This window comes from Paraconexibacter antarcticus (genome assembly GCF_024220175.1).
In the GTDB taxonomy this organism is placed as follows: domain Bacteria; phylum Actinomycetota; class Thermoleophilia; order Solirubrobacterales; family Solirubrobacteraceae; genus Paraconexibacter; species Paraconexibacter antarcticus.
Genome location: NZ_CP098502.1, coordinates 444210 through 672309, shown reverse-complemented (window position 1 = coordinate 672309; position 228100 = coordinate 444210). Strand labels below are relative to the sequence as shown.

The 228100-nt window shown below is 73.1% G+C and carries 205 protein-coding genes, 2 tRNA genes, 4 pseudogenes and 1 riboswitch (2 of these 212 only partly in view); of the genes and pseudogenes, 93 read left to right on the top strand and 118 right to left on the bottom strand.

What is annotated here, in order from left to right; translation table 11 throughout:
* Positions 1–1355 carry the 3' portion of an aminodeoxychorismate synthase component I gene (gene pabB / locus NBH00_RS03275; protein ID WP_254571925.1) on the top strand. The gene continues 910 nt to the left of window position 1, outside the view, so only the last 1355 of its 2265 coding nucleotides appear in the window; its start codon lies off the left edge, out of view; it ends in the stop codon at positions 1353–1355.
* Here the strand turns inward: pabB and NBH00_RS03270 are convergent.
* The gene (locus NBH00_RS03270) at positions 1337–2092 is read right to left on the bottom strand and encodes an alpha/beta hydrolase (RefSeq protein ID WP_254571924.1); all 756 of its coding nucleotides are present in this window, start codon (positions 2090–2092) and stop codon (positions 1337–1339) included. The two genes, pabB and NBH00_RS03270, sit on opposite strands and share 19 nt — an antisense overlap.
* Positions 2093–2180: 88 nt before the next feature.
* On the opposite strand from NBH00_RS03270, the gene NBH00_RS03265 reads away from it, so the two are divergent.
* Positions 2181–3044, top strand: coding sequence for an alpha/beta hydrolase (locus NBH00_RS03265; RefSeq protein WP_254571923.1), 864 nt, complete (start codon positions 2181–2183; stop codon positions 3042–3044).
* A 57-nt stretch (positions 3045–3101) separates the two neighbouring features.
* On the opposite strand, the gene NBH00_RS03260 is transcribed toward NBH00_RS03265, so the two are convergent.
* The 3 genes from NBH00_RS03260 to NBH00_RS03250 form a co-directional block, all read right to left on the bottom strand.
* Positions 3102–3785, bottom strand: a complete 684-nt coding sequence (locus NBH00_RS03260; RefSeq protein WP_254571922.1) for a TetR/AcrR family transcriptional regulator — start codon at positions 3783–3785, stop codon at positions 3102–3104.
* A 90-nt stretch (positions 3786–3875) separates the two neighbouring features.
* Positions 3876–4907 (bottom strand): acyl-CoA dehydrogenase family protein, encoded by a 1032-nt coding sequence (locus NBH00_RS03255; RefSeq protein ID WP_254571921.1) that lies wholly within the window; start codon positions 4905–4907, stop codon positions 3876–3878.
* A 12-nt stretch (positions 4908–4919) separates the two neighbouring features.
* Positions 4920–6059 (bottom strand): acyl-CoA dehydrogenase family protein, encoded by a 1140-nt coding sequence (locus NBH00_RS03250; RefSeq protein ID WP_254571920.1) that lies wholly within the window; start codon positions 6057–6059, stop codon positions 4920–4922.
* 48 nt (positions 6060–6107) lie between these two features.
* Between NBH00_RS03250 and NBH00_RS03245 the strand changes: the two genes are divergently transcribed.
* The 3 genes from NBH00_RS03245 to NBH00_RS03235 are packed head-to-tail and all read left to right on the top strand — an operon-like array spanning position 6108 to position 9274.
* Complete coding sequence (locus NBH00_RS03245) at positions 6108–6710, top strand: DsbA family protein (RefSeq protein WP_254571919.1); 603 nt, start codon at positions 6108–6110, stop codon at positions 6708–6710.
* 27 nt (positions 6711–6737) lie between these two features.
* On the top strand, positions 6738–7964 hold the full coding sequence (locus NBH00_RS03240; protein ID WP_254571918.1) for an aminotransferase-like domain-containing protein: 1227 nt from the start codon (positions 6738–6740) through the stop codon (positions 7962–7964).
* Between the two features lie 56 nt (positions 7965–8020).
* Positions 8021–9274 carry an IS701 family transposase gene (locus NBH00_RS03235; protein WP_254569724.1) on the top strand — a complete coding sequence of 418 codons (1254 nt, stop codon included), beginning with the start codon at positions 8021–8023 and terminating at the stop codon, positions 9272–9274.
* Between the two features lie 475 nt (positions 9275–9749).
* Here the strand turns inward: NBH00_RS03235 and NBH00_RS03230 are convergent, their stop codons facing one another.
* Together NBH00_RS03230 and rnhA are read right to left on the bottom strand one after the other, a co-directional pair.
* Positions 9750–10142 carry an ACT domain-containing protein gene (locus NBH00_RS03230; protein WP_254571917.1) on the bottom strand — a complete coding sequence of 131 codons (393 nt, stop codon included), beginning with the start codon at positions 10140–10142 and terminating at the stop codon, positions 9750–9752.
* A gap of 18 nt (positions 10143–10160) precedes the next feature.
* Positions 10161–10685: a ribonuclease HI gene (rnhA, locus tag NBH00_RS03225; RefSeq protein WP_254571916.1), complete on the bottom strand. Its 525-nt coding sequence runs from the start codon at positions 10683–10685 to the stop codon at positions 10161–10163.
* An 83-nt stretch (positions 10686–10768) separates the two neighbouring features.
* Between rnhA and NBH00_RS03220 the strand changes: the two genes are divergently transcribed.
* Positions 10769–11611, top strand: a complete 843-nt coding sequence (locus tag NBH00_RS03220) for an Fpg/Nei family DNA glycosylase (protein ID WP_254571915.1) — start codon at positions 10769–10771, stop codon at positions 11609–11611.
* Here the strand turns inward: NBH00_RS03220 and NBH00_RS03215 are convergent.
* Positions 11584–11808 (bottom strand): hypothetical protein, encoded by a 225-nt coding sequence (locus tag NBH00_RS03215; protein WP_254571914.1) that lies wholly within the window; start codon positions 11806–11808, stop codon positions 11584–11586. The genes NBH00_RS03220 and NBH00_RS03215 overlap by 28 nt on opposite strands.
* A 36-nt stretch (positions 11809–11844) precedes the next feature.
* On the opposite strand from NBH00_RS03215, the gene NBH00_RS03210 reads away from it, so the two are divergent.
* On the top strand, positions 11845–12195 hold the full coding sequence (locus NBH00_RS03210) for a hypothetical protein (protein WP_254571913.1): 351 nt from the start codon (positions 11845–11847) through the stop codon (positions 12193–12195).
* 69 nt (positions 12196–12264) lie between these two features.
* Here NBH00_RS03210 and NBH00_RS03205 read toward each other — a convergent pair whose 3' ends face one another.
* Complete coding sequence (locus NBH00_RS03205; protein ID WP_254571912.1) at positions 12265–13086, bottom strand: sulfurtransferase; 822 nt, start codon at positions 13084–13086, stop codon at positions 12265–12267.
* Positions 13087–13096: 10 nt separating this feature from the next.
* The gene (locus NBH00_RS03200) at positions 13097–14056 is read right to left on the bottom strand and encodes an aldo/keto reductase (RefSeq protein ID WP_254571911.1); all 960 of its coding nucleotides are present in this window, start codon (positions 14054–14056) and stop codon (positions 13097–13099) included.
* A 57-nt stretch (positions 14057–14113) separates the two neighbouring features.
* Here NBH00_RS03200 and NBH00_RS03195 point away from each other — a divergent pair, with 57 nt between their 5' ends.
* On the top strand, positions 14114–14734 hold the full coding sequence (locus NBH00_RS03195; RefSeq protein ID WP_254571910.1) for a TetR/AcrR family transcriptional regulator: 621 nt from the start codon (positions 14114–14116) through the stop codon (positions 14732–14734).
* 55 nt (positions 14735–14789) lie between these two features.
* On the opposite strand, the gene NBH00_RS03190 is transcribed toward NBH00_RS03195, so the two are convergent.
* The 11 genes from NBH00_RS03190 to NBH00_RS03140 form a co-directional block, all read right to left on the bottom strand.
* Positions 14790–15380: a pyridoxamine 5'-phosphate oxidase family protein gene (locus tag NBH00_RS03190; protein ID WP_254571909.1), complete on the bottom strand. Its 591-nt coding sequence runs from the start codon at positions 15378–15380 to the stop codon at positions 14790–14792.
* An 11-nt stretch (positions 15381–15391) separates the two neighbouring features.
* Positions 15392–16384, bottom strand: a complete 993-nt coding sequence (locus NBH00_RS03185; protein WP_254571908.1) for an SDR family NAD(P)-dependent oxidoreductase — start codon at positions 16382–16384, stop codon at positions 15392–15394.
* 99 nt (positions 16385–16483) lie between these two features.
* Complete coding sequence (locus tag NBH00_RS03180; protein ID WP_254571907.1) at positions 16484–17653, bottom strand: acyl-CoA dehydrogenase family protein; 1170 nt, start codon at positions 17651–17653, stop codon at positions 16484–16486.
* 78 nt (positions 17654–17731) lie between these two features.
* Positions 17732–19390 carry an alkaline phosphatase D family protein gene (locus NBH00_RS03175; RefSeq protein WP_254571906.1) on the bottom strand — a complete coding sequence of 553 codons (1659 nt, stop codon included), beginning with the start codon at positions 19388–19390 and terminating at the stop codon, positions 17732–17734.
* 9 nt (positions 19391–19399) lie between these two features.
* Positions 19400–20044 (bottom strand): MBL fold metallo-hydrolase, encoded by a 645-nt coding sequence (locus NBH00_RS03170; RefSeq protein WP_254571905.1) that lies wholly within the window; start codon positions 20042–20044, stop codon positions 19400–19402.
* 28 nt (positions 20045–20072) lie between these two features.
* Positions 20073–20699, bottom strand: coding sequence for a hypothetical protein (locus NBH00_RS03165; protein WP_254571904.1), 627 nt, complete (start codon positions 20697–20699; stop codon positions 20073–20075).
* A gap of 163 nt (positions 20700–20862) precedes the next feature.
* The gene (locus NBH00_RS03160) at positions 20863–22254 is read right to left on the bottom strand and encodes an ABC1 kinase family protein (RefSeq protein WP_254571903.1); all 1392 of its coding nucleotides are present in this window, start codon (positions 22252–22254) and stop codon (positions 20863–20865) included.
* 26 nt (positions 22255–22280) lie between these two features.
* A complete protein-coding gene (locus NBH00_RS03155) occupies positions 22281–22838 on the bottom strand; it encodes a hypothetical protein (RefSeq protein ID WP_254571902.1) in 558 nt (185 codons plus the stop codon).
* Positions 22835–23836, bottom strand: a complete 1002-nt coding sequence (locus NBH00_RS03150; protein ID WP_254571901.1) for a tocopherol cyclase family protein — start codon at positions 23834–23836, stop codon at positions 22835–22837. The genes NBH00_RS03155 and NBH00_RS03150 overlap by 4 nt, the downstream gene beginning before the upstream one ends.
* Before the next feature lie 77 nt (positions 23837–23913).
* On the bottom strand, positions 23914–24669 hold the full coding sequence (locus NBH00_RS03145; RefSeq protein WP_254571900.1) for an ABC transporter permease: 756 nt from the start codon (positions 24667–24669) through the stop codon (positions 23914–23916).
* Positions 24666–25640 carry an ATP-binding cassette domain-containing protein gene (locus tag NBH00_RS03140; protein WP_254571899.1) on the bottom strand — a complete coding sequence of 325 codons (975 nt, stop codon included), beginning with the start codon at positions 25638–25640 and terminating at the stop codon, positions 24666–24668. Before NBH00_RS03140 ends, NBH00_RS03145 begins: the two co-directional genes overlap by 4 nt.
* A gap of 155 nt (positions 25641–25795) precedes the next feature.
* On the opposite strand from NBH00_RS03140, the gene NBH00_RS03135 reads away from it, so the two are divergent.
* On the top strand, positions 25796–26533 hold the full coding sequence (locus NBH00_RS03135) for a hypothetical protein (RefSeq protein WP_254571898.1): 738 nt from the start codon (positions 25796–25798) through the stop codon (positions 26531–26533).
* A gap of 66 nt (positions 26534–26599) precedes the next feature.
* Here the strand turns inward: NBH00_RS03135 and NBH00_RS03130 are convergent, their stop codons facing one another.
* Both NBH00_RS03130 and NBH00_RS03125 read right to left on the bottom strand, forming a co-directional pair.
* A complete protein-coding gene (locus NBH00_RS03130) occupies positions 26600–27037 on the bottom strand; it encodes a hypothetical protein (protein ID WP_254571897.1) in 438 nt (145 codons plus the stop codon).
* 79 nt (positions 27038–27116) lie between these two features.
* Positions 27117–27545 (bottom strand): universal stress protein, encoded by a 429-nt coding sequence (locus NBH00_RS03125; protein ID WP_254571896.1) that lies wholly within the window; start codon positions 27543–27545, stop codon positions 27117–27119.
* A 185-nt stretch (positions 27546–27730) separates the two neighbouring features.
* On the opposite strand from NBH00_RS03125, the gene NBH00_RS03120 reads away from it, so the two are divergent.
* The 3 genes from NBH00_RS03120 to NBH00_RS03110 are packed head-to-tail and all read left to right on the top strand — an operon-like array spanning position 27731 to position 28768.
* Entirely contained in the window at positions 27731–27871 is a 141-nt protein-coding gene (locus NBH00_RS03120; protein ID WP_254571895.1) for a hypothetical protein, read from the top strand.
* On the top strand, positions 27872–28048 hold the full coding sequence (locus NBH00_RS03115; RefSeq protein ID WP_254571894.1) for a hypothetical protein: 177 nt from the start codon (positions 27872–27874) through the stop codon (positions 28046–28048).
* 12 nt (positions 28049–28060) lie between these two features.
* A complete protein-coding gene (locus tag NBH00_RS03110; RefSeq protein WP_254571893.1) occupies positions 28061–28768 on the top strand; it encodes a tetratricopeptide repeat protein in 708 nt (235 codons plus the stop codon).
* Positions 28769–28970: 202 nt separating this feature from the next.
* On the opposite strand, the gene NBH00_RS03105 is transcribed toward NBH00_RS03110, so the two are convergent.
* The 4 genes from NBH00_RS03105 to NBH00_RS03090 form a co-directional block, all read right to left on the bottom strand.
* Positions 28971–29465, bottom strand: coding sequence for an ImmA/IrrE family metallo-endopeptidase (locus NBH00_RS03105; protein ID WP_254571892.1), 495 nt, complete (start codon positions 29463–29465; stop codon positions 28971–28973).
* A 68-nt stretch (positions 29466–29533) separates the two neighbouring features.
* Positions 29534–29737, bottom strand: a complete 204-nt coding sequence (locus NBH00_RS03100; RefSeq protein WP_254571891.1) for a hypothetical protein — start codon at positions 29735–29737, stop codon at positions 29534–29536.
* Between the two features lie 19 nt (positions 29738–29756).
* On the bottom strand, positions 29757–30461 hold the full coding sequence (locus tag NBH00_RS03095) for a hypothetical protein (protein WP_254571890.1): 705 nt from the start codon (positions 30459–30461) through the stop codon (positions 29757–29759).
* Positions 30458–31087, bottom strand: coding sequence for an RNA polymerase sigma factor (locus tag NBH00_RS03090; protein ID WP_254571889.1), 630 nt, complete (start codon positions 31085–31087; stop codon positions 30458–30460). Before NBH00_RS03090 ends, NBH00_RS03095 begins: the two co-directional genes overlap by 4 nt.
* 254 nt (positions 31088–31341) lie before the next feature.
* On the opposite strand from NBH00_RS03090, the gene NBH00_RS03085 reads away from it, so the two are divergent.
* Positions 31342–31638 (top strand): hypothetical protein, encoded by a 297-nt coding sequence (locus NBH00_RS03085; protein WP_254571888.1) that lies wholly within the window; start codon positions 31342–31344, stop codon positions 31636–31638.
* A gap of 8 nt (positions 31639–31646) precedes the next feature.
* Here NBH00_RS03085 and NBH00_RS03080 read toward each other — a convergent pair whose 3' ends face one another.
* Together NBH00_RS03080 and NBH00_RS03075 are read right to left on the bottom strand one after the other, a co-directional pair.
* Positions 31647–32771: a nuclease-related domain-containing protein gene (locus tag NBH00_RS03080; protein ID WP_254571887.1), complete on the bottom strand. Its 1125-nt coding sequence runs from the start codon at positions 32769–32771 to the stop codon at positions 31647–31649.
* A gap of 54 nt (positions 32772–32825) precedes the next feature.
* Positions 32826–33089: a hypothetical protein gene (locus tag NBH00_RS03075; protein ID WP_254571886.1), complete on the bottom strand. Its 264-nt coding sequence runs from the start codon at positions 33087–33089 to the stop codon at positions 32826–32828.
* A 109-nt stretch (positions 33090–33198) separates the two neighbouring features.
* Between NBH00_RS03075 and NBH00_RS03070 the strand changes: the two genes are divergently transcribed.
* The 4 genes from NBH00_RS03070 to NBH00_RS03055 all read left to right on the top strand — a co-directional run bounded on the left by NBH00_RS03070 (position 33199) and on the right by NBH00_RS03055 (position 37613).
* Positions 33199–34191, top strand: a complete 993-nt coding sequence (locus tag NBH00_RS03070) for an ARPP-1 family domain-containing protein (protein ID WP_254571885.1) — start codon at positions 33199–33201, stop codon at positions 34189–34191.
* A gap of 182 nt (positions 34192–34373) precedes the next feature.
* Positions 34374–34730, top strand: a complete 357-nt coding sequence (locus NBH00_RS03065) for a hypothetical protein (RefSeq protein WP_254571884.1) — start codon at positions 34374–34376, stop codon at positions 34728–34730.
* 130 nt (positions 34731–34860) lie between these two features.
* Positions 34861–37209, top strand: coding sequence for an AAA family ATPase (locus NBH00_RS03060; RefSeq protein WP_254571883.1), 2349 nt, complete (start codon positions 34861–34863; stop codon positions 37207–37209).
* A complete protein-coding gene (locus tag NBH00_RS03055) occupies positions 37206–37613 on the top strand; it encodes a hypothetical protein (protein WP_254571882.1) in 408 nt (135 codons plus the stop codon). Before NBH00_RS03060 ends, NBH00_RS03055 begins: the two co-directional genes overlap by 4 nt.
* Before the next feature lie 44 nt (positions 37614–37657).
* On the opposite strand, the gene NBH00_RS03050 is transcribed toward NBH00_RS03055, so the two are convergent.
* Positions 37658–38602, bottom strand: a complete 945-nt coding sequence (locus tag NBH00_RS03050; RefSeq protein ID WP_254571881.1) for an HNH endonuclease — start codon at positions 38600–38602, stop codon at positions 37658–37660.
* A gap of 431 nt (positions 38603–39033) precedes the next feature.
* Here NBH00_RS03050 and NBH00_RS03045 point away from each other — a divergent pair, with 431 nt between their 5' ends.
* The 4 genes from NBH00_RS03045 to NBH00_RS03030 all read left to right on the top strand — a co-directional run bounded on the left by NBH00_RS03045 (position 39034) and on the right by NBH00_RS03030 (position 44001).
* On the top strand, positions 39034–40707 hold the full coding sequence (locus NBH00_RS03045) for an ATP-binding SpoIIE family protein phosphatase (RefSeq protein ID WP_254571880.1): 1674 nt from the start codon (positions 39034–39036) through the stop codon (positions 40705–40707).
* Entirely contained in the window at positions 40704–41069 is a 366-nt protein-coding gene (locus NBH00_RS03040; protein WP_254571879.1) for an STAS domain-containing protein, read from the top strand. The genes NBH00_RS03045 and NBH00_RS03040 overlap by 4 nt, the downstream gene beginning before the upstream one ends.
* Positions 41070–41178: 109 nt before the next feature.
* Positions 41179–42630 carry a WS/DGAT/MGAT family O-acyltransferase gene (locus NBH00_RS03035; protein WP_254571878.1) on the top strand — a complete coding sequence of 484 codons (1452 nt, stop codon included), beginning with the start codon at positions 41179–41181 and terminating at the stop codon, positions 42628–42630.
* Between the two features lie 9 nt (positions 42631–42639).
* Positions 42640–44001 carry an alpha/beta fold hydrolase gene (locus NBH00_RS03030; protein ID WP_254571877.1) on the top strand — a complete coding sequence of 454 codons (1362 nt, stop codon included), beginning with the start codon at positions 42640–42642 and terminating at the stop codon, positions 43999–44001.
* 8 nt (positions 44002–44009) lie between these two features.
* Here NBH00_RS03030 and NBH00_RS03025 read toward each other — a convergent pair whose 3' ends face one another.
* A complete protein-coding gene (locus tag NBH00_RS03025) occupies positions 44010–44903 on the bottom strand; it encodes an alpha/beta fold hydrolase (RefSeq protein WP_254571876.1) in 894 nt (297 codons plus the stop codon).
* Between the two features lie 113 nt (positions 44904–45016).
* Here NBH00_RS03025 and NBH00_RS03020 point away from each other — a divergent pair, with 113 nt between their 5' ends.
* On the top strand, positions 45017–46321 hold the full coding sequence (locus tag NBH00_RS03020; protein ID WP_254571875.1) for an NAD(P)/FAD-dependent oxidoreductase: 1305 nt from the start codon (positions 45017–45019) through the stop codon (positions 46319–46321).
* A gap of 54 nt (positions 46322–46375) precedes the next feature.
* On the opposite strand, the gene NBH00_RS03015 is transcribed toward NBH00_RS03020, so the two are convergent.
* On the bottom strand, positions 46376–47290 hold the full coding sequence (locus NBH00_RS03015) for a diguanylate cyclase (RefSeq protein WP_254571874.1): 915 nt from the start codon (positions 47288–47290) through the stop codon (positions 46376–46378).
* A 303-nt stretch (positions 47291–47593) separates the two neighbouring features.
* Between NBH00_RS03015 and NBH00_RS03010 the strand changes: the two genes are divergently transcribed.
* From NBH00_RS03010 to NBH00_RS02995, 4 genes are all read left to right on the top strand, one after another.
* Positions 47594–48274, top strand: a complete 681-nt coding sequence (locus NBH00_RS03010; RefSeq protein ID WP_254571873.1) for a ferritin-like domain-containing protein — start codon at positions 47594–47596, stop codon at positions 48272–48274.
* 17 nt (positions 48275–48291) lie between these two features.
* Positions 48292–48999 (top strand): ferritin-like domain-containing protein, encoded by a 708-nt coding sequence (locus tag NBH00_RS03005; RefSeq protein WP_254571872.1) that lies wholly within the window; start codon positions 48292–48294, stop codon positions 48997–48999.
* A 100-nt stretch (positions 49000–49099) separates the two neighbouring features.
* Positions 49100–49876 carry a L,D-transpeptidase gene (locus NBH00_RS03000; RefSeq protein WP_254571871.1) on the top strand — a complete coding sequence of 259 codons (777 nt, stop codon included), beginning with the start codon at positions 49100–49102 and terminating at the stop codon, positions 49874–49876.
* A gap of 85 nt (positions 49877–49961) precedes the next feature.
* On the top strand, positions 49962–51020 hold the full coding sequence (locus tag NBH00_RS02995; RefSeq protein ID WP_254571870.1) for a cutinase family protein: 1059 nt from the start codon (positions 49962–49964) through the stop codon (positions 51018–51020).
* A gap of 36 nt (positions 51021–51056) precedes the next feature.
* Here NBH00_RS02995 and NBH00_RS02990 read toward each other — a convergent pair whose 3' ends face one another.
* Positions 51057–52496 (bottom strand): aminotransferase-like domain-containing protein, encoded by a 1440-nt coding sequence (locus tag NBH00_RS02990; protein ID WP_367401279.1) that lies wholly within the window; start codon positions 52494–52496, stop codon positions 51057–51059.
* A gap of 63 nt (positions 52497–52559) precedes the next feature.
* Between NBH00_RS02990 and NBH00_RS02980 the strand changes: the two genes are divergently transcribed.
* Genes NBH00_RS02980 through NBH00_RS02960 form a run of 5 tightly spaced genes read left to right on the top strand, consistent with a single transcriptional unit; the run spans position 52560 to position 57530 of the window.
* The gene (locus NBH00_RS02980) at positions 52560–54209 is read left to right on the top strand and encodes an AMP-dependent synthetase/ligase (protein WP_254571869.1); all 1650 of its coding nucleotides are present in this window, start codon (positions 52560–52562) and stop codon (positions 54207–54209) included.
* Positions 54196–54984, top strand: coding sequence for an alpha/beta fold hydrolase (locus tag NBH00_RS02975; RefSeq protein ID WP_254571868.1), 789 nt, complete (start codon positions 54196–54198; stop codon positions 54982–54984). Before NBH00_RS02980 ends, NBH00_RS02975 begins: the two co-directional genes overlap by 14 nt.
* Positions 54984–56186, top strand: coding sequence for an acyl-CoA dehydrogenase family protein (locus NBH00_RS02970; RefSeq protein ID WP_254571867.1), 1203 nt, complete (start codon positions 54984–54986; stop codon positions 56184–56186). Before NBH00_RS02975 ends, NBH00_RS02970 begins: the two co-directional genes overlap by 1 nt.
* Positions 56179–57171: a phosphotransferase family protein gene (locus tag NBH00_RS02965; protein WP_254571866.1), complete on the top strand. Its 993-nt coding sequence runs from the start codon at positions 56179–56181 to the stop codon at positions 57169–57171. Before NBH00_RS02970 ends, NBH00_RS02965 begins: the two co-directional genes overlap by 8 nt.
* The gene (locus NBH00_RS02960) at positions 57168–57530 is read left to right on the top strand and encodes a DUF6285 domain-containing protein (protein ID WP_254571865.1); all 363 of its coding nucleotides are present in this window, start codon (positions 57168–57170) and stop codon (positions 57528–57530) included. Before NBH00_RS02965 ends, NBH00_RS02960 begins: the two co-directional genes overlap by 4 nt.
* A gap of 403 nt (positions 57531–57933) precedes the next feature.
* Here the strand turns inward: NBH00_RS02960 and NBH00_RS02955 are convergent, their stop codons facing one another.
* The 3 genes and pseudogenes from NBH00_RS02955 to NBH00_RS25390 all read right to left on the bottom strand — a co-directional run.
* Positions 57934–59010, bottom strand: a complete 1077-nt coding sequence (locus NBH00_RS02955; protein ID WP_254571864.1) for a Fic family protein — start codon at positions 59008–59010, stop codon at positions 57934–57936.
* Between the two features lie 95 nt (positions 59011–59105).
* Positions 59106–59528, bottom strand: coding sequence for a helix-turn-helix domain-containing protein (locus tag NBH00_RS25395; RefSeq protein WP_367401297.1), 423 nt, complete (start codon positions 59526–59528; stop codon positions 59106–59108).
* Positions 59506–59913, bottom strand: a pseudogene (locus NBH00_RS25390) (permease); the annotation flags it as partial. The gene NBH00_RS25395 and the pseudogene NBH00_RS25390, both read right to left, overlap by 23 nt.
* A gap of 167 nt (positions 59914–60080) precedes the next feature.
* On the opposite strand from NBH00_RS25390, the gene NBH00_RS02945 reads away from it, so the two are divergent.
* From NBH00_RS02945 to NBH00_RS02930, 4 genes are all read left to right on the top strand, one after another.
* Positions 60081–60434: a hypothetical protein gene (locus NBH00_RS02945; RefSeq protein WP_254571862.1), complete on the top strand. Its 354-nt coding sequence runs from the start codon at positions 60081–60083 to the stop codon at positions 60432–60434.
* An 86-nt stretch (positions 60435–60520) separates the two neighbouring features.
* Positions 60521–61138: a DUF305 domain-containing protein gene (locus NBH00_RS02940; protein ID WP_254571861.1), complete on the top strand. Its 618-nt coding sequence runs from the start codon at positions 60521–60523 to the stop codon at positions 61136–61138.
* 370 nt (positions 61139–61508) lie between these two features.
* Positions 61509–61649, top strand: coding sequence for a hypothetical protein (locus NBH00_RS02935; RefSeq protein WP_254571860.1), 141 nt, complete (start codon positions 61509–61511; stop codon positions 61647–61649).
* Positions 61649–62539: an IS110 family RNA-guided transposase gene (locus NBH00_RS02930; RefSeq protein WP_302182685.1), complete on the top strand. Its 891-nt coding sequence runs from the start codon at positions 61649–61651 to the stop codon at positions 62537–62539. Before NBH00_RS02935 ends, NBH00_RS02930 begins: the two co-directional genes overlap by 1 nt.
* A gap of 165 nt (positions 62540–62704) precedes the next feature.
* Here the strand turns inward: NBH00_RS02930 and NBH00_RS25385 are convergent.
* Positions 62705–63136 (bottom strand): annotated as a pseudogene (locus NBH00_RS25385) (ankyrin repeat domain-containing protein); the annotation flags it as partial.
* Positions 63137–63739: 603 nt separating this feature from the next.
* Entirely contained in the window at positions 63740–63952 is a 213-nt protein-coding gene (locus NBH00_RS02925; RefSeq protein WP_254571858.1) for a hypothetical protein, read from the bottom strand.
* A 57-nt stretch (positions 63953–64009) separates the two neighbouring features.
* Between NBH00_RS02925 and NBH00_RS02920 the strand changes: the two genes are divergently transcribed.
* A complete protein-coding gene (locus NBH00_RS02920; RefSeq protein WP_254571857.1) occupies positions 64010–65080 on the top strand; it encodes an integrase core domain-containing protein in 1071 nt (356 codons plus the stop codon).
* A 462-nt stretch (positions 65081–65542) separates the two neighbouring features.
* Here NBH00_RS02920 and NBH00_RS02915 read toward each other — a convergent pair.
* Positions 65543–66975 (bottom strand): IS3 family transposase gene (locus tag NBH00_RS02915; RefSeq protein WP_254573690.1). Its coding sequence is split into 2 segments (ribosomal slippage): positions 65543–66627 and positions 66627–66975, totalling 1434 coding nucleotides; the frame shifts between segments, so codons are not numbered across the junction.
* 284 nt (positions 66976–67259) lie between these two features.
* Here NBH00_RS02915 and NBH00_RS02910 point away from each other — a divergent pair.
* Positions 67260–67691, top strand: coding sequence for an SRPBCC family protein (locus NBH00_RS02910; protein ID WP_254571856.1), 432 nt, complete (start codon positions 67260–67262; stop codon positions 67689–67691).
* 68 nt (positions 67692–67759) lie between these two features.
* Here the strand turns inward: NBH00_RS02910 and NBH00_RS02905 are convergent, their stop codons facing one another.
* Complete coding sequence (locus tag NBH00_RS02905) at positions 67760–70507, bottom strand: helix-turn-helix transcriptional regulator (protein WP_254571855.1); 2748 nt, start codon at positions 70505–70507, stop codon at positions 67760–67762.
* Positions 70508–70602: 95 nt separating this feature from the next.
* On the opposite strand from NBH00_RS02905, the gene NBH00_RS02900 reads away from it, so the two are divergent.
* The 4 genes from NBH00_RS02900 to NBH00_RS02885 all read left to right on the top strand — a co-directional run bounded on the left by NBH00_RS02900 (position 70603) and on the right by NBH00_RS02885 (position 72895).
* Positions 70603–71007, top strand: coding sequence for a nuclear transport factor 2 family protein (locus NBH00_RS02900; protein WP_254571854.1), 405 nt, complete (start codon positions 70603–70605; stop codon positions 71005–71007).
* On the top strand, positions 71004–71405 hold the full coding sequence (locus tag NBH00_RS02895) for a RidA family protein (RefSeq protein WP_254571853.1): 402 nt from the start codon (positions 71004–71006) through the stop codon (positions 71403–71405). Before NBH00_RS02900 ends, NBH00_RS02895 begins: the two co-directional genes overlap by 4 nt.
* A gap of 47 nt (positions 71406–71452) precedes the next feature.
* A complete protein-coding gene (locus NBH00_RS02890) occupies positions 71453–72130 on the top strand; it encodes a hypothetical protein (protein WP_254571852.1) in 678 nt (225 codons plus the stop codon).
* A gap of 309 nt (positions 72131–72439) precedes the next feature.
* On the top strand, positions 72440–72895 hold the full coding sequence (locus tag NBH00_RS02885; RefSeq protein WP_254571851.1) for an allene oxide cyclase barrel-like domain-containing protein: 456 nt from the start codon (positions 72440–72442) through the stop codon (positions 72893–72895).
* 352 nt (positions 72896–73247) lie between these two features.
* Here NBH00_RS02885 and NBH00_RS02880 read toward each other — a convergent pair.
* A tRNA-Thr gene (locus NBH00_RS02880) sits at positions 73248–73320 on the bottom strand.
* Between the two features lie 478 nt (positions 73321–73798).
* On the opposite strand from NBH00_RS02880, the gene NBH00_RS02875 reads away from it, so the two are divergent.
* The gene (locus NBH00_RS02875; protein ID WP_254571850.1) at positions 73799–74041 is read left to right on the top strand and encodes a DUF6411 family protein; all 243 of its coding nucleotides are present in this window, start codon (positions 73799–73801) and stop codon (positions 74039–74041) included.
* Positions 74042–74893: 852 nt separating this feature from the next.
* Complete coding sequence (locus NBH00_RS02870) at positions 74894–75976, top strand: IS110 family RNA-guided transposase (protein ID WP_254570847.1); 1083 nt, start codon at positions 74894–74896, stop codon at positions 75974–75976.
* Positions 75977–76273: 297 nt separating this feature from the next.
* Here NBH00_RS02870 and NBH00_RS02865 read toward each other — a convergent pair whose 3' ends face one another.
* The 7 genes from NBH00_RS02865 to NBH00_RS02835 all read right to left on the bottom strand — a co-directional run bounded on the left by NBH00_RS02865 (position 76274) and on the right by NBH00_RS02835 (position 82934).
* Complete coding sequence (locus NBH00_RS02865; protein ID WP_254571849.1) at positions 76274–76783, bottom strand: hypothetical protein; 510 nt, start codon at positions 76781–76783, stop codon at positions 76274–76276.
* 2 nt (positions 76784–76785) lie between these two features.
* Positions 76786–78744 carry an EAL domain-containing protein gene (locus NBH00_RS02860; protein WP_254571848.1) on the bottom strand — a complete coding sequence of 653 codons (1959 nt, stop codon included), beginning with the start codon at positions 78742–78744 and terminating at the stop codon, positions 76786–76788.
* 156 nt (positions 78745–78900) lie between these two features.
* Positions 78901–79074 (bottom strand): transcriptional repressor, encoded by a 174-nt coding sequence (locus tag NBH00_RS02855; RefSeq protein ID WP_302182739.1) that lies wholly within the window; start codon positions 79072–79074, stop codon positions 78901–78903.
* Between the two features lie 225 nt (positions 79075–79299).
* Positions 79300–80436: a Nickel transporter NicT gene (gene nicT, locus NBH00_RS02850; protein ID WP_254571846.1), complete on the bottom strand. Its 1137-nt coding sequence runs from the start codon at positions 80434–80436 to the stop codon at positions 79300–79302.
* 292 nt (positions 80437–80728) lie between these two features.
* Positions 80729–81061 (bottom strand): hypothetical protein, encoded by a 333-nt coding sequence (locus NBH00_RS02845; RefSeq protein ID WP_254571845.1) that lies wholly within the window; start codon positions 81059–81061, stop codon positions 80729–80731.
* The gene (locus tag NBH00_RS02840) at positions 81058–82506 is read right to left on the bottom strand and encodes a DUF4331 domain-containing protein (RefSeq protein ID WP_254571844.1); all 1449 of its coding nucleotides are present in this window, start codon (positions 82504–82506) and stop codon (positions 81058–81060) included. Before NBH00_RS02840 ends, NBH00_RS02845 begins: the two co-directional genes overlap by 4 nt.
* A gap of 2 nt (positions 82507–82508) precedes the next feature.
* Entirely contained in the window at positions 82509–82934 is a 426-nt protein-coding gene (locus NBH00_RS02835) for a hypothetical protein (RefSeq protein WP_254571843.1), read from the bottom strand.
* A 200-nt stretch (positions 82935–83134) separates the two neighbouring features.
* Between NBH00_RS02835 and NBH00_RS02830 the strand changes: the two genes are divergently transcribed.
* The 5 genes from NBH00_RS02830 to NBH00_RS02810 all read left to right on the top strand — a co-directional run bounded on the left by NBH00_RS02830 (position 83135) and on the right by NBH00_RS02810 (position 87003).
* On the top strand, positions 83135–83437 hold the full coding sequence (locus tag NBH00_RS02830; RefSeq protein ID WP_254569053.1) for a transposase: 303 nt from the start codon (positions 83135–83137) through the stop codon (positions 83435–83437).
* The gene (locus tag NBH00_RS02825; RefSeq protein ID WP_254569052.1) at positions 83434–84324 is read left to right on the top strand and encodes an IS3 family transposase; all 891 of its coding nucleotides are present in this window, start codon (positions 83434–83436) and stop codon (positions 84322–84324) included. The genes NBH00_RS02830 and NBH00_RS02825 overlap by 4 nt, the downstream gene beginning before the upstream one ends.
* Before the next feature lie 528 nt (positions 84325–84852).
* A complete protein-coding gene (locus NBH00_RS02820) occupies positions 84853–86148 on the top strand; it encodes a S8 family serine peptidase (protein WP_254571842.1) in 1296 nt (431 codons plus the stop codon).
* A gap of 44 nt (positions 86149–86192) precedes the next feature.
* Positions 86193–86564, top strand: coding sequence for an ArsC/Spx/MgsR family protein (locus NBH00_RS02815; protein ID WP_254571841.1), 372 nt, complete (start codon positions 86193–86195; stop codon positions 86562–86564).
* 10 nt (positions 86565–86574) lie between these two features.
* Complete coding sequence (locus NBH00_RS02810; RefSeq protein WP_254571840.1) at positions 86575–87003, top strand: SRPBCC family protein; 429 nt, start codon at positions 86575–86577, stop codon at positions 87001–87003.
* Positions 87004–87006: 3 nt separating this feature from the next.
* Here the strand turns inward: NBH00_RS02810 and NBH00_RS02805 are convergent, their stop codons facing one another.
* From NBH00_RS02805 to NBH00_RS02770, 8 genes are all read right to left on the bottom strand, one after another.
* A complete protein-coding gene (locus NBH00_RS02805) occupies positions 87007–87432 on the bottom strand; it encodes a PaaI family thioesterase (protein ID WP_254571839.1) in 426 nt (141 codons plus the stop codon).
* A 51-nt stretch (positions 87433–87483) separates the two neighbouring features.
* On the bottom strand, positions 87484–87915 hold the full coding sequence (locus NBH00_RS02800) for a hypothetical protein (protein ID WP_254571838.1): 432 nt from the start codon (positions 87913–87915) through the stop codon (positions 87484–87486).
* Positions 87912–88226: an MmcQ/YjbR family DNA-binding protein gene (locus NBH00_RS02795; protein WP_302182738.1), complete on the bottom strand. Its 315-nt coding sequence runs from the start codon at positions 88224–88226 to the stop codon at positions 87912–87914. The genes NBH00_RS02800 and NBH00_RS02795 overlap by 4 nt, the downstream gene beginning before the upstream one ends.
* An 82-nt stretch (positions 88227–88308) precedes the next feature.
* Positions 88309–90837, bottom strand: a complete 2529-nt coding sequence (locus NBH00_RS02790; protein WP_254571837.1) for an amidohydrolase family protein — start codon at positions 90835–90837, stop codon at positions 88309–88311.
* A gap of 56 nt (positions 90838–90893) precedes the next feature.
* A complete protein-coding gene (locus NBH00_RS02785) occupies positions 90894–91445 on the bottom strand; it encodes a DUF1697 domain-containing protein (protein WP_254571836.1) in 552 nt (183 codons plus the stop codon).
* Between the two features lie 15 nt (positions 91446–91460).
* Positions 91461–92741, bottom strand: a complete 1281-nt coding sequence (locus NBH00_RS02780) for an esterase/lipase family protein (RefSeq protein WP_254571835.1) — start codon at positions 92739–92741, stop codon at positions 91461–91463.
* Between the two features lie 49 nt (positions 92742–92790).
* Complete coding sequence (locus NBH00_RS02775; RefSeq protein WP_254571834.1) at positions 92791–93801, bottom strand: hypothetical protein; 1011 nt, start codon at positions 93799–93801, stop codon at positions 92791–92793.
* Between the two features lie 84 nt (positions 93802–93885).
* Positions 93886–94518, bottom strand: coding sequence for a hypothetical protein (locus tag NBH00_RS02770; RefSeq protein WP_254571833.1), 633 nt, complete (start codon positions 94516–94518; stop codon positions 93886–93888).
* Between the two features lie 184 nt (positions 94519–94702).
* On the opposite strand from NBH00_RS02770, the gene NBH00_RS02765 reads away from it, so the two are divergent.
* Together NBH00_RS02765 and NBH00_RS02760 are read left to right on the top strand one after the other, a co-directional pair.
* Positions 94703–95494 (top strand): hypothetical protein, encoded by a 792-nt coding sequence (locus NBH00_RS02765; protein WP_254571832.1) that lies wholly within the window; start codon positions 94703–94705, stop codon positions 95492–95494.
* Positions 95495–95588: 94 nt separating this feature from the next.
* A complete protein-coding gene (locus tag NBH00_RS02760) occupies positions 95589–96773 on the top strand; it encodes an acyl-CoA dehydrogenase family protein (protein WP_254571831.1) in 1185 nt (394 codons plus the stop codon).
* A 76-nt stretch (positions 96774–96849) separates the two neighbouring features.
* Here NBH00_RS02760 and NBH00_RS02755 read toward each other — a convergent pair whose 3' ends face one another.
* On the bottom strand, positions 96850–97908 hold the full coding sequence (locus tag NBH00_RS02755; protein WP_254571830.1) for an FTR1 family iron permease: 1059 nt from the start codon (positions 97906–97908) through the stop codon (positions 96850–96852).
* Positions 97909–98119: 211 nt separating this feature from the next.
* On the opposite strand from NBH00_RS02755, the gene NBH00_RS02750 reads away from it, so the two are divergent.
* The 5 genes from NBH00_RS02750 (at position 98120) to NBH00_RS02730 (ending at position 101498) form a co-directional block, all read left to right on the top strand.
* Positions 98120–98485: a hypothetical protein gene (locus NBH00_RS02750; protein ID WP_254571829.1), complete on the top strand. Its 366-nt coding sequence runs from the start codon at positions 98120–98122 to the stop codon at positions 98483–98485.
* The gene (locus NBH00_RS02745; RefSeq protein ID WP_254571828.1) at positions 98482–99348 is read left to right on the top strand and encodes a PHP domain-containing protein; all 867 of its coding nucleotides are present in this window, start codon (positions 98482–98484) and stop codon (positions 99346–99348) included. Before NBH00_RS02750 ends, NBH00_RS02745 begins: the two co-directional genes overlap by 4 nt.
* 53 nt (positions 99349–99401) lie before the next feature.
* Positions 99402–99695 (top strand): hypothetical protein, encoded by a 294-nt coding sequence (locus NBH00_RS02740; RefSeq protein WP_254571827.1) that lies wholly within the window; start codon positions 99402–99404, stop codon positions 99693–99695.
* Positions 99696–99710: 15 nt separating this feature from the next.
* Complete coding sequence (locus tag NBH00_RS02735; RefSeq protein WP_254571826.1) at positions 99711–100592, top strand: undecaprenyl-diphosphate phosphatase; 882 nt, start codon at positions 99711–99713, stop codon at positions 100590–100592.
* A gap of 81 nt (positions 100593–100673) precedes the next feature.
* Positions 100674–101498 carry an undecaprenyl-diphosphate phosphatase gene (locus NBH00_RS02730; protein ID WP_254571825.1) on the top strand — a complete coding sequence of 275 codons (825 nt, stop codon included), beginning with the start codon at positions 100674–100676 and terminating at the stop codon, positions 101496–101498.
* Positions 101499–101510: 12 nt separating this feature from the next.
* Here the strand turns inward: NBH00_RS02730 and NBH00_RS02725 are convergent, their stop codons facing one another.
* On the bottom strand, positions 101511–102632 hold the full coding sequence (locus tag NBH00_RS02725; RefSeq protein ID WP_254571824.1) for a DNA polymerase III subunit: 1122 nt from the start codon (positions 102630–102632) through the stop codon (positions 101511–101513).
* 58 nt (positions 102633–102690) lie between these two features.
* Between NBH00_RS02725 and tmk the strand changes: the two genes are divergently transcribed.
* A complete protein-coding gene (gene tmk, locus NBH00_RS02720) occupies positions 102691–103317 on the top strand; it encodes a dTMP kinase (RefSeq protein ID WP_254571823.1) in 627 nt (208 codons plus the stop codon).
* A gap of 51 nt (positions 103318–103368) precedes the next feature.
* Positions 103369–110526, top strand: a complete 7158-nt coding sequence (locus NBH00_RS02715; protein ID WP_254571822.1) for a coiled-coil domain-containing protein — start codon at positions 103369–103371, stop codon at positions 110524–110526.
* A 121-nt stretch (positions 110527–110647) separates the two neighbouring features.
* Here NBH00_RS02715 and NBH00_RS02710 read toward each other — a convergent pair whose 3' ends face one another.
* Complete coding sequence (locus NBH00_RS02710) at positions 110648–112972, bottom strand: O-antigen ligase family protein (protein WP_254571821.1); 2325 nt, start codon at positions 112970–112972, stop codon at positions 110648–110650.
* Between the two features lie 64 nt (positions 112973–113036).
* Here NBH00_RS02710 and NBH00_RS02705 point away from each other — a divergent pair, with 64 nt between their 5' ends.
* The 3 genes from NBH00_RS02705 to NBH00_RS02695 all read left to right on the top strand — a co-directional run bounded on the left by NBH00_RS02705 (position 113037) and on the right by NBH00_RS02695 (position 118279).
* Entirely contained in the window at positions 113037–113744 is a 708-nt protein-coding gene (locus NBH00_RS02705; RefSeq protein WP_254571820.1) for a hypothetical protein, read from the top strand.
* Positions 113745–113763: 19 nt separating this feature from the next.
* Positions 113764–115197, top strand: a complete 1434-nt coding sequence (locus tag NBH00_RS02700) for an MFS transporter (protein ID WP_254571819.1) — start codon at positions 113764–113766, stop codon at positions 115195–115197.
* A gap of 205 nt (positions 115198–115402) precedes the next feature.
* The gene (locus NBH00_RS02695; protein ID WP_254571818.1) at positions 115403–118279 is read left to right on the top strand and encodes a vitamin B12-dependent ribonucleotide reductase; all 2877 of its coding nucleotides are present in this window, start codon (positions 115403–115405) and stop codon (positions 118277–118279) included.
* A gap of 188 nt (positions 118280–118467) precedes the next feature.
* Here NBH00_RS02695 and NBH00_RS02690 read toward each other — a convergent pair whose 3' ends face one another.
* The 9 genes and pseudogenes from NBH00_RS02690 to NBH00_RS02650 form a co-directional block, all read right to left on the bottom strand.
* A complete protein-coding gene (locus tag NBH00_RS02690) occupies positions 118468–119484 on the bottom strand; it encodes an aldo/keto reductase (protein WP_254571817.1) in 1017 nt (338 codons plus the stop codon).
* 1 nt (position 119485) lies between these two features.
* A complete protein-coding gene (locus NBH00_RS02685) occupies positions 119486–119890 on the bottom strand; it encodes a (R)-mandelonitrile lyase (RefSeq protein ID WP_254571816.1) in 405 nt (134 codons plus the stop codon).
* A 4-nt stretch (positions 119891–119894) separates the two neighbouring features.
* Positions 119895–120214, bottom strand: a pseudogene (locus NBH00_RS02680) (aldo/keto reductase); the annotation flags it as partial.
* A gap of 51 nt (positions 120215–120265) precedes the next feature.
* Positions 120266–121675, bottom strand: coding sequence for an MlaD family protein (locus NBH00_RS02675; RefSeq protein WP_254571814.1), 1410 nt, complete (start codon positions 121673–121675; stop codon positions 120266–120268).
* A gap of 3 nt (positions 121676–121678) precedes the next feature.
* Positions 121679–122974 (bottom strand): MlaD family protein, encoded by a 1296-nt coding sequence (locus NBH00_RS02670; RefSeq protein WP_254571813.1) that lies wholly within the window; start codon positions 122972–122974, stop codon positions 121679–121681.
* Positions 122971–124470 (bottom strand): MlaD family protein, encoded by a 1500-nt coding sequence (locus tag NBH00_RS02665; protein WP_254571812.1) that lies wholly within the window; start codon positions 124468–124470, stop codon positions 122971–122973. The genes NBH00_RS02670 and NBH00_RS02665 overlap by 4 nt, the downstream gene beginning before the upstream one ends.
* Positions 124467–125858: an MlaD family protein gene (locus NBH00_RS02660; protein WP_254571811.1), complete on the bottom strand. Its 1392-nt coding sequence runs from the start codon at positions 125856–125858 to the stop codon at positions 124467–124469. Before NBH00_RS02660 ends, NBH00_RS02665 begins: the two co-directional genes overlap by 4 nt.
* Positions 125855–127414, bottom strand: a complete 1560-nt coding sequence (locus NBH00_RS02655; protein WP_254571810.1) for an MlaD family protein — start codon at positions 127412–127414, stop codon at positions 125855–125857. Before NBH00_RS02655 ends, NBH00_RS02660 begins: the two co-directional genes overlap by 4 nt.
* Entirely contained in the window at positions 127411–128763 is a 1353-nt protein-coding gene (locus NBH00_RS02650) for an MlaD family protein (protein WP_254571809.1), read from the bottom strand. Before NBH00_RS02650 ends, NBH00_RS02655 begins: the two co-directional genes overlap by 4 nt.
* 67 nt (positions 128764–128830) lie before the next feature.
* On the opposite strand from NBH00_RS02650, the gene NBH00_RS02645 reads away from it, so the two are divergent.
* On the top strand, positions 128831–129196 hold the full coding sequence (locus NBH00_RS02645; protein WP_254571808.1) for a hypothetical protein: 366 nt from the start codon (positions 128831–128833) through the stop codon (positions 129194–129196).
* 8 nt (positions 129197–129204) lie between these two features.
* On the opposite strand, the gene NBH00_RS02640 is transcribed toward NBH00_RS02645, so the two are convergent.
* The 3 genes from NBH00_RS02640 to NBH00_RS02630 all read right to left on the bottom strand — a co-directional run bounded on the left by NBH00_RS02640 (position 129205) and on the right by NBH00_RS02630 (position 133545).
* Positions 129205–132387, bottom strand: a complete 3183-nt coding sequence (locus tag NBH00_RS02640; protein WP_254571807.1) for a diguanylate cyclase — start codon at positions 132385–132387, stop codon at positions 129205–129207.
* Between the two features lie 116 nt (positions 132388–132503).
* Positions 132504–132914: a low affinity iron permease family protein gene (locus NBH00_RS02635; RefSeq protein ID WP_254571806.1), complete on the bottom strand. Its 411-nt coding sequence runs from the start codon at positions 132912–132914 to the stop codon at positions 132504–132506.
* A 34-nt stretch (positions 132915–132948) separates the two neighbouring features.
* Entirely contained in the window at positions 132949–133545 is a 597-nt protein-coding gene (locus NBH00_RS02630) for a hypothetical protein (RefSeq protein WP_254571805.1), read from the bottom strand.
* 75 nt (positions 133546–133620) lie between these two features.
* Between NBH00_RS02630 and NBH00_RS02625 the strand changes: the two genes are divergently transcribed.
* From NBH00_RS02625 to NBH00_RS02610, 4 genes are all read left to right on the top strand, one after another.
* A complete protein-coding gene (locus NBH00_RS02625) occupies positions 133621–135123 on the top strand; it encodes an MFS transporter (RefSeq protein WP_254571804.1) in 1503 nt (500 codons plus the stop codon).
* On the top strand, positions 135120–135581 hold the full coding sequence (locus NBH00_RS02620; RefSeq protein WP_254571803.1) for a MerR family transcriptional regulator: 462 nt from the start codon (positions 135120–135122) through the stop codon (positions 135579–135581). Before NBH00_RS02625 ends, NBH00_RS02620 begins: the two co-directional genes overlap by 4 nt.
* A gap of 78 nt (positions 135582–135659) precedes the next feature.
* Complete coding sequence (locus NBH00_RS02615; protein WP_254571802.1) at positions 135660–137846, top strand: DUF6351 family protein; 2187 nt, start codon at positions 135660–135662, stop codon at positions 137844–137846.
* A 97-nt stretch (positions 137847–137943) separates the two neighbouring features.
* Positions 137944–139011 carry an LLM class flavin-dependent oxidoreductase gene (locus NBH00_RS02610; protein WP_254571801.1) on the top strand — a complete coding sequence of 356 codons (1068 nt, stop codon included), beginning with the start codon at positions 137944–137946 and terminating at the stop codon, positions 139009–139011.
* A gap of 109 nt (positions 139012–139120) precedes the next feature.
* On the opposite strand, the gene NBH00_RS02605 is transcribed toward NBH00_RS02610, so the two are convergent.
* Together NBH00_RS02605 and NBH00_RS02600 are read right to left on the bottom strand one after the other, a co-directional pair.
* Positions 139121–140602 (bottom strand): amidase, encoded by a 1482-nt coding sequence (locus NBH00_RS02605; RefSeq protein ID WP_254571800.1) that lies wholly within the window; start codon positions 140600–140602, stop codon positions 139121–139123.
* A gap of 3 nt (positions 140603–140605) precedes the next feature.
* Complete coding sequence (locus NBH00_RS02600) at positions 140606–141841, bottom strand: cytochrome P450 (protein WP_254571799.1); 1236 nt, start codon at positions 141839–141841, stop codon at positions 140606–140608.
* Between the two features lie 61 nt (positions 141842–141902).
* On the opposite strand from NBH00_RS02600, the gene NBH00_RS02595 reads away from it, so the two are divergent.
* Positions 141903–142766 carry a short-chain dehydrogenase/reductase gene (locus NBH00_RS02595; RefSeq protein WP_254571798.1) on the top strand — a complete coding sequence of 288 codons (864 nt, stop codon included), beginning with the start codon at positions 141903–141905 and terminating at the stop codon, positions 142764–142766.
* A 2-nt stretch (positions 142767–142768) separates the two neighbouring features.
* Here the strand turns inward: NBH00_RS02595 and NBH00_RS02590 are convergent, their stop codons facing one another.
* From NBH00_RS02590 to NBH00_RS02575, 4 genes are read right to left on the bottom strand one after another with little or no spacing between them, the layout of a single operon-like run.
* Positions 142769–143014 (bottom strand): hypothetical protein, encoded by a 246-nt coding sequence (locus NBH00_RS02590; protein WP_254571797.1) that lies wholly within the window; start codon positions 143012–143014, stop codon positions 142769–142771.
* A gap of 40 nt (positions 143015–143054) precedes the next feature.
* Positions 143055–143525, bottom strand: a complete 471-nt coding sequence (locus NBH00_RS02585) for an NUDIX hydrolase (protein WP_254571796.1) — start codon at positions 143523–143525, stop codon at positions 143055–143057.
* A gap of 51 nt (positions 143526–143576) precedes the next feature.
* On the bottom strand, positions 143577–144041 hold the full coding sequence (locus NBH00_RS02580; RefSeq protein ID WP_254571795.1) for a PIN domain-containing protein: 465 nt from the start codon (positions 144039–144041) through the stop codon (positions 143577–143579).
* Positions 144034–145335 (bottom strand): cytochrome P450, encoded by a 1302-nt coding sequence (locus NBH00_RS02575; RefSeq protein WP_254571794.1) that lies wholly within the window; start codon positions 145333–145335, stop codon positions 144034–144036. The genes NBH00_RS02580 and NBH00_RS02575 overlap by 8 nt, the downstream gene beginning before the upstream one ends.
* A 161-nt stretch (positions 145336–145496) precedes the next feature.
* Between NBH00_RS02575 and NBH00_RS02570 the strand changes: the two genes are divergently transcribed.
* Complete coding sequence (locus tag NBH00_RS02570; RefSeq protein ID WP_254571793.1) at positions 145497–146183, top strand: Crp/Fnr family transcriptional regulator; 687 nt, start codon at positions 145497–145499, stop codon at positions 146181–146183.
* 95 nt (positions 146184–146278) lie between these two features.
* Here NBH00_RS02570 and NBH00_RS02565 read toward each other — a convergent pair whose 3' ends face one another.
* Positions 146279–146890, bottom strand: coding sequence for a hypothetical protein (locus NBH00_RS02565; RefSeq protein ID WP_254571792.1), 612 nt, complete (start codon positions 146888–146890; stop codon positions 146279–146281).
* A 188-nt stretch (positions 146891–147078) separates the two neighbouring features.
* Here NBH00_RS02565 and NBH00_RS02560 point away from each other — a divergent pair, with 188 nt between their 5' ends.
* The 4 genes from NBH00_RS02560 to NBH00_RS02545 all read left to right on the top strand — a co-directional run bounded on the left by NBH00_RS02560 (position 147079) and on the right by NBH00_RS02545 (position 150898).
* Positions 147079–148227 (top strand): S1C family serine protease, encoded by a 1149-nt coding sequence (locus tag NBH00_RS02560; RefSeq protein ID WP_254571791.1) that lies wholly within the window; start codon positions 147079–147081, stop codon positions 148225–148227.
* A gap of 162 nt (positions 148228–148389) precedes the next feature.
* A complete protein-coding gene (locus tag NBH00_RS02555; RefSeq protein ID WP_254571790.1) occupies positions 148390–149109 on the top strand; it encodes a response regulator transcription factor in 720 nt (239 codons plus the stop codon).
* A 2-nt stretch (positions 149110–149111) separates the two neighbouring features.
* Complete coding sequence (locus NBH00_RS02550; protein ID WP_254571789.1) at positions 149112–150629, top strand: sensor histidine kinase; 1518 nt, start codon at positions 149112–149114, stop codon at positions 150627–150629.
* The gene (locus NBH00_RS02545) at positions 150626–150898 is read left to right on the top strand and encodes a hypothetical protein (RefSeq protein WP_254571788.1); all 273 of its coding nucleotides are present in this window, start codon (positions 150626–150628) and stop codon (positions 150896–150898) included. Before NBH00_RS02550 ends, NBH00_RS02545 begins: the two co-directional genes overlap by 4 nt.
* Positions 150899–150977: 79 nt before the next feature.
* On the opposite strand, the gene NBH00_RS02540 is transcribed toward NBH00_RS02545, so the two are convergent.
* From NBH00_RS02540 to NBH00_RS02525, 4 genes are all read right to left on the bottom strand, one after another.
* Complete coding sequence (locus NBH00_RS02540; protein WP_254571787.1) at positions 150978–152210, bottom strand: esterase/lipase family protein; 1233 nt, start codon at positions 152208–152210, stop codon at positions 150978–150980.
* 12 nt (positions 152211–152222) lie between these two features.
* The gene (locus tag NBH00_RS02535) at positions 152223–154109 is read right to left on the bottom strand and encodes a hypothetical protein (RefSeq protein ID WP_254571786.1); all 1887 of its coding nucleotides are present in this window, start codon (positions 154107–154109) and stop codon (positions 152223–152225) included.
* A gap of 91 nt (positions 154110–154200) precedes the next feature.
* Positions 154201–154950 (bottom strand): MerR family transcriptional regulator, encoded by a 750-nt coding sequence (locus NBH00_RS02530; protein WP_254571785.1) that lies wholly within the window; start codon positions 154948–154950, stop codon positions 154201–154203.
* A gap of 20 nt (positions 154951–154970) precedes the next feature.
* Positions 154971–155297 (bottom strand): hypothetical protein, encoded by a 327-nt coding sequence (locus NBH00_RS02525; protein WP_254571784.1) that lies wholly within the window; start codon positions 155295–155297, stop codon positions 154971–154973.
* A gap of 97 nt (positions 155298–155394) precedes the next feature.
* Between NBH00_RS02525 and NBH00_RS02520 the strand changes: the two genes are divergently transcribed.
* Positions 155395–155826: an organic hydroperoxide resistance protein gene (locus NBH00_RS02520; protein ID WP_254571783.1), complete on the top strand. Its 432-nt coding sequence runs from the start codon at positions 155395–155397 to the stop codon at positions 155824–155826.
* A gap of 24 nt (positions 155827–155850) precedes the next feature.
* Here the strand turns inward: NBH00_RS02520 and NBH00_RS02515 are convergent, their stop codons facing one another.
* The 4 genes and pseudogenes from NBH00_RS02515 to NBH00_RS02505 all read right to left on the bottom strand — a co-directional run bounded on the left by NBH00_RS02515 (position 155851) and on the right by NBH00_RS02505 (position 159542).
* Positions 155851–156564 carry a cytochrome P450 gene (locus NBH00_RS02515; RefSeq protein ID WP_254571782.1) on the bottom strand — a complete coding sequence of 238 codons (714 nt, stop codon included), beginning with the start codon at positions 156562–156564 and terminating at the stop codon, positions 155851–155853.
* Positions 156565–156728: 164 nt separating this feature from the next.
* Positions 156729–157181: pseudogene (locus NBH00_RS25380) on the bottom strand (cytochrome P450); the annotation flags it as partial.
* 100 nt (positions 157182–157281) lie between these two features.
* The gene (locus tag NBH00_RS02510; RefSeq protein WP_254571781.1) at positions 157282–158115 is read right to left on the bottom strand and encodes a sigma-70 family RNA polymerase sigma factor; all 834 of its coding nucleotides are present in this window, start codon (positions 158113–158115) and stop codon (positions 157282–157284) included.
* A gap of 212 nt (positions 158116–158327) precedes the next feature.
* Positions 158328–159542 carry a PucR family transcriptional regulator gene (locus tag NBH00_RS02505; protein ID WP_254571780.1) on the bottom strand — a complete coding sequence of 405 codons (1215 nt, stop codon included), beginning with the start codon at positions 159540–159542 and terminating at the stop codon, positions 158328–158330.
* 84 nt (positions 159543–159626) lie between these two features.
* Between NBH00_RS02505 and NBH00_RS02500 the strand changes: the two genes are divergently transcribed.
* Positions 159627–160559 carry an acyl-CoA desaturase gene (locus NBH00_RS02500; RefSeq protein ID WP_254571779.1) on the top strand — a complete coding sequence of 311 codons (933 nt, stop codon included), beginning with the start codon at positions 159627–159629 and terminating at the stop codon, positions 160557–160559.
* Between the two features lie 480 nt (positions 160560–161039).
* On the opposite strand, the gene NBH00_RS02495 is transcribed toward NBH00_RS02500, so the two are convergent.
* Positions 161040–161420 carry a hypothetical protein gene (locus tag NBH00_RS02495; protein ID WP_254571778.1) on the bottom strand — a complete coding sequence of 127 codons (381 nt, stop codon included), beginning with the start codon at positions 161418–161420 and terminating at the stop codon, positions 161040–161042.
* Between the two features lie 148 nt (positions 161421–161568).
* Entirely contained in the window at positions 161569–162117 is a 549-nt protein-coding gene (locus tag NBH00_RS02490; protein ID WP_254571777.1) for a peptidoglycan-binding protein, read from the bottom strand.
* A gap of 168 nt (positions 162118–162285) precedes the next feature.
* Positions 162286–162443: riboswitch (cyclic di-AMP (ydaO/yuaA leader) on the bottom strand.
* A gap of 195 nt (positions 162444–162638) precedes the next feature.
* On the opposite strand from NBH00_RS02490, the gene lon reads away from it, so the two are divergent.
* Together lon and NBH00_RS02480 are read left to right on the top strand one after the other, a co-directional pair.
* The gene (lon, locus tag NBH00_RS02485; RefSeq protein WP_254571776.1) at positions 162639–165020 is read left to right on the top strand and encodes an endopeptidase La; all 2382 of its coding nucleotides are present in this window, start codon (positions 162639–162641) and stop codon (positions 165018–165020) included.
* A 228-nt stretch (positions 165021–165248) separates the two neighbouring features.
* Positions 165249–165419 (top strand): hypothetical protein, encoded by a 171-nt coding sequence (locus tag NBH00_RS02480; protein WP_254571775.1) that lies wholly within the window; start codon positions 165249–165251, stop codon positions 165417–165419.
* A gap of 42 nt (positions 165420–165461) precedes the next feature.
* Here the strand turns inward: NBH00_RS02480 and NBH00_RS02475 are convergent, their stop codons facing one another.
* From NBH00_RS02475 to NBH00_RS02440, 8 genes are all read right to left on the bottom strand, one after another.
* A complete protein-coding gene (locus NBH00_RS02475; protein ID WP_254571774.1) occupies positions 165462–166346 on the bottom strand; it encodes a COX15/CtaA family protein in 885 nt (294 codons plus the stop codon).
* Between the two features lie 90 nt (positions 166347–166436).
* A complete protein-coding gene (locus NBH00_RS02470; RefSeq protein ID WP_254571773.1) occupies positions 166437–168566 on the bottom strand; it encodes a DUF2142 domain-containing protein in 2130 nt (709 codons plus the stop codon).
* 63 nt (positions 168567–168629) lie between these two features.
* Positions 168630–169667, bottom strand: coding sequence for a glycosyltransferase family 4 protein (locus NBH00_RS02465; protein WP_254571772.1), 1038 nt, complete (start codon positions 169665–169667; stop codon positions 168630–168632).
* Positions 169668–169825: 158 nt separating this feature from the next.
* Complete coding sequence (locus tag NBH00_RS02460; protein WP_302182768.1) at positions 169826–171958, bottom strand: glycosyltransferase; 2133 nt, start codon at positions 171956–171958, stop codon at positions 169826–169828.
* 46 nt (positions 171959–172004) lie between these two features.
* Complete coding sequence (locus NBH00_RS02455; protein ID WP_254571770.1) at positions 172005–172274, bottom strand: hypothetical protein; 270 nt, start codon at positions 172272–172274, stop codon at positions 172005–172007.
* Positions 172271–173278, bottom strand: coding sequence for a class I SAM-dependent methyltransferase (locus NBH00_RS02450; RefSeq protein ID WP_254571769.1), 1008 nt, complete (start codon positions 173276–173278; stop codon positions 172271–172273). The genes NBH00_RS02455 and NBH00_RS02450 overlap by 4 nt, the downstream gene beginning before the upstream one ends.
* Positions 173279–173288: 10 nt before the next feature.
* Positions 173289–174149, bottom strand: a complete 861-nt coding sequence (locus NBH00_RS02445) for an ABC transporter permease (protein ID WP_254571768.1) — start codon at positions 174147–174149, stop codon at positions 173289–173291.
* Positions 174146–175393, bottom strand: a complete 1248-nt coding sequence (locus NBH00_RS02440; protein WP_254571767.1) for an ABC transporter ATP-binding protein — start codon at positions 175391–175393, stop codon at positions 174146–174148. Before NBH00_RS02440 ends, NBH00_RS02445 begins: the two co-directional genes overlap by 4 nt.
* Before the next feature lie 102 nt (positions 175394–175495).
* On the opposite strand from NBH00_RS02440, the gene rfbC reads away from it, so the two are divergent.
* Positions 175496–176056, top strand: coding sequence for a dTDP-4-dehydrorhamnose 3,5-epimerase (gene rfbC, locus NBH00_RS02435; protein ID WP_254571766.1), 561 nt, complete (start codon positions 175496–175498; stop codon positions 176054–176056).
* Between the two features lie 18 nt (positions 176057–176074).
* Here the strand turns inward: rfbC and NBH00_RS02430 are convergent, their stop codons facing one another.
* A complete protein-coding gene (locus NBH00_RS02430) occupies positions 176075–176539 on the bottom strand; it encodes a hypothetical protein (RefSeq protein ID WP_254571765.1) in 465 nt (154 codons plus the stop codon).
* A gap of 81 nt (positions 176540–176620) precedes the next feature.
* Here NBH00_RS02430 and NBH00_RS02425 point away from each other — a divergent pair, with 81 nt between their 5' ends.
* The 5 genes from NBH00_RS02425 to NBH00_RS02405 are packed head-to-tail and all read left to right on the top strand — an operon-like array spanning position 176621 to position 182630.
* Entirely contained in the window at positions 176621–178423 is a 1803-nt protein-coding gene (locus NBH00_RS02425) for a glycosyltransferase family 2 protein (RefSeq protein ID WP_254571764.1), read from the top strand.
* Entirely contained in the window at positions 178420–180405 is a 1986-nt protein-coding gene (locus tag NBH00_RS02420; RefSeq protein ID WP_254571763.1) for a glycosyltransferase, read from the top strand. The genes NBH00_RS02425 and NBH00_RS02420 overlap by 4 nt, the downstream gene beginning before the upstream one ends.
* Entirely contained in the window at positions 180384–181418 is a 1035-nt protein-coding gene (locus NBH00_RS02415) for a class I SAM-dependent methyltransferase (RefSeq protein WP_254571762.1), read from the top strand. Before NBH00_RS02420 ends, NBH00_RS02415 begins: the two co-directional genes overlap by 22 nt.
* Position 181419: 1 nt before the next feature.
* Positions 181420–182184 carry a class I SAM-dependent methyltransferase gene (locus NBH00_RS02410; protein WP_254571761.1) on the top strand — a complete coding sequence of 255 codons (765 nt, stop codon included), beginning with the start codon at positions 181420–181422 and terminating at the stop codon, positions 182182–182184.
* A gap of 20 nt (positions 182185–182204) precedes the next feature.
* Complete coding sequence (locus NBH00_RS02405; protein ID WP_254571760.1) at positions 182205–182630, top strand: hypothetical protein; 426 nt, start codon at positions 182205–182207, stop codon at positions 182628–182630.
* A gap of 12 nt (positions 182631–182642) precedes the next feature.
* On the opposite strand, the gene NBH00_RS02400 is transcribed toward NBH00_RS02405, so the two are convergent.
* The 6 genes from NBH00_RS02400 to NBH00_RS02375 all read right to left on the bottom strand — a co-directional run bounded on the left by NBH00_RS02400 (position 182643) and on the right by NBH00_RS02375 (position 192682).
* Positions 182643–183800, bottom strand: a complete 1158-nt coding sequence (locus NBH00_RS02400) for a class I SAM-dependent methyltransferase (protein WP_302182684.1) — start codon at positions 183798–183800, stop codon at positions 182643–182645.
* A 69-nt stretch (positions 183801–183869) separates the two neighbouring features.
* A complete protein-coding gene (locus NBH00_RS02395; RefSeq protein ID WP_254571758.1) occupies positions 183870–185582 on the bottom strand; it encodes an NHL repeat-containing protein in 1713 nt (570 codons plus the stop codon).
* Positions 185583–185795: 213 nt separating this feature from the next.
* On the bottom strand, positions 185796–187280 hold the full coding sequence (locus NBH00_RS02390) for a hypothetical protein (RefSeq protein ID WP_254571757.1): 1485 nt from the start codon (positions 187278–187280) through the stop codon (positions 185796–185798).
* Between the two features lie 623 nt (positions 187281–187903).
* On the bottom strand, positions 187904–188323 hold the full coding sequence (locus tag NBH00_RS02385) for a hypothetical protein (protein ID WP_254571756.1): 420 nt from the start codon (positions 188321–188323) through the stop codon (positions 187904–187906).
* Between the two features lie 62 nt (positions 188324–188385).
* Positions 188386–190251, bottom strand: coding sequence for a hypothetical protein (locus tag NBH00_RS02380; protein WP_254571755.1), 1866 nt, complete (start codon positions 190249–190251; stop codon positions 188386–188388).
* 49 nt (positions 190252–190300) lie between these two features.
* On the bottom strand, positions 190301–192682 hold the full coding sequence (locus NBH00_RS02375) for a glycosyltransferase (protein ID WP_254571754.1): 2382 nt from the start codon (positions 192680–192682) through the stop codon (positions 190301–190303).
* A gap of 98 nt (positions 192683–192780) precedes the next feature.
* On the opposite strand from NBH00_RS02375, the gene NBH00_RS02370 reads away from it, so the two are divergent.
* Genes NBH00_RS02370 through NBH00_RS02360 form a run of 3 tightly spaced genes read left to right on the top strand, consistent with a single transcriptional unit; the run spans position 192781 to position 196623 of the window.
* Entirely contained in the window at positions 192781–194439 is a 1659-nt protein-coding gene (locus tag NBH00_RS02370; RefSeq protein ID WP_254571753.1) for a hypothetical protein, read from the top strand.
* An 18-nt stretch (positions 194440–194457) separates the two neighbouring features.
* The gene (locus NBH00_RS02365; RefSeq protein WP_254571752.1) at positions 194458–195522 is read left to right on the top strand and encodes an NAD-dependent epimerase/dehydratase family protein; all 1065 of its coding nucleotides are present in this window, start codon (positions 194458–194460) and stop codon (positions 195520–195522) included.
* A 24-nt stretch (positions 195523–195546) separates the two neighbouring features.
* Complete coding sequence (locus tag NBH00_RS02360) at positions 195547–196623, top strand: NAD-dependent epimerase/dehydratase family protein (RefSeq protein WP_254571751.1); 1077 nt, start codon at positions 195547–195549, stop codon at positions 196621–196623.
* A 4-nt stretch (positions 196624–196627) separates the two neighbouring features.
* Here NBH00_RS02360 and NBH00_RS02355 read toward each other — a convergent pair whose 3' ends face one another.
* The 5 genes from NBH00_RS02355 to NBH00_RS02335 are packed head-to-tail and all read right to left on the bottom strand — an operon-like array spanning position 196628 to position 202484.
* Positions 196628–197911, bottom strand: coding sequence for a glycosyltransferase family 87 protein (locus NBH00_RS02355; RefSeq protein ID WP_254571750.1), 1284 nt, complete (start codon positions 197909–197911; stop codon positions 196628–196630).
* A 19-nt stretch (positions 197912–197930) separates the two neighbouring features.
* Positions 197931–199790 carry a hypothetical protein gene (locus NBH00_RS02350; protein WP_254571749.1) on the bottom strand — a complete coding sequence of 620 codons (1860 nt, stop codon included), beginning with the start codon at positions 199788–199790 and terminating at the stop codon, positions 197931–197933.
* Positions 199791–199816: 26 nt separating this feature from the next.
* Positions 199817–200611, bottom strand: coding sequence for a glycosyltransferase family 2 protein (locus NBH00_RS02345; protein WP_254571748.1), 795 nt, complete (start codon positions 200609–200611; stop codon positions 199817–199819).
* On the bottom strand, positions 200608–201681 hold the full coding sequence (locus NBH00_RS02340) for a lysylphosphatidylglycerol synthase transmembrane domain-containing protein (protein ID WP_254571747.1): 1074 nt from the start codon (positions 201679–201681) through the stop codon (positions 200608–200610). The genes NBH00_RS02345 and NBH00_RS02340 overlap by 4 nt, the downstream gene beginning before the upstream one ends.
* Positions 201678–202484 (bottom strand): glycosyltransferase family 2 protein, encoded by an 807-nt coding sequence (locus NBH00_RS02335; protein WP_254571746.1) that lies wholly within the window; start codon positions 202482–202484, stop codon positions 201678–201680. The genes NBH00_RS02340 and NBH00_RS02335 overlap by 4 nt, the downstream gene beginning before the upstream one ends.
* Positions 202485–202693: 209 nt before the next feature.
* On the opposite strand from NBH00_RS02335, the gene NBH00_RS02330 reads away from it, so the two are divergent.
* The gene (locus NBH00_RS02330; RefSeq protein WP_254571745.1) at positions 202694–204565 is read left to right on the top strand and encodes a hypothetical protein; all 1872 of its coding nucleotides are present in this window, start codon (positions 202694–202696) and stop codon (positions 204563–204565) included.
* A gap of 18 nt (positions 204566–204583) precedes the next feature.
* Here the strand turns inward: NBH00_RS02330 and hrpA are convergent, their stop codons facing one another.
* The 3 genes from hrpA to NBH00_RS02315 form a co-directional block, all read right to left on the bottom strand.
* Positions 204584–208465, bottom strand: coding sequence for an ATP-dependent RNA helicase HrpA (hrpA, locus tag NBH00_RS02325; protein WP_302182767.1), 3882 nt, complete (start codon positions 208463–208465; stop codon positions 204584–204586).
* Between the two features lie 304 nt (positions 208466–208769).
* Entirely contained in the window at positions 208770–209660 is an 891-nt protein-coding gene (locus NBH00_RS02320; RefSeq protein ID WP_254569052.1) for an IS3 family transposase, read from the bottom strand.
* Entirely contained in the window at positions 209657–209959 is a 303-nt protein-coding gene (locus tag NBH00_RS02315) for a transposase (protein ID WP_254569053.1), read from the bottom strand. Before NBH00_RS02315 ends, NBH00_RS02320 begins: the two co-directional genes overlap by 4 nt.
* A gap of 502 nt (positions 209960–210461) precedes the next feature.
* On the opposite strand from NBH00_RS02315, the gene NBH00_RS02310 reads away from it, so the two are divergent.
* Positions 210462–211688, top strand: coding sequence for a hypothetical protein (locus NBH00_RS02310; protein WP_254571743.1), 1227 nt, complete (start codon positions 210462–210464; stop codon positions 211686–211688).
* Between the two features lie 11 nt (positions 211689–211699).
* Positions 211700–213022, top strand: coding sequence for an RNA polymerase sigma factor (locus NBH00_RS02305; protein ID WP_254571742.1), 1323 nt, complete (start codon positions 211700–211702; stop codon positions 213020–213022).
* A 42-nt stretch (positions 213023–213064) separates the two neighbouring features.
* Here NBH00_RS02305 and NBH00_RS02300 read toward each other — a convergent pair whose 3' ends face one another.
* The gene (locus tag NBH00_RS02300; RefSeq protein WP_254571741.1) at positions 213065–214258 is read right to left on the bottom strand and encodes a glycosyltransferase family 2 protein; all 1194 of its coding nucleotides are present in this window, start codon (positions 214256–214258) and stop codon (positions 213065–213067) included.
* A 95-nt stretch (positions 214259–214353) separates the two neighbouring features.
* Here NBH00_RS02300 and NBH00_RS02295 point away from each other — a divergent pair, with 95 nt between their 5' ends.
* Positions 214354–215547, top strand: coding sequence for a glycosyltransferase family 4 protein (locus NBH00_RS02295; protein WP_254571740.1), 1194 nt, complete (start codon positions 214354–214356; stop codon positions 215545–215547).
* Here NBH00_RS02295 and NBH00_RS02290 read toward each other — a convergent pair.
* A complete protein-coding gene (locus NBH00_RS02290) occupies positions 215532–216668 on the bottom strand; it encodes a glycosyltransferase family 4 protein (RefSeq protein ID WP_302182683.1) in 1137 nt (378 codons plus the stop codon). The two genes, NBH00_RS02295 and NBH00_RS02290, sit on opposite strands and share 16 nt — an antisense overlap.
* A gap of 36 nt (positions 216669–216704) precedes the next feature.
* On the opposite strand from NBH00_RS02290, the gene NBH00_RS02285 reads away from it, so the two are divergent.
* Positions 216705–217784 (top strand): glycosyltransferase family 4 protein, encoded by a 1080-nt coding sequence (locus tag NBH00_RS02285; protein WP_254571739.1) that lies wholly within the window; start codon positions 216705–216707, stop codon positions 217782–217784.
* Between the two features lie 29 nt (positions 217785–217813).
* Here the strand turns inward: NBH00_RS02285 and NBH00_RS02280 are convergent, their stop codons facing one another.
* A complete protein-coding gene (locus NBH00_RS02280; protein WP_254571738.1) occupies positions 217814–218764 on the bottom strand; it encodes a glycosyltransferase in 951 nt (316 codons plus the stop codon).
* 9 nt (positions 218765–218773) lie between these two features.
* Here NBH00_RS02280 and NBH00_RS02275 point away from each other — a divergent pair, with 9 nt between their 5' ends.
* Positions 218774–220258: an oligosaccharide flippase family protein gene (locus NBH00_RS02275; protein ID WP_254571737.1), complete on the top strand. Its 1485-nt coding sequence runs from the start codon at positions 218774–218776 to the stop codon at positions 220256–220258.
* Positions 220255–221418: a glycosyltransferase family 4 protein gene (locus tag NBH00_RS02270; protein ID WP_254571736.1), complete on the top strand. Its 1164-nt coding sequence runs from the start codon at positions 220255–220257 to the stop codon at positions 221416–221418. The genes NBH00_RS02275 and NBH00_RS02270 overlap by 4 nt, the downstream gene beginning before the upstream one ends.
* Here NBH00_RS02270 and rfbG read toward each other — a convergent pair whose 3' ends face one another.
* On the bottom strand, positions 221419–222564 hold the full coding sequence (gene rfbG, locus NBH00_RS02265; RefSeq protein ID WP_254571735.1) for a CDP-glucose 4,6-dehydratase: 1146 nt from the start codon (positions 222562–222564) through the stop codon (positions 221419–221421).
* 82 nt (positions 222565–222646) lie between these two features.
* Between rfbG and gmd the strand changes: the two genes are divergently transcribed.
* On the top strand, positions 222647–223615 hold the full coding sequence (gene gmd, locus NBH00_RS02260; protein WP_254571734.1) for a GDP-mannose 4,6-dehydratase: 969 nt from the start codon (positions 222647–222649) through the stop codon (positions 223613–223615).
* A gap of 315 nt (positions 223616–223930) precedes the next feature.
* Here gmd and NBH00_RS02255 read toward each other — a convergent pair whose 3' ends face one another.
* From NBH00_RS02255 to NBH00_RS02240, 4 genes are all read right to left on the bottom strand, one after another.
* On the bottom strand, positions 223931–224437 hold the full coding sequence (locus NBH00_RS02255; RefSeq protein ID WP_254571733.1) for a hypothetical protein: 507 nt from the start codon (positions 224435–224437) through the stop codon (positions 223931–223933).
* A 621-nt stretch (positions 224438–225058) separates the two neighbouring features.
* Positions 225059–225143, bottom strand: a tRNA-Leu gene (locus NBH00_RS02250).
* A gap of 1020 nt (positions 225144–226163) precedes the next feature.
* Complete coding sequence (locus NBH00_RS02245; RefSeq protein ID WP_254571732.1) at positions 226164–226778, bottom strand: hypothetical protein; 615 nt, start codon at positions 226776–226778, stop codon at positions 226164–226166.
* Positions 226779–226795: 17 nt separating this feature from the next.
* The gene (locus tag NBH00_RS02240) at positions 226796–227764 is read right to left on the bottom strand and encodes a GDP-mannose 4,6-dehydratase (RefSeq protein ID WP_254571731.1); all 969 of its coding nucleotides are present in this window, start codon (positions 227762–227764) and stop codon (positions 226796–226798) included.
* Positions 227765–227908: 144 nt separating this feature from the next.
* Between NBH00_RS02240 and NBH00_RS02235 the strand changes: the two genes are divergently transcribed.
* Positions 227909–228100: the 5' portion of a WecB/TagA/CpsF family glycosyltransferase gene (locus NBH00_RS02235; protein WP_254571730.1), read on the top strand. 627 nt of this gene lie beyond the right edge of the window; 192 of the gene's 819 nt are visible here — the first part of the coding sequence; its start codon is at positions 227909–227911; the stop codon falls past the right edge of the window.

Genomic DNA, 228100 nt, shown 5'->3' with positions numbered 1-228100 from the left:
CCCGTTTTCCGTCCCCCAGTCGGGCCGAAAACGGGTCTCGGCTCGAGGAGGGGGTCATCGAGTACCACGGCGACCTCCTCCTGCACCTCTCCGAGCGGCTGCGGGCGCTGCGCTGCGACGCGCCCGCCGCGCCCTTCGGCCTCACCGGCGGGTACGTCGGCTGGCTCGGCTACGAGCTCACCGGCGGCGGCGGCGGCGCGGGCGGGCCCGACCGGCCGGCCGTCCACCGCAGCGACCTGCCCGACGCCGCCCTCATCCTCGCCGACCGCCTGCTCGCCTTCGACCACGAGAGCGGCGAGCTGCACCTCGTCTGCCTCACCGCGGCGGGGGACGGCGCGGCCGCGAGCGCGTGGTTCGACGCGACGGCGGCCGTCCTCGCGAAGCTCCCCCGGGGCGCCGCGCCCGACCCCGTCCTGCCCGCGCCGGACCCGCTGGCGCCGCCCCTGCACGTGCGCGCCACCCGCAGCCGCGCCGAGTACGCGGCCCGCATCGCCGACTGCCAGGCCGCGATCCGCCGCGGCGAGTCCTACGAGCTCTGCCTCACCGACGAGCTGCGCATCACGACGGGCCTGGACCCCCTGACGCTCCACCGCGTCCTGCGCCGCCGCAGCCCCGCCCCGCACGCGTCGTTCGTCCGCATCGGGGGCGTGACGCTCGTCAGCTCCTCGCCCGAGCGGTTCCTCTCGGTGGACCGGGCGGGCGCCGTCGAGTCGCGGCCGATCAAGGGCACCGCGCCGCGCGGCGCCGACCCCGCGGAGGACGCGCGTGCGCGCGCCGCGCTCGCCGCCTCGGCGAAGGACCGCGCCGAGCACCTCATGATCGTCGACCTCGCGCGGCACGATCTCGGCGCCGTCTGCGCCGTCGGCTCCGTCCACGTCCCCGAGCTCATGGTCGTCGAGCCGTACGCGACGGTGCACCAGCTCGTCTCGTCGGTGCGGGGGACGCTCGCGCCCGGCCTCGACGCGACCGACGCGGTGCGCGCCGCGTTCCCGCCCGGGTCGATGACGGGCGCGCCGAAGGAGCGGACGATGGAGCTGCTCGACGCGCTCGAGGACCGCCCGCGCGGGCCTTACGCCGGCGCCGTCGGCTACCTCGCGCTGAACGGCGCCGCCGACCTCGCGGTGACGATCCGCACCGCGGTCTGCACCGCGGGCGAGGTACGGATCGGCGCGGGCGGGGCGATCGTCCTGCAGTCCGACCCCGCGGGCGAGGTCGAGGAGCTGCTGCTGAAGGCGCGCGCCGTCGTCGAGGCCGTCGCGCTCTGCGCCCGGGGGGACGCGGGCGCGCATGACCTCGGCGCCCCGGCCCCCGCCGCTGCCCCCGCCTCCGGCCCCGCTCAGCCCAGGCGCGCCTGAAGCCAGTCGGCCGTCGTCGCCCAGGCGCCGCGCAGCGGATCGAGGTGGTCGAAGTGCCCGTCGTGCGGGCGCAGCTCGAGCGTCACGTCGTCCCCCGCGGCGCGCGCGGCGTCGGCGAACGCCGCGACCATCCGGGGCGGGACGAGGTCGTCGAGCTCTCCCTGGACGAGGAGGATCGGGACGCCGAGCGGGACGAGCCGCACGGGCGAGGCCTGCGCGTAGGTGTCGCCGACCGCGCCGGGCGCGCCGCCCATGAACGCCTCGACGACCTGCGTCGCCGGCCCGCCGAGATCGTGCGCGAACTGCACGTCCGTCAGCGGCGCCTGGCCGACGGTCGCGGCGACGCGGACGGCGGCGCTCGCCCGGGCGGCGTCGAGGAGGGTCAGGTGGCCGCCCGCGGAGTGCCCGATGCTCACGACGCGGGCGAGGTCGAGCGGCGCGTCTTCGAGGGTCACGAGGTGGTCGATCGCCGCCGACACGTCCTGGGCGGTCTGCGGCCAGCCGCCCCCGCTGCCGCCGCCGAGCCGCCGGTACTCGACGTTCCAGGCCGCCCAGCCGCGCGCGACGAGGTCCTCGCAGAGGCCGGTCATCCGGTCCACCCCGCCGTTCTCGGTCGTCCAGAAGCCGCCGTGGACGACGACCGCGACGGGGAGCGGCGCGCCGGGCGCGGTCTCGGGGAGGTGGAGCTCGGCGAACTGGTCGCGCTCGGGGCCGTAGGCGTGACGGGTGACGGGCATCGGCGCAACGCTAGCGGGGCGCCTGCCTCCGGGTGACCGCGGCGGCGCCAGGTGGACGCGGACCGCCCGTTCGTGGTCAGATCTCCCCGTGACCCGCGAGGACGTCGAGTTCCCGTCGGGCGACGCGCAGTGCGCCGCCTGGTTCTACCCCGCCGCCGCGGACGGCCCCGCCCCGTGCGTCGTCATGGCGCACGGCTTCTCGATGACCCGCGGCGACGGCCTCGCGTTCTACGCCGAGGCGCTCGCGGCCGCCGGGGCGCACGTCCTCGTCTTCGACTTCCGCCATCTCGGGGACTCCGGCGGCGAGCCCCGGCAACGCTTCCGCGCGCCCCGCCAGCGGGAGGACTGGCGCAGCGCGATCGCGTACGCCCGCGCGCGGCCCGAGGTCGACCCGCGGCGCATCCTCCTGTGGGGCTTCTCGTTCTCGGGCGGACACGTCGCGAAGCTCCTCGTCGACGGCGCGGACGTCGCGGGCGCGTTCCTCGTCTGCCCCTTCGTCGACGGGCTGCGGCGCGTCCTCGTCACCCCGCCGTCGGTCGTCGCGTGGATCCTGCCGCGCGCGCTCGCCGACCTCGCGGGACGCCACAACCTCATCCCGGTCACCGCGGAGCCGGGCGGCCGGGCGGCGATGACCCTCCCCGGCGAGGCAGCCGGCTTCGCGGCCTCCCGGCACCCCGGATCGCGGTGGCGCAACGAGATCTCGCCCGGCCTGTTCGCGACCATCGGGCTCTTCCGGCCGGTGACGAAGGCGGCGAGGATCCGGGTCCCGCTGTGGGTCGGCCGCTGCGCGGACGACGTCTCCGCCGACTTCGGCGCGATCGGGCGGCTCGCCGCGACGGCGCCGGACGCGGAGCTGCACGACTTCCCGGGGGACCACTTCGCCCCGTTCCAGGGCGAGCTGCCCGCGCAGGTCGCGGCGTCGCAGGTCGCCTTCCTGCAGCGCTTCCTCTGAGCCGCCGAGACCCGACAAGCGCCCGACTGGGGGACGAAAAACGGGTTTCGGCCGCGGTCAGGCGCCGCGCAGGACGCGGAGGGCCGCGTCGAGGATGACGGGTTCGAGCGCCGGGAGCGCCTCGGGCTCGCCCGTCCGCAGCGCCCGGGCGACGAGCGCGTCGATGCCGTGGGCGAGGATCGCGAAGACCTCGAGCGCCGGCGTCCCCTCCCCCTCGCCGGCGCGGACGGCGGCGGCGTGCGAGGCGAGGAAGCGCGCTGCGAAGCGGTCGAGCACCGCGTCCCGCGCGAGCGCCGTCGCGGGTGACCCCTGATGGATCTCGACGAGGAACGTCCGCGCGAAGATGCGGTCGTCCTCGAGGACGCGGAGGTACGCGCGGATGCCGTCCTGCAGGCGGCCGCGCCAGCCGTCGGTCGCGAGGTCCATCGCCGTGTCGATGTGGTCCTCGAGCACCTCTGTCCCCAGGCGGTAGGCCTCGAGGAAGCACTCCTCCTTGCCGGCGAGCAGCGCGTAGAACGTCGACCGCGAGACACCCGCCGCGCGCACGACGTCGGCGACCGTCGTGCGCGGGTAGCCCTGCGCGGCGACGGTCTGCACCATCGCCTCGAGGATGCGCGCACGCTGGCCGGCCTCGACGGCGGCCGCGGTCGGCGCGTCGTCGTCACCGCTCGCCCGAGGCGGGGTGAGCAGCGACGGGTGGTGGCTGACGAGCGAGGCGTCGCGGTCGTAAGGGATCGGCACGGCGGACGACCGCCCCTCTCACCGTCGAACGTCCATCTGCCCGGGCATGTCCGGGCAGACGGACGGTCGACGCGCGGCGCGCGGGGCCACTCAGCGGGTCCCGGCCGCCGCCACCCGCTCGGCCGACAGCGCGGCGACGCGGGCGCGGTGCGTCCCCGGGCCCCCGAGGAACGCGGCGTCGAGCTGCGCGCGCTTGTAGAGCCAATGCAGGTCGGCCTCCCACGTGAAGCCGATGCCGCCGTGCAGCTGGATCGCCGCCGCCGTCGTCGCGCGGCCGCCCGCGGACGCCGCCGCCTTCGCGATCGCCGCCGCGAGCGGCAGCTGGTCCTGGTCTGCGTCCGCGGCCCACGCGCCGAAGAGCGTCGCCGAGCGCGCGCCCTCCGTGTCGAAGAGCATCTGCGCGGCCTTGTGACCGACGGCCTGGAAGGAGCCGATCGGGACGCCGAACTGCTTGCGGTCCTTCACGTAGGCGACGGTGAGGTCGAGCGCCCGCTGGGAGGCGCCGACGAGCCCGGCGGCGACGGCGACCTCGGCGCAGCGCAGCGCCTCGCTCGTGTCCGCGGCCAGGAGGTCCATGCCGCCCTCGTCGGCGACGACGACCTTCCCGTAACGGCGCGTCGGGTCGATCGCGTTCACCGGCTCGATGCTCGCGTCGGCGGCCGCGACGAGCGACGCCATGCCGTCGGGGTCCAGGAGGACGAGGACGTCCGCGCCGACCGCGTCGGGCACGAGCGGCGCGACGCCGTCGGACCACTCGCCGACCGCGCCGCGCAGCGCGCCGGAGGCGAGCCCGGGCAGCCATTGCGCCTGCTGGTCGGACGACCCTGCGTACTCGATGAAGAGCGCGGCGAGGGCGGACCCGCGCAGCGGGACGGCGGCGCACGCCTCGCCGAGCGCCTCGAGGAGGATGACGAGCTCGACGAGCCCGAGCCCCTGCCCGCCGTGCTCCTCGGCGACGGCGATGCCGGGCCACCCGAGCTCGCCGAGCTCCTGGGACAGCGCGTCGTCGTACGTCCCGGCCTCGGCGTGCTCACGCACCCGCGCGAACGGGGACCGCGCGGCGAGCAGCTCGCGCGCGGTGCGGCGGATCTCGTGCTGGTCCTCGGTGAAGTCGAAGTTCATGTCGTCGTGCTCCTACTTCGCCTTGGGAAGGCCGAGCACGCGCTCGGCCACGATGTTCTTGAGGATCTCGGTCGTGCCGCCCTCGATGGTGTTGCCGCGGGCGCGGAGCAGCTCGTAGGACCACTTCGTCCCCATCGTCAGCGCCTCCGGCCCGACGACGTCCGCCGCGAACTGCGTGAGCATCTGGTTCGTCTCCGACCACATCCACTTCGTCAGCGAGCCCTCGGGACCGGGCTGGCCGTACTTCATCGTCGCCGTCAGCCCGCGGTAGGCGGTGAGGCGGAGGATCTCGCAGCGCAGGTGCAGCTCGCCGAGCTGGTCGGCGACGCGCGGGTCCTCGAGCTGCCCGTTCTCGGCGGCGATCTGGGTGAGCTCGTCGATCATCACCCGCAGGCGCACCTGCAGGCCGAAGGCGAGGCCGGCGCGCTCGTTCATGAGCGTCGTCAGCGCGACCTTCCAGCCGTTGCCGACGCCCCCGACGACGTTCTCCGCCGGGATGACGGCGTCCTCGAGGAAGAGCTCGTTGAACTCCGACTCGCCGGTGATCTGCACGAGCGGGCGGACCTGGACCTGCGGCTGGCCCATGTCCATGAGGAAGTAGGTCAGGCCCTTGTGCTTCGCAGCGCCTGAGTCCGTGCGGGCGACGAGCATGCACCACTTCGAGTACTGCGCGCCGCTCGTCCACACCTTCTGCCCGGTGACGCGGAAGGAGCCGTCGGGCTGCTCCACCGCGCGCGTCTTCACCGCCGCGAAGTCGCTGCCGGCGTCCGGCTCGGAGAAGCCCTGGCACCAGATCTCCTCGGCGCTGAGGATCGGCGTGAGGTAGCGCTCCTTCTGCTCGTCCGTCCCCCAGACCATGAGGGTCGGGCCGCCGAGGAGCAGGCCGAGGACGTTCGCGGGGAGCGGATGGCCGGACCGCGCCAGCTCCTCGTAGAAGATCGCCGACTCGACGAGCGTCGCGCCGCGGCCGCCGTACTCGACCGGCCAGTGGACGCCCGCCCAGCCGCCCTCGTGCAGCTTCCGCTGCCAGTCGCGGCGCCACGCGTACTGCGCGTCCTCCCCCTCCGGCTCGGGGCCGGGGCCGTTGGCGGCGAGCCACCCGCGCAGCTCGTCGCGGAACTGCGCCTCGTTCGGCGCGAAGGTGAGATCCATGCTGCGTACCTTACGGGTACACGGCCCCCGTTTGCGAGGATTCGGCGCATGGCCGACGTGATCTTCAGCTTCGACCTCGGCAGCCCCTACGGGTGGCTCGCCGCCGAGCGCGTCGACGGCGCCTTCGCGCCCCGCGCGGTCGTGTGGGAGCCGGTGCTGCTCGGCGGGATCTTCGGCGCGACCGGTCGCTCCTCGTGGGCGCTCGCGGGCGACGCGTCGCGGGCCGACGGCATCGCCGAGATCGAGCGTCGGGCGCGCGAGCGCGGGCTGCCGCCGCTCGTCTGGCCGGACCCGTGGCCGGGCAGCTACCTCACGGTCATGCGCGTCGCGACGGCGGTCCTCCGCGCGGGTGGGCAGGACGCGCTGCGCCGCTTCACGCTCGCCGCCTACCGGGTCGCCTTCACCGAGGGGGCGGACCTCGCGGCCGCGGACGGTATCGGCGCCGCGGCGGAGCGCGCGGGGCTCGGCGCGGGCGGCGGCCTGCTCGTCGCGGCCGGGGACCAGGCCGTCAAGGACGCCCTGCGGGCGACGACCGCGGCGGCGATCGCGCGCGGCGTCATCGGCGTCCCCTCGTTCACCGTCGACGGCACCGTCCACTTCGGGGACGACGCGCTCGACGCGGCGGCCGCCGCACCGGCCTCCGGCGCGTAGCCCGCGACCGGTACCGTTCGCGGTCCCGTGGAGCCGTCGTCCGTCACCACCCGCGCCGCTGTCCCGCCGCTCGCCGCCCGCCTGCGCGACGTCAAGAGCTCGCCGGTGCGCGAGATCCTCGCGCTCACCGCGCGGCCCGGCGTCATCTCCTTCGCCGGTGGCCTCCCCGCCCCCGAGCTCTTCGACGCAGCGGGCATCCGCGCCGCCTACGCGGCGGTGCTGGCCGACGGCGCCGCCGGCCGCTCGCTGCAGTACTCGACGACCGAGGGGGACCCGGCGCTCCGCGAGGCCGTCGCCGCCCGGCTCACCGTCCGCGGGCTCCCGACCGGGCCCGACGACCTGCTCATCTGCAGCGGCTCGCAGCAGGCGCTGACGCTGCTGGCCACCGTCCTGCTCGAGCCGGGCGACCGCATCCTCGTCGAGGAGCCGTCCTACCTCGCGGCCCTGCAGGCCTTCGCGCTCGCCGGCGCCGAGGCGATCCCGGTCCCGTGCGACGAGGACGGCCTGATCGTCGAGGAGGTCGAGCGCCTCGCGACCGCCCACGGCGCGAAGCTCCTCTACACCGTCCCGACCTTCCACAACCCGACCGGGCGCACGCTGCCGCTCGAGCGCCGCCGCGCCCTCGCCGCCCTCGCCGGGCGCACCGGCCTGTGGCTCGTCGAGGACGACCCGTACAGCGAGCTGCGCTACGCCGGCGACCCGCTCCCCGCGCTCGCGACGCTGCCCGGCGCCGAGGACCGCACGCTCGCGCTGTCGACGCTGTCGAAGGTCGTCGCCCCGGGGCTGCGCATCGGCTGGGTCCGGACGCCCGAGGAGCTCCGCCGTCCCCTCACCGTCGCCAAGCAGGCGGCCGACCTGCACTCCTCGACGGTCGACCAGGCCGCCGCCGCGCACTGGCTGGCGCACACCGACGTCGACGCGCACGTCGCCGTCCTCTGCCACGAGTACGGCGCCCGCCGCGACGCGCTGCTCGACGGCCTCGCGGCCGCCCTGCCCGCCGGCTCGGTCCACAACCGGCCCGAGGGTGGCATGTTCGTCTGGGCGCGCCTGCCCGACGGATGGGACGCGGCCGCCCTGCTCGACCGTGCGCTGCAGCGCGACGTGGCGTTCGTGCCCGGCTTCCCGTTCTTCGCGGGTCCGGCGGACGCGGCGACGCTGCGGCTGTCCTTCACCGCCCACGACGCCGGCGAGATCCGCGAGGGGCTCGGGCGCCTGGCGGATGCGGTGGCGGAGGCCGAGTCGGCGGGCTCTTAGTAGTGCTCCGTTAGGTTGTTGCAGGAGGTTATGGAGTCTTGGCGAACTTCTTGTGCATGAGTTCGTCGGCGGGGCAGGTCAAGATCGGGTCGGTGGCCGGTCTCTCGGACAAGCAGCTGGCGCGGGTGCGGCCGCGGCTTGAGGCGTTCGCGGAGGACATGTTCGAGCCAATGGTGCGTCGCGATCAGCGGCGGTGGGGCGGCGTGTATCTGCGGGGGTTGATGCTCGATGGCAAGCGCAAGAGCATCGAGCCGATGGCTGCCCGCCTGGAAGATGGCGATGAGCAGTGCTTGCAGCAGTTCGTCAACCAGTCGCCGTGGCGGTGGGAACCGGTGCGTAAGCGCTTGGCGGTCCGGCTCAGCGAGGCGATCGTGCCGGCGGCTTGGGTGATTGACGACACCGGCTTTCCGAAGTTCGGCGACAAGTCAGTCGGCGTGGCGCGCCAGTACTCCGGCGCTTTGGGGAAGGTCGGCAACTGCCAGATCGGGGTCTCGATCACCGCCGCCACCGTGCACGCGTCGTGCCCGATCGACTGGCGTCTGTTCCTGCCCGAGTCGTGGAACGAGGACCCGCGCCGCGCCGGCTGCAAAGTCCCCGACGACGTCGTGCATCGGCCGAAGTGGCAGCTCGCGTTGGACATGATCGACGAGCTTCAGGCGTGGGGGCTGCAGGCTCCGCCGGTGCTCGGCGACGCCGCCTACGGTGACGTGACGGAGCTGCGCATCGGCCTGGAAGAGCGCGACATCCGCTACGTGCTGGACGTCAAGGGCACCACGTCGGCGCTCCCGGCCAGCACCGAGCCGCAGACGCCGACCTACGCCGGCAAAGGACGGCCGCCCGCGCCGCGCTACCGCCGACCGTTCAGCAGCGTCGCGGCTTTGGCGGCCGAGGTCGGCGAGGACGCCTATCTGCGGATCTGCTGGCGCCAGGGCACCAAGGGCGAGCTGGCCTCGCGCTTCACCGCGATCCGCGTGAAGCTCTGCAACATCAAGCTGCGCAGCGCCCACGCAGACGGCAATCTGCCGGTCCGGTGGCTGCTGGCGGAGTGGCCCGAAGGCAAGAGCGCCCCGACCGACTTCTGGATCAGCGACCTCCCCGACGACACGCCGATCGCGGACCTCGTCGCGCTGGCGAAGCTGCGCTGGCGGATCGAGCAGGACTACCGCGAGCTCAAAGACGCCCTCGGCCTAGACCACTTCGAAGGCCGCTCCTGGCCCGGCTGGCACCACCACACAACCCTCGTCTCCGTCGCGCACGGCTTCCTGACCCTGGAACGACTGCGGCGACCTCAACGCCGGGCGGCCGCCTGACCTCACTGTTCGAGGTCGTTCGGGAGCTGCAAACGCTCTTGGCCTGCTGGCACGGGACATGCCCGACCTGCCGCAGACGGCTGCCGCCCGACACCCCCTACCTCAACGACACCTAACGGAGCACTATTAGGCCGGAGCGCGGGCGCTTGCGGCGCCGGCGCGTGCGGAGCCTGCGGGGCGCCGGCGTCTACGGCGGGCTGGTTTACGGCGGAGGGGAGGCGCTCCGAGCGCGCGCGACCGACGAAGAGGTCGCTCAGCGACCATTTCGTCGTGCGCTCCCTCGGTGGCGCACGAACTGCACGGATGACGTGGTGTTCGTGCGACTCCAGCGGCGTTCGCCCCTCGGTGGCGCACGAACTGCACGGATGACGTGGTGTTCGTGCGACTCCGCGGCAGACCGCCGGCCTCCCTCTTCCGTAACCGACCGCTGTAAGCGCGACGACCCGGCAGGACAGGCCACAGCAGGCCAGCCGCCTCAGCCCACGACCACCTCATGCCCCGCCCCGCGCAGCGCGCCCACCGCAACCTCCAGCGACCCCGCGCGCACGAGCACATGGTCGGTGTCGTACGTCGACACCGCGAAGATGCCCACCCCCGCGTCGGCCAGCGGCGTCAGCACCGCCACGAGCACGCCGGCCTCGGTCGTGAGGTCGAAGGGGCCCGCCAGCGTCAGGGCCCGCCAGCCGCCGTCCGCGATCGCGCCGTCCGGGACGTCCTCCTCCGCGCAGACGATCGACAGCTCGTCGGCCGTCCGGGTGACCGCGTGGAGCGGGTGCGCATCGGGCGGGACGGGAGGCACCGGCGCCGCGGACGGAAGCCGGCAGATCGCCAGCAGCCCCGGCTGCACCGTCAGCGTGAAGGTGCGCACGGCCCGCCGCCGGGCCGCTCAGGCGTTCGCCGCGGCGGCGGCCACGGCGAGCTCGTCCGCCCGCTCGTTCAGGGCGTTGCCGACGTGGCCGCGCACCCAGTGCCAGCGGACGGACGCGTGCCGGCCGACCTCGGCGTCGAGCGCCTCCCAGATGGCGCGGTTCTTCACCGGGTCGCCGCCGGCGGTCTTCCAGCCGCGCTTCTTCCAGCCCGCCATCCACGAGGTCATGCCGTCGAGGAGGTAGCGCGAGTCGGTGACGACGCAGACCGTCGAGCCGTCCGGGAGCGACCGCAGGCCCTCCAGCGCGGCGGTCATCTCCATGATGTTGTTCGTCGTGTGCGGCGCGCCGCCGGACAGCTCTATCGGCGCCTCGTCGTCGCTCGTCGTCACGAGGGCGGCCCAGCCGCCGGGGCCCGGGTTGCCCTGGCAGGCGCCGTCGGTCCAGATGAGCGTCTCGCCGAGCGCGCGCTCGGGCGGGACGTCCGGCAGGGACTTGGACTTCGCGGCGGGACGGCGGCGGTACGGGCTCTTCGCGGGCGGCATTCGGCCTGCCAGGGTAGGGGGCCGGGCGGCGGAGGGCGTCCCGGCCGAGAGCCGGGCCCGCTCCGCCCCCGTACCCGTCACGCATGCCCGAAGGCCACACGATCCACCGCCTCGCCCGCTGCCAGCGGGCCGACCTGCAGGGCCGGGTCGTCACGACGTCCTCACCCCAGGGGACCGGCGACGCGCCCGTGCGCGCCTCGCTCGCCGCCGCGCGCGCGGCCCAGGAGCTCGACGGGCGCCGCCTGGAGCGCATCGACGCCTACGGCAAGCACCTGCTCCAGCGCTACGAGGGGGACCTGACCCTCCACGTGCACCTCGGGCTCTTCGGCCGCTTCGTCCGTCGTCCCCACCCGGACGCCACGCCACCCCGCCCGACCTGCCGCCTGCGCGTTGACGCGGGCGACGTCGCCTGGGACCTCAGCGGCGCCGTCGCCTCCACGCTCCTCGAGCCGCCGGAGGAGGACGCGCTCCTCGCCCGCCTGGGGCCCGACCCACTGCGGGCGGACGCTGATCCGGCGAGGTTCACCGCCGCCCTCGTTCGCCGCCGCATCTCGATCGCCGCGGCGCTCATGGACCAGTCGGTGCTCGCGGGCGTCGGCAACGTCTACCGCGCGGAGTCGCTCTTCGCGGTCGGCCTGGACCCGTTCACGCCGGCGCGGGACCTCACGCCGGACGAGGTCACCGAGCTGTGGGACGTCCTCACCGCGCAGCTGCGCGACGGCGAGCGCGCCGGGAAGATCGTCACGGTGCCGGCGGACGAGGCGGGCGGCGTCCCCCGCTCGAAGCTGCGCGGCCGCGACCGCGTGCAGGTCTACCGGCGCGACACGTGCCGCCGCTGCGGCGGCCCGGTCCGCCAGCAGCCGCTCACCGGCCGGACCCTCTGGTGGTGCCCGGCCTGTCAGCCCGCCCGCTCGTCGGAGAGCTGAAGCCGCCGGCCCCAGTACGGGTCGCCCTCCCGGACCCAGTGGCCCGTCAGGCGGTGGATGACGAACGCCGTCTCGTCCCCGTCCTCGTCGGCGACGACGAGCCGGGCGCCGTCGACGCGGACGACCGTGAGGTCCCCGGCGGCGCCGTGGACGTGCGCGGCCATGCCGATCCGGGGCATGAGGCGGCTCGGGCGCATGAAAAGACGGTACTCGGCCGCTACGGTGGAGGGTGCGTGTTCCCCGTCCAAGGCCTGCAGTTCCACTACGCCCTCCACGAGCTCGCCGCCGGGCGCATCGGCTACCGCCGCTGGCGCTGGGAGCTGTGGCACGGCGCGACGCTCCACGCGACCGGCTGGTGCAGCAGCAAGGCCGGCGCCGACCGCGCGCTGCGGACGTACGCCGCCAAGAGCGCGCACCGCTTCTTTGGGCTGCGCGCGCCCGGCATCGAGTCGATGCCGGAGCTCTCCGGGGAGCCGATCGTCCCCGGTGCGATCGCGCGCTTCAGCACCGGCCCGGTCGACTACGTGCTCGTGCCGCGCGGCATGGAGCTGCCCGGCGACCCGCTGCTCGCCGCCACGGGCTGAGCGGGCGCCGGCGGCGCCCGTCCGGCAGCGAGACCCACCCATGCGGTGGGGTTCGCCCACCCGCCGCGGCTACCCCGGCTCGGGCCCGGTCGCGACCGGCCGGCCCGGCGTGTTGCTGTACGCCGACCACGAGCCGGCGTACAGGCGTCCGCGCCCGAGGCCGGCGTGCTCGAGCGCGAGCAGCGCGTGGCAGGCGGTGACGCCCGAGCCGCAGTAGGAGACGACCGGCGTGCCCTCCTCGACGCCGACCGCGGCGAACCGCCGCCGCAGCTCGACCACGGGGAGGAAGCGCCAGTCCTGGTCGAGGTGCTCGCGGGTCGGCAGGCTCAGTGCGCCGGGGATGTGCCCGGCGGCGGGGTCGACCGGCTCGGTCTCACCGCGGTACCGCGCACCGTCGCGCGCGTCGAGGACGACGCTGCGGCGGTCGGTCGCAGCGTCGATGTCGGCGAGCGCCGCTTCGGGCCACGCGCGGACGTTCGTGACCGCCGGCGCGGGGACGACGTCCTCGGTCGAGAGCTCGCCGTCGTAGGCGGCGAGGCCGCCGTCGAGGAGCGCCGCGTCCTGCCCGAGCGCCCGCAGCATCCAGACGAGCCGCGCCGCGATCGCGCCGCCCGCATCGTCGTAGGCGACGACCGTCGTCGCGTCCCCGATCCCCGCGCCGCTCAGGCCCTCCGCGAAGCGCTCCGGCGCCGGGAGCGGATGCCGGCCCTCGTGGGGCTCGCCGTGCCCCGCGAGGTACCGGTCGAGGTCGACGAACACCGCGCGCGGGATGTGGCCGCGGTCATACGCCTCGCGGGCCGAGCGCCCGTCGAGGTAGAAGCGGCAGTCGGCGGTGACGACATCCTCGCGGCGGCGCTGCCACCAGGCGAGGTCGACGATCGGCGGGATCACGGCCGCGACGCTACCCCGCCGAGACGTCGTCGAGGGCGGCGGCCTGCTCGCCGGTGAGCTCGACGTCCGTCAGCGCGAGCAGCTCGTCGAGCTGGGCGACGCTCGTCGCGCTCGCGATCGGCGCGGCGACGGTCTCGCGGCCGCCGAGCCAGGCGAGGGCGACGGCGGCGGGCGGGACGCCGTGCGCGGCCGCGACCTCGCGCAGGACGTCGAGCGTCCTCCACGTGCGCTCCTGCCCGCCGTACGTCTTCAGCGCCCCGCCGGCCCGCGGCGAGCCGATGCTCGCCTTGTCGGACTCGCGGGTGTACTTCCCGGTGAGGACGCCCATCGCGAGGCCGTAGAACGGGACGCACGCGATGTCGTGCTCGGCGCAGACCGCCTGCAGCTCGTCCTCGAACTCCGCGCGGTCGAGGAGGTTGTAGCGCGGCTGCAGCGCGGCGATCGGCGCGTAGCCCTCGGCGGCGCAGACCTCGACCATCCGCCGCAGCCGCTCGGGCCCGACGTTCGAGACGCCGATGTGCGCGATCTTCCCCGCCTGCAGCAGCTCGTTCATCGCGCCGAGCGACTCCTCGAGCGGGACGTCCTCGTCGTCGCGGTGCTGGTAGTAGAGGTCGATGCGCTCGACGCCGAGGCGGCGCAGCGACGCGTCGCACGCGGTGCGGATCGTCTCCGGGCGCAGGTTCCCGAGGTCCGCCGCACCGAGCATGCCGACCTTCGTGGCGATCGTCAGCTCGTCGAGGTCGGGGCGGCGGGCGGCGATCCAGCGGCCGATCGTCGCCTCCGACTCGCCGCCGGCGTGGCCGGGGACCCAGGCGGAGTAGACGTCGGCGGTGTCGACGAAGTTGCCTCCCGCCTCGGTGTAGCGGTCGAGGATCGCGAACGAGGTCTCCTCGTCGGCGGTCCAGCCGAAGACGTTGCCGCCGAGGCAGAGGGGGTGGACGTGCAGGCCGGTCGATGCAAGTGCGGGCATGCGCCCCAAACTAGCGCCGCCCGCGCGCCGCGGCCCGGCGGGCTAGCATCGCCCCCGGTGACCGCCCCGCCCGCCCGCCGCACCCAGGAGGAACGCACCGCCGAGACGCGCGGACGGCTCCTCGACGCGACGATCCAGAGCGTCCTCGACGTCGGCTACGCGGCGACGACGACCCGCCGCGTGACCGAGCTCGCGGGCGTCTCCCAGGGCGCGCAGACGCACCACTTCCCGTATCGGGTCGACCTCGTCGGCGCGGCGATCGAGCGGCTCGCCGACCAGCAGATCGCGGAGATCGCCGCCCACGCTCGTGAGCTGCCGACCGACCCGGAGACCCGCAGCGGCGCGCTCCTGGACCTGCTGTGGGAGCACTTCTCGAGCCCGATGTTCACGATCTTCGTGAAGCTCTGGATCGCGGCCGCCGACGACGAGGACCTGCACCGTCGCCTGCTGCCCGTGGAGAAGGAGATGCGCCGGCAGGTGCTCGCCCACGCGGCGGACATCGGCGGCGACCTCATCGCGGTGCCCGGCTGGGAGTCGCGCCTGAACCTCGTCCTCACCGCGATGCGCGGGCTCGCGCTGACCGAGGCGTTCGAGCCGCGCGAGCAGCCGCCCGCCCGCAGCCCGTGGCCGGCGATGCGCGCCGAGCTCGAGCGGATGCTGCGCAGCGCAGCCCCCTGACCCGCCGAGACCCGATAACAGCCCAACTGGGGGACCAAGAACGGGTTTCGGCGCGTCAGGGGCGCGGGGGCGGCGCGTCGAGCGCGGGCAACCCGTCGATCGAGCGCAGGTTCTTCTCCTCGATGTACTCGTCGAGCGCCCCGGTCCCGCCGACGGCGAGCTTCTTGTCCGCCCACTTCACGGCGTGCTCGCGCTCGCCGACGTGGTCCATGAGCGGGACGCCGTAGCCGCACGCGTCGGCGATCCGCTGCACCGCGACGTGGACGATCGCGCGACGGGCCTCCGGGCGCGAGGGGTCGGCGAACGCCCCCCGGGCCAGCAGCTCGTCGTACGCCGCCTCGCCCGGGAGCGCCACCGTCCCCGTCCCGTGCAGGCGCAGGATCCGCGGCGGTCCGCTGAACGCGCAGAGCATGAGGACGATGCGGCCGTTCTCCCGCAGGTGCGCGATCGTCTCGGCGCCGCTACCGACGACGTCGAGGTAGGCGACCTCGCGCGGGCCGAGCACGGCGAGCGACCCGATCGGCCCCTTCGGCGAGAGGTTCAGGTGCCCGTCGGCGGCGAGGGGCGCGGTCCCCACGAAGAAGACCGCCTGCGCGGCGATCCACTCGCGCTGGGCGTCGGAGAGCTCCTCGTAGACGCGGGCCATGCGAGCCGCCCCTACGACGGCGCGCCCGCGAAGGCGTCCACGCCGGTGACCTCCGCCGACCATGCCCACAGGCGCGCGGCCGCGTCCGGGTCGATCGCGTGCGCGTCCACGCCGCGGATGCGCGCCTCGGGCGACCCGACCTCGGTCGGGTCCGCGACGTCGCAGTCCTCGCAGTAGACACCGCCCTCGCCGTCGAGCGCCGTCGACGTCGCCGCCCACACCGAGGTCGCCGCCCCCTGCTCGACGGTCTTGAAGCGCTCGTGCAGGTTGCCCTCCTCGTCCATCCAGCCGCTGACGATCATCTCCTCGCGGGTGAGGTGGCGCTGCAGCGGGGTCATGATCCCGCCGGGGTGGACGGCGAACGCACGGACGCCGTGGTCGCGGCCGAGCGCATCGAGGCGGACCGCGAAGAGGCTGTTGGCGGTCTTCGCCTGGCCGTAGGCCTGCCACTTGTCGTAGGGCCGCTCGCGGAACCACGGGTCGTCGAAGCGGAACGGCGAGAGCTTGTGCCCGGTCGAGGAGAGCGCGACGACCCGCGCGCCGTTCGCGGCCGCGAGCGCCGGCCACAGGCGGTTCGTCAGCGCAAAGTGCCCGAGGTGGTTCGTCGCGAGCTGCGCCTCCCACCCGTCGCCGACCCGCGTCTCCGGGCAGGCCATGACCGCCGCGTTGTTGATGAGGATCGCCAGCGGGCGGCCGGTCGCGAGGAAGCGCTCCGCGAAGGCGGCGACGCTCTCGAGGTCGGCGAGGTCGAGCTCGTCGACCTCGACCGCGTCGCCCCCGAGCCCGGCGTCCGCCAGCGCCGCGCGCGCGTGGTCCGGGCGGCGCGCGGGAACGACGGGATGGGCGCCCGCCCCCGCGAGCGCCCGTACCGTCTCGAGGCCGAGGCCCGAGTAGCCGCCGGTGACGATCACGGTCCGGCCCGACAGGTCGGTGCCGGCGATGACCTCCGCCGCCGTGGTCCTCGGGCCGAAGCCGGAGTTCGTCCGCCGCTGAGGGGTGCTCATGGCACCACCCTAGCCGCGATGCGTCACGTCACCGCCGCGATGTTCCGAGCCTCTGGGCGAGGAACTCGCAGTGGCAACCGAGCGCCCTGCGCGAGGTCGTCACAGGCCCATCGTCTTGCCGATGAGCTCCTTCATGATCTCGTTCGTCCCCGCGTAGATCTTGCCGATGCGCGCGTCGACCCACGCCTTCCCGATCGGGTACTCCATCGTGTAGCCGTAGCCGCCGTGGAGCTGGACGCCGACGTCGGTGACCTCGCAGAGCAGGTCGGTCGCCCAGTACTTCGCCATCGCCGCCTCCTGCACGGTGCAGGTGCCCGCGACGTAGCGGTCGATGCAGCGGTCGACGAAGCAGCGGGTGAGCTCGATCTTCGTCGCGAGCTCGGCCATCGCGAAGCGCGAGTTCTGGAAGGAGCCGATCGGCTTGCCGAACGCCTTGCGCTCCTTGATGTAGTCCATCGTCATCGCGAACGCGGATTCGCAGCCGGCGGTCGAGCTCACCGCGAGGATGAGGCGCTCGGGGACGAGGCGCCCGACGAGCTGGAAGAAGCCGGTGCCCTCCTCGCCGAGGAGGTTCTCCGCCGGGAGGCGCACGTCGGTGAAGAAGAGCTCCGCGGTGTCGGACGCGTGCTGACCGAGCTTCTCGATCTGCTTGCCGCGCTCGAAGCCGTCCATCCCGCGCTCCACGACGAACATCGAGAGCCCGCGATGCGGGTCCTCGCTCGTGCGCGCCGCGACGACGACGAGGTCGGCGTTGATGCCGTTCGTGATGAACGTCTTCGCGCCGTTGAGGATGTAGGAGTCGCCGTCGCGCTTCGCCGTCGACTTGATGCCCGCGAGGTCCGAGCCCGTGCCGGGCTCCGTCATCGCGATCGCGAGGACCTGCTCGCCGGAGGCGATGCCGGGCAGCCAGCGCTGCTTCTGCTCGTCGTCGGCCGAGGCCATGATGTACGGCAGGACGACATCGGAGTGCAGCAGCGGACCCGCCATCGCGTCGCCGACGCCGGCCTTGACCGCCTCCTCGGCGAGCACGACGTTGAAGCGCCAGTCCTCCACGCCGGGGCCGCCGTACTCGTCCGGCACCTCCATCGCGAGGAACCCGTGCTCGGCGCTCTTCGTGAAGAGCTCGCGCCCGACGAGCTGCGCCTTGTGCCACTCGTCGTACTTCGGGACGACCTCCTTCTGGAGGAACGTGGCGTAGCTCTCGCGGAGGTCGTCGTGCTCCGGCTCGAAGATCGTCCGCTTCGCGGGCGACGGCATGGTGGTGGACATGAATCGAATTTACCAAACAGGTGCTCTGTTGTGTGGAGGCGCGCCCGGGCGTCGGGCGACCCCTCGCGCCGCCCCCGCTCAGCCGCCCGTGATGATGCGGTCCAGCGAGCAGTGCAGGCGCGGCGCGGCGCGGTCCTCCACCGAGGTCTTCTCGATCGTCAGCCGCGCCGCGCGACCGCGCAGGGACAGCGACGCGATCTGGTTGTCGAAGGTCGGGGCCTCGGGGAAGCGCCAGCGCACGGCCGGCTCGCGGACGCCCGCGAGCCGCGCGAGCGTCCCCGCCGCGATGCTCGCCGACGTCGACAGCGCGCCGCGGAGCATCCGCCGCTCGCGGTGGTCGAGCGGGTTGCGGACCGGCGAGCAGACGGCCTGCACGACCGCGCTCTGCACGCCGGCCGCCCGCGGGTAGCCGACCTCCGCGAGGTACGCATGGTGCACGTCCCCGGAGAGGAGGACGATCGACGCGGGCGGCGCGCCGCGCTCCCCCGCCCCGACCGCGCGCAGCTCGTCGACGAGGTGGTCGAAGGAGGAGCGGAAGGCCGCCCAGTGCTCGAGGTCGAGCGCCTGCCGGATCTTCTCGCCGGCCCACGCCGCCCCGCGCCCCCATGCGCCGGCGCAGACCGCCTCGTTCCAGCCCTCCAGGGCGTGCAGCCCGGGCGCGAGGAAGAGCGGCAGCGTCGTGGCGACGAGGAGGTGGTCGACGTCGCCCGTGAGGTGCTCGGCCGCCCACGCCCACTGCTCGTCGGACAGCATCTGGCGCTGCGTGTCGTCGGCGATGATGCGCCCCGCGCGCGAGTCGAGGACGACCATCCGCGCCGTGCCGAAGTCGCGCACGAAGCTCCAGCGCGTCCCGGCCACCTCGTCCCGCGCCTCGCACGCGTACCGCCGCAGCTCCGGCCAGGCGTCCTCGTCGCCCATCGCGCGCACGCGCTGGAAGAGGTCGTGCTCGCGCAGGTCCGCCGGGGCGAGGTTCCCGAGGTGCTGGTAGATCCAGTAGGAGACGTACGCGCCGATGATGCGGTCCTCCCACCAGTCGGTCGCGCGCATCTGGCGCTCCCAGGTGCCGGAGGTGTTCCAGTCGTCGTGGACGTCGTGGTCGTCGAAGATCATCGACGTCGGCAGGACGCTGAGCATCCAGCGCAGCGCGGGGTCGCCCCACGCCTCGCGGTAGAGCCACGTGTACTCCTCGAAGTCGGCGACCTCCTCGCCGGCGCCGACCGTCGGGTCACGCCGCGCGGCGATGCGCTCGGCGATCGCCGGGGAGACCTCGTCGGCGTAGACCTGGTCCCCGACGAGCAGCAGCGCGTCCGGCCAGCGGCCCGGCGGCTGGCCGCCCATGCGCCGCCCGAGCGCGACGAGCGCGTCGACCTCGCGGCCCGCGGGGTCCTCGTCCTTCGTCAGCGTGTACGGCTCCTCGTGCGGGAGCGAGACGCGGCAGGAGCCGAAGGCGAGCGTGAAGCCGCCGTCGCCGCCCAGCGTCCGGATGAGGCCACCGGGCTCACCCTCCGCCGGCCACGCGACGGCGCCGTCGAGCCGCACGTCGTAGGCGGTGGCGCTCGCCGGCTCCAGCCCGTCGAGGACGAGCAGCGCGTAGTGGTGACCGGCGACGGTGAAGGTCGTCTCGGTCTGACCGAGGACCTCCACCGTGCACGGCCGGTCGGTCTCGACCCATACGGTCGCGTCGGTCTCGCCGACGTGCCGCAGGAGGGGACCGAGGAGGAGGGTGCAGGCAGCCACCCGGCAGGTCTACCCCGCCGGCAGCTTTGCAACCGCGTCGAAGAAGCGCTGCGGGTCGCGGCAGGGTGCGCCGTGGCCGAAGCAGATGAGCGCCGGGTTCAGCCCCGCGAGGCGGCGCGCCGACTCGCGGTTGCGCTTGTGGTCGGGGCTGACGAAGGAGAACGGCTCCATGATCGGGCCGCCCATGCGGAACGGGTTGTAGCCCCACATGACGTCGCCGCAGACGAGCGTGCGGTCGCTCTCGCGCCAGTAGGAGACGTGGCCCGGCGAGTGCCCCGGCGTGTCGAGCACGGTGAAGCCGCCGACCTCGTCGCCCTCCTTGAGGACACGCGCGACGCGCTGCGCGCGGGCCGCCGGGAGCATCCGGTCGCCGAGGCCGACCATCTTGCCGCTCTCGACCGCCTCGACGTCCTTCTCGCCGACCCAGAACGGGATCGACAGCGCCTCGCAGACCGCGTGGCTCGCGCCGTAGTGGTCGAAGTGCGCGTGCGTGAGGGCGTGGGCGCTGATCGTGCGGCCCTTCAGCTGCTTGAGGATGCGCCCCTTGTCGAACGCGAGCCCCGCGTCGACGAGGACGTCGCCCAGGACGTACACGTTGATGTTGTTCGGCGGGAAGCCCTTGAGCTGCCACACCCCGTCTGCGAGTTGATCCACGGGGCTCGATGCTACCCGCCCGCAGGCCTCACGCTCGCCCGCCGGCCGTGTAGAAGCCCTCGAGCTCGGTGACGCGGTCGGGGAGCAGGCCGTGCGCGCGCAGCCGCGCGGCCACCGGCTCGGGGGTCGCGAGGCGGAGGTTCGCGATGAGGCGCGCCCCGGGCTCCTCGTCCGGGACGAAGACGACGAAGTCCTCGGTGCGCGGGAGGGCGGTCACGGCGCCGTCCGCGAGCGCCCGGTTGACCTCGAGCGCGGCGGCGTTGAGGACGTGGCGGGTGAGCGTCGTCCCCTCGCCGAGCTGCTCGAGGACGCGCTCGCGCTCCTCGACGAACTCGAAGTCCGCCCGCGGGTCGGGGTCGGGGACGAGGCGCGGGCCGGCGAACGCGCTCGCGTCCCAGGTGCGCGCGAAGGCGCCGAAGGGCGACTCGGCGGCGAGGGCGGCGTCCCGGTCGGCCGCGAGGCCGAAGCGGACGGACGCCGGCGCGAGCGCGTCCTCACCGCGGTCGTGGTCGACGGCCGCGGCGTGGACGGGGCCGTCGACGAGGGGGGCGGCCGCGTCGAGGCAGGCGAGGATCGCCGCGGCGTCGTGCCGCACGATCGCCTCGAGCGCCGCGTGCGCCGAGGGATGCACGAGCTTCAGGACGGACGGATGCACCCCTCCAAGGTGCCCGTCGCGCCCCGCCCCGGCCCGGCCCGTGTGCGCCCGCGAACGCACACATGCGGCCGCCGACACGCCGTCTTGACAGGGCGATAGGGCACACCCCGAGGCCGCCGCCCGAGTGTGGCTCAGGTTCCCGCAGCGCGAACCTGAGCCACGCTCAGCGCCCGCGCCCGCCTGCGACCCACTCCGCGTGCTCCTGCCCGAGCACGGTGCGCGGCTCCTCGCGCGCGAGCAGCTCGTCGGCGAGCGCGCGCCAGTCGCCGCTCGCGCGCAGGTCGCAGCAGACCGAGAAGACGACGTTCTCCATCCGGCGCAGGAGCACCGCCTCGGACGGGAGCGTGAAGGACTTCACCATGTCGAGCCAGCCCGCCGGCAGCGCGAAGATCGCGTCGGCGATCTCGTAGCCGGTCGTGCCCGAGAGCCGCCGCGGCTGCGGGTCGTCGAGCATCCACGCCGCCGCGGTGCGCATGTACGCGAAGAGCAGCTCGTCCGGGTGGCGCCACGGCGGCGGCAGGTAGCCGAGCTCGTCCATCGTGCGCCGCAGCGCGCCCGTGTCGTCGGCTCGGAGGGCCCGGTAGACGTCCCCCTCGCGCGCGAGGTAGTCCGGCGGCAGCCGGCGCAGCATCCCGAAGTCGATGAAGGTCAGCCGCCCGTCGCGCGCGAGCAGGACGTTGCCCGGGTGCGGGTCCCCGAGCGCGAGGCCGAGCCGCCCCGCCGTGTCGTGGAAGAAGCGGTGGATGACCTCGGCGTAGCGGTCGCGCGCGGGCTCGTCGTGGGTGCGCATGACGCCGAAGCCCTCGCTCTCGACGTACTCGGTGACGAGGACGCGGCGGGTCGACACGTCGGTGAGGACGCCGGGCACCGCGACGTGCGGGTGGTCGCGCCAGCCGCGCGCGACGCGCCGCTGGGACTGCGCCTCGAGCTCGTAGTCGAGCTCCTCGGAGATCCGCTCGGCGAGCTCCCGCGCGAGCGCCTTCGTGTCGAGCCCGGGAGCGATCCGGCCGAGCAGCGGCATGAGGAGCTTGAGGTTGCGCAGGTCGGTCTCGACCGCCTCGGCGATCCCCGGGTACTGGACCTTGATTGCGACGTCGCGCCCGTCCTTCGTCTGCGCGCGGTGCACCTGCCCGATCGACGCGGCGGCGACCGCGACCGGGTCGATGTCCGCCATGACGCGGCCGACCGGCTCGCCCCACTCCTGCGCCATGAGCTTCTCCAGGCGCGGGTAGTCGACGCGCGGCGCCTGGTCGCGCAGCTCGGCAAGCCGGGCCTTGATGCGCTCGGCGTCCTCGGGCTCCAGGCCGGGCAGCTCGATCGTCGAGAGCACCTGCCCGAGCTTCATCGCCGCGCCCTTCATCTGGCCGAGCTGGACGACGATCTGCTCGACGACGGCGGCGGTCCGCTTGCGCTGCGCGCGCGCCTTCGCGTCGTCGGAGCGGACGCGGTCGATCGCGCGGCCGCCGGCGACGCGGGCGCCCTGCCCGGCGACGAGGCCGCCGAGGCGCGCGGTGCGCTGCAGGCGCGAGGTCGGGGTGGAGTCGTCGTCGGCCATCGGGGTCCGAGGCTAGCCGCCGCGCGTCACGCCGAGGCGCCCTGCTGCTCGGCGCGGCGCGCGACGAGGCTCAGCGGCTCGGCGCCGATGAGCCGCTCGAACGGCCGCACGCCGAGCCACAGCGAGCGCAGCGCCCACCGCGCCGCGCGGTCGACCGGCTCCACGCGCGCCTCGCTGACGATCGCGTGGCGGCCGTCCCCGTCGGGCTCGACCCAGTGGCCGAAGAGGACGCGCACGGTCCGCGAGCGGTCCCAGGTCCGGAAGGCGTGCTCGTCGACGCGCGGGTAGTCGACGCTCGTCGTCCAGATCTGGCCGCAGAGGCCGGAGACCGACCAGCGCTCGCCCTCGGCGAGGACCGTGAACGGCGGCGAGGACAGCAGCTCGCGGAAGCCGACGTCCGGCTTCGTCGTCGGGATGCGCCACTGCACGAGCCGACCGAGCGTGCGCGTCTCGTCGAGGCGGACGGACGCCGCCGCGTCCCACACCGCGTCCGGCTCGGCCGCCGCGGCGCGCCGGTGGCGCGTGCGGATCGCCGGGTCCGCGAGCCAGGCGTCGAGGTCGGGACGGTGGCCGGCGGCGCTCACGCCGTCACCTTCCGCCGCTCGATCTCGCGCTCGACGGCGTCGCGGCCGCCGTCCTCGAGGCCGGCGAGCGGCGAGCGGCCCGCGTAGACGATCCGCCCGCGCCGGCGCAGGACGAGGTGCAGGTCCCCCGCGAACTGCTGCAGCGCGCCCGCGACGCTGTACCCGCGCGCGGGCAGCGGGACCGGGAGCACGTGCGCGTCCTGCGGGTCGGCGGTCGCCGTGAGCTCGACGCCCCAGCGCGGGCCGCGGGCCCTCAGGTGCCAGGAGCCGCCGCCCACCTCCGCGCGCACGGGCGACAGGACCGGGTCGCCGAGGCGGATGAGGGTGTCGCCGCGGCGGACGACGAGCGCGGTCGCCGTCGTGTCGAACGGGCCGACGGTGACCGCGCCGCCGGCGAACGCGACGCACGTGTCGGGCGCGTCCTCGAAGTGCTGCGCGTGACCCCACCACCAGCGGTCGGGGAAGCCGTCCCGGCCCCAGTTCTTCTCGGCGTAGACGCGGAAGCCGTCGAGGTCGATGGTCTCCACGCCGAGGCGGACGGTGCCGCTCGCGCGGGCGCCGAGCACGTGCGGGTGCCAGTGCTGGCTCAGGCCGGGGACGACCTGCCCGGTCCCCATCCCGCCGAGCACGCGGCGCGGCCAGGCGTGCACGTCGTGGAGCGTGAGGTCCAGGGCGCCGCGCTCGCCGAGATCTGCGCGCACGCGCGCCGGCCCGGCCTCGAAGGCCCCCTCGCCCACGAGGACGCCGAGGCCGGCCGGGTCCGCCGTCCCGCCGGCGAGGTCGGCGGCGGCGATGAAGTCCCCCGGGTGCGCCGCGATGGCGACGTTCGCCCACGGCGACCCGGCGCGCCCGCGGTGGATGCCGCAGAGCGCGACGATGACGCGACCGGACGCCGGGTCGCTGAGCCGCCAGAAGTACCCCTCCATCGCGACGCCGTGGGCACGCCGGAGGTCCGCGAAGGGGAGATCGGCCCCCGTCGCTCGGTAACGCTGCAGCATCGACCCCCATGATGACCGACCGCGGCGCGGGTGCTCCGCGACCGGGCACCCGCGCGGGGTCGGGCCGGCCGCGCGTCCTACCGGTCGTACTGCTCGATCGCGCGCAGCGACAGCGTCGTGAGGATGGCGATGAGGCCGACGATGACGAGCGTGCAGTAGGCGAGCTTGTCCCACTCCCAGCCCTCGATGACGAGCGAGCGCAGGCCGTCGATGACGTAGCTCACCGGGTTCGCGCGCGCGAGCGCCTCCATGACCGGGGAGAGGCGGTCGAAGGGGACGAAGTTCGGCGAGAGGAAGAGCAGCGGGAAGAACAGGAGGAAGCTCGTGTTCGTCGCCTGGACGTTGCGGGTCCGCAGCGCGACGAGGACGCCGAACCCCGCGTAGCCGACGCCGAAGCAGGCGGCGAGGAAGACGAGCAGCACCGCCCCGAGCGGGCCGGCCTCGATGTGGGCGCCGAAGGCGAAGCCCGCGAGGAGCACGAACGTCGAGCCGACGAGGCCGCGCACGAAGTCGGCGGCGAGGCGGCCGAAGATGATCGACGAGCGGCGGATCGGGGCGGCGAGGAGCTTGTCGAAGTAGCCGATGTCGATCTCGGTGACGAGCGCGAGGCCGGACGCCGCGGTCGCGACCGCGAACATGAGCGAGACCGGCAGCTGAAAGGCGACGTAGCCCTGGCCGTGGAGGAAGGGCGTCGTGGACGGGAACGTCTTGGCGACCTGGCCGACGTTCACGGCGAGGAAGAAGAGCGGGATGAAGAGGCCGGGGATCGTCGCCTCGGGGTAGCGGAGGATCTCGCGGACGGAGCGGCGGGCGAGCAGGGCGATCTCGGTCATGCGGCGGTCTCCTTCTCGGCGCCTTCCAGGCGTCGACCGGTGGCTTGCAGGAAGACGTCGTCGAGCGACGGGCGGGCGAGGTTGATCGTCTTCGCCCGCAGACCGGCGGCGTCGAGCAGGCGGACGATCTCGGTGATGGCGGCGGCGCCGTCCCGGACGTACAGGGCGGTGCCGTCGCGCTCGGTGACGGTGCGCTCGAGGCCCTCGAGGCCCGCGACCGCCCTCTCCGCCGCGGTGACGGTGCCGTTGCCCGGGTCGTCGAAGGTGAGGGCGACGACGTCGTGGCCCATCCGGGCCTTCAGCTCCTCCGGCGTGCCGTCCGCGACGATCGTCCCGGCGTCGATGATCGCGAGGCGGTCGCAGAGCTGGTCGGCCTCCTCGAGGTACTGCGTCGTGAGGAAGACCGTCGTCCCCGCCTCGTTGATGCGCCGGACCTCGTCCCAGACCGTGCGCCGCGAGGCGGGGTCCAGCCCCGTCGTCGGCTCGTCGAGGAAGAGGACCTGCGGCTCGTGGACGAGCGCGCTCGCGAGGTCCAGGCGGCGCTTCATGCCGCCGGAGTACGTCTTCGTGCGGCGCTCGCCGACGTCCGCGAGGCCGACGAGCTCGAGCAGCTCCTGGGCCCGCGTCCTCGCGCGCGCGGCCGGGATCCCGTAGAGGCCGCACTGCAGCTCGAGCAGCTCGCGGCCGGACTGCACGGGGTCCAGGCCGATCTCCTGGAGCGCGACGCCGATCGACCGGCGGACCTGCGCGGCGTCCCTCACGACGTCGAGCCCCGCGACGGTCGCGGTGCCCCCGGTCGGCGGCAGCAGCGTGCAGAGCATCCGGACGGTCGTCGTCTTGCCGGCGCCGTTGGGGCCGAGGAAGCCGAAGACCTCGCCGGGGGCGATCGAGAGGTTCACGCCGCGGACGGCGTCGACGTCCTTGAACGTCCGGCGCAGGTCGTGGGTCGCGATGGCGGGGGCGTCGCTCATAGGGTCCTTGACGGTCGGGGCGGGCGGAACTCATCGCGGCGCGCGGCGGCGCGCGGCGGTCCGCGACGACGAGGCGCGAGAATTGGGGTTCGCGCACATACACGCGACACGCCGTCGCGGGTGACGGAATCCGGTTCTTAGGAAAGTGTCGTCCCGTGAACCTCAACCTCTGCGTCCCGTCCATCGCCCCGGCGCCCCGTCGCCGGCGCACGTTGCTCGCCGGCGCTGCGGCTGTCGTCGCGGGGCTCGCCGCCCCGGGGACCGCGCTCGCCGTCACCGGCACCGTCGCCAAGCCGTGCTTCTCGCACATCCCGACGAAGGGCTCCGAGCCGCTCGTCGTCGCCCTGACCGGCGGCACCCCCGGAGCCGACTACATCCTCGCGGCGAGCGTCCCCGGCGGCCCGGGCACCGGCTCGGCCGGGTCGACGACCGGGACGTTCGACGGCGCCGGCAACGCGACCGCGCAGATCGAGGACGTCTCTCCGCCCGGCGGGACGATCAACCCGACGGCCGGTCGCAGGGTCGACCTCACCGTGCAGGACTACGGCACGGGCGGCCAGGAGGTCCCGATCGGCAGCGCGCTCATCACGAACCTCGCGCTGAGCATCTCGAGCACGCCGCGCAGCCCGCGCGCGCACCGCAAGGTTGCCGTCTCGGGCACCCCGTTCGCGAACCAGACGCTCTACGGCTTCGTGACGAAGCCGGGCAGCAGCGTCGTCCTGCGCCGGGTCCCGCTCGGCCGCGCGAACGCGTGCGGCTACGTCAGCGCCCGGCGCGTCATCGCGCCGCGCAGGTACCGGAGGGGCTCCTACCGGTTCTACGTCAACGCGGGGCCGAAGCTGCACAGGTCGAAGGCGCTCGCCTTCGCCTTCCGCATCGGGTCGATCTTCTAGCCCGCGCGTCACGGGCGGCGGGTCGCATGGCGACCCGCCGTCCGGTCATGCGTCCGCCGTGCGGCCCTACCGGACCTTGAGATAGCGGACGAACGTCCTGCGCTGGAGCCTGCCCGGCTTCCGGCCGTTGCAGTGCGTCGAGCTGAGCGTGACGGTGACCTTCTGGGCGCCCTTCGGCAGGACCGCCGGGATGTAGGCCGTCGTCGTGCCGCCGTTGATGCGGCCGCCGGCACCACAGGCGCGCTTGGCCTTCAGCACGCCCGCCTTGGAGTCGATCGTGATCGTCACGACCTGACCGTTCGGATCGTTCACCATCAGGCGGAACTGGTCGACGCGGCCGGCCGTCCCGGGCTGATGGATCTTGCCGTACTTCAGCTCGGTGAGCCTGGGCGGAGGATCCGCCGTCGCGGCGACGGCGAGCGAGAGCCCGCCCGACGCCGCGAGTCCGGCGCCCGCCATCCCGGCGAGCGCCACCGTCGTCTTCGTCCCGATGCCCCTCATCATGCGCAGCACACTACGCCGGAATCCGGCGTAAATCCAGAGTGCTGCGCGACGTGATGCAGCGCGGCGACGAGCGCCGCCGTCAGGTCGTCTTGAGCACGAGGACGTGGCAGCCCGCGCCGTGGGCGATGCTGTTCGGGACGCTGCCGAGGAGGAGGCGCTTCGCCCCCTGCATGCCGCGGTTGCCGACGACGATGAGGTCGGCGTCGACGGACGCCGCGACGTCGAGGATCGCCTTCGCCGGGTCCTGCTTGGACGCGTGCACCTCGACGCTGACGTCCTGGCGGCGAGCGCGCGCGGCGGCCGCCTCGAGGATCGCGTCGACGCCGTCGCGCGGCTTCACGTCCCAGTGCTCGCCCCCGCCGCCCTGCGCGTGGGCCGCGCCCTTCGGCTTGTAGGAGCTGACGACGTGCAGCGTCGCCTCGTGCTGCCCCGCGAGCTCGATCGCGGCCTTCGTGGCCTCCTCCGCGGTGTCCGATCCGTCGGTCCCGACAACGATCACGTCGAACATGGTCTGGTCCCCCTGGTTTCCGGTGCCACGGTCGATGGTCGCACGTCGGAGTGGGCCGGTGGAAGTGATTTCGGCCACATGACCCACGCGGCTAGGGTCTGCCTCGATGAGCAGCGGGAGGACGACGGTCTGCCTGGCGATGATCGTCAAGGACGAGGCGGCGCATCGTCAAGGACGAGGCGGCGGTGATCGAGCGCTGCCTCGCCGCCGTGCGCCCGTTCGTCGACGCGTGGGTCGTCTGCGACACCGGCTCGACCGACGACACGCCCGACCGCGTGCGCGCGGCCCTCGCCGGGGTGCCGGGCGAGCTGCATGTGCGCCCGTAGGTGAGCTTCGGCGCGAACCGGACCGAGGCGCTGGCCCTCGCGCGCGGGCGGGCCGACTACACGCTCGTCCTCGACGCCGACCACGTCGCCTCGGGGGACCCGGCCGCCCTGGCGTCCCTCACGGCGGACGCGTACCACGTGCGGCTCGTGAGCGCGGACGGCACCGCCGAGTGGTAGCTGCCGAACCTCGTGCGCAACGACCGCGCGTGGCGGTTCGAGGGCGTCGTCCACGAGTACCTCGCGTCGGACGCCGGCTACGTGTCGGAGACCCTGGAGGGCTTCCGGATCACCGACCGGGCGGACGGGGGCACCGGACGCGAGCAGCGCTGGCAGGCGGACGCGCGCCTGCTCGAGGCCGAGCTCGCGCGCAATCCGGGGGACACGCGGTCGTGCTTCTACCTCGCGCAGACGTACCTCGGCCTCCGGCGCTTGGCCGACGCGGCGGAGCGTTACGAGCAGCGGGCCGGGATGGGCGGGTGGGACGAGGAGGTCTACTGCGCGCTGCGCCAGGCCGGCGTCGCCCGGGCGCGGCTCGGCGAGTGGCCGCTCGCGGCGGACCTCTTCCAGCGCGCGTGGGAGCACCGGCCCTCGCGGGTCGAGGCGCTCTACGACCACCTCGGCGGCCTGCGGGAGCGCGCGCGCTGGCAGCTCGCCTTCGTCCTCGCCGAGCGGGCGCTGACCATCCCCGTCCCCGCCAGCGACGTGTTGTTCGTGGAGCCGTGGGTCTACCGCTGGGGCATCCGCTTCGAGTTCTCGATCGCGGCGTACTGGGTCGGCGAGACGGGGCGGGCGCTCGAGGCCTGCGACGCGCTGCTGGAGCGCGACGACCTGCCGGCGAACGTGCGGGAGGCGGTGGTGCGGAACCGGGGGTTCTGTGTCGAGGCGCTGAGGGAGTGACGGGTGGGCGGCCGGTGCGGGCCGGCGGGGGCGGGCGGTCGAGCGGTCGACCTGCCGCAGCGTGCGGTCAAAACAGGGATATACCCACGTTTGACCGCACGCTGCGGGTGCACGCGAGCGAACGACCCGTGAGACGCGTGCCTGATCGGGGGCGCCGCGGACGGACGGGCGCCCGCCGGCTCCCGTCCGGCGTCCCCGTCGCTCAACCGCCGAACAGCGCCGCCACCCGCCGCGCGGTCGCCGCGCGCGAGGTCCCGAACGTCTCGCACAGCGTCTCCACGTCGCCGTCGCAGCGGGCGTGCTCGCGGACGAAGAGCCAGCGCGGCATGAGGAGCGCGGCCGCGAAGGCGCTCGCCTCCTCCTCGATGTCGCGCGGGGGCTCGGCCGGCGGGTGCTCGGGCTCGTGGATGCTCGTGTGGCGGCAGAAGAGCGCCTGCTGCCCGGGCTGGCGGTGCAGGACCCAGTGCCCGACCTCGTGGCCGATCGTGAAGCGGCGGCGCGGCGGCCAGCGGCGGGCCTCGTCGGCGTTGACCCAGATCTCACCGCGCGACGGGAGCAGCAGGCCGCTGAGCGACTGGCCGACGCCGACCGCGGGCGCCCCGGGCGCCCCGGCCAGGTCACGACGTCGCGGACCAGGAGGCCGAAGACGGAGTCCGTGATGTCCTCGATCGGGACCGGGAGGCGCTCGCCGTCCCACAGGTACTCCGGGGTCCCGGCGAGGATGCGATCCGCGCGCTCTTCGATCTCCTCCACGGTCTGCGCAGCCTAGATCCCGAGGTGGTCGCGCAGGCGGCGGAAGGTCTCGCGGGCGGCGGGCGTCGGGCCGCCCCCGGCCTCCGGTGGTAGCGGTGCGGCGGCACGACGGCGGTCGCGGCGGAAGACGCGCGCGGCGATGAGGCCGGCGAGCCGGCGGTCTCCCGCGCGGACCGCGTTGGCGTAGGCGCGCAGCGGGTCGGGACGGTGCTCCATCCCCGAACAGTCGCCGGCGCTACCCGCGACCTGACCGGCGGCGGCCGGTGAAGAGCGCGTCGACGTCGCCGGCGGTGCTGCGCTCGTCGGGCGTGCCGGCGGGCGTCGGGGTCGCCCGCAGGTCGGACGCGTGGAAGCCCGGCGACGACATCGCCGGCGGCGCGGCGAAGGACGGGTAGGCCGGGTCCGGGCGGGCGTGGCGCGCGAAGGCGGCGTGGCCCCCAGGGGCGGGCGGGGGCGTGATCCGCTCGCCGGCTCTGCGGAGCGTGTCCGCCGTCGTCCCGACGATCGCGGCGAGCGCCTCGAGGACGCGGTCCGTGACGCCGTCCGCGGGGAGCGTCCCCTGCTCCATCGCGTGGTAGTAGCGATGGACGGTGTGCTCCTGCGCGGGGACGCCGAGGGCGGCGGCCAGGCGGCTGACGAGCTGCGCGCGGGTGAGGCGTGCGCGGTGACGCAGGCGCGGCAGCAGCGCGGGCCATGTGCCGGCGTCGCTGTCGAGCGCCTGCTGCAGGTCGTCGGTGAGCGCACTGGCTCCGGACGCCGCGAACGCGTCGCGGTCGAAGGCGCGGCGTGGCGCCCGGGCGAGGTAGGCGTCGATGAGGACGATGAGCTCCTCGCGGTCGGCGCCCGTGAGCTGCTTGACGTACGCCGCCGGGTCCGGCGCGTCGCCCCCGTTCCGGTCGGCGGCGATGAACTGCTTGAGAAGTCGCTCGACGGTGCTCATGCCGGGTCTGCGTCAGCATCGCGCTCGGCCAGGCGCCGCCGGAGCTCCGCCCGGAAGCGCGTCACGACCTGGTAGGCGTTCGCCGCGGTCATGCCGTCGACCTCGGCGACGGCGGGGCTCGCCGGCAGGTCGTCGAAGACCATGATCTCGATGACGCGACGGTGCGCGTCCGACCGCGAGCCGAGCAGGTCGACGATGACGGCCTGGACCTCGAGGTACCCGCCCAGGTCGATCTCACCGTCCGTCGCCGGCTCGCGCCCGCCCTCCGCGATCGAGTCGAGCGATGCGGTGTCCAGGCGCCGCTCGCGCAGCCGGTAGAAGTCGGCGATCCGGCGCTTGACGATCGTCCCGAGCCAGACGATGAACTCGCCCTCCGAGGTGCCGTCGAACGCCGACCGCACCGCGCTCGTGATGATCTCCCCGGTGAGGTCCTCGACCTCGACCGGCGGCACCCGCAGCGCCACCCGGCGCCGCACGTTCTCCCAGTGGCCGAAGACGAGCACCCCGAGCCCCGTCGCGGCCGCCTCCGCGTTCCCGCGGGAACGCATCGCGGCGATGTAGGCGATGAGCTCCTCGTCGGTCAGGCCGTCGAGGACGTGTTCGGGAAGTGGTTCGGGAGACGCCACGGGACGGGCGGGTCGTGCGGTGTGGGGTGGATCTGACAGGCGGACGGGAGGGGTCTGCGGAATCGACGCCAACCGGGCCGAACCGGGCGCGGATACGGCGGCGGGCGGGGCGAGGTGGGTGGTCGGTCAGAAACGCGGTGCGCCCCGCGACCTCGACGTCAACGTCAACGATCCGTCGAAGGAGACCCGAAGTGTTCATCTCGTCCTTCCCCGTCCTTCGTCGCCGCCGACACGCGTGGCCCCTGACCCTCCTGGTGGTCCTCGCCGCCACCGCGCTTCCCACCGCCGCCGCCGCCTACAGCTACCTGTCCAAGCCCGAGGCGAAGACGCAGGCCGCGGGCTTCGCGCGCCGCCTCTGCAACCAGCTCGACGACTGCATCGGCGTGCGGGCCGGCCTGTCGTACGAGTGCTCCCGCGCTGGCGCGCTCGTCGTCGACTGCCCCGTGACGCTCGAATACGCGACCGACGTCGAGTGCGACATCACCGTCCGGGTGACCGAGCACGCGACGTACTACAACCGCCGGCTCATCTACAGCCCGGACTGCCATTGATCAACGACTCAGGACCTGCGGCACCCGGACCCGCTGGTCAGGACGCCGTCCGCCGCCGAGCGCGCAGAAGCCCGCTCGACGTCGATGCGGATGTGGCAGCTCCCGCGGCGGTAGCGCAGGCGAGCGCGCGCCGGTGTCCAGGCGATCGACGGCCCGTGCACAGGGCCGCCGGCCGCCGCGACCGCGCGGGCGCGCAGCCCGGGACGCATGGCGAGCACCTGCGTGGTCGTCAGGCGGGAGTGCTCGCCGGCGTGGTGAAGCGCCGTCAGCGCTCCCCAGAACAACGCCCCCACGAGAGCCAGCCTGAGGAGAAGCGCACCGAGCGACTCGCCCTTGACCGGGCGTCGCGGCCCCGACGACCGCCCCCGGCGTCGCTGACGCGCGACGGTCGCAGGCTTCCGCGTGGGGCCGCGCCGCGCCCGGGTCGCCGGTAGCGAGGGCGGTGCCGAGGTCGCCGGGACTACGACCAGGACGCTGCCGACGGGCACCACGGCCCGGGGGCGGAACCGCTGCTCCAAGACGCCCATGATCGTCAGCGCGTCCACGCGCGTCGTCGAGCCTGGGCGGGACACCGACGCGACGACCGCCTCGGGGGTCCCGATGGTCACTCCCCGCGTCTCCCGGCCGACGACGGGCGCTCCGGCGTTGCGATTGGCGAGGCAGAGGGCGCCGCGGACCGGCACCTCAAAGCCGCTGTCGCGGAGAGTGTCGGCCACGAGCTTGACCTGGTCGACGATGGCCTCGAGGTCCTCCCGTTTGTTCCAGCCCCCTATGCGGACCCCTCCGTGGCTGACCCGGACAGCGCCCGACCATGCCTTCGTGTCGATGACAGTGACGCCCGCGGCACCGACCACGACATGGTCGATGTTGGCGCGGCTGCCGGGGATCGAGAGATCGTGCAGGACGCCGAAGCCGCGGAGTTCCGCAGCTGCGTCCAGGATGCCGGCGACCACCTCTTCACCTTCGGCCCCGAGCGCCCACGCGAGCTCGTGAGCCGGCGCATCATCGAGCGCGGCGATGAGCTCGTCCGCAGAGGCCCCCTCGGCGTGCAGCCTGCGCAGACGGGCAGCCGCGAGGCGCGCGCGCACCTCGCGCGCGCCGTCGCCGGCCTTGCCGTTGCGGTCGTCGGACATCAGCGACGGATCGGCCGTCAGCCATCGACGCTCAACCCCGACGTGTTCGCCCGCTCACCCGCCAACCGATCCAGCTCCGCGCCACCGTCCGCCCAGCTCCTCGAGGAACGGCGCCGCCCCGCGACCGAGCGTGTCCGCCCGCGCGATGAAGGCGTCGGTGAGGGCGCGGTAGTACCAGCGGACGGACTCGCCGCCGCCAGGCGCGCTGAAGCGGACCCAGGGCGCTTCGCCGTCCGTGCGGTAGTCGAGGAGGATCGCGCGTGCGTTGTGGAGCTTGTCCGCGAGCGAGACGCGGAGCTCGTCGCCGGCCTTCCGCACGCCCGGGCGAGCGGGCTACGCCTCCCGCCGCTCACCCTGCCCCCCGGCCGTCAGACCACCGCCCCGCACGACGACTCCCACCGCAACGTCCCGATCCAAGGAGTCCGAGATGCCCGCACCCGTCCTCACCGCCGAGATCCGCGTCGGCGCCCCGCAGACCAGCGGCGCGCTCACGGTCTTCCCCCTCTTCGCCGCCGGCGCGCCCCGGCTGGAGTACCGCTCCTTCGCGCAGGCCGCCGCGGAGGGCTTCGTCGTCCGCGAGCTGAAGGACGGCGCGTCGGTGAACGACCTCGTCGTCCACAACCCGCTCGGCGTCGCGGTCCTGCTCTACGACGGCGAGGAGGTCAGCGGCGCGCAGCAGAACCGCACGCTCGACCGCAGCGTCCTCGTCCCCGCCGGCGCGGAGATGACCGTGCCCGTGAGCTGCGTGGAGGCCGGCCGCTGGGACGGCGCCCGCCACGACGAGTCCTTCTCCCCCGCGCCCCAGGCGGCCTATCCGTCGCTGCGCGCGATGAAGCACCGCCAGGTCACGACGGCCGTCTCGTTCGGGGCCGAGGCCCGCGCCGACCAGAGCGCCGTGTGGGACGAGGTCGCCGCGAAGTCCGCGCGACGCGGCGCGCACAGCCCGACCGGCGCGATGGCGGACGTCTTCGACCACGACCGCGGCGCGATCGACGCGATGGTCGCCGCCGTCGCCCGCCAGGACGGGCAGGTCGGCGCGGTCGCCGCCGTGCACGGCGGGGTCGCGGTCCTCGACTACGTCAGTCGGTCGGACGTGTGGGCTGCGCTCCACGGCCCGCTCGTGCAGGGCTACGCGCTCGACGCCCTCGACGCGCGCGGCCCCGGGCTCGCGACGGTCGTCGGCGAGAACATCGACACGGCGTGGGTCCAGGACTGGGTCGACGGCTTCCTGCACCCGGTCGAGGCGACCACGCGCCGCGCCGCCGGCCTCGGCGAGGACGTCGCGCTCGGCCACGGCATGGGAGCGACCGGCACCGCGCTGTGCCTCGACGGCGAGCTCATCCAGCTGAGCGGCTTCCCGCCCGTCATCGAGGACGGGCCGCGCGGGTCGCGGATCCGCCGCCCGTCGCCGCGTCGGTGAGGGGCGGCCGCGAGCGCGACGGCCGGGTCGGGTCGGACGCTGCCGCAGACCCGCGGCGCCGCGGCGGGGCGGGGCGGCGCCGCCAAGCGCACCGAGACGTCGCCCGTCGCGTGTCAGACCCGGCCACGCGCGAGCGACCCGACGCCACCGACCCACGTCCCCGAACCGCAAAGGACCAGACCATGTGGCTCTTCACCCCCACCGGCTTCCTCTCCGTTGTCGCCGACCGCGAGCACCCCGGCAACCTCCTCGTCCGGGCCCGCGCCCGCGCGGACATCGAGGCGTTCGTCGCCGTCACCGCGGCGCCGCCGCCGACCGAGCGTCCCGACCGCGACTACCGCTGGCGCACGTCCGTCCCCGCCGCCGTCGTCGCGACCTACGTCGCCGAGCAGACGGCCGCCATCGACTACGGCAACTTCAAGAGCGCCGTTGCCGAGCGCCAGGGCCGCGACCGCGCACACCGCTACGCGGAGGTGTGGTCGGTGATGCACCGTCTGCAGGAGGACGAGGTCGCGGCGGCGCGCCGAGCCCGCGGCTGACGACGAGCACCCACCGCGCCGGCCCCGCCGGCGTCACCCCCGACAACCCGCGTGGACGCGCCGTGCCGCGTCCTCGATACTCGCGCCGCGGCGGGCCCGCCGCGCTCCTGGAGCCTTGATGACCTCACCCATGGACCCTGCCCTCGACGCCCTCCTCCGCGTCCGGCTCGACGCCGCCGCCGACCTGCCCCCCGAGGCCAAGGCCGAGGTGACCCGAGCGCTCGGCCCGGGCGCCGCCCCCGCCGGGAGCGACGCGGCCGCGGCGAGCGGCGACGCCGCCACCACTCGAGAGCAGGTCTACCTGCGCTCGGTCACCGTCGAGGGCTTCCGCGGCATCGGGCCGGCCGCCACCCTCGAGCTCGACGCGCGCCCCGGCCTCACCGTCGTCGTCGGCCGCAACGGCAGCGGGAAGTCCTCCTTCGCCGAAGGGCTCGAGCTGCTCGCGACCGGCGCGACGAAGCGGTGGGAGGGCAAGTCGCGGGGCTGGACCGACACGTGGCAGTGCCTGCACCACGGCGGCCCGACGCGCCTGCAGGCCGAGTTCGTCGTCGCGGGGGACGATACGCCGGTCGTCCTCGAGCAGGCGTGGGGCCGCGGCGCCGAGTACACGGACGCGTCCGGCCGCACCGACGCCGACGCGGTCCTCCGCGCGCACGGATGGGACGCCGCGCTCGCGAGCTTCCGCCCGTTCCTCGCCTACGCCGAGCTCGCGACGATGTTCGACAAGCTCGCGAGCCTGCCCGCGGCGCTGTCGCCGATCCTCGGGCTCGATGAGCTCGACGGGCTCGCCGCGTCGCTCGCCGACACGCGCCTGGCGATCGAGCGCCGGGCGAAGGAGTCCAAGGCCGAGGCCGCCGCGATCGTCGCGCGGCTCGACGACAGCGACGAGCGGCAGGCCACGCTCGCGGCGCTCCTCACAGCGCGCAAGCCGAAGCTCGACGACGTCCGCGCGCACCTCGCCGCGCACCCGCCCGGGGCCGGAACGGGCGCCGACCCCGCGACCGCCGCGACGCGCCGCCTCGCCGCCGCGCCGGTCCCGGACGACGACGCGCTCCGCGACGCCCACACCGAGCGGGACGCGGCGGCCGCGGCCGTCACGAGCCTCGCCACGACCGACACCTCCCGCGCGCTCGCCACCGCCGACCTGCTCAACCGTGCGCTGAGGCTCCGCGATCCCGCGCGGCTCACCGACGGCTGCCCGGTCTGCCGGACCGCGAACGTGCTCGACGCCGGGTGGGCGGCCGCCGCGCAGACGCAGGTGGACGAGCTGCGCACGCAGGCCGCCCAGCTCGCGGCGGCCGAGCGCGCGCGGGACGGCGCGGCCGCCGCGTGGCGCTCGCTCGCCGGCGCCGTCGCGGCGGTGGACGGCGAGCCGCTCGACCCGGACGCCGGCGCCCTCGACGCGGTGCTCGCCCGTGCTGCCGCCGCGCGTACCGCGGTCGCCGCAGCCCAGGCGTCCCTCGCCGCGCAGGACGCCGTGTGGCGCGCGCACGCTGAGGCGACGACCGCGTGGCTCGCGGGGGCCGAGAGCGCGGCGGCGGACGCCGGGCGCCTCACCGCGCTGAAGGCGGCCGAGAAGTGGCTGAAGGCCGAGATCGACACGCTGCGCAACGAGCGCTTCGCGCCGATCGCCGCGCAGGCGGTCGCCAACTGGGAGCTGCTGCGCCACGAGTCGAACGTCGAGCTGCGCGACATCACGCTGCGGAGCGTCGGCCGCCGCAAGGAGGCGATGTTCGACGTGCGCGCCGACGGCGAGGACGCGAACGCGCTCGGCGTCATGTCCCAGGGCGAGCTGCTCGCGCTGAGCGTGTCGGTCTTCCTCCCCCGCGCCGCGCTCGACGAGTCCCCCTTCCGCTTCGCCATCATCGACGACCCCGTGCAGTCGATGGACCCGGCGAAGGTCGACGGCCTCGCGCGGATCCTCAGCCAGGCCGCGGCGACGCGGCAGGTCGTCGTCTTCACCCACGACGACCGGCTGCCCGAGGCGATCCGCCGGCTGAAGCTCACCGCGACGATCCTGCAGGTCAACCGGCGCAGCCGCTCGCAGGTGAGCGTGACCGTCTCCAAGCGCCCCTTCGTCCGCCACCTCGACGACGCCAGGCGGCTCATGCGGTCGAACGCCGTGCCGGCCGAGGTGCAGCAGCGCGTCGTCCCGACGCTGTGCCGGACGGCGGTCGAGGCCGCGTGCGCGGAGCTCGTCCGGGCGCGGGTCGTCGCCGACGGGCTGGACGCCGCGGCGGCGGACGAGCAGCTCGAGGCCGCCCGCACGCTGCGGGACCTGCTGACGCTCGCGCTGCTCGGGCCGGCCGGCGACCAGGCCGACCTCACCGAGGCGCTGCGCCGCGAGGGCGGCCCCGACGCGAACGGCGTCGTCGGCGCGCTGAACGCTGGCTCGCACGGGCAGTACGCCGACTCCGTCGAGCAGCTCCACCGCCGCACGAGCGACCTCGTGCGGTCGCTCATGGAGTCCGCGGCGTGAAGGTCCCCGACCTGCTCCGCGCTGCGCTCGCGCTGCTCGACGAGCCCGAGCCGGACACCGCGACCGTCTGGCCGCGCGGCGCCGCCGTCCTCACCCGGCAGGCGATCGAGACGACGCTCGACGCGTACTGGAGGAAGACGTCTTCGCAGATGCTCTTCGCCAGCGCGGCCGACCGCTGGGTCGCGCTGCCGTCCTACCTCGGGCGCGACCCCGTCATCCGTGCGGCCGAGTACGCGTGGTCGGCGCTCTCGGAGGCGTGCCACCAGCGGGCGTACGACGTCGGGCTGACGGAGGCGGAGCTGCGGGCGCATCTGCGGACGGCGGACGCGTTCCGGGAGGTGGTCGCACAAGCGCTCACGACCGCGCGAGGCGTGGGTAGCGCTTCAGGGCCAGCCGACAGCTAACAGATGGGCGAGATTCCGTCTTGAAGCGACCCGAGCGGGTCGGGCTATGCCGCGGCCCGGAACGCTTCGAACCGAAGAGCGAGACGGTCGGGGTCTGGCCGGTCACCGACGTGCGATGGCGCCAGAATGTGAGCGCCGTGGAAGCGCTGCAGGCCGTTCTTCAGCATCGGCCCGTCGATCTCGTGGAGAAGTCGTTCGTGGATGTGCACGACACCGTCCGGGTCGATGCCCAGCAGGTTTCGGTCGTAGGCGAGGTGATGAATCGCGCATAGGGCGAGGCCGTTGATCACGACTGCGCCACCGAGCGGATCGCGATCTTCGATGATGTGGGCCGCCTGGAGGAGCGACGCCTCCTTGAGCGAGCAGATGGTGCATCGCGTCCGGTAGGCGTGCAACACGGCCCGGCGGAAGCGATGTTGGTGCAGCCGGTACGCAGCTTCGCGCGTCGCGTACCGTCGAGTGTCCTCGTTGCTGACGAGCCCTACGGCGGTCGTGTCGGCGAGCGGGAGTCCGACCTCAAGCGCTGCAGTGCGCGTCATGGTGTCGATGCGGGTCACAAACGCCGGGACCACGGGTGTGTACTGCCCAGGAGCGATCCCGCGGAAGTAGATGACGGGCACGCCAAGGCGGTGCGCCTCGATGAGCTTCCGGTTGTCAGCCTCGGCCTGAAGCGTGGCTCGCGTCGTTTGACTCCCAGGGTCGCGGAAGCGATACGTGAACTGCCCGTTCGCTTCGTCGTACGTGTCTTCGTAAGGTGCCGGCTTGCGCGCCACGGCGGGCGCCGTGACGAGCGAGAGAGCGGCGGGACCATCGAGTTCTTTCGGCCGGAAGATTCCGCTGTAGAAGGACCCGAAGCTCACGCGCCGGCCTTGAAACGTGAACCCCTCCTTCAACGCGTCCAACGGCACGAGATCGTTGTAACGACGGGACAACTCGCGTGCGCGATCGAAAGCAGCCAGACGCAGCAAGCGATCGTGTTCCGTCTCCACGTGACGAGTATCTCCCGTCGGGCGTAGCCCGTCGAATGGTCCCGCGAACTTCTCTAGCCCCGCCCCACCTTCGGCGCCGTCCGCTTCGCACAACCCCCGTATCCACCTTCCCGCACCCGGGGCGCCGGGCGCCGACGCGGCCGGCCCTGTACTGCTGACCCGCCGCGATCGCGATGGTCGCGGCGCCGAGGGCGATCACGGTGGTACTCCCGCGACGGCGACGCGGGTCATGGGCGCGACCCTACGCCGATGCCGGCCACTTGGCCAACACGGCGTCCAGCTGACCGAAGCCCGCCCCGTCATGGCACCCAGCCGCTACCCTGGACCCCATCCCCACGGTCCGGCGCGGGGGTGATCCGATCGGGCGTCTCACCGGCTCAGCTGTCGCGTGCGGGTCGGCGCGGCGGTGCACGTCACCACCACCAACGCACATGCCGAGCAACCAGATCCCCGCCGACGTCGGCGTCACCGGCGTCGGCCTCGTGCCGCTCCCGCTCAACGAGCCTGGCGCGGGCGACGCCGCCGCGAGCGCTTCGCGCGCCGACGACCTCTACCGGCTGAGCGACCCGCTGCTGTCGGAGGTCGGCCTCGAGGAGCTGCTCGACACGGTGCTCGGGCGGATCCGCGAGATCCTCCACGTCGACACGGTCGCGATCCTGCTCAAGCTCCCGGGCGCCGCGGAGCTCATCGCGCGGGCCGCGAAGGGCCTCGAGGAGGAGGTCGCGCAAAAGGTCCGCATCCCGATCGGCCGCGGCTTCGCCGGGCGGATCGCGGCGTCGCGCCGGCCCATCTTCGTCCCCGAGGTCAGCGAGGCGGACGTCGTCAACCCGATCCTCCGGGAGGTCGGGATCCGCTCGCTGCTCGGCGTGCCGCTCATCGTCGAGGGCGAGCTCATCGGCGTGCTGCACGTCGGCAGCCTCACGCCGCGCGAGTTCACCGCGAACGACGCCGAGCTGCTCGCGCTCGCGGCCGCGCGGGTCGCGCCCGGCATCGAGCGCGCCCGGCTGTTCGACGAGCTCGGGCGCCAGCAGAGCGTCGCCGAGAGCCTGCAGCGCGGCCTGCTCCCCGACCGCCTCCCGACGCTGCCGGATGTCGACGTCGCCGCGCGCTACGTCCCCGCGATCGACGAGGTCGGCGGTGACTGGTACGACGTCGTCGAGCTCCGCGCCGGCCGCGTCGGCATCGCCATCGGGGACGTCGTCGGCCACGGTGTCCGGGCCGCCGCGCTGATGGCCCAGCTCCGCGCCGTCCTGCGCGCCTACGCCTTCACCGAGCCGGACCCGGCGACCGTGCTGACGCTGCTCGACAAGTACGTCCAACACTCCCACCCGACCGGGCTGGCCACCGTCGTCTACGCGGTCCTCGACACCGAGGACGGGACGCTCACGCTGGCGGTCGCCGGGCACCCGCCGCTCCTGCTCGTGGGCGACGGGACAGCGGCGCTGCACGACGTCCGCGGCGGCCCGCCGATCGGCGCCGTCCCCTTCCCGCACTACGCCGCCCACACCGTCCACCTGGCCCGCGGCGAGACGGCCGTCCTCTACACCGACGGCCTCGTCGAGCGCCGCGGCGAGACGATCGACACCGGCCTGGAGCGCCTGCGGCAGGCGGCCGTCGGTGAGCTCGACCCCGAACGGCTCTGCTCGCGGCTGCTGGACGAGCTCGTCCACGGCACCCGCGCGCCCGACGACATCGCCCTCGTCGCCTTCCGCCGCCCGCGGCTCACCGCGATGCTCGAGCTGCGCATTTCCGCCCGCGCCTCGGCCCTGTCCCCCGTGCGGCGCAGCCTCCGCTCCTGGCTGCGCGAGCACGGCGGCGATCGGACCGTCGTCGACGACATCATCCTCGGCGCCGGCGAGGCCCTCGCGAACGCCGTCGAGCACGCCTATCGGTCCGGGGACGGCGACGTGCAGCTGCGGGCCGAGCTCGACGGCGACACCGTCTCGATCACCGTCATCGACCACGGCGCGTGGCGTCCGCCACGCCTGGAGACCGACCGTGGTCGCGGCCTTGCGATCATGCGCTCGACGATGGACGACGTGGAGATCACCCGCGAAGCGCTCGGGACCCGGGTCGTCCTGCGCCGGTCCCTCACCGCACCATGACCGGCGCGACGCTCGACTTCCGGCACCCGCCCGACGGCACCGTCGTCACCGTCCGCGGGGACGTCGACAGCGCGAACGCGAACGCGCTGCTCGCGGCCATCGAGCGGCGCCTCTTCACCGGCCGCGACGCCCGCGCGATCCTCGACATCAGCGACGTGGACTACTTCGACAGCGCGGGGGTCAACCTCGTCTTCCGGCTCGCGCGCCGGCTCGCCGGGTACGGCAGCGAGCTCGTCGTCGTCGCCCCGCCGACGTCGATCGCCGGCGCCGCCCTGCGCCACGCGAACGCGGGCTCGGCGGTCGTGGTCGCCGATGCGGTGCCCGCGGCGGCGCCGTCCCGGCCCGCCGGCCCCGACGACTGACGGCCCCTCGGGGAACTACGGACGCCGGGAGCGGGGGCGTCCCCGATGCCGCCGCGCCGCCGCGGTCGTAGCGTGCGCCCCAGACCGTCCCACCGAGAGGGAGGACCCCATGGGCGAGCAGCTCAGCATGCTGGACACGATGTTCCTCGAGCTCGAGGAGTTCGACGAGACCGCGCACATGCACATCGGTGCTGCGCTCGTGTTCGACCCGCTGCCGGACGGCGGGACCCCGGACGCGGACGCGTTCCGCGAGCACGTGCGCGCACGGGTGGGACGCCTGCCGCGCTTCACCCAGCAGCTCTCCGCCGTGCACACCGGGCCGCTGACGTGGCTGACGTGGGAGCCGGCCGAGGGCTACGACCTCGACGCCCACGTGCACCACGCGACGCTGCCGTCCCCCGGCGGCGAGGCCGAGCTGCACGCGTGGCTCGGGGACTTCTGGTCCCACCGCCTGGACCGCCACCGCCCGCTGTGGGAGATGGTCCTGCTCGACGGCCTGGAGGGCGGCCGCTGGGCGATGGCGACCAAGACGCACCACTGCCTGGTGGACGGCGTCGGCTCGCTCGACATCGGCTACGTGCTGCTGGACGCCTCTCCGCAGCCGACGACGACGCCGGAGCCAACCGACGGATCCACACCGGCCACGGCGCCCCCGACCCGCACCGGGGCGGACGCGGAGCCGCCCCACGGCGGGAGCTTCTGGCTCACGCCCGGCCTGGTCGTGCGCGGGGCGCGCTCCGGCCTCGGCGCGGCGCTGCACCCGCGCGAGTCGCTCAACCGCGCGCGGGCGGCCGTCGAGCTCATCGTCCGCGACGAGGTGATCGCGGCCCCCGCCTCGAGCCTCAACGGGACGATGAGCGGCACGCGTCACTTCGCCTCCGTGCCGGTGGACCTCGCCGAGGTCAAGGCGGTCAAGGAGCGCCTCGGCGGCACCGTCAACGACGTCGTGCTCGCGGTCTGCGCGGGCGGCCTGCGCCACCTGCTGCTGTCCCGCGGCGAGACCCCCACGGCCGACCTGCGGGCCCAGGTGCCGGTGAACATCCGCAGCGAGGACAAGGAGCACGCGCTCGGGAACGAGCTGACCTCGCTGTTCGTCGAGCTGCCGGTCGGCGAGGCGGACCCCATCACCCGCTACCGCCGCGTCGTGCACCGTGCGCAGGACCTGAAGGCCGGCTCCCAGCGCGCCGGCGGCAAGACGATCATCGACCTCGCCGACATGGGGCCGCCCCTCGCCGGAGGGCTGCTCGCCCGGTCGATGTTCGGCAGCACGCGGATGTTCAACCTCACGATCACGAACGTGCCCGGACCGCAGCAGCGGCTCTACGCGTTCGGCGCCCCGCTCACGCAGGTCCTCCCGCTCGTGCCGCTGTTCGCCGGCCACTCGGTCGGCATCGCGGTCGTCAGCTACGCCGGGCAGATGGTCTTCGGGCTCAACGCCGACCGCCTCTCCGCCCCGGACCTCGCGGTGCTCGCGGAGGGCATCGAGCGGTCCTTCGCCGAGCTCCGGCCGCGCGTGCCGTCCGCCCCCGCTCGACCGGCGCGCGAGCCCGCGCCGCGGTAGCGTGCCCGCATGAAGCGCTCCCTGCCCGTCGCCCTGCTGACCGCCATGGCGGTGTGCGCCGCGCCCGCCGTCGCGCACGCGGAGCGGATCGTCACGCTGCCGGGCTTCCGGGCGCCCGGCACGCCGGCGAAGTACGACAAGGTGCAGGTCGTGCAGGAGGGGCCGTCGACGGCGCGGAACGTGCTCGTCCTCAGCCCCGGGACCTCGGGCGGCGCCGGCTACTTCGTGCCCGACGCGAGGGACCTCGTCAAGGCCCTGCCCGGGTGGCAGGTCTGGCTCGTCGAGCGCCGCGAGAACCTGCTCGAGGACCACTCGATGCTCGACCGGGCGATGGCCGGCCAGGTCTCCGGGAAGGCGCTCTTCGACTACTACCTCGGCTGGATCGGCGACGCGTCGATCACCGATCACTTCCGCCCGCCCACGACCGAGCAGACGACGTTCGCGCGGCGGTGGGGCCTGAACGTCGCGATCGAGGACCTGCACCGCGTCGTCACCGCGGCCCGCAAGGGCGGTCGCCGCGTGGTCCTCGGCGGCCACTCGCTCGGCGGCTCGATCACCACCGCGTACGCCACGTGGGACTTCAGGGGACGCGCCGGCGCGAAGGACCTCGCCGGCCTCGTGCTCATCGACGGCGGGAGCGGCGGCGGGGCGATGACCGTGTCCGCCGCGAAGAAGACCCTGGCCGACATCGACCACGGCTCCCCGTTCCTGGACCTCGCCGGCAACACGATCGTCTGGTCGGCGGGCGCGTTCTCCGCCGTGGGCTCGACGCTCGCGCTGAAGGAGCCCGACCAGCCCTCGATCCTGCAGCAGTGGCCGCTGTTCCCGGCCGACCTGAAGCCGCCGGTCCTCGCGACCAACCGGGCCGGCTTCGGGTACGCGCTGGACAGCAGGACCGGCCCCGCGAACCTCGCGCTCGTGCAGGCGCACATCGGTCATCTCGCGGCCACCGGCGATCCGCGCGGCTGGGTCGACGACGGCTACGCCACCGTCGACCGTGCCGCCCGCGCGCTGAACGGGATCCGGGGGAGCGACGGCACCGCGTGGTTCCACCCGCGTCGCCTGTCGCTGGACGCGGGCGCGATCGCCGGCGGCGTCGCCAACCCGACCCAGAGCCTGCTCGGCGTGCACGCGACCCACGGCGCCGACGTGCACCTCCCGATCTACGCGATCTCCACGAGCCTCGGGGCCGAGCGCGTCGTGCGCGCCGCCCGCGCACTGGCCCGCCGCTCGCACGTCTCCGCGAAGGACGTGAAGATCGTCGACGACACGAGGAAGTACTCCCACTGCGACCCGCTCTTCGACGACGCCCGCACGAACGACTTCCTGAAGACCGTCGAGCCGTTCCTGCGCCGGATCGGCCGGCGCTGAGCGGCGCGTCAGCCCTCCGCGCCGGCGTCGCGGACGAGCCGGCTGACGCTCTCCTCGGTGAGCGCGGCGGGCTGGGTCGCGGCGACGAACTGCGTGAGCACGTCGACGAAGCGCCCGGGGTCGTCGCGGAACGGGAAGTGCCCCGCGCCCGGGAAGACCTCGAGCCGGCTCTCGGGCATGAGCTCGTGGGCGCGCCGGCCGTGGTGCAGCGGGATGATGCGGTCCCGCTCACCCCAGACGAGCAGGGTCGGCACCGCCGCCGACAGGTACAGCCGGTCACGCGCGTCCACGCGCTGGCCCGACGGCGCGATCACCGACCGCACGGTGTGCAGGAACGCCTCGCGCGCGTCCGGGGACGACAGCGAGTCGAGGCCCGCGAGCACCTCGTGCTGCTCCGGGGTCGCGCGCAGGCCCACGCGCGAGAGCACGCTGCCCACCGCACGGCCGGCGGCCCGCGTGTGCGCGTTGAACATCAGGGGCACGACGAACTCCGCCCCGGGCAGCGCGGCCGCCCGCAGCGCGGGGCTGACCTCCGCACCGAGGCCGCCGCTGTCGACGAGCACGAGGCGGTCCAGGCGCGTGGGGAACTGGTAGGCGAACTGCATCGCGATCCCGCCGCCGAGCGAGTGGCCGACCATCGTGGCCGACGCGACACCCAGCAGCGCCATGAGATCCCGGACGCCGCTGGCGTACGCGCCGAGGGAGTAGTCCCCGCGCGGCTTCCCCGAGCGACCGTGGCCGAGCATGTCGGGCGCGAGCACCGTGTGCCGCTCGGTCAGCGCCTCGAACACCCCGTCCCAGGTGCGCAGGCTCGAGGTGATGCCGTGGATCAGCACGATCGCCGGCCCCTCCCCACCGAAGCGATACGAGACCTCTTGGCCGTGCAGGCGGGCGGTGGACATCCCGGGAGTGTCACGGAAGTCCGGTGGCGAAGCGGCACGGCGCGCGGAGCGCAGCCGGCGACGCCCCGGCGGGCGCGTTGACCGCCCCTGGCGCGTCGCCCGTATCCCCTCTCGTGAGCCTCACCTCCCAGCCGCCTGTCCTCGTCGTCGGCGCCGGCCTCGCCGGCCTGGCCTGCGCCCGCGAACTGCACCGCCGCGGCGTGCCGGTGCACGTCGTCGAGGCCTCGGACGCCGTCGGCGGCCGCGTGCGGACCGACCGGCAGGACGGCTTCCTGCTGGATCGCGGCTTCCAGGTCCTGCTCGCCGGCTACCCGGAGGCCAAGCTCCAGCTCGACCTCGACGCGCTCGACCTGCGGCCGTTCCACCCCGGCGCGCTCGTGCAGCGCGGCGGGCGCCGGATCGAGGTCGCCGATCCGCGGAGGCATCCGCTGGCCGCGCTCGGCGCGCTGCGGGCGGGCCTCGCGACGCCGGCCGACGGCGTGGCGATGGCGCGGCTGCTGTGGCAGGGCCGCGCGGCCGTGCGCTCGGGCCTGGACCACGACGGTGGCGGCGACACGCAGAGCACGATCGCGGCGCTCCACGCGGCCGGCATCTCCGAGCGTCTGATCGACGGCTTCCTGCGCCCGTTCCTCACGGGCATCACGCTCGACCCGGACCTGCGGGTCTCCGCGCGCTTCGCGCGGTTCGTCCTCGGCTCGTTTCTCGCCGGCCCGACCGCCGTCCCGGCCGCGGGGATGCAGGCGATCCCCGATCAGCTCGCCGCCGGGCTGCCGCCGGGGTGCGTGCGGCTCGGCGCGCGCGTCCTCGGAGTCGAGGAGGACGGCGTGACCCTGACCGGCGGCGTGCGCCTGGACGCGGCGGCGGTCGTCGTCGCCACCGACGGCCCGGCCGCCGCGCGCCTGCTGCCCGGCCTGCCGGACCCGGGCGGCGTGAGCACCGTCGCGTTGTGGTTCGACGCGCCCGTCTCCCCGACGGGCGGGCGGCCGCTGCTCGTGCTCGAGGGGGACGGCGCCCCCGGCGCGCTGGTCAACAACGTGGCCGTCCTCTCCGACGTCGCGCCCGGATACGCGCCCGCGGGCCGCTCGCTCGTCAACGCGAGCCTGCCCGCCGGCCGCGGCGACGGCCTCGACGACGACGCCCTCGAGCACGCGGTCCGCGCGCAGCTGCACGGCTGGTTCGGGCATGAGGTCGACGCCTGGCGGCTCCTGCGGGTGGACCGCATCGCGCACGCCCAGCCGAGGCAGGAGCCCGGGACGCTCGACCCACCGCAGCGCCCGGTCCGGCGGCAGGACGGGCTGTGGGTGTGCGGCGACCATCGCGACACCGCGTCCATCAACGGCGCGCTCGCGTCGGGCCGGCGCACCGGGATCGAGGTCGCGGTGGCGCTGCACGAGCGGGCGCTCGTCGCCGCCGGCTGACGGCTCGCGGCACGGGCACACGCGACGCGACGCCCCCGCGGCCGGCGCGCCAGATCAGGTGCCGCAGACGCGGTCCCGGCCGTCGCGCTTGGCCCGGTACATGGCCGTGTCTGCCGCCTGGAGCAACTCCTCGGCGGTGGTGCGGTCCTCGCTCGCCGCCGCCCAGCCGACGGAGACGCTGACGTCGATCGGGCCCGCGGACGTCGCGACCGGGCCCGCCCGGACCGCCGCGTGGAGCCGCTCGGCCAGGACCCGCGTCTGCCGCGCACCGAGCGTGAGGACACAGAACTCCTCGCCACCCCACCGCGCGATGAGATCGTCCTCGCGCACGGCCTCCTGCAGGCGCCGGCCGACCTCCTGCAGCACCGCGTCGCCGACCAGATGCCCGTAGCGGTCGTTCACCTGCTTGAAGTGGTCGATGTCGAGCACGATCGCCGACCGGGCCCGAGCGGAGAGCCAGGCGCCACCGCGCAGCGCGTCCTCGACATGCCGGCGGTTGGGCAGGCCGGTGAGCGCGTCGACGTGGGCCTGCCGACGGGCCTCCAGCAGCCGGCGGGCCGGGAGGGTCGCGTCCCGCTGCACGGCGACGAACCAGCGGGGCGTGCCCTGCTCGTCGGGCACCTCGGCGATCGTCCACTCCATCGTGAACGAGCTGCCGTCCTTGCGGTAGTTGATCCCCTGGCCGTGGAACGAGCGGCCCGCGAGCAGCTCCGCGCGAAGCCGCTCGGCGAGCGCCGGATCGGTCTCCGGGCCCTGCAGGATCCGCGGGCTCTGCCCGAGGAGCTCCTCCGCCGCGTACCCGGTCATCTCGCAGAGCGACGGGTTGACGTAGACGATTCGGGGCCCGCCCGGCGTCTCCAGGTCGGCGTCGGTGACCATCACGCCGTCGGCGAGGTGCTCGAGGACGGCGCAGCCGGGGATGCCGGCCCCGGTGGGGTCGATCGAGACCTCGCGGTCGGATGCGTACATGTCCGTATCATCGACGCCCCGGGGCGGGTCGTGAACCGCGCAAACTACGCGAAGGCCGCGAGAAGCCCGTAGGAGCGCGGCCGCCTCCGCCGGGGGCGGAGCTGCGCGGTGAGGCCTGCGACTCCTGCGAGTTCGCGCTCCGTCCGCTCGGCGAGCGGCCACGTGGGCGGTCTGCTCGCCGCCACCGGGAGGATCGTGACGGATCGCGGGCGAACGCCGACGCGACGGGCCGGTGATCCGATCCTGCCGGCATCGCGACACGGCCTGTGGATTCATCCAGCCAACCCCATGGGAGGAGGCGTCATGTCCCCACGTGACGACACCGGACTCACGCTCGACGAGCTCGACACGGACGGCGCCCTGCGCGAAGCGTCCGAGCTTGCGGAGAACAGCTACACCCGCAGCCAGGCGCTGCGGCGGACCGGCGTGCTCGTCGGAGGGGGCCTGGCGATCGGCGCTCTGCCCGTCGCGCTGTCGATCGGCCAGGGCGGCGTCCCGGCCAGCGACATCAAGATCCTGAACTACGCGCTCACGCTCGAGTACCTGGAGGCCGCCTTCTACGCGGAGGCCGTGTCCAAGGGCGCGCTGACGGGCTCCCTGGCGACCTTCGCCCAGACCGTCGCCGGTCACGAGGCCCAGCACGTCGCGGCGCTGCAGAAGGCGCTCGGAAGCAAGGCCGTCAAGAAGCCGACGTTCGACTTCAAGGGCACGACCGCCGACCCGAAGAAGTTCGCGGCGACCGCGATGGCGCTCGAGGACACCGGCGTCGCCGCCTACCTCGGGCAGGTCACGAAGATCAAGACGCCGGCGATCCTCATGGCCGCGGGCTCGATCCTCCCGATCGAATCCCGCCACGCCGCGTGGATCCGCGACATCCAGGGCGCCGGCTCCTCGCCGCTGCCCGCGCCCGGTGGCTTCGACGCCGGCAAGCCCATGTCCGCCATCCTGGCCGCCGTCAAGGCGACCGGGTTCATCAAGTCCTAGTGCGAGAGGCCACCGACATGACCGATCACCTCTTCCCCACCCTGGCCGAGCTGGACCGCGACGGCGCCATCGCCGAAGCCGCGTCCCGCGTCGACGGCCACACCCGCGCCGCCTTCATGGGCAAGGTCGCGGCGCTCGTCGGCGGCACCGCCGCCGTGAGCTCCCTCGCCATGCCCGCGCTGGCCTCGGCCGCGTCCAAGGGCGATGTCGCGATCCTCAACTACGCGCTGACGCTCGAGTACCTGGAGGCCGCGTTCTACAAGTCGGCGAACGACAAGGGCGCCCTCTCCGGCGAGGCGAAGAAGCTCGCCAAGGTCGTCGGCGAGCACGAGGCCCAGCACGTCGTCGCGCTGAAGAAGGCGCTCGGATCGGCGGCGGTGAAGTCACCGTCGTTCGACTTCAAGGGCACCACCGCCGACCAGGGCACGTTCCTGAAGACGTCGATGACCCTCGAGGACGCCGGCGTGAAGGCCTACCTCGGCCAGGCGGGCGCGATCAAGAGCAAGGACATCCTCTCCGCCGCCGCGTCGATCCTGTCCGTCGAGGCCCGCCACGCCTCCTGGGTGGCGAACGTCCTGAAGGTCTCGCCCGCTCCGGAAGCGTTCCAGAGCTCCGCGACCATGGACCAGATCCTGGCGGCGGTCAAGGGGACGGGCTTCATCCCGGCGCTCGCGAGCGCCTCGCCGTCCTCCGCCACCAGCGGCTCCCCGAGCGTCACCGGATAACACCGGTGGCGGGCAGCGCCGGCGGCCGGGTTCTCGTTTTCCCGGCCGCCGGTCGCGCCCACTTCGCATGACGGCGCTCCGCTCACTCTCCGCTGTCGCCGTGGCCCGCGGCGTGGCCATCGTGCTCGCCGCGGCGGTCGCCGGGCTCTTCCTCGCGCCTGCGGTCTTCCACGGCAGCACCCAGGCCGGACCCCGGTTCCCCGCGGTGCGCGAGCGGCAGGCGCCCGCCTCCTTCAGCGCGCGCGCGGCCCGCGTCCCGACCCTGACGCGGTACACGACGATCATCGCCACCGCCCGCGGCAGGACGATCCCCGTCTACGCCCGGCCGCATCGCGGCGCGCCGCGGACCAGGCTGCTGCGCGCACGCGTGCTCGACGGACGCCGCCTCCCGCTCGTCTTCGCCGTCACCGATCACGCGCACAAGGGCTGGTTCCGCGTCCGCCTGCCCGTGCGGCCGAACGGCGCGCGGGGCTGGATCAAGCGGTCGGCCGTCAGCACGTCGGCGACGAACTTCCGCGTCGCCGTCCAGCTCCGCCGCCACCGGATCCTCGTGCGCCGAGGACGGGTGACGATCCTCCACGCGCGCATCGGTGTCGGCCGGTCGCTCTCACCGACCCCGACCGGCACGTACTACCTCACCGATCTCATCCGCTCCACCGACCCCTTCTACGGTCCGTACGCCTTCGGGCTGTCGGCGTTCTCCACCGTCTACACCTCGTTCGAGGGCGGCGACGGACAGGTCGGCGTCCACGGTACGAACGCCCCCGCCGCCATCGGCACCGACATCAGCCACGGCTGCATCCGCGTGAAGAACGCGATCATCCGCAAGCTCGCCCGGATGCTCCCGCTCGGCACCCCGGTCACCATCATCCACTGACCGCACGCGCGTCCGGCCGGGGGATTTCGTGAAGCTTTCGTGAGAACCGGAGCCCAGGCCGCGGCGCGCGGGTACAGACTGCGCCATGCCCAGGTTCCGCCGCGCTCTCGTGCTCACCGCCACCGTGCTTTTGTCGCTGCTGTCCGCGTCCCGGGCCGAGGCGAAGCGGATCCACTCGCTCGTGCCGTGGGCGCCCACGAACACGTACGTGGCCAAGGCCGACATCGACGGGCGCAGCAAGCCCCAGCTGGAGCCGCGCGCGTTCATCAACGCCGTGCGCAAGGGCCAGTGGGTGCGCATCACCTGCCAGGTCCAGGGCCAGGTCGCGTACGGCTCGTCGCTGTGGGACAAGGTCGGCGCCTACTACGTCCCCGACCAGCTGCTGAAGACCTACACCGACGGTGGGCTCCCCGGCGCCCCGACGTGCGGGGCGGCCACGCCGCCGCCCGCGCCGCGCTGCCAGCGGTACACCATCTTCGGCCTGCGCGGGTCCGGCGAGTCGAGCAAGGGCAACCACGGGATGGGCGCCACCGTCGGCCCGGCCGCCGACGCGGCCAAGGTCAAGCTCGGCGGCAAGAGCGTGCTCCTGAAGGGCATCCCCTACCCCGCCGTCTCGGTCGAGACGCTGATCCAGGACCCGCAGAAGTTCCGGCTGTCGATGCAGGTCGGTGAGATCCTCCTGCGCAAGGCGATCATGAGGCGCATCAAGGACTGCCCCGGCTCGAAGATCGCGGTCATCGGCTACTCCCAGGGGGCCGGCGTCGCCAGCGAGACGATGCGCTCGCTCCGGACCTCCGCCTTCCGGCACGTGCGTGTCGCCGCCCTCTTCGCCGACACCTACTCCGCGGGCCAGACGAAGTACTCCTACAACTTCGACTACTTCAACCCCAACCGCTCCACGCCCGTCAGGCGCAAGGGGCACGGCGTCTTCGGCGCCAAGCGCCTGCCCGCCGCCCTGCCCTACAAGCTCGACGTCTGCTTCGCCGACGACGTCGTCTGCGACATGTCGAAGTCCACCGGCGGCGCCGTCGCTCAGGCCTTCCTTGCCGGCATGCACTCCCACTACAAGGACTGGGCCCCGGGCTTCTTCTCCTCCCTGCCCGGGTTCGTGGGGCTGCTGGTGGGCGGGTCGCTGCAGCGCTGAGAGGTTCGGCGGGGTCCGCGGGCGGGCCGCCTGGGGTCAGCCGCGTGGAGGGGTCGCGGCCGATCCGGCGGGCTCGTCGTCGGGCCGGCGGCCCCGCGCCGCCATCGCGCCGGTGAGGGCCTGCACCGCGCGGGCCATCGCCGCCTCCGGAAGCGCGCCGTAGCCGAGGACGAGCGCGGGCGGCAGCGGCGGGCCGTGCAGGACGTGGCCGGCCAGCCCGACCAGCCGCACCCGATGCCCGGCAGCCGCGGCCGCGGCCACGACCGAGGACTCGTCGGCCGCGCCCGGCGGCAGGCCCATCACGAGATGAAAGCCGCAGGCCGGGACGTCCAGGCGCCCGCCCTCGACGGCATCCTCGAGCAGGTTCGCGAACGTGCGGGCGCGTGTCCGGTAGGTCGAGCGCAGGCGGCGGAGGTGCCGATCCAGGTCACCGGCCGCCAGGAACCGCGCCAGCGCCAGCTGCTCGAGCACGGGCTGGCCGGGCTCGGTGGCCCGGCGCGCGGCGGTGAGCGCCCCGACGAGGCCCGGCGGGGCCACGATCCAGCCCACGCGCAGGCCCGGCGCCAGCGCGCGGCTCGTGGAGCCGATGAGCACGGTCCGCTCCGGGAGGCTCCCCTGGAGCGCGGGCAGCCCGACGCCGTCGTGGTCGAGCTCGGCGTTCAGGTCGGACTCCACGAGGACGGCGTCCTGCCGCCGGGCCCACTCGGTCAGCGTGGTGAGCCTCGCGGCCGACAGGCGGGCTCCGAGCGGGTAGCTGCCGGCCGGCTCCACGAGCACGGCCTGGCGTGACCGCCGCGGGAGCGCGTCGACCACCAGACCCGCGCCGTCCACGTCCAGCCAGCCGGTGGCCGGGCCGCTGACCGTCCCGCGGGAGAGCTCACCCAGGGCCCGGTGGGAGACGCGCGCGCGGTGCAGACAGCGCACACCGGTATCGGCGAGCGCCCGGCGGACGATCGCCAGCCCGGCGAGCAGCCCGCCGCAGATCACGATCTGCTCCGGGTCGCAGCGCACCCCGCGGGCACGCGCCAGGTAGACGCAGAGCTCCTCGCGCAGCTCGCGCAGGCCGAGCGGCTCCTCGTACCCGAGTGCCCGGTCAGGAAGATCGTGGACCGCGGCACCGTAGGCCCGCAGCCAGGCCCGCCGCGGGAACGCGGCCAGGTCGGTCACCTCGGGGTGCAGGTCCAGGTCCCAGCGCCGGTCGGGGGGCGCGGCCGGGGCCCCGGACGGCCGCGGGGCCGGAGCGATCCGGCTGCCCGCCCCCACGCGGCCCTCGAGCAGGCCTTCGTGCCGGAGCTGCGCGTAGGCCCGGACGACGGTGCCTCGGGCGACCCCCAAGTCGGCCGCCAGCCGGCGCGTGGGCGGGAGCGGCGTCCCGGGGACGAGCTCGCGCAGGCGCGCCTCGACCTGGCGGGCCAGGGGCGCGCCGCCGTCGCGCTGCAGGGGGACGAGGAGGCGGGGATTGGTCCTCTTGGGCAAGCCGCGATTGGACCACACCAGGTCCCGTACGGTCAACGGACCTTCGGGAACAGGAGACGCAAGATGAGCACGCAGGCGACCATCCCCACGACGATCACCACGACGTTCCGCGCGACCGTCGCGGCCCACCGCGACGAGCGCGCGGTGCAGACCCTCGACCCCGCACAGGAGTGGAGCTGGGACGAGCTCGAGCGCCGCGCGGACGCGATCGCCGGCGCGCTGCGCGCCGTCGGTGTCCGCCCCGGCGACAGCGTCGCCCTGCTGCTCACCAACCGCCCGGAGTTCCACGCCGCCGACACGGGGGCCCTGCTGGCGGGCGCCGTCCCCTTCTCGCTCTACAACACCGCGGCACCGGAGGACCTCGCGTTCGTGCTCGGCGACGCCGACGCCCGCGTCGTGATCTCCGAACGCGCGCTGCAGGACACGATCCGCCAGGCGATCGACCGGCACGGGGCGAACGTCGAGCATGTCCTGCTCGTCGAAGACGCGGAGCTGTGGGCGCATCCGCGGGGCGAGGACCACCCCGCCCGCGCCGACGACGTGGCCACGATCATCTACACCTCGGGGACGACCGGACGCCCGAAGGGCGTGCAGCTCACCCACGCGAACATCCTGTGGATGGTCTCCGCGCTCGAGGCCCGGGCCGGTCTGGTGCCGGGCATGGAGGTCATCGACTACCTCCCGATGGCCCACATCGCCGAGCGCCTGAACTCGCAATACGTGCCGCTCGTCCTCGGCCTCACCACCACGTGCTGCCCGGACGCGACGCAGGTCGTCGCGCACGTGGCTCAGGTCCGCCCGCACTTCTTCTTCGCTCCTCCCCGGCTGTGGGAGAAGCTGCGCGCCGCGGTGTCCGCCAAGCTCGGGCCGGACGCCGACCTCGCCGCCGCCGGACCTGGGGTGCTCGCCTCCCTCGGCTTCGATCGGCTCGTCACCGCCTACGTCGGCGCCGCCCCCGTGCCCGCGGAGATGGTCTCGTTCTGGCGGGCCCTCGGGCTGCCGCTCAGCGAGGAGTACGGGCTGTCGGAGTGCACCGGCGTGGCGACGGCGTCGCCACGCGAGGTCCGCGTCGGAACGGTCGGCACGGCGCTGGACGACGTCGAGCTGCGGATCGCCGCCGACGGCGAGATCCTCATCCGCTCACCGGGCGTCATGGTCGGCTACCGCAACGCCCCGCAGCAGACGGCCGACGCGATCGACGCCGACGGCTGGCTGCATTCGGGCGACATCGGGACCCTCGACGAGGACGGCTACCTCACGATCGTCGACCGCAAGAAGGAGCTCATCATCAACGCCGCGGGCAAGAACATGTCCCCGGCGAACATCGAGGCCCGGCTCAAAGCCGGAAACCCCCTCATCGGGCAGGTGTGCGTCGTCGGCGACGGGCGGCCCTACAACGTCGCGCTGATCGTGGTGGATCCGGACGCCGGCGGCGCCTTCGCCGAGCGCGAGGGGCTCGCCGCCCGGAGCCACGCCGAGCTCAGTGCGGACGCGCTCGTGCGCGAGGAGATCGCGCGGGGCGTGGAGGCCGCGAACGCCCGCCTGGCGCGCGTCGAGCAGATCAAGCGCTTCGCGATCGTCCCCGACGACTGGCAACCCGGGGGCGAGCAGCTCACCCCGACGATGAAGCTCAAGCGCAAGCCGATCGCCGCGACCTACGCGGACCGGATCGAGGCGCTCTACGCAGAGGAGAACCCGCATGCCGCACGCTGAGGTCAACGGCCAGAGGCTGTTCTACGAGGACACGGGGTCGGGCGACGACGTCATCGTCTTCTCCCACGGGCTGTTCATGGACCACACGATGTTCGACGCGCAGGTCCGCTCGCTGCAGGACCGCTGGCGCTGCGTCCGCTGGGACGAGCGAGGCCACGGGCGCACGGAGACGACCGCCGAGCCGTTCACGTACTGGGACTCCGGCGCGGACCTCCTCGGCCTGCTGGACCATCTCGGCGTGCAGCGCGCCGTCCTCGCCGGGATGTCGCAGGGCGGGTACCTGTCGCTGCGCGCCGCGCTGACGGCCCCGGATCGCGTGCGGGCCCTCGTCCTGATGGACACGCAACCGGGTCCCGAAGACGCGGAGAAGGCCGCGGGCTACCACGGGCTCATCGACGCCTGGACCGCGCCGGGCGGGCCGCCGCAGGAGATTCTGGACACCGTCGCCCAGATCATCCTCGGTCCCGGGTGGGCAGGGACGCCGGCGTGGCAGGAGCGCTGGCGGCAGCTCCCCATGGATCGTGTGCGTCAGGTCTTCGCGACGCTCGCGGGCCGCGAGGACGACGTCGCCGGGCGCGTCGGCGAGCTCACCATGCCGGCCCTCGTCGTCCACGGTTCCGACGATCTGGCGATCGACGTGGACATCGCCCGGGCCTTCGCGCAGTCGCTCCCGGACGCCGAGCTCGTGATCGTCGACGGGGCCGGGCACGCGGCGAACCTGACCGACCCGGACCCGGTCAACGCGGCGCTCGGGCCGTTCCTGGAGCGGGTCTGATGGACTTCGGCCACTCCGACCGCGTGCTGGCGCTACGGGAGGATCTGCGTGCGTTCATGGCCGACCACGTCCTGCCCCGTGAGGCCGAGCTCGCCCGCGCCATCGACGAGGAGGTGGCCCCGGACGTCGCCTACCCCGCCGCGATCCGTGAGCTGCGCGCCAAGGCCCGCGACGCCGGGCTGTGGAACCTCTGGCTGGCCAACCACCACGACGGCCCCGGGCTGACGAACGTCGAGTACGGGGTGCTGTGCGAGGAGATGGGCCGCGCGCTGTACGTCGCGCCCGCCATCTTCAACTGCTCGTTCCCGGATACGGGCAACGCGGAGGCCATGCTCGACTACGGCACCCCCGAGCAGGTGCAGCAGTACGCGCGCCCGCTCCTGGAGGACGATGTGCGCTCGTGCTTCGCGCTCACCGAACCCGAGGCCGCGAGCTCGGACCCGACGAACATCTTCACGACCGCCACGCTCGACGGGGACGAATGGGTCCTGGAGGGCCACAAGTGGTGGATCTCCGGCGCGATCGGCGCGTCGTGGGCGATCGTGATGGCGGTCACCGACCCGGACGCCGCCCCGCACCAGCGCGCAAGCATGGTGATCGTGTCGACCGACGCCGAGGGCTTTGAGATCGTGCGGCCGCTGCCGCTCATGGGGCACGCCGCCGGGTACGGGCACTGCGAGCTGCGCTTCCACGGGGCGCGGACTCCGAAGGCCAACCTCCTCGGTGGTCGCGGCGAGGGGTTCGCGGTCGCCCAGGCGCGCCTGGGCCCGGGCCGCATCCATCACTGCATGCGCGCGATCGGCGCGGCCGAGCGGGCGTTCGAGCTCATGTGCCGCCGCGCCCAGACGCGGGAGACCCGCGGGGAGCCGCTCGCCGCCAAGCAGATGGTCCAGGACTGGGTGGCGAAGTCCCGGATCGAGATCGACACCGCGCGGCTCTCGGTCCTGCACGCGGCCTGGATGATCGACACCGTCGGCAAGAAGGGCGCGCTGCAGCCGATCGCGCAGGCCAAGGTGCAGGTGGCGTCCATGCTCCAGGAGGTCGTGGACCGCTCGATCCAGGTGCACGGCGCCCTCGGCCTGTCGGAGGACACGCCGCTGGCCTCGTTCTGGCGCACGGCGCGGGCGCTGCGCTTCGGGGACGGCCCGGACGAGGTGCACAAGGTCGCGATCGCGCGCCGGGAGCTCGCGCGGTTTGCCTGAGACCGCGCCCGATCCGGCAGCGCTGCGCGAGACGCTGGTCGAGGCGGGCGAACGCGATCCCGGCGCGGGGCTGTCGGCCGCACCGCTGGCCGGCGGCGCGTCGCGTGAGCTGTGGGCGCTGACCCCGGCCGGCGCCGCGGGCCCCGCGTGGGTCCTGCGGCGCGACCCGGCCGGCGAGACGCCCCAGACCTCGCGCGCCGGCGAGTTCGCCGTCCAGCAGGCCGCCTACGACGCCGGGGTGCCGGTCCCGCGACCGGTGGCGGTCGAGGAGGCCGGCGGCCGCTTCGGCACCGCGGGGATGCTCATGGCGTGGGTCGACGGGGAGGCGATCCCGCGCCGGGTCATGCGCGAGCCGGCGCTGCAGGACGCCCGCGCGACGCTCCCGCGCGGGCTGGGCACGGCGCTCGCCGCGCTCCGCGCGATGGACACCTCGGCGCTGGGGACCCATGCCCCGTCCCCCGTGGACGCGGCCGCCACCGCCCTGGAGGCCGTCCGCGCGCAGCTGGACGAGACGGGACAGGCCCTGCCAACGCTCGAGCTGGCCCTGCGCTGGCTGCGCCTGCGGCTGCCACCGCCGACGCCGCCGAGCGTCGTGCACGGGGATTTCCGCCTGGGCAACTTCATCGTCGGACCCGACGGACTGCGGGCGATCGTCGACTGGGAGTTCTGGCACCTGGGTGACCCGGCCGAGGACCTCGCGTGGGTCTGTGCGCGACCGTGGCGCTTCGGCGTGGACGCCCAGCCGGTGGCGGGGATCGGCCCGCTCGACGAGCTGCTCGGCGGTTTCGGCGGGGACGTCGACCGTGACCGCCTGCGCTGGTGGGGCGTCCTCGTGCAGGCGAAATGGGGGGCGTACTGCGCGCGTCAGGCGGCGCTGCGCCGGGCGGGGGAGCACGCGTCGCTCGAGCGCACGGTGCTGGCCCGGCGCGTCGCCGAAGCCGAATGGGATCTGCTGGCCCTGATGGGGGAGGAGGACGCACGATGAGTGGTGACCGTCCGGACGCCGCGGAGCTGGTGGACGCCGTCGCACGCTGGCTGACGGACGAACACGCCCCGGCCGTGAAGGGCGCCTCACGCTTTCAGGCGCTCGTCGCCGCGCAGGCTCTGGCGATCGTCTCCCGGGAGCTCGCCCTCGGCGCCGCGCACGACGCCGCGGACGCCGCGGCGCTCGGGGCCTTGACTCCCACCGCTACGGCGGCGGATGGCGCGGCGGCACGGCAGGCCCTGGCCGACGCGCTGCGCGCAGGAGACCACGACGAGGACCTGGCGGCCGTGGCCGCCGTCCTGCGCGAGCACGTGCGCCGCAAGCTCGACCTCGCCCGTCCCGGTTACGACGCGGGCTGAGCCCCAGGGAGAATCTCGGGCGGCTGTCGCGCGCGCCCGGCGATCGCCACACCCCGAAAACGCAACAACGCCCATTCCAAGGGCGTTTCTGAGAGCCGACGAGCGGATTCGAACCGCTGACCCCTTCATTACGAGAGGCTTTAGGGGCGTCTAAACCAGTGCATCTGAGTCAGGATTCGGAGCACTTCCACCTGCAAAACATGCGTTTTAGGCTCAGCATGAACTGCGACATCGCGACTCAGTACGACTCGTTCGCCAACGTCGAGGCTCACGCCTGGCCCTCAGCGTACCGGTCGCAAGCAGCAGCGAGGGCGGCTGGCGACCGTCGTCGCGCGACTGTTGCTGCACCGCTGAACCACGCTGGTCTCCGACGGCAAGAGGTCCTCGACCTCGGGCCCGCCGGTCACGAGACCAGGGTGCGAAGTGCCGGGCTTGCGGTGTAGCGGGTCGCGGGACCTTTGCCGCGCTGCTCGACCAGGCCCGCGTCGAGCAACCGTCGGAAGTCGGTGCTCGCGGTCGCCGCCGAGGTGTCGGCCTCCGCGGCGTAGGAAGCACGGTCGGTCCCACCGAACAGGCACTGCTCGAGCGCGATGACCAGGCGCTCGGGCCATGCACGCTCGGCGACGAGTTCCTCCAATCGTGTCCAGCGGCGTCCTGCGTCCGCGAGTTGATCGAGGCGCTGGTTGACCTGCTCGAGATGGGCAGCGATACAGAAACGGACCCACGGCCCAGCGTCGCGTGCGGGCTGATAGCTGCCGCCCTGCACCTTCCGCAGTGCCGCGTAGTACGCCGGGGTGTGGCGGGCGAGGTACTCCTCGATCGAGCCGAACTCGGGGGCAACCAGACCGTCACGGGCGAGGGCGAGCGACTGGACGATCCGGGAGGTCCGTCCGTTCCCGTCGCGGAACGGGTGGATCGAGACCAGGTGCAGGTGAGCCATTGCGGCCCGGACCACGACGTGTGCCTCATCAGCCTCGCCGCTGAGCCAGCGCACGAACTCCTCGACGAGCGCGGGGACCTCGTCGGCCGGCGGGGCGACGTACGCCGGAGCCCCGCCCTCGGGGCTCGTCACGAGGATCGGGCCCTCGCGGTAGCGCCCGGGACGTGCGTCAGGCTGGAAATGGCAGGTGTCGAAGTGCAGGTCGAGGATGACGCGCTCGCCCCACGCGAACCGCGGGTCCTCGGCCATCGCGGCAACGTGATCCATCGCCCGCGCATAGGCGGCGAGCGCCGCGGCATCCTGCTCGCCGACGACCGGGACCTGCTGCCCGTCGAGGATGCCGCCCGCCAGCCCGGTCGGCACTTGGAAGCCCTCGATGGCGATCGAGCTCTCGGCTGTCGCGGCGCGTACCTGGCGGCGCAGTGCGCCACTCCACGGGCGGGCAACACCGACCTGGGCGCCGAGCTCTGCGCGGCGAGCGTCCAGCTCGCGGAGATCCGCGAGCACTTTGCGAGACAGCGGAGGCGTGACGAACAGCATCGCGCCGCATGTTAGACGATCTATCGTCTAGTCGTATAACCGACCAATAGGGTTTGACCGTCGAGGGCACACAGCGGGCAAGCACGCTCGCGAGCTCAGAAGTCGTTCGGCACTGTCGTCGGTCGACGCGCACGGCTGGGCAGCACCGTCAGACGGTCCTGAAATCGCGCGACCTCGAGGGACCGGCGCTCGGGGTCAGCACTGAAGAGCGGCACGCCGAGGACCGTCGCCGCCTCGAACGCGACGCCCAAGCCGACAGTGGGATCTCCCCGCTCGGCCTTCCTGATCGTGGGATGGCTCACGCCGACGCGTTCGGCGAGCTCGTCGACCGTCCACCGCCGCGCCAGCCGCGCGGCGGCGATCTGCGCACCAAGAAGGCCTGCGGCCTCGCGGGTCTGCGGAGAGAAAACGGTTGCACGAGCCACGCAACGAGATACACCTTCGCCAACTGAGCTGCTCGCCGGCCATGTGGTGCTGGTGGCCGGTCTCCGCCTCCTGCGCGTGCGCGCGGGCCTCATCCTCGAGCTCCCGGGAGACGAACAGGCGCAGGGCGAGCGCCATGAGGATGATCATGATGATGCCGCCGACGTACTCGGCCAGCGCGAACTGCCAGCCGATGAGGACCCAGAGGACGAGCCCGAGCTCCCATACGAGGTTGGTGGAGGCGAACTGGAAGGCCAGCGCCGAGGACGCGCTCGCACCCTTTTGGAAGAGGGACTTGGCGATCGCGATCGCCGCGTAGGAGCACGAGGAGGAGGCGGCGCCGAGCCCGGTGGCCTTCGCGATCGGCCGCACTCCCGTCCCGGACAGCGCAGCCTGGATCCGCTCGCGCGGGACCCAGGCCTGGACAATCGCCGAGATCGCGAAGCCGACGACCAGCGCCCACCAGACCTCGTAGGCCATGAGGAACGCGTCCTTCAGCCCCATCCAGAGCACGTCGGCGACGTCGCTCATCGGTGGGTCCTCTCCGCGAGTTGGCCCGCGATGGTGACCAGCGCGCGGCCGGTGTCGGTCAGCTTGAACATCGTCATCTTGCCCCAGGATTGGTGTGGCGCTAGTTTGGGACGCCGATGTCCGTCTCGTTCATCCGCCTCAGGCAGGCCCTGCGCCGTCGTCGGCGCCCGCTGACGGCTGCCTGCGTGGTCCTCGCGCTCGGCGTCATTGCGCATCACGCGATGCCCGAGGGCGCGATGGGCGACGCCGGCCACGGGACGGGCGACCACGGCGCGATGGCGACGATGGTCATGTGCCTCGGCGTCATCGCCGCGGCCGGACTGTGGGCGGTCAGCCGCCTGCCGCGCCTACGCCCCAGGACCCGGCCCGTGCTGCTCGCGCACCTGCGTCCGCGCTCCACTGACAGCAACCCGCTTGTGATTCCTCGTGCTCGTGCCGGCCCCTTGGGGCCCGTTGTGCTGCGGATCTGATCACGCCGCCGGCCTGCCCCTTCCCGTCCGCGCACGGGTCGGCCGGCTGCCTCGCGCACCTCAGACACCAGCACAGGAGCACACCTATGAGCATCACCAATCGCCGGGCCCTGCCCGCGTTTCTCGCCGTCGCGATCGCCGCCGCGCTCGTCGCCGGCTGCGGCAGCAGCGACAAGACGACCAGCAACACGACAAGCGCCGAGACCGGGGCCAACGCCACCGACCGCGCCTTCGTCAACGACATGACCCCGCACCACCGATCGGCGATCGCCATGGCGCAGATCGCCCTCACCCGTGGCCAGCACCCGCAGATCAAGCAGCTCGCCACGAGCATCATCAGCGACCAGAAGAGCGAGATCACGCTGATGGCCGGCTTCAAGAAGACCCTCGGCGCCGGGGACGCCAAGAGCAGCCTCGGCGAGTCGACGGCAGCGATGGGCATGGACATGAACACCGCCGCGCTAAAGACGGCGACCCCGTTTGACAAGTCTTTCATCCAGATGATGAGCCCCCACCACGCCGGCGCGATCACCATGGCTAGAACCGAGCTCGCCAAGGGCAGCGACCCGAAGGTCAAGGCGCTGGCCCGGCGGATCATCGCCGCGCAGACCAAGGAGATCGGCGAGATGAAGAGCTGGCTCGCCCAGTGGTACCCCGGGAGCAGCGCCGCGGGCAGCTCGCACAGCGGGATGGGCATGGGCTGACCCACAGCGGCGGCCCGGATCTCCTCAGTCCGGGCCGCCGCATGTGGCCGCATTCATCGCAGCGCGCGCGGTCGGCTAGCCTCACGACGCCGCTCCGCCGCCGAGATCGGGCGTCTACACCGCCTGCCGACATCTGATGCTTAGACTGCGCTCAGGTCAAGCCGCGCGCCTGGATCGCCGCTCGCAGCAGCTCCGCAACCTCATCGTGCGCCGGGCCAGGCGTGTACCGATCCTCGCCCTGGCAGAGATCCAGCGCGCTGCGCCCCTTCGCATCTCTGAATGTCGTGAAGGAGGGCCTCCCGGTGGCACGCTCCAGCGTGTCACCGAAAGAGCAACCACGAGGAGGCCCGCTCACATGTTGCATGCTGGATTGGATCTCAGCCGCAAGCGGCTGGACTATTGCCTGCTCGCCCCGGATGGCGAGCAGATCGAGGCCGGCGCGACGCCGCCGGACGCTGACGGGCTGCGCGGGTTCGCGCGCGGCGTAGAGACCCGGCATGGGCCGGCCTAGTGCGGGCGGCGATCGAGTCGATGAACGGCGCCCGGTTTGTCCATGACGAGCTTGAGCGGCTCGGATGGGAGGTCGAGGTCGCCGACGCGCAGAAAGTCAAAGGCCTCGGCCCGTTGGCGTGCAAGACCGACCGGATCGACGCGTGGGTGCTCGCCGAGCTCTCACGGCGTGACCTGGTCCCCGCGGTGTGGCTTCCGGGGTTCGAGCAGCGCCAGGAACGCGAACGCGCGCGCTGGCGCCTGTTCTTGGTGCGCAAACGCAGCTCGCTGAAGCACCGCATCCACGCGCAGCTGCTCGCGTTCGGCCATACCTGCCCGGTGTCGGACCTGTTCGGCGCCCGCGGCCGCAAGCTCCTTGCGCGGCTCGAGTTCCCCGAGCCGTGGCACTCAGGGGTCCTCGCCGCGGTGCAGATGATCGACGAGCTCGACGCCGAGATCGCCGCGATCGACAAAGAGCTCAAAGCGCTCGGGGCCGATCACCGGTACATCCCGCTGCTGATGAGCGCCCCGGGGATCGCGTGGATCCTCGGGTACACGATCGCCGCGGAGATCGGCGACATCACCCGCTTCTCGAGCCCGAAGAAGCTCGTCGGCTACACCGGCCTGTGCCCACGCGTCTACCAGTCCGGCAACACCGACCGCCGCGGCCCCTTGACCCACGCCGGCCCGAAGTACCTGCGCTGGGCCTTGATGGAAGCCGCCGTTCACGCCTGCCGCCATCAGGTCTACGCCGCCCGCTACCAGGCCAACAAGAAGCGCCTGGGCAAACAGCGCGGCGCCAAGGTCGCCCAGGTCGACATCGCCCGCCGGCTCGCCGAGGCGATCTGGCACATGCTCACCCGCAACACCACCTTCGCTCCGGCAGGCGCCACGCGCGCTCTGGCCGCATAGACGGCCCTCTCTGAGATGCGCCACCGGAGCGATGCCCCTACAGCACCTGGTCCTCACACGATGAGGCGATAGAGAGTCGAGCCCCTGCTCCACGACCGACCCAGAGGACAACGACCCAGAACCCACACTTGACACCTCACCCTCCTTCATAGAGAGCGTTGGATCAGCGCCGCGCTCGAGCAGGTACCGGGCGCTGGCCGGGCGGCCGTGCTCGGCAGCGAGCCGGAGCGGATGCCGGTGCCACACCGAATCCACGGCGTCGATCGGCGTGCCCGCCGCCAGTAGCTGATCCATCACGCTGAAACGCTGATGATCGGCCGCCATGATCAGCGCCCGGATCCGCTCCTCGTCAGTGGCCTCGTCGATCGGCCACCCGGTCAGGTCTCCAGCCGCCGCCGCCTCAACCATGCTCCGCACCCGCGCACCGCCACGGACCACAGCGTCGAGCACCTCGGTCATGCCGAACACCCCGGCGTGAAGCAACGCGCTCCCCCCAGGCACGCCGCCCGACTGCGGCCCCGACAACAGGTCAAGGTCAGCCCCCGCTTCGATCAACACCCTCGCCACGTCCGCATCGCCGTAACTGGCCGCCGTCATCAACGGCGTCTCATCCTCGACCGGATTCCCGTTCACCGGCGCACCCGCATCGAGAATCAACCGCGCCATCTCACCCGTCCCTTCAAGCGGCCCCGACAGCCCAAGCCGCGGTGCATCGAAGCGGAGCATCGCCATGTAGTTCAAAGGCGCAGCACCATTCCGGTGATCACACCACCCCGTCAAGTCGCTCGTCGCCCACTCCGGGTCCCCTGCGATCCGAGCTCGCGCCCGCTCCACATCACGCGCGTTCAAAATCGCCCGCCGCTCGATCGCCGCGCAGATCACGTCCCACGACGTAAACCCAAAAATCGCGCGCGACCTCCGCGCGAGCACGCTCGACATCCGCAAGTCCGCGTTCCTCAACCACGCCGTCAAGCGTCGACTGATCAGCACGGGCCGGCAAGCACCAAGTCACACAAGGATCTTCGCCCATGCCGGCGCCCTTCTCCAGCGCCGGCGCGGCCCTGAACGGGTGAAGTGCATGTAACAAAAACTACTTTATCTGTTACATTCGATACTCGCTCGAGCACCCCGCCGCCGCGTTCATCGCGGGCTCCGACGCCTTCGAAGTAGCCGAGCAGTCGGTCGCCGAACGCCACGCGTTCATCCGGGCGTGGGCTGAGCAGCGGGTAGTGCGGCGCCCTCCCGCGCCCGCCCGAGCTCTCGCACCCGGGCCATGAGCTCGTCGATCGGCGGAATGTCCGAGGCGCTCTCGGCGATGTGCGCGTACGCGACGAGGCCGTCGACGTCCACGACGTAGGTCCCGCGGCCCTGGAAGAGATCGCCCGTGGGGATCTGCGGCCTGTGCCGTGCCAAAACTCGAGGATGCGCGGTGAATGCTGAGGATTTGTCGAGGATGGTGGTTGCGGCAGGATGGTCGTCGTGGCCGTGCGTTTGCTCTACCTGGTGACGACCAAGGTGTTCGCCTGGCTCGCCCTGCGGTGCCGGTCCGGCGGTGCGAAGGAGGTCGAGATCTTGGTGTTGCGTCACGAGGTCGCGGTCCTTCGTCGTCAGGTCCCGCGTCCGCGGCTTCATTGGTCTGATCGAGCGTTGTTCGCGGCCCTGTTCCGGGTACTGCCGCGGGAGCTGCGAGCGTTCAGGCTGGTGACTCCGGCGACCCTGCTCGCATGGCACCGCAGGCTGGTCGCGCGAAAATGGCGCTACCCCAACACCACCGGGCGGCCACCGGTGCGGGACGAGATTCGCGAGCTGGTGATCCGGCTCGCGCGCGAGAACCCGAGGTGGGGCTACCGGCGGATCCAGGGCGAGCTCGGCCGGCTCGGGTATCGGGTTGGGGAGGGCACGATCCGGCGGATCATGGCCGCCGCTGGCCTCGGCCCGGCGCCACGCCGATCGACCGTGAGTTGGCGGGCGTTCCTGACGGCGCAGGCCCCAGGCTTGCTGGCGTGCGACTTCCTGCACGTTGACACCGTTCTGCTGCGGCGGATCTACGTCTTCTTCGTGATGGAAGTCGGGACCCGTCGGGTGCACATCCTCGGCGTCACGACCATCCCGACAGGGCCGTGGGCGGTGCAGCAAGCCCGCAACCTGCTGATGGACCTTGACGAACGCGCCGACCGGTTCACAGTGTTGATTCGCGATCGGGACTGCAAGTTCACCACCGGGTTCGATCAGGTCTTCGCGTCGATCGGGATCCGCGTACTGAAGACACCGGTCCGGGCACCGATGGCCAACGCCTACGCCGAGCGATTCGTCGGCACGCTACGCCGGGAGTGCCTGGACCATCTGCTGATCCGCAACGAGCGGCACCTCCGCGGCGTTCTCACGGAGTACCGAACGCACCACAACGCCCACCGCGCTCACCAGGCCCGCGGGCAACTACCGCCCGATCACGACGGCGGCGAAGTCATCGACCTGACCTCGCGCATCCAGCGGCGCCGGGTCCTCGGCGGCCTGATCAACGAGTACCACAGGGCGGCGTGATCGTTTTGGCACGGCACACGCATTTGTTGTCCGCACTCCGTGCGAGTTGTCAGCACACAACCCGTCGAACCTCTCGCGCCAGACAGAACAACCGGACCCGCGCGGAGAGCACGCACGCGCCGAGGTCCGACCCCCCACGGCCAAAGCACGTCACGACTCCGGCCTTACGTCGCATCGCGCCCACGTGCTGGGTCCCGAACGGAGAAAGGAACAATCCGTTGCTTCTGCACCGCCAGCCCCTAACACTTCGTTCGCCCGACGAGATAGGACCCGCACCGGCACTACGACGCTGAAGCGAACTTAGGCAACACGCCGCTGACCTCCGGCCGAGCGTACCCGCTAGCCTCGCCCTCGACCGCGGGCTCGTGCTTATAGGCACAAGGAGGCGCCACAGGTGCGGGAGCTCCGTCTTCTCCACTCTCCGGAACCTGTCAAGCCGGATGAGACAGTGTCGGGGCGAATTTAGTGAGCGGCGGGCTCCTCGGGCTTGGGCTTGTTGATGTAGGCGGCGGTCGGCAGCGCGGGCGGTCGGGGCGGGTGCCGGACGAAGCGTTCGGGCGTGGCGGCGTAGGCCGCGTCGAGGACGGTGGTGCGGGCGGCGTGGACGGCCGGAGCGTGGCCGTGGTGGACGTCGTGTGGGGTCATCAGGCCGATGCCGGCGTGGCGGTGAGCGTGGTGGTACCAGCCGAAGAAGTCGCGGCAGAAGGCGCGGGCGTGGTCGATGTGGTCGAACCGTGCGGGGAACCCGGGCCGGTACTTCATCGTCTTGAACTGTGACTCGGAGTACGGGTTGTCCGTCGACGTGTACGGCCGGTTATGCGAGCGCAGGACGCCGAGGTCGGCGAGGAGGAACGCGACGGGCTTGGACGTCATCGCCGGGCCGCGGTCGGCGTGCACCGTCAACTGGCCACGGACGATGTTCTGTTGCTCGCACGCCTGGCCGATCAGCGCCTTGGCCAGGTGCGCGTTCTCGCGGTGCTGCACCGTCCAGCCGACGGCGTAGCGGCTGTAGACGTCGAGAATGACGTAGAGGTAGTAGTAGGTCCACTTCGCCGGACCCTTCAACTTCGAGATGTCCCAGGACCAAATCTCGTTCGGCCGCTCGGCGAGCAGTTCCGGTGCGGCGTAGGGCGGATGGGTCAGCTGCGCGCGGCGCTCGGTGACGCCGCCGTACTCGGCGGCGAGGATCCGGTACATCGTGCGCTGCGACGCAAGGTAGATCCCCTCATCCAGCAGCGTCGCCCAGACCTCGGCAGGGGAGGCGTCCTGAAAGCGCGGGCTGTGCAACTGCTCGAGCACCGCGGCACGCTCCTCATCCGACAGCGCCCGGCCGGGCCGCCTGCGCGGCACTGACGCGCGCGCGGGCGGCGGGCTGCGTCGGCGATACAACGACGCCCTGGACGCGCCGAGGGCGCGGCACGCGGGCAGGATGCCGACCAGCGGCTCGATCTCAATGACGGCCTGATCGATCATGATCGCGGCGGCTGCTCGTCGGTCTCCGGCGCGCTCTTGGCCAGCAGTTCTTCCAAGAGCGCGGAGACGTTTCCCTGCACCTCGATCACCCGACGCGCCGTCACCAGATCGGCCTGCGAGCGCTCCAGCTGGCGACGCAGCGCCGCGTTCTCCATCCGCTCGGCGCTCGGCGGCTTGGGGCCACGCTGGCGAGGCTCCAGCGCCCCGAGCGCGCCGCTGTCGCGGGCCCGCCGCCACTCCGTCAGCAGCGAGGAGTACAAGCCCTCGCGGCGCAGCACCTCGCCGATCTCGCCGGGCTTGGTGCACGCCTCGGCGGCGAGCACGATCTTCAGCTTGTACGCCGCGGTGAACCTGCGGCGCGTCGCCCGCGGCACGAGCTCGGGATCCGGGACCCCCACCAGCGACGACGCGCCGCCGGCGATGTGCCTACGCTCGCCTTCGGCTCCCTCCGGCACACCGCCGGCGGAACCCTCCAGCTCGTCCTTCATCCCTGCAGGGAACTGCGACACAACGCACGTCCGTTCTCGCCCTCAGGCTCAGTAAATACAACGGTAGAACCTGTCTCACGTCACCTTGGCAGAGAGGGGGCGGCGAAGTGCGGCAGCGCGGCGTCGAGGATCGTCGCGCGTCGCTTGCTAGCGCTCAGTCTGCGAGGCGGTGGGAGATCTCGTTGCGTCATTACCTACCTGTAGGTAGGTAACCGGGGATGCGTGTCGCTCGCTCGATCTTGATCAACCGGCCGGTCACTGACGTCTTCGCGTTCGTGGCCGATCCGCTGAACGACCGCATCTGGTGTCCGAAGATCGAGCACGTGGAACCGGCTCCCGTCGACGCCGGCCAGACGACGACCTATCGCGTGCGACACCGTCCCGTGCCGCTGCTTCCCGCGCGCGACATGGCGTATACGCTCGTAGCGTCAGAACCACCGCACCTCATCCGCTGGCACGAGGACGACGGCCACGACGTGATCGACGTGACCTACAGCCTCGAGGCGCGCGGCACGAGCACGTGGTTTACGCAGAGCGACGAGGCTCGTCTCGGCGGCCCCCGCGTTCTGCACCCGATCATCAAGGCCGGGATCGGCCACGACCTCGCAGCGCAGCTCAAGCGCCTGCGCCGACATCTCGAAGACGGCTAGGACCCGCAGCCGTTGGCAGGCGGACCCTCGCTGCAGCGCCGCTTCTCCTTCGCGGGGCGAGCAATGGCTTACGGCTCCATGGGTTCGCGGTCGGCGTCTAGCGCCGCGGGGAGATCGGTTCGTCGGTGGATGTCGAGCTTGCGGAAGATGTGGGCGACGTGGCCTTCGACGGTCTTGACCGTGATGAACAGCTCTTGGGCTGTCTCTCGGTTGGTGCGTCCGCTCGCGACGAGTCGTGCGACGCGCCGTTCGGCGGCGGTTAGTGCGTCGCGGCCGGTCTCGGCGTCGCGCCTTGGGCGTGCGCCGGCGAGGGTGAGTTCCTGGCGTGCACGGTCGGCAAGTGGTCGGGCTCCGCAGGCGTGGGCGAGATCAAGGGCTCGCCGCAGCGGCGCCCGTGCTTGGGTGCGTTGTCCTGCCCTGCGCCGTGCTGACCCGAGTTCGCACAGCGACCGGGCGAGCTCCAGTCGCATCGGTGTCTGCTCGAGTAGCTGGACGGAGGTTTCGAGGCTGTCGGAGTCACTGTCGAGCACACCTCGCAGTCGCAGGGCGATCCCTTCGAGTCCGCGCAGTTCCGCGCGTCGCGCGACGGCCAGCGTGTGTTCGACATCCGCTCGAGCTTCGCGCTCGCGGCCGAGCCGGATAGAGCAGGCGATGCGGTCTGCCCCGCCCTCCTCCCAGACGGGTGTCCGGTCGTCGGGAAACCCGCGCTGGATGGCGCATCCAGCGTCGAACGCGCGCGCTGCCGCGACGTCGTCGCCGGCCGCAGCCAGTGCGCGGCCGACCGCCCAGTGCATCCAGGACAGGTGCGACTCGGTTCGCGAAGCTGGTATGTCAGCGGTGCTGAGCGCGCTCAAGGCCCGTGGGATGTCGCCGCGGTCAACGCAGACCGATACGAGCCCGGCGAGCGTGAAAAGCGTCCCGGTCCGGTTGTCCAGCCCGATCTCGAGGTTGGCCTCGTGCGTCGCCAGCGCCGCGTCCAGGTCGCCGAGACGATGCTCGAGGCGGGCGCGTGCGAGGTTCAGCGCGAACTGCCGACGCATCCAGCCGCCTCCGCTTGCTTCGACCTCGTCGAGCATCTCCCGGACGACGTCAAAGCGCTCGCACAGCACGAGCGCGAACCAGAGCGGGGTATGGACGTCCAGGCGCTCGGGGGACGGTGGTGTGTCGCGCAGAATCTGCTCGAGTTCGGGCAACGTGTCCGCTACCGGGCCGTCGAGGAGGCGGAGCGCGAGCGACGCGATTCGCAACGCGATCATGACCGCGGGATCAGCCGACGCGGGCCCGCGCCCGATGTCGCTCAGCAGCTGGTCGGCGTCGATGCTCGACGCCTGCAGCGCGACCGTCAAGAGATCGACGCGCAGCGTGTCGCGTGCCCTCGGATCAAGGTCCTCGGGCGCTTCGCGCAGCGCGGTCGACAGGGTCTGCGCGGCGTCCTCGTAGTAGGAGAGGTCGTACTGCGCCATCGCGAGGTCGCGTGCCAGACCGGCTCGCGCGTGCGCGTCGGCGGCCAGTGATTGAGCGGTGCGCAGATGAGCGACGGCCGCGGCGTCGCCGACCAGGCGCTCGGCTGTTGCGAGCTCGCGCAGCACGTCGCACCGCTCCGTACGGGCTGGAGGCTCAGCAAGCGCACGGCGCAGCAACGGCACGGCCGACCGTGCCGCGCCGCGGTTCAACGCCTCCGCGGCAACGTGACGTAGCCGGGCGACGACCTGCGGATCGGCAGTACCTGGGGTGGCGAGCAGATGTGCGGCGATCCGCTCGCCCGCCTCGCCTTCAGCCTCCAGCGTCGCCGCGGCAAGGCGATGCAGCGCAATCCGTTCGCCGGTGTCGAGCGATTCGAGCACCGCCGCCTGCACGAGCGGGTGCGTGAACGTGTAGGGCTCGGGTGTCTTCGTGAGCACCTCGGCTTCGGTCAGGGCGGTGATGGCGCGGCCAACGTCGACGGCATCGGTTGCGGCGAGGGTGGCGATGCGTGCCAGGGTCGCGCCGTCGCCAAGCACGGCCGCTGCGCGGGCGACCCCCAGCGCGCACGGGTCGGCGTTCTCTATGCGCCGGCGGACGCCGGGCCCAATGCCCGAGGCGGCTGCGGCGATCGGATCAAGGCCCTCGTCGATCGCCCGCGCAACCTCGGTGACGAGCAGCGGGTTGCCGCCGGTGGCGGCGTGACACTCGATGCAGGTGGCTGCGTCGGCGTGCGGGTCGCGCTCGTGCACCAAGGCGGTGGTTGCCGTCTGGCTCAGCGTCGTGGGTCGCAGCACGCTCGTGGTGTGTTCTGAGCGCACGTCTTCCAGAAGCTCGTCAGCCGCGCCAGCTTCACCGGTACGAACCCCTACAGCGAGTGCGATGTCCGGCCCATCAAGTCGACGGGCGAGGAACGCCACGAAACGCAGTGAGGGCGTGTCGGCCCACTGCAGGTCGTCGACGACCAGCAGCAGTGGCCCCCGCTCGGCGATGTTGATCGTCAGCGCTGCGAGTCCGCGCAGGACCGCAAAGCCCGCGGCGTCCGCAGCTCCGTTCGTTGTGTGGGGGTCGACGGCGGCGGCCGCCGCGCCCGCCGCGCCTGCAAGCAGGCGGGAGCGCTCGCTTCCGCGCAGCGCCGACTCGAAGAGTTGCCGAGCGACGCCGAAGGCGTAGTTCACCTCGAGAAGCGTGCCGCGGGCCTGCAGTACGCGGCGGGTCGCGAGCCCGCGGCGCGCCGCCTCGCTGAGCAGTGAGCTCTTGCCGATGCCTGCGGGTCCCTCGACCAGGAGCAGTCCGCCGGTGACGAGGCGTCGGTCGATGGTCTCGATCTCAAGATCGCGCTCGTAAAGCCTCACGGGCCGATCGTGACGGATACCAGGGGTAGACGTCGCAAAAGACCAGGGGCCCGTTCCCGTCGCGGCAGTGCCGGCGCGACGGCATCCTCACCAGCATGACCACCACACTTCAGGACTTCGCGGCGACCTACAGCCAGGCGTGGGCAGACCGCGATCCCGACGCGATCGTCGCGATGCACACCGCCGACACGGTGTTCCACCAGCACGGTTACGCCGAGCCCGCAACCGGTCGCGAGGCCGTACGCGCCGCCATCGCCGAGGGCTTCGCGCAGGTGCCCGACCTCGCGTTCACCATGCGACGCGCGCACCTCGGTGCCGAGCACTTCGTCAGCGAATACGTGATCAGCGGCACGCTCGCCGGTGCGCACTTCGAAAGCGAGGGCATCGACGTGTTCACCCTGACCGGCGGGCTCATCGCGCGAAAGGACACATACATCGACTGGCTCAGCGTCCAGCGCCAGCTCGGGGCGGACCTCGCCGCCGCAGCGGGCCTCGCATGATCATCGAGCGCTTGAACCCCGCGGGACTGATGACCCCAGAGGGCTACAGCCACGTCAGCGTCGCGCCCAACGGTCGGGCGGTGCACATCGCCGGCCAGACTGCGCTGGACGCAGATGGCCGCCTGATTGCCGACGACCTGACCGGCCAAACCGCGGCGGCACTTCAGAACGTCGCGATCGCACTCGCCAGCGCTGGCGCGACGTTCGAGGACGTCGTGGCGATCACGATGTTGGTCGTCGACTGGGAGCCGGCCAAACACGAGCAGCTCCTGGACGGCGTGATGCGGGCGGCAGCCGACCATGGTGCCGCGGTCGCGCCGACGACCTTGATCCCCGTCCCGCGCCTGTTCGCGGATGGCCTGCTCATCGAGATCACGATGCAGGCGGTGATCGTGTGAGTACGCGCCGTCCCCGAACAGTCGTCACGGCTGCTGCCCAGGCCAGCATGCCCGACGGGCGACAAGACGCCGCATCATCTCCAACCGCTCGCGCGCCGCTGGTCGCCGCGATCGCCTTCGCGGTGCTCCTGCTGGCCGGGTCGAGTGTGGTGCCGATGCCCCCCGGAGTCACCGACACCGGCGGCGCGCTCGTCACCTACTACCGCGAGCATCACGACGCGATCGCGCTGCAGGCGTGGTTGACGATGGCCTCAACCGTGCCGGGTGTCGTGCTCTTCGCCTTCGTCGCGGACCGTCTGGCGAGCGTGTCTCGCGTGGTGTTCGTCATCCCTGCCGCGACAACCGTCGCGCTCGTGGCAGCAGGGCTGCTCGTGCGCCTAGGACTCGCGCGCCATCCCGCAACGCTCGACGCTGGAACCGCTCGCGCCCTCGCCGACGTGGAGGCGTACTGGGCTCCGCTGCTGACGTTCGCGATCGTGACGCAGTCGCTGGCGATCATCGCCGCCGTCAAAAACGCCAGCTTCCCGCGATGGCTCGGGTGGATCTCTCTGGTCCTCGCAGCCGAGCAACTGCTCGAGACCGCAACGGTGTTCGGCGACCATGGGTTTCTCGCGCCCGGCGGCGACATGAACTGGCTGCTCGGCCCGGGGCTATACGCAATCTGGATCCTCGGGCTTGGCGTCGCGTGCAGCACCTTCCCGCCGCCGCGAGCCCCCGACCGCTGACGACGGCACCCCACAGGCCCCCACCCGAAGTGCGACGAGGCACAGCGAACAGTCGTACTCGACGTGCTGATTCTTGTCCGCCCAAGGGTCACCCATCATCGGCATGCGCTTTTGGCTCGCCGGTGTCGACGACGTCCCCGCCCTCGCCTGGGACGGGGGCCAGCCATCCGCGCCATCGGGCACCCGTTCGCCTCGCCCGCCTGGACGCCGTACCCGACCACCTGGCCCGGCCGCAGGATCAGCGCCCGCCAGACAGCTTCACCTCGTTCGTCCGAACCCCGGACCCACCTCACGACACCAAGGAACATCATGCACCGCACCACCATCACCGCCCTTGCCGCCACCGGCCTCACGGCCCTTGCCACCGCTCTCGCGATCACGACCACCGGGTCCGCACAGGCCCCCGTCCCGCCGACGACGCTTCACCTCGTCTCCAAGGACAAGAAGACCGTCGGGTTCTTCCCGAGGCACGATCCCCGCCAGGGCGACCGCCTCGGATTCGGAGCAGCGGTCACCGGCGACGACACCGGATCCGAACTGCTGATCTGCACGATCATCGGGTCGCACACGGCGCTCTGCACCGTGCAGGAGAACCTCGCCGACGGCACCATTACCGCCCAGGGCGTCATCACCAACGGCAAGGTCCACCACACGCCGTTCGCCGTCACCGGCGGCACCGGCCGCTACGACGGCGCCCATGGCACCGCCCTGGCCACCGACCGCACCCCGGCCACCACCGACATCGACATCACCCTGCGCCCCTGAGTACCGACCTCGAGACTCACGCACCGCTCCACCGCGACCTGCTCGGCGCAGTGCTGCTTCAGGCGCGACCCAGAAGTGCTGGTTTGCGCGAATCTCAGCACTTTCGACACCGGCGATTCGCGAGCACGGCTTCCCGCCCATGGCACCTAACGGTCGACGGCTCCACCATGTCGGCGCTGCGTAGAAACCGCCCCTCGGGCCCGTCGACCTCTCGACCAGCAGCACGTCTCAGTCGCCGGCCCGAACTACCACAAACCGTCCCTGTTACCCCCAGAGTTACCCCCGACCGACTTTCGCCGCCTCAACCCCGCAAGCAAAACGCAAAAACGCCCATTCCAAGGGCGTTTCTGAGAGCCGACGAGCGGATTCGAACCGCTGACCCCTTCATTACGAGTGAAGTGCTCTACCAGCTGAGCTACGTCGGCGAGGGCTTGAAACGGCATCTTACCGGCGTTTGGAACACCGCGGCGCGAGCCCCATACTGCCGTGGTACTGCAAGCGATCCGACGTCGGTCAGTACTGGCCCCAAGTAATGGCGGCGCACGGAGCCGGGCGCTGTACGGGCTCTGACTCGAAAGGGCGAATTTGCGCTCGACCGCTCCGGATCAGGCTAATTGATGGGTCGAGCCGTGCCGAAGCAGGATCCGTGTGAAGACCCCGGAGGGTGGGTAGTGAAATGGTCTGCGTCGATGAGCAATCGCCGGAGGTGCCCGGCGAAGGCGGCGCATCGGCCCACGGCTAGGAACTGAAAAGCAGCGGCCGCATCAGCTTCATGATCACGTCCCGAGCACCGATCGCCCCCTTCCGCTGGGCACGCGCCGTTCCGGCGCGCCGGCGCGCCGGCGCGGCGCGGTGGCATGATAGACCCATGCTTCGCCCCCTTTCCTGCGGCGGGTCACCCGCGTGATCATCGGCGCCGTCGCTGCCTTCTGCCTGTTGTTAGCCGTCCTGGCTTTTCTCGCTCCGCGTCTCTCGCGCGGGCCCGAACGAGGCGGCAAGGCCGTGGCGGGGGCCGGCTCGCGTCAGGCGTCAAAGGCGCCCGGCAAACTCGGTCACTGGTTGGCTAAGCCCTTTCACTCCGCGGCCAAGGCCATCGGAAAAAGCGGTCGCGGCGGTCGTAAGGCGCGCGGCAAGCTGCCGTTGTAGCGTCCAGCCGAGCGAACCCTCGCGCAGCCCTAGATGGCTGAGCCGTCCATGCGCGCCAGCGATGCGATAACTGCGCGAACGGCCCAGGCTGCCGCGAGGTAGCGGCACCGACCTCGCCACCCAGGTTGGGAGATCAACGGCGCGAACGACGAGCGCGGCGCGAACGACGGGACCGAGGCCAGCGACGGCGAGAACGGCCAGATCGACGCGAACGACCGCGGCGACTAACGCCCGTGCGCGCCCTGTTCTCCTCGGGCGTCAAGCCGCCCCTAATTCGACGGAGCTTTCGATCTACCCCGCCATTGGCGCACGACCGTAGCGTCCGCCAGAGTCGGTCAGCACACCTGATCCTCGGTGGATGTGCTGGCGCGACGGGCGGCGTTCGAGCGCTGCGGTGGGCTGTGCAGGCTGGGGCGTGGGCGGCGGCGCGGGAGCACGCGACCTTGGCACTGGCCCGTTCCTGTGTTGGGCGCGAGGGTGGCTGGGTCCATGGACCTCGCGAAGTTCGTGCTCGACGTGCTCGCGATGTACTTTCCGGGAGCGCGCCGGGGTTCGTGGCGCGCGGGATCGTGTCGCGGGCGACTTTCCGGGAGAGCGGGTTTTCGATGCTGATGCGTACGCTTATCACCGAAGGCAGTCCGACCGCTGCCGCTCGATCCAGGCCGACGGCCGCCGCTTGGGTTCCGGTTAGACCATATGGATCGGGCCGTCGCTGGCGGCGGTGGTTCTGAGTCGTCTGTCTGAGGCGGGCGGTAGAAGTGGCCGGTCCCTCGCGAAGGGTCGTGGGGTGACGTTTGAGCTGTGCGGTTGCAGCCGCGCAGCGGCCCACAACCACAGAGGAGGAGACCGGCCATGACGAAGGCTAGAAGCCTCGTTGGTCTGGACGTACACGCCGCGAAGATCGTGGCGGCGGTGCTCGATGCTGAGAGCGGCGAGCTTCAGTGGTTCGCGTTGCGCGGTGACGTGCGTGAGGCGGCCAGGTTGTGCGCCGCACTGCCCAGGCCGGTGCGGGCGGCGTATGAGGCCGGGCCGACCGGGTACGGGTTGGCGCGGGAGCTCGCGGCGCGGCAGGTGTCGTGCGTGGTCGCGGCGCCGAGCAAGATCCCGCGGGCGTCGGGTGACCGGGTGAAGACTGATCGTCGTGACGCCGAACTGCTCGTGCGTTTGCTCTGGGCGGGGAAGCTGCATCCGGTGCGGGTGCCGGGCCACGAGGAGGAGGCGCTGCGCGATCTGATCCGGGCGCGCGAGGCCGTGCGGGTGGACCTGATGCGTGCCCGCCACCGGTTGTCGAAGCTGCTGCTGCGTCACGACCATCGCTTCGATGACGGCAAGGCATGGACGCAGCGCCACCGTGACTGGCTGGATCAGGTCGACCTCGTGTGGCCCGCGGCGCAGGCGACGCTGCTGGACCTGCGCGGCGCGGCCGACGTGCTCGTGCATCGCCGCGATCAGCTCGAGGCGCAGATCACGAGGATGCTTCCGAGCTCACCGTGGGGCGTGCAGGTCGCCCGGCTGCGGTGCCTTCGCGGGATCGACACGCTCACCGCCGCCGGGCTGTGCTCGGAGGTCGGCGACTTCGCCCGGTTCGCCCGGGCCGAGCAGCTCATGAGCTACATCGGCCTGGTCCCTTCGGAGCACACCACCGGCTCAAGTCGCCGCCTCGGCTCGATCACGAAGACCGGTTCCGGGCACGCGCGCCGGCTGCTCGTCGAGGCTGCCTGGCACTACCGCAAGGCGCCGCGGGTCACCAAGGCGCTGAGCGATCGCCACGACGGGCAGCCCGCCGAAGCGGTCGCGATCGCCTGGACCGCGCAGCGGCGTCTGTATCGCACATGGAACCGCCTTGAGCAGCGCGGCAAACGCCGCACGATCATCGCCGTCGCCGCAGCGCGCGAGCTCGCCGGATTCACGTGGGCGATCGGCCAGATCGAGTGACCTGAACCCGGCGACATCCCGTCGGCTGGGTCGGTGGCGGCCCGGCACCGCGCGGGGAACCCGCGGCTGAACTATGAGCAACCCGCCCTCGTCAGGGGGCCGGCCACGCCCGATGTTAGACAGCGGCTCCCCACGACGAACCCCTGGTCCTGCGGTACCCAACCCGCGCATATCAGTCTGACCGCGCGTCGCGCACAGCCTGCCGGACCGCCACCAACCCAGCCGACAGCACAGACACGAACGAGCGCTAATGCGCCACTTCGCCGACCCTACTAGGTTGACGAACGGCCGTCCATATCAGCTCTGCGGGGGCGGCGGGCTGTCGCGGCGTTCGGCGCGTCTCAGGGCGGTTCTGGCCCGCTCGCGTGCCTGGGCGGCGCGGGCGGCAGCTTGCGCGGCGCGTGCCTCCATGGCCTCGGCGCGGGCGAGAAGTTCTAAGGCGCGGCGCTGCTCGGCGAGCATGGGTGTTTCCACCGTGGGCGGTGCGGGGTCGTCGAGTTCCTCCTGTTGATCGTCGAGCAGGGCCTGGTGGGCGTCGCGGGCGCGCTGGGCATCGTCCAGGATCTCCTGGTTTGCTGCGCGCCTGGTCTGGGCCAGGCCGAGCTCGGCTTGACGGCGGCGTACGTTGGCGTCCCCGGGACCTGCGGCGGGTACTTGGTGGGCGTCGCGGTCAAGTTCGGCCTGCAGAGCATCCAAGCGGGCTTGCTCGCGATCGAGGAGCGCTTGGTCGCGGTCTCCGATCGCCTGTTCCAGGCTCGCGATGCCCTGGTCGGCGTCAAGGGCTTGTTGGGAGGGGTCGGTCGGCACGGTCAAGCTCCCTTGAGGAGGAGATAGCTCGGCTGCGGTCGCGCGAAATGGTACCCCTGCGCGCAGTCGACACCGAGCTCTTTGAGCTGCTCAAGCGCGGTCGCGGTCTCCACGCCCTCGGCCACGGTGGTCTGTCCCATGCCGCGGGCGAGGGCGACGATCGCTTCGATGACCTGTCGATTGATGTCCGAGTTGGAGGTGTCGAGGTCGCGGATGAATTCCTGGTCGATCTTCAGCATCGTGACCGGCAGGTGCTTGAGGTAACGAAAGCTCCCGTAGCCGGTACCGAAGTCGTCCAGCGCGACCGCGCACATCAGGCGACGGACGTTCTCGATGAACGCCTGCGCCACCGTCTCGTTGTGAATCAGTGCGGTCTCGGTGATCTCGAACGTCACCAGTGCGGGATCGACACCGAGCAGCTGCAGGTGATGCTCCACGAAACAGAAGGTGCTGGGGTCGCTGATCGAGTCGGCCGAGAGGTTCACGTGCACCGGGTGGCCGAGGGCGGCGTGCGCGAGCGCGAGCTCGAATACGCGCCGGTCGATGGCCTGGATGAGGCCGTGCTGTTCGGCCGTGGGCAGAAAGTCGTCAGGGGCGATGACTTCGCCGTCGGTCGAGAGCATGCGGACCAACAGCTCGTGCGCAACGACCTCGCCGTCCGAGATGCGGACGATGGGCTGGGCGTAAAACGCAAAGCCGTCCTCGCCCAGGGCGTCACGAATGCGTCCGACACAGCTGAGCGCCTCCAGCTCGCGGCGCACCTGCAGCTCGCGGGCCTTGCTCTCGGTGATGTCGGTGAACACAATCACCACCCCGTCGGCGGGCTCCTCGGTCTCCAGCGGCGTGGCCGAGTAACGCACCGGGAGGAAGGTGCCGTCGCGCCGCAGAAAGACGTCGTCGTCGACGCGCACGGCCGGACCGGGATGCCCGCACGCGTGCGCGATCGACGCGCGCTGCGGGCGCGGGGATCCGTCACGGTGTAGGGCGTGGATGCGCGCGTGCATCGACTGACCCGCCAGCTCCGCGGCCGACCAGCCCAGCAGCTGCTCGGCAGCAGCGTTCATGAGCGTCACCCGCCCCGCACCGTCGAGGACCAGAAGCCCGTCCGGCATCGCGGCGGTTACCGTTGCCAGGAAGTCGCGGGCGCTGCGGAGGCTGCGCTCTGCTTCCCGCCGGCCGGTGAGGTCGATCGACGCGCCGATTAACCCTCGCGGGGTCCTGTCACTGTTGCGCAGGACTTGGGTCCGCAGCCTGACGTACACCCGGGTTCCGTCGCGGCGGCGCATCGCGACCTCAAGGCGCGTTCGTTCGCCTGACATCAGGGCAGCGAGGACCCCTCGCGCCGCGTCACCGTCGGCAGGGTCGCCGACGACGCTGAGGATGTCTCGGCCCATCACCTCGTCCGCGTCCCACCCGAACAGCTCCTCCGCGCCTGCGCTCCAGTTCGTGATGACGGCGTCGGCGTCGACGACGATGATCGCCGCCCCGGCGGCACGTAAGAGCTCGGCCTGCTCCTCGCCGCGACGCTCGGCGAGGTGCTGCGCGGTGCAGTCGACGTGGCGCACGAGCGTGTGGCGGCCCGTCCTCCCGGAGCGCCCGTCGGTGACCGAAGCAGCGCGCATCGTGAACCAACGCTCGCGGCCAGGGGCATGGCACGGATAGCGCCGCGCATAGTGCTCCGACGCACCGGCCGCAATACCGCGAAGGGCACTCGCGACCTCCAGCGCCACCGGCTCCTCCTCGCCTGCTCGGTCGCACACCGCCAGGTAGTCCGCGCCGAGGCCAACGCCGCTGCCACCGTTCTCTTCAGCAAAATTCGTCCACGCCCGGTTGACCGCCACGATCACGCCATCACCATCAAGGACGGCCGCGCTCTCAATGAGACCGTCGAGGGTGGCCTGCCAGAACCGCGCCCGGCCCGCCGCGGGCTCTGAAGCCCCGGGCCACACGACCTCGGGCACAGCACGGAGCGGGCCTGCCTCGGATTGAGTCACCGGACAGATCTCGGCGACGGACGGGGCGCAGGCCGCGCGCACGCATAGAGCACGCCCTGCCTATCGGCACTTGGCCAGTGAGCCATGAATCGGGCACCACACCACTCCGGCAGCCGAGCGCAATCAGTGCTCGCAGACGAGGTAGTCGGTGTCGCTGTCGCGCTGGAGGGTGTAGAGGCCTGGGCCGTGGTCCAGGTGGACGTGCCGGACGACGCCCAGCGCTTCCAGCCGCTCAAGGTTGCGGTAGACCGAACTTAGGTCTGAGTACATCATCCGCCCCTCAAAGCCGCTGGCGATGTACTCGGCGGACCGAGGCCTTCCGCGGCGTACAGGACCTCCAGGACGATCCGGCGGGCCGAACTCAGGCGCCCTCCACGCGGCAGCAATGTCCTGGAGGCTGTCGAATTTCAGTGGTTCGCGATGCGGCGCGAGGGTTATGGCGTCCGTTCTGCGGGCTCGGGCGGCGGACGTGGGCTTGGGCGTTACCCGCGACGGAAGGGCAGAACACGCCCCGCTCGTCCCTTACGCAACCTCACCGGGTTGCAGGTGGGCGGACCACTTCGCTTCGATCTTCCCGAAGCGCCACACCGACAGCGCGATGGCCCACGTGACGACGAAGAGGCAGACGATGATGTAGCCGATGAGGTTGAAGTCCAGGTTGTTAATCCAGTCCCAGAAGCCGCCGGTCAGGCCGACGCGGTCAGAGAGGACCTGCAGCGCCTCGATCGTCCCGATGAGCAGCGCGACGGCAACCGACAGGGCGGTGATGGTGATGTTGTAGAAGACCTTCCTGACGGGCTTTGAGAAGGCCCAGCCGTAGGCGAAGTTCATGAACGCCCCGTCGATCGTGTCCAGCAGCGACATGCCCGATGCGAAGAGGACCGGCAGGCAGAGGATTGCGTAGAACGGCAGCCCGCCGGTCGCGGCGGCACCAGCGGTGGCGAGCAGGGCGATCTCGGTCGCGGTGTCGAAACCGAGGCCGAAGAGGACGCCGAGCGGGTACATCTGCCAGGGCTTCTTGACCGCGCGGGTGGCCCGGCCGAGGAAGCGGTTCATGAAGCCGCGGTTGTTGAGCTGCTCCTCCAACGCGGCCTCGTCGAACTCGCCGTGACGCATGCGCCGGAAGACCCTGACGATCCCGACGAGGATCACGAGGTTGATGATCCCGATGAGGATCAGAAACCCCCCTGAGACCGAAGGGCCGATGACCCCGGTGACATTGTGCAGCGTGGAGCTGTCGTTGGACACATCGCCGCTCAGGCCCTTCACCCCGAGCGCGAAGAGCGCGGCGAGGAGGAAGACGATGGTCGAGTGCCCCAGCGAGAAGAAGAACCCCACCGACAGCGGGCGCTGCCCGTCGGTCATCAGCTTGCGGGTGGTGTTGTCGATCGCCCCGATGTGATCCGCATCGAACGCATGCCGCATTCCCAGCGTATAAGCGGTGATCCCGACTCCGACCCCAAACACACCGCTGCCGGCGCCCAGGTCGAAATGGTTGGGGACCACGAAGAGGAACAGCAGCCCGAACCCGAGCACGTGCAGGCCGAGGATGACGGCGAACAACACCGCCGCCCGACGCCACTCCGGCGGCGTCAACGAGTACCTGATCCGGCGCCAGCGCGACGACGAGCTCCCGGTCTGCGACGCAATAGCACCCATCGTCATCTCCCCTTCTGGCAGCTGCCACCCACGAAGGCAGCGGCGCGGTGCCTCAAGCTAACGCGAGGTCGCTCGCGTGGGTCACGGCCGTACGGAGGTCGGCCCACGCGCGTTGGCGCGCCCGGGTCCAGGAATAGGTCGCCCGGTTGATGGGCGGTGTTTTCGCCCCGAGCCGATCCCGTGTAGCCCGCGTTGCAGTCGCGTACGGTGGGCCTTCCCGTGGAGGTGGTGGCGCAGACGGAAGCAACTCGTGCTCGAGTTCGGGTCGCTGGAGGGCGCGATCTGTTGCCGTTCACGGGGGATCGGTGTCGGTGGCTTCCCAGTGCAGTTCGGTGACCTGTCCTGCAACGATCCTCACGTCGCGAGCTCGGGGCCGGCCGCGGACCCAGAGGGTGTGTGGGCCTTCGAGGATCTGGTCGAAGACGGCGGCGTAGAACGTCCGACCCTGCAGGGGGCGCTCGAGGACGTGTTGGTGCTGGCGGTCATCGTCGCGGCCGGCGGGGCTGATCTCGATGGGGGTGTCGAGCTGGGCGGCGTCCCAGTGGACGACGAGCGCGCCCAGGTCCCCGCCGATGTTCAGGACGACGGGCTCGGGGTGAGGGCGGGCGACGGGCTCGGCGCTCATGGTGAGACCCCAGGCACCGTGAGCGCGGGAGCGGCGTTGACGGCAACAGGTGCGGGAGTGGTGAAGCCGTCGTAGGGGTCGCCGAGGTAGGGGAAGTGGCTGAGGAACCGCTCGTTCGGCCCGCCGATGTCCCCGGTCGGCGGGGTCTGCACCCCCTGCGTGACGACGCCCACCGCCAGGTCGGGCTTGTACGTCTTGTCGAAGTAGGGCCGGAACGCACCCGTGAGCGCGCGCACGAAAATGGTGACGATGTCGTCCTGCACGCGCCGGCCGTTGGGGTATCCGGCCGGGTCGCCGTCCAGGACCCCGAGGACCTTGCGGTTGGCCGTCGGCGGGACCGCGACGTTCAGGCGCAGCATGTCGGCCAGGGTCGGGCCGGTGTAGTTGGCAAGGCCCGGGACGATGCCCGGCTTGACACCGGTGAGGATCAGGGCGACCAGGTCGCTGCGGGTGGTGGCGTTGAGCTTGCGGAGACTCTCGAACTGACGCGGGTACAGATCCGGGATCCTCCGGGAGAGCTCGGGCTTCTCCACGCCGGAGGCGTACTCGGCGTCACCGCTGGGCGGGCTGCCGTTCCAGCCGTCCTTGTGGGTCATCGTCACGAGCAGCTCGTTGAACAGCGGGTTCCCGAGGCGCGAGACCTGGACCCAGGGCCCGGACTCGGTGTGCTGCCCGGTGGTATCGCCACGTACGCGCATCTTGCGGCGCGACGCCGCGCCCCAGATCCCGATCGCCGCCGCGGGGGCGCCTGGGTCGTTGGGCACCGAGCCGTCGCGGGTGAGGCTGCGGATGGGGATCTGCAAGGCGATCGTGTGGACGTTGATCGCGTTCTTGAACGTGTCCACCCCGATCGACGGGGCCATCGGCGCGACGTGCAGCGTCTGGAAGGGCCGCAGGTCGGCGAGGTCGAACACCGCTCCGAGGTCGACGAAGAACCCGTCGTTGCGCTGGCCGGCGAAGACCTTCACACCATCGGGCAGATCATGGACCGCGGACTTGGCCAGCGCCGTGTAGTTCGGGGTCGAGTGCGGCCCGATGTTGCACGGCGGGCACGCCAGACCGCTGGCCAGGACCTGCGGCCTGCCCTTCGGCCCGACCGTCTTGGTCACCGAGTAGCTCTGGCGGCGGTTGAACTTCGGGTCCGTCAGCGACGTGATCGCGCCCGTGTTGTAGAGGAACGTCGTCTTGTCCAGCACCTCCGTGGAGAACGCGAAGGTGTACGTGATGTCCGCCTGCGCCTTGCCGGCGTTACTGATGTGCACCTCGTAGCGCACGTCATTGCCGAACTCGTAGAAGTTCGGGCCGCCCGCGGCGGCCTCGACCGGGATGTAGTTGGTCAAGATCGTCACCGTGTCCGGGCGGTCGGGGCTGACGAACGCGTACGTGTCGGTGTTGTCGGCGACCGGGTCCTGGCTGATCTCAGGCGCTTCGCGATGAGAAGACATGATCAGCCGCCGTTCTTGCTTGTTGTCAGGACGCGCCTGCGCTTTTGCTTTTTGGGTGCGTGCAGCAGACGCCGAACGAGGTCATGGTCCTGCACCGTCCGCTCGGTCGTGCCGGACATGATCACCACGGTCCCCTTTTTGGCGTCATGAACGTAGGCCATCACCGGTCCGCCGGGCACCGGCGTAATCGGGTTTGCCACGACTTTCGGCGCCGGCCCCGCCGCCTGCGCATCGCCCTCCAGCAGCACCGCCGTGGGGACGCCGACGGTCGCGGCGACGCCGGCCGCGTACCCGCCCGACCGACGCAGGAATGCACGACGACTCGTCCCCGAAGAATTGGTCGGCGGCTGACGCGGACGCCCGACCAGACGCGCGACCATCCCCCGGCCCTTGTCCCTGGCGACCTTCAGCTCATCGAATTCGTCCATAGCTACCTCTCCTCCGACGGTGGCGTTCTCAGCCGGGGGTGCGGGCTCGTCCTGACGCGCGGATCACAATCCTTGCCGAAGATGGCGCGGCACCCGGCAACCCCGCACCCACAGGGCCCGAACTCCGCCTGAGCCGTCCCGGGATCGACGGGGACTTCTGAAACAGGCATTCGGTCTGTTGAGAGGAAGTACGTGGTCATATGGCTCGTGGAAGGAAGTACCCGCCGGAGTTGCGTGAGCGGGCCGTCAAGACGGTGCTGGAGTCCGGGCGTCCGATCGCGCAGGTCGCCCGCGACCTGGACGTGCACAAGGAGTCGCTTCGGAACTGGGTGCGGCTCGCCGAGGCCGACGCCGGAACGCGCAGCGACGTGCTGAACACGGTCGAGCGCGACCGGATGCGTCTGCTCGAACGTGAGGTCAAGGAACTGCGGCGGCAGAACGAGATCCTCAAGGCCGCTTCGGTGTTTTTCGCCAAGGAGCTCGACGGGACCCCGCGGAGGTGAGCGCCTTCATCGAAAAGCAGCGGGCGGCCGGCTTCGCTGTCGAGCTCACCTGCCGCACCCTCGGGACCTCGCCCTCGGCGTTCTACCAGCGCGCGACCGGGGTGTTGTCGACCCGCGCGCAGGAAGACGCCGTGTTGCTCGAGCAAATCCGGGCGGTGTACCGCGCCAACTACGAGGCGTACGGATCGCTGCGCGTGTGGAAGGCGCTGCGCCGTCAGGGCGTGCAGGTCGGCCGCGGCCGCGTTGAGCGGCTCATGGCAGCGGACGGTCTGATCGGGGCCAAGCGCCGCGGCCGAGCGTGGAAGACCACGGTCGCTGACCCGGCCGGCTCAGGGCGACCGGACCTGGTCAACCGCCAGTTCACCGCGACCCGGCCGGACGCGCTGTGGATCGCCGACTTCACGTATCTAAAGTCGTGGGAGGGCGTGGGGTTCTTCAGCTTCGTCCTTGACGTCTACTCCCGCCGGGTCGTCGGCTGGCAGCTCGCCGGCCACATGCGCACCGACCTCGTGCTCGACGCGCTGAAGATGGCCTTGGGCACCCGCCGACACGGCGCCGATCTACAACTTATCCATCATTCGGACAGGGGATCGCAATACACGAGCTTCGACTTCACCCAAGCGCTCCTGGACAACGACGTGCTCGGCTCGCTCGGCTCGACCGGTGACGCGTACGACAACGCGATGGCCGAGAGCTTCGTGGACAGCTTCAAGACCGAGCTGATCCGCGACCGCGTCTGGCAAACCCGCACCCAACTGGAGCTCGCCGTTGTGGAGTGGGTCGGCTGGTACAACCACGACCGCCTGCACTCCGCGATCGGTCACATCCCGCCCGTCGAATTCGAGACCCTCTACGCGATACGGTCCGGCTCACCCCTCTCCCACTGACGAGAGAGGAAACCCAAACAACAAGTCTCCGTGAAACCGGGACGGCTCAGTCTGGTGACCGGCAGGGGTGCCCGGCAAGGCGTGCGCGAACAGCGGGGCCATGCGCGCCCGAGTGTATCTGGTGGCCGCGCCCGACCGATGGTTGCCCGCGGCCGGCGACGGGCGACATCGGCGACCGGCCAGGAGGCGAAGCTCCACAAAGTCCCCCTCCGCGCCGGGCTGCCGGGCAGCTCGCGTCTAACGTGGCTGGCCCATCCCGCGGTCCCGCCCCCTGCCCCGGGACGCGTTGCGGGTCGTGCTCGTGGAGCGCCGACGCCAGATCGTCCCCTGTGACCGTCGGCGCTCCCGAGCCGGGCCGCGCCCGGGTCGCGTGTCGGTCCCCTGCCAAGGCTCCTGGCCCGTCGTGACCACTGGCTGCAGCTTTGACGCGTTCGCCTCCCGAAAAGCTGTCGTCCTACATCCGAACCGGCCCTTTCCACAAGATGCTTGCTCAGAAAGTTATCTTGCGTCCATGTGGAAGGTGGCGTCGTGATCTCACGTGCAGTCGTTTCGTCGGTCGTCGGCCTTCTGCTGATCCTCCCGGGGGTCGCGAACGCCGCCTCGGGCCCCGATCCCTTCCGGGCCCAGCAGTGGTATCTGGACGCGATCCGGTCCCCCGGGGCGACGGCCGCGCGCGCCGACGGAGTCCTGGTCGCGGTGCTCGACTCCGGCGTGGACGCCACGCACCCCGACCTGCGCGACACCGTGCGGATCGGCCCGGACTTCAACGCCGGCCCCGCGGGCGTCGACCTGAACGGCCACGGCACGAACGTCGCGGGCATCATCGCGGCGGCCCCCGGCAACGGGATCGGACTGGAAGGCGCCGCCCCGGGCGCGACGGTGCTGTCGCTCCGGGTACTCGACGCCCAGGGACAGGGCAACACGCTGCAGGCCGCCCGGGCCATCGACGCCGCGGTCGCCGCCGGGGCGAGGGTCATCAACATCTCGCTCAGCCCCGGGGCCCAGCTCGCCCAGACCATGGACGCCACCGACCCCGTCGTGCCGGCCATGCGGCGAGCGGTGGCCGCCGGCGTCGTCATCGTCGCCGCGGCGGGCAACTTCACGCTGCCGGTGTGCGCCCAGCCCCTCATCGTCACCGGCATCCTCTGCGTGGGCGCAGTCGATCGCGAGGCCCGGCTGACGGGCTACTCGGACTTCGGCCTGCGCGTCGACGTCGTGGCCCCCGGCGGTGATGACCTCGACCCCATCATCTCCACCGCTCCCGGCGACCGCTACGGAGCGATGGCCGGCACCTCGCAGGCCGCGCCGCAGGCGTCCGCGCTCGCCGCGCGCCTGGTCGCCCAAGGCCTGACCGGGCAGGAGGTCATCAGGCGCATCAAGGCGACCGCCCACGACCTGGGTGCCCCCGGGGAGGACCCGCAGTTCGGCAGTGGGCTGATCGACATGAGCGCAGCGACCGGTGTCCCCGTCCCGGCGGCGGCCTCGGGGGCCCCGCGGGCGGCGCCCCCGCAGACCCGGCAGGCGTCGATGACGCTCACCATCCCCGCGCCGCTCCCGCGCGAGGGCCTGCTCGCCCACGGACTGATCGTCGCCTGCCAGAGCACGACGGCCGGCCGCTGCCGCGTTGAGTTCCGCGGCAAGGGCGTCGTCCTCGCGCACGGCGCGAGACGCGTGCGCTCCGGCGCCCCGACGAACATCAGGGTGCGCCCGACCGCTCGCGGTCGCCGGCTGATCCGCGGCCGGCAGACGCTGCGCGTCACCGTCACCGCGCACGGCCCCCGAGGCTCATCGGCCACCACGCGCGCGGTCATCGCCACGCCATGAGGGTGGCGCCGCGAGCGGCGCCGCCGGTCGCGTACCCTGCCCGCGTGACCCTCACCCTGCTCCACAACCCGCACTGCTCGACCTCCGTCCATGCCCTCGACCGCCTCGAGGCGGCCGGGCACGACGTCACGGTGCGCAAGTACCTCCTCAAGGCCGAGCGGCTCGACGCGGACGAGCTCCGCGCCCTCGCCGGACGCCTGAAGGGCGACCCCGTGGACGCGCTCATCCGGCGCGACAAGCAGTACGAGCGGCTCGGGCTGGAGGCGGACGGCCTCGGCGTCGAGGAGGTCGTCGCGATCCTCGCCGAGCACCCGGCGCTGCTGCAGCGGCCGATCCTCGACGACGGCGAGGCGGCGATGATCGGCCGCCCCCGCTCGCGCGCCGACGACTGGGCCGCCGCCGGCCGCGTGGCCTGAGGACCGCGCCGTGGGCGTCCAGGACATCGACATCACGGACACCACGACGGGCTCCACGGCCGCGGTCTGGGCGCTGCTCGGCGACAGCGCGACGTGGCCGCGATGGACGACGATCGGCGCGCACGCCGAGGAGCGCGCCCCCGGGCCCGACGGCCGCGGCGAGATCCGCGTCTTCACGACCGGCCGCATCAAGGTGCGCGAGGAGATTGTCGAGCGCATCCCCGAGCAGCGGCTCACGTACGCGCTCCTCAGCGGCCTGCCGGTGCGCGACTATCGCGCGGTCATCGACCTGACGCCCACACCGGACGACGGGACGACGATCCGCTGGCACACGACCTTCCGCGGGAAGGTCCCCGGCACCGCGTGGTTCTACCGCCTCGTCCTGAACACGGCGACGAGGCGGTTCGTCGCGGGGCTCGTGCAGGCGACGGCCGCCTGACGCTCAACCCAGCCGCTGCACGACCGACCCGCGGGCGACGACGCGTCCGGCGGCGCTCTCGGTCACCGTCACGTCGTTGAAGCAGATCGACCGCCCGCGGCGGATGCAGCGCGACACCGCGACGAGGTCCTGCCCGCGCGCGGCCTCGAGGTACTCGACGCTCAGGGTGATCGTCGACCCGTCGAGGTTCGGGGCGGGCTCGTCCACCGCCCAGGTCGACGCCATGCCGGCGGTGTCGATGAGGCTCGCGATCGCCCCGGCGTGGACGACGTCGCCGAGCGTGACGACCGACGGCGCGAACGGGAGCCGCAGCTCGGCCCGGTCGGGCTCGAGCGCGGCGAGCTCGATGCCGAGGTGCTGCACGAGCGGCGAGGCGGGGACGAAGGCGCGCATGATCTCGATGCGGGACTGCGGTGCAGGAGCGGACATGGCGATCACCCTCGCGCGTGGGCGCCGGGTCGGCCATGACCTCGAAGGTAATCAGGCGCTCGCCGCCGACCGGTCGAGCCGCACGACCGACCACACCGCGAAGGCGAGCACGGCGACCCCGCAGGTGATGTCGCTCGCGATGTGCGCGTGGCGCCACCACGGGAAGCGGCTCGTGCCGCCGACCGTGTAGTGGAGGATCCCGACGAGGCCGCTGCCCGAGTACACGGCGAGGCACAGCGCCGCCCGCCGGACCTCGCCCGCGCGGAACGCGAGCCACCCCAGGGCCCCGAACGCCGTGAAGAAGAACCACGACCCGAGCACGACCGCCTGGCTCGGGTTCGGCAGGGTCGCCGACTCCGGGTAGTCGGAGTAGTTCACCGTGTTGTCGGTGTAGTGGACGACCGACACGGCCACCGCCACCCCGAGCAGCAGCGTGAGGACGCGGACGGCCCGGCGGTGCGCCGGCGGCAGCTCCCGAGTCACGCCGGCCCCGCCCGTCCGCGCCGTGGCCGCGGCTTCACGAGGTCGTAGCTGTCCTCCACGAGGCCCTCGATGAGCTCGTCGGGTACGTCGCCCCCGACCTCGATCGTCACCCAGTGCTTCTTGTTCAGGTGGTATCCGGGCCGCACGCACGCGTAGGACGCGCGCAGGTCCTCCCCGAGCGGCGGGTCGATCTTGAGGCTCAGCTGCAGCGGCCCGTCCGCATCGAGAGCGGAGAGGGCGAAGATCTTCCCGCCGATCTTGAAGACGGACGTCTGCGGGCCGAACGGGCGCTCCTCGACCGCCCCGGCCAGCCCGAGGCAGAGCTCACGCAGGTCGTCCCCGGCGGCGGGTCGAGCGGGCGGGCATGGCGGGCGCAGACGTCACGCGCCCCGCCTAGAGCCCGAGCTGCAGCCGGCAGAGCAGCGCGAGGCCGTTCGTCGTCGCCTGGTCGGCGGCGCCCGCGAAGGAGAAGCCCGCCAGGCGGGTCCCCGCCTTGGACGCGGCGACCCCCGGGACGTACGTCGGCAGGACGCTCGACGCCTTCGCCCGGCGGACCTGCGCGACGGCGGCGCGCAGCGCGCCCGCGTCCTCGGTGAGCACGCGCCGGGCGATGCCGACGACCCGGACGCGTCCGCCCCGGACCGAGAAGACCTCGACCCGGGACGCTGAGCGCCGGCGGGTGTACACACCGCCGCCGGCCGCCCGGACCCCGCGCAGCCGCCGCAGCCGCGCGGCCGCGGCACCGACGGCGACGCCCCGCAGCGACCGCCCGCGCGCCGTGCTGCCGACGAGCTCCACCCGCCCGGCGTTCGTCAGGACCGCGACGTCCGCGGCGTGCCGGTTGCCCTTCCCCTTCACGCACCACGACCACGCCGTCGTGCGCTGCTGCGGCTGGCCGGCCCGCGCGAGCAGCGTCGTCCAGCTCGCGTTCAGCCGGATCGGCCCGATGCCGCGCGCGTCGAGCGCCGTCCTCGGCGAGCGACAGCGGTCGACCGGGGTCCCCGTCGCGCGCTCCCACATCTCGAGGTACGCCTCGGCGCCGTTGTTCATGTCGCTCTGCAGCCGCGGCCCGCCGATCCGCGCGAGGTCCGCGAACCAGTCGGCGTAGAGGCCGTAGTGCGCGACGCCCTCCTTCGCGTAGTCGAAGGTCCGGTCGCCGGTCTTCTGCCGCTCGAGCGTCACGCCGCGCCCGTCGGCGCTCTTGAACGGGTAGGTGAGGGTGCCGCCGCTCGTCACCGGGTTCGGCTGGTGGGACAGGCCGCCGAGGTCGGCGCCGTACCCCCAGCCGAAGGCGTACGGCGTCGACCTCGGCCGGTAGTCCTTCCAGTCCTTCACGTAGTCCGTCGCCGGCGAGTGCCCGGGGAAGGCCATGCCGCCGAGCTTCCAGATCCGCGGCCAGTTGCCCGGGTCCATCCAGCCGTGCGGCGAGATGACGCCGGAGTACCGGCGCGCCTCCAGCAGCGTGAGCGTGTCGTCGACCGCGGCCTGGCTCATGTGGTCCGGGTTGACGATCATCCCGAGGTCCATCATCCGGCTCACGACGTGCTTGCCGAGCGCGGTCAGGCCCTTCGTGTTGCAGTGCGGCCCCGGCGGGTAGACGGGCGCCGTGCCGCCCGCGACGCCGGCGGTCCCGAAGACCTGCGCGACGAGCGCACTGAGCTGCGGGGACCCCGTCTCGATGAGGTTGTCGTGGAGCTTGCCCGTGCACGTCTTCGCGTCCCAGAACGAGCCGGCGCTCACGCGGTTGGCGGCGTTGATGAGGACGCCGGTGGGCCCGTCGTCGAAGCGGACGCCGGTCAGCGGGTTGTCGAACTTGTTCAGCAGGAGCATCGACCGCACGCCGAGCCCGTAGACCTCGTCGAGCTCGCGGTCGACCTGGGCGCGGCTGCAGGTCGGCGTGTCGGCGCTGCGGCAGTCGAACGGCTCGGAGACCTCGATCTCGAGGACGACGGCCATCTTCCCCGCGTTGATCGCGCGCCGCGCCTGCTGCGGATCGGTGACGATCTCCATGAAGCCCTTGCCGGGCCCGCCGGACTGCGCGTCGATGTAGCGCTGCAGCTCGCGCATGTCGGCGACCGCGCGGCGCACCGTGTCCATCTCGTTGCAGTTGGTCTCCTTCACCGGCTGCAGCTCGCAGAGGACGCGGTTCTCGTTCACGCCCATGACCATCATCCGCAGGCCGCCCGCCCACGCCCGCTGGATCCAGCGCCAGTACGTCCCCTCGTACGTGAGGTTGCTGCGCGACCACTCGGTGAGCTTCGGGTAGCCGGACGTGTCGTGCGGGCTCACCGGACTGCCGAAGTTGAAGAAGTTCTGGAACGGCGCGGCCGAGCCCTGCGGCCCCTCGATCGACGAGCAGTCCGGCAGCGCGTAGGCGATCCCGTACCTGTCCCACGGCTTGCCGCAGTGGAAGTGCCGCCCGAAGTACTCGTACGTCATCCAGTGCATGTGGCCCTCGACGATCCCGTTGACCCTCCCGTACGAGATCGGGCTCGCCGTCGGCAGCGGCGAGGCGTCGAGCGGCGCCTCGGGGTACACCGCGCAGCCGCCGGCCGCGCGGAGGGACGCGGTGAGCGGGCGGCCGCCGGCGAGCTTCGGCGTGAACGTGAACGTGCCGCCGGTCGCCTCCGTCGCGACCCACTCGGCGGCGGTGCTCGGAGCGTTCGCCGCGGCCGCGTCCTCCCCCGCGCGCGCGACGAGGAACGTGCGGTCCGGGAGGTACAGCAGGTACTCGCCGAGCGTCGTCGCCTGCAGGCGCACGTGCTCGGCGCCGGGCACGCCGTCGAAGGCGTAGCAGCCCCCGGCGATCGTGTAGCGGGTGAGGCCCGGGTCGCTCGCGGCGCGGGCGCCGGCCGGCGCGCCGAGCAGCATCACCACCCCGACGACCATCCCCAGCAGACGACGCGATCCGTGCGTGTTCACGGCGCGACGATAACGGCGGAGGGCGCGGCGCGCGCGATCTCGCGGTGCGTCCGCGATCAGCCGGTCATCGCGACGAGCTTCTGCACCGTGTTCCAGTTGCGGACGGTGACGACGACGCCGAGCTTCGCGCGGCCGAGCTCCTTCGCGAGGACGCTGCGTGCCATGCCGTCCGGTGTCCACAGGTGCAGGTCGGTGCGGCCGCCGCGGGCGAGCCGCTCGGGCGTGGCGTCGAGCCGCAGGAGCGCGGCGAGCGCCTGGCGGTCCGGCGCCCCCGAGAGGAACGCGACGTGCCGGCGCGCAGGGTCGTCCGCCGTCCCGTCGAACGGGTCGGCGGCCGCGACCCGGCGCAGCTGCGCGCCCGTCCGCACCACGACCTCGACCGGGAAGCCGAAGCGCGCCCCGATCCGCTCCGACACGTCGGCGGCGACCGTCGCGGCGGTCGTCGCGGGCGCGCCGGCCCCGGCGGTCAGGACGACGTTGCCGCTGCGCAGGAGCGTGCGGACGTCTCCGTAGCCCGCGTCCTGCAGGAGCGCCCGCAGGTCCGTCATCGGGACCTGCTTCGCCTGGCCGACGTTGATGCCGCGCAGGAGGACGACGAGCTCGCGCATCCTCCGATCATGCCCTCAGCAGAGGCGGTAGGTGCGCGTCTGCCGCAGGGCGCGACCGGACGCCGAGCGCCCGCGGACGACGAGCCTCACGGCGCCCGCGCGACGACCGCGCAGGTCGACGACCGCCGTGTACCGGCCCTTCGCGCGACGGACCTTCAGCGCCCTGCCGTTGAGCGTCACGCGGACGGCGCGCCGGTAGGCGGCCGGCACGTGGACGGTGTAGCGGCGGCGCGAGGCGCAGCCCCTCGCGGGCGTCGCCGCGGCCGTGGCCGGGCAGCTCGCCGTCGTGTAGCAGGCGAGCGGCGGCTCGGCCGCGAGCTGCTTCGGCTGGTAGGACTCGAAGTCCGCCAGGGCGGCGGCGGCGTCGGCCGGGAAGGTCACCGGGTTGATGCCGGGGTGGAACATCTGCGCGCAGGTCGTGATCGGGACGCGCGCCGGGTCCGCCGGGCCGTCATGGGTCAGGGCGTCGACCGCCAGCGCGTAGGCCACCGGGTCGTAGAGCCCGACGATGAGGTGCTCGTTGACGTCGTTCGGGCAGATGTCCTGCGTCGCGACGTTCGTGATGCGGCCGTCCCCGGTGCGCAGCGACGAGCTGCCGGTCTGCGGGTTCTGGTTGGGCTGCACGACCTCGTCGGTGCGCGTGTACACGACGGTGTAGGAGATGCCCTTGAACGTCTCCTGGCGCGAGTTGAGCGCCTTCATGAAGTTCGAGGTGTCCGACTGCTGCCAGTCGGCCGCGGCACAGCCGTCCTTGCAGCCGGCGGCGGCCTGCGTCGTCCCGTGGTTCGACGGCGCGAAGCCGATGACGTCGTCGACCATCGCGCGGGTGTCCGGCCAGAAGCGCAGCGCCCAGCGGGGCACCATGCCGCCCTGCGAGTGGCCGATGATGTCGACCTTCCGGCCGGCGCGCGCGTGCATGTCGCGGATGGCGGCGACGACGTACTCGCCGGCGACCTGCACGTCGCTCGTCGCGTGGTCGGGCAGGTCGACGGCGCACCACGGGATGCCGAGCTTGTCGAGTGCCGGCTCGTACGTCCACGACCAGTTGTCCTTCGCGGTCGCGCCCGTGCCCTGCACGAGGAGGACCGGCGCCTTCGCGGCGTGGTCGACGCCCTTGGAGCACTGGAGCACGGCGGCGAGCTGCGCCGGGGTGACGGTGAGCGCCGGGCCGGGCGTGTCGACGGGGGCGAAGAGCGGATCGGCCGTCGTCGCGGCCGCGCCGGCGGACGCCGTGAGGGCGGCGGGGAGGGCGAGTGCGGCGGCGAGGCCGAGGACCAGTCGGCGGGCGGGGAACATGCCGCCGACCCTACGCGACCGGACTGGCCGGCGAGCCAGTCGGGCGCGCCTACTCGTAGACGACGAACTCCGGGCGCGGGCGCAGCGCCATGACGCTGCGCGGGCGCATGAGGCCCGTGTCCTCGTGGAAGAAGATCTTGAAGCCGTGGTGGAAGCCCGGCGTGCCCGCGACGAGCGCGCGGTACTTCGAGACCTTGTTCGCGCGGTCGCCGACCCCGTCGACGTTGACGACGGTGGCGAGGCCGGGCCGGCGCAGCAGCTGCGCCGGGTCGCGCACCATCCCTTCGGTGAACTGGTGGACGACGAAGAGCTTCTCCGGCAGCCGGCCGCGGCGGACGATGCCCGCGAGCCAGTCGCTCACCGCGTTGACCTCGGACGCGCTGACCTCGCCGATGACCTGCCCGGGGACGCCCTCCGGGCCGACCCGCCACTCGGGGTCGAGGGCGAGGCCGACGTCCGGCTGCCTGAGCCAGCGCTCGAGCCGGGCGACCTCGCGCGGGAAGTCCGACCGGCCGGGCTGCACGTCGAGCAGCAGCAGGGCGTGAGCGCGGCGGGCGAGCTTCAGGTAGCGGTCGATGACGGCGCCGGGCGCGCGGACGACGTAGTCGCCGTCGTCCCCCGGCGCGGCGGCGGCGACGGTCGCGATGAGCTCGAGCGCCGGGAGGACGGGGCGGCTCGCGCGCGAGTACGGGTGGGCGACGCGCGCGAGCTTCTTCAGCATCGCGGCGGGCCGGCCGACGCCGAGCTCGCCGAGGGCGGGGTCCTGCGGGTTGCCGTAGAAGGCGACGACGCGGCGCGCCGGGAAGATGCGCCGTCCGCCGCCGGGGAGCTCCGGCGGCTTCGTCGTGTCGGCGCCCGCGCCGGTGGCCGACGCCGCGCCGGAGGCCGCGGCGCCGGAGGAACGTCCGCCGCCTCCGCCTCCGCCGCCGCCGCCGCCGCCGCCCGAGGCGAGCACGACGCCCGTGACGAGGAGCGCCGCGACCCCGGCGAGCGCGACGGCACGCCGCCGCCGGAGGACCGCGGGCGACGGGCGCTGCACCGGACGTCGGGGTGACGACACCCCGCCATCATGCCCACTCGCGCCGGTGCTGACGCGTGGCGGGTGGCGCGCGGAGCGCGGCCCGCGCCGCCGCCGCGCCGCGCGTCAGTCCTGCTTCGGCGCGCGGCGGAAGACGATGATGCGCAGGTCGGTGATCGCGGAGCCGCCGAGGCGCATCGCGGTTTGCACCCCCTCGGCGCCGAGGTCGCCGGCGTCGACGGCCTTGCGCAGCGCGTCGTGCTCGGCCCGCTCCTCGCCTGAGACCTTCGTGTCGAGGAAGATCGCGTGGCGCGGGCGCTTGAGCTCGGTCGCCATGCGGAGGATCGGCTCGCGCTCCTCGGCCCCGATCGTGTCGAGGCCGATGACGGTCGTGTCGCCCGCGGTGAGGCGGCGGCGGATGGCGGCGAGCAGCAGCTCCTCGCTCTTCTCCTCGATCTGGTCGTCGGCGACGCGGCCCGTGAGCAGCGCGCGGACCTTGTCGCGGCTGAGGACCGAGTTCTTGTCCTCGATGAGCCGGTCGGTGAAGCGGTCGCGCTCGATCTTGGAGGCGCTGATGACGAGCACGAGGCTGCCCGGCGTGTAGCGCATGTGATCGGTCGTCGGCAGGACCCGGCAGCGGACGGAGAGGTCGGCGGGTCGCGGCGGCGCGCCGTCGCGGCGCGGCCTGTCGGAGGACCAGCCACCCCGCTCGTCGTCGGAGATCTTGACGCTGCGGCTGGAAGGTGGCGGGGTGGACATGCCTCCATGGTGGCACTTCGGGCGTCCCCGGGGTGACGGGGGGTCGCGCGCGACGACGCCGGGTGGGCCCGATCCGTGCGCGAACGGTGACGAACCCGCTCCGACAGCGGCCAACCGGCGCCCGGGGCCCCGGGGTTCGGGCATCATGGACGGGCCGGTCCTGTCCTCGCCCCGGGAGCTTCAGATGTCACGCCGCCTCATCGCCTCGCTGTCCGTCCTCGTCGTCTCCCTCCTCGCGGTGGCGGCGATCGCGCTGTCCGGCGGTGGCGGCGGCTCGTCGGCCGCGACCGCGGCCACGGCGGCGGCGACGATGCCGGCACCCGCGACCGCCCCGGCGACGTACGCCGGCGGCCCGCGCGGGTTCATGCGCGGAGCCCACGGCCGCGCGATGTTCCGCTTCCTCGGCGGCCTCGTGCTGAAGAGCGCGGCGGACCGCCTCGGCGTGACGCCCGCGAAGCTCAAGGCGGCGGCGAAGACGGTCGCCGAGGCGCAGTTCGCGAAGAAGGCGGCCGAGGCGAAGCTCACGCCCGAGGAGACCGCGGCGCTCAAGGCGTGCCGCAGGGCTTTCCGCGGCGTCCGCCACGCGGGCGCCGCGGGTCCGGGCGCCGCGGGTGCGGGCGCCTGTGACCGGACGACCGCGAAGGCCGCGATCGCGAAGCTCAAGGCGCTGCCGAAGCCCGACCTCGCCGCGCTGAAGACCGAGCTCTCGGACGCGCTCGGCGCCGAGCTCGGCGTCCCGGGTGCGAAGGTCGTCGAGGCGGCGCGCGCCGAGCTGTCGGACCGGCTCGACCAGGGCGTGAAGCTCGGCATCGTCACCGCCGACGGGAAGGCGAAGGCGCTTGCGTGCTTCGACGCGCCGAACGCGTGCGACATGAAGGCGCTCCACCGGGCGCTGCGCCCCGGCCACCCGCGCGCGGGGGCCTTCCGGCACTTCCGTCGCCAGCACCGCTTCGGGGCGCCCGCGCGGCGCCAGTAGCGACGGCCGGGGGCACGCGCGGGCCGCGCGATCCCGGCACGCCGGGAGGCCCTCCGACAAGCCGTTCGGACGGTTCGTGCTCTACCGTCCAGGTATGAGCACGATCACGCCCGGGCCGACCCGCCGCCGCGCCGTCTACGAGGACGATCACGAGGACTTCCGCGAGTCCTTCCGGCGCTTCCTCAGCAAGGAGGTCGTCCCCCACTTCGAGCAGTGGGAGAAGGACGGCATCGTGCCGCGCGAGGTCTTCGCCTCGGCCGGCGCGAACGGCTTCCTCGGCATGCAGGTGCCGGAGGAGTACGGCGGCGCGGGCGTCGGTGACGACTTCCGCTTCAACGCGATCATCGGCGAGGAGTGCTGCGCCGCGGGCGTCGGCGGCTTCGGCGTCGGCATCACGCTCCACAACGACGTGTGCCTCCCCTACTTCCTGGAGTACTGCAACGAGGAGCAGAAGGAGCGGTGGCTGCCGGGCATCTGCGACGGCTCGCTCATCACCGCGGTCGCGATGACCGAGCCGGGCACGGGCTCGGACCTCGCGGGCATCCGCACGAAGGCGATCAAGCAGGAGAACGGCTCCTACCTCGTCGACGGCGCGAAGACCTTCATCACGAACGGCATCAACGCCGACCTCATCATCACGGCCGCCAAGACGGACCCGAAGGAGCGCCACCGCGGCCTCTCGATCCTCATCGTCGAGCGGGACACGCCGGGCTTCGAGCGCGGCCGCAACCTCGACAAGGTCGGCATGCACTCGCAGGACACGGCCGAGCTCTTCTTCAACGAGGCCCGGGTCCCGGCCGAGAACCTCCTCGGCAAGGAGGGCGAGGGCTTCAAGTACCTCGTGTCGAACCTCGCGCAGGAACGCCTGTCGATCGCGATCCTCGGCGTCGGCGTCGCGAACGCCGCGGTCGCCGCGACCCTCGAGTACGTGCAGGAGCGCCAGGCGTTCGGTCAGTCGATCGCGAAGAACCAGGTCGTCCGCCACATGCTCGCCGACTGCCGCGCGGAGATCGACTGCGCGCAGGCGTTCGTCGACCAGTGCATCACGGAGCTCGGCACCCACTCGCTCTCCCCCGAGCGCGCGGCCTCCGCGAAGCTCATCTGCACCGAGCTGCAGGGCAAGGTCACCGACCGCTGCGTCCAGCTCCACGGCGGCTACGGGTACATGACCGAGTACGCGGTCGGCCGCATGTACGCCGACGCCCGCGTCACCCGCATCTACGGCGGCGCGAACGAGATCATGAAGGAGATCATCTCCAAGGGGATGGGCATCGGCTGAGGACGGGCCACCCAGCGAGTGTGGCTCAGGTTCGCGGAACGCGAACCTCGGCCACACTCGGTCTCCGCGGCGCGCGTCAGACCGTCTCGAGGACGCGGGCGGCGGGCGGCGCGGCCGCCGGCGCCTCGGTCGCGCGGACCGCGGGCTGCTCACCGCGGGCGACGGGGCGGCGGACCTTCAGGTACTCGGCGAGGTGGTAGCTGCCGATGACGAAGAGGCCGGCGAGGAGCTGGCTGCCGAGCGTCTCGTAGGTGCCGTACATCTCGAACCACGCGCCCATCCACGTCGGGACGGTGAACGGCGTGTCGTGGCGCGGGATCCAGCCGAGCTCCTGGAAGCTCAGCGCGGTGCCGCCGATCATGACGACGAGGACGACGCCGACGAGCCCGCCCGTGACGATGAGCATCTTCTTGTAGGGCAGCTTGTGCTGGAGCTTGAAGGTGATGAGGCCGACGATGCCCGTGGCGGCCAGGCCGATGGCGAGGCCCTCGAGCACCGGTCCGTCCCCCTCCTTGAGCTGGAGGTTCTGGAGGAAGAGCACGACCTCGAAGCCCTCGCGGTAGACGCTCGTGAAGCCGAGGGCGACGAGGCCGATCGTCGCGCCGAGGCCGCTGGAGGCGAGGAGCTTCTTGCGCTGCTTGTGGTGCCGGCCGATCCACTGGGTCCAGTAGACCTTGTGCACGAACCAGTTGAGGATGACGAGCAGGACGGCGACGGCGATGAAGCCGGTGATCGCCTCGAGCTTCGGGCCGAGCGACGAGGCGGCGTCGAGCAGCGCCTGCACGAGGAACCACGTGACGACGGAGAAGCCGAAGGCGAAGGCGGCGCCCAGGACGACCGGCCGGCGGCGTGAGCGGTTCGCCCCGAGGAAGCTCGCCGTGACGGCCGCGAAGATGAGGACGGCCTCGAGGCCCTCGCGGAAGACGATGATCGCGCTGTTGAAGACGACGGTCGTGTGGCTCTGCGGGCCGCGGACCTCGGCCGGGTCGACGGGGCCGGTGCTCGCGGTCGCCATGAGGTAGACGGCGCCCGCGACGAGCGTGAGCGCGAGCAGCCACCACGGCGTGCGCGAGGCGGCGGCGGACCGGGCGGACGACGCGGGGGCGGCGGACGACGGAGCGGCGTTCGAGCTCATGGTTAGGGCATCCTAACCAGATACCCGACTGCGCGCGTCGGGTATGGCGTGCGGGCGCTGCCGGCCCACGCCCCGGGACCCCGGCGCCTGCCGACGGTTGCGCGCCCGAGGACCAGCGCGGATGCGGCCTCGCGACGCGGGTGCACGGACTTTGTGCCGTCCACGTCACACGAGGTGGGTCCGGCTGCGCCCCCGGGTACGCTCCACACGGATGGACGCGCACCTCAAGGCCCTCGCCGACATCTCGATGGCACTCTCCGCCGCCGAGGCGTTCCTGGACGAGTCGGCGAACCTCAACGCCCGCGACCAGCTCGACGCGGCGGCCGAGGGCCTCACGGCGCTGCGCGCGTTGTGGCCGGAGATGACGGCGGCCGAACGGACGGTCGTCGGGCGGACGGCGGCCCCGCTACGGGATCGCCTGGACGCCGGCCGCGCGCGCCTGCCGAAGCTCACCGCGCTCACCGAGGTGGCTCCCGAGCCCGGCGAGGGCGACGACGATGACGCCGGGCCGGTCGCCGGAGAGGGCGGCCCCGCAACCGTCGGGGGCGCTGCCGACCCCGTGCCGCCCGCCGCATGATCCCCTTCGACCTGCAGTCGCACTCCACCGTCAGCGACGGTGAGCTCGACGCCGCCAGGGTCGTCGAAGCCGCGGCCGCCGCGGGCGTCCGCCTGCTCGCGCTCACCGACCACGACGCGGTCGACGGCGTCGACGCCGCGCTCGAGGCCGGGCGGCGGCACGGCGTGCGCGTCGTCCCCGCGCTCGAGCTGAGCGTGCTCGACCACACCCGGGGCGACCTGCACCTCTGCGGCTACCTCCTCGACCACCGGCACCCGACGCTGCGCCAGACGCTGCTCGCCTGCCGGGCCGACCGCGCCGCGCGCGCGGACCACCTCGCCGACCGGCTCGCCGAGGCCGGCCTGCTCGTCGACCGCGCCCCGCTCCACGCGCGCGGCGCGTCCGGGACCGCGGTCGGCCGGCCGCACGTCGCGCGCGCGGTCCTCGATCACCCGGCGAACGCGCGCCGCCTCGCCGACGAGGGGCTGAGCGACATCGGCGCCGTCATCGAGGCGTACCTCATCCCGGGCAAGCCCGGGTTCGTCCCCCGTCCCGCGCCGACGATGGCCCAGGGCATCGCGCTCATCCACGAGTGCGGCGGCGTCGCCGTGTGGGCGCACCCGTTCTGGGACCTCGACAGCGACGCCGAGGTCGGCGACGCGCTCGACCGCTTCGCCGCGATGGGGCTCGACGGGGTCGAGGCGTTCTACACGACCCACACCGAGGCGCAGACGCGCTTCGCGGTCGCCGAGGCGGCGAAGCACGGCCTGCTGACGACCGGGTCGGCCGACTTCCACGGCTTCGGGCACCCCCGCTTCCACACCTTCGGCAACTTCCAGACCTACGACCTGACCCCCGATCTGGGGCCCATCGCCACGCCCTGACCGTCCGCCCACGTTCAGGTAGCGGTCAGGTGCGCGCACCTACCGTCAGAACGATGAGCGGCTCGCGGACCCTCCCCCTGCTCGCCATCTTCGGCGGCGTGGTGCTGATCCTCATCGGCATCGTCTACTTCATCGAACCGGCGCACAGCCTGCCCTCGTTCTTCCCCGGGCACGTCGGCACGGGCGACGCGGCGTACGCGCACCACCACGTCAAGCACGGCATCGCCGCGGTCGTCGTCGGCCTCGGTGCGTTCGCGTACGCGTGGTTCTCGACCGGCCCCGCGGGTTCCGCCGCGGGCACGGACACGGACGCGGGCGCCGGCACGGGCCACTCGCCCGCCCGCTGACCCGGACCCCCGGCCATGATCAGCTACCTGCAGGGGGCCATCCTCGGCCTGCTCCAAGGCATCGCCGAGCCCTTCCCGATCTCCTCGCTCGGCCACGGCGTCATCCTCCCCCGCGTCGCCGGGTGGGACATCCACCAGAACGACAAGTTCTTCCTCAGCTTCCTCGTCGCGACGCACCTCGCGACCGCGCTCGTCCTCCTCGGCTTCTTCTGGAACGACTGGAAGCGCATCGTCGGCGGCATCCTGCGGTCGCTGAAGCAGCGGGAGATCCGGGCGGACGACCCGGACGCGCAGCTCGGCTGGCGGCTCGTCGTCGGCACGATCCCGGTCGGCATCATCGGCCTGCTCGCCGAGAAGCCGCTGCGCCACGTCTTCGCCTCCGCCCCGAGCGCGGCGGCGTTCCTCTTCCTCAACGGCGTGATGCTCTTCGCCGCCGAGCGCCTGCGCCGGCGCGCCGCCGACGCCCGCGCGCTCGCCGCGATGGAGGCCACCGCCGACGCCGACGCGCGCCTCTCCAAGCTCACGTGGCGCCAGTCCGCCGCCATCGGGACGGCGCAGGCGATCGGCCTCATCCCCGGCTTCTCGCGGTCCGGCGCGACGATGAGCGCCGGCCTCGTCGCGGGCCTGGACAACGAGGACGCCGCGCGTTTCTCGTTCCTCCTCGCCACGCCGATCATCGGCGCCGCCGCGCTCCTGAAGATCCCCGACCTCCTCGGCCCGGACGGCGACGGCGTGCGCGGCCCGGCGCTCCTCGGCGCGGTCTGCGCGGCGGTGACGACGTTCTTCGCCGTGAAGTTCCTCCTGCGCTTCTTCGAGACGAACCGGCTGACCCCGTTCGCCTACTACTGCATGGCCGCAGGCGCCGCGCTGACCGTCGCGTTTGCCGCCGGCGCCTGACGGCGGCGGACACCGCGGCGGACACGGAGGGCGCGGGCGACCGGGGCACCGCGGGCGGGTCCATTAGGCTCCGCCCCCTTCATGGACGCCATCCAAGCGATCATCCTCGGCATCGTCCAGGGGCTCACCGAGTTCCTGCCGATCTCCTCCACCGGCCATCTGCGGATCGTCTCGGCCTTCTTCGGGTGGGACGACCCGGGCGCCGCGTTCACCGCCGTCACCCAGCTCGGGACGATGGCCGCGATCCTCATCTTCTTCCGCCACGAGATCGTGCGGATCGTCGTCGCGACGCTGAAGACGCTGCGCACCGACCGCTGGCACAGCACCGACCTCGACGCGAAGCTCGGCTGGTACATCGTCCTCGGCACCATCCCGATCGGGATCTTCGGGCTCGCGTTCAAGAGCGTCATCGAGGACGGCGCGCGCTCGCTCTACGTCATCGGGACAGCCCTCATCGTCTTCTCCTTCGTCATCCTGCGCGCCGAGGCGGCCGGGACGCAGGAGCGTGAGATCGCCGACATCACCCCGCGCGACGGCCTGCGCATCGGCGTCTACCAGGCGATGGCGCTCGTCCCCGGCGTCAGCCGCTCGGGCGCGACGATCTCCGGCGGCCTCTTCCTCGGCTTCCGGCGCGAGGACGCGGCGCGCTACTCGTTCCTCCTGTCGATCCCGGCCGTCGTCCTCTCCGGGCTGCTCGAGCTGAAGGACATCGGCGACCACGCGCACGCGAACGCGGGCGCCGTCCCCACCGCGATCGCGACGATCCTCGCCTTCGTCGTCGGCTACGCGACGATCGACTTCCTCCTGAAGTTCGTCGCCCGCAACTCGATCGCCGTGTTCTGCGGTTACCGCGTCGCGATCGGCGCGCTCGTGCTGCTCCTCGCGGGCGCCGGCGCCATCTCCTAGCGCGGCGCGTCCTCAGCGGGTCTGCAGGACCCGCTCGAGGCGGAACGCGAGCGCCTCGACCGCAAGGTCCTCCGTCGCGTTGACCTCGCGCAGGGCGAAGCGCGTCTCGTCGACGAGCGCGACGCCGGCGCGCAGTCCGTGGGCGTCGGCGAAGCGCGCCGCGTCCTCGTTCACCGCGGCGACGCGGTCGGAGTGGTGGACGAGCTCGGGCGCCCCGTCGACGGTGACGGCGACGTCCCGCAGCCACAGCCCGACGAGGGCGAGCGCCTGGTCGAGCGCCTGCACGCGCGCCCGGCGCGCGGCGCGCTTGCCCGCGTCGGTCGCCTCGCGCCTGGCGCGCGCCTGCTCCTTCACGGGGAGGAACGGTAGGCTCGCGGCGAGCCGCTCGTCGACGACGGCGATCGCGCCCTCGCCGTGGGCGGCGGAGCGCTCGAGGATCGCCGACCACGGGCGCGCGCGGAGGTCGTGGGCGATGCAGGCGCGGGCGACGGCCTCGGCACCGGCGCGCAGGGCGGGGCCCTCGCCGAGCGCGAGCATGAGCGCGCGCTCGCCGTCCCCGAGCGCGAGGCGCGCGCAGGCCTCGGCCTGGTCGGGCGGGACCCGCGAGGCGAGGCGGCCCGCGAGCTTCTCGACGGTCGGCGCCTCGAAGCGGACGGCCTGGCAGCGGCTGCGGATCGTCGGCAGGACCTCGCCGAGGCGGTCCGTGAGGAGGATGAGGTGCGCGAACGACGGCGGCTCCTCGAGCGTCTTCAGCATCCGGTTCGCGGTCGAGTCGTTCATCGTGTCCGCACCCTCGATGACGAAGACGCGGCGGCGGGACTCGAACGGCGTGCGCGTCGAGGCGGCGACGACGGGCTCGTCGATGTCCGCCACGAGCATCTCGGTGGCGCCGCTCGGGATGACCCAGGTGAGGTCGGGGTGGACGCCCTCCATCGCGCGGCGGGCCGCCCCGGGCTCGTCGGCCGACCCGTCCGCGAGCAGTGCGGCGGCGAACTGCCGGGCGGCGTCGCGCTTGCCCGCGCCGGCGGGTCCGTGGAAGAGGTAGGCGTGCGAGGGGTTGCCCGCGGGTGGGACGGCGGCGTCGAGGACGGCGCGCGCGTGCGGGTGGTCCTCGGTGGCGGGCAGCGGCGGCACGGTCCGCGAGAGTAGCGGCCGGGACCGGCGCGTCCCGTTCCTGTGCGAGGCTGCCGGGGTGGCGCGCGGACGGCTGATCACGATCGAAGGGCTCGACGGGGCCGGCAAGACGACGGTGGCGACGGGGCTCGTCGCGGCGCTCGAGGCCGGCGGCGTGGGCGTCGAGCTGCTGCGCGAGCCGGGCGGCGTCGTCCTCTCCGAGCGGATCCGGACCCTCGTGAAGGACCCGTCCCTGACCGTCGACCCGCGCGCCGAGGCGCTCCTCTACGCCGCCGCGCGGGCGCAGCTCGTCGCCGAGCGCCTCGAGCCGCTGCTGTCCGCCGGGACGTGGGTCCTCCTCGACCGCTTCGTCGACTCCTCGCTCGCCTACCAGGGCGCGGGGCGCGGGCTCGGCGTCGCGGCCGTCGCCGCGATCAACGAGCTCGCGACCGGCGGCCTGCAGGCCGACCGCACCCTCCTGCTGCGCCTGGACCCGGCGATCGGGCGGGCGCGCCAGGCCGTCCGCGGCGAGGCACCCGACCGCCTCGAGCAGGAGTCGGCCGCGTTCTTCGACCGGATCGCGACGGCGTACGAGGAGCTCGCCGCCGCGGCGCCCGGGCGCTACCGCGTCATCGACGCGACGGCCGCGCCCGCGGAGGTCCTCGCCGCCGCGCGGGAGGCGGTCGCCGATCTCGTCGCTCCCTGAGATCCTGGTGACGGACGCCGGCATGACCCCTTCCCCGAGCACCGCGGGCCCGTGAGCCCCCCGACCTTCACGGCCGAGCGCTTCGAGCGCGTCGACGCGGCTCCCGGCGTCGTCCTCCTGCGGCTGCAGGGGACGTGGCGCTCGGACCAGCGCGAGCGGCTGCCCGCCCCCGGGCTCGTCATCGACGACGGGCGCCGCACACGGCGCCTGCCGCCGCTCCCCGGCCCGGACGACGCGACGCCGCTCGCGACCCCGGAGGGCACGCCGTGGCGGGCGGCCTTCCGCGTCCCGGCCGAGCTGCTCGGCGGGCGGGTCGCGTTCGCGCTCGACGCCGGCGACGCGCTGCTCGACCTGCCGCGGCCGACGGCGCGGGCCAAGGGGGCGCCGGTGCTCGCCCCGGCGCGGGCGGCGGTCGTGCCGACGCCGGGGCCGGTCGTGGACGCCGGGGCTGCGGTCGGTCGCGGGACCCGCGACGACGGCCCGGCGATCGCCGAGCTGCGGCGGGCCGTCGAGGCCGAGCGGACCGCACGCGTCGAGGCCGAGGAGGCGGCGAGGGTCCGCCGGGAGGCGCTGCGTGAGCTCGAGGACCGGCTCGCCCACGAGCGCGTCGCGCGGGCGGAGGCGCAGGCCCGGGCCGAGGCCGAGCGCGCCGCCCGGGAGCGCAGCGAGGCCGCGGCCGCCCGCACGGGCGAGCACGCCGAGGAGGCGGACGCGCGGATCGCGGCGCTCGAGGCACGGGTCAGCGAGCTCGTGCGCGAGCGACGCGTCGCCGCCGACGCCGCGCAGCGGAGCGAGCGCGAGGCCGCCGCCGCGCGGGCGCAGCTCGTCGGCGCGCAGTCCGTCGAGGCGCAGCTGCAGCAGGCCCTCGAGGCGGCGCGCGCCGAGCGCGAGGCCGCGGTCGCCGACGCCCGGGCCGAGGTCGAGACGCAGCTGCGCGCCTTCCGGGAGCAGAGCCGGACCGAGACGCAGTCGCTCGTCCAGAAGGCGGCCGACGAGGTCGCCGCGGCGCGTGAGGCCGCCGACGCGGCGCGGGGGGACGCGGAGGACGCCGTCGCGGCGGCCCGGGCCGAAGCCGCGGCCGAGATCGAGGCGGCGCAGGCCGAGGCGTCCGCCGCCGCGGCGGCGGCGCACGCCGAGGCGACGGCCGCCGCCGAGGCCGCGCGGGAGGAGGCTGCGGCCGCGGTGGCCGCGGCGCGGGCGGAGGCCGAGCAGCGGGTCACCGCCGCGCGCAAGGCCGCGGAGACCCAGGCGGAGCGGGCGCGCGAGGCCGCCGCGGCGGCGCGTGCGGCCGCGGAGGCCCAGGCGGCCGCCGAGGCCGAGGCCGAGGAGCGCGCCGAGGCGGCGCTCGCGGAGGCCGACGCGCAGGCGGAGGCGGCCCGCGTCGCCGCCGAGGCCCGGGCGGCCGCGGCGCAGGAGCGCGCCGATGCGCTCGTCGCCGCCGCGCGCGCCGAGGCGGAGGAGGTCGTCGCCCGCGAGTACGAGAGCGCCCAGGCGGGCGGCGAGGAGGCCCGCGCGGAGGCGGCCGAGCAGATCGCGGCGGCGCGTGAGGCCGCCGCGCGGCAGATCGAGGAGGCACGGCAGGCCGCGGCCCAGGCGCGACGCGAGGCGGACGCCCTGGCGGCGAGTACGCGGGCCGAGGCCGAGGCACGGGCGAGCGAGACGCGGGCCGCCGCCGAGGCGCGGATCGCCGCGGCGCTCGCCGACGCCGAGACACGGGCGGCCGCGGCGCGCAGTGAGGCCGACGCGCGGGTCGCGGAGGCGGTCGCCGACGCCGAGGCGGCGCGGGCCGAGGCGACCGCGGTGCGCGAGGAGGCGGAGGCCGCGCGCGCGGCCGCGGCGGCGGCGAAGAGCGACGCCGGGTCGACCCGCGAGGGCGCCGCGCGGCGCATCGCGGAGACCGAGCAGGCGGCGGAGGCCGCGCGGGCGGCCGCCGAGGCGGCGGTGGCCGAGGCGCTCGCGGAGGCCGAGGCCGCCCGGGCCGCCGAGGCGGAGGCGCGCACGGCCGCGGCGGCCGCGGAGGGGGTGGCGGGGGACGCGCAGGCGCAGGCCGACGCGCTGCGCGCGGCCGTCGCCGAGGCGCGGCGGCAGGCCGAGGTGGCCCAGGCGGAGGCCGCGAAACGGGCCGCCGAGGCCGACCGCGTGCGGGCGGACGCCGAGGCGCGGGCGGCGGAAGCCGACGCCGCGCGCGGTGAGGCCGAGGCCGCACGCCGGGCCGCGGAGGCCCGGGCCGACGCGTCCGCCGCCGACGCCGAGGTCGCCCAGGACGAGGCCGAGCGCCGGGCCGAGGCGGCGCAGGCGGACGCGGTGGCCGCCCGCGCCGCGGCGGACGAGGCGCGCGCGGCCGTCGTCGAGGCGCGCGCGGCCGTGGCCGAGGCACGGCACGCCGAGGAGGCGCGCGCCGCCCAGGCCGCCGAGGAGGCGCAGCGCGCGCGGGCGATCGAGGCCGAGGCGCAGGCCGACGTCGAGCGCGCCCGCGAGGAGGCCGCCGCGGCCCGCGCGGAGGCGACCGCGCGTATCCGAGCGGCCGAGGAGGCGGCCGTCGCCCGCATCGAGGCCGAGGTCGACCGGGTCCGCGCGGAGGCCGAGGAGCGCGTGCGGGCGGTCGAGCTCGCGCGCAGCGACAGCGAGGGAACGCGGCAGCGGGCCGAGGAGTCCGCGGAGGCCGCGCGGGCCGAGGCCGAGGAGGCGCGCGCGCTGGCCGAGTCCGCCCGGGCCGAGGCGCAGGCGGCCCAGGCGGCGATGCAGGCGGCCCAGGCGGCGATGCAGGCGGCCCAGGCGCAGGCGCAGGTCGCCCAGGCGGAGGTCGACGCCGCGCGCGCCGAGGTCGCCCGGCAGGAGGACGCGGCGCGGGCGGCCCTCGTCCGGGCCCGCGAGCTGTCCGAGCGGGCCGCCGGCGAGCGTGAGGAGGCGGTCACCGCGATCCGCGAGCGGGCGCGGCGCGAGCTCGCCGAGAAGGAGGCCGCCCTCGCCGACGCGCTGCGCGAGGCGCAGACGATCGCCGAGGCGACCCGCGACCGCGTGCTGCGCGAGGCGACGGCGGAGCGGGACGCGGCGCTGGCCGCGGCGCGGGAGGCGGCGGCGGCCGAGGTCGCGGAGCGGGATGCCGCGCTCGCCGCCGCGGAGAGCGCCGCCGCGGCGCTGCGCGAGCGGCTCGCCGCGCTGGAGGCGGACGCGGCGGCGGCCCGGCGCGAGGCGGGCGACGCGTCCGCCGCGACGGAGACGGCACGCGCCGAGGCCGAGGCCCGCGAGCAGCAGCTCGCCGCGCTGGAGGCCGCCGTCCAGGAGGTGCGGGCCGAGGCGGTCGCGGTCGCCCGTGAACGCGACGAGACGGAGGCGCGGGAGGCGGCCCGGCGCGAGGAGCTCACCGCGCAGCTCGCGGCGCTGGCTGCCGAGGTCGCGGACGCCGTGCGGGCGCGGGACGAGGCCGAGGCCGCGGAGGCCGCGGCCGTCGCCGCGGCGGCCGCTCGCGCCGACCAGGCGATCGCCGCCGCACGGGCCGAGTCCCAGGCGCAGGCCGAGGAGGCCGCCGCGACCGCACGCGCCGAGAGCGAGGCTCGCGCGGACGAGGCGATCGCCGCCGCACGGGCCGACGCGCAGGCGCGGGAGGCCGACGTCGCCGCGCGCGAGGAGCGTCTCGCCGACACGGTGCGCGCGCTCGAGCAGGCGCAGGCCGCGGCGGAGGCCGCCCTCTCGGCCCGGCGCGAGGCGGAGGCGAGCCGGGACGCCACCGCGGCGGAGCTCCGCGCGGCGCAGGCACGGGTCGAGCACGCCGAGCGACTCGCCGAGCAGGGCGCCGTCGCCGCGCAGGAGCGGGACGAGGCGGTCGCGGCCGCCGGCGAGCAGCAGGCGCGGGTCGGCGAGCTGCGCGCGTCCCTCCGCGCCCTCGAGGACGAGCTCGAGGTCGCGCGCGGCGAGGCGGCGGCGCGCGCCGAGGCCGAGGCGCGGCTCGAGGCCGAGACACACCGCCGCGTCGAGGTCGAGCGCGCGGCGTCCGAGCTGCCGACGCTCCGCGCCGCACTCGACGAGCACGCCCGGGCGCGCCGCGCCGCCGAGGAACGTGCCGCCGCCCTCGCGACCGAGCTCGAGGGCGGCACGAGTGCCCTCGCGGCGGCCGAGGCGACGGCCGCGACCCTGCGCGAGGAGCTGGAGGCCACGCGGACGGCGGCGGGCACGGAGCTCGAGGCGGCGCGCCGCGCGGCGGTCGAGGATCTCGCGGCGGCGCAGGCTGCCGCCGCCGCAGAGCTCGAGGCGGCCCAGGCTGCGGCCGCGGCGGAACGGGACGCCGCTGTCGCCGCCACGACCGCGGAACGGGACGCCGCGCTGGCGCGCGCCGCGGCCGAGCTCGACGCCGCGCGGGCGCTCGTCACCGAGCGCGACGACGAGCTGCGGCTCGCCCGGGCCGAGGCGGCCGCGCGGCACGACGACGAGGCCGAGGCGCGGACGTCGGCCGAGCGCGCCGCCGCCGCGGCCCAGGACGCGCGCGTCCTCGCCGAGGCGCTGCTGGAGGAGCTCCGCGCCGAGCAGGCCACGAGCGCCGACGCGCTCGCCGCGGCCACGGGCGCCGGGGACGCTGCGACCGCCCGCGCCGACGCGCTCGAGGCGGAGCTCACCACGTTGCGCGAGTCGCTCGGCAGCGAGGAGCAGGCCCGCGCCGCCCTCGCCGCGGAGCTCGACACCGCCCGCGCCGAGGCCCGTGCCGCCCAGGACGCGCACCGGGCGGAGACCGAGCGCGTCGCAGCGCTCCGGGGTGAGGCCGACGAGCACGTCGCCCGGGCCGAGGCGCTCACTGCCGAGGTCGCTACCCTCCGCACGCGCGTCGAGGAGGCACGGGTCGGCGGCGGCGAGCTCGCCGAGCGCCTGGCCGAGGCCGAGCAGGCCCTCGACGCCGAGGCCGAGCGCCGCACGACCGCTGCGGCCCAGGCGGCCGCCGAGCACCAGCGCCTCCAGGACGCCGCCGCGGCGCTCGCCGCCGAACGCGACGCGGCCCGCGCCGAGACCGAGCGGGCGCGGGCCGAATCGGCCGCGGCGACCGAGGCGGCGGAGACGGCGCAGGCCGACGCGCTTGCCCGGGCGGAGGCGGCCGAGGCGCAGCGGGCTCACGCGGTCGCCCGCGCCGACGCGGCGGAGACGGCGCAAGCCGACGCGCTCGCCCGCGCCGAGGCCGCCGAGGCTGCCCGCAGCGCAGCGCTCGCCGCCGCGGAGCAGGTCCGCACCGAGGCGAGTACCCGCGCCGAGGCCGCTGAGAGGGCGCAGGCGGACGCGCTCGCCCGCGCCGAGGCCGCCGAGGCGCAGCGGGCTGACGCAGTCGCCGCTGCCGAGGCCGCCCGCGCTGAGGCGACCGCCCTCGCTGCGGCCGCGCGTGAGGAGGCGGAGCGGTCGGTCGCGGAGGCCCGGAGCGCGGCCGAGCGCACGGCGGGCGCCGCGAAGGCGGAGGCCGACCGGCTCGTCGCCGAGGCGCACGCCGCGACGACGCAGCAGGCGATCGAGGCCCTCGACGCCGCGGACTTCGCGATCGAGACCGTCCGCGCGGAGGCCGGCGCGGAGACCGCCGCGGCCCGCGAGGCGGCGGACCGCGCGATCGCCGACGCCCGCGCAGCCGCCCAGCAGTCCGTCGCCGACGCCGAGGCGCGGGCGGCCGCCGCCGAGACGCGCGCCGCCGAGGCCATCGCCGCGGCGGACGCCGACGCGGCGAGCGCGAGGTCCGAGGCCGACGAGGCCGCCGCCGAAGCCATCACCTCTGCCGAAACGCGCGCCGCCGAGGCGATCGCCGCCGCCGAAGCCCGCGCCGCCGAGGCGATCGCCGCCGCCGAAGCCCGCGCCGCCGAGGCCGTCACCGCCGCCGAGGCGCGTGCCGCCACCGCCGAGACCGGCGTCGCCAGGACCGTCGAGGACGCGGAGTCCCGGACCGCCGAGGCCGAGGCCCTGGCGGCCCGGGCCGAGGCGCAGACGACCGCCGCCGAGGCCCGCGCGGCCACCGCCGAGGAGGCCGCCGCGGCGGCCTCCGCCCGCGCGACCGCCGCCGAGGCGACCGCCGCCGAGGCCGTCGAGCGGGCCGAGGCCCTGGCGACCGAGCTCGACGCCGCGCGCACCGAGGCCCGCGTCGCCCGGCACGCGGCGGAGACCGGGGCCCGGCGCGCCCAGGAGGAGGAGTCCGCGCGGGTGGCGGCACTCGAGGAGCTCGACCGCGCGGAGGGCGAGGCCGGACGCGTGCGGTCCGCGGCCGAGGCCGAGGCGGCCGACCTCCGTGCCCGGGTCCAGGAGGAGTCGGCCGCGCGCGCCGCCCTCGCCGAGGAGCTCGCGAAGCTCCGCCGGTCCGGCGAGGAGGCCGCCGCCCGCGCCGCCGCCGCGATCACCGCGGCGGCCGAGTCCGCCACCCGCACCGCGCAGGAGGCCGCCGAGGCCGACCTCGCGGCGGCCGAGGCGGCCCACGGCCGCGCGCTCGAAGGCGCCGAAGCCGCCCTCCGCGCGGAGACCGAGCGCCGCGAGCAGCTCGCCGCCCGCGCCGACGCGGAGGCCACCGCCCGCGCCGAAGCCGAAGCCGCCCACGAGGCGGAGACCGCGGCCCGCGCCCGGGCCGAGGCGGCCCACCAGGCCGAGGCCGACGCCCGTGCCGCCGCCGAGGCCGCGCACACCGCCGAGGCCGAGGCGCGGGCCGCCGCCGAAGCCGCCCACGCCGCCGAGGCCGAGGCGCGGGCCGACGCCGAGGCCGCGCACGCGGCCGAGGCGGATGCGCGCGCCCGCGCCGAGGCCGACGCCGAGCTCGAGGCCGACGCTCGTGCCGTCGCCGAGGCCGCCGCGGCCCGCCACGCGGCCGCCGCCACCAAGGCCCACGAGCGCGCGGAGGACGCCGCCCGCGCGGCCGCGGACGCCGCGAACGCGGCGGAGGCCGCCGACGCCGAGCACGCGGCCGAGGCCCGCCGCGCGGCGGCAGCGGCGGCTACCCGCGCGGCCGAGGCCGCGGCGTCTGCGGGCGCGGCCGCCGAGCCCGTGCTGCGCCCCGCACCGGCTCCGCGCCCGGGTCCGCCGGCCGCCCCGCGCCGCCGCGGGCGCGCGCGCCGGATCCGCGGGGAGCACCCCGCCCGCGATCACGCCGGCGCGGTCACCCGCCTCGTCGCCGGCGAGCGCGCCGCCACCGTCGTCCTCCTCACGGTCACCTTCGGCACGGGCATCGCCCTGCTCGTCGGCCTGCTGCGGATCGCCCTCGGCTGATCACGCAGCGGCGTGCGGTCGATTCACGCCGTGGGGCGTGTCTGGGCCGCACGCCGCCCGCGCGCCGACGGTCGACCACCGACCGCGGCGCCCCCGCCCGCCGCCCGCCGCCCGCCGCCCCCTACGGCTTGCCAGGCGACAGCGAGCCCGGCGGGAAGGCGCGTGGCAGCACCGACGTCGCCCCCGCGCCCGGGTCCGTCCCGGGCGGCCCGGCCGTCGCGGCGCCCGGGTCGGGGGTGCCCGTCGCCGTCCCGCCGGCCGCGCCCGGCACCGGGGCCGCGCCCGGGGTCACGGGCGCGACGACGGCCCCGGCGGTCACCGGCGCCGGGGCCGGCGGCAGCGGCGTGCCGGTCGCGGTCGCGCTCTCGCCGGGCGGCGTCGCGAACGAGATCGCGCGGAAGGCGAGGGTGCGCAGCAGCGGGTTGTGCGGGTCGAGGGCCAGCGCGCGCAGCGACGCCTGCACGAAGCCCTGCCGGTCGGCCAGCGGCAGCGCGAGCGCCCCGAGCTCGAACCACGCCCGCGAGCTGTCCGGCTGGCGGCGCACGGCCTCGAGCAGGTCGTCGCGCGCCTCGAGGTCGCGCCCGCGCCGCTGCGCGATCGTCGCCTCGACGAGCAGCGGCTCGATGCTCAGCGGATCCAGGCGCGCGGCGAGGTCGGCCTCCGCGGCGGCCTTCTGGATCTCCGCGTCGCTCACGTTGTCGCCCCCGAGCGCCGCCTGCGCCGCGTCGGCCTTGCTCTGCGACCAGGCCGGGAGGACCGCCGACGTCCCGTAGGCGAAGAGCGCGAGGACGACGACGGCGACCCCGGCGAGCGCGCCCGGCCGCAGCCGCGAGTCGCGCTCGGGGTCGACGAACATGACGACCGGCGAGGCGCCCGGCAGGTCGAGCCCGCGCCGCGGCCGCGGGACCCCGCCGCCGGCGACGACGCCGAGGAAGAGCAGCGGCGGCAGCGTGATCCCGGGGATGTCCCAGTCCCAGTCGTAGACGCCGTGCGCGAGCCACGCCACGGACGCCGCGACGAGCGCCGCACCGAGCTCCCGCTCGCGGCCGTCGGGCAGCGCGCGCAGCCGCGCGACCGCCGCCCACAGCAGCGCGCCGAGGCCGCCGTACACGAGCAGGAAGCCGACGAGCCCGGTCTCCGCGAGCATCTGCAGCGGCACCGAGTGCGGCTGGACGACCGAGATCGTGTTCGTCCGGTAGCGCAGGTGCGTCGCCCGGAACGAGCCGGCGCCCCACCCGCCGACGGGCCGGTCGGAGAAGGCGCCGGCCGCCTCCTGCCACCACACCCAGCGGTTGCCGGACGTCGTCGTCGCCAGGCGCGAGGGGTCGAGCTGCTTGTCCTGCGAGGGCACCGTGAACGACCGCGCGGCCTTGTGGACCTGGCCGGGCAGTCCGAGCGTGCTCGCGGTCAGGCCGACGACGCCGACGAGCAGGACGACCGACGCCGCCGTCACGGCGAGCCGCCCGAGCGACCGCGTGCGCGCCGCCGACCAGACGACGCGGTCCTCCTCGCGCAGGAGCAGGACGGCCGCCCCGGCGAGCAGCCCGCCCGCGACCACCACGAGCGCCGCGAGCTGACGCCCGTCGTGGATCCGCGTGCCGAGGTCGACCCCGCTGTCGCTCAGCCCGTGCTTCGTCAGCGCCAACGCGAGCGGCCCGGCCGCCGCGACCCCGGCGACGAGCGCCGCGATGAGCGTCCGCAGCCGGTGGCGCCCGAGCGCCGTGAGCGTCGCCAGCGCGACGACGATCGCGAGCACGCCGCCCCGCGAGTACGTCATCCCGAGGTCGATCGTCAGGAGGTACGCGGCGAGCATCGCGGCGACGCGGACCCGCACGTCCCGCCCCCGGTCGACCGCGATCCGCAGCGCGACCGGCACCGCCATCGCGAGCAGCAGCCCGAGCGCGTTCCAGTAGTCCAGCGGGGCCCGCAGCCGCGCGAGCGTCCCCGTCTGGTCGAAGTTCACGATGCCCGGGACGTTGACGCCCGGGATCGTCTTGCTGCCGAGGCCGTAGAGCGCGACGGCGAGCGCGAGCAGCAGCCAGCCGGTCGCGACCCGCTCGATCGCGCGCGGCGCGCTCGCCCCCGCGACGAGCCCGAGGCCGGCGACGAGCGTGTACGCGAGCGCGCGGTTGATCTCCGTCCACGTGCGGTCGGGCGTGACCGACCACAGCAGCGACAGTCCGCACCACGCGGCGAAGGCGAGCAGCAGCACGAGCCCGAGGCGCGCCGCCGGGGCCCCGACGATCCGCATCCCGGGACGGCCGGTGACGACCGCCGCGAGGGCCGGCAGCGCCGCGAGCGCGAGCGCGAGCTGCACGCGCGTCTCGGCCGGAGCGGTCGTCGCCCCGTGCGCGAAGACGGCGTACGTCAGCGCCGCGAGGAGGAGGACGAGCAGCGCGGTCGGGCTCCGGGAGCCGGATCGCCCGCCCGGGGCGGCTGTCGCCACGCGTGTTGGCAGGGGACCGGGGTGCGCCATGAACTCGGGGGCGACGCTAGCATTGACCGCCTTGATGCGACGCACTCGCAGCCTGTCCCTCGCGGTCCTCTGCGCGCTCCCCGTCGCGCTCGGCGGCGCGGCGGCGGCCCACGCAAACGCCTTCGACACCGTCATCACGGGGTACAAGAAGGACGGCACGGTCAACCCGTGCAAGTACTCGTCGGACACGCTGAAGAAGGCGAAGGCCGGCATCACGAACGACGTCCAGGCCTACGCGCCCGACTTCGCGGACCTCGTCGACGCGGCGCTGAAGGCGCGCGCGTCCGGGGCCTGCGACACGAAGCAGAAGAAGTCCTCCGGGACCGCCGTCGCGCCCGCGACGACCGCGCCCACGGGCGGCGGGACGACGACCGGGGGGACCCCCGCGGCCCCGGCGACGACCGCCGGGACGACCGCCGCCGCCCCCGCGACGACGACGGCCGCTCCCACGCCGCAGCCGACGCCGTCGGTGAAGCCGGCGCCCGCGGTCTCCGACGGCGCGATCCTCGCGGCCGCGAGCGGGAGCGCGGACACCGGCGACAGCGGGGTCCCCGCGCCGCTCATCGCGCTCGCGATCGTCCTCGCGCTCGCCGCGCTCGCGTCGACCGCGGTGCTCCTCACGCGCTTCCTCGCGCTCGAGCCCCGCTGGCTCGTGCGCTCCCGCCACGCCACGGCCGAGGCGGGCTGGCGGACCTCCGCCGCGTGGGCGGAGTTCACCGACTGGCTGCGCCTCGGGCGCTGACCCGGGCGCTCGGGTCGACATGCCGGCGGCCGCGCACGCCCCGCGCGCGGGGGTTGTCCTCCTCGTCGTCACGCTCGCGCAGATCCTCGCGACGGCGACCGCGCTCGTCGTCGCCGTCGCCGTCCCTCCCCTCGGCCGGGACTTCCACGCGAGCGCGACCGCGCTGCAGTGGGTCATCGACGTGTACGTGCTCGTCGTCGCGTCGCTGCTCGTCGCGGGCGGGGCGGCGGGGGACCGTCTCGGCCGCAAGGACGCGTTCCTCACGGGCCTCGGCTGCTTCGCGCTCGGGTCGCTCGCGTGCGCGCTCGCGCCGTCGATCGGGCTGCTGCTCGCCGGCCGGGTCCTCCAGGCGCTCGGCCCGGTGCTCGTCCTCCCCGCGTCGCTCGCGATCGTCTCCGACGTGTTCCCGGACCCGCGCGAGCGAGCCCGCGCCATCGGGCTGTGGGGCGCCGGCTCGGGCATCGGCCTCGCCTCCGGGCCGACGTTCGGCGGCGCCATCGTCGACGCGGTCGGCTGGCGCGGCGTCTTCGCCGTGAACCTCCCGATCTGCGCGGTGCTCGCGCTCCTCGGGTGGCGGACGATCCCGCGACGGCGCCTGGCCCCGCCGTCGCACCGCTTCGACGCCGCCGGGGCGGCGCTCCTGACCGCCGGGGTCGCCGCCCTCGCGTTCCTCATCATCGAGGGCCGCCGGCGCGGCTGGACGTCGGCGGTGATCGTCGCGGCGGGCGTCGTCGCGGCCGGCGCGCTCGCGGCGTTCGTCGCCCAGGAACGCCGTCACCCGGCGCCGATGGTCGACCCCACCCTGCTGCGGACCCGCGCGTTCGTCGTCGCGAACGTCAGCGGCGCCGTCGTCTTCTTCACGTTCACCGGCGTCATCGTCTTCATGGCCGCGTTCCTCCAGCAGGTGCGCGGGGAGACGCCGGGCGCCACCGGCCTGTACCTGCTGCCGTTCGGCGCGAGCGTCGCGCTCTGCGCCCCGGTCGCCGGCCGGCTGACGGGGCGCCTCGGGCCGCGGCTGCCGATCCTCAGCGGCCTGACGCTCGCCTGCGCGGCGACCGTCCTCCTGCGCGCGCGCCTCGACGTGTCGCTCGCGGCGGGCGACCTGTGGTGGACCTTCGCGCTGCTCGGCGCCGGGGTCGGCCTCTCGCTGCCGCCGATGACGGTGACCGCGGTGACGGCCGTCGACCTCGCCCGCACCGGGATGGCGTCCGCGGTCCACAACGCGAGCCGCCAGCTCGGGCAGACGCTCGGTGTGGCGGTCATCGGCGCCATCGTCCTCGGCCGCGCGGGCCGCGCGGCGGACGGCGGGCGGCGCCTGCGCGGCGCCGACGCGGTCGCCTGGACCGCCGGCCTGCACGCCGCGCTCGTCGTCTGCGCGGTGCTCCTCGGGCTCGCCCTCGCGGGGGTCGCGGCGCTCGTCCCGCGGGGCAGGCCGGCGCCGCCGGCGGGCTGACCCGGCCCCGGTGTGCGCGTACGGCCCGATCGGTCAGATCGCGACCCGGGCCACTACCCTGGAAAAGGCATTTAAGCCCACTTTGCGGGGTCCGCCGGCGGTGCCGTCCGCCGCATCACGGACACTCCTTCGTTACCGCCAGACCACCAAATTTTCCGCCGCAAATAGCGAATATCCGCGGCGACGAGAGGAGTAGAGGGCCGCTTTGGACGCATCGCAGACCGCAGCCAGCAGCACCATCCGGACGGGCTCAGCCCTGTCCATCGCCCGGAAGTACACCACACCGGGCGTGCACCCGTTCGAGACCGTCGACTGGGAGCTGCGCGACGCGCGTATCGGCCACGGCGACCGCGTCTCGTTCGAGCAGAAGGACGTGGAGTTCCCGAAGACGTGGTCGCAGAACGCGACGAACATCGTCTCCCAGAAGTACTTCCGCGGCCAGCTCGACTCGCCCACGCGCGAGCGCTCGGTGAAGCAGATGATCGGCCGTGTCGCGGGCACGATCGCCGACTGGGGCCGCCAGCGCGGCTACTTCGACTCCGCCGAGGACGGCGACGCGTTCGAGGCCGAGCTGACGTACATCCTCCTGCACCAGATGGCGGCCTTCAACAGCCCGGTGTGGTTCAACGTCGGGTTCGAGGAGAACCCGCAGTGCTCCGCCTGCTTCATCCTGTCCGTCGAGGACACGATGGACTCGATCCTCGACTGGAACACGCGCGAGGGCCGCATCTTCCGCGGTGGCTCGGGCGCCGGCATCAACCTCTCGAACATCCGTGGTTCGATGGAGCCGCTGAGCAAGGGCGGCACCGCCTCGGGCCCCGTGTCCTTCATGCGCGGCGCCGACTCCTGGGCCGGCACGATCAAGTCGGGCGGCAAGACGCGCCGCGCGGCGAAGATGGTCGTCCTCGACATCGACCACCCGGACGTGCGCGAGTTCATCTGGTGCAAGGCCAAGGAGGAGGACAAGGCCGCGGCGCTGCGCGACGCGGGCTTCGACATGTCGATCGACGGTGACGGCTTCACCTCGATCCAGTACCAGAACGCGAACAACTCGGTGCGCGTCACCGACGAGTTCATGCGCGCCGTCGCGAACGACGAGATGTGGCACTTCAAGGCCCGCAAGACCGGCGAGCCCATCGGCGAGCCCGTCGCCGCGCGCCAGCTCCTGCAGGAGATGGCGGAGGCCGGCTGGCGCTGCGCCGACCCGGGCATCCAGTACGACACGATCATCAACCAGTGGCACACGTGCCCGAACTCGGGGCGGATCAACGCGTCCAACCCGTGCTCGGAGTACATGCACGTCGACGACTCGGCCTGCAACCTCGCGTCGCTGAACCTCATGAAGTTCCGCAAGGCCGACGGGTCCTTCGACGTGGACCAGTTCGAGCACTGCGTCGACATCGTCCTGCTCGCCCAGGAGATCGTCGTCGGCCCGTCGAGCTACCCGACGGAGGAGATCGGCGTCAACGCGCGGGCCTTCCGCCAGCTCGGCCTCGGCTACGCGAACCTCGGCGCGTACCTCATGTCGAACGGCATGGCGTACGACTCCGACAACGGCCGCGGCACGGCGGCGGCGATCACCGCGCTGATGACCGGCCGCGCGTACCTGCAGTCGGCGAAGGTCGCCCAGGCGATCGGCCCGTACGAGCGCTACGCCGAGAACCGCGAGCCGCACAACGCGGTCATGCGGATGCACCGCGACGCCGCGTACACGATCAACGACGAGTTCTCGACGGACACGCCGCTGCTCGAGGCGGCCCGCACGGTGTGGGACGAAGCGGTCACCGCGGGTGAGCTCTACGGCTACCGCAACGCGCAGGCGACGGTGCTCGCGCCGACCGGCACGATCTCCTTCCTCATGGACTGCGACACGACCGGCGTGGAGCCGGACTTCTCGCTCGTGAAGTTCAAGGAGCTCGTCGGCGGCGGGCAGATGACGATCGTCAACCGCACGGTGCCGCTCGCGCTGCAGACGCTCGGCTACACGCCCGAGCAGGTCTCGCAGATCGAGGCGCACATCAACGAGCACAACACGATCGTCGGGGCCCCCGGCCTGCTCGACGAGCACCTCCCGGTGTTCGACGTGGCGGTCGGCGCGCGTGCGATCAGCCACATGGGCCACATCAACATGATGGGTGCCGTGCAGCCGTTCATCTCGGGCGCGATCTCGAAGACGGTGAACATGCCGCAGGACGCGACGGTCGAGGACATCGCCGACGCGTACATCAAGGCGTGGGAGGGCGGCGTCAAGGCGCTCGCCATCTACCGCGACGGCTCCAAGACGGCCCAGGCGCTGCGCACCGACGCGGAGATGGGCAAGGACGCGGGCGCCGCGGCGGCCGAGGGCCTGTACACGCAGGAGCAGGTCGACGAGCTCGTCGCCGAGGCCGAGATGAAGGCGAAGCTCAAGGAGGCCGGCGCGCCGGCCACCCGCAAGCGGATGCCGCGTGAGCGTCAGTCGATCACGCACAAGTTCTCGATCGGCGGCCACGAGGGCTACATCACGGCCGGCATGTACGAGGACGGCTCGGTCGGGGAGATCTTCCTCACCGACGTCGGCAAGGAGGGCTCGACCCTCCGCGGCATGATGAACTCGTTCGCGACGGCGGTCTCGATCGCGCTCCAGTACGGGGTGCCGCTCGAGACGCTCGTGAGCAAGTTCGCGTACATGCGCTTCGAGCCGGAAGGGATCACGCAGAACCCGGAGATCCCGTTCGCGAAGTCGATGCCCGACTACATCATGCGCTGGCTTGCCTCGCGCTTCCTCGACGCGGACGATCAGGAGGAGCTCGGCATCCTCACGCCGGCCGTGCGCGCCCGGAAGGTCGCGCAGGACGTGTCGCTGTCGGTGACCTCGTCGGACACGAACGGCCCCGCCGCGGCGCAGCCGGCGCCCGGCCTCTTCACGTCGACCGCCCCGCAGGCCCCGACCGAGGCGCTCACCGAGCTGCCGCCGGTCGTCCCGGCCCGCATGGTCGGCCTCGACCTCGGGCCCGCCTGCGGCCAGTGCGGCGGCATGATGCAGCGGACGGGCTCGTGCTACACGTGCTCGAGCTGCGGCAACAACACGGGCTGCGGCTGACAGCAGCGTCGGCGCAAGCGAGCAGCGCGCACCGGCGAACGGTCCAGTGCGCGCTCTGCAACCAGCGCCGGAGACATAGCTGTACCGAAGGGCTCCGCAACGCTGCGGAGCCCTTTGTGGTTCGTGCCAGGGCCGGACTCGCCCGAACGATCACGGCGCGTGGACCGGGACCCGATGCCCGTCGCGGTTCAGCGTCGGCGCAGCTCGGGCGCGAGCACCTGTTCGCCGTAGCTCGTGTCGGCGGGGTTGAGCACCACGCCGGGCTTGACGATCTCGTCGATGCGGTCCAGCGTCGCGGTGTCGAGGACGACGTCGGCGGCCGGGAGCTGACTCTCCAGCTGCTCCATCGTCCGCGGGCCGATGATCGGCGCGGTGATGCCCGGGTGGTTGGCGGCGAACGCGATGGCCAGCTCGATCATCGTCAGGCCTGCGTCGGTCGCCACCTCGGCGAGCTGCTCGACCGCGGCCAGCTTGGCCTGGTTCTCTGGCAGCGACATGTCGAAGCGGGCGGCCAGCCGCTGGCGCGCCGGCGAGGTCGGCGAGCTGTCGGCCGTCCACGAGCCCGACAGCCAGCCGCCGGCGAGCGGGCTGTAGGACAGCGTCCCCATTCCGTGGCGTTGCACCGTGGGCAGCACATCCAGCTCGATCCCGCGGACGAGCAGCGAGTAGGGCGGCTGCTCGGTGCGGAAGCGCTCGAAGTTGTTGTCGCGCGCGGCCACCTGGGCCTCGACGATCTGGCTGCCCGAGTAGGAGGACGACCCGATGTAGCGGACCTTGCCCTGCCGGACGAGGTCGGTCAGCGCGCCGAGTGTCTCCTCGACGTCGGTGTCCGGGTGCGGGCGGTGCACCTGGTAGAGGTCGATGTGGTCGGTCTGCAGACGCCGAAGTGAGTCCTCGACGGCGCGGACGATCCAACGGCGTGACGTGCCGCCGGCGTTGACGTCCTCCCCCATCGGCATGAAGAACTTGGTGGCCAGGACGACGTCGTCGCGGCGGTCCTTGAGGGCCTTGCCGACGATCTCCTCGGACTCGCCGGCGCTGTAGATGTCGGCGGTGTCGACGAAGTTGATGCCGGCGTCCAGCGCCGCGTGGATGATGCGAATCGATTCGGCGTGATCGGGCTCGCCCCACGCACCGAACATCATCGTGCCGAGGCAGAGGTTGGAGACCTGGACGCCGGTGCGTCCGAGTGGGCGGTACTGCATGTCAGTCCTCCTGGGGGGTGTATTCGTCGTCGGTGACGTGGCGCCCCCAGGTGACGGGGCTGCCGGTGTCGTCGACCTGATGGATCGCCAGGTGCGTCATGAAGCGGCTTGGGGCGGCGCCATGCCAGTGGTTCTCGCCAGGCTCGAAGAAGACGCGGTCGCCGGGGCGGATCTCCTCGATTGGCCCGCCTTCGCGCTGGCACAATCCGGCGCCTTCGGTGACGAAGATCGTCTGGCCGTGCGGGTGGGTGTGCCAGGCGGTGCGGGCACCCGGGGTGAAGTGCACGAGGGCGGCGGCGTGGAGGGAGGTCGCTTCAGGAGCGGCGACGGCGTCGATGTAGACGTCGCCGGTGAACCAGTCGTCGGGACCCTTCTGGGTGTCGATCGTGTTGCGTGTGATCTGCATGCCTCTATGCCTCCGGGATGTCGCGGCCGAACGCCTCAAGCGTGACAGCTTCGGGTTCTGGGCCACCACGCCTGCCAGAGTCCGGTGCGTCGATGGCAGCGAGCTCCTCGGCGGTGAGCTCGAAGTCGAAGACGTCGACGGTCTCGGCGATGCGGTGTGGCTTGGTGGACTCGGGGATGACGTGGCGTCCCTGTTGCAGGCCCCAGCGGAGCATCACCTGCGCGGGCGACTTGCCGTGCGCCTCGGCGATGCCGCCGATGACCGGGTCCTCCAGCGTGCTGGTGTGGCCCTGTCGCGGTAAAAGGTGATGCCGCCGATGGGCGGTAGCCGGCCTTCAAGGCGGCGGTGACGGCGTCGCGCGCCTTTCGGGCGCGGCTACGGCGCCGGCTGCAGCTGCGGGTACTGCGAGGTCCGGCCGGCGACGGTCACCGGGCCCTGGGCGCGGCACGGCACGACGGTCCCGGGGAAGGCGGGCGTCGTGACCGGGTTGCCGAGGTTGCCGCAGTCGAAGGCCTTCAGGCCGCCGGTGCCGAGGGCGTCGATGCCGAGCGGGGCCATGTACGCGTTCGAGCGGGAGTACGGGGCCTTCTGCGTCGCGCCGAGGAGGGCCTCGCTCGCGAAGATCGCCGGCGCCCGCAGGTAGTGGATGTTGCGCCCGTTCGCGTCCGGCGACACCGCCTCGGTCGCGGCGGCCGTCTGGAGCCACGACTGGACGAGCTCCTGGCGGTAGACGGTCGCGAACTGCGTCATCGGGAGGAGCTGCCGCGCGAACGGGCGCAGCTGCCCGATGAGCGGCCCGGTCGCGTCGAGGATGCGCCGCGCGGCGCTCAGGCCGGCGGGCGCGGCGCGCGTCACGCCGTCCAGCGGCGCGGCGATCGCCCGGAGCTGACGGCCGGCGCGGGTCGCCGCGTCGAGCGTCGCCGGCAGGCGCCGGGCGGCCGGGCGCAGGGCGGCGAGGACCGGCGTGAGCGGCCCGGCGATCCGCGAGACGGCGGCCGAGGCGTCCCGCAGGCCGGCGAGGAAGCCGGGCAGCGCGGCGACGGTCCGCCGCAGGCCGCGCTCGGAGGCGGCGGTCGTGGAGAAGAGCGCGCGGGCGTTCGTGATGAGGCGATCGACGTCGGCCTGCTGGGACCCGATCGTGCCGAAGGTCACGCCGGTGTCGTGGACGAGCGTCGCGACGGCGCCCTGCTGGCGGTGGAGCTCACCGAGCAGGTCCTCGCTCGTCTGCACGGCGGCCGGGAGCTGCCCCACGGCGGTCGAGAGGTCGGCCGCGCGATGGCGGAGCCCGGCCTGCCACCCCTGCAGCCAGCCCTGGAGCGCCCTCCGCGTGCGCGGGTCGAAGGTGGAGAGGACCTTGTCGACGGCGACCTCCGGGCGGACCTGCCGCGCCGGGATCAGGCCCCCGTCGGGCAGCGCGGGCGCGGTGGGGCTCCCGGGCGTGAGCTCGAGGTACGCCTCGCCGAGCAGCGACTTGCGGCGGAGGACCGCGCGGACGTCGCGGCGCAACGGGGCGTACCGCGGGTCGATCTGCAGGATGGCGTGGGTCGTCGTCCCGGCGCGGCGCGTGTCGACGACGGAGCCGACGGTCACCCCCGAGATGCGCACGTCGGTCTCCTTCACGACGTTCGAGGCGTCGGGGAGCACGAGCGTCGCCCGGTAGCCCTTGGCGTTCAGCGGGAGCGTCCCGCCGAAGGACGTCCACAGGAAGACGAGCAGCCCGATGCACGACAGGGTGAAGAGGAGCGGGACGATGAGGCGGCCGCGGCCGGCGGGAGCGGTGCCCATCGCTCAGCCCCCCGTCCCCGGTGCGCCGGGGCACAGCCCCGTCTTCGCGACGATCGGCCCGAGCACCTGCGCAAGCGCTGAGACGCCGGTCGTCGCCGTCGAGCAGGACGCGATGACGCTGCCGTGCCAGAAGACGCCGTTGCTGTCCTCGCCGGACACGAGCGAGTTGCCGTTGTGGGCGAACCACGAGAGGTAGAAGAGGTAGGAGCGCTGATCGCCGGCGGGCACGTGCGCGAGCTCGTTCGTCAGGCGCTGGACGACGTCGAAGGTGCTCTTCAGGTCCGGCGTCTGGGCGGCCACGTCCGTGAGGGCCGGGGTGACGTCTCGCAGCACCGGCACGGCGCGAGCCGCGAGCGTCGTGGTGTCGCGGAGCGCCGGGGCCCCCTTGACGAGCAGCGGGTCGGTGCCCTTCAGCGCGGCCGGGAGCGCCTTGGCGGTCGGGACGAGCGCCCGCAGCGCCGGGCCCGCGGCGTCGGCGAACGGCGTGAGGGCGGACACCGCGGCACGGGCGCTGTCGAGCGTCCCCGGGAGCCGCGCGACCGACGTGCGCAGCGCGGCCGACTCGCCGGCGAGGGCGGCGAACGTCCGGTCACCGCCGTCGACGACCTGCGCGACCGACGTGTCCTGCCGGGCGAGCGCGCCGCTGAGCAGCGAGAGGTTGTGGATCGCGCGCGCGAGCTCGCGGCGCCGGGCGGCGACTGCGGCGCTGACGCGGCGGGCGCTGTCGAGGGTCGGGGCGCCGGCGCGCAGCGCCTCGCGCAGCGCGGTGCCCCGGTTCCCCAGCCCGCGTCCGCCGGCCTTGAGCATCGTCTGCATCCAGGTGCGGGTGTCGGTGTCGAGCGAGGCCGTGATCTCGTCGAGGTTCACGTTGGCGGTCGTGTGCGCGGTGCCGAGGACGACGCCGTCGCCGAGGACCGGCGCCGACGGCGACCCCGGGTCGATGTCGACGGTCATGTCGAGCAGCGGCGTGCGCGGCCGGAGGATGAGGCGCGCGTCCGTCCGCACGTCGTGGCGGGGCAGCTCGCCGGGGTCGATGCGCAGGCTCACGAGGGCGACGCCGTTCCGCAGCTCCACTCGGGAGATCTCGCCGACCTTCACGCCGGCGACCGTCGCGGCCTGCCCCTGTCCGGGCGTCAGCGCCTGCCCGGTCGGCATCTGCACCCGCAGCGTGTAGTCGTCGGCGAACGGGCCGCGGACGCGCTGGTGGGCGAGGATGTAGCCCCCGACGATGAGCGCGAGCACGCCGAGGCCGGCGATCGCGAGCATCGGTCGCAGCTGCTCCTTGACGCGGCGGCTCACGGGGTCCCCCTCCGCGACGCGCGGTGCGGGCGGTTCGCGCGGACCGTGGCGGCCCGCACCCGGGCGGGCGTGAGCGGCGCCGTGAGCCGCATCGACACGCGCGCGGACCGGCCCGCCGGGGGCGCGGTGTCGGCCTGCAGCGACGTGAGCGGCTGCGTGAGGCACGGCGCGTCCGGGGCGAACGCGGGCTGGTCGTTGTGGAAGGCGGGGCGCGACCCGAGCGTCTGATCGCTCCCGAGCTGGATGAGGTTGCCGGGGCCGGGGAGCTTGGTCGCGAACCCCTCGGCCCCGAGCCCGAAGCTGTACCGGGTGGAGTAGCCGTCGCCGCCGAAGTTCTGCTGTGAGCTGAGCAGCCCGGTGCCGAGGCTGAAGAGCTCCTGCCAGACGGTGCGCCCCTTCGCGGTGAGCGGCCCGTCGGGCACGGTCGCGTCCAGCACCGGGACGACCCGCGTCGTCACGCACTGCGAGACCGGGCGCACGACGTCGAGCAGCGGCGGGAGCGTCGCCTCGACGCGGCTGATCGCCGGTGCGGCGGCGCGGAGCTGCGTGACGAGCGCGGGCAGGCGAGCGGGCGCGGTGAGCCCGCCGAGGGCGTGGAGGAACGGCACGGCGTGGTCGAGCACGGGCGGCGCCGCGCGCAGCCCGGGCCGCAGTGCGACGGCGATCGTCCGCAGCGCGGGGAGCGTGCGGTCGAGCGCGGCGACGGCGGCCGGCGTACGGTCCAGGAGGCCGCGCAGCGCGGGGACGGTCGCGGCGAGCGGGCCCTGCTGCGAGGCGAGCGCCTCCATCGTCCCGCGGAAGCCGCCGAGCAGCCCCTGGAGCTCCACGCGGTGGGCGTCGAGCGTCGAGTTCAGCCGGGCCTGCTCGCGGATGACGCCGGCGAGGTCCCCGTCCTGGGTCCCGCGCGCCGCCTCGAGCGCCACGGCGCCCTCGCGGAAGGCGGCGGGCGCACGGCGGAGGTTCGCGCGCAGCGCCCGGTCGCCCCCCTCGGCGAGCGCCGTCGACAGGCCGCCGAGCAGGTGCTGCAGCGAGGTGCGGACGTCCGTGCGGTACACGTCGAGCACCTGATCGAACTGGACCGGGATCGCCGTCCGGCCGAGCGGGACCGTGCCGCCGTCCGGGATCGCCGGGGCGCTCGGCGTCCCGGGCCGCAGCTCGAGGAAGTAGTTGCCCTCGAGGAACAGGCGCGGCCGGGCCTTGATCGTCGCGTCCGCGTGGATCGGCAGGCCGCGCTTGTCGATCTCCATCGTCACGCGGACGGTCGTCCCGGGCCCGCGGCCGACGTCGGTGACCTTGCCGACCGCGACGCCCGCGATGCGCACGGGCGCGTTCGGCCGCACGCCGTTGCTCAGCGCCGAGCTGAAGATCGCGTGGAGCTTGTAGGGGTTCGCGAACGGGTTGGCCTTCGTGAACGCGAAGAAGACGGCGATGAGCGTGACGCCGATGACGAGCAGGCCGGCGCCGAGGTTCGAGATGCGGTCGCGGCGTCGCCTCATCGCCGCTCCCTCGCGACCATCTCGGGGATCGTGCCGGGCGCCGTCTGGTCGGTCGCGTCGGGCTGGCGGCCCGGCGCGTCGCCGATGTGCTGACCGGGCAGGTAGGGCGTGTTGCCGGACTCGCACTCGCCGTGCTGGCCGACGTCCGGCGTCGTGATCTGGTGCAGGTCCGGTGACGGCGTCGAGCGCGGCAGCAGCTGCGTCGGGTCGCTCGGGTTGAGGAAGCGGAACCACGTCCCCTGCACCGTCCCCTCGCTGGCGAGCGACGCGACGTTGCGGGCCCAGAGCGCGAGCGCGTTGCACTTCGTCTGGAACGGGTTGACGAACGTCAGCAGCGGGGTGAGCACGCCGACCGAGTCGGTCAGGCGCTGCAGCGCACCGGTCGTGTCGCGGGAGCGCGAGAGGGTGCGCAGCCGGGCGACGACGGCGTCGAGCGACGGCAGCACCGCGCGCGCCCGGCCGACGGCGGGGCCGCTCGCGCGCAGCGCGCCGGCGAGCGTCGGGCCGGCGACGCGCAGCTGCCGGACGCCGGGCGTCGCGTCACGGATGAGGGCGGTGGCGGTGGCCGTCAGCGGCGCGAGGACCCGGAAGGCCCGCGCGCCCGCGCGCTCGGTCGGGGCGGCGAGCTCGATCGACCGGCCGAGGGCGCCACGCTCGGCCGCGAGCGCGGCGAAGGTCGTCGCGCCGCGGTCGAGCACCGCGCGCAGGTCCTCGGCGCGTGGCGCCACGACGGTGGCCGCGGCGTCGAGCCCGCGGACGAAGCCGTCGAGGTCGGTCCGGCGCGCGGCGAGCGTGCGCATGACCGACCGCAGGTCCGCGACGGTGGCGGGGAGGACCTCGAGGCTGCGGTTCAGCGCCTCTCCGCGCCCGGCGAGCCCGACGCCGAGCCCGCTGATCGTCCCGCGCAGCGCAGCACGCGTCTTCGGATCGAACGTGTTCACGACGTCCGCGAGATCGACGGCCGCGCGGGCGTTCGCGAGCGGGAGCGTCCCGCCTTCAGGGAGCGTCGCGCGGCTGTGCCCGGGCTGCAGCTCCAGGTACTTCAGGCCGACGTTGGAGCGCTGGCGCACGAGGATCCGGGTGTCCCGCGGGAGCGGCTTCAGCGACGACTCGACCTGCATCGAGACGACGGCGACCGGCCGGCCCCCCTCGTCCTGCGCGGTCACGTCGGTGACCTGGCCGACGCGGGTGCCCGAGACGCGCACGTCGTTGCCGGGGAGCAGCTCCTGCGCGTCCGGGAGCGTCGCCTTGAACGAGTAGGTCGGGACGAACGGCAGGCCGTTGTTCGCGTTGTAGGCGAGGAACACGGCCACGACGACGACGAGGATCGCGACGGCCCCGACGAGGACGGGCGAGGCGTAGACGGATCGGCCCGGGCGGCGGTTCATCCGAGGAGGTAGTCGAGGAGGTCCTGGGCGTTCTGCGCGGGCGGGCCGGGCGTGGCGCCGGCGCCGCGTCCGGTCCCGCCCCCGCCCCCGCCCCCGCCCCCGCCGAGGGCGTGGAGCAGGCCCTGCAGCGCCTGCGGCACCTGCCCGACCGCCGGGGGCAGCTTCGGGACGCCCGGCAGGGCCGGGACGGCCGGGAGCGACGGGACCCCTGGAGCCGACGGCGTCGCGGGGGCCTTCGGGGCGGTCGCGGGGCCCCTCGCCGCGGGCTTCCGCGCGGCCGGCGCGCGGCGTGCCGCCCGTCGCCGGGCCGCGGCGAGGATCGCGCCGCGCGAGGCCTCGAAGTGCGCATCGCAGCCGGGCGTCGGCGTCCGCGCGTAGAGGATGCAGGCCGACGGCAGCAGATACGCGGGGAGGTAGTGCGAGTTCTTGTCGAAGCGCGCGACCGCCGCGGCGGCGTAGTACGTGAAGCCCTGGAGGGCCTCGAGCGTGCCGCGCGCGCGGAAGCTCGTGAAGAGCTCGGCGAGCAGGCGGGCGGTCGGCCCGGCGGCCGCGGTGAAGCGCCGCAGCCGCCGGACCTGCGGCGCGATGTCGGGAAGGGCGGCCGTCGTCCGCCGGGAGGTGACCCCGAGCCGCGTGAGCGTCGGCGTCGCCCGGGCCGCGAACGGCGCGAGCTGCGTGACGAGGTCGCGCAGGCCCGGCGCCGAGCGGCGCAGGTCGGCCGCGAACGGCGTCGCCACGCCCGCGAAGCGCGTGAGGCGGTCGAGCGACGGCCGGGCCTGTCCGAGCAGCGCGGGCAGGTCGCGGACGGCGGCGGCGAGCTGCCGCTGCCGGTCGCCGCTCGTCTGCGCGACGACGCCGGCCGCGCGGACGAACGCGGCGGCCCGGTCGCGTCCGGCCGCGAGGCTCCGCAGCACGGTGTCGCTCGCCGTGACGAGGTGCTGCAGGCGCGCGCGGTCGGCGTCGAGGATCGCGAGCGTGTCGTGCGTGGCGCCGAGCGCGGGCGCCGCCCGCCGGATCGCCGCGTTCAGGTCGTCGCCGCGCGCGGTGAGGCCGACGCCGAGCCCGTCGAGCAGCAACGTGAGGCGCTGGCGGACGGGCAGGTTGAACGTGTTGAGGACCTGGTCGATGTCGACCGGCGAGTGGGTGCCCTGCAGGCCGAGGGTCGGCGTCCCGTGGACGTCCGGCACGACGGGCGCGTCGCTCGACCCCGGGGTGCAGTTGACGAACCGCTCGCTGATGAGCGACTGCGGCGCGATCGTGCAGTCCGCGTCGGTGTGGAACGGGCCGAAGCGCCGGTCGATCGTCAGCTCGAGCCGGGCCTTGTGGTCGGGCGTCACCGACAGATCGGTGACCCGGCCGACCTTGGCGCCGGCGATCCGCACGTCGACGTCGGGGGTGACGAACGAGGCGTTGTCGAAGATCGCGTCGACGCGGTAGTCGCCGCCGGACGCGCCCGACCCGCCGCAGCCGGCGACCGCGCCGCCCGCCAGCACGAGCACGCCGGCGGCCGCGGCGAGCGCGCGCCGGGTGGCGGCCCGGGGCCGGCCGGCGGTCACGGCCGGTCCCCCGCGTTGCAGGCGTAGCCGGGGTCGAAGACGTTCGAGCCGTCGGCGGCGACGGTGCCCGCGCCGCCCGGGCAGCGCGCGACGTTGTGGTAGCGCACGCCGTTCTGGACCCCGGGCGGGACGAGGTTGCCGAAGAGCCCGACGAGCGGAGCCGACGAGGAGACGAAGCCGATCCGCGCGTACTCGCCGTTGGCATCGTAGGAGCCGCCCGACGTGCCGCCGAAGCCGTTCGTCGCCCCGAGCAGGATGTCGGGGAACGCGGCGCGCGAGGCGCTGACGATCGGCGCCGTCGCCCTGAGCGCGTCGGTGGCCGCGCCGAACGCGGGGACGGCGGACGCGCGCAGGGCCGGGAGCCCGGCGAGGGCACGGCGCAGCGGCGGCAGCAGGTCGCGCACCGCGGGCAGGACGGCGGCCGTCCCCTCGAGGGCGGGCGCCGCGGCGGTGAGCGCACGGCTCAGGCGCGGCGCGACCGGGGCGGCGAGCTCGACGGTCGGGCGCAGCTCGTCCAGCGTGCCGGCGAGGGCGTGCAGCGTCCGGCCGGCCCCGGTGAGCGACGACGGCGCCTTCGCGAGCACGGCGCTCAGCGCCCGGCGCTGCGAGGCGAGCGCGCCGGCGGTCGTCGCGGCGGACGCGAGCCCGCGCGCGAGGTCGTCGCGGCGGGCGGCGACGGCCGACACGACGCCGGAGGAGGCGACGATGAAGCGCTGCAGCGCCGCGCGGTCGGCGGTCACCTCCCCGAGCGTCCCCTGCAGCTGGGTGAGCGCCGGCGAGAGGTAGCGCAGCGAGGCGTTCATCCCGGCGGCCCCGCCGCGCGACAGCGCGGCTTCGCTGCCCTGGATCGTCTCCTGCAGGCGCTCGCGCGTGTCCGCATCGAGGGTGGACAGCACGGCGTCCAGGTCGGTCGAGGCGGTCGACGCCGAAACCGGCAGGGTGGTGCCGGAGGTGAGCTCGGGCGCGTTGTTCGGCCCCGGCTCGAGCGCGACGTAGCGGTTCGCGACGCCCGAGACCGACGCCGCCCGGACGATCGCGCGCGTGCCGGCGTGCAGCGGGGTCAACGCCTTGTCGGTGACCTTGACGACGACGTCCGCGGTGTTGTCGTCGGCGAGCGTGATCCGCTCGACGGTCCCGACGGAGAGGCCGCCGACCTCGACGAGGTTGCCCTTGACGAGCTGGCTCGCGTTCTCCATCCGCAGGTGCAGCCGGTAGCCGCCGGAGCCACCCAGGAGCACCACCGCCGCCACGGCGATCACGACGACGGCGAGCGCGGCGATCGCGACCGTCCGGCCCGCGAACCCGCCCTCGACCCCACGGCTCCGCGCTATCTCCCTCGGCGAGCGCACCCTGGTTGGCGAACGTACAGAGTGCGTGTTCGGAAACGCAAACGGGTTCGGGGCTAGGGTGGCCGCCATGAACGAGCATCACCGCCGCGCCGAGGCGCTCGCGCACGCCTACCTCGAGGCGGCCGGCGCGGGGGTCCCGCTCGACGAGGCGGCCGAGGCCGTCGCCGCCTTCGCGGCGGCGCGCGGCGCGAAGGTCCGGATCGTCCATGGCGCGGACGGCGAGCATCCCGACCACCCCGCCCACACGTGGGTGCGGGTGTTCAACGTCGAGGGCATCCACGGCTACGACGTCGACGTCACGCCGGCGCGCTTCGGGGACCCGGACCTGCCTGCCGCCCTCGTCTGGCGGATGGACGGCCGTCACCCCGTGACCGGCGTGTACCGCACGCTGACGGTGACGACGCCCGCTCCCGGGCCGACGCGCCGGCGCTGAGGCCGCGCTCAGGCGCCGAGCACGGCCGGCCGGATCGCGGCGAGCTCGTCGGCCGACAGGGCGAGCAGGGCGTCGACCGCCTCGGGCGAGAACTGGGCGCCGCGCTGGGCGACGCACTCCGCCCGCGCCTCTTCGATGGTGAGGGTCCGCTGGTAGCTCCGCGCCGTGGTCATGACGTCCCATGCGTCCGCGAGCGCGAGCAGCTGGGCGCCGTCGGGGACGTCGTGGCCCGCGAGGCCGTCGGGATACCCGGCGCCGTCCCAGCGCTCGTGGTGATGGCGGACCCACCGCGTCGGCTCCTCGTCGAGGACCTCGGCGGCGATCTGGGCGCCGATCTCGGGGTGGCGCTTGATCTCCTCGTACTCGTCGGCGGTCAGCGAGGACGGCTTCAGGAGGATCGAGTCGGGGATGCCGATCTTGCCGACGTCGTGCAGCAGGGCCGCCGCGTGGAGCTGGCGGGCGCGCTTGCTCGTCCAGCCGCAGCGCCGGGCGAGCTCCTCGCTCAGCGCGGCGACGCGCTCGGAGTGGCTGCGCGTGCCGATGTCCTTCGCGTCGATGGCGCGGGCGAGCGCCCGGATCGAGTTCATCGACTGGTGGCGCTCGCGACGGTGCGGCTGCTCGGCGAGCGCGGCCTGCGTCTCGGCGGTGTAGCGGAAGGTCTGGTTGCGGCCGGCGTCCTTGGCCCAGTAGAGGGCCCGGTCCGCGCACTGCACGAGCAGCTCGCCGTCGCCGCTGTCCTCGAGCGAGGAGACGCCGGCCGACACGGTGACCGTCCCGATCGGGCCGAAGTCGAGCGCGGCGACGGCGCGGCGGGCGCGCTCGGCCGCGGCGAACGCCCCGAGCGCGTCGGTCTCCGGCAGCAGCCAGGCGAACTCCTCGCCGCCGACGCGGGCCACGACCTCGCCACCGCGGGCCTCCGCGGCCAGGGTCCGCGCGACCTCGGCGAGCACCTTGTCCCCCGCGTGATGGCCGTGCGTGTCGTTGACGAGCTTGAAGCGGTCGAGGTCGAAGAGGACGACCGCGAGCGGACGCCGGTGCCGGGTCGCCCGCTCGATCTCGTCCCGCAGCCGGGAGTGAAAGGTGCGGTAGACCCCGGTGATGGCGTCGGTCGCGGCCTGGCGCGCGAGCGTCTCCCAGGCCTGGGCGTTGCTGATCGCCGTCGCCACGAGGTCGGCGAACCGCTCGACGCGCGCCTCGTCCTCCGCGGGCAGCGGCTCGGCCGCGCTCGTGGCCGCGGCGACCGCGCCCCAGAGCCGCCCGCCGACGCGGATCGGCGCGGCGACCGCGCTGCGCAGGCCGGCGCGGGCCTGCTCGACCGCGAAGGACCCGCCCCGCGGGTAGGCGTCGAGCCGGGCGGGCCGCCCGGACTGCGCGACGAGCCCGACGGCGGTCCCGTCGTCGAGGTCGATCGGGGCCCCGGGCTGCGATGGCCCGGCGGGGGTCCAGCGGCCGAGGACCGTCCCCGACCCTTCGGACTCGAAACGCACGACGCTGCCGTGCCCGACGCCGAGCACGCCCGCGACCTCCTTGGCGACGAGCTCGAAGATCGCCGACGGGTCCGCGTCCTGGGCGACGGCGGTCGCGACCCGCCGCAGGGCCGCCTGCTCGGCCTCGTCCCTCGCGCGCTCGGTGACGTCTCGGATCGACGCGGTCACGAGCAGCCCCTCCTCGGTCTGCAGCGGCGCGAGCGAGATCTCCACGGGGCATTCGCTGCCGTCCTTGCGGCGGGCGCGCAGCGCGCGCCCCGCGCCCATCGACCGCGCGGTGGGGGCGCTGCCGAAGGCGGCGCGGTGCTGCGCATGCGCCCCCCGGCGGGCGGCGGGGATGAGGAGGTCGACCGAGCTGCCCACGAGCTCCTCGCGCGAGAAGCCGAACAGCCGCTCGGCCTGGGCGTTGACGGTGCGGATGACGCCGTCCTCCCCGGCGACGACCATCGCGTCCGGCGCCGACTCGAGCAGCTGCCGCAGACGGCGCTCGGCGTCCGCCAGCGCCCGCTCGGCGACCGTACGGGCCGTGATGTCGAGGGCGATCCCGCCGATCCCGATCAGCGCGCCGTCCTCGTCCCGCACCGGGTAGTGCGTGACGACCTCGTGATGCACGGTGCCGTCGGCGTGGCGGACGTCCATCTCACGCGACGCCGCGCCGTAGCGGACCGTGGCGACGTCGAGACGCTGCAGCTCGGCGAGCGGCCCGTAGCTCGTCAGCGAGTCGACGCGGCGCCCGACGAGCGCGGCGGCGGGCAGGCCGATGGCCTCGGCGCACGCGCGGTTGACGCTCTGCAGCTGCCCGTCCGTGTCGCAGAGGAAGACGGCGCCGGGAAGCTGATCGAGCGTCGCCTCGAGCCGCGCCTGCAGGACCGTCCCCTCGCGCTCGCGCTTGCGGACGGTGCGGGCGGTCACGAAGACGATCGTGAGGACGACGGCGATCATCGACGTCGCGAAGAGCGCGAGGCCGAAGCGCTCGTCGTACCAGCCCGCCTCCTCCCCGAGGAGCCGGGCGCCCCCGAGCAGCACCGGCGCGACGAACGCCGTGGGCACGAGGCGACGGAGCATCGTCGCCGCGGCGCCGTCCCCGCGCAGCCACGCGACCGGCGGGCGGTCCGGCCGCAGGCCGACGAGGCCGACGAACAGGCCGAGGAAGCAGACGAAGGTGGGGAGCGAGATGCTGCCGACGCTCGCGCCGGCCGTGACGGAGACCGAGCCGAACAGCCAGCCCACGCCCGCGAACGCGACGATCGTCCCGAGCAGACCGGTGAGGGCGACATGGAGCCCGCGCAGGAGCCGGTGCTGGGCGTCGACCGTCAGCAGCGCCCCGCAGAGGAGGACGAGCCCGATCGCGGCGTGCGGCGAGGGCTGCGTGGCGACGGCGTCCCCCGCGACCCGCGACGCCACGAGCCGGTCCACGGTGAGCGCGTGCCCGGTCGCCCATTCGGCGAGGATGACGACGCCGCGGATCCCGACGAGCACGGCGAGGACCGCCGTGAGCGGGCGACGCGACGCGCGTGGCGGGTCACCGGCCAGCAGCGTGATGGCGAGCGCGGCGATGACGACGGCCGCGGCGGTGCCGAACTTCATCGTCGGGCCCTGGCCCCAGGAGGTGAGCCAGCGGGCCCCGAGGACCCAGCCGGCGGCGACGGAGGCCGCGACGGCCGCGGCCGCCGGAGGACCACCACGCGCGAGCCGCGCGCTCATCGAGGGGTCCACGGAACACACCGCACGTCGACCTCATCGGCCCGCGTGCGTGACGCCTCGCCCGTAGTTGTCCGCAGGCCTCCGGCCGCGGTCCGCGCCGCCCCCGGGGCGCGGCGTCAGTGCCGCGCCTCGAGGCCGACGGCCGAGCGCAGCCGGTCGGCCTGGGCCGCGAGCTCCGCCCGGTCGGCGTCGTCCGGCGCCGCCCGCTCGTCGAGCAGGGCGACGAGCGCCTCGCTCATGACGTTGAGCTTCTCCTGCGCCGCCTCGTCGGAGCGGCGCCCGGCGTTCTCGAGGAGGACGAGCAGCAGCAGCGACGTGATCGACGCGGCGCTGTGGATGACGGCGTGCCACTCGGCGATCTCGTGGAAGAGCGGGTAGGACGCGGCCCAGACGACCACGACGCCGACCGCGACCGCGAACGTCCCCGGGCGCGAGACGACCCCGTGGGCCACCTCGACGAAGCGGTCGAAGAGGGTGCGCGTGTCGCGCCGGCGGGACTCGGCGGCGGGGCGGTCGTCGGTGCTCATCGGGGCAGTGTGCCGGACGGGCCGGACCCGCGGGTCAGCCGGGCAGGAGCGGTGAGCGCACGGTCGCGGCCAGCCCGCGCGGCGTCGCGAGCCGCTGGAGCATGAGCGCCGTGTCCGCGATCGGCACCCCGGTGAGGTGCTCCTCGCGCGCGGCGAAGTCGGCGACGATCGCGGCGACCGCCGTCGCGTACGCCGCGCCGTCCCCCGCCGCCAGGGCGATGATCGCGTCCGCCGCGCGGACGAACGCCGGCGACCCCTCGCGCATGAGGTGCGCGGCCGCCGCGGCGCCCGCGTCGTCGCCGTCGACGAGCAGCGCGATCGCCCGCGCGTAGGCCGCCGGCGGGGACGTCGCGTCGGCGGGGATCTCGGCGAGCGCGTAGCGGGCGGCGTCCTCCGCGTCGCCCGCGAGCACCGCGGCCTTGAGCATCCCGATGAGGCGCCCGTAGCTCGCGGGCGGCGCGAGCTCCCACGACTCGCGGTAGCGGGTGGTCGCCTCGCGGAGCGCCTCCGTCGCGCCGGAGCCAGCGCTGCCGCCGGCGGCCTCCCCGGCGAGCAGCGCCCGGTGCGCCCGGGCCTCGGCGGCGATCGCCTCCAGCAGCCGGTCGAGGTGCGGTCCCTCGGGCATCGCCATTGGCCGAGGATAGGCGGAGGGTCGGGGTCACGGCCGCGGAACACCCATTCCGCGTTGCTGCTAACGTAACCTGACGTGAACGTAAGAAAGAGCTTCTCCCTCGGTGTCAACGCGGACCACGAGCACTACAAGTGGTGGGCCCTCTCCTGCACGAGCCTCGGCATGCTGCTCGCGACGCTCAACTCGGGCACGCTCGTCATCGCGCTGCCGGACCTCGAGCGCGCCCTCGGCGTCGGCCTCCTCACCCTCGTCTGGGTGATCCTCGCCTTCATGATCGCCTCGACCGTCCTCGTGCTCACGTTCGGGCGCCTGTCCGACGTCTTCGGCCGTAAGCGCGCCTTCGTCCTCGGCTTCGCGATCTTCACCCTCGCCTCCCTCGGCGCGGGCTTCGCGACCGGCGGCACGAGCCTCATCCTCTGGCGCATCGTCCAGGGCATCGGCGGCGCGCTGCTGTTCGCGAACGCCTCCGCGCTCGTCACCGATGCCTTCCCGCGCGAGGAGCTCGGCGTCGCGATGGGCACGAACGTCATGGTCGCCGGCGTCGGCCTCGTCGCCGGCCCCGTCCTCGGCGGCGCCCTGGTGAAGCTCTCCTGGCACTGGGTCTTCTGGTTCAACGTCCCGATCGGCATCCTCGGCACGCTGTGGGCCGCGACGGTCCTGAAGGAGCTCGTCTCCCCCGAGCACGAGCAGCGCTTCGACTGGCTCGGCACGATCACCTTCGTCCTCGGGCTCACCGGCCTGACGCTCGGCATGTCGCGCGGCGGGCTCGTCGGCTGGAGCGACACGATCACGGTCGTCTCGCTCGTCGTCGCCGCCGTCCTGCTGCCGCTGTTCCTCCTCGTCGAGCGGCGCACCGCCGAGCCGATGCTCGACCTCACGCTCTTCGAGGACCGTGGCTTCAACGCGGCGACCGGCGCCGCCTTCCTCTCCGGCCTCAGCCGCTTCTCGCTGACCTTCGTCTTCGTCCTCTACTTCCAGGGCGCCATCGGGGACGACCCGATCCTCGCGGGCATCAAGCTCGCGCCGCTCGCCGCCGGCATGCTCATCAGCTCGCCGCTCGCCGGCGGGTACGCCGACCGCAACGGCGCCCGCGCCCTGTCGGCGATCGGTCTCGTCGTCTCGGCCGTCGGCATGGCGCTCATGACGACGCTCCAGGTCGACACGGCCTACTGGCTCACCGCGCTCTACCTCTTCATCACCGGCGTCGGGTCCGGCATGTTCAACTCGCCGAACACCGCCGCGATGATGGGTGCGGTCCCGGTCCACCGGCGCGGCATCGCCGGCGGCACGCGGATGATGCTCCAGAACACGGGCTCGGTCCTCTCGATCGCGCTGCTGCTGGCCATCGTGACGAACGGCATCTCGAAGCAGACGCTGCTCTCGATCTTCTCGGGCGTGACGACCGGCCTGTCGCCGGCCTCGCTCGACCCGTTCATCCACAACATCCACGTTGCGATGTGGGTCCTCGCGGCGACGTCGATCGCGGGTGCGGGCGTCGCGCTCATGCGCCCGAAGACGGCGAGCACGGGCGCCGGGGCTGCGGCTCCGTCCGAGGCCCTCGAGAAGGTCGCCGCATGAGCGCGGAGGGCGACATGCGCATCGGCGAGCTCGCCCGCCTGACCGGCACGACGGTGCGGACGATCCGCTACTACGAGGAGATCGGCCTGCTCCCCGGCGCGGACGAGCGCGCCTCGGGCCGCCACCGCACCTACGGTGAGCAGGACCTCGAGCGGCTGCGGACGATCCTGCGCCTGAAGGACCTGCTCGGCGTGTCGCTCGACGAGCTGCGCGTGCTCGTCGCCGCCGAGGACGCGCGGGCCACCCACCGCGCGGAGTTCCGTGCCGACGGCACGTCGACGAAGCGCCGCGCGGAGATCCTGCGCGCCGCCCTGCTCAACGTCGAGCGCCAGCGCGCGCTCGTCCGTCGCCGGCAGGCGAAGCTCGCCGCGCTCGACGACGAGCTCGCCGAGCGTCAGGCGCTCGTCCTGACCCGCCTGGACGAGCTCGGCTCCGAAACGGCGACACCGCATCGCTGATCAGTCGATAACCGTGCAATCTCTGCACGGGCGCGTTACGGTCGCCCTGATCAGCAGTTCGGTCCAGGGAGACGGCGCGTGCACGGAGGTCACGGTCGCCCGCTCAGGCGGGCCCTCATCACGACGGTCCTGACGGTCGGCGCCCTCGCCGGAGCGTCCACGTCCGCGGTCGCCGCGGCCGCGACGCCGGCGCACCGCCTGGCCTCCAAGCACCACCGCAGGGCGCGACCGCTCGGGACGCTGCGCCTCGCGGTCCTGTCGAGCCGCCCGGACCTCGTCAGCGCGGGCGACACACTCGCGCAGGTGAGCGTCCCGCCGCACGTGAACGCCGCGACGCTCCGGGTCACGCTCGGCGGCCGCGACGTCACGAGCGCGTTCGCCGTCCGGCCGGACGGACGGCGGCTCGCGCTCCTCGACGGGCTGCCGCCCGGGCGCAGCCGTCTCGTCGCCCATGCCCGCCGCGCCCGCACCGCCGTCCTCGCGATCACGAACCACCCCGCCGGCGGCCCGCTCTTCGCCGGCCCGCAGCTGCACCCCTGGACCTGCCCTCCCTCGGCCGTCGACGCGCAGTGCGACGCCCCCGCCCGGTTCGCCTTCGCGTACATGCCGAAGAACGGGCACGACTTCATGCCGTACGACCCGGCCCACCCCGCGGGCGACGTCGCGACGACGAGAACCGACCAGGGCGTGAGCGTCCCGTTCATCATCCGCAGCGAGACCGGCTACCTCGACCGCGACCAGTACCGGATCACGACGCTCTACCGCCCCGGTCGGCCGTGGGAGCCGTGGGCCCCGCAGGACCAGTTCAACCACAAGCTCGTCATCACCCACGGCCAGGGCTGCTCGCTGGACTACGGCGCCGGCGTCGCGCCGAGCACGACGCTCGACTCCGCCTTCGCCGACAAGGGCCTGCTCGCCCGGAGCCCGACCGTCGCGCTCGGGCGCGGCTTCGCCGTCCTCTCCACCGCGCTCGACAACGCCGGGCACGACTGCCATCTCGTGACCCAGGCCGAGTCGCTCGAGATGGCGAAGGAGCACTTCGTCGAGCGCTACGGCGAGCTGCGCTACACGATCGGCATGGGGTGCTCGGGCGGCTCGATGGCGTTGCAGCAGGTCGCGAACGCCTACCCGGGGATCTACGACGGCCTCGTGCCGCAGTGCTCGTTCCCCGACGCATGGTCGAGCGCGACGCAGCTCTTCGACCTCCACGTCCTGCGCGCCTACCTCGAGCACCCGGACCGCTGGGGCCCCGGGATCCTCTGGGACCCGATCTCGATCGCCGCCGTCGACGGCCACCCGGCACACCAGAGCGCGATCCTCCTCGACGCCCTCTACGAGACCGGCTTCGGGAGTCCCGCGCGGGCGTGCTTCGGGACGACGGCGGCCGACCGCTGGTCGCCGTCCAACCCGGGCGGCATCCGCTGCTCCCTCGCCGACGCCGCCGTGAACGTCTTCGGGCGCCGGCCCGGCGACGGCTACGCGGGTCGCCCGCTCGACAACGTCGGCGTGCAGTACGGGCTCGGCGGGCTCTACGACGGCACGCTGCCGCCGGCGCTCTTCGCCGACCTCAACGAGCGCGTCGGCGGCGTCGACGTCAACGACATGCACACCGCCGCGCGGACGGTGGCCGACGAGCCGGCGCTCGGGAACGCCTACCGCTCGGGGCTCATCAACGACGCCCGGCGCCTGGACCGCGTCCCGATCATCGACCTACGCGGTTCCGACGAGGGGCTGCTCCACGACGTCTTCCGCTCCTTCGCGCTGCGCGCCCGCCTGGACCTCGCCCACGGGACGCACGCGAACCAGGTCATCTGGCAGGGCCCCGCCCCGTCGATCGGCGGCTTCGACTTCTCGACCCGGGGCCTGCTCGCGATGGACCGCTGGCTCACCGCGATCGAGGCCGACCACGCGAGCGGGACGCTGCCGCAGAAGGTCATCCGCGACCGGCCCGCGGACGTGAAGGACACCTGCGAGGCGGCGGGGTCGCTCGAGACGCCGAGCGGCGGCTGTCCGCTCCTCGTCCGCGCGTACAAGAGCCCGCGGATCGTCGCGGGCGACTCGGTCGCGACCCTGACGAACAAGTGCGCGCTGAAGCCGCTCGACCGCCCCGCCTACCCGGTGCGCTTCACCGACGCGGAGTGGGCGAAGCTCCAGCGCGCCTTCCCGACCGGCGTCTGCGACTTCTCCCGCCCGCCCGTCGGGCTGACGCCCTCCCTGCCGTGGCTCGACTACACGAGCGCCATCGGGGGCATGCCGCTCCCCTGAGCCGCCGGGACCCGATTCCTGTCCCCCAGTTGGGCGCTTATCGGGTTTCGACCCCATGTAGTTGCGTGTGCAATCACCATCGCGTACACTGGGAGGCGTGGAACTCGGCACCTACACGTTCGCGGATGTCGTCCCCGCCGCCGGCGAGACGCTGCCGCAGGCGTCCCGGCGCCGCATGGTGCAGCTGCTCGAGGAGGCCGAGACGGCCGACCGCGCGGGCCTTGACGTCTTCGGCCTCGGCGAGCACCACCGCGCCGACTACGTCGTCTCCGCCCCCACCGTGGCGCTCGCCGCCGTCGCCGCCCGCACCGAGCGGATCCGCCTGACGAGCGCGGTCACCGTGCTGAGCTCCGCCGACCCGGTTCGCGTCTTCCAGGAGTTCTCGACGCTCGACCTCGTCTCCGGCGGCCGCGCGGAGATCATGGCCGGGCGCGGGTCGTTCACCGAGTCCTTCCCGCTCTTCGGCTTCGACCTCGAGGACTACGACGAGCTCTTCGACGAGAAGCTCCGCCTGCTCGCGCGGCTCCGCGAGGAGGAGCGGGTGACGTGGGCCGGCCGCTACCGCGCGCCGCTCGACGGGGCGACCGTCTACCCCCGTCCGCTGCAGGACCCGCTGCCGCTGTGGGTCGCCGTCGGCGGCAACCCCGGCTCGGTCGTCCGCGCGGCCCAGATGGGCCTGCCGCTGGCCATCGCGATCATCGGCGGGCAGCCCGTCCGCTTCGCGAACCTCGCCCACGGCTTCCGCAAGATCGCCGCGGAGTCCGGTCACGACGCGGCCTCGCTCGGCGTCTCGATCAACGCCCACGGCCTCGTCGCCGAGGACGACGAGACCGCCGCCCGCACGTTCCTGGACCCGTACCGCCGGATGATCGACCAGATCGGGCGCGAGCGCGGCTGGCCGCCCCTCACCCGCGCGCAGTACGAGGCGGGGCTGTCGCCGGACGGCCACCTGCTCGTGGGGAGCCCGCGGACCGTCGCGGACAAGATCCTCCGCCACCACGAGGCGTTCGGGCACTCCCGCTTCCTCATGCAGACGGCGCTCGGCCCGATGGACCACGACGCGGTCCTGCGGTCGACCGAGCTGCTCGGGACCGCGGTCGCGCCGCTCGTCCGCGAGGGCCTCGCCGCCCGCGCGGCAGCGACCCCGGCGGGCACCGCCGCCTGACGCCGGCCCAGGGTCCCGCCGACGCGCCCGACCCCGCCGACTGACAGCTGACGCAGACCCCTCCTGCGCAGGTTGTCACTCGGCGACGCTGCGGCGCGCCGCGCCCTGCTCAGAGCACCGGCTGCCGCTCCGCCCACGGCTGAGCCGCCTCGAGCTGCGTCGCGAGTGCGAGCAGCGTCCCCTCGGACCCGAGGCGCCCGACGACCTGCACGCCGAGGGGGACCCCGTCGGCGGTCCAGTGGAGCGGGAGGCTCGCGGCCGGCCGCCCGGTGAGGTTCGCGAGCTGGGTGAACGGGACCCAGCCGAGGTTCGCGTCGATGACCTGCTCGACGACGCCGAGGTGCGGGAGGACGCCCGTCGTCCGCGTCTTCAGCAGGACCTTCGCGCCGAGCCGCGCGAGCAGCGGCGTGTCGAGCGCGCCGACCTTCACGGGCGGCTGCGCGAGCGTCGGGGTCAGCAGGAGGTCGTAGCGGCCGTGGAAGGCCGCGAGCGCACGGACGTGCTCATGACGCCGCTCGATGGCCCGCTCGTGCTCGACGCCGGAGACCGCCCGCCCGAGCGCGGCCATGAGCAGCGTGTCCTCCTCGAAGCCCTCGTCGCCGCAGCCGGTGACCCGCCGCACCTCCGCGACGGTGAGGGCGCAGTGGACGAACCACGTCGTGAGGAAGTCGCGGGCGACGGCGCGGTCGTCGACCGGCGAGGCGACCGGCTCGACCTCGTGGCCGAGCGACTCGAGCAGCCGGGCCGCCCCCTCGACGGCAGCGACCGCCTCCGGGTGCGGGTCCGGCGTCAGCGCCGACGCCGAGACGAAGCCGATCCGCAGCTGCCCGGGGTCGGCGGTCGCGAGCGCGGCGTACGTCGCGTCCGGGCCGGCGGCGTGGAACGGTGCCACGGCGTCCGTCCCGGCGATGACGTCGAGCATCGCGGCGGTGTCGCGGACCGACCGCGAGAGGACGCCCTGCGTCACCGAGCCGTGCAGCGTCTCGCCGGTCCGCGGCCCCGACGGGACGATGCCGCGCCCCGGCTTCAGGCCGAAGAGCCCGCAGCAGCCGGCGGGGATGCGGATCGAGCCGCCGCCGTCGCTCGCTCCGGCGACCGGGACGATGCCCGCGGCGACCGCCGCCGCCGAGCCACCCGACGAGCCGCCGGGGGTACGCGACGGGTCCCACGGGTTGCGGGCCGGGCCGAAGAGGTCGGGCTCCGTGATGCCCTTCGCCCCGAACTCCGGGGTGTTCGTCTTGCCGAACACGACGAGCCCCGCGTCGAGCCAGCGCTGCACGACCGTTGCGTGCTCGGGCATCGGGAGCGCGGCGAGCGCCCGGCAGCCGGACGACGTCGGCAGCCCGGCGTAGTCCTGTGCGAGGTCCTTGATGACGAACGGGACGCCGGCGTAGGGGCCGTCGAGCGGCTCCTCGAGCCGGCCGCGCGCCTGCGCGTCCATGTCGCGGACGATGACGCTGCCGAGCTTCGGCGCGACCTCGGCGGCGCGCGCCTGGGCGACGTCGAGCAGCTCCGCGGCCGTGACCTCCTTCGCGGCGACGAGCGCCGCGAGGCCGAGCCCGTCGTGGGCCCGGTACTCGTCGTAGCGCAACGGTCAGCCCTCCAGCCGGACGGGGAACGTCTTCAGCTGGTTCGCGAACGGCGACTCGACGGGGCGCGGGACGCCGTCGATCGCCATCCGCGGGTAGCGCGCGAGCGTCTCCTCGAACAGGAGCCGCAGCTCGAGCCGCGCGAGCGCCGTCCCGAGGCAGTAGTGCCGCCCACCCGCTCCGAACGCCTGGTGCACGGGGTTGCGCTCGACGTCGAAGCGGTCCGGGTCCTCGTAGACGCTCTCGTCGCGGCCGGACGAGACGTACCACATGACGACCTTCTCGCCCTCGCGGATCGGCTGCCCGTGGAGCTCGGTGTCGCGCGTCGCGGTGCGGCGGAAGTGCGCGAAGGCCGGGAACATCCGCAGCGACTCCTCGACGACGCCGGGTACGAGACCCGGGTCGGCGAGGACCTTCGCGCGCTCCTCCGGATGCTCCATGAGCGCGCGCATCCCGCTGCAGTACGTCGCCTTCGTCGAGTCGTTGCCCGCCGCCATGAGGAGGAAGAAGCCCATGACGATCTCGTGCTCCTCGAGCGTGTGGCCGTCGACCTCGGCGTGCACGAGGACGCTCGTCAGGTCGTCGCTCGGCGCGACGCGCCGGGCGGCGATGAGCGCACGGCAGCGCTCGAAGATCTCCGGGACGTCGCGCTCCATGACCGTCGAGACGCCCTCGGGGTTGATGTCGGGGTCGCCGGCGCCGAGCACGGTGTTCATGAGCCGCGCCCAGATCTCGTCGTCCTCCGGCGGGATCCCCATGAACGACCCGATGACCCGGGAGACGACCGGCTGCGCGACGTCGGTGACGAGGTCGACGCGGTCGCGGCCCGCGAGCCCGTCGAGCACCTGGGTGACGATCGCGCGGATCGTCGCCTCGTGGTCGGCGATCCGCTTCGGGGTGAAGCCGCGCTGGAAGAGCGCCTTGAGCCGATCGTGCTTCGGCGGGTCCATCCCGATGAACATCGCGCGGGTGAGCTCGAGCGGCATGACCGACTCGCTCACCGCGGTGATGCCGCCGAGCTCGGAGGAGTACGTCTGCCAGTCGCGGCTGACGGTGTGGATGTCCTCCTGCGTCGTCACCGACCAGTAGCCCGGCTCGGGCCGGTAGTCGGAGATGTGCGAGGTCCAGTGGACGGGGCACTCGCGCCGCAGCCGCGCGAAGGTCTCGACGGGCGGCCCGTCGACCCACAGCTCGCGCTCGGTCATGAGGATCTCGTCGAGGGGCGTGCTCTCGGTCGGCATGGGCACGAGCCTAACCCGGATCCTGGCCGGCTGGCCAGTCCTCGTGTGAGAGGGTGCTCACATGACGCTCTACGACCTGAACGGCAAAGTGGCACTCGTCACCGGCGCGGCCCGCGGCATCGGCTTCGCGACGGCCCAGGCGCTCATCGAGCGCGGCGCGTCGGTGGTCGTCGCCGACCTCGACCAGGGCGCCGCCGACGCGGCGGCCGCCCGCCTGCACGACACCCGGGCGCTCGGCCTCGCGGTCGACGTCACCGACCGCGGCGCGATGCAGCGCGTCGTCGCGACGACGGTCGAGCGCTTCGGCGGCCTCGACGTCGTGGTCGCCAACGCGGGGATCGCGTCCCGCGGCGCGAGCTTCCGGGCGACGTCGACGGAGGCCTTCGACCGGGTCCTCGAGGTGAACCTCCACGGGGTCGTGCGGACGGTCGAGGCGGCGCTGCCGCAGATCGTCGCCCGGCAGGGTCACGTCGTCGTCGTGTCCTCGATCTACGCGTTCACGAACGGCGTCGGCGCGTCCCCGTACGCGATGGCGAAGGCCGGCGTGGAGCAGTTCGGGCGGGCGCTGCGGGTGGAGCTGGCGCCGAAGGGCGCGAGCGCCACGGTCGCCTACTTCGGCTTCATCGACACCGAGATGGTCAGGCGCGCGATCGACGCCGACCCGCTGTCGGACCGGCTCATGGAGCTCATCCCGCGCCCGCTGCGCAAGCGCCTGCAGCCGCGCGAGGCGGGCGAGGCGATCGTCGCCGGTATCGAACGCCGGGCCCCGCGGGTCATCCGGCCGCGGCGCTGGACGGTCATGTCGGTCCTCCGCGGCGTCCTCGGGCCGCTCGGGGACGCCTGGATGGAGCGCAACCCGGAGGCCCGTGCCCTGGCCGAGGCCTTCGACGCCCGCGAGGGCGAGGAGCAGCCGACGACGGCCTGAGCTCAGCCGCCGTCCGGCGTGGCCGAGGCCCCGGGATCCGGCGCGGCCGGCGCCGCCGCGCGCTCGGCCGCCGCCAGGCGCTCGGCGGTCTGCTCGGCGCGCCGCTCGAGCTCGCGCATCCGCACCGGGCTCGTCTCGCGCATGCCGTAGGCCTTGGCGCGGTAGAGCGCGAGCCGCTCCCGCGCGTACCGGGCGTCCGCCCGCAGGTGGGCGAGCTCGTCGGGACCGGGCACGGGGGCGGGTGGCATCGCCCTTCGAGCGTACTCCCGCCGCGAAACCGGCCGGCGCTCAGGCCACGCGGCGGCAGAGGCGATCGACGAACGCCGCCTGCGCGCGGACGAGCTTCTCCTTCGCCGTCTCGGTGTCGAACCACGCGGCGCGGTCGATCTCGGGGAACTCCTGCATCTGCCCGGAGCGCGGCGGCCACTCCGCCGTGAACGTCTGGCTCACGATCGTCGCGGGATCGAAGTCGCTCTCGATCGCCCAGGCGGTCACGCGCTTGCCCGAGCCCTGGACGACCTCGCCGAGCGGCAGCGCCTCCCCGTCCGGCGGCGCACTGCCCGTCTCCTCGGCGAACTCGCGGCAGGCCGCCTGGAAGGGGGTCTCGGGCGCGGTGTACTGGCCCTTGATGATCGACCAGGCGCCGCGGTCCTTCCGGGCCCAGAAGGGGCCGCCCATGTGGGCGATGAGCACCTCGAGCCTCCCCTCCCGGCGACGGTAGAGCAGGAGGCCGGCGCTCGTGACCCCGCGGTTGGACACGGCGCCATCGTCCCACGTCCGCGGCGCCCGCGCGCGGGCCGGGCGACGCGGTCAGCGAGGGCGGCGCGGCGGCAGCTCCGCCGCGAGCGCGACGAGCCGGGGCCGCAGGTCGGCGGCCCACGTCCACAGGACGAGGTCGGGCAGCAGCACCGCGGCCGCGCGCCGCAGGTCCCCGTCCTCGGTGACGAGCGGGACCCCCTGCGCGCGGGCGGCCGCGGCGATGAGCGCGTCCGGCTCCCCGACGCCGGTGCTCGCGGCGAGGGGTCGGAGCACCGGGTCCGTGTCCGCGGGAGGGACGACGAGCACGCGCACGCGACGCAGCTGGGTGCGGTGGTAGGACGGCGGCGCGGCCGCGACCTGCGCGACGCTCACCGTGTCGGCCAGCAGCTGCAGCGTCCCGGCCGACGTCAGCCGGTCGACCGCCTCGAGCAGCGCCGGCTCCTCGACGATCGCGTCGAAGATCATCGTGTCGACGAGGCAGCGCAGCGGCCCCGTCGCCTCCGGCCCCTCAGGCACCGACGAGGATCCGCCCGCCGTCCGCCGGCGCGAACGTCACCGTCCGCCGCCGTGTCGCCTCCCCGTCGCCGCGACTCCCCGCGCGCAGCGGCACCTCGCGCAGCACGACGCCGAGCAGCTCCCGCATCTCGAGCAGCGCGAAGCTCGCCCCGAGGCAGCGGCGCACGCTCCCGCCGAACGGGATCCACTCGTACGTGCCGGGTGCGCGGTCGAGGAAACGCTCGGGGCGGAAGGCGAGCGGCTCCGGATACAGGTCGGGGCGGCGGTGCAGGAGGTAGATCGACGGCGCGATCGACACGCCCGCCGGCAGGTCCCAGCCACCGAACGTCATCGGCGCCTGGAGCTCCCGGACCACCGCGGGGACGACGGGGCGCAGACGCAGCGTCTCCCGGATGACCGCGTCGAGGTAGGCGGTGCCGCCCGCCGCCTGCTCCGCGCGCAGCCGCGCGTGGACGGCCGGGTGACGCACGATCCGCTCGAGCGCCCAGGCGAGCGCGGTGGCGGTCGTCTCGTGCCCGGCGACGAGCAGCGTCATGAGCTCGTCGCGCAGCTCGTCGTCGGTCAGCGCGCGGCCCTGCTCGTCGCGGGCGGCGACGAGCATCGAGAAGACGTCGTCGCGCCCGGCGGCGTCCGGGTCCGCCCGCCGCCGGGCGATCTCCTCGTGCACGCGGGCGTCGGCGAGCGCGCGCAGCCGCGCGAACCGCCGCCACGGGCTCAGCGGCCCGCGCCGGCGCGACCCGGTCAAGCCGAGGGCGAGCAGCCGCACCGGCGAGGCCATCTCCTCCAGCAGGACGCGCAGCGGGTCGCCGAGCCGCTGCCGCGCCACCGGGTCGCTCACGCCGAAGACGACGCGCAGGATGATCTCGAGCGTCATCGCCTGCATGCTCGGCAGGACCGCGAAGGCCCGGTCGCGCGGCCAGCGGGCGACGTGCCGCTCGGCGACCTCCCGCATGACGTCCGCGTGCCCGCGCATCCGGTCCCCATGGAAGGGCGGCAGCAGGAGCTTGCGGTGACGCAGGTGCTCCGCCCCGTCGAGCAGCAGGACCGACCCGGGCCCGAGCAGCGGCGCCAGCGTCACGTTGCCCGCGCCCGCGTGGAGCAGGGCGGGATCCCCGGTGAAGACCTGCCGGACGGCCTGAGGGTCGCTCGTGAAGACGACCTGCCGTCCCGGCGCGGGCCGCAGGGTGAAGAAGTCGCCGCAGTCGGCGGCGCAGGCCTCGACGAAGTCGGTCGGGCGGAGCATGAACCCCACGCTCATCGCCCACCGCGAGAGCCCGGGACGGGGAGGCAGCATGAGGCCGAGTCTCGCAGCCGCCGGGCCGCGCCGACATAAATGCGTCATAGGTCACAAATGGATGTCCGCGGGTAGCCGGCAGGCGTACATTCCGTCGTGCGCCGGACGCGCATCGACACCGCTCGGACGCGGTCGACCGGGGACAGTCTGGGGACCACCGAATGCACGCACCACGAAGAGAGGAGTTCCTGCTCACCCGCCTGTCGCGCGAGGATGTGCAGGCCTTCCGCGAGACCGGGCGCCAGGAGCCGTTCACGGCCGGGCGCGCGCTCATCACACCCGGGGCGACGAAGCGCGAGCTCGTCGTCATCGAGCACGGCTACGTGAAGGTCGTGCGCAACCAGGGCGACCGCGAGGTCGTCCTCTCCGTCCACGGGCCCGGGGAGCTCATGGGCGAGATCGCGCTGCTCGACCGCGGCGACCACGCGGCGGCGGTCATCGCGCTCACCGGAGGGCAGGCGCTGCACGTGCCGGCCGTGAACTTCTGGCGGGTGCTCGGCGAGCGGCCGCACCTGAACCGCATCATCATCGGCACGGTGACCGCGCGGCTGCGGGACGCCGGCCACCAGCGGGCCGAGCAGCTCGCCGCGCCGGCGATCGTGCGGGTGGCCGGGCGCATCCTCTGGCTCGCCGACCGGTTCGGGGCGACGATCGACGACGCCCTGCTCATCGACATCCCGCTGACCCAGGCCGAGCTCTCGAGCTGGGCCGGGGTCTCCCGCGAGACCGGGGTCCGCGCGCTGCGCCAGCTCCGCGACGCGGGCTGGATCCGTCTGGAGCGGCGGCGCATCGTCCTGGCGGACACCCTCGCGCTGCAGCGATTCATCGCCGCCGAGGTCCCGGCCTAGCCGGACGGGCGACGACGCGAGCCCCGTCGGGGACGGGGCTCGCGGTCCTGCGGCTGTCGGTCGTCAGGCGGGCGGCGGGGCGCGCCGCCGGGGCGCTACGGGGCGCCGGGGTAGGGACCAGGGGCGCCGGGCATGGCGGGCGCGCCGGGGGGCGGGCCGGGCGCGCCGGGCGGCGGGCCGTGGTGGTCGCCGTCGCGGGCCCCGAAGCCATGCGGGCCGCCGGGGCCGAACGTGGCGTCGCCCGCGAAGACCGTCGTGCCGTCCGAGGACGAGCTGACGTTCACGTGGTCGCCGGCCTTCAGGTCGCTCAGCTGCGCCGTCCTGCCGTTGCGCACGATCGTCGCGCCGGACGGGATCGTCACGGTGACGTCCTTGTACGGGACGGCCTTCGTCCCCTCGGTGAGCGTGAGGTCCTGACCGGAGACCGACTTGAGGGTCCCGCGGTCCTCGGTCTCCGTGATCCACGCCTTGCCGGCCTTGTCGAGGACGACCGACTCCTCGTGGACCGACGGGCCGTGCCCGCCCATCATCGGGCCGAAGCCGCGCCGCCCGGCGAAACGGGCCTTCGCGGACTTCGCCGACCTCGCTTTCGCGTTCGACGTCGACGTCGCCGCGGTGCTCCCCGCGATGCCGGCGCCGGCGCCCGCGAGCGCGCAGACCGTCGCGACGCCCGTGACCTTGACCCATCCTGGTGACTTCAAGTCCATCGACCTCCTGTGATCGGCTGTCCGTGGCGCAGCGGGGGGACCCCACGCACGCCGTTTCCCTGCGCAGCAGTATCGGCGCCGCGCCTGAAACAGGCCTGAGAGCTCGCTGAGAATCCGCGCGCGCCGCTCCCAGCGTTCTCCCAGCCTTCGCCAAGGTCCGCTTGATCGGCACGGGCCACCGTGGACCCATGTCCACCCCGCGCTCGCTCCTCCTCCCCCTGGGCCTCGCGGCGGTGATCGGCGGCGCCGGCGGCGCTGCGCTCACCGTCGGCGCCGGCTCCCACACGACGACCACGACCGTCACGCAGGCGGCCGTCCCCGCCACGGCGGACACCGCCTCGACGTCCGGCACCTCGCCGGTCGCCGACACGTCCGCCGCTCCGCTGACCGCCACGCAGATCTACCAGCGCAGCAAGGACGCCGTCGCGTTCATCACCGCGCAGGTCACCCAGCGGTCCTCCGGCCCGTTCGGGCAGGTCGCGTCGGGGACCGCCACCGGCACCGGCTTCGTGATCACGAAGGACGGCCTCATCGTCACGAACGCGCACGTCATCGACGGCGCCTCGTCGATCCGCGTCAAGGTCGGCGACCGCCGCCCCGTCACCGCGAAGGTCGTCGGGGTCGACACCTCGACGGACGTCGCGCTCCTGAAGATCGACACCGGCGGCGCGGACCTGCCGACCCTCGCCTTCGCCGACTCCTCCGCCGTGCAGATCGGGGACGCCGCGTTCGCGATCGGCAACCCCTACGGCCTGGACCGCACGCTCACCACCGGCGTCATCTCGGCGCTGCACCGGTCGATCGACGCGCCGGACGGCTACGCGATCTCCGACGTGCTGCAGACCGACGCCGCGCTGAACCCCGGCAACTCGGGCGGCCCGCTGCTCGACACGAGCGGCCGTGTCATCGGCATCAACTCGCAGATCGAGTCCTCCGGCTCGTCCGCCACCGGGGCGACCGGCGGCAACACCGGCGTCGGGTTCGCCGTCCCCGCGAACACGGTCAGGCGCGTCGTCGCGCAGCTCGAGGCGACGGGCAGGGCGACCCACCCGTACCTCGGCGTCGCGTCCGGGGACACGACCTCCGGCGTGGCCGGGGCGCGGGTCGGCAGCGTCGGCGCCGGCGGCCCGGCGGCCCGCGCCGGCGTCCGGCCCGGCGACGTCATCACGCAGCTCGGCGGCACCCCCGTCCGCGACGCGGAGTCCCTCACGTCGGTCCTCGAGGGGCACAGGCCCGGCGAGAAGGTCACCGCAGAGCTCCTGCGCGGGGGCCAGACGCACACGGTGACGATCACCCTCGGGACGCGGCCGGCGCGCGCCGTGACGACAGCGGGCTGAGCCGCTCTCAGGCGGGCGCCGTCCCCGGGTCGGGCGCCGTCCCCGGGTCGGGCGCCGTCCCCCCACGCGGCATCGCACGGCCGCGCGCCGGCCCGGGGGTGGCGATCCCGCCGCACAGCAGGCTCTCAGGTTTCTCCCAGACTGAGCGATGATGATGGCCGCATGCCAGTGAGCACGCAGCCAAGCGCGTCCGCCGAGACCGCCCGCATCCTCGTCGTCGACGACGAGCCGAACATCGTCGACGTCATCTCGATGGCCCTCCGCTTCCAGGGCTTCGAGATCGCGTCGGCCGGCACGGGCGAGGAGGCCCTGGCGCAGGTCGCCGCCTTCAAGCCCCACCTCATCGTCCTCGACGTCATGCTGCCGGACATGGAGGGCTTCGAGGTCGCGACGCGCCTCGGTGCCCAGCGGGCCGGCGTCCCGATCATCTTCCTCACCGCCCGCGACGCGACCGAGGACAAGATCCGCGGCCTGACCACGGGCGGCGACGACTACGTCACGAAGCCCTTCTCCCTTGAGGAGCTCGTCGCCCGGATCCGCACGATCCTGCGGCGGGTCGGCCACGCCGAGCAGGGCTCGAGCCGCCTCGCCTTCGACGACCTCGAGCTCGACGAGGACACCCGCGAGGTCACGCGCGCCGGGCAGCCGATCGAGCTGACGGCCACCGAGTACCGGCTGCTCCGCTACCTGCTCCTGAACCCGCGGCGGGTCCTCACCCGCGCGCAGCTCCTCGACCACGTCTGGGACTACGACTTCGGCGGCGACGCCCGGGTCCTCGAGACGTACGTCAGCTACCTGCGCAAGAAGCTCGACCCGCACGGGCCGCCGCTCATCCACACCGTGCGCGGCGTCGGCTACGCCCTGCGCCAGGCGAAGGCCTGAGCGTGTCGCTGCGGACCCGGCTCATCGCGGGGGTGCTCGCGATCGCCGCGATCGGGCTGCTCGTCGCCGGCGGCGTGACGTACGCCGAGCAGCGCTCGTTCCTCGTCGACCGGATCGACCGGCAGTCGGCGGCCGCGCTGAACGCGGTGGACCACCGCCTCAACGACGCGCTCATCGGCGAGAGCGGATCCCCCTACGACTTCGACCCGCCGCCCGGGGCCGCACCCGGCGGCCGGCCGCGGGGCGCCGGGGGCCCGAACGACCTCGTGAACCTCCCGCCCGGGACGTACGGCATCCGGCTCGCCGCCGACGGCAGCTACGGGACCGGCATCCCGCTGTTCCTCAACGGGCAGACGCCGCCTTCGCCGCCGCGCCTGCCGACCAACCTCCACGACGGGGAGACGCTCAACGTCAAGGCGCAGGACGGCGGCCTGCGCTACCGCGTCTACGTCCGCCAGGACCCGGGCAGCATCGACGGCGCGCTGACCGTCGCGGCGATCCCGCTCACCGAGGTCGACTCCACGCTCAACCGCCTGCTCGTCATCGAGGGCATCGTCATCGCCGTCGTGCTCGCCGCGCTCGCCGCGGCCTCCTTCCTCATGGTCCGGCTCGGCCTGCGTCCGCTCGACCGCATCGGCGCGACGGCCGACGCGATCGCCGCCGGCGACCTCTCCCGCCGCGTCACCCCCGCGACCTCCAAGACCGAGGTCGGCCGCCTCGGCCTCGCGCTCAACGCCATGCTCGCCCGCCTCGAGCACGCCTTCACCCGCCAGCGCGCCAGCGAAGACCGCCTACGCACCTTCCTCGCCGACGCCTCCCACGAGCTGCGCACCCCGCTCGCCTCCATCCGCGGCTACGCCGAGCTCTTCCGCATCGGCGCCGCACGGAACCCCGACGACATCGCCAAGGCCATGACCCGCATCGAACAGGAAGCCACCCGCATGGGCGTCCTCGTCGACGACCTCCTCACCCTCGCCCGCCTCGACGAGCTCCCCGTCCTCGACCAGCAGCTCGTCGACCTCTCAGCCCTCGCCCGCGACGCCGTCCACGACGCACGCGCAACCGCACCCGACCGCAAGATCACCGTCGAGGCGCCCGCCCCGGCGACCGTCTGCGGCGAGCCGCACCAGCTCCGCCAGGTCTACGCGAACCTCCTGCGCAACGCGCTCGTCCACACCCCCGCCGGCACCGCGATCGACGTCGCCGTCACCGAGGAGGACACCGACGTCGTCCTCACGGTCCGCGACCACGGCCCCGGGCTGCCCGGCGACGGGACCGACGCGATCTTCGAGCGCTTCTGGCGCACCGAGCCCGGCCGCGGCCGCGGCAAGGCCGGAGCCGGCCTCGGCCTCGCAATCGTCGCGGGCATCGTGGGCGCCCACGGCGGCCAAGTCGCCGCCGCCAACGCCCCCGACGGCGGGGCGGTGTTCACCGTGCGGCTGCCGCAGTCGGTGTCCTTAGGGAACATTGAGGACACCCACAGCCTGCGCTCACAGTCGGGCGACAGGATGCCGACATGAGCTCCATCACCCCCACCCCCATCCGGCGCGCGATCGCCGACGACCAGCTCCTCGACGCCGCCCGCACGCGTCGGCAGCTCACCGACACCGCCCTCAGCGCGACCGGCGCCGAGGCGGTCACCGACCTCCGCGAGGACACCCACGACCGCGAGCTGTGGCACGCGATCGTCCGCCACGCCGGCGGCGAGCGCCTCGCCGTCCGCATGGACCGCCGCCTCGGCACCGTCGTCGTCCACGACGAGCGCCTCGGCACGGCCCGCGCGGCCTGAGCCCCTCCGTCCCCGGTCGTCCGCGTCGAACGTCCGTGTGCCCTGGCCGACCAGGGCAGACGGACGTGCGACGACGACCTCAGGCCCCGGTCGCGCGCAGCCACTCCTCCACCTGCGCGTAGACGCGCGGATGGTTGAGCAGGGCGAAGTGCGAGAGCCCGCCGAGGTGGACGGTGTCCTCCACGGTGAAGGCGATCTTCCGTCTGCGGCCGGCCCCGGTCGCGCTCGAGTGGTAGACGAGGAGGTCGCCGAGCAGGCGTCCCGCCGGCCCGTCGTGGCGGGCGGCGAGCGTCGCGGAGATCGTGCAGTGCCGCACGCCCTCCAGCAGCGGGACGTCCTCCACCGGGTCGTGCACGTGGTCGGGCTCGTGGCCGTCCCAGTCGCGCTCGGTGATCGCACCGAAGCGCAGGTCGCGGATGCCGACGCTGCGCGCGTCGAGGACCGCCGCGACCGGCAGCGCCTCCGGGACCCGCCGCATGAGGCGCGTCGCCTGGTTCACGCGCTGCTCCAGCGGCGCGCCGAGATGCGGCGTGCCGAGCATGACGACGTGCGTGAGCCGCGCACGCCAGTCCCGGCCGGAGCCGTGCGCGCGGTGGCACGCGCTGCGGATGACGAGGCCGCCCATCGAGTGGCCGAGGAGGACGAGCTCGCGGACCTCGACCGGCCAGGCGCGGACGAGCGCGTCGAGCAGGTCGTCGAGATCGGCGCCGTTGTCGGAGATGTGGCGGCCGGTGTTGTACCGCAGCACGACCGGGCTCAGCCCGAGGTCGTCCGCGAGGCGCTCGGCGTAGGTCGGCAGCGGCGGTCCGGTCTCCTGCTTCGTGCCGAGCGCCCAGGACGCATCGGTCTCGCAGAGGCCGTGCAGCAGGACGACGACCCGCGGGCCGGCGTACGGGAAGGCCTCCGCGAGCGACAACGGCGAGAGCGGCACGTCACGCCCCTGGGCGCGAACGGTCATCGGCAGCGCGAGCGCGCTCGCGCCGGCATGCAGGCGGTCGCCGAGGATGCCGTTGAGCGCGCCGACGGCGAACGCGGCGCGCGGATGGTCGACGAGTGCGGGCGCATCGTCGGGCCGGGTCGCGGCGATCGCCGCCCCGGCGGCGCGGCTCCCGGCGCCGCCGACGACCCGCACGCCCGTGTAGATCGCGCCGGCGAGCTGGTCGTGGGCGACGCGGATCGGCCGTGCGCCCTCGCCGAGCGCCCCGAAGACCCGCCCCGCGATCGCGCGGTGGAGCTCCTGCGCGCGGTCGGCGGCGCCGCCGACCCCCTCCGCCGCCAGCGCACCGAGCGCGCCCGCCTCGTCGCTCCGCATCGCGCGTCGCCCCTACGCGACGGCCGGGACGCGGGGGCCGGCCGCGGAGGCCTCGGAGTCGCTCCCGTCACCGGCCCGCAGCGGCGCGCCGAGGCGCGTGATGCGCACGAGGCACCAGCCCGTGAAGCCGAGGATCGCGACGACGAACGCGAGCACGATGAGCCCGGCGACGCCCCACAACCAGCCGGGGACGTCGTGCTTACGCTCGCGCTGGAGGATCGAGCGCTCGCTCTGCAGCGGCCGCACGAAGCGCGGCGGGGCGGCGATCTCCGGGGTGGGAATCGCGGCATCCGCCGGGAGGTAGACCGGCACCGAGGCCATCACGGTCCCGCGGTGCAGGCGGATCGACGACTTCCAGTCGCCGGACACGGGGAGCGCCGCCGTCGTGCGGTAGACGCCCTCGGCCACGCGGCGCAGCGGGGCGAGCACGCGCTTGCCGTCCCCCTGCCAGGCCATGCCGTCGAGCCAGTCGGCCTTGTCGGCGACCGCGGCGGGGGTGAAGCGGACGGTCGCGTTCGCGTAGCGCTGGCCGTCGTGCGAGGCGGCCGGCGTGAGCGTCACGAGCGCACGGCCCTTCGGCACCGTCGTGTGGCCGAGCGCGCCGATCGTCACCGCGAGCACGAGCAGGGCGCCGACCGCGGTCGCCCAGTGCCGCGGGGCGCCGACGACCTCGGCGCGCAGCCGCAGCCCGCCGGCGACGAACGTGCCGACGAGGCCGCCCGTGACGCCGCCGATGAGGCCGACGAGCAGCGCCCCTCCGAGGGCGTGGGCCGGCCACGGGATCGGCATGGCGATCTGCGACCAGGCCGACTCCGAGAGCGTCCCGAAGACGCCCACGAGCACACCCGAGAGGACGCCGTACCGGTACGGGCGGCGGCTCGGCGAGGCCGCGAGCGCGGCGGCCTCGACGACGAGCGCCTCCACGACGTAGAGCGGGAGGTGGGTCGCCGTGTGGCCGGTGAGCGGGCCGACCCAGAGCGCGAGCAGCCCGCGCACGAGGAAGAAGAAGGCGACCGCGCCGAGGGCGGCGCCGCGGCCCGCGACGGCCCGCGCGCTGACCATCGTCAGCGCCGCCGCGAAGGCGATGAGGAGCGGCTCGTAGAGGAGGCGGAACTGCGGCACGCCGAAGTCGAACTCGCCCTGGAAGATCGAGAGGCCGATGAGCAGGCCGCCGAAGGCGCTGACCTGCCGGAGCGCCCGCATGCGCGCCGGGGTGAGGAACGCGACCGGGCCGGGCGCGCCGTCCGGGTTGCCGTCGCCGGCGCGGGCGGCCAGGCGTGCCTCGGACAGCAGGACGAGGATCGCGACGAGCGTCATGGCCGCGCCGCCGAGCATCATGAGGTGCGTCGGGCCCCAGAGGGTCACGTCCTGTCCGAAGAGCCGGTGGCTCACGTCGTCGAGCGGGAAGCCGACGAGCGCGAAGAACGCGCAGGCGATGAGGAGGATGCCGCCGACCGGCGCATGCCAGTCGCGGGTGATGCGGATCGCGGCCGGGCCCGGGCGGCCCTCGGGCAGGACGACGGCGAACCAGCCGGCGGTCGCGATGCCGAAGAGGCCGGCGAGGATGAAGTAGTGGGCGGGGTTCGCGAGCGGCCCCGGGTCGCGGCCGTTGTCGATGTGGATCGCGACGTCCCAGTAGAAGCCGAACGCCGCGACGATGAGCGAGCCGGCGGCGAAGCCGGAGGGGAGCGCGGCCCAGCGCGGGAGGCCACTGATGCGGGCGGCGAAGCCGGCGACGTCGCCGAGGATCGTGACCCGACCCGAGCGGTGGCCGAACCCGAGGACGACGAGGAGGCTCGTGAGGATCGCGGCGGCGACGCTCGCGCCGACGACCTGGCCGATCGCGGCGCCTCCGGCCGGCGGCGCGCTCGAAGCGGCAGCGGCGAGAAAGGTGGTCATGGGCGCGAGTGTGACATCGACTGATGTCACATGCAACGGTGGTGTGATCGAGGGCACAGAGGGGTCGCCCCGCGCGCGGGACCGGCGTCGCTCAGCGCTTGCGCTTGCCCTTGCTCGTCAGCCGCTCGAGCTCCCGTCCGAGCTCCCGCTCGACGACCTCGGTCATCGCGATCTGGAACGTCGCGAGCAGTGACTGTGACGCGAGCGGACGCAGCCGCTCGAGCGCCGCGGCGACCTCGGTCCAGTGCTCCTCCGGCGCCCCGTCCTCCGCGAACGGCTGCCAGACGGACTGGATGAAGAGCTGTGCGAACACCTTGGCGACGCTGTCGGCGTGGCGGCGCATCCGCACGAGCAGCTCGAGCGCCTGCTCGGCCGGGATGCCGAGCGCGACGAGCTCCCCGCCCGCCGAGGCGAGCAGCGGGCTGATCTCCTCGAAGCTCCCGGCGTCGTCGAGCTGGCGGAGGACGCCGAGCGACATCGCCTTCTCCAGGAGCTTCGGGTCGGTGCTCTGGAAGCGCTCGCCGAGCTCGGCGAGGGTGACGATCCGCGGCTCCTCCTCGACGAACGGCGCGCGGAGCGTCCGCGTGAAGTGGAGGACCGCCCCCGACTGCCCGGCCGCGCCCTCGAGGAGCTTGCGGATGAGGTCGAGGTTGTAGCCGTCCCCCTGCAGCTCGCGGATGAGCTCGATCCGGGCGACGTGGTCGGCGTTGTAGTAGCCGGTGCGCGCCCGGACCTCCGGCGGCGGCAGCAGGCCACGCGCCTGATGGGCGCGGATGTTGCGGACCGTCATGCCCGTGCGCTGCGCGAGCTGGTCGATCGTCAGCTGCTCCTCGTCGGCCATGCGCCGAGGAGGCTACACGCCTACACCCAGGTCTCCGGCGCCTCCTCGAAGGCCTGGTGCAGCCGCTCGTCGTGCTCGCCGTGCCAGATCGTCCAGCGGACGCGGCCGCCGCGGAGCAGCCGCTCGACGACGAAGACCTTCGCGCCGGGAAGCAGCGAGCGCAGGCCGCGCGCCTGGTCACGGGCCGGGCGTTCGGTGCCGAACGCGCAGGCCCCGACGACGATCTCGCCGTCCTCGCAGCGAGCCACCGCGCAGTACGCGGGGGACCCGGCGTGGTCGAGGAGGGTCCGGCCGCCGGCGATGAGCTCGTCCGCGCCCTCCATGGTGATGGTCGTCGCGTGCAGCACGCCCCTGTGATCGGCCGCGCGCGCCGCCCCTTCAGCCCGAACCGCGCGGGTGATCGTGTCGGTTGTCTGCGCAACAACCGTTGGTAGGGTTGCGCGCATGAACGTCCTCTACACGGCGAAGGCGCGCGCGACGGGCGGCCGCGACGGGCGCGCCACGAGCGCCGACGGGCATCCCGACCTGCTCCTCAAGCCGCCCGCCGCGATGGGCGGGCCGGCCGACCAGCCGGAGGCGACGAACCCCGAGGAGCTCTTCGCGCTCGGCTACGGCGCCTGCTTCCTCAGCGCGCTGTCGCTCGTCGCACGTCAGCAGAAGATCTCCGCCAAGCACTTCGCGATCGACTCCGCCGTCTCGCTCGTCTCGCAGGACGGCGGCTTCGGCATCGCGGCCGAGCTCCACGGTGACCTGCCCGACGTCGACCGCGAGAAGGCCGCCGAGCTCATGCGCACCGCGCACGAGGTGTGCCCCTACTCGAAGGCGACGCGCGGCAACATCGAGGTCAGGCTCTTCCTCGACGGCGAGCAGCTGTAGGACGGGCCGCGCCCGGCCGCGCGCTCACCGCGGCCGCAGCACGACCCGGCCGCCCCGGGAGGGCACGATCGTCACGCCCTGCAGCCGGGCGGCCTCGAGCCGGCCGCCGGCGGGCTCGAGCCGGAAGCGACCGAGCAGCTCCTTCAGCACGACCTCGAGCTCGAGCTGGGCGAGCGCGGCCCCGAGGCAGCGTCGCACCCCGCCGCCGAACGGCGTGAGGGCGTAGGGCACCGGGCGCCCGTCGAGGTGGCGCTCGGGCCGGAACACGCCGGGGTCCCCCCACAGCGCCGCGTCGTGATGGGTGACGGTGAAGAGCGCGGAGACGATCGCGCCGCGCGGCACCGGCTGCCCGCCGAGCGTCGTGTCCCCCGTCGCCGTGCGGACGGCGTCGAACACCGAGGGACGGAAGCGCATCGTCTCCTTGATCACCGCGCCGAGGTACGCCGTCTCGCCCGCGTCGAGTGAGCGGATGAGCTCCGCCTGCTCCGCCGGGTGGTGCGCGAGCAGGTGGACGACCCAGGCGAGCGCGGTCGCCGTCGTCTCGTGGCCGGCGACGACGAGGCCCCGCAGCTCGTCCGTGACCTGGCGATCGGTGTAGGCCGGCGCGCCGTGCTCGTCGGTCGCGGCGAGCAGCACCGAGAGGACGTCGTCGCCGCCGGGCGCCCGGCGGCGACGGTCGAGCTCGTCGGCGACGAGCGCGTCGACGAGCGCCCGCCGCCGGTTGCGCCCGGCGACCACGGCCCGAGGTCGCGCTGGAGCGGGCGCAGGAAGAGCAGCGCCGCCATCGCGGGGGTGAGGAAGGCGCGCAGCGCGGTCCGGAACTCGCGCACGCGGGCGGGGTCCTCGAGGCCGAAGACCATCCGGAGGATGACGTCGAGCGCGACGCGCTGGGCCATCGGCCGGATGCTCACGGCCTCCCCCCGCGGGAGCTCGTCGAGGTCGGCGCGGACGACCTCGGTGACGCGGTCGGACCAGCGGGCGACCTGGGCGCCGTGGAACGGCGGCAGCAGCAGCCGGCGGTTGCGGAGGTGGTGCTCGCCGCCGGTCAGCAGGACCGACCCGCTCCCGACCCACGGCTCGATGAGTCCGGCCGCCTCGCCGCCGGCGAAGCGGGCCTGGTCGGTGAGGACCTCGTGGTTGGAGGCCGCGTCGGCCGCGCAGACGAGGCCGACGTACGGAAACAGGCGCAGCGTGAAGACGGGGCCGAGCTCGCGGCGCGCGCGCGTGAGGTACCCGATGGGGTCGGCGGACGCGCGGGCGAAGACGGCGACCCGGCTTCCTGGGGTGGCGGGCGGGAACCGGGCCGGGTCCCACGCCGGCTGCCCTGCGAACCCGCGCTCGGCGATCGACGACATGGGCGGGAGTCTGGCAGCGCCGGCCCCGGAACGACGAAGGGCCCGCAACCTGCCGGGCCCTTCGCACTGCGTGTTTCTGCGGGGTGCTGCTGCTGGGTGCCTACGCGGCCTCGCGGAGAGCCGCGAGCTCAGGGAGGGCCGAGAGCTTGGCCAGGGCGCGGTCCTCGATCGACGCGGCCTGACGGGGGGTGACCCCGAGGCGGCGTGCGGTCTGGGCCGGCGTCTGCGGCGGCTCGCCGGCGGTGCCGTAGCGGAGGTGGATGACCTTGCGCTCCTCGTCCGGCAGCGTGTTGATGGCACGCTGCACCTCGATGGTCGCCAGGGCGCTGTAGACCTCCTCCTCGGGCGCGGGGCCCTCGGCGGAGATGAAGTGCCCGAGCTCGCCGCCGTCGGAGTCGTCGCCGACGGGGCTGTTGAGGCTGGCGGGGGTGCGATCGACCTCGCGGATCTGCTCGACCTCGTCGAACGTCAGGCCCGTGGCCATGGCGATCTCCTCGAGGGTGGGCTCACGCTCGAGCTGGACGGCGAGGTCACCTGCGGCACGCGCGACCTTGCGGGCGCGCTGAGCGACGTTGGCGGGAAGCCGGACGGTCCGGGCACTGTTGTCCAGCCCGCGCTGAATGCTCTGACGGATCCAGAGCGTCGCGTAGGTCGAAAAACGGAAGCCCTTGCGCCAATCGAACTTCTCGGCGGCACGGATCAAGCCGATCATCCCCTCCTGCACCAGGTCGGTCATGGGGAGACCGTGCCCGATGTACCGGCGCGCGATCGAGACCACGAGACGGAGGTTCGAGTTGATGAGCAGCTCCTTGGCCTCCAGGTCGCCGCGCTCGATGCGCTGCGCGAGCTCGAGTTCCTGGGCGGGCTTGAGCAGCTCATAGCTGCCCGCGTCACGCAGCAGGAGATCGAGGGAGTCCGAGGTCAGGTCCGGCATGATGGGGGTGGGCTTGCGGGGCAATGCGCTCCTTACGGGAGATAACCAACTGATGCTGTAGGTATTCTACGCTCCTCTCGTTGACCTTGCAACTATTTCCTCGTTGCGTCGGTCACGAGCCTGGCGGCGGAGCGGAGATGTGGTCTGGGTCCGAGTCCTCTGCGATGGTCGATCGTTACTGCCCGTCTCTGACGTTCTCCGAACCTCGTGTCTCAGGAGATCACCGCGCGGATGCCCGGCTCACCGGATGTCACGCGCAACGCGAGGGCCAGTTCGAAGCGACGGTCCGGATCATCCAGCCCGTCCCCGAAGCGCTCATAAAGACGGGCTACGCGGTACCTCACGGTTTGCGGATGGATGGATAAACGCTCCGCGATCCGCTGGATGCGCCCGGGGTCGTCGAGCCAGGCGCGGAGCGTCTCGGTCGTCCGCTCCCGCGCCGCGGGCGTGAGGCCGTCGAGCGGCGCGAGCGCCTGGGCGGCGAGGTCCGCCGCGAGCGTGGCGTCCCCCCCGTGGAGGACGAGGCTGAGCAGGTGGTCGTCCGCCCGCGCCGGCCACGGCCCGTCGACGTGCCCGCGCGTGGCGAGCCGCAGCGTGCCGAGCGCGCGGAGGCTCGAGTGGTGGGCGCGGGCGGGCTCGACCGCGGGCCCGAGGGCGGCCCGTGCGCCCTCCGGGAGGCCGGCGGCGAGCTGGGCGTGGCGTCCCGGCGCTTCGGGGTCGGGGACGAAGGCGAGCACCGTGCCGCCCTCCGCCGCCGCGATGACGTCGAATCCGAGCCGGGACGCGAGGCGGTCGGCGTCGTGCTCGCCCTCGACGACGAGCGCCGCGAGCGTCGCCGGGAGCAACCAGCCCGCCTCGCGCGCGAGCGCGGCGAGCACCTCGGGGTCGGCGTCGTCGCGATCGAGCGCCCGGACCAGCGCGCGCCGGCGCCGCGCGCGCTCGCTCGCGCTGCGCGCCTGCTCCTGCGAGAAGCCGTCGACCGACTCCGCGCTGATCGCGTCGATGTAGGAGAAGATCGCGCCGGCCAGGGCGTAGAGGGTGCCCGGCTCCTCGCCCGCCGCCTCACCCGCGACGACGAAGCGCTCCCACGCGAGGCCGGCCCCGAGCCGGTAGGCGCTGAGGAGCGCGTCGAGGCTCCGGCCCGCCTGCTGCTCACCGCGCCCGAGCTCGACGTAGATACGCGAGCGGGGGTCGCCGCCGGCCTCGGGCCCGACCGCGCCCGTCGCGATCTGGTCGACGAACCGCTCGAGGGCCCGGTCGACCCCGAGGCTCAGCGCGTCGCCGAAGGGCCCCTCCAGCGGGCGCGCGTACTCGGGGATCTCGCGCCCGATGGCGGCGATGATGTCCCGCGCGAGGCCCGGGAGCGCCGGCCGGAGCGACGCGGCGAGGCCCGGGGGCATCGAGACGGCGGAGTGCGAACGGCTCATTTATCACCAACCCTCAAATTTGGCACGGGCTTGACCCATCATCGCACGAACGCCCGCAGAGATTTGGCGTCAGACTGAAGGTCAATGACCCGAGCCCAGCGCTACACCAACATTGCGGCGGTCGTTCTGCCGTTCGCGGCCTTCTTCGCCGCGGTCATCGTCTTCTGGAACGAGGCGATCACCTGGCGGGACGTGATCATCATGGTCACGCTCTACGTCATCGCCGCCCTCGGCATCACGATCGGCTACCACCGGATGCTCACCCACCGGGCCTTCCAGGCCAAGCCGTGGGTCTCCTACACCTTCGCGATCATGGGATCCATGGGTGTCCAGGGTCCCGTCATCAACTGGGTCGCCGACCATCGCAAGCACCACGCCCACACCGACGAGGAGGGCGACCCGCACTCCCCGCACGTCGGTCCCGCGAGCGAGGGCGTCCTCGGACCGCTGAAGGGCCTGTATCACGCGCACATCGGCTGGCTCTTCTCCGAGCAGGGCCGCGCGAACCGTCGCAAGTACGCGCCGGACCTCATGGAGGACCCGGGCATGAAGGCGATCAGCCGCAACTTCCACTGGATCGCCCTCGGGTCGCTCGCCCTTCCCGCGCTGCTCGGCTTCCTCTTCAGCGGCTTCACGCTGCACGGGGCGCTCACCGGCTTCCTCTGGGGCGGTCTCGTCCGCGTCTTCTTCCTCCACCACGTCACGTGGTCGATCAACTCGATCTGCCATTTCTTCGGGACCCGCCGCTTCGGCACCGAGGACCATTCGACGAACGTCGCGTGGCTCGCGCTGCCGTCGATGGGCGAGGCGTGGCACCACAACCACCACGCGTTCCCCCGCTCCGCCCAGGCCGGTCTGCGCGGAGTCGAGAAGGCGATGGACCCGTCGATGTGGGTCATCAACGGCCTCGAGCGTCTTGGCCTCGTCTGGAACGTCGTCCGCATCACCCCCGAGCGCCAGGCCGAGAAGCAGGCCCAGGCCGGCGGTGCCGCCGCGCCGGTGAAGCAGGCGGCCTGAGGCTCCGGCGCGGACGGCACCGCCCGTCCGCGCTCCCGCCCGCCGCGGTCGCGGGACGACTCCGACGTCCGGACGTCCCGCCCGTCGCGGCTCGGTCAGCCGGCGTCGCGCGCGGCGGCCGCCCTGCGCGCCGGGTGCCCTTTGCCGCCGTACAGCAGTCGCTTGGGCAGCGGCACGGGGGAGAGCCGCGACGCGGCCGTCCCCGCGAAGAGGCGGGGCTGCAGCCGCCCGACGAGGGTCCGCAGCTCGGAGGGCCTCGGCGGGGGCCAGTCGTGACGGCCGGCCGCGGCCTTCGCGGACCAGCTCGACCAGCCGCCGTCGCTCGGTCGGCTCGAGGTGGCCGACGTGGCGCCCGGCGAGCACGGCGAGATTGGCGAGCGTCCACACCTGGACGATCGGCAGACCGCGGCTGGCGCGCTTGATGAGGCGTTCGGTGACGAATCCGGGCACGGACCTCGTCCTACCCGGCGCCGCGCTGAGTCATCCACCATCGCGCCACTCCCTCCCCAGCTCGGCCTCCGCCGCCCGGAAGTCGTCGGCGATGAGCCGCACGAGCGCGAGCGACGGGCGCCACTCGACCCGGCCGAGCGACGCGTCGAGCGCGTCGAGGTCGAGGATCCCGAGCTCCCACGCGCGCGCGAACATGAACCGGAGCTCGAGCTCATCCGTGTCCTCGGCGCAGTCGATGAGCGTCCGGGCGACCGAGGTCACCGGGATCCCGTCGACGACGTCCATGTCGTCGGGGTGCAGCTCCTCGACGTAGTGATAGACGACGCCCGGCGGAGCCGGCGGCAGCGCCCGCGGGTCGTCGGGGCAGCCCGGGATCGCGATGTGGATGAGGTCGGAGGGGTGCGGGTCCATGGGTCACATGGTCCGCCGCCACCCTGTGCGCTCTCAACCGCACACCTGTGCGCGAAGTGGTCGCACTCTGCGCGCGCCGTCGCAGAGCGCGAGGCCGGCGCGGGCCCGGCGGGGGCCGGCGGCCGCGAGAGGCCGCCGGCGTTCGGCCTCAGCCCGCGCCGACCCGCTTCGCGCAGGCCGGCCACGCCGCGGACGCGCCGCGGCGCGAGAGCAGCGTCTGCGCGCGCCGGTCCTGCTCGCTCTCGGGGGCCGCGGCCGGATCGCCGCTGCCGCCGACCGACGCCCACGTCTTGCGGTCGAACTGGTACTTCCCGCGGTACCGACCCGAGGCCGAGACCATCGTCGGGTCCCCGCCGGACTCGCAGAGCGCGATCGACTCGAGCAGGGGCGAGGCGTCGCCGGTCGCGGCCGCGGCGGTGGCGGCGTCCCCACCGGCGCTGCGGGCCTTGGCGGTCCGGCCCGAGGTGGCGGTCACGCCGAGCGCCGCGAGCGTCTGCGGCCCGACGATGCCGTCGACGGTGAGGCCCTTGCGGCGCTGGAAGGCGCGGACCGCCTTGCGCGTGACGGGACCGGCGATCCCGTCGACCGGGATGCCGAGCGCCGACTGCGCGGCCGAAACCGTGGAGGACGCGGCCGACGACGTCCTCGCCGGAGCTGTCGTGTCGGCGGCGAACGCGCCGCCGGTGAGCAGCGACATCGTCAGCACCGCGCCGGCGAGCGAGCGCCGGCCGCCCCGGTGGCGCCGGGCACGTCGGGCCGTCCGGGCCCGGCGCTCCCGCGACGCGCGCAAGGACCGGCGAAAGGCGGTGGAGTCATCGACCGCAGGCAGCGGTACGGGTACATCTCGGTGGTCGGGCACGGGGTGTCCTCCGTCGTCTCGGCGCCTACGGGGTTAGCTGTCGGGCTCGCGCTGAAACTGCGCTACGCCGTACTCATGACGGCGATTCGCCCCCGGGCCTGACGGCCCATTGGGTCCCCCGCTCGCCACCCCAGGGCGGGGCGACGACTCGGCGTGGTGTTGTCGTGCAGCGCGTGATGGTACGGCACGACCCGGCCATCCGCATTCACGCGGCCGGCACCCCTGCCCGTTTCGGCGCACGACCGCGATTCCGTGACGGGGATTTCACACGCTGCGCAGATCTATGCTTGAGCGACTGAGATCAGCTGCTACAGTTGCTGCCGCAACGGTTGAAGACGACAAAGGATCAGCCACACCCCATGACCTCCACCCTCCTCCTCATCCCGCTCGACGACACGGTCGTCCTGCCCACGATGGACATCACGCTCCCGGTGGACGTCGGCGACGCCCAGCGCGTCGTGTTGGTCCCCCGTCACGACGGCGAATACGCGTCCGTCGGCACGATCGCGACGGTCACCGAGTCGATCCGGCTGCCCGGCGGCGGTCGTGGCGCGTCCCTCTCCGGTGAGTCCCGCGGCCTCATCGGGGCCGCCGAGACCGGCGCAGACGGCAAGCTTCACGTGAACGTGACCGAGGCGCCGGACGACGTCCCGGTCGACGGTCGCACCCGTGAGCTCGAGCGCGAGTACCGTGCCGTGGTCGAGGAGCTCCTCGAGCTCCGCGGCGACGACGGCCGTGTCGCCGGCTGGGTGCGCGCGATCCGCGAGCCCGGGCCGCTGGCCGACACGACCGGCTACGCCCCCGACCTCTCGTTCGAGCAGAAGGTCCGCATCCTCGAGACGACCGACGTCACCGAGCGGCTCGGGCTCGCCCTCGAGTTCCAGCGCGAGCGGCTGACCGCCCTGCAGATCCGCCGCAAGATCCGCGAGGACGTCGAGTCCGGCGCGAACAAGCAGCAGCGCGAGTACCTCCTGCGCCAGCAGCTCGCGTCCATCCGCCGCGAGCTCGGCGAGGACAACGACTCCGCCGGCGAGGACTACCGGACGAAGATCGCCGAGGCGGACATGCCCGAGGCCGTCCGCGAGCAGGCCGAGCGCGAGCTCGAGCGGCTCGAGCGCTCCGGCGAAGGTGGCCAGGAGGGGCAGATGATCCGCACCTACCTGGACTGGCTGACGTCCGTCCCGTGGGGCGTGGAGTCCGAGGAGACGCTCGACCCCGTCCGCACCCGTGAGGTGCTCGACGCCGACCACGCCGGCCTGGACGACGTGAAGGACCGCATCGTCGAGTACGTCGCGGTGAAGAAGCTGCGGAGCGAGCGCGGCCTCGGCGACGGCGAGGACGCGCGCAAGGCCGGCGCGATCCTCACGCTCATCGGTCCCCCCGGCACCGGCAAGACGTCGATCGGCGAATCGATCGCCCGTGCGATGGACCGCGAGTTCGTCCGCATCTCCCTCGGCGGCATCCGCGACGAGGCGGAGATCCGCGGCCACCGCCGGACGTACATCGGCGCGCTGCCCGGTCGCCTCGTCCGCGCCCTGCGTGACGCGAAGACGATGAACCCGGTCATCCTGCTCGACGAGATCGACAAGGTCGGCGCCGACTGGCGCGGCGACCCGTCGTCCGCGCTGCTCGAGGTACTCGACCCGGCACAGAACTCGACGTTCCGCGATCACTACCTGGACGTCGAGCTCGACCTGTCCGACGTCGTCTTCATCGCGACGGCCAACCAGTACGACACGATTCCCGGGCCGCTGCTCGACCGCATGGAGGTCATCGCCTTTGACGGCTACACCGTCGCGGAGAAGGTCGCGATCGCGCGGGACTACCTGTTCCCGCGGCAGCGGCAGCGCAACGGGCTGCTCGAGGACGAGGTCACCGTCACCGACGAGGTGCTGCGGACGATCGTCGTCGAGTACACGCGTGAGGCGGGCGTCCGCTCGCTCGAGCGCCAGCTCGGCACCGTGCTGCGCAAGACGGCGACGAAGGTCGCGTCGCGGCCGGCGGTCGTGGCCGCGGACGGCGCGGTCGGTGCCGACGTGGCGGAGGCCGATGTGGTCGACGCCGCTCCGGTGGCGACGGCGACGGAGCCCGTGGTCGTCGACCTCGACCTCGTCCGCGAGGCCCTCGGCCGCCAGAAGGTGTTCCAGGAGGCCGCGGCGCGCACCGCCGTCCCCGGGGTGGCGACCGGCCTGGCCGTCACCGGCACCGGCGGCGACGTCCTGTTTGTCGAGGCGACCGCCATGGACGGCAAGGGCACCGGCGGGCTGACGCTCACCGGCCAGCTCGGCGACGTCATGAAGGAGTCCGCGCACATCGCCCTGACGTACGTGCGGGCGCATCGCGAGGAGCTCGGCATTCCGGCCAGTGCGTTCGAGGACCGCGAGTTCCACGTGCACGTCCCGGCGGGCGCAATCCCGAAGGACGGGCCGAGCGCCGGCGTCACGATGATCACCGCGCTCGCGTCGCTGCTGTCCGGCCGCCCGGTGAAGCACACCGTCGGCATGACCGGCGAGGTGACCCTCCAGGGCCGTGTGCTCCCGATCGGCGGGCTGAAGCAGAAGGTGCTCGCGGCACACGCGGCCGGACTGACCGACGTCGTCCTGCCCGAGCGCAACCGCGGTGACCTCGACGATGTCCCCGAGGAGGTCCGTGCGGTCATGACGTTCCACCCGGCGATGACGATCGGCGAGGTGCTCGACGCCGCGCTCGAGCCCGCGCGTGATCCGGAGGTCGTGGCCTGATCGGGTCCCGGGGCGGGCGCCTGGTGCGTCCGCCCCGGGCCTCGCCCCCCGGGCCCCGTGCCTGGCAGTCGCGCGCTGGCACCGGCGCCTCGTGCCGGCGCCTCGCCCCGAACCCTGTCACGGCGCGAACGGCGCCGGTGGGTCGCAGGTTTTTCGCCGAACTTGCGGGGTATCACGCCGAGCTTTTTCCTTTCCGTCCGCGGACCTGCTTACTGTCGGCAACACCAGGTGGCTGACCAGCCGGCGAACATCTACACGAGTTCCCTGTGCCGTCGCGACAAGCGCTGGCGCTCCCGGCACCGCCGGGTGTTCTCCGTCGGTTCGGTGAGCCGCGGAGGCGCCTTTGTCGCCGGGCTCTGCGTGACCGCCGTCGCGGTTGCCGAGCGCCTGTTCCTGTAGGGGGCGCGGCGGCGCGAGCGCGCGCAGGCGCTCCGTAGCGCGTCAGCGCGAAGGGGCGGGGGCGGCCACGGCGGGGCTGCTCGAGCGCGCCAGGAGCGGCCCGGCGGCGGCACGCTGGTGCACGTACCCGACCCAGGTTAGGGTCGCGAGCGCAACGTGCACCCAGACCATCTCGGCCGGGAGCTTGAGCTGGTACTGGAGGATTCCGACCACGCCCTGGGCAGCGAGTAGACCGATCGTGAGCAGCAGCGTGTGGGTCAGTTCACGGTTGTCGGTCCGGCGGGAGCGCCACCAGGCGTACACGGTCCCGAGACCCAGCGCGGTCACGACGTAGCCGTGGATGTGGATGACCTGACGGAGGGTGTCGTCGCCCAGCCAGTGCAGGCGACCGACGAACTCGCCGGTGCCCGAGGATCCGGCGTGCGGGCCGGCCGCCGTCGACACGGTGCCGAGGAAGATCGCGATGCCCGCCAGCACCATGAGCCCGCGGACGAGCAGGACCATCGAGCGGTCAGAGCGCTCGGCGTGTACCTCCGCGGGCGAGCGCTGTGAGCGCCACCAAAGATCGAAGGCCCAGGTGAGCAGCACCATCGAGACGACGTAGTGGGCCATCACCCAGCCCGGGGCGAGACCCGCCCGCACCGAGATTCCGCCGATGACCGCCTGCACGATGACCCCGGCCGGGAGCGTCAGGGCGAGGTACCGCAGGTCGCGGCGCTCGGGCCGCACGGCGTACGCGCCGAGCGCCGCAGCGACGACGCCGATCGACACGAGCGACGTCAGCACGCGGTTGCCGAACTCGATTAGCCCGTGGGTGTTGAGCGACGAGTGCACGGACGTTTCCGTGCACTTCGGCCAGGTCGGGCACCCGAGCCCCGACCCGGTGAGCCGCACCGCCGCACCGGTGAAGACGATCAGCACGAGCATGCCCAGCGCGATCTTCGCGATCAGCGTGAACCGTTCGGGGGAGATGGTTCGGGATTTTGAGCTGCGGATCATTTCGATCTGGCCGTTCCGCTAGGTGTAGTAATCAGCGAGAGCCGCTAGCCATGCGTATGCCGCGAATGCGGGCAATAGTACGGCGATCCCGCCTAGAGCGATCGTCCGAACTGAGGTGCGGAGGGGATCTAGGCCCGCGGCGAGGAGTATCGATGCCGGCAGAATCGCGGGGAAGAAGTACCGTCCCTGCTCGCCTGGCACATCCCTCGGCGCTGTCGCTGTGTAGGCGACGCCAACAAACGTGAGCACGGCTACGATGGTTACGATCATAATCGACGCATAGGGGACCCACTGTTTCCAAACCCCGCGTCGACACCACGCGGCCACCGCTACCATGATCCACCCGCAGCCGAGAGCCGCTGTCACAAGTAGCAATGCGGCGTCCGGCAGCCCGGCATCTAACCACCCGAACCGCCCGTACCCTCTCTCGACATAGATCGAGTACAGAGGCCACGGCTGAGCCCACACGTCCTTCCCTAGGTGCACGACGGGCAGCACCATCTGCACTACGTAGTTGATGTGGTCGGGTAGGGAGATCCCAGAGTTCGTCGCCGCAGCCGGTGCTGCACCGTCAGAACTTGCGTGAGCGTTGAGCAGAGCACCCCGCGAACCCGCGAGAGCTGGCGCTAGGACGTATATCCACGAGACGACCGTTAGAGCAACCGCGGATAGGGCGGCGATGACGTGCCACACGACCCCCCGAGAGCGTCGTTCTATCACCGCAATCCCTAACGCAACGCCTACAACGGGCCATATCGCAAATCCAGTGATCTTCGCGACAGGGAGGAGCGCGGTGGTTAGCCCCAACAAAGCCGCGTGCCACCAACGCGCGTCTCGCTTGCACACGCGTATGCAGAGTGCGACCGTTGTCGCGCTAAGTAGGTTGACCAGAGTGTCGTTATTAACGGTCCCCGAGATCGACGCGAAGACGGGTTGGCACGCAACGAGAAGTCCCGCGAGCCACCAGAGCCACGCGCGGCGGGGTGCCACGAGGCTCGCGCACCAGACGGCGAGACCGGCGATGATCGCCGCTAGCACCGCGGTTGTGATTCGTAACACCTCCAGTAACTGCGGCAGATCAGTTGACCCTGATACGAGGCGGTACGGAAGCGCCAGTAGCCCGTAGTAGAGAGGGGAATGCCCGGACGCGCTCTCGGTAAATCCTCCGCCGTTGCTTCGGGAAGGCTTCGATCTGATCGCTTGCCGATAGGCCAGTTCGGATTGTTTATCCCAGCGCACGCGAGACGAGTCATTCAGCACGGTTGAGCTGTGCCGAATCGCACCCATCAAGGTAAGTTCGTCCGATGAGTAGGGCTGCCTCACGCTCGGTGCAGAGTCGGCGCGGTGACCCGTTTCGGCGACATACTGTACGTACGCCAAGTGCTCGCTTTCGTCCGCTCCGTGCAAAGGAGGCAACATGGCGGCCCACGCGATGTTCGTGACCGCACTCAAAAGAACTGCCCGCCTCACAAGGTTTCCGAGATTCAACGAAGGCAACGTGGCGGTGGTGCGTACCGCGAGATATGGCAGGCCGAGGAAGAGGGCTGCAAGCAGTAGTCCCACGGACACACCACCCCCGGGCAGGTCTTTGAACAGGGCCGCGCGCGCGAAGGCCGGACCGATTCGACTGAGCAGTCGCTGCTTGTGGCCGACGGGCGACAGATAGCGGACCGCCACATCGAGATCTTGGATCGCTCGGCCGTCGATGGTGGGCGCACGCTGCCCCGAAAAGGCGTTCACTGTGGCTCCGCCTAAGTCGAGCGCAGTTCCGGAAGCGCGAAAGCACAACGAGGCATGTGCCGCCCTCGCCGCTGGGCTCAGCGTCGCAACGTCCCTGAATTTTCCCGCAGCATCGCCGCCGAGCGATTCGGTGAATTTCTGGGGGCGACCTGACGTTCCCTTGAGGAGGCTGACGATGGTTGGACTAGCCCGCTTTACTTCTTGCAGGCCCGCCCAGATCTGGATTCTTCCCGTCCCTCCAGGAATCGAAAGGCCGCGGAGGCATGTCGTCTGCCCAGCCTGCGGACGGACAACCACCGCCCCTACGTCAACGGAGTTCGTGCCGGTGAGGGGCACGGACTGCCTCTCGATGAACTTCGCGACTCCAACGACGACCACAATGAGCGTGACGGCGCTCGCGAGCCACACTCGCTGGGACCCCGGAAACATCACCCTGACTGCGCTTCGAAGGAGGCCACCACCCATTTCCGGTCACTCCTCGCGGAGCCCACCCTCAACCTGCGCCGCCGCCCCGGCCCAGGTCCGCGAAGCGGCGAGGTCGAGGCCGGCGCGGGTGAGCGCCGCGCGGGCTGCGAGGTCGTCGGTGAGGCGTTCGATGGACTGCGCAATGGCGACCGGGGTGGCGTCGGTCAGGCAAATAGGACCGTCGGCGCCGAACGTTGTCGTCATGGCGGGCGTCGCGAGGTCGACGACAGGAAGTCCGCAGGCGAGCATCTCGGTGGGAACCAACGAGGGGTTCGTCATGGAGAGAACGAGCCCGACGGTCGCTGACGCGTAGGCGTGCGCGAGGTGATCGGGCGCGAGCACGCCGAGGTGGCGATACGGAAAGGGCGTCGCGATAGGACGGGCGTCCCCGAAAAAGGCGATCTCAAGGTCCGGACGTCGGCGATGGAGCTCGTCGAGTGCGAGGACGCCGAGGGCCGCCGCCCGCCGAGGCGTGACCGCCCGCGCGTAGAAGAGCACGAGATCATCGCGGCGGTGGGTCGGTAGTGGCGCGTAGCGCTGATGGTCGACACCGAGGTCGAAGGAGGAGACGCTCGCGCCGTAGGTTGCGCGGATCTCCTCTGCAAGCCAGGGCGACGCACAGATGCAGTGCAGGCCCTGGCGATATGTCCATGCCGCCCACTCGCGCTCCATCGACGCAGGGTAGAAGTCGGGTTCGTGGTCCTGGACGAGATATGCCCGTCGCCGGGCCCCAGGCGTGCGAAGGACCGTCGGCACGGTCTGCCAGCCCGTCGCCACGAGGACGTCGACTTCCCCCGGGCCCGAAGCGACGCCGGCATCGTCGTCGATGGCGAGCCGACGAAGAGGTGCCTCGACGGGCCCGAAGAACCGCTTGAACAGCCCCTCGACCTCGGCGTCGGCCTGTCCGCGGTGGCGGTCCTCCTCGTCGACGAGCCAGAGCGAGAGCGCGTGCCCGCGCGTCTCGAGGCCCCGCACGAGGTCCGCGATGGTGCGGTGGCCACCGCTGCCGCGCCGGAACTGCGGGATCACCAGCGCAATCGTCATCGGCGTGGTCTCCGAAGGAGCGGAAGCGTCGGCAGCAAGCGAGTCACCAGCTCGAAGCGGGACCGCCCCGAGCCGGAGCGCCTCTGCCAGCAGCGGAGGGATCCGGAGCGACCGAGGCTCGCGTTCAGCGCGGGCGGCGCTCCGCCTCAGGATCGGACTCACGCGGTCACCTTCCCGCGAGCACCGGCAAGCCGGAGCGCTTCGCGCAGGCCCGCTTCGACCTCGTCCGCGCCGGTGTCCCAGGAGCGACCGGCAGCCCATGCGATCCCCTGGGCTGATCGTCGCGCCCACTCCTCCCGGTCGTCGAGGAGACGCTCGAGCGCATCAGCGAGCCTGACCGGATCGAATTCGGCGAAGGTGACCCCTCCGTCGTCCCCGAAGATGCCTTCCCCGCTCACCCCCGCGAGCTCGACCACGGGCATCCCGCAGGCAAGCATCTCCTGCGGGATGACCGAGTAGTTGGTCATCGACAGAACGAATCCCACGGAGCCCGCGCCGAACGCTCGAGCGAGCTCGTCCGCTCCCAGGACACCAAGATGCTCGTGGGGGAACGGCATCCAGACGGGCAGCTTGCTCCCGAAGCTCACGACGCGCGTGCGGGGACGCCGCTCAAGCAACTCGGTCAATGCGAGGATCGCGAGCGGCACGGCTCGTCGTGGAGTCGCGTCGCGTCCGTAGACGACCACGGTGTCGGGATCGCGGGAGATCGGTCGAGGATGGTAGAGCTCGTGGTCGACGCCGAAGGAGAAACGCGAGGATGTGCCACCGTAGGACGCGACCATCGCCTCCAGGTAAGGCGAGCCGCAGAGATGGTGAAAACCGAGCCGGTAGGTATCGGCGGCCCAGCGGCTCTCGGCCGACGTCGCGTAGAACTCGGGCTCGTGGTCCTGGACGATATAGGCGCGCGCCCGCGTCCCTGACAGCATCGCCACGCTGTGGGCCGTCTGCCACCCGGTGGCGACGGCGACGTCCGCTCCGAACCAGTCGTCGAAGCCCTTGAAGACCGGGGCCTCCAGCGGGACGAACCAGTCGCGGATCTGCCGCCGGATGCGCGCCGGCCGGTCCTCTCGCATGAGCCCGGCCTCGTCGTCGATCCACAGCGAGACCGTGTGGCCCTTCCGCTCGAGCCGCAGCAGCAGCTGGAACAGCGACATGTGTCCGCCCGACCCCCGCTGAAACGGCGGGATGACGACCGCGAGGTGGAGCGGACCGGCAGCCCCGTGGCCGGGGATCGGCGGTAGCAGCGACGTGATACCGGCGCGGGAGAAGGTCAAGACGTTCTGCCACGTCGGCTGCTCCAGGCGCGCCTCGATGTGTTCGCCGCGAGGACCGACCGTGGCGCCCGTCACCGGCTGCCCGCCGGTCGCCACGGCCGGCGCGCCCGCGACGACGGTCCCCTCCAGCGAGAGTCGTCGCTGGACCGCCGGCGGCAGACGGTGGGCCCGGGCGCCGAGCGCACCGAACCCCTTACGTGAGGAGTGGTGCAGAACGGACCGCGCGGTCCACCGGCATCGGGCCGCCCCGTCGTACCCTTGCGCGGCCATCCAAGCGCGGTCGGCCGCCACGAGCCCACGCACATCGAGGAGCGCCCGTCGACCGGGGATCGGCTCGACGTGACCGACGCTCGCGCGCAGTCCGCGGTACTCGTCGAAGTACCGCCTGGCGAACGCGACCGGCGGGTAGTCATGCGCGTGGCGGACGGCGGCGCCCGGATGGAACACCTTGGCCCACCCCGCCGCGAGCATTGCCTGTCCGAACGCGAGGTCCTCGGAGTACGGGATGTCGTCGAAGCGGATGGCGGCCCAGCAATCGCGTCGATACGCGGCGTTGACGTTCGAGAGCCAGGACGATCCGCCGGCCCGGGCGACCGCGGGCCCTCCTGTCGCCGCGTCCGCGTGTCCGGCGAAAAACGCATCGAGCTCACGGGCGATCATCGGCGATGTGTCTTCACGCGGGAGGTGGGGCCCGTAGACCGCGCCGACGTCGTCGGCGAGGCTGAACCCGTCGACGATCGCCTCGAGCCAGCCGGGAACGGGCGTGGCATCCTGCGTGAGGAAGGCGACGAGGTCCCCGGTCGTCGCCTCAGCCGCCAGGTTGCGCGTGCGGCCGTGCCCGAAGGCCGACTCCGCGACCTCGATCACGCGGGCGCCGCGGTCTCGAGCGAGACCCGGACTACCGTCCGCCGAACCGGAGTCGACGACGAGCACGTCAACGGTCACGCCGGCGACGCGCTGAGCCGCGACAGCGTCCAACAGCTCGGCAAGATATCGAGCGCCATCCTTCACCGGCACCACGACCGACACGCTCTTCACCTGCACGGTCCGACCCCCAACAGTCTCAACCGCTCAGGCGTCGCTTGGTGCGCCGGACCGCGCGCAGCACGGTCCGCCCGCGCTTCGTCACCTCGAGCAGCTGCTGCGCGCCCCGCCGCGCCATGACCTGGTCGAGGTCCACGTGCCAGCGCTCGAGCCAGTAGAGCTTCTCCTGGGCACGGGCCACGAGCTCGTTGGTCGCGCGGGCCTGCAGCGCGAGTTCGGCCTCGAGCTGAGCGACGCGCGCCTCGAGCGCCGCGATTTCGTCGGGCCGGTCATCCACGACAGCCGTCATCCGATGCGCTCCAGCACGAAGGCGTCCTGATTGCCGTCCAGCCGGCCGCGGCGAAGGAGCCGAACCGACCACGCGGGCGTCGCCCGCTCGATGAGCCAGTCCGCGAGCAGGAAGCTGTTGCCCCAGCCTTCGTCTTTCACGCCCCAGTCGCCCGCCTCGCCGAAGACGTCGATGAAGTGGACCCCGTCGCGCAGCATCCCCCCGATCGCCTCCGCCATCAGACCGCGATTCATGAGGTGCCCTCTGATGTACGTGGCGAACGTGTCAAGGCCATGCGTCGTGAGGAGCAACACCCCCCCGGGACGGATGACGCGGTGCATCTCGTCGAGCCACCGGCCCGCCGGCCCCGCCGCGAAGTGCGACCAGATCGAGATCGCGTAGGCGACGTCCACCGACGCGTCCGCGAGTTCGAGCGGGGGGTCGATCGGACTCTGGAACCAGCGGGCCATCGGGAGGGCGCCGGCAGCCCAGGCGATGGCCTCGGCGTTGGGGTCGCACCCGAGACACTGCAGGTCGGGCCGCCACGCGGCGATCGGCCGGAGGGCGCGACCGGAGGAGCAGCCGAAATCGAGCACGGTCCCGCCCTGCGGCAGCTCGACGCCAGCGTCGAGCAACGTCTGAACGACGAAGTCGGCCATCCCGAGGTCACCGCCGGTGGCCAGCGGACCCCGAGCCATGGCGTGGACCTCCGGGGGCGGCTCGGCCGCCGTGAGCCCCATCGTCGCCAGCGCTTCCTCCTGCCGGTAGAACGCGGCGACGGAGACCAGCAGACGTCGACGATCATCCGGAGCCAGGTCGGCCCACAGCGTCGCGACGTCACCCTCGATCGCTTCCTCCAGCGCCGCGACGTGCGCCGGCGAGAGGCGGGCGTACAGGGCGTCCGACACCGGGCCAGACGCCGGCGCGGGCGCCACGCTCGCGCGCGCACCCACGGCCCCAAGCGCGTCGACGAGGTGCTCGTTGCGCGTCTGGAACTGGTAGCGCAGTTCGCCGAGCCTGCTCATGGGCACGAGGCTAGAGGTTCTCTGCCACGCGAGGACTCTCGCGCTGGAAGAACCACAGTCCGAGGCTGAAGATGCCGATGATGATCCCCAGCGGGATGAGGGCGTATGCCGGCGTCTCGAAGGCGTGCGTGATCGATGGCGCGTGCGGATCGATGATGGCGCGTCTCATCTGCGTGAAGATTGCCGGGATCGGATTGCAGAGAAACATCCGGTAGTAGGACGCCGCGCTCTCGGCGACGGTCGTCGGCACGTAAAGGATCGCCGACGCGTAGAAGAGGATCTGGGTGACGACCTCCCAGATGGGCTGGATGTCGCGAAACCGCACGTAGAGGACGCTGAGCATCATCCCGACGCCGGTCGCGAGCACGAACAGCAAGGCGACGAGCAGCGGGAGCTCGAGCCAGGTCCACGTCGGATAGACGCCGCTACCGATGGCGAAGATGAACACGGCGATGAGCGTCATGCCGAGATTCAGGAGCGCCGTCACGCTGATCGACAGCGGGATGACGATGGGGTTGAACTGCATCTTCCGCAGCAGGCTCTCGCGAGTCACGAGCGCCTGGACGCACCCGTTCGTCGTCTCGGCGAAGAAATTGAACATGACGAGGGCGGTGAGGATGTAGACCCCGTAGTGGGGTACCCGCTTGTCGAGGCCGGCTATCTGGGTGAAGACGAAGTAGACGACCCCGAACAGCGCGAACGGCCGCACGAGGGTCCAGGCCAGGCCGAGGACCGAGCCGTAGAAACGAAACTTCCAGTCACTGAGCGCGAGGGTCCACGTGAGGGTCAGCAGCCGCCGCGCCTCGGCCGCCCGCGTCGGGGCGTGGGCCACCGGGATAGCGGCCGTGGTGTTGACGACGACGTCGGTCACCCGCGCTCCAGCTCGAACCGGTGAGGGAGGTCGACGAGCCCGCCTGTCACTCGCGTGCCGTGCACGTACAGCGAGGCGAGGTCCTCACGGACGTCGAGGACGTCGACCCCGCCGACCCGCGCGATCGACGGCGTCAGCTCGTACTTCGTCGTGGACATGACCGCCTCGATCGCGACGCGGGCGGTCAGCTCCTCACCCGCCGCGAAACTGCCGGTCGCCACCTCGGCCCACTCCGATGTCGTCACGAAGAACGTGTGGCCCACATCATTGCGCAGGCTGAACCCGACGACGGGGTCGACGACTGCCTCGTGGAAGCGGATGCGCGCGCACATCGTCACGCGCTCGTGCTGGGCCACCTCCCCGGTCCGGACACCGTCCTTCTCGAACCACGCGTCGGCGATCTCGCAGACCTTCTGGTCGCCGTACCGGCCCGTTTCGTCCTGCTCGTGCACGAGACGCCCGAAGTTCAACTCGTTGTAGGCCCGCGCGATCGCGTGCGGCTCGCCGATCATCTGCACGTCACCGCGCTCGATGAGCATCGCCCGGTCGCAGTAGCGCTCCGCGGCGCTCATGTCGTGCGTGACGAAGATCACGGTACGACCCTCCGCCTTGAGCCGGTTGAACTCCTCGAAGCACTTCTGCTGGAACGCCGCGTCACCCACGGCCAGCACCTCGTCGACGAGGAGCACGTCCGCCGACACCTGGATGGCCGTCGCGAAGCCGAGCCGGACCGCCATACCCGACGAGTAGTTCTTCAGCTTGAGGTCCACGAACTCCTCGAGCTCGGCAAACGCGATGACGGCGTCGAAACTCGCGGCCGCCTCACGGCGCGTGAGGCCCATCATCACCGCGTTGATCACGACGTTGTCGCGGGCGGTCAGGTCCGGGTTGAAGCCGACGCCGAGCTCGATGAACGGGGACAGGCGACCGTGGACGGTGATCGCTCCGGCGTCCGGCCGGTAGATCCCCGCCAGGCATTTCAGGAGCGTGCTCTTCCCGGAGCCGTTGCGGCCGACGATGCCGAAGAACTCGCCCTGCCGAATGGTCACGTCCACGTCGTTGAGCGCCCGCAGCTCGTCGTAGGTCGTCGAACGCCACGGATGGAGCAGGCGCTCCTTGAGCGTCGAGTACTGGACGTGGGGCAACCGGAACGTCTTGGACGCGTGGTCGATGACGACAGCGGGGGGCGCGGCGGCGAGGCGGGCAGCGCGCGCGTCCGCCGGCGACTCGGCAAGGGCGGTCACCCGCTGCATGGTAGAGGTTGCCCGTCGGAAACGGTGCGAACGCGTACGGGGAGCCGGACGCCCGGAGCGCCGCTGCCGCGACCGGTGTGGCAGCCTTCCCGCATGCGCTTCTCCGTCGTCCCGAGCCGGCTCGAAGGTCCCCTCCTCCTGGAGCCCTCGGTCTTCGGGGACGATCGCGGGTTCTTCTGCGAGACCTTCCGGGCCGACGAGCTCGCCGGCCTCGGGATCACCGATGCCTTCGTCCAGGACAACCACTCGCGCTCGCGGCGCGGCACGATTCGCGGCATCCACTTCCAGATCGGGGACGGCTGCTCCAAGCTCGTGCGCTGTGGTCGCGGGGCCATCGTGGATGTGCTCGTCGACCTGCGGCGGAGCTCACCCACGTTCGGCGAATGGGAGGCGTTCGAGCTCGACGACGAGTCGATGCGGCTGCTCTACGCCCCGGTCGGGTTCGGTCACGGGTTCGTCGTGAGCAGCGACGTCGCCGACGTGCTCTACAAGCAGTCGGCGTACTACACGACGGACGTCGAACGGGGCATCTCCTTCCTGGATCCGGCCGTGGCGATCACCTGGCCTGGCGAGCGGAGCGAGTGGATCTACAGCGAGCGGGATGCGAACGCGCCGACGCTCGCGCAGTTCACGCCCGAGCTGCCGGACTGGTAGGCGCCCCTGGCGCGGGACTCAGCCGCGCAGCCGGTGGACGATGACGCCCAGGTGATGGCGTGGCGACCATCGCTGGGCCCGGGCAAGTCGTGCCTGGACGCGCTCGAGCTGCCCGCTTGTTTCCTGGAGGGCTGCCCGCGCATCATCGAGCTCGTCGCTCACGCGCTGTCTGTCCTGCTCGGCTGACGCACGTGCGGAAACCTCGACGGCGAGCTCCTGCTCGCGCCGCGCCAGGAGTGCGTCCGCCTCCCCCAGCCGGTCTGCCGCCTCCTGCAGCCGCGTCGCCCATGACGGGCGCTCGGCGTCGATCGCCGCCCGCTCCCGGATGATCGCCGCCCGCTCGCGCTCGAGCTCGGCCGTCGCCAGCCGGTGACGGACCAGCTCCGCCTCCAGCTGCGCGAGCTCGGCCCGTGCAAGCCCGAGCGCTGCCGCACGCGGTAGCTCCTCGGACGGCGACGCGGCGTGTGGCGCGGTGTCGGACACCCCCGAAGCCTATCCGGGACCGAGGCGCCGCCGGGGGGCCCACAGGCCCGCGCGAGAGGATCCGTCCGTAGACTGCGCGGCGTGCAGCAGGTGCAGATCAGGGCCTCCGGGCGGGCGTTCGCCGGCGTCCGCGCCACCGCGCGCCGGATCGAGGAGGCGCTCGCCGCCGTCGGTGTCGATGCCGCAGTCGGGGACGGGCCGCCGGACCCGTCTGCACCGGCTCTCGTCGTCGACCCCGCCGCCTGGTTCGCCGAGCAGCCCATGGCGCTCTCACGGGAGACGCTCGCCCGCCTGATGGGCTTCTCGCTGGCGCCGTACGGCTCCGTGACATTGCAGGACGACGCGACCGTCGGGGAGCACATGGCGGTGCTCGCCCACCCGGAGGAACGCTGCGCGCAACACCTGACCAGGGTCGGGTGCCACAGCCGGTTCGTCCCGCTCGGCGCGCGCGCAGCCGCCGTCCCCACCGCCGCCGCGCCGCCGCTGGACATCGTCACCCTCGGACCCCCGACCGCTCGGCGCCTGGAGCTGCTGGCCCGGGGGGCCGCCTGGCTCGACCTCCTCCGGTGCGCCCATCATTTCGACCTCGAACTCCCCGAGACCGACGCCGACCACGCGCATCCCCTGCGCCGCGCCCGAATCCTGGTGGATGTCACGCCGGCGGCTGCGGGAAGTCCCGACCTCGCGGCGATCCTCGCGGCCTGGGAGTCAGGCGTCGCCGTGGTGACCGACTCGCTCGGGCCCGTGCCGGCCGGCGAGGAACAGCTGCTTCGCGGCGCGTCCGAGACGCTCTTCGCCCGCGCCGCCGAGCTCTCGGCTGACCCGGCCCGGGCCGTGGCCCTGGCGGCTGCGGGCCTCGCCGCCTGGTCGGAGCAGATTCCACTTCGCCTCATGGGCGCGAAGCTGATCGAGGCGCTCGAGGACGCCCGCGTGAACCGGCCGGTCCGGCCCGGCGGCCCGCCCGTCCCGAGTGCGGCGGCCGCCCCGGTCCCCCCGCCACGCTCGGTCCTGCAGATCCTCCGCGACGAGCGCGCCCAACCGGACGCGACCCTGCGCGCGGGCCTGCAGGAGGTCGTGGGACGGACGCGTGCGCTCGAACGGCGGCTGGCCGGCCTGGAAAGCGGCGGGCCGGACGACGCTGTCACCGAGGTCGTGGCCGGTCCCGCGCGCCGTGGCTCACCGCGGGTGTCGGTCCTCATCCCCGCCTACGCCGCCTGCCGCACCTTGGAGGAGACGCTGGACTCCGTCGCGTCCGCGGCGCTCGAAGGGGGCGCGCCCGCGGTCGAGATCGTGCTCGTGGACGATGCCTCGCCGCAGGACGACGCGGCGCTCGCGGTCGCCTGGGCCGCCGGGCGGACCGACCTCCCGGTCACCGTCCTGCGCCACCGGCGCAACCGCGGCCTGAGCGCCTCCCGCAACGCTGCCGCGGAGCACGCCGCCGGTGAGCTGCTGCTCACGCTCGACGCCGACGACCTCCTGCGACGCAACGGGCTGACACGCCTGGTCGCCGGACTCGACGCCGATCCGGGCGCGAGCTTCGCCTACGGGATCCTGCAGCGCTTCGACGTCGGCGGCCCGATCGGCCTCGTCGGCCTGCACCCCTGGTCGGTCGAGCGCTTCCGCGGCGGCAACTACGTGCCGGCGCTCGCGCTCATCCGCCGGGAGGCCCTGATGGCGGTCGGCGGCTACCACGGGATGCCGTGGGGCTACGAGGACTGGGACCTCTGGTGCCGGATGGCGAAGGCCGGACACCGTGGGGTGTGGGTGCCCGAGATCGTCGCCTCCTACCGGCTGCGCGAGGACTCGATGAGCGCGGGGCTGCACCTCTCGCACCTGGCGCCGCTCGGCGACATGCTGACCCGCCATCCGGAGCTGCTGGCATGACGCGTCCATCGATCGTGCTCAGCTCGCGCGAGCTCTTCCCGTTCGCCGGCGGCGGCATCGGCGCCTACATCGCCCAGCTCGCGCGCGTCCTTGCGCCGGTCGCCGACGTGACGATCCTCACCGCGGGGTGGTACGCCGAGAGGCACCGCGAGCTGGAGGCCGTCGACGACCCGCGCGTCGACTACGGCGGCGCTCGGGTCGCCTTCGTCGCGGTGCCCGAGCCCGCCGACCACGGCGAGTTCTACTCGCACATGCACCTGTACTCCCACCGCGTCCTCGTCGCGTTGCGCGCACTGTTTCCCGACGGCGGACCCGACCTCGTGGAGTTCTCGGACTACCTCGGCGAGGGGTTCGTCCCGACGCAGGCGCGCCGCGGTGGCGATCCGTTCCTCGCGGACACCCTGCTCGCCCTGCGCCTGCACACGAGCTCGGAGATGGCGAACGTCCTGAACGGCCATCTGCACCGGGACTTCGAGGCGCGGATGCATCGTGACCTCGAGCGCCGAGCGCTCGTCGATGCCGATGTCCTCGTCGACTGCGGCGGGGACATTCGCGGCGCCTACGAGCGGTTCTACGCCGGGGTGCCGCTCGCTCCGAGGGTCGGCATCCGGTACCCGCTCGACCGCAGCCACCCGACCGCACTGCCGCAGCTCCCCGACGGCGGACCGCTGCGGATGATCTACGTCGGGCGCTGCGAGCGGCGCAAGGGGGTCCAGGACCTGATCGCCGCGCTGAGCGCGTTCACCGCCGACTGGCGCCTGACGATCCTCGGCGGCGACACCGATACGGCGCCGCTCGGCCACTCGATGCGGCGGACGCTGGAGCTGCAGGCGGCCGGGGACCACCGCGTCACGTTCCTCGAGAACCTCCCCCGCGCCGAGGTCCCCGGCTGCGTCGTGGCTCACGACGTGCTCGTCACTCCCTCACGCTGGGAGTGCTGGCCGTACGTCGTGCTCGAGAGCATGGCGGCCGGGGTCCCCGTCATCGCGTGTCCCGTCGGCGGTCTCACCGAGCTCGTCGCACCCGGTGTCACGGGTGAGCTGACGACAGCGACCGGCGTCGATGCCCTCATGGAGACCCTCGGCGCCGCGGTCGCCAACCCGGCCGCGTTCCGGGCCGGCCGCGACCCGGCCGCCGTCCGTGCACGGGCGCTGGCGCTCAGTGACCCCGACGGCATCCGCGGTGCCTACCTGGAGCTCATCGCCCGCCCACCACGGCGCGTCGCGCCGCGCGCGTCGCGGGTCCCGCCGAGCGAGCCCGTCCCGCTCGTCAGCGTCGTCATCCCGTACTACGGCCTCCCGCGGTACGTCGAGGAGGCGGTGCGCTCCGCTCTGGCTCAGACCCACTCCCGGATCGAGGTGATCGTCATCGGTGACGGCGCGTTCACCCCGGAGGACATCGTCCTGGCCGAGCTCGCGACCCGCTACCCGATCCGGGTCCTCGCCCAAGCCAACGGCGGCCTCGGCGCCGCGCGGAACTTCGGCATCGATCAGTCCCGCGGCCGGTACGTCGTACCGCTCGACGCGGACAACGTGCTCGAGCCATCGTTCGTCGCCCGGGGTGTGGAGCTGCTCGAGGTGCGGGAGGACCTGCACTACGTCACGTCCTGGAGCCGCTACGTCCACGAAGACGGGACGGCGTTCACGCCGCCGGCCGAGGGCTACCGCCCCGTCGGGAACTGGTCGGCGCTCGTGGACGAGCGCAACGTCGCCGGCGACGCCACCGCCGTCCTGCGCAAGCGGCTCTTCGACCGCCACCGGTTCAGCGAGGACCTGACGAGCTATGAGGACTGGGCGCTCTACCGCGAGCTGGCCCACGCCGGCCTGCACGGGCACGTCATCCCCGAGATGCTGTGGCGCTACCGCGTGCGCGAGGACTCGATGTTGCGAGACGTCGGGCTGCGGCGCGAGGAGCGCCTGCTCGCTGAGCTGGACGCACTGATCCGTGAGAAGGAGGTCGCATGGGTGTCGACGAACGGCTGAGCCTGGACGCGGTGAGCGAGCACACGCTCATCGCGGTGGAGCACCGCCACCGCTACGCGCTCGCGCGCCGCGCCTGCGCGGGCAGGCGCGTGGTCGACCTGTGCTGCGGCGTGGGCTACGGGACCGGGATGCTGGCGGAGGTGGCCTCGCAGGTCGTCGGCGTCGACCGTGACGCGGCCGCGATCGACACCGCCCAGGCGACGGTCGGCGCGCGGACGGCCGCGACCTTCGTGGCAGACGACGCGCTCGCGTACCTGCGCCGGCTCGAGCCCGGCGACGTGGACGTCGTGATCTGCTTCGAGGGCCTTGAACATCTACCGGACGTCGACGACGTCGCCGCGCAGCTGGTGCGCCTCGTCCGCGGCGGCGCCGGCATGGTCGTCTCGGTCCCCAACAGCGCGACCTTCGGCGAGGAGAACGAGTTCCACCTCACCGACTTCGACCTCGACCGCGCCCGTGCCCTGTTCGCCGACCTGCCCGGCGTCACCGTCGCCTTCCAGTCGCACGCCGAGGGCTCGCTCATCCGCGGCCGGGCCACGGGCCCCGTTCGCGCCGAGGTCGCGCTCGACGGCGAGCAGGACCTCGACTGGGCCAACCACTTCCTGCTGCTCGCCGGCGTCGACGCCGACGTGCTCCTTGACCCGGCCGACGCGGCGCTCCACCTGGCCGTGGCGCCCGTCAACCACCGGTACATGCGTGGGCTGGAGCGGGCGAACCGCACGCTGCAGGCCGCTAACGGGCGCCTGGTCCGGGAGCGGCTGGGGCTGGGCGCGGCCGGCGCCGCGTCGGCGGTCCTGCGGCGGGAGGATGAGCTGGCGCTCTCCCGCGAGGAGGTGCGCCAGTGCCGGCATCGCATCGGCGTGCTCGAGGCCGAGCTGGCCCGGCTGGCCGACGAGACCACTGCGGCACGCGCCGAGCGCGACGGTTACCGCCGCGCCCATGTCGCCGTGCACTCGAGCCGCCTGACGAACCTGGCGGCCCGGGTCGCCGGCCACCGCTTCCCGCGGAGCTGAGATGGCCATCGACCTCTTCGACGACCCGATCTGGCAGATGAGCCTCGGCGAGCGAGCTGCCATCGAGGGGTTGCTCAGCGCCGTGCGGCCGGCGCTGGCGATCGAGGTCGGGACCGCCGAGGGTGCGTGCCTGCGCCGGATCGCGATGCACAGCGGGGAGGTCCATTCCTTCGACCTCATCACGCCGTCGATCCCCGACCTCCCGGCCAACGTCCGGCTGCACACCGGGGACTCGCACGCCCTGCTGCCCGAGGTGCTCGCCGGTTTCGCGGCCGAGGGTCGCAACGTCGACTTCGCCCTCGTCGACGGCGACCACTCCGCCGACGGCGTGCGCCGGGACGTCGAGGCGCTCCTCGCCTCCCCAGCCGTCGGCGACACGGTCATCGTCCTGCACGACACGGGGAACGAGGTCGTCCGCACCGGCCTCGACGCGGTCCCCTACGGGGCGTACCCGAAGGTCGCCCACGTGGACCTCGACTTCGTCCCGGGCCACCTCGGCCGCGACCGGTTCCCCGGTGAGCTCTGGTACGGCCTCGGCCTCGTCGTCGTGGCCGCCGACCGGCCCGCCTACGGGTCCGGGCCCGCCGTGCAGACCGACCGGCATCACGGCGGCGAGCTGCTGGCCATCGCCCGCGACGTGCTCGGCGGTCGCGAGCCGGGCATCGGGCCACGGGGCTACGACGGCCGGGACCGGCGGCTGGCGGACGCGTACCGGCGGATCGATGAGCTTGAGCGGCGGCTGGGTGACGGGGCCCTCGGAGCCTGAGACGTACTACCGTTGAGGCCGTGAACGGGACACTTTCGCGCACGATCCTGACGATCGCCGCCGGCGGCACTGCCCTCGCGGGATGCGGCGGCGGCAACGCGGGCGTCGATCGCAAGGATCCGAAGGCCGTCGTCTCGGGCTATCTCAGGGCCGTCGCCGACGGCGACACAAAGCGTGCCTGCGCCCTGCTCAGCCCGGCCGTGCAGCAGCACGCGGTCAAGCTCCTCGGCCGACCGAAGAACAGCGGGGTCAAGACGTGCCCTGAGGCCCTCTCCCTGGTGGTGGCCCAGTACTCGGGTCCGGAGAAGCAGCTTCTTCGCGACGTGAAGGTCACGAAGCTGGAGGTCACGGGGACAACCGCGAAGGTCAGATCGACGGCGTCCGGTCCACTCACGCTCAGCCGGCGTGGTGGCCGCTGGTCGATCTCGGCGGGCCTGTTCGAGTAGCGCCGGCGCGGCTCACCAACCCATCGGGCGCCGCATCGGCGCCTCCGGGTCGGGCGCGCCACGGTAGCCGACGTACGTCAGGCAGCCGCCCGCGGCGAGGGACAGGTCGATCCTGGAGGCGGGCGAGTGCAGGTAGTGCACCGCATGCCAAGGCGGTACGCCGTCCCGGTTGTCGCGGGCAACGGGCGCGGAAACCTCCCCGCGCACGCGGACGCGAAGGGCGTCTGCCGGCTCCTCGGCCATCAGGCCGACATGCAGTTCCGCCGTCGGCGCGGGGAGCTCGACGGGTAGCCACGCTCCGGGACGAAGCTCGACCCGCCCGTCCGCGAGCACCGCCGCACCGGAAACGTCGTGCGGCAGCCGAAGCGCCCAGGGGCGCACGTGCGTAACGAGCTGGCTCGGCGCAGCGGAAAGGATCACGTCGATCCACGTCCGGCTCCACGACGGAGCCAGGTCGGGGCGCCAGGCCTCGAGGGTCGCAGCGAGCTGCAGCTCCTCGCCGCGCACCGGCCGGATCGGGTACAGGTTCCCGTCGAAGCTCGACGCCACCGTATGGGCCGCGAGGTCACCGAAGACGACCTCGAACTCATGAAAGGAAACCCCTCGACCCCAGCGGGCCAACGCCATGCGGCGTGCGGGTTCGCCGCCCACCTCCCCAGCGCGATCAATGGCGGCGACGAACTCCGGGCGCGGGGAGCGCTTGTACAGATCGAGGGCGAGCTCGTCGGGCACCGAGTGCAGGAAGGGGAGGCGCCCCGTGTGGTGATCGATTGGGGTGAGCCGGTTCGGGGACTCGACGACCACGATGTGGCCCGTAGGAGCGACGATCCGCCGAGCGAGTCGCAGGACCGCCAGACGCTCGCCGACAGTCATGTGCTCGAGGACGGCATAGAGCAAGAAGACGTCGACGGGCTCGGTCAACGCACCGATTCGGTCCTCCAGATCAGCGGCCGAGTCGCAGGTCAGGTCGACGTGGGCGAGGCCGCGCGACGCCACGTGCCGACGTGCGGCCTCAACTTCCATGGGATCGATGTCGAATCCGAGGTAGCGGCCTGCGTGCGGGGCCAGAGCGCACGTGACCGCGCCTTGGCCACACCCGTACTCGAGCACGGTCCGGCCCTCGAGGGGAGCGTGGGCGACGAGCCACGGCAGGACGTGGCCCCGCGTCACCTCGTGACGCCGGAGCCACTCGGGGTGCTCGCCCCCCACAGACGTGCCGCGCGCAGCTGCGACGCGGGATCAGGCCTTGACGACCGAAAACGACAAGCGGAACGATGCCCCGTTCGCCGGCGTCACGAGCAGCCGGAACTTGCCGATCGGCAGCTTGTGACGGGCAAACGTCGTGGTCAGGGTGGCGGTGTTCGTCCCCTTCTTGCCGGTGAGCCGGCGGCTGCCCTTCACCTTCGTGTAGCGGGTACAGCGTCGACCGTTCTTCGCGGTGGGCGACGACGCGCTCACGCATCTACCCGAAACGCTGCGGCGACCAGACTGACGGCGCATGATCGTCAGCGTGACCTTCGACGCGGAGGAGAGCACGTAGGTCAGACGGGCGCTCTTCCGCCTCGTGATCTTCGTCCGCGAGAGCCTAGCCGACGTGATCCGTGCAATTTTCGGGGTCGTCGGCGTGGTCGGGGTCGTGGGCGTGGTCGCGGGCGTCGTCGAGGTCGTGGGCGTCGTCGAGGTCGTGGGAGTCGTCGGGGTCGTGCCGGTCCCGGCACCGGTGCCGGGAATCGGGATGGGGATCGGCGTCGCGATGCATGTACCAATCGCAAGCGGCGGTGCGATAGGCGAGTACTTCGTCACGTAGCCCGGCTGCGTTGCGGCGGTGAAGTCACGGGTATCCCCACCGGAGAAGATCGTGCCGTCGTTGGCCACCGACAGCGCGCGGGCCTCGCCTCCGCTGGCGCCGGGGCGAATCAGGATCATGCCGTTGGTCCCGACCGTGGGATCCAGCGCACCCGACGCCGTCGCGACGTACAGCGCCGGTGAGCGAAGCCCACCGCTCTGGTAGACGCCCGCCCCCAGGATCTGACCTGTGGAGAGCACGCGAACCTGCCGGATGCCGTTCGCCTCGCCGGTGAAGTTCTGCGAGGCCGGCGGGTTGGAGACGCCGCCCGTCCCGAAGCTTCCGTCGAGGGTGCCGTTCGCGTTCAGGCGCACGAGTACCGCGAGGATCTTGTCCGGCTGCACGTCCGCGCCGCCGCCGACGATCCGGCCGGCCGCGTCGATCGCAACGGCGGAGATGATCGAGTTCGCGCCACCGTGTGCGTCGTAGTAGTACGTCCCGCCGCTGCCGAAGCCCTGATCGGAGTTCCCGTCGACGTTGACGCGACCGATGAAGCCGCCGGTGACCTGCAAGCCCGGCGCCTGCTGCCCGGCGAAGACGATCTTGCCGTCGGGCTGCAGCGCGACGCCGTTGGCCCAGGACTGCTTGCCGTAGTCGAGGACCTTGAGCCCGGCCGATCCGAACCCTGCGTACGGGGAGCCATCGGCGTTGAGGTGTACCAGAGCGACGCGGTCGTAGCTGTCTGATCCTGACGCGCTCCCGCCCACCACGATGTCCCCGCACGGCCCGACGACCACCGACCGAGCCGACTTGGCCGTCGGCCTCACCACGCCGCCGAGCCCGAACGACGGGTCGATGGCACCCGACGCGAGGTAGCGCCGGATGAACATGCCGGAGTCGTCGTCGCCCGCGACGACGATCTTGCCGTCCGGTTGGGCGGCTACGGCGCGCGCCTGGCCGCTGCCGGCGCCGAACGCGACGCCAGCGGTCCCATCGGCGCCGAACCGCTCGATGAATGTCGAACTCCCCGAACGACCGACCGCGATGAAGCTCCCGCCCGGCTCGACGGCCACGCCGCTGATCGAGTCGGCGGCAGTGGTCACGAAACCGGGATCACCTGCCGCGGAAGCGCTCGCTGCGCCCGGGAGGCACGCGAGCGCGATCACGGCGATGCAGATGCGACGAAGCCCAGGGTGCATGGGTGGCGAAGCTATCAGACCCCCGGGGAACAAGATGACATCGCCGTGCGGTCGTCGACGAATGGCGCACCCCACAAACAGAAATCGCCGCGAGCACGTGCTCGCGGCGATCCCTGATCCAACTACACCCGATCGACGGATCCCGGGACGAACCCGGGACTCGTCATATCGTGAGGGTGATCAGCCGGCCGTCGACGCCGAGGGCGCCAGAGCCTGCGTGATGTTCGTGTTGGCCGGCCCGAACGGGCTCGCGAGCGACGTCGCCAGTGCGCCGGCGTTGATCAACAGCGCGCGGGCGCCCGCGATGCTGGTGAACTGCGCGGTGACCGTCGTGCGGCCCGGGACAGCGGTGCTCCCGAACGACAGGCTCGTGGCCGGCGCAGCGTTCGCGGTCCCCGTGTTGTCGATCGTGAAGAAGCCACCGGGAACGGCGGTCGCGTAACGCTGGTCCAGCGTCACGACAGCCGAGTTGGTGGCGCCGTTGAACGTCGTGGCCACGGCGTCCGGACCCGTGGTGAAGCCGGTCGCGAACGCGCCGGTGTTACCGCCGGCGGGCACGTTGGCGGGCGTGGAGGCACCGGCGGGGCCCGTGACCGCACCCGCGGCCGCGATGACGCCGACGATGAACTCGCCACGGTTGAAGTTCACGCCAGCGGGGATGGCCCCGAGACGCACCGTGTTCGTGCCCAGCAGCGTCGCGCCGTCAGCCGGAATGGTCCGACCGTCCGACAGGAGGATGCTGAACCCGCCCGGTGCAACCGGACCAGGGACACCTCCGACCGTTGTGCCAGTCACCGTGTCGTCAAACACGACGTCGACCTGCCCGGTGGAGCCGTCGCCGACGACCGTAGCGGAGGTCGGGTCCGGGAGGGTCGTGCCACCCGTGCCGCCGGCCAGCGCCGCCGACTCGAGCGGAGCGGGGTCACCGTCGTACTGCGAAACGACCGTGCCGCCCACGCCCGAGTAGAGCGCACGCACGGAGTTGGCGACCACGGTGGGCGCCGCGTTCATCGTCACGGTGACCGTCTTGCGGTCAGCGCTCAGCGTCGTCACGGCCGGCGCAGGGAGGCCCTGAGCAGACTGAATGCCGTTGGCCCCGAGCAGCGTGAACTGCGTCGGATCGGGGATGGCGGCGAGCGCCTCGTCGAACGTGTACGACACCTGGCTGCCGGCGAACGTCACGCCGGTCAGGTCGGGCGCAGTCGTCCGGCCGCGGGTGCCGTTGCTCGTCGCCGACGGCCCGATGAGCGCCGTCGAGTCGGCGAAGTTCCTAGTGCCCGTGGACGCGTTGACGACCGAGCCGCCCGCAACCGTTCCGGTCGTGAAGGTCGTCGTGTCGGCGACGCCGTTGAACTTGACGTCGACGCACTGCGTGCCGTTGACGGCCGCGGTGTTGCCGCCCGACGCGACGTTCTTGTAGGTGTTGATGGAGAACGCGTTAGCGGCCGGGATCGACCCGAGCGTCTTGTCGAAGCAGAACTTGACGGTCGACCCGGAGGCCGTGTTCGCGGTCACCGTGGCCGAGACCAGGTCGGGCGCGAGCGTGGAATTGGGAGCGAGCGCGCCGGCGATGGCGGCGTTCGAGGCGGCCGGAGCCAGCAGCGGCACGGCCGCTGCGGCGAGGACCGCGAGAGGCGCACCAGTGCGCTTAGACAGGAAAGACATGAGTTGCCGGAACCCCTTTCAATGGGTCTCGAGTGACAAGGGAGGCCCAACGAGCCGCCGATACGAGGAAGGTTCTACCACACTCACCCGGGAGAACTGCAACCCCTGAGGGAAATCGACCGGCGGGGCTGTGTCGCCCCGCACAGCCTCGGAGCCCGACCTAGTCGCTTTGTCAGCCACCGACATAGTCGCATCGACAGCCACTGACTTGCCCGCGTTTGCAAGGAGCGGCGCTCCGGGACGAAGTCCCGGAGCCCTCAGCACCCGGGGCCCCGCGCCGCGAGCTGCACGCCGGGCGAGGCCGACCGCGGGCCGGACCGCGTAGGTCTTGACGGCGGAGGTGGCAAACGACGGCGAGACCCATCCGAGCGAACTCGTCGGCGCACGAGCGGGGCCGGCGGGCGTGAGCGGGCGGCGACGCCCGGCGGTTTCGGCTGGTGGGCGGGGAGCCAGGGCTAGAGGAACTGCCGGCGTCGATCTGGCGCCGCCTGGCCCCGAACCGATCGGCGTTGTCCGAGCGCTCGACTCGCTCAGTGTCCGTCGTGGAACCGAGCGCCGGGCCTGCTGTGGTCCCACCCGGTGACACGCCTGAGCGTGTCACCGGAAGGCGTCCTTCGTGATGGTCAGTCCTTCTGGCGGTAGATCCAGACCGAGTCCCGCCGGCCCTTGCCGCACTCGACCTTGCCGTAGTAGTACCCCTTGTTGAGGAGCCGCTGCTCGAAGCACTTGTAGCCGCGGACGGTCTTGCAACCGGTGTTGACCTTGGTGCGCTTGACGCCGGGGTACCTGAGTCGGCAGCGGTACTGCGCGAGCGAGATCGAACGCCCGCCGGCACAGCTCAGATGGAACGTCGTGAGCGACACCGAGCGTCCTCCCTTGCCGGGGTACTTCGGGGGGGTGCAGACCCGGCGTCCAACGCTCACGCCCGACGCGGACGAGGCAGGGGCCGCGAAGGGCAGCGCGGCGGTACAAGCGAGCGCGGCGAGCGGGAGTACACGGCGCAGTCCGCGGCCGAAGGTGGGCTTCTCCATGAGCTGTGGCATCGGCCGAGCGTAACAACGGGGCGCCGCGGCGCTCTTCGCGTCGTGCCGCATCTCATGAATTCTCACGAAACGCCGGCGACGGTCGTCACTCCGCGCACGAGCTGTTGCCCGCCGAGCCGGCGATGCGCGTCGCCGGCGTACGTCACGACGAGGTCGCCGCCGGCTGCCGCGGCGGTGGATGGCAGCTTGACCTCGACCCGCCAGCGCCCGCGGCGGATAAGCACGCGGAAGATGAGCGGGACCTCCGCCCCTCGCGTGTCTTTGTACGTGAACCGCACGCTGACCCGGCCGCGCGCGCGGCGCACGGTCGTGCCCGCCATCACGAGGAACCCGCTCTGATCGATCGTGGCGGAGCCCGCCGTCAGGCGGGGGGCGACCTTGCCTGCGTGGAGGGCGACCATGTCGGCTCGCACTCTCGCGTCCCCCGCATAGCGGAGGATGAGCAGGCCGTTCCCTCCGCGGCGGGCTCGCGGCGACAGCACGCGCCGGATGTGGAGCAGCCGACGCGCGGGCACCGAGAACCGAGCCGTCACCCCGTGGGAGACGAAGAGACCACGCACGCGTCCGGTCGCCCGGCCGTTCAGCGACGCGAGCACCACGAGCCGCCGGCCCACCACGTGAGCGCGCAGGATCGCGAGCCGGGATGGCTGCCGGACGACGGGCGGGACGTAGGGCGGGCCTGACCCGCCCGCGTACGGCGGCGCCAGCGACCCGAACCCGTTGAAACGGCCCACGGTGCCCGAACCCGCCCCCGAGAAGCTCACGTTCTGCCCGCCCGTGAACAGGCTTCCGTCCGGCGTCGCGGCCACGGCGCACCAGCCGGTCCCGTCGGACGTCGTCGGATGCATGATCACCATCCCGCTGCCCCCGCCGACCGACGGATCCAGGTGTCCGGCGGCGGTCAGCGTCCACAACGCCGCCGAGCGCTGACCGGAGTCTTGATAGGCGCCGGCGCCGACGATCTCGCCGCCGCCCGCGACGATGACGCCGAGGGGGCCGGCGAGGTCGTCACCCGTGTAGTTACGGGACGCCGGAAAGCGCACCACACCGCCTGTACCGAACCCGGGGTCGAGGGCCCCGGTAACGCTGAGGCGGGTGAAGACGGCCATGTAGCCGGCGGCCCGTAGGTCGGCGCCCGCCGCCACGATCCGGCCCTGAGGGTCGATCGTCACAGCGGAGAACACCGCCCTCGCACCGCCCTGTGCGTCGTAGTGGTGGACCCCATTCGCCGCGAAGCCGAGGTCGAGCGTCCCGTCGGAGGTGGTCCGCCCGACGATCGCGCCGGTGACCTGCAGGCCGGGGGCCTCGCGGCCGGCGAAGACCACATGGCCGTCGGGCAGGACGGCGACGGACGTCGCCGCGGCGTTGCGGCCGGCCCCGGCGACGATGTCGACCTTCCCACCCGCGAACGACGGGTCGGGCGCCCCGGACGGCAGCAACCGGGCGAGGGCGACCCGCGGGAACCCGTCGGAACCCGGCGCGCTGCCCGCCAGCACGATCGTGCCGCCCGGTCCGATCGCCATCGCGGCGATCGACATCCCCGGGACCTGCGCCGTGCCGCCCGAGCCGAACCCCGGGTCGGGGAGGCCGTCGGGGGTGAAGGCGCGCACGACCGCGCCGCCGTCGTCCCCGGCCACCACGATGGCCCCGTTCGCCTGCTCGACGACGGCGGCCGCGCGACCGGAGCCGGCGGGGATGGTCTGCATCGGCGTGCCGTCCGTCGCGAGGCGGGTCAGGAGCATCTGATCGCCGGACGAGCCCGCGGCGACGACGGTGCCGGCCGCCTCCGGGGCGATCGCGGCGATCCCCGAGCCGAGCGTCCTGACGGGCCCGGGCTCGGCCGCCGCGAGGGCTGCGGCGGGAGCAGCCGCCGCGACGGCGCAGACTGCGGCGAGGGTGGCCCGGAGGAAGAGGCGCGTGAGACGCATGCCCCCCATAACAGCAGCGTCGGCCCGGGCGATGCGGTCGACCGCGCGGTCAGCCGTCCTCACGGGCCCGCCGCCGGGCCCGCGGGTCCGGGCGCCCGACCTGGGCCTCACCTTCGGCGTCCTCGATCGCGTCGTGCCTCTCGTCGTCGTCGCCATCGCCGTCGTCGTCCTTGGCCGGCGGCAGCGACGGCCGGTCAGGCGGCGAACCGCCGCCGAGGCGGGCGAGCGCGCCGAGGACGGTGAGCAGCGGCCCCCGGGTGGCGCCCCGGCGCAACAACGCGGCCAGGGCCCGTTGGGTGGATTCCGGGAGCAGCCGGTCCGGACCGACGAGGGACATACCGGTCCCGCCGATCTGATGCCGGAGGGCCCAGTACCGGGCGTCCGGGATGTGCTGCTCGGTGACTCGGGCCAGGTCGCGGGCCGGCAGCGCGAGCGTGTCGTGGTAGGCCTCGAGGACCGCCGACGCGGTGCGGTCCCACGTGAGGGTCGCCGCCGCGGCGCGCAGACCGTCGACGTGCGCGTCCCGGACGGCGCCCGCGTCGAGCAGCGGCCGGACCCGGGCGGCGCTCTGCGCGGGGTCCCATGGGACGAGGGTCGACAGGGCGGGGGGCAGCACCTCGGCGAGGGCGGAGACCGCGGCGAACAGGCACGGCACGTTCGCCCCCGCGGCCTCGAACGGCACGAGCCCGAAGCCTTCGTAGGTCGTCGGATACACGACCGCCGCGGCCCGTCCGAGCAGCCAGCGCTTCTCGCTCTCGTCCACCGCGGCGACGTCGACCGTGACCTCGCGGAGGTCGGGGCGGGACGCGAGGTACTCCGCCTCCAGACCGGCCGAACTCCCGCGGACGACGTGCGGTCCGCAGAACACGAGCCGCCCGTCCCACCCGTGGTCCTCCCGCAGGGTGCGCAGCAGCCGCAGCGCGAAGAGACGGTTCTTGTGCTTGAAGTTCGTCCCGAGGCAGAGGAGGAACGGCCGGTCGGTCACGCGGTCGGCGAACGCCGGGATCCGGGCATCGACCTGCAGGCCCTCGAGCTGATGATCTACGCCGAGGTGCGCGACGCGGACCCGGCCGGCCGGAACGAGGTTCTCCGCCAGGGCGTCGGCCGCCGCGTGCTCGGTGAAGAAGATCGTCGTGGCCGCGGTGGCCAGGGTCTCGGCCGTGAGGTCGCGGAACTGGCGCCACTGCCGGGGATGGTCGAAGTACTCCGGGTTGCGGTAGGAGATGAGGTCCTGGTGGGTGACGACGAGACGCTCACCGAGGAGCTCGAGGAGGCTGAGGTCGCGCAACGAGCTGACCTGGAACGGGCGATGGACCAGGGGATCGCGGCGCGTCGTCGGGACGATGTCGCGCTCGCGGATCGTCTCCACCCCGGCCATCGCCTCGATGACGGGCTGGGCGTAGGTGCCGAGACCGTCGGGCAGGAGCAGGCGGACCTGGGCCTGGCCCGTGCGCCACAGGGCATGGACGAGCTCAAGGGCATGGACCTGCGTTCCCGTGAGGTAGGGCCCGAGACAGCGCACGTCGACGGTGACGCGCGGCCCGAGAATCGCCTCGCCGGCGATGGCCAGCGCCCGCGCCAGGGGGCTCGCCGCCTCGGACTCCGCCTCCTCGACGGCGATCCGGTAGGCGGGGTACCGCTGCCGGATGAGCTTCTCGTGCGCGAGCTGCAGGGCGTCGCGCGTCGCCGAGCCCGCCGCCTGAAAGGTCCCCCCGCCCTGGTGCAGGACGAGCACGTCGTCGGCCAGCACGTGCTGCATCCCGCTCGCGATGCAGCGCTGCGAGAAGTCGACCTCCTCGCCGTAGCCGGGGGCGAAGGCCTCGTCGAAGCCGCCGACGAGGTCGATGGCCGCGCGCCGCACGAGGACGCAGTGGCCGATCGCCGTCGGCAGGCGCGGGTAGAGACGGCGTGCGTTCTCGCGGACCGCGCGGGCGGCGACGTCGAGCGTCGTGTGCTGCGGCAGCGCCTCCGCCGGCGTGTTGCGCACCGGCACCGACACGATCGAGCCGTGGTTCGTGAGGGACGACGCGGTGGCGATCGACCCGTCGGACGCGACGGCCGCGCGCAGACCCTCGACCCAGCCGTCGGCGACGACGCAGTCGCTGTTCAGCAGGAGCACGTCGCCGCGCCCGCACAGGGCGAAGGCCCGGTTGCAGTTGCCGACGAACCCCGCGTTGATCTCGGCCCGAGACCAGTAGACGGCGTGCCGGAGGTGCCCCCCCGCCTCGAGCTCGGCGACCCACCACCGGCTGGCCTCGTCGGGCGAGGCGTCGTCTGCCACGAGGATGGGCACGTCGACAGGCGTGTGCTCGAGGACGCTGCTCAGACACTGCGCGAACAGCTCGTGCTGGCCGTAGAGCGGGATGACGACGACGGTCGTGCCATCGGTCACCTCGAGCGGCCGGTCCCCCTGAAGCGTTGAGAGCGCCATGGCGCGGAACAGTAGAGGTGCGAGCTGCGCGGCCCCGCCCCCGCCCGGCCTCCTCCGTATGCTGCGGGCGGGAACGGTCTGCCGTCCCCCTCCCACGCATGCCCGCCCGAGACGCCCGAGCATCCCGCGCCAGCATCATCGGACTGACGGTGATTTTGGGCCTCGCGGCCATATACCTGCTGCATGCGGGGCGCGGCACGAGCCCGTTCTTCGACGAGTGGGACTGGATCACGCGCCGCCGCGGCGTCAGCGCCGAGACCTTGCTCGGGCCCCACAACGGGCACCTCTCGCTCGTCCCCGTGGTGATGTACAAGGTGCTGCTCCAGACGGCGGGGATCGATCATTACTGGGTCTTCCGCACCGTGCTCGTCGTGCTGCACCTCGGTTGCGCCATCGTTGTGTTCCGCCTGGCGCGCGCGCGGGTCGGGGACGTCGGAGCGATGTTCGCGGCGGGCTTCGTCGCGGTGCTCGGCGCGGCCGGCGACGACCTGCTGTGGGCCTTCCAGATCGGCTTCGTCGTGGCGGTGCTCCTCGGGCTCGGCGCCCTCCTCGCGCTCGACCGCGACACGCGGAGGGGCGACATCGCCGCCGCCGTGCTGCTTGCCTCGTCGCTGGCGTCCGCCTCGGTCGGCGCGGCCTTCGCGGTGGCGGTCCTCGTGGAGATCGTGCTGCACCCCCGGCGGCGCGAGCGCTGGTGGGTGATCGTCGCGCCGCTCGTCCTCTACGCCCTCTGGTACCTCGGGTACGGGGAGTCGGAGGTGCGGCGCGAGAACCTCGGCGTCGCCCCGGTGTACGCCGCCGAATCGGGATCGGCGGCCGCCGGAGGCGTCCTCGGCCTGACGCTGGCGTACGGGCGAATCCTCCTGGTGGGGCTGGCCGCCGCGACCGGGCTGCGCGTCTGGCGCGCCGACCGGCTCGGGCCGCGACTCGTCGCCCTTGCCCTTGCCCCCCTGGCCCTCTGGGTCCTGACGGCGCTGACCCGCGCCCAGTACCACGAGCCCGCCGCGCCGCGCTACATCTACACGGGCGCGATCCTGCTCGTGCTCCTCACCTGCGAGCTGCTCGAGGGGCAGGTCGTGCCGCCGCGGATCCAGGCCGTCACGCTCCTGGGCATCCTCCTCGCGTTCGCGGCGGTGTCGAACGCCCACATCATCGACACGACGTCCGGCGGGCTACGGCAGCAGGCGGCCGATGTCCGCGCCCGCCTCGGCGCCCTCGACCTCGTCAGCGCCGACGTCGATCCCGGCCTGCAGTTCTCGCCCCAGAACGCCCCGCAGCTCGTTGCCGGCCTGGCGCTCTCGGCCGAGCGGGCGTTCGGGCACATCGGTCTCAGCGCCGCCGCACTCGCCCACGTCCCCCAGGCCCAGGGCCAGGCCGCCGATGACGTCCTGCGCGCAGCGGGCGCGCTCAGGGTCGCGCCGGGGGCCCCGCCGACGGTCGCCGCCCCGCCGCCCGCGGCGATGATCACCGGAGGGCGGCTGCGCCGCAGCGGCGGCTGCGTCCTCTCACGGGCGACGAGCAGCGACGCGCGGGTCGATGTCATCGTGCCCGACGGGGAGGCCGTCGTCGTCAGCACGACCGAGGCGGCGGGCGTGCTGGCGCGCCGCTTCGCCGCGACGTTCACGACGCAGCCAGTGGCCCAGACCGCCCCCGGCGGGGCCCTCCGCGTGGAGACGCGGGCCGACGCCTCGCCGGTGCCGTGGCACGTCGTCGTCGCCTCGGCCGGTAACGTGAAGGTCTGCCGCGCGGGCGCCTAGCCCCCGTGGCGCCCCTTGATGACCCACCCCTCCGGCTCCTCGCACAAGCGCGTCCTGATCACCGGCGGTGCCGGGTTCATCGGCTCGAACCTCTGCATCGCCCTGGCGACGCGCCACCCCGAGTGGGACGTCGTCGCCTGCGACAACCTCTTCCGCCGAGGCTCCGAGCTCAACCTGCCGCGCCTCCGGACGGCAGGCGTCAGCTTCGTGCACGGCGATGTCCGGCAGGCCGACGACCTCACCCGCATCGGTCCGATCGACGCCCTCGTCGAGTGCAGCGCCGAGCCCTCGGTCATGGCCTCCGTCGACGGCGCCACCGACTACGTCGTCCAGACGAACCTCATGGGCGCCTACCGCTGCCTGGAGCTCGCGGCTCGGCACGGCGCGCAGCTCATCTTCCTCTCGACGAGCCGGGTGTACCCCGTCGCCGCGCTCGAGGCCATGCCGGTGGTCGAGACCGACGACCGCTACGAGCTCGTCGACTCCGACGGCGTGAGTGAAGCTTTCCCGCTGACGGGCGCCCGCACGCTCTACGGCGCTACGAAGCTCGCCGCCGAGCTGCTCGTCGCCGAATTCGCCGACACCCACGGCATCCCGACCGTCGTGAACCGCTGCGGCGTGGTCGCCGGCCCGTGGCAGATGGGCAAGGTCGACCAGGGCGTGTTCACCCACTGGATGCTCAGCCATCACCGCGGCGACCCGCTGCGGTACATCGGATACGGCGGCACCGGCAAGCAGGTGCGCGATCTGCTGCACGTGGACGACCTCGTCGAGCTCGTCGAGCTGCAGCTCGCGGATCCGGCGCACTGGGCCGGGACGACGTTCAACGTCGGCGGGGGCCGCGCGGGGAGTCTGTCGCTCCGGGAGACGACGGCGCTGTGCGCCCGGATCGCGGGCCGTGAGGTCCCCGTGACGTCGGCGGGCGAGACGCGGCCCGGCGACGTACGCGTGTATCTCTCCGACTGCTCCGCCCTCTACGCCCACACCAGCTGGCGACCGACGCGCGGTCCCGAGCAGGTGCTGGCCGACATCTCCACGTGGATCACGGCCAACGAGGCGCTCGTGCTGAGCGCCCTCGGCTGACCTCGACCGAAGGGACCCCACACCGTGCCAATCGCCATCGTCACCGGATCTGGAGGCCTTATCGGCTCCGAGTCGGTCCGCCACTTCGCCGCCGAGGGCTTCGACGTCATCGGGCTCGACAACGACATGCGGGCGCGGTTCTTCGGCCCGGAGGCGACGACGGCTCCGACGACCGAGCGCCTGCGCGCCGAGGTGGCCGGGTTTCGCGCGCTCGACCTGGACATCCGTGACGCTGACGGCGTCATGCGGGTGTTCGCGGAGCACGCGAAGGACGTCGAGCTCGTCATCCACACCGCGGCACAGCCGTCGCACGACTGGGCCGCGAGCGACCCGCACACGGACTTCACCGTCAACGCCAACGGCACGCTCAACCTCCTACAGGCCGCGCGGACCCACACGCCCGACGCGACGTTCGTCTTCACCTCCACGAACAAGGTCTACGGCGACCGGCCGAACGCGCTGCCCCTCGTGGAGACCGAGACCCGACTCGAGCTGCCGGAGGACCATCGGTGGTTCGGTGGGGTCGACCTCGCGATGTCGATCGACACCTGCACGCACTCGCTGTTCGGCGTCTCGAAGGTCGCGGCCGACCTCCTCGTCCAGGAATACGGGCGGTACTTCGACATGCCGACCGTGTGCTTCCGGGGCGGTTGCCTCACCGGGCCCCAGCATGCCGGCGCCCAGCTGCATGGGTTCCTGGCCTACCTCATGCGCTGCACGGTGACCGGCGAGCCGTACACCGTCTTCGGGTACGGGGGCAAACAGGTGCGGGACAACATCCACTGCCACGACGTCGTCACCGCCTTCCACGCCTTCCACGAGAACCCTCGCGCCGCCGCGGTCTACAACCTCGGAGGGGGCCGTGCCTCGAACGTCTCGATGCTCGAGGCGATCGGCAAGTGCGAGCGGATTGCCGGGCGGGAGCTGGACTACACCCTGTCGCCGGACGCGCGCATCGGCGATCACCGTTGGTGGGTGAGCGACCTCTCGGCCTTCGAGCGCGACTTCCCCGGCTGGTCCCTCACGTACGGGATCGACGAGGTGCTGCAGGAGAGCTACGACCACAACGTCGAAGCGTGGACGGCGGCGGCCGCCGGCTGACCGCTCAGGCGGCCTGCGGGCGGGGCGCCCCCGGCGGGCGCCGCGTGAAGTGCAGCGCCGCGGCGAAGAGGAGCACATACTGGGCGAACTGGGCCACGCCGGCGGCCGCGATCAGCTGCTGCTGGGTGCGGTCGTTGCCGGCCAAGAGCTCGCCGAGCTTGCCGGGCAGCGTCCCGTAGGGCTGCCACACGAGCATCGTCAGCGCGTAGGCGGCGAGAAGGAAGCCCCAGGTGCTCAGCCGCTCACGCTCGCCCAGGAACCGGACGAACAGGACGACGAGGAGCGGGGCGAGCAGAACCTGGTAGTGACTCCAGGCGATCGGGCTCACCATCGGGGAGAGCGCGACGGCGACCGCGAACCACTCCCAGGCCCGCCCGGCAGCATGTCGCAGGAGGTCGGCGAAGAGCAGGGCGAGCAGGCCGACGCCGGCGAGGCTCACGCCGCGGATGTAGTTCCAGTTGTCTCCTCCTGAGAGGCGGCAGAGCGTCGAACTCGGCGAGAAGTTCTCGTACTGGCAGGCCCAGATGTTCGCCGGCAGCGCCTTGTGCGAGAAGTTCCGCAGCGCCGGCAACGGGTCGAGGGCCCCGGCATCCCCGGCCCAGATCGCGAGGACACCCTGGCTCACGAGCATGACTCCGACCGTGATGAGCAGGACGAGCAGCCCGGCCCGGCGCGTGTCGCGCTTCACGAGCAGGGCCAGCGGCAGCAGGACGACCAGGGGCTTGACGGCGAGGGAGAGGCTGATGGCCACGGCGCCGAGCACGTCCCGCTCGCGCCCGACGAGCGCGAAGCCGGCGACGGCGAGGCCGAGGGCCAGCAGGTTGAGCTGGTTCCACCAGACCGACGACACCATCGGGCCGAATCCGGCCATCGCGACCAGGCTCAGGCGCCAGGCCCAAGGTGGGAGCGCGCCGAGCAGCCCGCGCCAGACGCCGGCGAGCAGGGCGACGACGACGCCGAGGTTCGCGACGGTGACGAGGTTCGCGGCCGTCCCGACCGTCACGGTCTTCGACACCCCCGCCATGACAACGGCCAGGAAAGGCGTCGAGATCCACGTACCCAGGCGCTCCGGGTGCCCCGTCGCGAGGGCGACCTGACCGCCCTGGTAGGCCAAGCCGACGTCCAGCGTGAGCGGGTCGCCGAACGCCTGGATGGCCCACCACACGAGCAGCCCTGCCGCGACGAGCACGGCGACGCCGTCGCCGCGACCCGGCGACCGGTGTGCGGGGGATGTCGGGGACGCGATGCCGTCGCGCGTGGCCGCGGCCGTGGGCACGCTGGTGCTCATCGACGACATCCTGACGTGCTCACCCGACCGTCGCCGGGACGCCGACGGTCCCGCCTTCGAGGCAGATGGGGTTGCCCGGGTCGATGAGCAGGTCCACGGTGCCGGCTCCCGGCGACTCGAGCGGGACGTACAGCGGCCGCGGTCCGCCGTCGAGACGCTGCGCCACCGACCGGCGCGCCGGGTCGATGGCCCCGATCTCGATCCCGGCCTGCTGCGGAAAGCGGAGCCTGACCGGTCGCGGCGCGCGCGTCCTCAGGCGCAGATAGGGCCGGCCCGGCGGCAGCGGCGCAGTCAGCGGGATGCTGATGAGGTGGGGCGCGTCGTCGGACCGCAGGCACGCCGCGCCGCCGCGATCGGGCGGGAGCGGCTGGCCATCGATCGTCGCCTTCGCGGGGAGCAGCCGCGCCTGGACCAGCGGGGCGTCCGGGCGCACCCGTCCGGCCGGGTCGACAACGAGCGTGCGGTCGGCCTGCCCTGCGTAGCGCAGCCGGGTTCCGAACAGCCGCAGGAGGACCGACTCGCGCTGGTACGGCTGGAAGGCCGACGACAGGACGGTCTCGGGCATGTCGACGTCGAGGTAGACCGTCCCCTGCCGAGTGTCCAGGTGCTCCCGGGTCGCGTCGAACGTGCGGCCGAAGCGGGCGCTGTCGCCTCCGTGCCAGAATCGGGCGACGCGGACCGCCGACACCCCGAACATCGTGAGGAACGCCGTCGCGGCAAGGACGACGAGCGGCCGCGGGACGGGCCTTGAGCGGGCCGGCACGGCCTCGGCGCGCGGGCCGCGGGCCACTGGCAGGAAGGCCAGGCCGATGCCGACGATCGCGAACGGCAGGATGTCGATGAGATACTTCAGCTCGCGGCCGACGCCCGCGCCGAGCAGCCCCCCGCGGGTCCACGCGATGACGGCGACGTTGATCACGAAGGCGGTCGCCAGAAACGCCCAGCCCCGCCAGGCGCTGCGCCGGCGCGAGACGGAGAGGACGACGAGCCCGAGGACGACGAGCTGGTCGACGACCGTGAGCAGGCGGGTGGGGTCCGGGTACCCGAGCGACCCGTGCTGGACGAGCGTGAAGGGCCCGCCGAGGAAGGCCGGGACGAAGCCCTGGTGCCAGCCCTGCGCCACGGCGCTGATGACCGTGTGCGCGGTCGGGTGCACGGTCGCCACGTAGAAGTCACCCGTGAGATAGGCGATGGCGTAGACCGCCAGGACGACGCCGAAGGCCGCCCACAGGCGCCACGCGCCCCACAGGTCGGCGAGCAGCCCGCGAAACGACGCGGCGGTGGAGAACGCGAGCAGGGTCAGGAGCGGCAGGAGAACGACGAGCTGCGCGGGCTTCTCGTAGAAACAGAGGGCGAGGGCCAGCCCGAGGGCGGCGACCGCGATGTCTCGGCGGCGGCGCCAGGTGAGGTACCGGACGTGCGCGTCGATGACGATGATCGTCAGCAACGTGGCCGGCATCACCTGGAGGGCGGAGACCCACCATAGGTACCCCGACAGCCACAGCCCCGAGAAGCCGAACATGCCGAGGAGCACGAGCGTCCCCGGCCGGCGCCCGAAGATCAGGATCAGCAGGCGGAGCATGGCGAGGAGGCACGCGACGTGTACCGCCGCGACCACGAAGACGATGACGTGGTGGTCGAGGCCGACGGTCCGGTCCTGCAGCCAGAACGCGGCACGGAAGCCCGGGAAGAAGTGCCCGAACGCCCCCTCCCGGAGGTAGCTCAGGCTCATCGCGGCGTCGTGACCCTGCCGAAGGAAGAGGAAGTCGTCCTGGTAGAAGAAGCCGCCCCAGTTGACCGCGGCCATCGCTACCGCGGAGGCCGCGACAATGACGGCCGCGGCGAGCGCGAAACCGCGGTCCGAGAGGGACCCCGGCATCACGCGGTCGCCGCGTCCGCGTCCGTTCACGGGCGGAACAGGCGCGACCGTACGAGACCGCGACGGTGCAGGAAGTACCGCACCATCGTCAGCAGTGTCTTGCTGCCGTAGACGAGGCTCTGGCTGAGGCTGGCCGAGGACGCCTCCGGGAAATAGCGGGTCTCGACGGCGACCTCGGTGACGCGCTGGTCTAGAGCGACGGCCTGCGCGATGACCTCTGAGTCGAACACGAAGTCCGTCGAGTTGCGAAGGAACGGAACCGTCTCGAGGAACGCGCGGCTGTACGCGCGGTACCCGGTGTGCAGCTCGGTGAACTTCTGACCGAGCACGAGGTTCTCGGTCTCCGTCAGGAAGCGGTTGGAGATGAACTTGTACATCGGCATGCCTCCCTTGAGGGCCCCGCCCGGCGACTTGAAGCGCGAGCCGAGGACCATGTCGGCCTCGTCCCGGAGGATCGGCCGCACGAGCGACGGGATCAGGGACGGGTCGTACTGCCCGTCGGGGTGAAGCATGATCACGACGTCGGCCCCGTGGCGCAGAGCCTCCATGTAACAGGTCTTCTGGTTGCCGCCGTAGCCAACGTTGTGCGGATGGGAGATGACCCGCAGGTTCAGCTGCTCGGCGACCTCGACCGTCGAGTCCGACGAGTTGTCGTCGACGAGGATGATCTCGTCGACCCAGCCGGGCGGGATCGCGTCGAGCGTCAGACGAAGGGTGTTCGCGGCGTTGTAGGCCGGCATGACGACGACGACCGTGCGGTCGGCGAGGAGCCCGGCATCGGCATCGTCCAGCGCGGCGGGGGCGGCGGAGTCGGAGGTCACGAGATGGGGTCCTTGGTCGAAGTGGTCTGAGGGCTGGGACCGCGCCTGGCCAGACGCAGGCGGCCGGCGACGCGCGCGAGTCCGCCGTAGCGGAAGAGCATGAAGAGGAGCCCGACGACGGTGACGGGCACGAAGAGGACGAAGCGGACGAGGATCGTGAACCCGATCGACGCGCCCCCGGAGATCCCCAGCGCCTTCAGTCCGAACAGGACGGCGGCGTCGTACGTCCCGACGTAGCCGGGCGCGGCGGGGATCAGTGCGAAGAAGGAGCCGATGACGACGAGGAACGCCGCTTCGGGAAGGCTGATCGCGAGTTCGAGCGACCGTCCGACGAGGAAGAAGATGACGCCCTCGGACAACCAGATGGCGCTGCTGACGAGCAGCAGGAGCAGACCCGTGGCCCCGAGCATGGCTCTCACCGAGAGGACGAACGGGCGGATGCGGTCGGCGAACGCAGTCCAGCGGCCCGCTCGGCGGCCACGGAGGTAGACGACCAGACCGACGCCGGCCAGGAGCGCCGCGACCATGGAGGCGATCGCCGGGGCGAGGCCGACCGGGGCTCCCGCGACCCCACCGAAGGTGACGACGACGAACAGCACGGCGAGTGCGGCGACGTCGAGCAGGCGCTCGGCGACGATCGACCCGAGGATCTCCCGCTTGCGCGCGGACGAGCGTTGCCCGAGGAGGACCGTCCGCAGGACCTCGCCTCCACGCGCGGGCAAGACGGTGTTCCCCATGTATCCGACGGTCGTGAGGGCATAGGCGTCGATCGCGTCGTGCTGCACCCCCGCACTGCGCAGGACGACGTGCCAGCGCCATCCGCGCGCGAGCGTCGCGCCGATGTGGACGAGGACCGCGACACCGAGGAGGGCGAGGTGACGCGGCGAGGACGGGAACGTCGGCGTCTCCTGCTTCGTCGCCCACCAGATGACGGCGCCGAGCGCGACGACCGACACGGCCAGCCCTGCCATGGTGCGGACGTGGTGCCGGGCGCCGGATGTCCGCTCCGGAAGGACGACCGCATCGGCGTCGGCCTCCGGCGGCCGCTGCAGCATCTCGGCACCCGTCACCGGCGCGCCTCTGCCACCTGGGCATCGAGGGTCGCGCTGCTGTCGCCGACCCGCAGGCGGCCCGGCGACGGAGCCGACCGTTGATAGTCGCCGCGGGCGAGGTGCTGCTCGAGCAACGCGTAGAGCACGATGAAGAGGTATCGGCTCCCCATCTCCTGCAGGGCCAGCTTCGACTCGCCCGCCCGCCGATTGCGCCACGAGATCGGGACGACGCGATAGGAGTGGCCTCGCACGACGGCCTTGAGCGGAAGCTCGACGGTCAGGTTGAAATGGTTCGAGAGCAGCGGCTGGACCGTCTCGATGACCTCGCGGCGGTAGGCCTTGAACGCGTTGGTCGTGTCGTTGTACCCGTGCCGGAACAGGGCTCGGATGCCGGTGTTCACGACGCGGTTGGCGAACAGCTTGAAGCGCGGATAGTCGTGCACCGACGCGCCGGTGACGAACCTCGACCCGAATGCACAGTCGTAGCCGTCCTCGAGGACCGCGAGGTAGCCCAGGAGGTCGGCCGGGTCGTCGGATCCGTCGGCCATCATGATTGCGACGGCGTCGCCGGTGAACTGCTCCAGCCCCGCACGGACCGCGAATCCGAAGCCACCGGGGTGGTGTGAGCGGACGCAGCGCACGCGCTTGTCGCCGTCGGCGGCCGCCGCAACGGCCCCGGCGGTGCCATCGGCGCTCGCGTCGTCCACGACGATCAATTCGAAGTCCACGCCCGCGCCGTCGAGCGTGCGGACCGTCGAGGAGACGGTCGCGCCGATCGAGTCGACCTCGTTGTGGGCTGGAATGACGACGGAGAGTTTCACGCGATGCGAACCGGACGTCACGGGCCCGGGCTCGGTATTGGCTACCGGGGGATGACGTCTTCGTTACAGTTGACCACCGGCGGCACGTCCTGCTGCGGCCGTCGCGAACGTTACTACGAGGGCAACGCTCCATCCCGTTCGCGGCGTCGGTCCCTGGCCTCGCGCGAGTTGCCGCCTGCCCCCACGCGAGGACGACGATGGCCAGCTCGATGACCGCGACGCCGCCGCCCTCGCCGCCCGCCGCGCGGCGGACCGCCCTGGTCGTAGGCTTGGGCGTGGGCCTGCTGCTCGCCGCGCTCTCGTGGCAGACCATCGGGGAAGCCCCCCAGGCGGGGCTCGATCCTTCTTGGCAGGCCGGTCTGCACATGGCGGCCCACGACGGCATCGCCTGGGGCCGCGGGCTCGCCTTCACCTACGGCCCGCTCGGGTGGCTGCGGTCCCCGGCGTTCTGGTTCGGGCAGTCCGGCTCGCTGGCACTTCTCTATCTCGCCGTCATACGCGTCGGGTCGTCTGCGGTGCTGTGGACGCTGGCGGCGCGCCGTTTCGGCCGCGCGGGCGCCTTCCTGGCGCTCCTTCCGGTGCTGTGGGGCCTGCCGGAGCCGACCCTGGTGGTGACGTTCGCCGTCGTCGTCCGCCTCTTGGTCGACGAGCCGCCCTCGGCGCCCCAGCTCGCCGCCGCCCTGGGTGCGCTTGGCGGGCTGGAGGTCCTCGAGAAGATCAGTGTCGGGGTGTCGATCCTCCTCGTCGCCGGCGCCGCCCTGCCGTTCGTAGGCCCGCCTCGGCGAGCAGTGGCCCTATGGGCGCGGTGGGCGGTGTGGGCCGTCGCGACCCTGATCGCCGGTTGGCTGCTCACCGGCCAGGCCCTCTCCGATCTCGGCGCCTATGCCACAAATGCCGGCGACGTCGTCGGGGGGTATTCGCAGGCGATGGCGGTCGACGACCCCGCCCTCGCGTGGAACGGGCAGGTGGCGGCTCTGATCTGGCTCGGCGTCGGCATCGGCATCTACCTCGACGCTGCCGTGGCCGGGCGCCGAGCCACCGCCGGAGTCCTCGTTGCCTGGACGGTGCTCGCGTTCATGTGCTTCAAGGCCGGCATCGTCCGACACGACCGCGGGCACTCGGTCCTGATCTTCGGGATGCTCGGTCCGGCCATCCTCGTGCTGCCATGGCGACGACGGTGGGCACCCGCCATGGCGCTGGCCCTCGCTGCGGCGTCCTTCGCAGGCTGCCTCCAGTCGGGCGGGAACGCGGTCGGTGACGCCGTCTCCCCCGTCGCGCACGTCCGTGACGCCGCGCGTCAACTCGCTCCGCTGGTGAGTGCTGAGCGGCGTGGCGTCCTCGAGCGGGCCGGACGCCGGGCTGTCATCGCGAGGGATGCGTTGTCGCCGTCGGTTCTCGCCGACCTCCGCGGTCGCACGGTCGCCGTGTTGCCGACCGAGATCGCCGCGGCGTGGGCCTATGACCTGCGGTGGCGACCTCTTCCCCTCCTGCAGGGCTACCAGGCATACACGTCACGGCTCGATCGCCTCGACGCCGGCGCGCTGCGACGTGGAGACGCGCCTGAGCGGATCCTGGCAGGGCCGACGGGGACCGTCGACGGACGCTTGTGGTCCCTCGATACCCCGCTGTTGGCCCGCGAGGTCCTTTGTCGCTACGTCCTGGGCGTCCGCCAGGGGCGTCGATGGCTTGCCCTCGATCGGGTGTCCCCACGCTGCAGCAGCCCGCGGCCGCTCGGCTCGGCTCACACGATCTGGGGACGGTCTGTCGACGTACCGGCGCCTCGCCGACACGAGGTCGTCTACGCGCGTGTCACCGGCGCACAGGTCCGCGGCGCTGAGACGATCCGGTCGCTTTTCTACAAGGCGTACGAGCGGGCGATCGACCTCGGGACGCGAGGGGTGCACCGGGTCGTGCCCGGGACGCTTGCTGACGGCATTCCGTTGCGGGCGGCTCGGGGCACCGACCTGCCCCGCCCGTTTTCGGTGGCGCCGCAGGCGACGGGCTTGCGGCTCCTTCGTGCCGGCGGCGAGACGGGCGGGCGCCTGGACATCGCGTTCTTCGCGGTGCGCATCCGCCCCTGACCGACGGCCGGTCGGGGCTCAGGCCGCCAGCTCGGCGATGCGCCGCCGCACCTTCTTCGGTGACACCGCGACCTTCGTTCCGAGGCCCTGCGCGAAGAGGCTCACGCGGAGTTCCTCGAGCAGCCAGGGCAGTTCGAGCAGATCGGGCGGCAGCGCACGGCCCGGTGGCCAGGCGGCGCGGACGGCAGCGGCCTCCGTCTCGACCGCTTGCGCCACGGCCATGCTCTGGAGGTCGGGCCCGGGCGCCGCCGAGCGCAGCCGCTCCACCCGCTGCAGGATCCCGGCGACGAAGCGTTTGAGGTCCGCGAGGCGAGCGGCGCCGGCCGTCACGATGAACCCGCGGTGCACGAGGCGCGCCAGGTGCTGCTGGATGTCGGCTCGCGCGGGAGCATGCGCCTCGGCGACGAGCGGCGCGACCGCGGCGATGATCTGGGCGCGAAGCTCGAGGATCTCCACCACCTGGGTGACGACCCGCTCGGTCGTCTCCTCGAGGTGGCCCGCGACGTGGCGGCGAAGCGTCGCGAACGTCTCAGGGTCCCACGCCGGACCGCCCGCCTCGGTGACGCCGAAGTCGACCGCGGCAAGCACCGCGTCCTGGAGGACCGCATCGATCCCGCCGAGCACCGGCTCGGCGAGCACGAGCTGGGCGCGCAGGTCGAGGCCACCGCGAACCCGCCGCGTGGGCGACGGGCAGTTCAGCAGGAGCAACCGGCGCGTCCCGGCCGCCATCGCCCGCGCCTGGGCGTCACGGGAATCGAGGACGGTGACCCCCACCGTCGCGCCTTCGTCGACGAGGGACGGATAGACCGTCACGCCCTCCCCGGGGAGGCGCAGCTCACGGGGCAGCGTGCCGATCGACCAGCCGGTCAGTCCGGTCGCCTGCAGCTCGGGCGTCTGCGCCACGAGCTCCTGACGCAGTGTCGGGCGGACCTGCGCGCGCAGCACGTCGAGGTCCGGTCCGCGGGCCACGATCGTGCGGTCGGCCGTCTCGACCTGAAAGGCCACACGTAGGTGCGGCTCGAGGCCGGCGCGGCTCAGCTGATGGGCCTCGACCCGGACACCTTTCTGACGCTCGAGCTCCCGCGCGAGCGCGTCGGCGAGACGCTCACGGCGGGGTCGCACGGCGGCGAGCACCGACTGCGCCGTCTCCGGGATCGGCAGCAGACGCCGCCGGATGTCTTTCGGGAGACCGCGGAGCAACGCGACGACGAGCTCGCGGCGCAGGCCGGGGACGAGCCACTCGAACTCGTCGGCGTCGACGTCCGCGATCTCGGCGAGCGGGACGTGGACGGTGATGCCGTCGTCGGCCGCGCCCGGGTCGAAGCGATAACTGAGGCGCAGCAGCCGGTTCCCCTGGCGCCAGGCAGCGGGGAAGCCCTTCGGGTCGAGGTCGGCCCGGGCCGCGGGGTCGATGAGCAGCTCGCGCGAGTAGGTGAGCAGGCCGGGGCGCCGCCGACGCTCCTCGCGCCACCAGCGATCGAAGTGTGCCCCGGAGACGACGCCCTCGGGGATTCGTTCCTCGAAGAACGCCGCACGGACGTGATCGCCGGCCAGCAGTCCGCGACGTCGTAGGCGGTCCTCGAGTGCCAGCGCCTGGTCGACGACCTCGCGGTTCTCCGCGACGAACTCGTGGCGAGTCTCCCAGTCGCCCTCCACCAGCGCGTGCTGGATGAAGAACTCGCGGGCGAGCTCCGGATCGATCGGCGCGTAGGTGACGGTCCGCCCGGCCACGACCGGCAGGCCGTAGAGCGTCGCGCGTTCGGTGGCCACGGCGGCGGCCTTGCGGAGATCCCAGCGAGGCTCGGAGTAGGTCCGCTTCAGAAGGTCGGCTGCGAGCGGCTCGATCCACCTCGGATCGATCTTGGCCGCCGTGCGCGCGAACAGCTGGGAGGTCTCCACGAGCTCTGCCGCCATGACCCATTCCGGGGTCGCGCGTCCGAGTGCCGAGCCCGGGAAGATCCGGAAGTGCGAACCGCGCGCGCCTAGGTAGTCGCGGCGCTTGGCGTCGCGGACACCGACGTGGGAGAGCAACCCGCTGAGCAGTGCGCGGTGGATCTGCTCCGGGGTGCCGGGCTGCTGGTTGAGGGTGACCCTCGTCGTGCGGGTGGCCTGCTGCAGCCGCGCGACGAGGTCCTGCCATTCGCGAATCCGCAGGTGGTGCAGAAATTCCTCGCGGCACCGCTTCCTGAACTTCGAGCGCGACAGGTCCTCCTGCTGCTGTTCGAGATACCGCCACAGGTTGAGGAGCGTCAGGAAGTCCGAGTGCTCGTCCTTGAACCGGGCGTGGAGCTGATCGGCCCTGCCGCGCTCGTCGCTCGGGCGGATGCGGGGATCCTGGATGGACAGGGCGGCGACGATGACGATGACCTCCTCCGCACATGAGAGGCGGTCGGCCTCGAGCACCATTCGCGCGAGCCGCGGATCCACCGGGAGCTGGGCGAGCCGCCGGCCGTCCTTCGTGAGGCGCGGGACGGAGATCTCTGCGGCACCCGGCGCGATGGCACCAAGCTCCTGCAGGAGCATCACGCCGTCACGGATCTGCCGCCGGTCGGGCGGGTCGACGAACGGGTAGTCCTCGATCGCCCCCAGACCGAGGAGCGCCATCTGCAGGATGACGGCGGCCAGGCTCGTCCGCAGGATCTCCGGGTCGGTGTACTCCGGCCGGCTGGCGAAGTCCTGCTCGGAGTAGAGCCGGATGCAGATGCCGTCTGACGTCCGACCACAACGCCCGGCCCGCTGCCGCGCGGACGCCTGTGAGATCGGCTCGATCGGCAGGCGCTGGACCTTCAGCCGGGTCGAGTAGCGGCTGATCCGTGCGGTGCCGGCGTCGATGACGTACTTGATGCCCGGCACGGTCAGCGAGGTCTCGGCGACGTTCGTCGCGAGGACCACGCGCCGCCCCGCCTTCGAGTCCCCGCGCCGGAAGATGCGCTGCTGTTCGGCGGTGGAGAGGCGCGCGAACAACGGCAGGATCTCGACCGACGAGGGCACGCGGCCGCTCAGCGTGTCGGCGGCGTCGCGGATCTCGCGCTCGCCGCTGAGGAAGACGAGGATGTCGCCGGGCGCCTCATCCAGCAACTCGTCGACTGCGTCGGCGATCGCCTCGGACTGGTCGCGGTCGCCGACGCTGTGTCCCTGAAGGGCGTCGGCCGGATCCTCGTCCTCGTCGGCCTCGGGTGCGTGCTCGTCGGCCCCCAGCGGTCGGTAGCGGACCTCGACGGGGTACGTGCGCCCCGACACCTCGACAACGGGTGCGTCCCCGAAGTGCTCCGAGAACCGGGCGCTGTCGATCGTCGCCGAGGTGATGATCACCTTCAGGTCGGGCCGGGCCGGCAGGATCCGCCGCAGGTAGCCGAGCAGGAAGTCGATGTTGAGCGACCGCTCGTGAGCCTCGTCGACGATGATGGTGTCGTATCTGCTGAGCAGGCGATCCCGCTGGATCTCGGCCAGGAGGAGTCCGTCGGTCATGAGTCTGATCAGCGTCGTGTCCGACGACTTGTTCTCGAACCGCACCGAATAGCCGACCGTCGCCCCGAGCGGCGTCGCCAGCTCCTCCGCGATGCGCTGCGCGACGGACCGGGCCGCAATGCGGCGGGGTTGCGTGTGCGCGATCGTCCCGTCGATGCCGCGTCCGAGCTTCAGGCAGAGCTTCGGCAGCTGCGTCGTCTTGCCGGATCCCGTCTCGCCGGCGACGATGACGACCTGGTGCTTGCCGATAGCGGCAGCAAGGTCGTCGATGCGTCCGCTGACGGGCAGGTCCGGCGGGAAAGAGATGGTCCTAGGCACGGCCGCCACACGACGCCGGCGGCGATCCTCGGCGTCGGCGCCGGTCCCGCGTCGCGACGGACCCCCCGAGCGAGACGACCTGCCTTGAGCCGCGTTTGCCACAGTTCGGAGCATAGGAGCAGACGCCCGACCGTCAGTGCCATCACCCCGGGTGTTGCGGCTCCGCCGCGTTCCTGAGACACATCGGGAGGTCGTGCCTGATTGGTTCGAGCATCCAAGCCGACAGGGGACCGATGACCTACCCGAGACAGCACCACCCTTCGTTACCGCCGACCTTATGGCGCGCGGTCGCACTCGCCGCGGCGGTATCGATCTTGTTCGTCGCGCTGCCAGCCTCGGCCGGCCGGGCAGCCACCTACACGGTCGAGGTGAGCCGTCCCGGTTTCACGGAGACTTGTTGTTTGGGTTTCCTCTCTCGTCAGTGGGAGAGGGGTGAGCCGGACCGTATCGCGTAGAGGGTCTCGAATTCGACGGGCGGGATGTGACCGATCGCGGAGTGCAGGCGGTCGTGGTTGTACCAGCCGACCCACTCCACAACGGCGAGCTCCAGTTGGGTGCGGGTTTGCCAGACGCGGTCGCGGATCAGCTCGGTCTTGAAGCTGTCCACGAAGCTCTCGGCCATCGCGTTGTCGTACGCGTCACCGGTCGAGCCGAGCGAGCCGAGCACGTCGTTGTCCAGGAGCGCTTGGGTGAAGTCGAAGCTCGTGTATTGCGATCCCCTGTCCGAATGATGGATAAGTTGTAGATCGGCGCCGTGTCGGCGGGTGCCCAAGGCCATCTTCAGCGCGTCGAGCACGAGGTCGGTGCGCATGTGGCCGGCGAGCTGCCAGCCGACGACCCGGCGGGAGTAGACGTCAAGGACGAAGCTGAAGAACCCCACGCCCTCCCACGACTTTAGATACGTGAAGTCGGCGATCCACAGCGCGTCCGGCCGGGTCGCGGTGAACTGGCGGTTGACCAGGTCCGGTCGCCCTGAGCCGGCCGGGTCAGCGACCGTGGTCTTCCACGCTCGGCCGCGGCGCTTGGCCCCGATCAGACCGTCCGCTGCCATGAGCCGCTCAACGCGGCCGCGGCCGACCTGCACGCCCTGACGGCGCAGCGCCTTCCACACGCGCAGCGATCCGTACGCCTCGTAGTTGGCGCGGTACACCGCCCGGATTTGCTCGAGCAACACGGCGTCTTCCTGCGCGCGGGTCGACAACACCCCGGTCGCGCGCTGGTAGAACGCCGAGGGCGAGGTCCCGAGGGTGCGGCAGGTGAGCTCGACAGCGAAGCCGGCCGCCCGCTGCTTTTCGATGAAGGCGCTCACCTCCGCGGGGTCCCGTCGAGCTCCTTGGCGAAAAACACCGAAGCGGCCTTGAGGATCTCGTTCTGCCGCCGCAGTTCCTTGACCTCACGTTCGAGCAGACGCATCCGGTCGCGCTCGACCGTGTTCAGCACGTCGCTGCGCGTTCCGGCGTCGGCCTCGGCGAGCCGCACCCAGTTCCGAAGCGACTCCTTGTGCACGTCCAGGTCGCGGGCGACCTGCGCGATCGGACGCCCGGACTCCAGCACCGTCTTGACGGCCCGCTCACGCAACTCCGGCGGGTACTTCCTTCCACGAGCCATATGACCACGTACTTCCTCTCAACAGACCGAATGCCTGTTTCAGAAGTCCCCGTCGATCCCGGGACGGCTCAAGGGGTGCATGGGACCAGACCACCCGGAGACGAACGGATGGGTCCCGGAGGTGCATGGCGCGTATACCTATTACGGCAACAACTGCGCATCAGGCGGAGACATCGAGGTCGCTTTTGGGCCGGACCACGCCCACTCGCAGGGCGATTACAGCGACTACACCTTCGTGGCTCCGCCTGATACACGGATCGTGCGGGTATCGGGCCTCCGTAGCATGGCCGCGGGCGCGGATCAGGCATTTGGGAATCCAAAGGCGATCCTACGAAGCAACGACGGGATCATCGAGCAGTGCGTCAGAGCGTACGGATGCACAGAGCGAGGAACCGAGACCATCGATCTCCGGCTACCGAGCGCGAAAAGCCTGTCCTTCGTAGCACTTTGCGATGGCGCCGCCGGATGCCCGCCCGGTCTGACCTCATACCGGCTACGTCAGATGCGCCTCGACCTCACCGATGACGCCGACCCCGTGATCACGGCAGCCCCGGCCGGTTCCCTGGTGACGGCGACGAACACCGACCGCGAGCGCACGCTCACCTACTCCGCCAGCGATCAGGGCGGCGGGTTGTACCAGCAACGACTGATGGTCGACGGGAGCCAATCCGTCGTCGGCCCGGTCAACGACAACGGCGGGAAGTGCGCGCTTCCGTTCCGGGACCCGGTGCCATGCCGGACCACACCCGTGACAGGATCGGTCACGCTCGACACGACCTCCCTCGACGAAGGGAAGCACCTCGTCCGCCTTGAGGTGGTCGACGCGACCGGCGTGAACAAGGCTCAGAGTCCGCAATGGTCGATCATGGTGGACAACAAGGCCCCGTTTCTGACGCCCGCGGAGGTTGCCGCCGCGATGGGTGCCCCCGGCGCAGCCGGCGCAGGCGGGCCCTCCGGTCCGGCCGGGCCGGCCGGGCCGGGCGGTTCGACGGTCCTGACCGGCACGACCACCATCACCACGCTGAGCAACCCCGACCGGGGCCCGGGGGTCAACGGGCGACCGAGCACACTCGACGCGGTGGTGACGGCACGCCTCATCGTCGGGACCCGGGGGCACGCGCACAGCAGCACCCGAGCTGTCGTGGGCTATGTCGATGGCACGCGCGTCCGTGGGACGCTGCGCACATCCGGAGGTGACGCGATCGCTGCCGCCCGCGTGCACGTCATCGAGAAGCCCATCGGGGCAGCCGAGTCGCACTGGCACGCTGTGGCCTCGGCGACGACGGACGACGCCGGAGCGTTTGTCGTTCCCCTCGCTGCCAGAGGCCGGAGCCGGGACGTGCGAGTCGTCTACTTCCCTACGGCCGGAGCCAACGCGAATCGCAGTAGCGGCCAGTTGTCGTTGCAGGTGCGCCAGGACGCGAGCCTGCGGGTTTCACGACGTGCCCTGCGTAACGGTGATCGGCTCGCGCTGAGTGGGCGTGTGGCCGGCCTGATCCCGGCCCGCGGTCTCACTGTGCGCGTCCAGGTGCGCCTAGGCCGCTCTTGGTTCACCTTCGCCAAGGCCACGACTACGCGGGCCCGCGGAGGCCGGTTCGTCGCCCGGCACCGCTTCACGAAGACGACTCACGCGACGACCTACCGGTTCCGGGCGCTCGTGCTGCCGGGGGATCGCCGTCGGTATGCGAGTGGCCACAGTCGCACGATCGCCGTCCGGGTGCGTCCGTAGTGGCGATCCGCGTGCGCGTCGACGAGGCGCCGAACCGGCGCTCGTCGCGGGCGAGCGACGAGGAGTTCGCCGCCGAACTTCACGCCATGCTCACCCGGCTCGTGGGGCGCGCGCCGCTCTTCGCAGACCTCCGGAGCCGCAACCTCGCCGACGACCTGGTTCAGGACGCGATCCTCGCGGTCACCCACCGCATGGAGAACGGCCCCGATCTTGATGACCCGTTCGCCTACGCCGCCCGGTGTGTGCAGAATCTCGCCAAGAAGGCCTACGGTCGCGAGCGACGGGAACAGCCGGTCGGCGTCGACGTGCTCGACCAGTTGGGGCCGCCTCGCATCGATGTCGCGGAGCATGCGGAGCAGCGAGCGACGATGCGCGAGGTCCTCGGCATGGTCCGCTCGGTCAACTCGGTCCTGGCCGACCTGGACCCGGTCGATCTCGAGCTGGTACGGGCGGAGTTGCTCCGGACCGATCAGAAGCAGCTCGCGAAGCGCCTTGGGTTGTCCCGCCCGACGCTCTATCGACGCAAGCGACCGGCCATGATGGCCTTCGTCTCCGCGGTCGCTGCCCAGGCCGGGACGAAGCCGTGCCCGGACCACGCTGCGTCGCTCGTGGCGGCGGCCGCCCTGTCGGGGTTCGGCGGCGCGCGCGCAGCGACGACGCATGCAGCGACCTGCCCGGAATGCCGGGCGACCATCGTGCACCTCGCCGTCGCTCGGCACGGACTCGCCCTTCTCGCGCCCATCCCGGCTCTCGCCATGCCGGTCGACGCCTCGACGTTCGGTGAGCGCCTTCAGTGGAGCCTTCAGGCGGCCGCAGACGGACTGCGGTACGCACTGCTGCGCTCCGGGGACCCGACGCCGCTGACCGGCTCGGCGGCGAAGACGGCGGTGCTCGTGGCGGCCGCCTGCACCGGCGGGGGAGGGATCTACTGCGCGGTGGACGGGGTGCCTGGCCGCCTGACCTCACCGTTTGCCCAGCACGCGCCCCACGGCCGGCCCGCCCGCGGTGCCGCGCGGCCCGCGGCCGACACGTCGGCCCTGCGGGGGGCGGCAGCCCAGGCTGCGGCCGGTGCGGCGGCGCTGGCGAGCACCATCAGCGTGCAGGCCCGGGCTCAGAGCGCCGCCGCGAAGCGGCAGCAGCCGAAACGCGTAGCCGTCCGCCGGCCGGTGACGGAGTTCGCGCGGCGTGCTCACCCGGTCACGACTGCGCCGCCGCGAGAGTTCCGGACCGTCCCAGCGGCAGCGCCCACCACGCCGGAGTTCACGGCTCCGACCCCGTCCACCGTCAGGCGGCCGTCTTCCACCGGAGCGACAGGAGAGTTCAGCGCTCCCTGATGACAGCGCACACCCTGGTGGCGGCTGCTCGCCGCCCTCCGGTCACGAGCCGGTGTCGGCGATCCGCCGAAGACCGAGGATGCTCAGGAGGAAGGACGAGAAGATCACCTGCAACCCGATCGTCACGCCCGTGGTCGCCACGATGGCCATGCGCTCCTCCGAGAGAGAACCGAAGCCGTTCTGGATCCACATCGCGAGGATCACCAGGCCGGTGATCAGCCCGGCGAGGGTCACCGACATGCCAAGCATCAGGCCGTGCTCCAGCCGGAACCGCGCTCTCATGCGGTCGAACCACGGGTCCTTCTCGCCCATGAAGTAGGCCCCGTAGGCGTGGGCGCAGAGACCCAGGGCCACGACTTGCACGCCGACGATCATGAGCATGGACCCACCAACCGTGGTGTGCAGCTGCCACCGACGGCCGAAGACCTCGAGGCCCGTGATCGACACCGCCGTGATGATGAGGCCGAGTGCGGCCAGCAGCGCCCCGGGGAGAACGAAGAGATGCGTCGGCGAGTGGACGAGCAGGAAGCGGAGGTGCCGCCAGCCGTCCCGCCACGTGTTCAGCTTCGACTCCCCGCCGCGGGGGTGGTAGTCGATCGGGAACTCGGCGATCCGGAGTTTTTCCTTACCCGCGCGGATGACCATCTCCGATGCGAACTCCATACCCGTCGTGCGGAGGTCCAGCCGCGGCAGCACGTCCCGACGCAGCGCTCGCATGCCGCAGTGCGCGTCGCTGATCCCGGTCTTGAAGAACCCGTTGAGGATGCCGCTCAGCACGGGGTTGCCGACATAGCGGTGCAACCAGGGCATCGCCCCGGGCTGGATGTTGCCCATCCGATCGCCCATGACGAGCTCGGCACCCTTGTCGAGCTCGGCCACGAAGCGCGGGATCTCGTTGAAGTCGTAGGTGAGATCGGCATCGCCCATGACGATGTAGGTGCCGCGAGCGGCGGCGAAGCCGGCGAGGTACGCCGATCCGTAGCCCCGGCGCGGCTCGTGGATCACCCGGGCGCCGGCGGCTGCCGCCAGGGCGGCGCTCCGGTCGGTCGACGCGTTGTCTGCGACGACCACCTCGCCGGGAATCCCTGCGTCGGACATCGCGCGGAGGGCCTGTCCGACGCAGGCCTCGATGTTCTCTTCCTCGTTGAGGCACGGGATGACCACCGAGACGAGCGGCCGCTGACCGTGCTCGTCCACTGGGCCTGATCCCGGCGTGTGATGCTCAAGAGTGCTCATGTGTCCAGTGGGTCCGACCGCCCGCCATTGCTACACCGCTGCATGCCGTTGGTAACCCGGTCGGCCTCCGAAGCGTCGCACTAGGCTACTGCCGCGTGCGCGTCTGCCTCATCTACGACTGTCTCTTCCCGTGGACGGTGGGGGGCGCCGAGCGCAGGATGGGTCATCTCGCCGAGCGGCTCGCCCAGCAGGGCCACGACGTGACGTACCTCACCCGCTGCCAGTGGCCGCCGGACGAGCCGCCGCAGCTGCCGGGTGTCCGCGTGATCGCCGTCTCCCGTGACGAACCGCTCTACGGGGCGGATGGCAACCGCACGATCGGCGAGCCACTGCGCTTCGGCGCCGGCGTGCTGCGGCACCTCCTCGCGCATGGCCGCGAGTATGACGTCGTCCACACGGCGTCCTTTCCGTACTTCAGCATGCTCGCGGCGGGTGCTGCCCGCCGTCGCGGCGGATACCGACTCATCGCAGATTGGCACGAGGTCTGGAGCGCGTCCTACTGGCGCCGCTACGTCGGTGGACCCCAGGGACGGGTCGCGCACGCGATCCAGCGCACCTGTGCCCGCCTGCCGCACACGGCCTTCACGTTCTCGCGCCTGCACGCCGAGCGCCTCACCGATGAGGGGCTGCGAAGCGAGCCGCGCATCATCTGGGAGGAGTGGGCGGATGACGCCCGCATGGCTCTCGCGTCCGCGGACGGGCCACGCGCGGCGGACACCCGCGTCGAGGCGACGACCGTCCCCCGCTCCCCCAGCGTCGTTTTCGCCGGTCGCCTCATCACCGAGAAGCAGGCACCGCGCGCCGTCGAGGCGATCGTCCTCGCCGCGCGACAGGTCTCCGGGCTCACCGGCACGATCTTCGGCGACGGACCAGAACGCGCGCTCGTCGATGCGACGATCGAACGGTTGGATGCCCGCGACGTCGTCGTTGCCCCCGGCTTCGTCGAGCCGGAGATCCTCCAGGCTGCGATGCGCGACGCGCTCTGCCTCCTAGCGCCCTCTCGCCGCGAGGGCTACGGCCTCGTCGTCATCGAAGCGGCGGCCCTCGGCGTGCCGATCGTGCTTGCCGCCGGCCCGGACAACGCCGCGACCGAGCTCGTCGACGCCGGCGTCAACGGCGTCGTCAGTCAGTCCGATGACGCACGGGCGCTGGCAGACGCGATCGTCGAGGTCCACGCCCGCGGCGCTCGGCTGCGCGCCAGCACACTCGCCTGGCACACCGCGCACCTGCAGCGCGTCGCCGCGCAGGATCCGCTTCGTGAGATCCTTGCGGCCTACGCCGGACGCTGAGCGAGCGCGCGCCGGTAGACCCCCAGGGTCAAGTCCGCGGTGCGCGCCCAGGAGAACTCCTGCGCGCGGGTTCTCCCGGCCGCGGTGAGCCGTGCGCAGAGCGCCGTATCTCCGAGCAGGCGCACGAGCGCGTCGCGCATGGCGGAAACGTTCTCAGGGTCGAAGAGGAGCGCTGCGTCCCCGGCGACCTCGGGTAGCGACGAGCGGTCTGCGCAGGCGACCGGCACCCCGCGCGCCATCGCCTCGAGAACCGGTAGCCCGAACCCCTCGTAGAGCGAGGGGAACACGAACGCGTCCGCCACCGCGTAGAGGCCCTCCATCTCAGCGTTGCCCACCCACCCGACGAGGCGGACGTCCGCAAGGGTTCCGAGTGCGGTCGCCCGTGCCCGCAGGTCCGCCTCGTGAGGGGTGGGATAGCCCGGGAGGATGAGCACCGGCCGGGTCGCCGGGGGCAGCAGCGCGTGCGCGTCGAGCAGCCGCAGCAGGTTCTTGTGCGGCCGTTTCGCCGAGGCGCTCAGCAGCACGCGCCGGTCTCCGAGCCCGAGCTGCGCCCGGAGGGTCGCGGCCTTCGTCACGGCGCGCCCGGCGTTCGGCGGACGCACCCCGAGCGGGATGACGTCGATCTTCTCGCGCGGCGTCCCGAGCTCGGTCACAAGGTCCTCGACGGTGGAGGCCGCATCGACGATCACCCGGTGTGACCGCCGTGCCGCCGCCGGTACCAGCGCCCGCATGCCGAGCCCGCGGAGGCCGAAGTGCGTGTCCGGCACCTTCGCGTAGTTGAGATCGTGGATCGTCGTGACGCGGACGAACCGGCCGCGGAGCGGCGCCGTCGAGGCGAGCGAGTGGACGATGTCGCAGCCGGCGCGCGCGGCCAGCCCTGGGAGCAGCTGCTGCTCGCCGCGGACCCACTCAAGTCGATTGGTCGCGCGGACCGGGACGACGACGGACGGGATCTCGGTCCAGGGGCCGTCCGACGCGGCCGCCTCGCGGTTGACGAAGAGCGTCAGCCGCAGGCCGGCCGGATCGGCCGCGCGCATCGCTGCGATGAGCTCACGCGCCGCGATCTCCATCCCCCCGGTCTGACCCGGGACCAGGAAGACGAGGTTCAGTCCGACGTGCACGGCGGTCACCGTACCGGCGTCCGTAACCTGAGGGCCGTGACCGTCATCGGCATCGATGCCCGGGCCGCTGCGGAGGTCCCGGCCGGCCGCGGCCGTTACGTGCGCGAGCTGCTGCTCGCTCTGCAGCTCCTGCCCGAGGCGGCTGACGTGCGCTTCGACCTCTGGGCCCGAGAAGCGTGGGGCGACCTCGACGACCGGTTCCGCTGGCGCTGCGTCGGTCTGCCGGACCCGGCCTGGCATCTCGCGGTCGCGCTGCGCGCCCGGGGCGATGCCTTCCTCAGCACGAACTCGTACCTCACCGCGTGGGCGACGCGGGTCCCGACCGCGATCACGATCTTCGACCTCGTCGCCTTTCTCCCCGGCGTCGCCGACCAAGCGCAGCGGCGTGCGGCCCGCATCGAGCGCGCGACGATCCGGCCCGCGCTGCGACGAGCCGCAGCCCTGCCCTGCATCTCCGCCGCCACGCGCGACGACCTCGAGGGGCGGTTTCCCGCCGCCCGCGGCAAGACGGTCACGATCCCGCTGGCCGCCGACGCGGCCCTCGCCCGCGCCGCTCCACCGCTAGACCCCGGGCACGGACTCGACGGCCGGCCGTACGTCCTCGCGGTCGGGACGCTCGAACCACGCAAGAACCTGGAACGGCTCGTCGACGCGTGGACCCGGCTGCCGCAGGGGCTCCGCGACGCTCATGCGCTCGCGCTCGTCGGCCCGCGCGGCTGGCAGGACGACGCGATCCTCGCGGCTGCGCACGCGGCCGGCGCGGTCCTCCTCGGCCGGGTCAGCGAGGAGCAGCTCCACGCGCTCTATGCGGGCTGCTCCGCCTTTGCCTATCCGTCGCTCTATGAGGGCTTCGGGCTCCCGGTCCTGGAGGCCATGACGGCCGGCGCGCCGGTCCTGACGAGCGACGTCTCGAGCCTCCCCGAAGTCGCAGGGAACGCGGCGATGCTCGTGGATCCGCGCGACACCGGTGCGATCGCCGACGGCCTGAAGCGCCTGCTCTCGGATCGGGCACTCGCCGAGGAGCTCCGCGTCCGCGGGCGTGCCCGCGCCGCGGACTTCTCGTGGGCGCAGACCGCGCGCGCCACGCTGCAACTGCTGCGCGAGATCTCCTCCTGAACCCAGGCGCCGTCCGGATGCTCGCGTCCTCAGCCGCGGCGGCGACGTCGTCGCAGCTCGACGCCGAGCGCCGTGAACGCCTCGCTGAGCTGCCGCAGCCGGGGTGACCCGAGCCCCAGCGCGAGCGCGGTCCGCAGCGACACCGCCGAGATCGCTCCGGCGACCGTGAGCGTCGCGAGCGCCAGACGGGGCCGCGGGTAGTACCGGGCGACGCTGTCCAGATAGTGGGGGGACGCGAGCGCGAAGGTCCCGGTGCTGCCACCGCCCAGGTGCGTGAAGAACGCGTCCGGCACCGCGTCGACCGCCCACCCCGCCGCCACGATCCGTCGCTGCCACTCGGTCTCCTCGAGGAAGAGGAAGAAACCGTCGTCCATCGGCCCGGCCGCTTCGATCGCCTCGCGGCGCACGAGCAGGACGGCGCCGACCGCATGGGCGACCGCGCCCGGCCGCCCCACCTGCGACCGCGGCACGTTGTGCGGGTCCAGGCGCGTCCCGCGCACGAGGAACGCCACGGGCGCACAGTAGTCGACGAAAAGGGTGAGAAGGTTCGGGAAGCGCCGGTACAGGTTGTCCTGCGGCGAGCCGTCCTCGTTGCGCAGCAGCGGCGCGGCGACCCCCGTCCTCGGGTGCCGGTCGAGGTGGCGCACAAGCCGGGCGACGGCGTCCGCCGCGGCGAACGCGTCCGGGTTGAGCATCAGGACGTGCCGGCCGCGGGCGTGGACGAAGCCCGCGTTGTTGCCCGCCGCGAAGCCGCGGTTCTCCGGCAGCGCGACGACGAGCGCCTCCGGACGTCCGACCCGCAGGCGCTCCACCTCGCCGTCGCCCGACGCCCCGTCGACAACGATCTCCTGCACCCGCAGGCCGCAGGTCGTCGCGGACGCTCGTGCGTCGCGCAGGGCGCGGAGCGTGAGGTCAGCGCTGCGGTAGTTGACGACCAGCAGGGTGACGTCGGGGCGGCCGGCAGGAGGTGAGTGCGTCATGCTTGTGCGGTGCAGGATGTCAACTCGCCCGGGCTCGCGGACGCAGACGAGCCCGACGCGCTCGACCACGCCGAGGCGGGACGACGAGCGGTCCGCGGCAGCGTCCTGCGCTCTGGCGGCTACGCGCTCGGCATCCTGCTCTCGCTGGTCACCGCGCCGCTCGTCATCCGCCAGCTCGGGGTCGAGGACTTCGGCATCTACGTCACCATCACGGCGCTCACGACGATCATCTCGGGGGTGAGCGACCTCGGACTCACCTCGCTCGGCGTCCGCGAATGGGCCACGTCTGACGCGGCGCAGCGTCGCGAGCTCGTCGGCGACCTGCTCGGCGCGCGCTTGGCCTTCACCGGGCTGGGGCTCTTCGCGGCGTTCGGGTTCGCGATCGCGGCAGGCTACGGCGCCCGCGAGCTGGTCGCCACCGCCTGCGCGTGCGCCGCCCTCGTGCTCATGGGCGTGCAGGCGGCCATGACCGTGCCGCTTGCGGGACAGCTGCGCCAGGGCTGGATCGCGGCGGCCGACCTGGCCCGGCAGGGCGGGCAGATCGTCTTGGTCGTCGTGCTCGTCCTGCTGGGAGCTGGCCTCGTACCGCTGATGGCGGCGACGGTGTTCGGCGCCGCGATCAGCCTCGTCGTCACGACCTGGCCGAGCGCCGGGCTGCTCTCGCCGCCGGCCTTCCGTCCGCATCGCTGGCTGCAGCTGCTCTCCGGGGCTGTCCCATTCGTCGCCGCCTCGGCGCTGAGCGTCGTCTACCTCCGCGCCACGGTCGTGCTGACCTCGCTGGTCGCGTCCGAGGCCCAGAACGGGGCGTTCGCCATCGCCTTCCGTGTGCTGGAGGTCCTCATCAACGTGCCGGCGCTGCTCATCGGTGCGCTGTTCCCGCTGCTGGCGCGTGCGTCGCAGACGGAGGGCAGGATGGGCGGGTACCTGACCCCCATGTGGTCGGCGACCCTCGCGGCGGGGGCGATCGCCGGTGTCGGCGTGTCGGCCGGGGCGCCGATCGCCGTCCTCGCGCTGGAGGGCTCGCAGCTTCCGGACGCGGTCGATGCCCTGCGGATCCTCGGCGCGGCCTTGGGCTTCTCGTTCGTCGGAGCGTTCGCGCAGTACTCGCTGCTGGCGCTCCGCGCGCACCGGCAGATCCTCTTGGTCAACGGGCTCGCCCTGTCGCTCAACGTCGTGCTCACGCTCACGCTCGCGTCCTCGCACGGGGCGGTCGGCGCCGCCTTGGCCCTGGGCCTCTCCGAGGTCGTCGGCGCCACGCTCTCGGTGGTGTTCCTGCGGCGCGCGGCGCCGCCGGGCGCCGTCCCGCTGGCCCGTCTGCTGCCGGTCGGCGTCGCCGTCGGCGGGGCCGTGGCCGTCGGGCTGCTGCTCGCTCCGGTAGGGGTGTTTGCGGTGGCGGCCGGCGCGGGCGTGACCGCCGTCTCCCTCGTCGTCGCGCTCGGTCTCGTGCCTGCCGCAGCGTGGGCCGCGATCCCCCGGCGGGGCGTCGCCACGTGAACGTCGCCGTCGTCCATCACCTTCCGAGCGGGGGCGCTCTGCGGGTGCTCGCCGAGTGGCTGAAGCGGACGGAGCACGGGCCCGTCACCGTCTACACGCGGGAGGCGCACGTGCATGCCTTCGTCGGAGGCCTGCCCCAGGCGACGGAGGTCGTCGAGGTCCCGCTCCATGCGGGCGGCGGCGCCGCCGACGAGCTGCGGCGGCTGTGGACATCGCCCGCCGACGGGCGCCGCCTGGCCGCGCGGATCGAGGCCGGCGGCCACGACGTCGTGTTCGCGTGGGCGAGCCGGCTGACGCAGGCCCTCGACGTCCTCCCCGCCCTCACGACCCCGAGCCTCTTCTACGCCCCGGAGCCGCTGCGGTCCGCCTACGAACCGCGCGAGCTCATCCCCGTCCCCGACGACTGGCGCGGCGCGATCACGAGGGCGGGGGTCAACCCGATCGAGCTCCGCCGCCGTCAGCTCGACCGCCGCTACCTGCGTGGCGCGCAGCGCGTCGTCACCCACTCGGCGTTCACGCGCTCGACGTTGCGCGCGACCTACGGGGTGGAAAGCGACGTGGTCCTCCTCGGCGTCGACGCCGAGGACTTCGCGCCGGGGACCCGCGACGGTGCCCCGTACGTCCTGGCCGTCGGCGCGCTCCATCCGCTGAAGGGTCACGACCTCGTCATCGACGCAATCGCCGCCCTACCGCGACCCCGCCCGCGGCTCGTCCTCGTCGGAGACCGCGGCGAGTGGGCCGCCGACCTCGAACGGCGCGCGACGGCGGGTGGTGTCGAGCTCGACCTGCGCCAGGGCGTTCCGTTCGCCGAGGTCCGCGACCTCTACCGACGCGCCGCGGTCGTCGCCTGCGGTCAGGTCCGGGAGCCGTTCGGCCTCGTACCCCTGGAGGCGATGGCGTGTCGCACCCCCGTCGTCGCCGTCGACGAGGGCGGGTTCCGCGAGACGATCACCGACGGCGTCACGGGTCTGCTCGTCCCGCGTGACGCCTCTGCGATGGCCGCCGCGATCGGCCGCATCCTCGACGACGACACCCTCGCCGAAGCCCTCAGCGAGGCCGGCCTCCGCGACGTCCGCGATCGCTGGACCTGGGAGCGAACGACCGCAGGCTTCGACGCCCTGCTCCGCGAGCAGGCGGCCACGGGCCCGCGGCGGCTCTGATCAGCCGCCGGCGGCGGGCGGGCAGGAGATCGCGAACGCACGGATCTGCGCAAGCGTGAATGCCCGCGGGTCCGCCCCGTCCCGCACGCCGGCGTGCCATGCGACGATCGCCGCGAGCGTCTGCTCGAGGTCCCAGGCCGGCGACCATCCGAGCTGCGACCGTGCCTTGCCGGAATCGAGCGCGAGGTAGCCGGCCTCGTGCGGATGCGGCCCCGGGTCGATCTCCCAGCGCGGCGGGTCCCCCGGCCACAGCTCCGTGAGTCGCGACACGAGCCACCCGACGGGCCGCACGTCGTCGGCTGCCGGCCCGAAGTTCCAGCCACCCGCCGCAACGTCGCGGACCGGTGGGTCGTCGGAGCACAGCGCCTGCGCCACGACGAGGTAGCCGCTCAGGGGGTTCAGCACGTGCTGCCACGGCCGCACCGCGTCCGGTCGGCGGATCGGGATGACGCTGCCCGCCGCCGCGCCACGCAGGATGTCGGGGACCAGCCGGTCCTCGCCCCAGTCCCCTCCGCCGATGACGTTTCCCGCGCGGACACTCGCCAGACGAACCCCGGCCGGACCGGAGAAGAACGAGCGCCGGTAGGCATCCGCGACGAGCTCGGCGCAGCCCTTCGAGTTCGAGTACGGGTCATGGCCCCCCTTGGGGTCGTCCTCCACGAACGGCCGCTGCTCGCGCCCCTCCGCGTTGTCGTAGCACTTGTCGCTCGTGACGTTGACGACCGCGCGGACCGTCCCCGCCCCGGCGACCCGCACGGCGTCCAGGACGTTCACGGTCCCCATGACGTTCGTCTCGTACGTCTCGCGCGGCTCGGCGAACGACCGCCGCACCATCGGCTGGGCCGCCATGTGGATGACGATGTCGGGCGCCGCGGCGTCGACGGCCGCCAGGACGGCCGCCGCATCTCGAATGTCCCCCTCGACGTCGCCCGCGAGCCCGTCCGCGACGCGGGCCAGGGCGTAAAGCGACGGCTCCGTGGGAATGCCGCGCGAGAATCCCGTCACCTCGGCGCCGAGCTCCTGCAGCCACAGCGTCAGCCACGCGCCCTTGAACCCGGTGTGCCCGGTCAGGAGGACCCGGCGACCTCGCCAGAAGGCGGGATCCACCACACCAGGGCGGGACGGGCTGTCAACGGGCTCGGACAAGGCCGCGAGCGTACCGGGCGCGCGCGGAGAAGCCGGGCGGGGCGGGCCGGACCGGTCTCGCCCGATAGCCTTCCCGCCCCATATGCCGAAAAAGTCTGCGCTCATCACCGGAATCACCGGCCAGGACGGCTCCTACCTTGCGGAACTCCTCCTGGACGAGGGGTACGACGTCCACGGGATGGTCCGCCGCGCATCGACCGAGAAGTTCGACCGCATCGAGCACCTGCGCGACCAGATCACCTTCCACCAGGGCGATCTGCTGGACCAGCGCTCGCTCGTCGACGCCATTCGGTCCTCCAAGCCGGACGAGATCTACAACCTCGCCGCGATGAGCTTCGTCGCGACCTCATGGATCCAGCCGACCCTGACGGCCGACTTCACCGGCGTCGGCGTCACGCGCATGCTCGAGGCGATGCGTGAGGCGGCCCCGGAGGCCCGCTTCTACCAGGCGTCGAGCTCGGAGATGTTCGGCAAGGTCCTCGAGGTGCCGCAGACCGAGGCCACGCCGTTCTACCCGCGCTCGCCCTACGGCGTCGCGAAGGCCTACGGCCACTTCATCACGGTGAACTACCGCGAGTCCTACGACCTGCACGCCACCAGCGGCATCCTCTTCAACCACGAGTCCCCGCGCCGTGGCCTGGAGTTCGTCACCCGCAAGATCACGTGGCACGCCGCCGCGATCAAGCACGGCCTGCAGAAGGAGCTGCGCCTCGGCAACCTCGACGCCGAGCGCGACTGGGGCTACGCGAAGGACTACGTCAAGGCGATGTGGCTCATGCTCCAGCGCGACACGGCCGAGGACTACGTCATCGCGACCAACCAGTCCAACACGGTGCGCGAGTGCTGCGAGATCGCCTTCGACGAAGCGGGCCTCGGCGACTTCTCCAAGTACGTCGTCATCGACGAGGCGTTCGTCCGCCCGGCCGAGGTGGACCACCTCATCGGCAGCTACGACAAGGCCGAGCGCGACCTCGGCTGGAAGCCCGAGACGACCTTCGAGCAGCTCATCCGCCTCATGACCAAGGCCGACCTGGAGCTGCTCAAGCCGTAAGCCGCTCGGGGCGATCCGATGCGCCGTCGTCTGATCGCCCTCGCCCTCTGCGCCGCCGCGCTCCTCGGCGTCTTCGCCCGCGGCCAGGTGTCCACCAGCGACGGCCTGGAGATGTACCGGGTCAGCGTCTCGATCGTCGACGACGGCGACGTGTGGCTCGACGAGGTGCCGCGCATCGGGGTGGCCGGGCGGGACGGGCACCGCACGAGCAAGTACGGGCCGGCGCTCCCGGTCCTCGGCGTGGTGCCCGTCGCGCTCGCAACGCCGGTCGCGCACGTCGTCGGGCACAAGGACCAGCTGCGCCAGTTCGCCTGGTCACTGCTGATCCCGGCGTTCTCGGTCGCGCTGCTGCTGTGGCTCGTCGTGCTCGGGACGCGTCTCGGCGCGACCTTCGGGTGGGCGACGGCGGCGGCCGCGGCGGCGCTGTTCTGTACCTACGCCCTGCCCTACACCGAGGACTCGTTCACCGAGCCGCTGACGGCGCTTGCCGTCGTCGGCGCCGTCGAGCGGTTTCTGGCGGGCCGGCGGGTCGCCGCGAGCGCGCTTCTCGGCGTCGGGATGCTCGCGCGGCCGCAGCTCGCCCCGCTGGGCGCGCTGCTCGTGCTCGCGTGCGCGGGGGACGTCGCGGCTGCTTGCCCTGGCGGGGGCGGTGCTCGCGCGCAGGAGCGCGTCAAGGCAGGGGCGCAGGCCGCCGCCGGGCCGGTCGTTGCCGCCGTCCTCCTCGCCGCCTACAACCTGCTGCGCTTCGGCGATGCCCTCGAGACCGGCTACGAGAAGCCGACGGACCCCGGGTTCACGACGCCGCTCATCCACGGCCTGCACGGCCTCTTCCTCACGTCGTCGAAGAGCGTGGTGCTGTTCGCACCGCTCGTGCTGCTCGTCCCGTGGGGGGTGCGGGCGGTATGGGGGCTGGGCCGCGGGCGTGCCCGCGCGCGCCTGGCCCTCGGCCTGCTCCTCGCCAACGCCCTGCTGACCCTCGGCACTGCGGCGACGTGGTGGTCGTGGATGGGGGGCTGGTCGTGGGGACCGCGCCTGCTGCTCCCCGGCCTGCTGCCGCTGCTCGTCGTGCTCGGGCCGTGGCTGACGCAGGTCCCCGCGCGCAGCGGCCTCCCGGTCCGCGCCTTCGTCGCCCTGGGCCTCACCGGCCTCGCCGTGTCTGCGTCCACGTTGCTCGTCTCCCCCCAGGCCCAGCTCCTCGACCGGCCGGTCCCTGCGCCCGGCCCGTCGATCACGCGGCAGTACGCGCTCGTCCCCGGCCGCGTCCGCGCACTCGCGCATCCCGCCGACCCGGTGAAGGGCGCTGACCAGAAGAAGCTCGTGCCCACCTGGCAGGTCGCCCTCGCGCGTGAGAGCGGAACGAAGATGTACCTCGTCGGGGTGGTCGGGTCGCTCGCCCTCCTCGGCGTCGGCGGCGTCGGCGCACGCCGCCTCGTGCGACTGCGATACCCGGGGAGGGACTCGAACCCCCACGCCCTCACGGACAGCCGGTTTTAAGCCAGCCGCGTCTGACCAGTTCCGCCACCCGGGCCTGCCCGGCGGACGGTACACCCCCGACGGGCTGCTCCGAGCCCGTTGCCGCTGCGACACTCTGGCTGTGCCCGCGTGCGGGGAGCTTGGCGTGCGGACCTGCCGGCGCCCGCAATCACCCCGGCCGAGCTCGACGTCGTCGCCGACCATCTCCTGGCCAGCCTAGACGGACTCACGTGGTGGGCGATGCGGGGCGACGCGACCTTCGCCGCCTCGTCCCGCGGCGCCGCCTTCCGTGACACCTTCCGCATGCAGGCGCTGCACCGCGGCCTTCACGAGGCGAAGCTCGAGGGCGTGCTCGCGCCGGTCCGCAGGCTCGGCGTGGACCCGCTGCTGCTCAACGGCTGTCCGTCGCCCGCCGATATCCATCTCTGGGGCTGCCCTCGTGCGGTGACATCGACCTTGCCGTTCCGCCCGCCGAACACGACCGCCTCCAGGCGGCGCTCGACGCACGAGCGCGATCGCGACTGGATCGACGTCGATCTCGAGCACCGATTGCTCACCGCGGACGCTACGCCACTGCGAGCGCTGCTCGCACGCTCGACCGAAGTCGACCTCGACGGTCACGCCGTGCGGGTCGCCGGCGCCCGCCGACCTCGACTGGGACGTGGTCCTCGGCGATCCCCGGCACCGGCAATGGGTGACCGTCGCCGCCGGGCTCGCCGCCGACCTCCTCGGCGCCGACCTCTCGGCCACGCCGCTCGTGGACGCGCCCGACGCGGTCCCCGCCTGGGTGCGAGCGCACGTGCTCCACGGCTTCGGCACGTCCGCCGCCGCTCACCTGAGCTGGCGCGCCCCGTTGCGCCCGACCTGGCGGCCCGCCGAGATCCGGCGGCAGGTTCAGGCCCGCCGGCCTCGCCGTGACGCTTCATCACCGCCGGCGCATCTCACCGCGCGGCGCGCAGCTCTTCGACGCCGCCTACCGTGCGGCAGCGCTCACCCTCCCCTTGCGGCTCGCGCGGGCGCGTCGCGACGGGAGTCCTGAACTCACGCCGGGCTGACGGTCAGGACGAACCCGGCCTCAGCGCAGGTTCACGACGAGCGTCTGCTGCCCAAGGCGGATCGCCGCCTGCGTCAGGCCGGACAGTGCCTTCGCCGCGCCGCCACGGGCCTCGAAGTACAGCTCACCGGCTGCGGTCCTGCCCGGAGCGAGCGGTTTGACGAGCGTCCCCGCGACGGCTGAAGCGCCGGCGTCGGGCCGTAGGTTCGTGCCGCCGTAGCGGATGAACAGGCGGTCGATCGGCGGGACGACCGTCGCGGCACCGGCGTTCTGGATCGTCGCGTGCACGCTCAGCCGCGCGGACCCCGCGACCGAGCCCGGGATCAGCGCGGCGCTCGACACCCGGAGCGTCAGCTGCTGACCCATGTCGATCGTCGTGCGAGCCAGTACGGCCGACCCCGCGGCGGACGGCGCCGTGGTCGCGCCGGCGGCACCGGTCGTCGGCAGACCGGTGGAGGAACCCGTCCCGGTCCTGGACGCGGCTGGCGCGCGCCGCGGCGAGCTCGACGGCTTGGGCGTCCCGAACGCGTGGTTCAGCGCGATGCCGAGCCCGATGCCCACGAGCGCCGACACCGCGACCACGACGATGAGCGTCACGAGTTCGCGTAGCAGGACCTTCGGGCGAGCGAGGGGCACAACGCGAGCGGCGCGGGCTACCGGCCGGCCAGGTCCGCCAGGTCCGCGTCGAGCATGTCGTTGACCGTCTGCTCGAACGGGATCTCGGGCGCCCACCCGAGTACCCGCAGCGCTTTCTCCGGGCGGCCGAGCGGTTGCGTGCCCTCGGGCTCGCGGACGAACTGCTCGTCGACCCGGATGCGACCCTCGCCGCTCATCGACGCGCAGGCGAACGCGGTGTCGACGAGGTCCTGCACTGTCCGTGGCACGCCGGAGGCGAGAACGTAGTCGTCGGCCTGGTTCGCGGCCGCCATGAGCCGGAGCCCACGGACCACGTCGCGCGCGTCGCACCAGTCGCGCGAGGCCGTCAGGTCGCCGAGCACGAGCTCCTCCGCGAGCCCGAGCTTGATCTCGGCGACCCCCCGCGTGACCTTGCGCGGGAGGAACTGCACCGGGCGCCGCGGGCTCTCGTGGTTGAAGGTGATGGCGCTCGACGCGTGGATCCCGTGCTTGGCCCGCATCGTGCCGACGAGTCCGTGGGCGGCGAGCTTCGCGACGCCGTACGGGCTGCGAGGGCGCATCGGTGAGCGCTCGTCCTGCGGCGATTCACCGGAGTCCCCGAAGATCTCCGCAGACGAGACGACGACGATCCGTGTCTCGGGCAGCGACGCCGCAACTGCCGCGAGCAGGGTGCTCGTGCCGCCCGCGATGGCGGCCAGCGTCGCCGTAGGGTCCGTCCAGGAGTCCGGCACGAACGTCGGCGCCGCCAGGTGGAACACGAGGTCGGGCCGCGCGTCGGCGACCGCCCGGCGCAGCGACGGCGGATCCTCGAGGTCGCCGGGGACGAACGCGCAGCGATGGCGTACGCCCGCCAGGTTCCGCAGCTCGAGATCGCCCGGATCCCGCAACATCCCGATGACCTCGAACCCGTCATCGAGCAGGCTCTCCGCGAGGTACGAACCGTCCTGTCCACCGATTCCGGTGATGAGCGCTCGCGGTCCAGCCACGGCCGCAGCGTATCCCGGGGACGTTCGCGGAGTAGTCCTCGTGGGTACCCGCATGCCTGCAAGACAGCAACCTTCGGGCTGTCTCAGCGTTGACATCTCTACCTTCCTGTCTGGGAGCCCACCGCGATGCCCCCCCTCGCCACCATGTCGACCCCCCTGCCGATCCACGACGCCGAGCACGCCTTCGACGTCGCAGCGGCCGACGCCGCCCCGCCGCCGACGGCGGATGTCCTCGGGGTCCCGATGGCCCTGACCGACTACGACCGCACCATGGACTGGATCGACGCGACGATCGCGACCGGCGGCCGCGGCTACGTCTGCGTGGCGGCGGTGCAC

Coding starts and splice junctions, on each gene's coding strand:
- NBH00_RS03270 (WP_254571924.1), bottom strand. CDS start 2,092: ATGCCCGTCACCCGTCACGCCTACGGCCCCGAGCGCGACCAGTTCGCC.
- NBH00_RS03255 (WP_254571921.1), bottom strand. CDS start 4,907: ATGAACTTCGACTTCACCGAGGACCAGCACGAGATCCGCCGCACCGCG.
- NBH00_RS03250 (WP_254571920.1), bottom strand. CDS start 6,059: ATGGATCTCACCTTCGCGCCGAACGAGGCGCAGTTCCGCGACGAGCTG.
- NBH00_RS03245 (WP_254571919.1), top strand. CDS start 6,108: ATGGCCGACGTGATCTTCAGCTTCGACCTCGGCAGCCCCTACGGGTGG.
- NBH00_RS03235 (WP_254569724.1), top strand. CDS start 8,021: ATGAGTTCGTCGGCGGGGCAGGTCAAGATCGGGTCGGTGGCCGGTCTC.
- rnhA (WP_254571916.1), bottom strand. CDS start 10,685: ATGCCGCCCGCGAAGAGCCCGTACCGCCGCCGTCCCGCCGCGAAGTCC.
- NBH00_RS03220 (WP_254571915.1), top strand. CDS start 10,769: ATGCCCGAAGGCCACACGATCCACCGCCTCGCCCGCTGCCAGCGGGCC.
- NBH00_RS03215 (WP_254571914.1), bottom strand. CDS start 11,808: ATGCGCCCGAGCCGCCTCATGCCCCGGATCGGCATGGCCGCGCACGTC.
- NBH00_RS03200 (WP_254571911.1), bottom strand. CDS start 14,056: ATGCCCGCACTTGCATCGACCGGCCTGCACGTCCACCCCCTCTGCCTC.
- NBH00_RS03190 (WP_254571909.1), bottom strand. CDS start 15,380: ATGGCCCGCGTCTACGAGGAGCTCTCCGACGCCCAGCGCGAGTGGATC.
- NBH00_RS03185 (WP_254571908.1), bottom strand. CDS start 16,384: ATGAGCACCCCTCAGCGGCGGACGAACTCCGGCTTCGGCCCGAGGACC.
- NBH00_RS03180 (WP_254571907.1), bottom strand. CDS start 17,653: ATGTCCACCACCATGCCGTCGCCCGCGAAGCGGACGATCTTCGAGCCG.
- NBH00_RS03160 (WP_254571903.1), bottom strand. CDS start 22,254: ATGGCCGACGACGACTCCACCCCGACCTCGCGCCTGCAGCGCACCGCG.
- NBH00_RS03150 (WP_254571901.1), bottom strand. CDS start 23,836: ATGCTGCAGCGTTACCGAGCGACGGGGGCCGATCTCCCCTTCGCGGAC.
- NBH00_RS03145 (WP_254571900.1), bottom strand. CDS start 24,669: ATGACCGAGATCGCCCTGCTCGCCCGCCGCTCCGTCCGCGAGATCCTC.
- NBH00_RS03140 (WP_254571899.1), bottom strand. CDS start 25,640: ATGAGCGACGCCCCCGCCATCGCGACCCACGACCTGCGCCGGACGTTC.
- NBH00_RS03130 (WP_254571897.1), bottom strand. CDS start 27,037: ATGATGAGGGGCATCGGGACGAAGACGACGGTGGCGCTCGCCGGGATG.
- NBH00_RS03125 (WP_254571896.1), bottom strand. CDS start 27,545: ATGTTCGACGTGATCGTTGTCGGGACCGACGGATCGGACACCGCGGAG.
- NBH00_RS03100 (WP_254571891.1), bottom strand. CDS start 29,737: ATGGAGCACCGTCCCGACCCGCTGCGCGCCTACGCCAACGCGGTCCGC.
- NBH00_RS03095 (WP_254571890.1), bottom strand. CDS start 30,461: ATGAGCACCGTCGAGCGACTTCTCAAGCAGTTCATCGCCGCCGACCGG.
- NBH00_RS03080 (WP_254571887.1), bottom strand. CDS start 32,771: ATGTCCGACGACCGCAACGGCAAGGCCGGCGACGGCGCGCGCGAGGTG.
- NBH00_RS03070 (WP_254571885.1), top strand. CDS start 33,199: ATGCCCGCACCCGTCCTCACCGCCGAGATCCGCGTCGGCGCCCCGCAG.
- NBH00_RS03065 (WP_254571884.1), top strand. CDS start 34,374: ATGTGGCTCTTCACCCCCACCGGCTTCCTCTCCGTTGTCGCCGACCGC.
- NBH00_RS03060 (WP_254571883.1), top strand. CDS start 34,861: ATGGACCCTGCCCTCGACGCCCTCCTCCGCGTCCGGCTCGACGCCGCC.
- NBH00_RS03045 (WP_254571880.1), top strand. CDS start 39,034: ATGCCGAGCAACCAGATCCCCGCCGACGTCGGCGTCACCGGCGTCGGC.
- NBH00_RS03040 (WP_254571879.1), top strand. CDS start 40,704: ATGACCGGCGCGACGCTCGACTTCCGGCACCCGCCCGACGGCACCGTC.
- NBH00_RS03035 (WP_254571878.1), top strand. CDS start 41,179: ATGGGCGAGCAGCTCAGCATGCTGGACACGATGTTCCTCGAGCTCGAG.
- NBH00_RS03030 (WP_254571877.1), top strand. CDS start 42,640: ATGAAGCGCTCCCTGCCCGTCGCCCTGCTGACCGCCATGGCGGTGTGC.
- NBH00_RS03025 (WP_254571876.1), bottom strand. CDS start 44,903: ATGTCCACCGCCCGCCTGCACGGCCAAGAGGTCTCGTATCGCTTCGGT.
- NBH00_RS03015 (WP_254571874.1), bottom strand. CDS start 47,290: ATGTACGCATCCGACCGCGAGGTCTCGATCGACCCCACCGGGGCCGGC.
- NBH00_RS03010 (WP_254571873.1), top strand. CDS start 47,594: ATGTCCCCACGTGACGACACCGGACTCACGCTCGACGAGCTCGACACG.
- NBH00_RS03005 (WP_254571872.1), top strand. CDS start 48,292: ATGACCGATCACCTCTTCCCCACCCTGGCCGAGCTGGACCGCGACGGC.
- NBH00_RS02995 (WP_254571870.1), top strand. CDS start 49,962: ATGCCCAGGTTCCGCCGCGCTCTCGTGCTCACCGCCACCGTGCTTTTG.
- NBH00_RS02980 (WP_254571869.1), top strand. CDS start 52,560: ATGAGCACGCAGGCGACCATCCCCACGACGATCACCACGACGTTCCGC.
- NBH00_RS02975 (WP_254571868.1), top strand. CDS start 54,196: ATGCCGCACGCTGAGGTCAACGGCCAGAGGCTGTTCTACGAGGACACG.
- NBH00_RS02970 (WP_254571867.1), top strand. CDS start 54,984: ATGGACTTCGGCCACTCCGACCGCGTGCTGGCGCTACGGGAGGATCTG.
- NBH00_RS02960 (WP_254571865.1), top strand. CDS start 57,168: ATGAGTGGTGACCGTCCGGACGCCGCGGAGCTGGTGGACGCCGTCGCA.
- NBH00_RS02955 (WP_254571864.1), bottom strand. CDS start 59,010: ATGCTGTTCGTCACGCCTCCGCTGTCTCGCAAAGTGCTCGCGGATCTC.
- NBH00_RS25395 (WP_367401297.1), bottom strand. CDS start 59,528: ATGAGGCCCGCGCGCACGCGCAGGAGGCGGAGACCGGCCACCAGCACC.
- NBH00_RS02945 (WP_254571862.1), top strand. CDS start 60,081: ATGTCCGTCTCGTTCATCCGCCTCAGGCAGGCCCTGCGCCGTCGTCGG.
- NBH00_RS02940 (WP_254571861.1), top strand. CDS start 60,521: ATGAGCATCACCAATCGCCGGGCCCTGCCCGCGTTTCTCGCCGTCGCG.
- NBH00_RS02920 (WP_254571857.1), top strand. CDS start 64,010: ATGGTCGTCGTGGCCGTGCGTTTGCTCTACCTGGTGACGACCAAGGTG.
- NBH00_RS02910 (WP_254571856.1), top strand. CDS start 67,260: ATGCGTGTCGCTCGCTCGATCTTGATCAACCGGCCGGTCACTGACGTC.
- NBH00_RS02900 (WP_254571854.1), top strand. CDS start 70,603: ATGACCACCACACTTCAGGACTTCGCGGCGACCTACAGCCAGGCGTGG.
- NBH00_RS02895 (WP_254571853.1), top strand. CDS start 71,004: ATGATCATCGAGCGCTTGAACCCCGCGGGACTGATGACCCCAGAGGGC.
- NBH00_RS02890 (WP_254571852.1), top strand. CDS start 71,453: ATGCCCGACGGGCGACAAGACGCCGCATCATCTCCAACCGCTCGCGCG.
- NBH00_RS02885 (WP_254571851.1), top strand. CDS start 72,440: ATGCACCGCACCACCATCACCGCCCTTGCCGCCACCGGCCTCACGGCC.
- NBH00_RS02870 (WP_254570847.1), top strand. CDS start 74,894: ATGACGAAGGCTAGAAGCCTCGTTGGTCTGGACGTACACGCCGCGAAG.
- nicT (WP_254571846.1), bottom strand. CDS start 80,436: ATGGGTGCTATTGCGTCGCAGACCGGGAGCTCGTCGTCGCGCTGGCGC.
- NBH00_RS02845 (WP_254571845.1), bottom strand. CDS start 81,061: ATGAGCGCCGAGCCCGTCGCCCGCCCTCACCCCGAGCCCGTCGTCCTG.
- NBH00_RS02840 (WP_254571844.1), bottom strand. CDS start 82,506: ATGTCTTCTCATCGCGAAGCGCCTGAGATCAGCCAGGACCCGGTCGCC.
- NBH00_RS02835 (WP_254571843.1), bottom strand. CDS start 82,934: ATGGACGAATTCGATGAGCTGAAGGTCGCCAGGGACAAGGGCCGGGGG.
- NBH00_RS02830 (WP_254569053.1), top strand. CDS start 83,135: ATGGCTCGTGGAAGGAAGTACCCGCCGGAGTTGCGTGAGCGGGCCGTC.
- NBH00_RS02805 (WP_254571839.1), bottom strand. CDS start 87,432: ATGTCCGCTCCTGCACCGCAGTCCCGCATCGAGATCATGCGCGCCTTC.
- NBH00_RS02785 (WP_254571836.1), bottom strand. CDS start 91,445: ATGCGCGAGCTCGTCGTCCTCCTGCGCGGCATCAACGTCGGCCAGGCG.
- NBH00_RS02780 (WP_254571835.1), bottom strand. CDS start 92,741: ATGTTCCCCGCCCGCCGACTGGTCCTCGGCCTCGCCGCCGCACTCGCC.
- NBH00_RS02770 (WP_254571833.1), bottom strand. CDS start 94,518: ATGTCCACCCCGCCACCTTCCAGCCGCAGCGTCAAGATCTCCGACGAC.
- NBH00_RS02765 (WP_254571832.1), top strand. CDS start 94,703: ATGTCACGCCGCCTCATCGCCTCGCTGTCCGTCCTCGTCGTCTCCCTC.
- NBH00_RS02760 (WP_254571831.1), top strand. CDS start 95,589: ATGAGCACGATCACGCCCGGGCCGACCCGCCGCCGCGCCGTCTACGAG.
- NBH00_RS02755 (WP_254571830.1), bottom strand. CDS start 97,908: ATGAGCTCGAACGCCGCTCCGTCGTCCGCCGCCCCCGCGTCGTCCGCC.
- NBH00_RS02750 (WP_254571829.1), top strand. CDS start 98,120: ATGGACGCGCACCTCAAGGCCCTCGCCGACATCTCGATGGCACTCTCC.
- NBH00_RS02745 (WP_254571828.1), top strand. CDS start 98,482: ATGATCCCCTTCGACCTGCAGTCGCACTCCACCGTCAGCGACGGTGAG.
- NBH00_RS02740 (WP_254571827.1), top strand. CDS start 99,402: ATGAGCGGCTCGCGGACCCTCCCCCTGCTCGCCATCTTCGGCGGCGTG.
- NBH00_RS02735 (WP_254571826.1), top strand. CDS start 99,711: ATGATCAGCTACCTGCAGGGGGCCATCCTCGGCCTGCTCCAAGGCATC.
- NBH00_RS02730 (WP_254571825.1), top strand. CDS start 100,674: ATGGACGCCATCCAAGCGATCATCCTCGGCATCGTCCAGGGGCTCACC.
- NBH00_RS02705 (WP_254571820.1), top strand. CDS start 113,037: ATGCGACGCACTCGCAGCCTGTCCCTCGCGGTCCTCTGCGCGCTCCCC.
- NBH00_RS02700 (WP_254571819.1), top strand. CDS start 113,764: ATGCCGGCGGCCGCGCACGCCCCGCGCGCGGGGGTTGTCCTCCTCGTC.
- NBH00_RS02690 (WP_254571817.1), bottom strand. CDS start 119,484: ATGCAGTACCGCCCACTCGGACGCACCGGCGTCCAGGTCTCCAACCTC.
- NBH00_RS02685 (WP_254571816.1), bottom strand. CDS start 119,890: ATGCAGATCACACGCAACACGATCGACACCCAGAAGGGTCCCGACGAC.
- NBH00_RS02675 (WP_254571814.1), bottom strand. CDS start 121,675: ATGGGCACCGCTCCCGCCGGCCGCGGCCGCCTCATCGTCCCGCTCCTC.
- NBH00_RS02665 (WP_254571812.1), bottom strand. CDS start 124,470: ATGAGGCGACGCCGCGACCGCATCTCGAACCTCGGCGCCGGCCTGCTC.
- NBH00_RS02660 (WP_254571811.1), bottom strand. CDS start 125,858: ATGAACCGCCGCCCGGGCCGATCCGTCTACGCCTCGCCCGTCCTCGTC.
- NBH00_RS02645 (WP_254571808.1), top strand. CDS start 128,831: ATGAACGAGCATCACCGCCGCGCCGAGGCGCTCGCGCACGCCTACCTC.
- NBH00_RS02640 (WP_254571807.1), bottom strand. CDS start 132,387: ATGAGCGCGCGGCTCGCGCGTGGTGGTCCTCCGGCGGCCGCGGCCGTC.
- NBH00_RS02635 (WP_254571806.1), bottom strand. CDS start 132,914: ATGAGCACCGACGACCGCCCCGCCGCCGAGTCCCGCCGGCGCGACACG.
- NBH00_RS02630 (WP_254571805.1), bottom strand. CDS start 133,545: ATGGCGATGCCCGAGGGACCGCACCTCGACCGGCTGCTGGAGGCGATC.
- NBH00_RS02620 (WP_254571803.1), top strand. CDS start 135,120: ATGAGCGCGGAGGGCGACATGCGCATCGGCGAGCTCGCCCGCCTGACC.
- NBH00_RS02600 (WP_254571799.1), bottom strand. CDS start 141,841: ATGCCGACCGAGAGCACGCCCCTCGACGAGATCCTCATGACCGAGCGC.
- NBH00_RS02595 (WP_254571798.1), top strand. CDS start 141,903: ATGACGCTCTACGACCTGAACGGCAAAGTGGCACTCGTCACCGGCGCG.
- NBH00_RS02590 (WP_254571797.1), bottom strand. CDS start 143,014: ATGCCACCCGCCCCCGTGCCCGGTCCCGACGAGCTCGCCCACCTGCGG.
- NBH00_RS02575 (WP_254571794.1), bottom strand. CDS start 145,335: ATGCTGCCTCCCCGTCCCGGGCTCTCGCGGTGGGCGATGAGCGTGGGG.
- NBH00_RS02570 (WP_254571793.1), top strand. CDS start 145,497: ATGCACGCACCACGAAGAGAGGAGTTCCTGCTCACCCGCCTGTCGCGC.
- NBH00_RS02565 (WP_254571792.1), bottom strand. CDS start 146,890: ATGGACTTGAAGTCACCAGGATGGGTCAAGGTCACGGGCGTCGCGACG.
- NBH00_RS02560 (WP_254571791.1), top strand. CDS start 147,079: ATGTCCACCCCGCGCTCGCTCCTCCTCCCCCTGGGCCTCGCGGCGGTG.
- NBH00_RS02555 (WP_254571790.1), top strand. CDS start 148,390: ATGCCAGTGAGCACGCAGCCAAGCGCGTCCGCCGAGACCGCCCGCATC.
- NBH00_RS02545 (WP_254571788.1), top strand. CDS start 150,626: ATGAGCTCCATCACCCCCACCCCCATCCGGCGCGCGATCGCCGACGAC.
- NBH00_RS02540 (WP_254571787.1), bottom strand. CDS start 152,210: ATGCGGAGCGACGAGGCGGGCGCGCTCGGTGCGCTGGCGGCGGAGGGG.
- NBH00_RS02535 (WP_254571786.1), bottom strand. CDS start 154,109: ATGACCACCTTTCTCGCCGCTGCCGCTTCGAGCGCGCCGCCGGCCGGA.
- NBH00_RS02530 (WP_254571785.1), bottom strand. CDS start 154,950: ATGGCCGACGAGGAGCAGCTGACGATCGACCAGCTCGCGCAGCGCACG.
- NBH00_RS02520 (WP_254571783.1), top strand. CDS start 155,395: ATGAACGTCCTCTACACGGCGAAGGCGCGCGCGACGGGCGGCCGCGAC.
- NBH00_RS02510 (WP_254571781.1), bottom strand. CDS start 158,115: ATGCCGGACCTGACCTCGGACTCCCTCGATCTCCTGCTGCGTGACGCG.
- NBH00_RS02505 (WP_254571780.1), bottom strand. CDS start 159,542: ATGAGCCGTTCGCACTCCGCCGTCTCGATGCCCCCGGGCCTCGCCGCG.
- NBH00_RS02500 (WP_254571779.1), top strand. CDS start 159,627: ATGACCCGAGCCCAGCGCTACACCAACATTGCGGCGGTCGTTCTGCCG.
- NBH00_RS02495 (WP_254571778.1), bottom strand. CDS start 161,420: ATGGACCCGCACCCCTCCGACCTCATCCACATCGCGATCCCGGGCTGC.
- NBH00_RS02490 (WP_254571777.1), bottom strand. CDS start 162,117: ATGTCGCTGCTCACCGGCGGCGCGTTCGCCGCCGACACGACAGCTCCG.
- lon (WP_254571776.1), top strand. CDS start 162,639: ATGACCTCCACCCTCCTCCTCATCCCGCTCGACGACACGGTCGTCCTG.
- NBH00_RS02475 (WP_254571774.1), bottom strand. CDS start 166,346: ATGCTCGTGCTGATCGTCTTCACCGGTGCGGCGGTGCGGCTCACCGGG.
- NBH00_RS02465 (WP_254571772.1), bottom strand. CDS start 169,667: ATGACGATTGCGCTGGTGATCCCGCAGTTCCGGCGCGGCAGCGGTGGC.
- NBH00_RS02455 (WP_254571770.1), bottom strand. CDS start 172,274: ATGACGGCTGTCGTGGATGACCGGCCCGACGAAATCGCGGCGCTCGAG.
- NBH00_RS02450 (WP_254571769.1), bottom strand. CDS start 173,278: ATGAGCAGGCTCGGCGAACTGCGCTACCAGTTCCAGACGCGCAACGAG.
- rfbC (WP_254571766.1), top strand. CDS start 175,496: ATGCGCTTCTCCGTCGTCCCGAGCCGGCTCGAAGGTCCCCTCCTCCTG.
- NBH00_RS02420 (WP_254571763.1), top strand. CDS start 178,420: ATGACGCGTCCATCGATCGTGCTCAGCTCGCGCGAGCTCTTCCCGTTC.
- NBH00_RS02415 (WP_254571762.1), top strand. CDS start 180,384: ATGGGTGTCGACGAACGGCTGAGCCTGGACGCGGTGAGCGAGCACACG.
- NBH00_RS02410 (WP_254571761.1), top strand. CDS start 181,420: ATGGCCATCGACCTCTTCGACGACCCGATCTGGCAGATGAGCCTCGGC.
- NBH00_RS02390 (WP_254571757.1), bottom strand. CDS start 187,280: ATGTCTTTCCTGTCTAAGCGCACTGGTGCGCCTCTCGCGGTCCTCGCC.
- NBH00_RS02385 (WP_254571756.1), bottom strand. CDS start 188,323: ATGCCACAGCTCATGGAGAAGCCCACCTTCGGCCGCGGACTGCGCCGT.
- NBH00_RS02380 (WP_254571755.1), bottom strand. CDS start 190,251: ATGCGTCTCACGCGCCTCTTCCTCCGGGCCACCCTCGCCGCAGTCTGC.
- NBH00_RS02375 (WP_254571754.1), bottom strand. CDS start 192,682: ATGGCGCTCTCAACGCTTCAGGGGGACCGGCCGCTCGAGGTGACCGAT.
- NBH00_RS02370 (WP_254571753.1), top strand. CDS start 192,781: ATGCCCGCCCGAGACGCCCGAGCATCCCGCGCCAGCATCATCGGACTG.
- NBH00_RS02365 (WP_254571752.1), top strand. CDS start 194,458: ATGACCCACCCCTCCGGCTCCTCGCACAAGCGCGTCCTGATCACCGGC.
- NBH00_RS02355 (WP_254571750.1), bottom strand. CDS start 197,911: ATGAGCACCAGCGTGCCCACGGCCGCGGCCACGCGCGACGGCATCGCG.
- NBH00_RS02350 (WP_254571749.1), bottom strand. CDS start 199,790: ATGCCGGGGTCCCTCTCGGACCGCGGTTTCGCGCTCGCCGCGGCCGTC.
- NBH00_RS02330 (WP_254571745.1), top strand. CDS start 202,694: ATGACCGCGACGCCGCCGCCCTCGCCGCCCGCCGCGCGGCGGACCGCC.
- hrpA (WP_302182767.1), bottom strand. CDS start 208,465: ATGCTCCGAACTGTGGCAAACGCGGCTCAAGGCAGGTCGTCTCGCTCG.
- NBH00_RS02315 (WP_254569053.1), bottom strand. CDS start 209,959: ATGGCTCGTGGAAGGAAGTACCCGCCGGAGTTGCGTGAGCGGGCCGTC.
- NBH00_RS02310 (WP_254571743.1), top strand. CDS start 210,462: ATGCGCCTCGACCTCACCGATGACGCCGACCCCGTGATCACGGCAGCC.
- NBH00_RS02300 (WP_254571741.1), bottom strand. CDS start 214,258: ATGAGCACTCTTGAGCATCACACGCCGGGATCAGGCCCAGTGGACGAG.
- NBH00_RS02280 (WP_254571738.1), bottom strand. CDS start 218,764: ATGACGCACTCACCTCCTGCCGGCCGCCCCGACGTCACCCTGCTGGTC.
- gmd (WP_254571734.1), top strand. CDS start 222,647: ATGCCGAAAAAGTCTGCGCTCATCACCGGAATCACCGGCCAGGACGGC.